The organism is Isoptericola sp. NPDC056618 (assembly GCF_042792715.1).
GTDB classification, from domain to species: domain Bacteria; phylum Actinomycetota; class Actinomycetes; order Actinomycetales; family Cellulomonadaceae; genus Isoptericola; species Isoptericola nanjingensis.
Genome location: NZ_JBHTVZ010000002.1, coordinates 56,527 through 262,455, shown reverse-complemented (window position 1 = coordinate 262,455; position 205,929 = coordinate 56,527). Strand labels below are relative to the sequence as shown.

The following is a 205,929-nucleotide window of genomic DNA, read 5'->3' as shown; positions in this document are numbered from 1 at the left end:
CTTCCGCTTTGTTGTACCCCCCAGGGGGGCCCCCTCAACACCCCCGGCCGCCCCCCCCCCCGCGGGCCCCGGGGGGGGGGGGGGGCCGCGCCCCCGAGGCCGTAGCGCTCGGACACCGCGTCGGCGTCGGCGCGCCGGCCCAGCGTGACCAGCGTGGCGGGCGGCTCCGGGAGGAGCTTGAACGCCACCGGCAGCAGGACCACGGCAGGCAGCGCGCTGATGAAGAAGACGCTCTGCCAGCCCAGCGGGTCCACGACGGCGAGCACCAGCAGCGGTGCGACCACGCCGCCCACCTGGTGGGCGCTCATGATGACGCCCGTGGCGAGGGCCTTGCGGGGCCCGGTGGTGAACTCCATGCCGTAGGAGATGGCGATCGGCAGCAGGGCGCCGAGCCCGAAGCCGCAGATCAGGCGGAAGATGCCGAAGGTGGTCGCCGTCGGCGCGAACCCGCACCCGAGCGTCGCCAGGGCGAACACCGTGACCGAGGCCAGGACCGTGCGGCGCCGGCCGATCCAGTTCGACGACGTACCGGACAGGATCGTGCCGACCAGCATGCCGAACGTCGTGTACGAGCCGATGGCGCCGGCGGTGGCGTCCGTGAGCCCGAGGTGGCCTCCCCCGATCATGTGCGGCAGCACGGCCCCGTACACGAACGTGTCGATGCCGTCGAGGAAGACGAGGAACCAGCACACCGCGACGACGGCGAGACGGCGGCGCGCGCTTCGTCGCGCGGCCTCGCCGTCGAGGCTGGTTCCGGGGTCGAGCTGGGTGGTCATGTCGGCTCCTTCGCCGTGATGGTGCGCTCTCGCAGCGTTGCGGATGGTGCGGGTCGTGCGGGTAGGGGGTGTGGTGCGGGAGGCGGGGTCAGTCGACCCGCGGTGTGCCGTGGGTGTGGAACGACTCGATGGTCTGCAGGCCCCAGGCCTGGCCCTTGGCGCGCTCTGCCTCGGTCCAGGTGACCAGGGGCCAGTCCGGCGCCAGGACCAGCCGGGTCAGCGGGTTGCACAGCTCGATCCGGTTGCCCCCCGGCTCGTAGACGTACAGGAAGAACGTCTGCTGGATGGCGTGCTTGTGCGGGCCGGTCTCGATGAAGACGCCGGTGTCGAGGGCCAGGTCGGCGGCCCGCAGGATGTCCTCGCGGGTGTCGGTGGCGAACGCGAGGTGGTGCAGGCGGCCCTGCGAGCCGGTCCAGTCCTCGGTGTAGACCAGGTCGTAGGACTTCTGCGTGAAGGTCTGCCAGCGGGCGCCGATGTGCCCGTCGTCGAGCCGGATCTGCTCGGTGGGTCGGGCGCCGAGCGCGTCGATGACGAAGTCCGTGGTGGTCTCCACGTCCTTCGCGAGGTAGTTGACGTGGTCGAGTCGGCGGACGCCGACGCCTTGCCCCGGCTTGGCCTGCGGCTGGTTCTTCAGGCCGGGAGCGAGCTCGGCCGGCGCCTGCCAGTACTCGGTCTCGTGGTACAGGGCGAGCTCGTGCCCGTCCGGGTCCTGGGTGACCCACAGGTCGCCGATGCTCGGCTCGTCTCGCACCCACTGCCCCGTTGCGCCCGTGGCCTGGACGGCGGCGACCCGGCGGTCGAGCGCCTCCCTGCTGGAGCAGCGCAGCGCGGTGCGGCCGATACCCGGCTGGTCGCGGCGGGTGACGACCAGGCTGTGGTGCTCGTAGTCGTCCCAAGTCCGAAGGTAGGTGCTGTCGCCGTTCCGGGAGGCGACGGTCAGGCCCATGTAGTCGATGAAGAACGCCACCGTCTCCTCGGGCACGGGCGTGAAGAGCTGCGCGTGCCCGAGGTGGGCGACGTCGCCCAGCGGCGGGCGGGTGGGCGTGTCGGCGACCATGCGCCGCAGCGACGTGAGGTTCTCCGGGACCGGGATCGCGGCCATGGGATGTCTCCTTCTCTCTGAAAGTTCAGCTGCCGGACGGGTGGGCGGCGACGGTCTCGGGCGCCTGGGAGGCTGCTGCTGCGGCCTCCGCCGCGAGACGCGCCTTGCGCGTCGCGGGTCCAAAGATCGCGAGTGCCAGCGCACCGACGACCCACGTGCCGGCGATGAAGCCGAATACCGCCTGGTAGCCGACACCTGTGTAGATGCCCGCGATGATGAGCGGGCCCGCAGCGTTCGACAGGCGTCCCAACCCGTACGAGACGCTGGTGCCGACCGAGCGGCCGCGGGTGTCGTACAACTCGGGCGAGTAGGCGTACGCCAGCGACGTGTATCCGCGCTCGAAGAGGTTGACGAGGAAGCCGAACGCGACGATCAGCATGGGGTTGAACGTGAGGCCGTACAGCAACCCGCTCACGGCGATGATCAGCCCGAAGACGACCAGGCACCACTTGCGCTCGAACCGGTCGGTGACGAGCGCCGCGAGGTACGAGCCGAGCGGGGCGCCTACCGTCGTCAGCGCCACGTAGAAGATCGAGTCCTCCACGCTGACTCCCTGGTCGGCCAGCAGGGTAGGCGCCCAGCTCGAGTAGCCAAAGAATCCGATGGTCTGGGTGATCCACAGGACCGAGAGCAGGACGGTGGGCAGAAGGTACTTCTTCTGCAGCAGCACCCGGTAGCTCGCCCGGCCATGCTCCTCGACCACGACCGGCGGTGCCGCGGGGGCGAGTTCCCCGTGCTCGGCCGCGGCCGCGGTCTCGAGCCGCGTCAGGACGGCGTCGGCCTCGGCGTAGCGTCCGTGGGCCTCGTACCACTTGGGTGACTCCTCGAGCTTGCGGACGAAGAGCAGGAAGAGGAGTCCGAGGGCGCCCCACAGGTACACGAGCCGCCACGACCAGTCGGAGATCGGCACGACGAACGAGGCGACGAGGTTCGTCACCGGGGTGCCGCAGATCCCGATGACCATCGCGTAGGCCTGGAACTTGCCCCGCTTGGACGCCGGGTAGATCTCACTGACGTAGACGACCGCGACCACCGTCATGGCGGACAGGCCCGCGGAGGTCAGCACCCGGAAGACGCCGAGAGACGCGATGTCCCACGAGAAGACGGACGCGAACGACCACGCCGCGAACCAGATCGTGGTGAGTGTGAGGGTGCGCTTGCGCCCGAGTCGGTCGGCCAGACTGCCTGCCACGATCGAACCGATGAACATCCCGACGAAGGAAAAGGACGTCACGTAGGCGACGTGGGTGACGTCGATTCCCCAGTGCGTGCGGATCACCGGTGCGGTGATCGCGAACGTGTTGATGTCGGCGAACTCGAAGAAGTAGGCGAAGGCGACGGCGACGATGGTCGTCTTGTGGAACCGGCTGATCGGCAACCGGTCGATCCGGTTCGCCGCGTTGGAGTGCTGCACTGCGATCTCCTCGGGTGGGTGGCTCAGGCGTCGTCGCGCGGCCAGTACATGCGGGTGGGGTTGTCCACGAGAAGGGCGCGCTGCGCCGCCTCGGTCGTGGCGATCAGGGGGATGTGGTCGACGAGCAGCCCGTCGTCGGGCATGTGGTCGGTGAGGTTGGGGTGAGGCCAGTCGGTGCCCCACAGGACGCGGTCGCCGAGCTCGTCCACGACGGCGCGGGAGAACGGGACGACGTCGGCGTACGCGTGCCGCTCGCCGTCGAGCGCGCGCGGTCCGGTCACGGTGAGCCGCTCCGGGCACGACACCTTGACCCACACGTCGTTCGTCGCCGCGAAGCGCAGGAACTGGGCGAACTCGGGGCCGCGCAAGTCCTTGGTGACGTCGGGGCGGCCCATGTGATCGATGACCAGGGGCACCGGGAGCGAGGCGAAGAACGGGGCGAGCTCACCCAGGTCCGCCGCCTCGAAGTAGAGGACGACGTGCCAGCCCAGCGGGGCGATCTTGCGGGCGATGGTCTCCAGCGCGTCGTGCGGGGCGGCGTCCACGAGACGTTTGACGAAGTTGAAGCGCACGCCGCGCACTCCGACATCGTGCAGGCGCCGTAGCTCGGCATCGGTGACATCGGGGCGGACGGTGGCGACGCCGCGGGCACGATCAGGACCCGCGGCGGCGAGCGCGTCGACGAGCGCGCTGTTGTCGGCGCCGTGGCACGTGGCCTGCACGATGACGTTCCGGCTGACCCCGAGGTGGTCGCGCAGCGCGAACAGTTGCTCCTTGGAGGCGTCCACGGGCGTGTACTTGCGCTCGGGCGCGAACGGGAACCGTGTGGCCGGCCCGAACACGTGGCAGTGGGCGTCCACGGCGCCGTCCGGCAACGCGAACGACGGCTTCGTGGGCCCTTGGTACCAGTGCAGCCAGCCGGGGGTGACGTCGAGGGCGGTCATGACGGGTCCTCCTCGTCTACGTAGGTCAGGCCGAGCTCGGCCAGCCGGGGTCGCATGTCGTACATGTCGAGCCCGAGCTCGCCGGCCGCGAACCGTGCCCGCTTGGCGGTCTCGTTGTCCTCGCGCCGGCGGGCGGCCTCGGCCACCTCGGCGGCACGAGCCGCGGGCACGACGACCACGCCGTCGGCGTCCGCGACGATCACGTCGCCGGGGGTGACGAGCGCGTTGGCGCACACGACGGGCACGTTCACCGACCCGAGGGTGGCTTTGATCGTGCCCTTCGCGTGAACCGCCCGGGAGAAGACGGGGAAGCCCATCTCGCGCAGGGTGTCGACGTCGCGGCACCCGCCGTCGATGACGAGACCGCGGGCGCCGCGGGCCTTGAGCGAGGTGGCGAGGAGGTCTCCGAAGAAGCCGTCCTCGTTCTCGGTGGTGCACGCCGCCACGACGACGTCACCGGGGCGCACCTGCTCGGCCGCGACGTGCAGCATCCAGTTGTCGCCGGGCTGCAGCAGCACGGTGACCGCCGTGCCGCACATCTGCGCTCCCTCGTACACGGGGCGCAGGTACGGGCGCATGAGGCCCAGGCGGCCCATCGCCTCGTGCACGGTGGCGACGCCGAACTGCGACATGGCCTCGACGGCCGCCGGGTCGGCGCGGCGGATCTTCGTGTGGACGACTCCGAGCTCTTGCACGGCGGGATCCTTCGGGTGGTGGGGCGTGGTGGACGTGGATGACGGGAGGCGCGTGTCAGCGGCCCTGGTCGGCGAGCCTCTTGTCGAGGCGTGGGTAGACGCGGCGGGCGTTGCCGTCGAACAGGGCGCGCACCTGCGCGCCGCCGAGGGACCGCGCCTCGGCGTGCGTCTGGACGTATCGGCGGGTGTCGTCGAAGTGGTGTCCGGTGCGCGGGTCGATGCCGCGCACGGCGCCGACCATCTCGGACGCGAAGAGCACGCCCTCGTGCGGGATCACGTCGAGCAGGAGGTCGACGCCGGGCTGGTGGTAGACGCAGGTGTCGAAGAAGACGTTGGTGCCGAGCATCTCCTCCGGCTCGGGCCGGCCGAGCGCCTGCGCCAAGCCGCGGAACCGGCCCCAGTGGTAGGGCACCGCGCCGCCGCCGTGCGGGATCACGAGCCGCAGCTCCGGTAGGTCGGTGAACAGGTCGCCCTGCAGCAGCTGCATGAAGGCCGTCGTGTCGGCGTTGAGGTAGTGCGCCCCGGTGGTGTGGAAGGCGGGGTTGCAGCTCGTGGAGACGTGCACCATGGCGGGCACGTCCAATTCGACGAGCTTCTCGTACACCGGGTACCAGGAGCGGTCCGTCAGCGGCGGTGCCGTCCAGTGCCCGCCCGACGGGTCCGGGTTGAGGTTCACCGCGACGGCGCCGAGCTCGGTCACCGCGCGCTCGAGCTCGCCAACCACGGTAGCCGGGTCGACGCCGGGCGACTGCGGCAGCATCGCGGCCGGCATGAACCGCTGCGGGTAGAGGTCAGCCACCCGGGCGCACAGGTCGTTGCAGATCCGCGCCCACACCGCCGATGTCGCCAGGTCCCCTACGTGATGGGCCATGAACGACGCGCGCGGCGAGAACACCGTGACGTCGATGCCGCGTGCGTCCATCTGCGCGAGCTGGTTCGCCTCGAGCGTCTCGCGGATCTGGTCGTCGCTGATGCGCGGACCGGCGGGGTCGGGGGCGGGGCCGCCGTCGAGCGCGGCGACCTGCGCCTCGCGCCACGCGGCGAGCGGCTCCGGGGCCGTGGTGTAGTGGCCGTGGACGTCGATGATCACGCGGTCGTCTCCTTCTCGTTCGTGGGGTCCCACACGGTTCGCGGCACGAGCACCTCGCCCGACATGAGCAGGCGTGCGGTGCGCAGCAGCGCGGAGCGCACGACCGTCGGCGGGTCGTCGCCGTCGAGGCCGAGCGACACCGTGAACTCCCCGGAGGGGTGCTCGACCGAGACGTGCACGTCACCGTCCGCGTCGCGGGGGGCGAGCTCCGCGACGTCGTGCGCCACGGAGCCGGGCAGGACGCACGCGGTGGCGACGGTGACGGCGGCGAGCACTCCGATGGACTGGTGCGCCACGTGGGGGATCAGGGAGCGTGTGGCGATGGTGCCGCCGTGGGTGGGCGGTGCGACGAGCGTCATCTTGGGGTAGTTCCGCGCAGTGACGTCGCCGAGGCCCATCGCCTCGCCGCACACCAGGCGCAGCCGTTCCACCCGATCCTTGAGGGAGTCGTCCGCATCGATCTCGGCCGGCGACTCGTCGCCGCGTGCATCGAGCTGGGTAGCCGCGACGACCACGAGCGGCTGCCCGTTGTCGATCAGGGTCACCTCGACGTCGCCCAGCCCCGGAACGGTGACGGTGTCGCGCACGTTCGCCGTGGGCAGCAGGCTGCCGGCCACCGATCCGGCGGTGTCGAGGAAGGCGATCTCCACCGCGGACGCTGTGCCAGGCACCCCGTCGATGCGTGCGTCCCCGGCGTACTCGACGTCGCGGCGTCCGTCGGGCCCGAGCGGGGTGCGCACGGTGATGTCCGCGACCGCGCCGGTGTTCGCGGTGCGCACCCGTGCTGTCGTCGTCTCCCCCTGTGGGGCGAGCATTCCCGTCTCGAGCGCGAACGGCAGCACCGCGGCCAGCATGTTGCCGCAGTTCGGGGTCGTATCCACGACCTCGGAGTCGGGCTGCAGCTGGGCAAACGTCCACTCCAGGTCGACGCCGTCGACCCCCGGGGCAACCACGCCGACCTTGCTCGTGAGCGGGTGCGCACCGCCGAGCCCGTCGATCTGCCGCGGGTCGGGCGAGCCCATCGCCGACAGCAGCACCGCGTCGCGCGCGGCGTCGTTCCCGGGCAGCACTCGGGCATCGAAGAACAGTCCCCGCGAGGTGCCGCCTCGCATCAGCAGGCACGGCACCGCGGTCTGGGAGCCCGCGGCACGGGCCCCGCGGAAGCCCGCAGGTAGAACGCCGTCCATGGCGATCATGAATCCTCCTCGGTGAGGTGTACGCCAGCGAGCGTAGATCATCAACAATCTTGTTGACAATCTTGTCGCCAATGCGACGATGGACGTGGCCGTTCCGTGGCAGGCCTTGCGGTTGGCCGTACGGGGACCCAGCGCGCGGTCTGTCGAGTGCGATTGCACGATGGGACCGCGCCGACGGACGCACGAGCACACGAACCAACGGATGGAGCACGACATGGTGGGCCTGACGAACGATTCGAACCGGGTAGTCGTGGGAGTCACCGGTGCCACGGGCGTGGTGTACGCGGTGCGAGCGCTGGACGTGTTGCGCGAGCTCGGCGTCGAGACACATCTGGTGGTGACCAGGTCCGCGGCTCTGACCCGGGACTACGAGACGGACCTGTCCAAGGAGGAGCTCGAGTCGCACGCGGACGTCTCGTACCCGTTCTCCGACGTGGGAGCTCCTTTGTCGTCGGGTTCGTTTCGCACCCGAGGGATGCTGATCGCGCCGACGTCGATGCGGACGCTGGCCGAGATCGCCACGGGCGTGACCTCCTCCCTCGTCTCCCGGGCCGCGGACGTCACTCTCAAGGAGCGCCGTCCACTGGTGCTCATGGTGCGCGAGGCGCCGTTGAACCTGGTCCACCTGCGGAACATGGCGGCGGTCACCGAGGCCGGCGCGACGGTGTTTCCCCCGGTGCCGGCGTTCTACCACCGGCCGACCACGATCGAGGAGATCGTCGACCACTCCGTGGGGCGCGCGCTGGACCAGCTCGGCATCCACACCGACCTGTTCCCCCGCTGGTCAGAAGACTTGCGACGCCGCGTGCGGCACGGCGGCTCCGACGCGGCACACGCCGAGACCGCGGACTGAGGAGAGGGCATCATGACCGACACCACGAACACCCAGACCGACGGCGCGACACCGCCGAAGGCCCCGATCAAGAACCTTCGCGAGGGCATCGAGCTGCTCAAGCAGCATTCCGGCCAGTTCGTCTCGACCAGCACCGAGGTCGATCCGCAGGCCGAGCTCGCCGGCGTGTACCGCAAGGTGGGCGCGGGCGGCACGGTGACCCGGCCCACGCAGGTCGGGCCGGCGATGCTGTTCGAGAACGTCAAGGGCTACGACATCCCTGTCATCGTGGGCGTCCTGGCGTCGCGCAAGCGGATCGCCATGCTCATGGGCGCCGACGAGAAGCACCTGGGCCGCCACATGCTGGGTGCGATGCAGCACGCCAAGGACCCCGTCTTCGTCGACGAGGCGCCGTGTCAGGAGCAGGTCCACCTCGCCTCCGACCCGGACTTCGACATCCGCAGCCTGCTGCCGGCCCCGACGAACACGCCTGAGGACGCCGGCCCGTACTTCTGCATGGCCGTGCTGCGCGGCACTGACCCGGAGACCGGCAAGCACGACGTGACCATCCACCGCCTGTGCGTGCAGGACCGCGACGAGATCTCGGTGTTCATGCAGACCGGACGCCACATCGGGATGATGTACGAGAAGTACGACGCGATGGACAAGCCCATGCCCATCACCATCTCCATGGGCATCTCGCCGGTGGAGTACATGGCCATCTCGTTCGAGCCCCCATCGACGCCCTATGGGTTCGACGAACTCGAGTTCGCCGGCGGCCTGCAAGGATCCCCGGTCGAGCTGGTCAAGGCCAAGACCGTCGAGGAGTACGCCATCGCGTCGGCCGAGATCGTCATCGAGGGCGAGATCCTGCCGAAGCGCCGCGTCGCCGAGGACCAGAACACGGGCACCGGGTTCGCCATGCCAGAGTTCCCGGGCTACGACGGCACCGCGAACCCCTCGCTGCCGATCATCAAGGTCAAGGCCGTCACCACGCGCACCAACCCGATACTGCAGACCCTCGTCGGCCCGGGCGAGGAGCACGTCAGCCTGGCCGGCATACCCACCGAGGGATCGCTCGTGCAAGCGCTCGACGACGCGCTGCCCGGCCTCGTGACGAACGTCTACTCCCACTCCGCCGGCGGCGGGAAGTACCTCGGCATCCTGCAGATCCACAAGCGCGACCACAACGACCAAGGACGCGAACGCCAGGCCGCCATCGTCGCCTTCGGGGCGTTCCCCGAGATGAAGCACATCATCCTCGTGGACGACGACGTCGACATCTTCGACACCGACGACGTGCTTTGGGCCATGACCACTCGGTTCCAAGCCGAACGCTCCGTCGTCCCGATCCCCGGCGTGCGGTGCCACCCGCTCGACCCGTCCGCCGACCCCGACTTCCTGTGGACCAACTTCGACCACGGCATCTCCACCAAGGTCATCTTCGACTGCACCGTCCCCTGGGAGCTGCGCGACCGCTTCATCCGCGCGCCGTTCCAGGACGTCGACGTCACCCGCTTCCTGCCCGACTGGACGGGTGACTGACCGGCCGAGCTCACATCGCTGCGGGTCTCCAGAGCTTGTGGGCCCCTCCGGGCGCGCAGGGCGCTGGAGGCACGGCATCTGAGCCTAGGGCGCCAGGAGTCCCGAAAAGAGCGTCGAGATCTCCAACCTGGCACACCCCTGCTGAGCGGTCGGCGAAGCCCACGACTTCTGGAAAACGTGGATGCTGATCCACGGTTCGCCCGACGGCGCTTTGCGGTCGTCCTAGAAATCGACAGCTGCCCAGGCGCCTCGGAGGTGCACGGAGACCGGCCAGCCGTCGACCCAGTTCACGCGGCCGTGAACGTCTCCGCACGACCGGGGAGAAGGTGCCGACCGACCTTCACACGCGGACCCCGTGCCGGGCCATGAAGGCCGGCCAGTCCGATTCGTCGACAAGATCGCCGTGCCCGGTGTTCTGGACGGGGCGGGTGGTCCCAAGCGCGGTCAGAAGCGCGGGCGTCTTCCACACACCTATCCATCGAAGCGGTCGACCGATTCGAGGGGCCGCCCGATGTGTGGAGGGCGTCATGACCATTGCCGCGCAGCAGTCCCTGGCGGGGTTCATCGCCTCGGACCCGGACGTGTCGTTCACCGACACCGGCGTCACGCGGGTCCACTACCGGGTCGGGGTGGAGCACTGGCGCCGCGAGCAGGACGGGACGTTCACCAGGCTGGACAACTCGTTCCACGACATGCTGATCTTCGGCAAGACCGCCGAGCGGGCCGCGGACCAGTTCCGCAAGGGCGACCAGTTCGTCGCCCACGGCTACGTCGATGTCCGGTACGCGGAACCGCCGGCCCAGCCCGCCGAGCGCGAGCAGTTCGTCGCCCGCAGGATCGGGCACGACCTGGCCCGCACTACCTACGACGTACAGCGTCGCTCCACCAGCCCGCAACACGACGCTCAGCCCACGGGGCCGGTCCCGGTCGGCAGTGCCGAGCCGGCACCTGCCGAGACCGGACGGGACGACCCGTCACCTCCTCCCCCGCCCACGGCCGCAGCCGCTGATCGGCCCGCTGCATCGCATACGGCGACGACGTCGAACCACGGGCTCGGGCTGTGACCGTGGACGGCGAGGTTCCCTGGGAGTTCCGCCCCGAGGACGACGGCCCGCCGGAGGCCCTGGACACCGACGAACAGGTCGCCGCCTACGAGGCCGAGCTCACGGCAGACCTGAATGACGCTGCCGAGGAAATGGGCGAGCTCGAGCCCGTCGACTGGCGGACCCTGACCCCGGCCGAGGCCAAGGCACAGTGGCGCGCACTAGACAGGTTTGTGGCCTGGCTGCGCACGACCTACGGCCTGCCGCCGACCGTGCTCCCGCCGCTGTGGCACCGCCACCCCGAGCTCGTGTGGGAGCTGTCTGCCCTGCACACGCACTGGCTCGCCTGCTTCGAGCCCGGCAGCTCAGGGTCCGGGCCGATCGCCTGGCACGCCGACTTCGCCGACGCCCGCGAGCGCCTGCGCGAGTGGGTGTCCACCAGCGGCACAAGGCTGGACCGGGATCGGCCCACCCGCACCACCTCATGGCCTGGCGAACCCGCTGCGGAGGCCGTCGAGGAGCAGCCCATCACCGACCGGCGCGCTGACTTCGCGGCGTTCGTGGAAGCCGACCTGGCCGCCCGTCGCGCCGCCCACGCACGCGGGGCGCGCAGGGGACGAGACGCGAAGGCGAACCGCTCGAACGGAGGATCGTGATGTCCACGGAGCCGCACGACGACGGCCGCGACCTGCGTCGTCAGGCGGACGAGATCGCCCTCGACGACCACGTCGCCACCTCCGCACGTCCCGCGCATCGAATCATCGCCACCCATCTGTGGGCCATGCTCCGCGGCCTGGGGTTCGACCACGGGCGGGTGCTGGCGGTCGGAGAGGACGCCGCGACCTTGCTCGGCCTGCCGCACACCGACGGGCATTCGTTCATCTCCCTAGCCGCGGACATCACCCCCGACCACGCTCCGGGGGCCGAGCTCCCGGCCCGCGAGACGGTCCCCCGGGCCGGGGACCGGTACGACGTCGTCATCGCGTCCCTGCCCTACAACGACGTGCGCCTGCAGGACCCCGCCCACGTCGTGCTGCGCCGGGCCGGCCAGGCCAGGCTCGCCCTCGCCCTGCAGCGCCTGACCCGACCCGGCGGGTACACGGTCCTGCTCGCCTCGCACGACCTGATGGACAACCCGTACCCCGAAGCACGACGACAGCTGCACCTGGGCGGGGACCTGCTCGGCGCCGTGCGCCTGCCAGCGGGCGCTCATCGCCAACTCCCCGGGCTTGACCTGACTACCGACCTGCTCGTCCTGCAGCGCCGCCGCGAGAACGTCGCGTCGAGGTCGCAGGGGTTCGAGCGCACCCAGTCCATCCGCGCCGACGGGCGCGACGTGGAGATCAACGCCTACTTCGACAACCACGTCGACCAGGTCCTCGGCACCGTCGGCGCCGACCCCCTCGCCTGGGGGCCCGCCGCGATCACCGTCACTTCCACCCCCGACCGTCTCGACCGCGACCTGGCCGACGCTCTCGGCAGCATCACCTCACACGGCCAGCGTGCGGGCCTGACATTCGGCTCCGCCGATGTGCTGGATCCTGTGCGGCCGACTGAATCGTCGACCGCCGACGTCGTTCACGAACGAGACGACCGGCCGGGCGCCCGAAAGCCGCGGCCACACCACAGCCACACCCACGGTCACACAGGGCTCGAGCGGTAGAGGCACAACGTCAGGGAGGACGTCATGGCACCTCAGCACGCTGGAACCCGCGCTCATCGGCTGCGGGCGCCCGGCCAGGGGCACAGCGGCAGGCTCGTCACGCTGGCAGTCGCGGCGGAGCATTTCAGCGTTCACCCGCGGACACTTCGGCGTCGCATCGCGGACGGCACGCTCACGGCATACCGCATGGGGCGAATGCTTCGGATCGACCTGGACGAGGCCGACGCGTGCCTTTTCACGCCTGTGCCGACCCGAGCCACGAGCAGGTGAGCCCGCACAGGACGACACTGGCGGGTGACGCTGGTGCCGTGGGCCAACCGCTTCCACGCTGTGGGCCACGACGGTGACGGCGGCACCCGTATGCCCAGCTCAGCCTCGACGTGGCCCGCGATCCGTGTGGGCCAATCCGGCAGCGTGCGTGGGCCACCGCCGGCACCCTTGTGGGCCACCGAGGAACTATCGGCCTCCACTCGCGCCCGTGTCATGCCGCCGGGCCGGGCCGTCGCGGATCAGCGTTCGCGGCACCCGCGCCCCGGTGGCCCAACGTCTCCTCGGGGAGCACGACGTAGTCGTCGAGCGCGGCCGCGATACGTGCGTCCTGGGCCTGTGCGGCGGTCTGGTATCGCATCGCCACTCCCGGTGTCGCGTGCCCGAGCCGCGCCTGGAGTTCGGCGATCGTCGCACCGGTGCGTGCCGCCATGGTGGCGGCCGTCGCCCGAAGGTCATGGATCCTCAGGTCGGGCCGGCCGATCTTCTGCCGCGCCTTGTTCCAGACGCTCCACAGCACCGACTGCGAGATGGGCGTGCCGACACGCGAGGGGAAGACCAGCCCGTCGGGTCCGGGCTGGGAGAACGTCGCGATGTGCCGCGCCAGGACCTCTGTCACAGCGGATGGCAGGTTCACGGTCCGCCGCCCGGCCTCGGTCTTGACGTCGCGGACGACCTTCCCCTGCCCGCGGATGTTCTGCACCTGTTGCTCGACGCTCACCGTGCCGACATCGAGGTCGACATGTCGGCGTCGCAGGTTCCGGATCTCCCCGGAACGCAGGCCCGACCAGGCTGCGACCAGCACCAGAGCCCTGTACCTCTCCCCGAGGTGCTCCAGCACGGCAGCGACCTCCTCGGGTGCCGCACTCGTCTTGGCCGACACGCGCGGCGCGTTCGACGCTCCTCGCACCGTGCAGGGGCTGCGGTCGACGAGCCGGTCCCGCACGGCGGCGTTGAAGATCGACGCGACGAGGCTGTACACCCGGGCCGACATCGTCGGTCCCGTCTGGGACCGTACGTCTGCGAGCCACGCTCCGATGTCCATCGGCGCGACCGCCCGTATCGGCATCGCACCCAGCTTGTGCGCCTCGACGAAGCGGGTGACGTAGTTCTCGTACTCCTCGCGCGTGCGCGGCGCGAGGTTCCGGCTGTCGAGGTTCACTCGGGCGTACTCGAACACGGGCATCGAGACGGACGCCGCATAACGCTGGTTGGGCGGCACCCAGTCACCCCGGGCGATGAGCCCTTCCTCGGCGTACAGCCACGCCTCGGCGTCGACCCGCGCCGTGAAGGTGCGGTGGTAGCGCACCCCGTCGGGCGCCAGGTACCTCGCGCGCCATCCGGTGGTCTTGCCGGTCGCGCGGTTGGTACGCCGCTCGGTGCTTCCGAAGCCTCGCTTGGTTCGTGCCATCAGGCTCTCGCCTCCCACAGATCAGGTGTTCTTCGAGCACCAGCTGTGGGGCGCTGGTGGGCCAATCCGTGGCCCACCGGGTCCCTTTCAGTCCTCTCGGGTCCACCTGGGGCGGACACGAGAAAGGGCCTCTGACCTGCGAATTCGCAGGTCAGAGGCCCCAACACTCAGGGTGGGCGATACTGGGTTCGAACCAGTGACCTCTTCGGTGTGAACGAAGCGCGCTACCACTGCGCCAATCGCCCGGTGCGTGGACGATATTAGCCACAGATCGGGCGGCGGACCAAACCGGCGCCGCGGGCACTCAGGGGTCGAGGCGCTCGCGGCAGTTCCGCTCGAAGAGCTCGCGCGCCGCGCGGGTCACGTCCCCCACCTCGACGTCGGCGCCGTCCAGCCAGACGACGGGCTGCACGTTGCGCCCCGACGACGTGAGCGCGAGCTGCGCGCGACCCTGCGACACCTCGTCGAGCACCGTGAACGGCAGCTCGCCCTCCTTCGCCTCGCGCACGGGCAGGCCCTCCTCGGCCGCCCACTCGAGCGTGAGGGCGCGGGTGATGCCGGCGAGGCACCCGGAGTCGAGGACCGGGGTGACCAGCTCGCCGTCGCGCTCCACGAACACGTTGGAGCCCGTCCCCTCGCACAGGTCGCCGACGGTGTTGGGCAGGATCGACTCGTCGCCGCCCTTGCCCACGGCGTCCGCGAGGGCCACCACGTTCTCGGCGTACGACGTCGTCTTGAGCCCCGCGACGGCGGACCGCTCGTTGCGCGGCCACGGCGAGCGCGCGGACCGCGACGTGGGCGCCATGGCCGACTGCTGCGCGGCCACGACGACGGTCTGCGGCGCGTCGACGCGGCCGGAGCCGAGCGGCCCGACGCCGGCCGTCACGGTGATGCGGAGCCGGCCGTCGAACGCGCCGTCGAGCCGCACGGCCTCGGCGAGCGCGGCCGCGACGCCGTCGCGCACCTTCTGCTCGTCGGGGGCCGCGAGACCCAGCCCGGTGGCCGAGCGCGCCAGGCGCCGGAGGTGCCGCGTCAGCGCGAACGCCCGGCCGTCGAAGATCGTGCAGGTCTCGAAGACGCCGTCGCCGACGGTGATGCCGTGGTCGACGGCGCTCAGCGCAGCCTCTCCCGGCCCGACGAGGCGGCCCTCCGCCCAGATCACCAGACTCATGGGGCCAGTGTGCCCGACATCACGCCCGGACGGCGTCGCCCGGGGCGTTCGAGTTCACCCCTGGTTCACCCCGGAAGCTCGTAGCGGGTGGCCCGCGCCCGTCTCACCATCAGAGAACGGGTCGCGACAGCGCGACCCCTGCACGATCGAGGAGATCGGCATGAGACAGGTGTTTCGTGTGCTCGCGTACGTCGTCGCCGCCGGCGTCGTCGTCCAGGCCGCCGTGATGGTCTATGCGGTCGCCGGTCTGGGGCTCTTCATCGACGAGGGCGGTGTGCTCGACCAGGCCGCGATGGACCAGTCCGCGGCCGGGGAGTCGCTGTTCCCCGAGGAGATCGGCCTGCTGCTCCACGGGATGAACGGCACGATGGTCCTGCCGGCCGTCGCCCTGCTGGCCTTCGTCGCGTCGTTCTTCGCCGGCGTCCGCGGCGCCTGGCGGTGGGGGCTGGCGATCCTCCTGCTGGTGGCGCTCCAGGTCACGCTCGGCCTCGCGGGTCACAGCATCCCGTTCCTCGGCGCCCTGCACGGGGTCAACGCCCTGCTGCTCTTCGGCGTCGCGATGTACACCGGCTGGCGCGTGACGGCGCGCGACCGGGCCGAGCACGCGGCGCCCGCCGTCGCGTCCCCGGGCCTGGCCGCCGGCGGCGTCGCGCCCTGACCTCGGCGCACCATGACGGCCGACCGCTCACCGGTCCTGCGGCGCGTCGTCGCCGGCCTGGTGGCGGCGGCCGTCCTGGTGCCGCTCCTGCTGCTCTGGCAGACCAGCAGGACGCCCGGCCGGTTCTCCGTCTCGGAGGCGGGCGCGTTCGAGCGGGGCAGCGGGCCCCGCGTCACGACGCCCGAGGGTCACTCGGGCCACGGCGGCGTGCCTGCGCCCGCCGCCGCGAGCGTCGACACCCTGGTGGCCCCGACCGGCCCTGCCGACGTGGCGCTCACCCTCACCGCGCGCGCCGAGCGCGTCGAGCTCGCGCCCGGCGCCACGACCGACGCGTACACGGTGAACGGGACCACCCCCGGCCCGACGCTGCGCGCCACGCAGGGCGACCTGGTCGAGGTGAGGTTCGTCAACGAGAGCGCGCCGGGCGGCGCCACGCTGCACTGGCACGGGATCGACGTGCCGAACGCCGCGGACGGCGTGGCAGGCGTGACGCAGGACGCCGTGCCGGTCGGCGGGTCGCACACGTACCGGTTCGTCGCCTCCGACGCGGGCACCTACTGGTACCACTCGCACCAGGTCTCGCACGAGCAGGTGCGCAAGGGGCTGCTCGGGGCGGTGGTGGTGTCCCCGCGGCGGGACGCCCGACCGGCCGGCGGGCCGGAGGTCGCGAGGCTGCTGGACGACGCCGTCGACGTCCCGGCGCTGGTGCACCGCTACGGGGCGCGGCGCACGGTGCAGGGGGCGACCGGGGACCTGCCGGTCGACGTCCCGCCGGGGACGGCGGCGCGCGTCCGGGTGATCAACACCGACAACGGCGTCCTCCCCGTGTGGGTGGGCGGGGCTCCCTTCCGCCTCCTCGCCGTCGACGGCACCGACGTGCACGGCCCGCCCGAGGTGCGCGACCGCGCCGTCGTGGTCCCCGCCGGCGGGCGCGCGGACCTGCTCGTCGTGGCGCCGGGGGACGGCTCGGCGGCACGCGTCGAGCTGGGCGGCGCCTCCGCCGTCGTCGTCGGGCCCGACGGCGCGGCGTCCTCGGCGACGCGCCGCCCGACGGCGACCCTCGACCTGCTCACCTACGGGACGCCCGCGCCGCTCGGCCTGGACCCGGGCGCGGCCGACCGCTCGTTCGACTACGTCATCGGCCGGGCGCCCGGGTTCCTCGACGGCAAGCCGGGCATGCACTGGACGGTGAACGGGCACACCTACCCGGACGTCCCGATGTTCGAGGTGGCGGGGGGTGACGTCGTGCGCATGCGGATCGACAACCGCAGCGGCGCCCCGCACCCGATGCACCTGCACGGCCACCACGTCGTCGTGCTGTCCCGCGACGGCGTGGCCGCGAGCGGCAGCCCCTGGTGGACGGACTCGCTCGAGGTGGCCGACGGCGAGGTCTACGACGTCGCGTTCCTCGCGGACAACCCGGGGATCTGGATGGACCACTGCCACAACCTGCCGCACGCCACCGAGGGCCTCGTGGCGCACCTCATGTACACGGGGGTCACGACGCCGTACCTGCTGGGGCACGACAGCGGCAACGTCCCGGAGTGACAGGCGCCGGGGGGGTGCTCAGCGGCGCAGCACCAGGTGCGTCACCTCCGGCGTGACGCGCGCGGACACCGTGCGCAGGTCGTGCGTTCCCACGCCCTGGAACAGGCGCACCCCCTCCACGTCGAGCACCACGGGCGCGACGTGCAGCCGCAGCTCGTCGATGAGGTCCGCGGCGAGGAACTGATTGACGGTCGTCGCCCCGCCGGCCACGGACACGTTCCGGTCGCCGGCCGCCTCGCGCGCCCGGGCGAGGGCCTCCTGCGGCCCGCCGGTCACGAAGTGGAACGTGGTGCCGCCCTGCATCTCGATCGGGTCGCGCTCGTGGTGCGTGAGGACGAAGACCGGCGCGTGGTACGGCGGGTCCTCGCCCCACCAGCCGCGCCACGAGAGGTCCCACTCCCCGCGGCCCGGGCTGAACATGTTGCGGCCCATGACGAACGCGCCCGCCGCGGTGATCGCGTCGAGCTCCGCCCGGTGGTCGTCCGGGTTGTCGAACATCCACGCGTGCATGATCCGTTCGCCGTCGCCGACGCCGTCGCCGAACGGCTGGTCGAGGGACTGGTTCACCCCCGCGGAGATGCCGTCGAGGGAGATGCCGAGGTCGCAGGTCACCTGTGTCATGCACGTGAGACGTCCCGACTCCCCCGGACTCATCGCTCCGACGACGCGAGCCCCACCAGCCGGTCCGCCTTGAGCTCCGTCTCGTCCCACTCCCGCTCGGGGTCGCTCCCCCACGTGATCCCGGCGCCGGTGCCGAACCGCAGGACGCCGCCGTCGCCCGCGTCCTCCCACCAGAAGGTGCGGATCCCGACGGCGAGCTCGGCGCGCCCGGCGTCGCCGTCGACCCAGCCCACGGCTCCGCAGTAGGGCCCGCGGGCGGTCGGCTCGAGCTCGGCGATCAGCCGCAGCGCGGACGACTTGGGCGCCCCGGAGACCGACCCCGGCGGGAACGTGGCCTCGAGCGCCCGCGCCCAGAGCCCGGGGCCGGCGGCGAGCAGCTCCCCGCGCACGCGGGACACGAGGTGGACGAGCCCGGGGTGCTCCTCGACGGAGAGCAGGTCGGTCACGTCGACGGTGCCGGGGCGGCAGACGCGCTGCAGGTCGTTGCGCACGAGGTCGGTGATCATCACGTTCTCGGCGCGGTCCTTGGCGGTGAGGCCGGACGGCGTGCGCGCCGTGCCCTTGATCGGGCCCGAGGCGAGCGACGTCCCGCCGGGGGCGGCCTCGAGCGAGAGGTAGAGCTCCGGGGAGGCGCTCACGACCCACACGGGCTCGAGCCCGCTCGCGGCGGGCACGTGCACCGCGGCCGCGTAGGGGGCGGGGTTGCCGGCCGTCAGCCGCGCGGCGAGCCCGGCGGCGTCGGGCTCGGCACCGGCGTCCGCGCCCGTCGCGGCCAACGGCGCGGACAGGACCCGGCACACGTTGACCTGGTAGACGTCGCCGCGCCGCACCCGCTCCCGGACCGTCGCCACCGCGCGGACGTAGGAGTCCCGGTCGAGCGAGCTGGCCCAGGACGACGGCGCGGGGCCGTGCCAGGACCTCCCGTCGTTCCCCGGCGCCGGAGCGGGCCCCACGTCGGCGAACCGCCACGCGCGGGCCCGGCCGCCCGGCCGCGTGGCGCCGTCGCGTCCCAGGTCGGCCTCGAAGTCGGCGACGACGAACCACAGCCCCGAGTCGAGCCGTTCCGGCTGCTCGGAGAGGTCGACGCACTCGACGGCGCGCGACGCACGGCGGCCGGCGAACGCGGCCCAGGAGGTCGGCTCGTGCACACGAGCACGCTAGCGGGTCCCGCGCGGAGCCCCGGGCGGGGGCGATTGGACGGACCGCCAGGGGTCCACTAATGTTTGGGGCGCGCCAGAACGGCGGGCACCGCAGGGTGTCCTGGTCCTGGTCGTGCGGATGTGGCTCAGTTGGTAGAGCATCACCTTGCCAAGGTGAGGGTCGCGGGTTCGAGTCCCGTCATCCGCTCGGAGGCCCACTCTCTGATCGACTCACGTCGAGCGTCGGGAGAGCACGTCTCAAGGTGGGTTGGCCGAGAGGCGAGGCAGCGGCCTGCAAAGCCGTATACACGGGTTCGAATCCCGTACCCACCTCGCAGCACGGGCGATTGGCGCAGCGGTAGCGCGCTTCCCTGACACGGAAGAGGTCACTGGTTCGATCCCAGTATCGCCCACCAGCATCACGAAGCCCCGACCGGGATCCGGTCGGGGCTTCGTCGTTCCCGGAGCACGACCCTGCTCTCCGACACGCCCACCGCCGCGCCCACCGACGCACCGCCGACGGCCGAAGGCGCCGCAGCGTCGCAGGTCACACGGCCGCGATTGGACCAGCGCGCGGAAGGTCGAGTAATGTTCCTCAGGCGCCGGGAGGCCAGGACAGCAGTCCTGAACGACCCGGTCGCGCGGATGTGGCTCAGTTGGTAGAGCATCACCTTGCCAAGGTGAGGGTCGCGGGTTCGAGTCCCGTCATCCGCTCCGAGCTCTGCATTTCCCTCGCGGGGAGCGCAGCAGCCGCACGGGCGATTGGCGCAGCGGTAGCGCGCTTCCCTGACACGGAAGAGGTCACTGGTTCGATCCCAGTATCGCCCACCACAACGAGGCCGTCCCGGTTCGCCCGGGGCGGCCTTTCGCGTCCCTTCCCTCCCCCCGCGCCGCCGGGTGTCGCCGTCGTCACACCCGCGGCGTAGCGTCGGGAGCATGTGCCGCAACATCACGACCCTGCGGGGGCTCGAGCCGCCCGCCACCGACGAGGAGATCCGGGCCGCGGCGGAGCAGTTCGTCCGCAAGGTGACGGGCGTCCAGCGCTCGGCGAGCGCCGCCACCCGCGAGCCGTGCGAGGAGGCGACCGCGGAGATCGCGGAGATCGTCACCCGCCTGCTCGGCGAGCTCCCCGAGCGACGCCAGCCTCCGAAGACCGTGCCTCCGCTGCGCCGCGAGGACGTGCAGGCGCGCATCGCCGCGCGCCAGGCCGCGCGCGAGGAGCACGAGCGGATGCACGAGCTCGGGATCGCGCACAGCCACTAGGCGGACACCCACTAGGTAGGCTCGCCCGCGTGGATCAGCCCCTCCCCGCCCCCGTCGACGTGCCGCCGACCGCACCCGACCCCGTCTCCGCGACGATGCACCGCGCCAAGGCGCACGCCCGGGCGTCGCACGTCACGGTGGGGCAGGTCCGGCACGGCCACGGAGGCGCCGTGGAGATCGACTGCTCGTGCGGGATGGTCCTCACCAACGGGCCGGACTGGTCCCTCGACGAGCACATCAGGCTGCACCGCGCCGAGGCGCGCTACGTCGCGCTCAGCCGCGTCGCCCCCGCCGGGATGCCGCGGCTCGTCCCCGTCGGCGCGGACCGCCTGCCCCGCTGACGCCACGCGCGTCGACGCTCGGGGTCAGAGCTCGTCCGGGTCGTCCCAGGAGACTCCGCTCGAGGCGCCTTCGATGGGGCCGAGCTCCGCCGCGGAGAGGGACGCCGGCGCCTTCGCCGCGTCTCCCCCGGACCTGGCGTCCCGGTCGCGATCGTCCAGCGGGCGCCGCCGGGGTGCCAGCCTGGCCTGCGAGGCGATCGACTCGTCCAACCTGTCCACCGGCACCGTGGGTCGGGTGCCTGTGCCATCCGTGCTCATGGCCAAGGTCTAGCAGCCGGTGGTGTGCTCCGCTCGCGCTTGGCACACTATTTGTGCCAGATGGTGTGGTGAGGTCGCCTCCTGCACGCTCCCCGGACGACGGCCGGACGGTCGCTTGGCGTCACCGTCGCCCGCGGCATCCGGCACCTGGACGCGGGGCCGCGAAGGTCGCCTCCGGTGGCTAGAGTGTCCGCCGTGACCGCTGCCGATGCAGGCCTCGCCGACAGGGCGGCACCCGGGACCCCGCCCCCGCTCCCCGGCACGCGGGATCGCTGGCCGGGGCCCCGCCCTCTGCTGTGGGCGCCGCGGGCCCACACCGTCGAGGTCGTGCTTCCGGCGTCCGGCTCCCGGCTCCCCCTCCGCCTCGTGGGCGCCCACGAGCCCGGATACTGGCGCGCGGACGCCGAGCTCTCGCCGGGCACGGACTACCTCTTCTCCGTCGACGGCGGAACGCCCGTCCCGGATCCCTGCAGCACCTGGCTGCCGTGCGGCCTGCACGGCCCGTCGCGCGTGCTGTACCAGGAGTTCTGCTGGACCGACGGCGCCTGGCGGGGCGTGGACCTCGACGCCGGCGCGCTGCTGCGCGTCGACCTGCCGACGTTCACCGCCGCCGGCACCCTCGACGCGGCCGCCGACCTCCTGGAGGACGTCGCGGCGACCGGCGTCGTGGGGGTCGAGCTCTCCCCCCTCGCCGCGCACGACCCCGACCGCGGCCCCGCCGCCGGTGTCCGCCTGTTCGCCGTGCACGAGCCGCTCGGCGGCCCCCGCGCGCTCCACCGGTTCGTGGACCGCGCGCACCGCAACGGGCTCGCCGTCGTCCTGGACGCACCCCACCGGTGGGCCGTCGCCGACGACCTCGGCCTGCATACCTTCGGCCCCTACGCCACCGGCTCACGGATCGGCCCCCGCACCGGCGCGCGGCCGGGACCGCCGGGCTCCGACAGCCCGCGGATCAACCTCGACGGCAGCGGGAGCCGCGGCCCGCGCGACTTCCTCGTGGCCGACGCCGAGCGCTGGCTGCGCGACTTCCACGTGGACGGCCTGCTGCTCGACGTCGAGGCGCTCGTGGACCGCTCGGCGGTGCCGTTCCTCGGGGAGCTCGCCGACGACGTGCACCACCTCGGCGAGCAGCTCGGCCGCCGGCTCCACCTCCTCGTCGACGGGCCGGGGCGCAGCGACCGGCTCACCACCGTCGTGCACGACATCCTCGCCGCGCCGGGCGACGCCGACGCCGTCCAGGACCTGCGCCGGCTCGCGCACGAGGTGTTTCCCCCGACGACGGCCCCGTGGCGGCCGCCCAGCCTCCGACGGGCGCACCGCGCCACGCAGCGGGCCTCCGCGGTGCTCGTGCGCGACCTCACGCGGCTGCCCGCCGCGAACCGCTCCGTCCCGTGGACGCCCGACGCGGGCGAGTCCCTCCTGGAGGCCCCGGGCTCGACCGACGACGACCGGGCGTGCCTGCTGACGTTCGCGATCCTCGCCGGGACGCCTCCGGTGCTCGACACCGAGCACGTGCCCGTCCCCGCGCGGGACGAGCGGGCGCGGCGCCTCGTCGACTGGACCAGGACGCTGTTGTCCCTGCGGCCCGCCGCGTCGGCGGACCGGGACCTGCCCGTGGACGTGCGGACCGAGGGGACGACGCTCCTCGGCCGCCGCGGGCGCACCGCCGTCGCGCTGGTCACCGGCACGGAGCCGGCGGACGTCGACGTCTCCTCGCTCCCGGCCGGCACGGAGGTCCTGGCCGCCTGGGACCCCGAGGGGACGACGCTCGCGGACGGCGTCCTGCGGATCCCGCCGCGTGCCCCCGCCGTGCTGCACGCCGGCCCGGTCGAGCCGTAGCGGCCACGGCTCGCCGCGAGACGGCACTCACCGAGCCGTCAGGTCGTCGTCAGGGCTCTGTGAAGGGCCGTCACGCCGTCAGGCGCCGGCCCTCCTCCGCCAGGGCGCCGAGGCGCGAGAGCGCCCGGAAGTACTTCTTGCGGTAGCCCCCGCGCAGCATCTCGTCGGTGAACAGGTGCTGCGCGCCGTCGCCGGCGAGGAGCACGGGGACGTCGCGGTCGTAGAGGCGGTCGACGAGGACCACGAGCCGCAGGGCCACCTCCTGCCGCTGCACGGGGCGCACGCCGGTGAGCGCCACGAGCTCCACGCCGTCGAGCAGGGCGCCGTACCGGCTCGGGTGCACGGTCGCGAGGTGCGCGAGCAGCCCGTCGAACTCGTCGAGCACCGCGCCGGGGCGGCCGGCCGCCGCGCGCGCGACGACCTCGGCCGCGAGCGGCGCCGCCTCGGTCACGACGGCGCGGTGCCGGTAGTCCTCGCCGTCGACGCGCAGCACCTCGAACCGGGAGGAGAGCGCCTGGATCTCGCGCAGGAAGTCCTCGGCCGCGAAGCGGCCCTCGCCCAGCGCCTCGGGCAGGGTGTTCGACGTCGCGGCGAGGGAGACGTCGCGGTCGGCGAGCTCGCGGAGCAGCCGGGACATCAGCACGGTGTCGCCCGGGTCGTCCAGCTCGAACTCGTCGATGCAGACCAGGCGGCGCGTGGCGAGCGCCTCGACCGTGGGGAGGAAGCCCAGGGCGCCCACGAGGTTCGTGTACTCGACGAACGTGCCGTACGCGACCGACCCCTCGCCGAGGGTCGCGGTGACCTCGTGCGCGAGCGACGTGAGCAGGTGGGTCTTGCCGACGCCGAAGCCGCCGTCCATGTAGACCGCGGGCACCGCGCGACGCCGGCCGAACAGCGCCTTCAGCCCGGACGACCGGGGCGCCACGATCTCGCGCGCGACCTCCTGCAGCCGGGCGGGCACCGTCGTCTGGCTCGGGTGGGCGGGGTCGGCCCGGTAGGTGGAGAAGCGCGCCTCGGCGAAGTGGCGCGGAGGCACGAGGTCGGCGAGCAGCCGGTCCGGGGACACGGTCGGGCGCACCGCCGACAGGGACGGCACCGCGCCGTCCCGCGCGGGGGGCGTCGCGCCTGCGTCCGCGCCCGTGTCCTGGTCCCGGTCCTCGTCCTGCGTGAGCGTCACGACCGTCAAGGCTACGCCGCGTCAGTACGCTGACCGCTGTGAGATCTGCCACGACGCCCCTCGACCTGCTCGTCCCGGCACCCGAGCATGTCCCGGCCGACCCCGCCGAGACCCGGCTCGCCGCGCTGTACGACGAGGGCACCGGGTCGGGCGCCTGGCTGCGGGCCAACTTCGTCAGCACGGTCGACGGCGGCGCGTGGGGGCCGGACCACCTGTCCGGCTCGATCAACGACGACGCCGACTGGCGCGTGTTCCGCGTCCTGCGCGCCGCGGCCGACGTCGTGCTGGTGGGGGCGGGCACGGCCCGGCACGAGGGCTACACCGCGCTCGACCGGCCCCCGGGCCTGCCCGCCGTCGACGACCGTCCCCTCGAGCTCGCGCTCGTCAGCCGCTCCGGCCGAGTGCCGCAGCAGCTCGCCGACGGCGACCGTCCGCCGCTGGTCCTCACCGGCGAGGCCGGGGCGGGGACGGCGCGCCGGATGGTCCCCGCCGACCGGGTGCTCACGGTGGCGTCGGCGCACGACCCCGACGAGGTGGACCTGCGCGCCGGCCTCGCCGCGCTCGCCGACCGGGGGCTGCGTCGCGTGCTGTGCGAGGGTGGCCCGACGCTGCTGGCCGCCCTGCTCGCGGACGACCTGGTCGACGAGCTGTGCGTGACCACGAGCCCGTGCCTGGTCGGGCCGGGACCCTCCCGCATCGTCGCCGCCTCCCCCGCCGGGGCCCCCGGCGAGACCCCGCCGCCGGCCGGTATCCCGGCGACGCCGCCCACGCCCGCCCGGCTCGCGCACCTGCTGCACGCGCCGAGCACGGGCACGCTCGTCGCGCGCTGGCTGCTGCGCTGAGCGATCCCGGGAGCGACGGCGGCGAGGCGCGCGTCACGTCCCGTCCCCTGGCAGGCGCCTGGCCTCGCATCCGCGGCCCCGGGTGGCTACGGTGCTGGCATGCCGACGACCGTCGTCCTCACCGAGGACGCCCTCACCGACGCCGACGTGGCGCACATCCTGTCCCTGCACGACGAGCAGGCCGAGCGCTATCGCGTGCTCGTCCCCTCGGACACCGACCGCAACGTGGTGGCCGCGATCATCGACCACCTGTGGGTGGGCGAGCTGCGCGAGGCCGGGCAGGACCTGGTGGGCAAGGAACCCACGCCCGAGCAGGCGAAGGTGACCGCCGCCGAGCGCCTCGAGCGGTCCCTCGCGGCGCTGCGGGCCGCCGGTGCCACCGCCGAGGGCACGGTCACCGAGGAGGACCCGCTGCCCGCGCTGAGCGCCGCCGTCGCCGCCCAGGGCGGCCCGGACTCCGTGCAGGACGTCGTCGTGGTGACCTACCCGCACGTGGTCGCCGACACCTTCCGCTCCGACTGGGCGTCGCGGGCCCGCGAGCACCTGCAGGTCCCCGTGCTGCACCTGTACGCCGGGACCAGCGAGATCGGCGACTGAGCCCGGCCTCCTCCGACCCTGACACGCGCGAGGGCCCCGTCCGCCGGACGGGGCCCTCGCGCGTGTCGTGCGGCGTGCGGAGCGTCAGCGCACGCGGTGCCCGGCGCCCGTGATCGTCGCGCGCACCAGCTCGTCCATGGAGTCGAGGAAGGGCTCCTCGTCGAGCAGGTCGTGGTCGACCGCGGCGACGGACAGCTCCGTGCACCCGAGCACGACGACGGACGCGCCGCGCTCCACGAGCCGGGCCGCCACGCCGCGCAACGCGTCGGGGTCCGCCGGTCGGCCGGCCTTGACCTGGTCGTAGATCACCGCGTTGACGACGTCCTGGTCCGCCGCGTCCGGGACGACGACGTCGATCCCGTGGGCGGCGAACGCGTCGTCGTACACCTTCGACGCGACCGTGCCCGCCGTGGCCAGCAGGCCGACGCGGCGCAGGCCGGGCACCCGCTCGCGCGCCGCCGCGACCGTCACGTCGATGATCGAGACGAACGGCACCGTGACCGCGTCGAGCACCTGCTGGGTGAAGTAGTGCGCGGTGTTGCACGGCATGACGAGGAACTGCACGCCGAAGTCCTGCAGGCGCCGGGCGTCCCGCGCGAGCACGGGCCCCGGGTCGGCGGGCGACCGCCCGAGCACGAAGTCCGTGCGGTCCGGGATCGTCGCGTGGTTGAGCACGACGAGGTCCACGTGGTCCTGGTCCCGCTCGGCGTCGGTGCGCTGCACCACCCGCTGCAGGAAGTAGGCGGTGGCCAGCGGGCCGACCCCGCCGATCACGCCGACGGGGCGGTCGTCGACCGTCCCGTCGGCGCCGTGCCCGGCCTCCGGGGTCACGCGCCCTCCCGGGTGCCCTGCCGTGCGGCCGGGCCGGTCCAGGCCAGGGCCCGCGACTGCGCCACCGGGTAGTGCCGGGCGTACTTGCGGAACTGGTTGACCTGCGACACCAGCAGGTACGCGACCCGACGGGGGTCCCACTCCTTGCGGTACCAGAGCGGGTTGGACGCACGCCGCGTCAGCTGCAGGCGACGCGTCCGGGACCGGATGGCCGGGTCGGCGACGTAGCGTCGCAGCAGGGCGCCCGGCAGCACCGTGTACAGGTGCTCGGTCGTGACCTCGCCGTCGCCGGAGAGCGGGACGTCCGGCCCGAGCACGGCGCGCGGGTCGGGGTCGAGCCCGCGCAGGTGCTCGTGCACGTAGAACTTCACCGGGTTCGCACCCGTCGACGTGACGTAGTAGTTCGAGCGGCCCAGACGCGGGTTGAGCTCGAAGAACACGTACCGCCCGTCGCGCGGGTCGTACTTGAGGTCGAAGTTCGCGACGCCCGTCCAGCCGACGTGCTCGAGCAGGCGGCGCGCCTGCTCCACGACCTCGGACTGGGTGCCCGTGACGATCGCGGCCGGGTTCCCGAGCGCGCCGGGGGCGTGCTCCTCGAGCAGCACGTGCCCGAAGGAGGAGAACCGCACCTTGCCCTGCGCGTCGCTGTAGCAGGTGAGGATCCGCATGCCGGAGTCGTCGCCCGGGATGTAGTCCTGCACGACGAACGAGCCGACGTACCCGGCGTCCTTCACGCGCCCGAGCAGGTCGAGCAGCTCGGCGCGGGTGTCCACGAGGAAGACCTTCTTCTTCCCCGCGAACTCGACGTCGTGGTAGGCCGCCGTGCTGGCCGCCTTGGCGATCACGGGGAAGGTCAGGCCGCTCGTGTCCGGCTCGGTGCCCGACGCGACGTCGTGCACGACCGTCGTCGGGTGCGCGAGGCCGAGCTCGGCGCACAGGGCCCCGAACTCCTCCTTGTCCGTGAGCCGCAGCAGCAGCTCCTCGCCCACGTAGGGCACCAGGTAGCGGTCCTCGAGGCGGTCGCGGTGCTGCACGAGCATCCGCACCAGCCAGTCGGCCGAGCCCACGACCACCAGATCGGCGTCGGCGTGCTCGTCCGCGATGCGGCGCAGGCGCGCCACGATCGCCTCGGGGTCGTCGATCCGGGGTTCCGCCACGTGCGTGAGGATGCGCGAGTGCCGCACCAGGCCGGTGGAGGCGCCGGACACGACGACCGAACGCACCCCGTACGCCTCGTGGAAGGCCCGGGCCAGGCTGTACGCGCCGATGTCGCCGCCGAGGACGACGGGCTGCAGCCTCCGCTGCGGGGTCTGCGTCACGATGCCTCCTTCGTCGCGGCGCCGCCGGCCGACGTGCCGGCCGGCGCTCCCGCCGCGGTGTTCGCCGCGTAGTTCCGGCGCAGCGCCTCCAGCGGGTAGAACTGCCGGTACTTGCGCACGTGGTTGAGCATCGCCGTGAGCACGTACAGGCGGCGACGGGGCGACGCGTCCGCCTTGTAGCGCAGCGGGTGCACCGTGCGCCTGGAGCGCTGCAGCCGCACGACGCGGGCGTGCAGCTCCGGGTCCAGCACGTACGAGCGCAGCAGTCGCTTCGGCACGACGGCGTACAGGACCTCCCGGTCCGCCGTCACCGGCTCGCGCCGCACGCCGTGCACGACGTCGTCCACCAGGGCCTCGGTCGGGTTCTGCCCGCCCGCGGTGAGGTAGTAGTTGTTCCGACCGATGCGCGGGTTCTGCTCGAAGAACTTGAACACGCCGTCGCGCGGGTCGAGCTTGACGTCGAAGTTCGCGAACCCGCGCCAGCCGGTGTGCTCGAGGATCCGCTGGGCGGCGTCGAGGATCTCGTCGATCGGCTCGACGATCATCGCCGACGGGTTGCCGCGCGCGGCCGGCGTGCGCTCCTCGAGGAGCACCTGCGCCGAGGAGCGCAGCGTGACCCGCCCGCTCGAGTCGGCGTAGGCCGTGACCGACCGCATCCGCGTGTCGTCGCCCGGGATGTTCTCCTGCACCAGGAAGCGCCCGCGGAAGCCGGCCTCGCGCAGCGAGATCATCAGCCGGTCCAGCTCGGCCGGCGTCGCGATCTCGTAGATCTTCTTCTTCCCGGCGAACTGCACGTCGTGGTAGTCGGCGCTGCTCGCGGGCTTGGCGATGACCGGGAAGTCGAAGCCGACGGGCAGCGGCTCCCAGCCGGGCTCTTCCGCCCGGGCGAAGTCCTGGATCACCGTGGCCGGCGTCGGGATCCCGAGCCCCGCGCACACCTCCTGGAACTCCGCCTTGTCGGAGATCCGGTCGATGAGCGCGGCGTCCGCGAACGGGACGACGTAGCCGGCGGCCTCGAGCTCCCCGCGGTGGTGCACGAGCACGCGCACCACCCAGTCCATGTTGGTGAGGAGCACGAGGGTGCGGCCGGGAGCCGACAGCCGGCCCGCGACGTCCTGGAGCGCCCCGACGATCTGCTCGGGCGCGGTGCCGGACAGCTCGGTGTCGATGATCTGCGAGTGCGCGATCGGGCCCGGCTCGGCGAAGGCGACGACGGTGGTGCGCACGCCGTAGCGCTCGTGGAACGAGCGGGCGAGGGCGTACACACCGATGTCCGAGCCGACGATGACGGGCTGGAACCCGGGGCCGGCGTCGGTGCTGGTGGTGCTCACGGGTGCGCTCATGCCTCCTGCTCGGAGCGGTCGGCCGACCACTCGGTGTGGAAGGTGCCCTCGCGGTCGGTGCGGCGGTAGGTGTGCGCACCGAAGAAGTCGCGCTGCGCCTGGATGAGCGCGGCGGGCAGCCGCTCGGCGCGCACGCCGTCGTAGTAGGCGAGGGACGAGGAGAACGCGGGGGTCGGGACGCCGTTGAGGGCGGCCTGCGACACGACCCGACGCCAGGCGGCGAGGCCGTTCCCCACGGCGTTCGTGAAGTACTCGTCCGCGAGGAGCAGCGGCAGCGCGGCGTCGCGCTCGTACGCCTCGGTGATGCGGTTGAGGAAGCGGGCGCGGATGATGCAGCCGCCGCGCCAGATGCGGGCCATGGCACCGCGGTCGATGTCCCAGCCGTACTCGGCGGAGGCTGCGGCGATCTGGTCGAAGCCCTGGCTGTACGCGACGACCTTCGACGCGTACAGCGCGAGGCGCACGTCCTCGACGAAGGTGTCGCGGTCCGCGATCTCCCAGGTCCCGGCGTCGGCGGGCAGCGCGGCGCGGCCGGCCTCGCGCTGCGGCACGGAGCCGGACAGCGCGCGGGCGAACGTCGCCTCGGCGATGCCGGTGATCGGCACGCCGAGGTCGAGGCCGTTCTGCACCGTCCAGCGGCCGGTGCCCTTCTGCTCGGCCTGGTCGAGCACGATGTCGACGAACGCGCTGCCGGTGGCCGCGTCGACGTGCTGCAGCACGTCGGCGGTGATCTCGATGAGGAACGACTCGAGGTCGCCGGTGTTCCACTCGGCGAAGATCTGCCCGATCTCGGCCGCGGACGCGCCCAGCCCCTGCTTGAGCAGGTCGTAGGCCTCGGCGATGAGCTGCATGTCGGCGTACTCGATGCCGTTGTGCACCATCTTGACGAAGTGCCCGGCGCCGTCGGGGCCGACGTAGGTGCAGCACGGCGTGCCGTCGACCTTCGCCGAGATGTCCTCGAGGATCGGGCCCAGGCTCGCGTAGGACTCGCGGGTGCCGCCGGGCATGATCGACGGGCCGTTGAGCGCGCCCTCCTCGCCGCCCGAGACGCCGGTGCCCACGAAGTGCAGGCCCTTCGCGCTGAGGTCCTTCTCGCGGCGGATCGTGTCCGGGAAGTGGGCGTTGCCGGCGTCGACGACGATGTCGCCCTCCTCCAGCAGCGGCACGAGCTCGTCGATGACGGCGTCGGTCGCCGCGCCCGCCTTGACCATGATCACGACCTTGCGGGGGCGCTCCAAGGAGGCGACGAAGTCGGCCATCGACTCGGACGGGACGAAGTCGCCCTCCTGCCCGGCGTCGGCGATCAGCGACTGCGTCTTGGCGTACGACCGGTTGTGCACCGCCACCGTGTAGCCGTGCCGCGCGAAGTTGCGGGCGAGGTTGCGGCCCATCACCGCAAGGCCGGTCACGCCGATCTGGGCACGAGCTGTCATCGTTTCCCTGCTTCCGTCGGTTCTCGGTTCGGGTCGGGCGGCCGGGTGGCGGCGACTGGCGCACGCGCGCCCCCGCCCGGGAGCCGGGACCAGCGTAGTCGGCGCGGCGGCCGAGGTGTACGGACCATCACGATCCGGACACGACCGGCCCCCCGGTGCGTCGTTTCGCCCGACCGGCCGCGCCGGGCCGTACGGTGGCTGGCGTGACCGGCGATCGCACGGGTGACTCGAAGCGGGACCCTCGGCAGGAGACCCGGCAGGTGCCCGCCCCGTTCGCGGCCGCGCTGGCGTCCCTGCGCGAGCGGCGGCTGCGCGGCGAGGTGCACCTGGCGGAGATCCCCGGCCCCACGCGCGTGGCCCCGTACTCGGTGGCCCTCGAGGGCGAGGTCGCCGAGCCCGCGGGCGAGGAGGTCGCCACGGGCCGGTTCGTCGTCCTGCACGACCCCGAGGGGCAGGAGACCTGGCAGGGCATCTTCCGGGTCGTCACGCTGGTGCGCGCCACCCTCGAGCCCGAGCTCGCCGCCGACCCCCTGCTGGCCGACGTCGCGTGGACCTGGGTGACGGAGTCGCTCGAGGCCGCGGGCGTGGACGCCCTGGCGATCGGCGGCACCGTGACGCGCGTCCTCTCCCAGAGCTTCGGCGCGCTGGGCGCCACGCCCGACGCGGTGGACCTCGAGATCCGCGCGTCCTGGACGCCCACCGACACCGACCTCGGGATGCACCTCGCCGTGTGGGGCGACCTCATGGCGACGGCCGGCGGCCTGCCCCCGCTGCCCGACGGCGTCGCCTCGCTCGCCGCGCGGTCGGGCGGTCGCGGGCACCCGCGCCCCGGGTCCCGACCGCATACCGTGGGGCCATGAGCTCAGCAGTCCCCCCGACCGCCACCGACGTCGTCCCGCTCACCGAGCCGGCCGACGGCGTCGGGCGCGTCGTCGACACCCCGGCCGCCCTCGACCGCGTGGTCGAGCGGTTCGCGACCGGCACCGGTCCCGTCGCCGCCGACGCGGAGCGCGCCTCGGGCTACCGCTACGGTCAGGCCACCTACCTGGTCCAGCTGCGCCGCGAGGGCGCCGGCACGGCGCTCCTCGACCCGGTCGCGCTGCCCGACCTGTCGGCGATCGGCGACGCCGTGGGCGACGCCGAGTGGGTGCTGCACGCCGCCTCCCAGGACCTGCCGGGGCTCGCCGAGCACGGGCTGCGGCCGGCGCGCGTCTTCGACACCGAGCTCGCCGCGCGCCTGCTGGGCCTGGAGCGCGTCGGCCTCGCGGCGGTCGTCGCGGAGCTGCTCGGCCTGGGCCTCGCCAAGGAGCACTCCGCCGTCGACTGGTCCACGCGGCCCCTGCCCGAGGACTGGCTGCGCTACGCCGCGCTCGACGTCGAGGTGCTGGTGGACCTGCGCGACCGCCTGGCGGAACGGCTCGACGCGGACGGCAAGGCGGAGTGGGCGGCCCAGGAGTTCGAGGCCGAGCGCACCGCGCCTCCCCCGGCACCGCGCGTCGACCCGTGGCGGCGCACGTCGGGCACGCACACGCTGCGCGACCGGCGTCAGCTGGCCGTGGTCCGCAGCCTCTGGCTGGCGCGCGACGCGAGCGCTCGCGCCCGCGACGTCTCCCCCGGCCGGGTGCTGCCGGACCGCGCCATCGTGGCCGCCGCCCGCGCGCTGCCGCGCACCGTGCCGCAGCTCACCGCCCTGCCGGAGTTCGCGGGCAAGGCCACGCGCCGCCGCGCGCCCGCCTGGCAGCGCGCGATCGACGAGGCCCTCGCCCTGCCCGACGACCGGCTGCCGAGCCAGCGCGGCCCGCGTACCGACGGACCGCCCCAGCCGCGCACCTGGGCCGACCGAGACCCCGTCGCAGCCCGGCGGCTCACGACGGCCCGCGACCTCCTCGCCACGATGTCCGGCGACCTGCACGTGCCGGTCGAGAACCTGCTGCAGCCGGACGCCCTGCGCCGCCTGTGCTGGACGCCGCCGGACCCGGCCCGCTCGGCAGAGATCGCGGAGTTCCTCCGGGGTCGCGGCGCGCGTCCGTGGCAGGTCGAGCTGGTCGCGACCCCGCTCGAGGACGCCTTCTCCACCGTCTCCTGACCTTCGACCCGTCAGGTGAGACGGGGTCTCAGAGTGGTCTATCCTGGTTCCCGGTACTCGCGGTAGCGTGTACCTCGGCGCCGGCCCCACCGGGTCGTCGCCCGAGAGCGGCGTCGCTCGTCGGACGCCGAAGTCCCGACCCCCGCCTGCGGATGGAGTTTCCATGACCACACGGAACCCGGCCCGCCGCGCGCTGCGCGACGTCGTCTTCGTCGAGGGCGTGCGCACGCCGTTCGGCAAGGCCCGGCCCGACGGCCTGTACGCCGAGACCCGAGCCGACGACCTCGTCGTCAAGGCCGTCCGCGAGCTGCTGCGCCGCCACCCCGAGCTGCCGGGCGAGCGCGTGGACGAGGTGGCCATCGCCGCCACCACCCAGCAGGGCGACCAGGGCCTGACCCTCGGCCGCACCGTGGGGATGCTCGCCGGCCTCCCCCAGACCGTCCCCGGCTTCGCCATCGACCGCATGTGCGCGGGCGCCATGACCGCCGTCACGACGACCGCCGCCGGCATCGCGACCGGCAGCGCCGACGTCGTCATCGCGGGCGGCGTGGAGCACATGGGCCGCCACCCGATGGGCTTCGACGCCGACCCGAACCCGCGCTTCCTGTCCGAGAAGCTCGTGGACCCCGAGTCGCTCAACATGGGTGTCACGGCCGAGAACCTGCACGACAAGTTCCCGCACCTCACCAAGGAGCGCGCGGACGCCTACGCCGTCAACAGCCAGGCCAAGTACGCCAAGGCGCTCGCCAACGGCGACGTCGGCCCGGAGCTCGTCCCCGTCGCCGTGCGCTCCGCCGAGCAGGGCTGGGGCCTGGCCACCGCCGACGAGCTCCCCCGCCCCGGCACCACCGTCGAGGGCATCGCGAACCTCAAGACGCCGTTCCGCCCGGGCGGACGCGTCACCGCGGGCAACGCGTCCCCGCTGACCGACGGAGCCACCGCCGCGCTGCTCGCCTCGGGCGACACCGCCGCCGAGCTGGGCCTGCCCGTCGCGATGCGCCTGGTCTCGTCCGCGTTCGCCGGCGTCGACCCGTCGATCATGGGCTACGGCCCGGTCCCCGCCACCGACCGGGCGCTCGCCCAGGCCGGGCTGACCATCGACGACATCGGCCTGTTCGAGATCAACGAGGCCTTCGCCGTGCAGGTGCTGAGCTTCCTCGACCACTACGGCATCGCCGACGACGACGAGCGCGTCAACCCGTACGGCGGCGCCATCGCCATGGGCCACCCGCTGGCCAGCTCGGGCGTGCGCCTCATGACGCAGCTCGCGCACCAGTTCGCGCAGCACCCCGAGGTCCGGTACGGCATCACCACCATGTGCGTGGGCCTCGGCCAGGGCGGCACCGTCATCTGGGAGAACCCGCACCACGCCGACTACTCCGGCCACACCACCGCGACGACCGCGACGGACGAGGAGAACTGACCGCGATGCCCTCGAACACGACCGAGAACACCTCCGGCGTCCGCGCCGAGCGCGTCACGCACTCCCTCGTCCGGGACGTCGAGCTCCCGGGCGGCGCGGGCACCCTCGCGCTCGTCACGCTGGACAACGGCCTCGACCACACCAAGCCCAACACCCTGGGCCCCGAGGGCATGGCCGAGCTCACCGCGGCGCTGACCGCGCTGCAGGAGCGCGCGGGCCGCGGGGAGATCGCCGCCGTCGCCGTCACCGGCAAGCCGTACTTCCTCGCCGCGGGCGCCGACCTGCTGCAGGTCTCCACCGTCACCTCGCACGAGCAGGCGCTCGAGCTGGGCCGGTCCGGCCACGCCGCCTACGAGCTGCTGCACACCATGGGCGTGCCCACGTTCGCGTTCGTCAACGGGCTGGCGCTCGGCGGCGGCCTCGAGGTCGCGCTCAACTGCGACTACCGCACGGTGTCGTCCGACGCCCCCGCGCTCGGCCTGCCCGAGACCGGCCTCGGCCTCATCCCGGGCTGGGGCGGCGCCTACCTCGTGCCGCGTCTCGTGGGCATCGAGAAGGCCGTCGACGTGATTCTCACGCGCCCCGCGACGCAGAAGCCGTTCAAGGCGGCCGAGGCCGCGCAGATCGGCCTCGTGGACCAGCTCCTCGAGCCGGCCGACTTCCTCGAGCAGTCGATCCTGTGGGCGTCGCGGGTGCTGCGCGGCGACGTCGAGGTCCCCCGCCGCGAGCTCGACCCCCAGCCGGTGTGGGACGCCGTCGTCGCGGCCACGCGCCAGCGGCTCGACGCCGTCGTCGCGGGCTCGCGCCCGGCGCCGTACCGCGCCCTGGACCTGCTCGCGGCGGCCCGGACGGCCACCCGCGAGGAGGCCTTCGCGGCCGAGGACCAGGCGCTGGCGGACCTCATCATGTCCGACGAGATGCGCGCCAGCGTCTACGCCTTCCAGCTCGTCTCGGGCGGCAAGAAGCCCGTCGGCGCCCCGGACAAGAGCCTCGCCCGACCGGTCACCCGGGTCGGCATCGTCGGCGCCGGCCTCATGGCCGCGCAGATCGCGCTGCTCGTCGCGCAGCGCCTCGGCGTCCCCGTCGTCATGCGCGACCTGGACCAGGAGCGGGTCGACAAGGGCCTCGGCTTCGTCCGGTCCACGGTCGAGAAGCTCGTCGGCCGCGGGCGGATGACGCCCGAGGCCGCCGCGCGCATCGTCGCGAGCGTCACCGGCACCACCGACATCGGCGAGTTCGCCTCCTGCGACGTGGTGATCGAGGCGGTCACCGAGGTCATGGGTCTCAAGAAGAAGGTCTTCGCCGAGCTCGAGGGCATCGTCCGCGAGGACACGATCCTCGCGACGAACACCTCCGCGCTGTCCGTCACCGAGATGGCGGCCGACCTCCGGCACCCCGAGCGCGTCGTGGGCATCCACTTCTTCAACCCCGTGGCCCAGATGCCGCTGGTCGAGGTCGTCAAGGCCGAGCGGACCTCGGACGAGGCGCTGGCCACGGCGTTCGCCATCACGAAGAAGCTGCGCAAGACGGCGGTGCTCGTCGCCGACCGGCCCGGCTTCGTCGTCAACCGGCTGCTCGTGCTGGTCATGGGCAAGGTCGTCGAGGCCATCGAGAACGGCACGTCCGTCGAGGTGGCCGACACGGCGCTGGCGCCGCTGGGCTTCCCGATGCCGACCTTCGAGCTCTTCGACCTCGTCGGCCCGGCCGTCGGCCTGCACGTGCTCACCTCGCTGCGCGAGGACCTGGGCGACCGGTTCCCGACCTCCCCCGGCCTGGAGAAGCTGGTCGCGGACGGCACGCGCGTCGTGCTCGACCGTCCCGCCCCCGGGCTGCCCAAGCCGGTCGACCCGGCGATCCAGGCGGTCTTCGGCGAGGCGCTCCCGGCCGGCGAGCAGGGCCGGCACGGCACCCCCGTGCTCGACGCCGCGGGCGTGCTGGACTCCGTGCTCACGGCGCTGACGGTCGAGATCGGTCACATGCTCGACGAGGGCGTGGTCGCCGGGCCGCAGCAGATCGACCTGTGCATGATCCTCGGCGCCGGGTGGGGCTTCCACACCGGCGGCATCACGCCGTACCTCGACCGCGCCGGGTACTCGGCGAAGGTCCTGGGCCGGCGGATCCTGCCCGACGGCGTCGCCAACGTCCCCGAGGCCGTCGCCTGACACGCCCTCCTCGGAGACCCGAGCCGCACGGCTCACGACGCACCGGTGGCCCGGTCCCTCGCCGGGACCGGGCCACCGGTGCGCTCCTCCGCCCGCAGCCGCCGCCGCGGACTACTCCGGGCCCCGGACAGCACGCCGTACCGCCTCGACCGTCCTCGCGACGTCGTCCTCGTCCGTGGACCAGTTGCTCACCGAGACCCGCAGGACGTCCCGGCCCCGCCATCGGGAGCCGGAGATCCACGTCTCGCCGTCGGCGAGGAGCCGCGCGCCGACCGCGCGCGTCTGGGCGTCGTCGTCGAGCGCGAGGCACACCTGGGTGTAGACGACGTCGTTGACGACGCGCACGCCGTCGATGCGCGCGACGCCCTCGGCGATCGCCCGGGCGCGCTCCGCCAGGCCTCCGACGAGCCCGGCCAACCCCTCCCGCCCCAGCGAACGCAGCGCGGCCCAGGTGGGCACGCCGCGCGCACGCCGCGAGAGCTCGGGCGCCTTGTCGTAGGGGTTGCCGGGGCCGGGCGCGTCCACGAGGTACGCCGTGTGCACGCCGAACGCCGCGCGGACGGCGGCAGGGTCAGCCACGACGGCGACGCCGCAGTCGTACGGCACGTTCAGCGTCTTGTGCGCGTCGGTCGCCCAGGAGTCGGCGCCCTCGATCCCCTGCACCAGGTGGGCGAGACCCGGCACCGCCCCCGCCCAGAGGCCGAACGCGCCGTCGACGTGGACCCAGGCGCCGTGGTCGTGCGCGAGCGGGATCGCCTCCGCGAAGGGGTCGAAGGACCCGGAGTGCACGTTGCCGGCCTGCAGAGCCACGATCGTCGGCGCCCCCGGCGGCCCCTCGGCGAGCGCGGCGGCCAGGGACTCCGTGCGCAGTCGGCCCTGGTCGTCGGCCGCCACCTCCGTCGGGGCGCCGAGCCCGAGGTAGCGCAGCGCGAGATCGACGGAGTCGTGGCGCTCGGCACCGACCAGCACGCGCACCGGAGGCCCGCCCGTCAGGCCCCGCTCGTGGACCTCCCACCCCGCACGGCCGAGAACGGCCCCGCGCGCCGCGGCCAGCCCGGTGAGGTTCGCCGTCGTCGCGCCGGTCACGAAGCCCACGTCGGAGCCCGCGGGCAGGCCGAGCGCGTCGAGCACCCACCGTCCCGCCTCCTCCTCGACCGCGACGACGCCCGGCGTGGAGAACCGCATCCCGGCGTTCTGGTCCCAGGCGCTCACGAGCCAGTCGGCGCCCAGCGCCGCGGGCAGGGTGCCGCCCATGACCCAGCCGAAGAACCGGCCCGACCCGATCGCCATCAGGCCGGGCTCGACCCGGGCGGCGAGCTCGTCGACCACGTCCGCCGGCGCGAGCCCGCGACCGGGCAACGGCCCGGCGAGCGTCCGGCCGACGGCGTCCGCGTCGGCGCGCGGCGGGACCGGCCGCTCCCCCACGTCGTCGAGCCACGCCCGCGCGTGGTGCACGGCGCGGTCGAGCGCGCCGTCGAAGTCCTTGCCTCTGACCGTCATCCGGGTGCTCCTTCGCGACCGGCCTCGGTGCCGCCGCCAGGATATCGAGAGGGAGATCACGGGGCGGGACGACGGCCTCGGTAGGAGGGAGGGCAGCGCCCGACGCCCGGGACATCCTCGCTGCGAAGACCCGCGGGCCGGCGGAAGTGCGCGACGATCACGCACGCGTGTGAGACTTCCCCGCATGAAGCGGACCATGGGTATCGAGGAGGAGTTCCTGCTGGTCGGGGACGACGGACGGCCGGTCGCACGGGCCAGCGAGGCGCTCGACGCCTCGGGCGTCGACCTGACGAGGTCTCCCGAGACCGGCGGGGGCGCGCTCGAGACCGAGTTCATGGAGGAACAGCTCGAGACGGCGACCCACCCGCGCCACGAGCTCACCGACCTCGCCGCGGAGGTCCGCGCGGGCCGGCAGCGCGCGCAGGCGGCGGCCGACCGGGTCGGGGTGCGCGTCGCGGCGCTGGCCACGTCCCCGTGGCCGTTCGAGGGCACGACGGTGGCGCGGCTGCGCTACCTGGAGGCGCGGGCCGCGTTCGGCCTCACGGCCCGCGAACAGCTCACCAGCGGCTGCCACGTGCACGTCGCCGTGGCCGACGACGCCGAGGGCGTGGCCGTCCTCGACCGCATCGGGCCGTGGCTGTCCGTGCTGCTCGCGCTGAGCGCGAACTCGCCCTTCTGGCAGGGCGAGGACTCCAGCTTCGCCAGCTACCGCTCCCAGGTGTGGGCGCGCTGGCCCACGTCCGGACCGGCCCGCTCCTTCGGGTCCCCGGAGGCCTACCGGCAGGCGGTCGACGACCTCGTCGCCACCGGGACGATCCTCGACCAGAACATGGTGTACTTCGACGCCCGGCTCTCCGCCCGCTACCCCACCGTCGAGATCCGCGTCGCCGACGTCTGCCTCGACGCCGACACGGCCACCCTGCTGGGTGCCCTCGCCCGCGGGCTCGTCGAGACGGCGGCACGCGAGGCCTCGGAAGGGCTCGCCGCGCCGGTGCTGCGGCCCGAGCTGCTGCGCACCGCCTCCTGGCGCGCAGGTCGCTCGGGGCTGTCGACGGAGCTGCTGTCGCCGCACACGTGGCAGCCTGCACCCGCGCACGACGTCGTCGGGCAGCTCGTGGCGCACGTGCGCGAGGCGCTCATCGACACCGACGACCTGGACGCGGTCACCGAGCTCCTCGGCCGGCTGTGGGCCGGGGGCGGCGGTGCCGCACGGCAGCGCGCGTGGCACGCGGAGTCGGGCGACCTGCGCGCCGTCGTGGACCGCGCCGTCGAGGTCACCCACGCCTGAGCGTGCGGTCTCGCGTCAGTCGTCCCAGCCCATGCGGAGCACCTCGAACGACGTCGCGTGCTCCACGCCCAGCCGCGGCCCGGTGGCCGACGTCATCCGGGCGAGGAACTCGGCCGGGTCGAAGTGCTCCCACCCGAGACCGTCCAGGTAGGCGGCGTGGGCCCGCAGCGACGCGACGCCCGCGTCGAACGTGTCGGTGACGTCGACCGCGTGCCCCGCGTCGGGCGACCCGGCGACCCACACCTGACGCACGCCGCCCCACGGCTCGAGCCCCTCGGCCTCGAGCTGGTCGGTGAAGACCCACCGGTTGCCGGCGTCGCGCACCGCGTCGACGACGGCGCGCCCGGTCGCGACGTGGTCGGCCTGGTTGAGCATCCCGCCGGGGAAGGTCTCGCGGTAGTTGCCGGTGATGACGACCTCCGGCCGGTGCCGGCGCACGGCGCCGGCGACCGCCCGGCGCAGCGGCAGGCCGTACTCGATCACCCCGTCGGCGAACCCGAGGAACTCGACCTCCTCGACGCCGACGGCCCTCGCGGAGGCGGTCTGCTCGGCCTCGCGCACCCGGCGCGCCTCGTCGGGGTGCATGCCGTCGATCCCGGCCTCGCCGCTGGTCACCATGCTGTAGACGACCCGCTTCCCCTGGCCGGTCCAGCGGGCGACGGCCGCAGCCGCGCCGAACTCCATGTCGTCGGGGTGCGCCACCACCGCGAGCGCCGTCGTCCAGGTCTCGTCGAGGGGGCGCAGCGGCGCGCCCTCGTCGGCACGGTCGGGTGTCGTCGTCATGCCGACCACGCTAGCGACTCAGTACGTCGTCAGCCCGTGGGCGCGGAAGACGTCGCGCACGTCCTCGGTCGCCTCCGGCGTCGGCGGCTCGGTGCCGTCGAGCTCGTAGGTGCGCCCGAGCTCGGCCCACTTGTCGCGGGCCATCTGGTGGAACGGCAGCACCTCGACGCGCTCGACCGTGCCAGGGCGCACGGTCTCGATCTCCGCCGCGTGCCGGGCGACGGCGGCGACGTTCTCCGGGTCGTCGGTGAGGCCGGGCACGAGGACGAACCGCACCCAGACCTTGACGCCGCGCTCGGCGAGGCGGCGCCCGAAGCGGAGCGTGGGCGCCAGGGAGCGCCCCGTCACGCGCCGGTATGTCTCCTCGTCGCCCGCCTTGATGTCGAGCAGCACCAGGTCCGTGTCGTCGAGAATCGCGTCGGTCGCGTTGGCGCCGAGGAAGCCCGAGGTGTCGAGGGTCGTGTGCACCCCGAGCTCCTTCGCGCCGCGCAGGACCCGCGCGGCGAACGCGGGCTGCATGAGCACCTCGCCGCCCGAGAGCGTGAGGCCGCCGCCTGTCGCGGAGAAGATGCCGCGGTAGCGCGCCACGCGGGCCAGCAGGTCCTCGGCGAGGACGGGCTCGCCGTCCTTCATCGCCAGGGTGTCGGGGTTGTGGCAGTACAGGCAGCGCAGCGGGCAGCCGCTGAGGAACACCGTCAGCCGCGTCCCCGGGCCGTCCACGGCGGTCACGAGCTCCCAGGAGTGCACCGAGCCGAGCTCCCCCGAGCGCATCAGCGCCAGGCGGTCGGAGCGGCCCACCTCCTCGGTGTCCACGGTCTCGATCCCCCGCAGGCCGGCGCCGGCCCGGCGCCGGGAGGGGGCGTCCAGCAACGCCGGGCCGGCAGTCATGGTCAGAGCCCCCCGTGGAAGGTGCGCGACAGCACGTCCAGCTGCTGCTCGCGGGTCAGCCGCACGAAGTTCACCGCGTAGCCGGAGACGCGGATCGTGAGCTGCGGGTACTTCTCCGGGTGCTCCATCGCGTCCTGGAGCGTCTCGCGCACGAGGACGTTGACGTTCATGTGGTAGCCGTCGGCGCCCACCGAGGCGTCGAGCAGGCCGGCGAGGTTCGCGACCTGCTCCTCGCGGGTGCGGCCGAGGCCGGAGGGCACGACGGTGTTGGTCAGCGAGATCCCGTCCTGCGCCTGGTCGTAGGGCAGCTTCGCGACGGACAGCGCCGAGGCGAGCATGCCGTGCGTGTCGCGGCCGTTCATCGGGTTCGCGCCGGGCGAGAAGGGCTCGCCCGCGCGGCGGCCGTCCGGGGTGTTCCCGGTCGCCTTGCCGTAGACCACGTTGGACGTGATCGTCAGCACCGACTGCGTGGGCACCGCGTCGCGGTACATCCGGTGGCTGCGGATCTTCGCCATGAACGACTCGACCAGCTCGACGGCGATGGCGTCGACGCGGTCGTCGTCGTTGCCGTAGGCGGGCCAGTCGCCCTCAGTCTCGTAGTCGACGACGATGCCGCGCTCGTCGGTCACCGGGGTGACGGTGGCGTACCGGATGGCCGACAGGGAGTCCGCCGCGACCGACAGGCCGGCGATGCCGCAGGCCATGGTGCGCAGCACGTCCTTGTCGTGCAGGGCCATCTCGAGCCGCTCGTACGCGTACTTGTCGTGCGACCAGTGGATGCAGTTCAGCGCCTCGACGTACGTCTCGGCGAGCCAGTCCATGGTGCGGTCGAAGCGGGCACGCACGTCGTCGTAGTCCAGCGGCAGCCCCGGCGCGACGGCGGGGAACGCCGGCGAGACCTGCTTCCCGGTGACCTCGTCCCTGCCGCCGTTGATCGCGTACAGCAGCGCCTTGGCGAGGTTCACGCGGGCGCCGAAGAACTGCATCTGCTTGCCGACCGCCATCGGCGAGACGCAGCACGCGATGGCGGCGTCGTCGCCCCACGCGGGGCGGATCTGCTCGTCCGACTCGTACTGCACCGCGGAGGTGTCGATCGACACCTTGGCGCAGAACTCCTTGAACCCCTCGGGCAGCCGAGGGCTCCAGAACACCGTCATGTTCGGCTCGGGCGCGGGGCCCAGGTTGTACAGGGTCTGCAGGAAGCGGAACGAGTTCTTCGTGACGAGGGGCCGACCGTCCTCGCCCATCCCGCCGATGGTCTCGGTGACCCAGGTCGGGTCGCCGGAGAACAGCGCGTCGTACTCGGGGGTGCGCAGGAAGCGCACGATCCGCAGCTTGATGACGAAGTCGTCGACGATCTCCTGCGCCTCGGGCTCGGTGAGCCGCCCCGCGTCCAGGTCGCGCTCGATGTAGACGTCGAGGAAGGTAGACGTGCGGCCGAGCGACATCGCGGCGCCGTTCTGCTCCTTCACCGCGGCGAGGTAGCCGAAGTAGAGCCACTGCACGGCCTCGCGCGCCGTCGTCGCCGGGCCCGAGATGTCGTACCCGTACGACGCGGCCATCTCCTTGAGCTCCCCGAGCGCGCGGATCTGCTCCGCGTGCTCCTCGCGCTCGCGCACGACGGACTCGCTGAACGGCCGGACGTCGAGGCCGAGCTTGTCGACCTTCTTCGCCGCGACCAGCTGGTCGACGCCGTACAGGGCCACGCGGCGGTAGTCGCCGATGATGCGGCCGCGTCCGTAGGCGTCCGGCAGGCCGGTGATGACGTGCGAGCTGCGGGCGGCGCGGACGTTCGGCGGGTAGACGTCGAAGACGCCCTGGTTGTGCGTCTTGCGGTACTCGGAGAAGACCTTCTTGAGGTTCTCGTCCACCGGGTAGCCGTAGGTCTTCAGCGCGCCCTCGACCATGCGCCAGCCGCCGTTCGGCATGATCGCGCGCTTGAGGGGGGCGTCGGTCTGCAGGCCGACGATCAGCTCCGCGTCCCGGTCGATGTAGCCCGGCCCGTGCGCGGTGATGCCCGCCGGCGTGTGCGGGTCGACGTCGTAGACACCCTTCTCGCGCTCGGCCGGGAACATCGCCGAGAGCTGCTCCCACACCGCGGTGGTGCGCGCCGTCGGCCCCTCGAGGAACCCGTCGTCGCCCGTGTACGGGGTGTAGTTGCGCTGGATGAAGTCGCGGACGTCGATGCCGTCGCACCAGGGTCCCGGGGTGAAGCCCGTCCAGGCGGTGGTCGTGGTGGGTGCCGCGTCGGTGGTCATAGGGAGCCCCCTCCTTCTGAGGTATGACCACAGCCTATTCGTGAATGCCTTCACAAGCGATGCCGAGGCGCTGTGACGTCGCAGACACCTTCCAGCAAGCGATCTGCCGCGGGATCCCGATCGTTCCCGCGACGGATCGCTTGCTGGAAGGTCAGTCCAGGACGACGCCGGAGGGGGACGCCGCGAGCGCAAGGGCCTCGCGGGTCGTCGGCGCGACGACGTCGGGCCGGTCCGGCCCGTCCCACGACCGGCCGTGGGAGACCCAGGCGGTCCGTGTGCCCGCCGCGCGCCCGGCCGCGACGTCGGCGTGGCCGGCGTCGCCGACCATCCACACCTGCTGCCGGTCGACGTCGGCCGCGCCCAGCCGGTCCAGGGCGATCTCGAGCAGGCGCGGGTCGGGCTTCGCGACGCCCTCCTCCTCGGACACCACGACCGCGTCGACGTGGTCGCCGAGGCCGCAGCGCGCGATCTTGCCGCGCTGCTGGGCCGACGTCCCGTTGGTCACGACGGCCACCCGGCCCCCGGCCCCGCGCAGCGCGTCGAGCGAGGAGACGACGCCGTCGTACGGGCGCACGCCCTCGAGGATCCCCGCGCGGAAGCGCTCGATCGCGGCGGGCACGTCGTCGTCCCAGCCGAGGCGGTCGATCAGCACGCGGGCGAGGGCCGCCTTGGAGCCGTGCCCGCCCTCGTCGGCCGTGAGGATCGCGGCGAGGTCGCCCGTGGACCCGCCCACGACCTCGACCTCCCCGGTCGCCCACGACGCGAACGCCTCCGCCCGGCGCACCAGCGTGTTGTCGAGGTCGAGCAGCCAGATCATGACCGTGAGGCTAGCGGGCGCCGGGCGCCGGGCGGCGCCCGTCTCGCGTCAGTCGCGCGCGAGCGCCGCGAGCGCGTCGCGTACGGCGTCCTCGGCCCGCATCCGCTGCTGGCCGATGATCTGGTCGCGGCTGGCGTGGTCGAGGAACGCGACCGGCAGGCCGACGTGCACGAACGGCGTGCGCACGCCCTGCTCCCCCGCCCGCTGGGCGGTCATGGCTCCGACGCCGCCGTCGACGACGCCGTCCTCGATCGTCAGCACGAGATCGTGCTCGCCGGCGAGCTTGACCAGCGCCTCGGGCACCGGCAGCACCCACGTCGGCGCGACGACGTCGACCGCCAGGCCGTGCGCGGCCAGGGACTCGCCCGCCGCGAGCGCCGTGCCGACCATCGACCCGACACCCACGACGAGCACCTTGCGCCCGTCGCCCGCGCTGCCGCCACCCGGCACGTGGCGGGCGACGACGTCGACGCCGTCGAGCTCCTCGAGCGCCGGGATCGCGTCGGCGAGCGCGCCCTTGGGGTAGCGCACCACGGTCGGCGCGTCGTCGACGTCCACCGCCGCGCGCAGGGCCGCGCGGAGGGTGGGCTCGTCGCGGGGGGCGGCGAGCCGCAGCCCGGGGACGATGCGCAGCATCGCCATGTCCCACATCCCGTTGTGGCTGGCCCCGTCGTCGCCGGTGACGCCGGCCCGGTCGAGCACGAACGTCACGCCCGCCCGGTGGAGCGCGGCGTCCATGAGCACCTGGTCGAAGGCGCGGTTGAGGAACGTGGCGTAGACGGCGACCACCGGGTGCAGCCCGGCGAAGGCCATGCCGGCCGCCGAGGTCGCGGCGTGCTGCTCGGCGATGCCGACGTCGAAGGTGCGGTCCGGGAACTCCTGCGCGAACGGCGCCAGGCCCACCGGGTGCAGCATCGCCGCGGTGATGGCGACGACGTCCGGCCGGTCGCGGCCGATCTTCACGATCTCGTCGGCGAAGACCTTGGTCCAGCCGAACCGCGACGGCGCGACGGGCAGGCCGGTCTCGGGGTGGATCTGACCGACGGCGTGGAAGCGGTCGGCGACGTCCTGCTCGGCCGGGGTGTAGCCGCGCCCCTTCTCGGTGATGGCGTGCACGATCACGGGCCCGCCGTAGGCCTTGGCCCGGCGCAGCGCCTGCTCCATCGCCGCGACGTCGTGCCCGTCGACCGGGCCGACGTACTTCAGGCCGAGGTCCTCGAACATGCCCTGCGGCGCGACGACGTCCTTGATGCCCTTCTTCAGCCCGTGCAGCCAGTCGTACGCGAAGCGGCCGGGCGCGCCCGTGCGGTGCAGGGTGCGCTTGCCCCACGACAGGAACGCCTCGTAGCCGCGGGTGGTCCGCAGGGTGTCGAGGTGGTTGGCCACGCCGCCGATCGTCGGCGAGTAGGAGCGCCCGTTGTCGTTGACGACGATGACGAGCCGGCGGTCCTGCGACGCCGCGATGTTGTTCAGCGCCTCCCAGGCCATGCCGCCCGTGAGCGCGCCGTCGCCGATGACGGCGGCGACGTGCCGCTCCGGGTGCCCCTGCACGGCGTTGGCCTTGGCCACGCCGTCGGCCCACGACAGCGCGGTGGAGGCGTGCGAGTTCTCGACGACGTCGTGCTCGGACTCGGCGCGCGAGGGGTAGCCGGACATGCCGCCCGCCTTGCGCAGCGCGGAGAAGTCCTGCCGGCCCGTGAGGAGCTTGTGCACGTACGCCTGGTGGCCCGTGTCGAACACCAGGGTGTCCCGCGGGGACGCGAAGACGCGGTGCAGCGCGATCGTCAGCTCGACGACGCCCAGGTTCGGCCCGAGGTGACCGCCGGTGCGCGACACCTGGTCGACCAGGAAGGCCCGGATCTCCGCCGCGAGCTGCGTCGTCTGCTCCGGCGAGAGCCGGCGGACGTCCTCGGGCGAGCCGATGCTGCTCAGCAGGCTCATGCGTTCCTCCCCGTTCATAACCACACCACTCTAGGCGGTCCCGCCCCGTGGTCCGGGACGTCCCGCGGACGGCGCTCCGCCACGTGCGGGCGAGCGAGAGGGTAGTTTCGACCCTGCCGACGGGAACACGTGACCGCCGGCGAGCGTTCGGCAGAGGGACGACCCAGGAAGCTCGTCCTCTCCCGACACATCTCTCAGGGGACACCTGTGCGCTTTCTCGATGGGCAGCAGCCCACCACCGACCTCACCTACGGCGACGTCTTCATGGTCCCGTCCCGCTCGGACGTGACCAGCCGCTTCGACGTCGACCTCTCCACCGACGACGGCACGGGGACGACGATCCCGGTCGTCGTGGCGAACATGACGGCCGTCGCGGGCCGCCGGATGTCCGAGACGGTCGCCCGCCGCGGCGGCATCGCGATCATCCCGCAGGACATCCCGGTCGACGTCGTCGCCGACGTCGTGGCCGACGTGAAGTCGAAGGACCCGGTCATCGAGACGCCCGTCGTCGTGGCGCCCACGGACACCGTCTCCACGGTGCTGACGCTGCTGGGCAAGCGCGCGCACGGCGCGGCGGTCGTGGTGGCCGACGGGAAGCCCGTGGGCGTCGTCACGGAGGGTGACTGCGCCGCCGTCGACCGGTTCGCCCAGGTGCACCAGGTGATGTCGGACGACGTCGTCGCGCTCGATGCCGCGGCGATCGACGCCGAGGGGCTCGAGGCCACGTTCGAGCGCATGCACGCCGCCAAGATCCACCTCGCGCCCGTCGTGCGCGACGGCGTCCTCGCGGGCGTCCTCACCCGCAAGGGCGCCGTGCGCTCGTCCGTGTACCGGCCCGCGCTCGACGCCGCCGGCCGGCTGCGGATCGGCGCGGCCGTCGGCATCAACGGCGACGTGGCCGCCAAGACCCGCGAGCTGCTCGACGCGGGCGTGGACGTGCTGGTCGTCGACACCGCGCACGGTCACCAGTCGAAGATGCTGCAGGCCCTCGAGGCCGTGCGCTCCGTCGACCCGCAGGTGCCGGTCGTGGCCGGCAACGTCGTGACCGCCGCCGGCGTGCGCGACCTCGTCGCCGCGGGCGCCGACATCCTCAAGGTCGGCGTCGGGCCGGGCGCGATGTGCACCACGCGCATGCAGACCGCCGTGGGCCGCCCGCAGTTCTCCGCCGTGCTCGAGTGCGCGGCCGCCGCGCGCGAGCTCGGCAAGCACGTGTGGGCCGACGGCGGCGTGCGCCACCCCCGCGACGTCGCGCTGGCGCTGGCCGCCGGCGCGTCGCAGGTGATGGTCGGCTCGTGGTTCGCCGGCACGTACGAGTCGCCCGGCGACCTGCACGACGACGGCACGGGCCGCCTGTACAAGGACTCGTTCGGCATGGCGTCCGCGCGGGCCGTGGCGGCGCGCACCGCCGGGGCGGGCACCGCCTTCGGCCGCGCGCGCAAGGCCCTCTACGAGGAGGGCATCTCCACCGGGAAGATGTACGTCGACCCCCTGCGCCCGGGCGTCGAGGACCTGCTCGACGAGATCACCTCGGGCCTGCGCTCCAGCTGCACCTACGCCGGGGCACGCACGCTCGGGGAGTTCCACGAGCGCGCGCTGGTCGGCGTGCAGTCCGCCGCCGGTTACGCCGAGGGCATGCCGGTCGCGACGAGCTGGTGACCCGGCGGTGAGCTCGGGACCGAGCGCGGGGACCTCCCCGGGGACTCCGGGAGCCGGCGGGCACGCGGCCCGCGCGCAGCTCGCCGCCCTGGCGGCGGACGGGTCCTTCCTGGCCGACTGGGGGCTGGCGCGGGGTGACCTGGACGCCGCGTCCGCGCGCCCCGCGGCCGTCCTCGTGCTCTTCGGGGTGCTGGACGACCTCGCCGCCGACCACGACGCCCAGGCGCTCGCCGTCGCGCAGGACCTCGACGTGCTGCTCCTGGAGCGCGCGGCGACGCTGCGCTCGCACGCCGGGCAGGTCGCGTTCCCCGGCGGCCGGGCCGAGGACGGCGAGACGCCCGTCGACGCGGCCCTGCGCGAGGCCGTCGAGGAGACGGGCCTCGACACGACCGGCGTCGAGGTGCTCGGCACGCTCGCCCAGCTCCCGATTCCGGTGAGCAACCACCTCGTGACGCCGGTGCTCGGCTGGTGGGCGCGCCCCACCCCCGTACGCGTGGTGGACGTCGCGGAGTCGGCGCACGTCTTCCGCGCGCCGGTGGCCGACCTGCTCGACCCCGACCACCGCGTCACGACCGTCCTGCGGCGCGCCGGGCGCACCTGGCGCGGGCCAGGGTTCGAGGTGCTCGACGGCGCGGGAGTGCCGCACCTGGTGTGGGGGTTCACCGCGGGCATCCTCGACGCGGCGTTCGACCGCCTCGGGTGGACCGAGCCGTGGGACCACGCCCGCGAGCGCGAGCTCTGAGCCACCCGCGCCCGCGCCGTCGTCGACCCCCTCGCCTGGGATGATGCCCGGGTGCCTGCCGCCGAGATCGACGTCGACGTCCGCCTGACCCGCGCGCTGCTGGCCGAGCAGCACCCCGACCTGGCCGACCGCCCGCTGGAGGTCGTCGCCCACGGCTGGGACAACGTCATGGTGCGGCTCGGCGACGACCTGGCGGTGCGGCTGCCACGGCGCGCCCTGGCCGCGCCCCTCGTCGAGCACGAGCAGCAGGCGCTCCCCGCGCTGGCCGCCCGGCTCCGCGCGGCGGCGCCCGACGTCGTCGTGCCCGTGCCCGTCCGGGTGGGGCGACCGAGCACGGCCCTCGGCTACCCGTGGGCCTGGAACGTCGTGCCGTGGGCGGACGGGGTGAGCGCGGAAGCGACGCCCGTGGCCGCCCGCACCGCCTGGGCGCGCACGCTCGGCCGCCTCCTCGCCGCGGTGCACACCCCCGCCCCGGAGGATTCGCCGCCGAACCCGGTGCGCGGGGTGCCCCTGCGTGAGCGTGCCGAGGCGCGCGAACCCGCCGCCCTCGACGAGCGTCTAGCGGTGGTCCCGGCGGCGGCCCGGGGGGCCGCGCGCCGCCTCTGGGAGCGCGCGCTGGACGCGCCCGCCCACGACGGCCCGCCCGTGTGGCTGCACGGCGACCCGCACCCCGCGAACCTCGTGGTGGTCCCCGGCGAGGCCGGGCGGCCGGACCGGCTGGCCGCCGTCGTCGACTGGGGCGACGTGACGTCCGGCGACCCCGCCTCCGACCTGGGGTCGCTGTGGCTGTGCTTCGACGCCCAGGGCCGGGCCGCCTGCCGGGCCGAGATCCAGGCCCTGGCCGACGGGGGCAGCGGCTGGGACGACGCGACGTGGGCGCGCGCCGCGGGCTGGTCGCTGCTGTACGCGACGAACATGCTCGCGCACCCCGAGCAGCACCCCCGCATGGTGCCGATCGGCAGGCACGCCCTCGCGTCGCTGCTCGACGGCGCCGCCTGAGCGGCGGACGGCGCGGCGGAAGGCATCGCTGCGGCAGACTCGAGGCATGGCCCGCGACGCGCAGAAGACCACCTGGACCGACGCCGACCCGCGCGCGGTCGTCGCCGCCGTCGCGCGCCCCGCGCGCCGGAGGGACGCGGAGGCGCTGCTCGCGCTGATGGGGCGCGCCACCGGGCAGCCCCCGCGGATGTTCGGCACGTCGATCGTGGGGTTCGGCGAGTACCGGTACGCCTACGCGAGCGGACGCACGGGCCACGCGGCCGCCGCCGGGTTCTCCCCGCGGGCGGCGGCGTCGGTCGTCTACCTCTCCGACGGCGTCGAGGCGCACGCCGACGCGCTCGCCCGCCTGGGCCCGCACACCACCGGCGTGGGCTGCCTCTACCTCAAGGACCTCACGCAGGTGGACCTCGGCGTCCTGGAGGAGATCGTCGCCGCGTCCTACGCCACGCTCACGGCGGGGACGTACGGGCTGCGGGCGCGCGAGGGCGGCGACCCGGCGTCGGCGCCGCGCTGACCCGCACCGGCACGATCAGACCGCGGCGAGGGCCGCCGGGTCCGCGCTGCGCGCCACGAGCGCCCCCCGCACGGCCGCGAGCGCGCGGTCGTAGACGGCGTCGTCGCCGAGCAGCAGCGAGCCGTCGTTGGCGGCGTTCAGCATCGCGGTGATCTCGAAGGCGAGCTGGTCGACGTCGGCGCCGGCCGCGAGCTCCCCGGCCTCCACCGCCAGCTGCGCGTGCCGGCGCAGGTAGGACGTCCAGTCGCGGTGGGCCGTGACGACCGCGTCGCGCACCACCCCGTCCTGCGTGTCGAACTCGACTTCCACCGTGCGGAAGAAGCAGCCGCCCGCGAACACCCGGCGGCGGGAGTAGTCCGCCCAGCACCGCACCAGCGACCACAACCGGGCCAGCCCCGGCCCTGCCTCCCGCGCGGGCTCGACGACGGCCTCGACGAACATGCCCCGGGCGTGCTCGACGGCCGCGAGCTGCAGGCCCTCCTTGCCGCCGAACAGGCCCGCGATGCCGCTCTTGTTGACCGGCAGCCGCGCGGCCAGCGAGCCGAGCGTGAGGGCCTCGAGCCCGCGGACCGACGCGTCCTGGACGGCGAGGTCGAGGACGGCGCGGCGCGACCGGTCCCCGCGCACGCGGCGGCCGTCGGTCGGCGCGTCGCCCGGGTCGCCCGTCGGGGCGGGGGTCGAGCGGACTGTCGGGGTGGTCGGCGCCTCGGTGCTCACGGGATGAGTGTACGACCGTTCGTTCAGTGTTACTGTGCGAACGTTCGTACAGATATCTCGTGGCCCTTACCTGGAGGTCGTCGTGCCCTACGTCCCCGCCCCCGTCAGCACCGGCCTGCGCGCGCTGTCCGCCGTCGCTCCCCCGCTCGCGGTCCGGGTCGCCGCCCGGGCGTTCTGGCACGTCGGCGCGCCCGCCGACGTCCGCCCCTCCGACCGCGCCGTGCACGAGCGCGCCCGCCGGGGCGCGGTCCTCGTCGACGGCGAGCGCGTCGTGACCTACCGGTGGGGGAACCCCCCGGCGCCCACCGTGCTCCTCGTGCACGGCTGGAAGAGCCGGGCCTCGCGGTTCGCGGGGCTCGTCACGTCCCTCGAGGCCGCCGGCCTGGGCGTCGTGTCGTTCGACGGCGTCGCCCACGGCGCGTCGAGCGGCCGCCGCATGTCAGCCCTCGAGCACATGGCGGCGATCCGCGCCGTGCACGACGCCGAGGGGCCGTTCACCGCCGTCGTCGGGCACTCCCTGGGCGCCCTCGCGGCCGGGCTCTCCCTCGCCGACGGCCTGCCCGTCGACCGCTTCGTCTCGGTGGCCGCGATGACGGGCTTCGACGCGATCGCGGAGTCGTTCCTGCGCCTGGTCGGGATGCCCGCCGGGCTGCACGGACGGTTCTGCGACCACGTCGAGCGCACGTTCCCGGGCGACGTGCGCGACGTCCGCTCCCGGATCGACCTCGTCGCGCACCCCGTCCCGGAGCGCGTCGCGACGCTGTTCGTCCAGGACGACGACGACCGCATGTCGCTGCCCACGGGCGCGCCCCTCCTGCACGCGGCGGCGCCGGGCAGCACGCTCCTCACCACCCGCGGCCTCGGCCACAACCGGGTGCTCGACGACCCGGCGGTCGTGGCGGCCGTCGTCGCGCACGTCACGGCGCCCCTGCCCGCCGTCACGCCGTGACGGACGACGGCGCCCCGCCCCTCCGCGCTGGAGGGACGGGGCGCCGTCGGTGCGGGGCCCGTCAGGCGACGAGCGAGCGCAGCACGTACTGCAGGATGCCGCCGTTGCGGTAGTAGTCCGCCTCACCGGGCGTGTCGATGCGCACCACGGCGTCGAACTCGACGGTCGAGCCGTCCGCCTTGGCGGCGGTGACCTTCACGGTCTCCGGGGTGGCGCCGTCGTTCAGCGCGGTGATGCCCGCGATGTCGAACGTCTCGGTGCCGTCGAGGCCCAGCGACTCGGCGTTCTCGCCGGCCGGGAACTGCAGCGGCAGCACGCCCATGCCGATGAGGTTGGAGCGGTGGATGCGCTCGAACGACTCGGTGATGACAGCCTTGACGCCCAGCAGCGCGGTGCCCTTGGCGGCCCAGTCGCGCGACGAGCCGGAGCCGTACTCCTTGCCGCCGAGCACGACCAGCGGGGTGCCCTGCGCCGCGTAGTCCTGCGCCGCGTCGTAGATGGTGTCCTGGGCGTTCTTCACGAAGTTGAACGTGAAGCCGCCCTCGACGCCGTCGAGCAGCTGGTTCTTGAGGCGGATGTTCGCGAACGTGCCGCGGATCATGACCTCGTGGTTGCCGCGGCGCGAGCCGTAGCTGTTGAAGTCACGACGGCCCACGCCGTGCTCGGCCAGGTACTTGCCGGCCGGGCTGTCCGCCTTGATGGAGCCGGCGGGCGAGATGTGGTCGGTCGTGACCGAGTCGCCCAGCTTCGCCAGCACGCGGGCGCCGGAGATGTCGGCGACCGGCGCCGGCTCGGCGCCCATGCCCTCGAAGTACGGGGGCTTGCGCACGTAGGTGGACTCGCCGTCCCAGGAGAACGTGTCGCCCTCCGGGGTCTCCAGCGCGCGCCACCGCTCGTCACCGGTGAAGACGTCCGCGTAGTCCTTGGTGAACATGTCGCGGTCGATCGATGCGTCGATCGTGGCCTGGACCTCCTCCGGGGCGGGCCAGATGTCCTGGAGGAACACCGGCTTGCCCTCGGTGTCCGTACCCAGCGGCTCGGCCTCGAAGTCGAAGTCCATCGTGCCGGCCAGGGCGTAGGCGATGACCAGCGGCGGGGACGCCAGGTAGTTCATCTTGACGTCCGGGTTGATGCGGCCCTCGAAGTTGCGGTTGCCGGAGAGCACCGAGACGACCGACAGGTCGTGCTCGTTGACCGACGCGGAGATCTCGTCGGCCAGCGGCCCGGAGTTGCCGATGCACGTGGCGCAGCCGTAGCCGACCAGGTGGAAGCCGAGCTTCTCGAGGTACGGCCACAGGCCGGCCTTCTCGTAGTAGTTCGTCACGACCTGCGAGCCGGGCGCCATCGACGTCTTGACCCACGGCTTGGCGGCCAGGCCCTTGGCGACGGCGTTCTTGGCCAGCAGGGCGGCGGCGAGCATGACCGACGGGTTCGAGGTGTTGGTGCACGAGGTGATCGACGCGATGACCACGTGGCCGTGGTCGAGCTGCGTCGTCGTGCCGTCGGCGAGCGTGAGGTCCACGACCTTGTGCGGACGCTTTGCCGAGTCCGCGTGGCCCGGGGCCACAGGCTGGTCGGACGGGTTGTCGTGCGCGCTCGCGGCGATCGGGTCGGACGCGGGGAAGGTCTCGTCGACCGACTCGTCCAGGCCGCTGAACGCGGCGGCCTCGTGCGGGTCGACGTAGTCGAGGATCGCCGAGGCGAACGACTCCTTGGCCTCGGACAGCTCGATGCGGTCCTGCGGGCGCTTGGGGCCGGCGATCGAGGGCACGACGGTGCCGAGGTCGAGCTCCAGGTACTCCGAGAACTTCGGCTCCACGTAGGAGTCAGAGCTCGGGTCGAGCCAGAGGCCCTGCTCCTGGGCGTACGCCTCGACGAGCGCGAGCTGCTCTTCGCTGCGGCCGGTGAGGCGCAGGTAGTCGAGCGTGACGCCGTCGATCGGGAAGATCGCGGCGGTGGAGCCGAACTCCGGCGACATGTTGCCGATCGTGGCGCGGTTGGCGAGCGGCACCTGGGCGACGCCCTCGCCGTAGAACTCGACGAACTTCCCGACCACGCCGTGCTGGCGCAGCATCTGGGTGATCGTGAGCACGACGTCGGTCGCGGTCACGCCGGCGGGGATGGAGCCCGACAGCTTGAAGCCGACGACGCGCGGGATGAGCATCGACACCGGCTGCCCGAGCATGGCCGCCTCGGCCTCGATGCCGCCGACGCCCCAGCCCAGCACGCCGAGGCCGTTGACCATCGTGGTGTGCGAGTCGGTGCCGACGCAGGTGTCGGGGTAGGCGCGCAGCACCTTCTGCCCGTCGACCTCCACCTCGCGGGTCATGATCGTGCGCGCCAGGTACTCGATGTTGACCTGGTGCACGATGCCGGTGCCCGGGGGGACGACCTTGAAGTCGTCGAACGCCGTCTGGCCCCAGCGCAGGAACTGGTAACGCTCGTGGTTGCGCTCGTACTCGAACTCGACGTTGCGGGCGAAGGCGTCCGCGCGGCCGGCGACGTCGATCTGCACGGAGTGGTCGATGACCATCTCGGCGGGGGCGAGCGGGTTGATCCGCTTCGGGTCGCCGCCGAGCTCCGCGACGGCCTCGCGCATCGTGGCGAGGTCGACGACGCAGGGCACGCCGGTGAAGTCCTGCATGATCACGCGGGCGGGCGTGAACTGGATCTCCGTGTCGGGCTGGGCGTCAGGGTCCCAGGACGCGAGGGCGCGCACGTGGTCGGCCGTGATGTTGGCGCCGTCCTCGGTGCGCAGGAGGTTCTCGGCGAGGATCTTCAGGGAGTACGGGAGGCGCTCGGCGCCCTCGACGGCGGAGAGGCGGAAGATCTCGTAGGCCTTCCCGCCGACCTCCAGCGTTCCCTTCGATCCGAACGTGTCCACGCTGCTCACTGCGGCTCCTTCTGCGGGGCTGGCCGGCGAGGGCACCGTGCGCGCTGCGGCGCGACGGTTCCGACGCCGTGGTTCTGGGGGGCTCCGCCCAGCGTACGCCGGGCACCTGGTCAGCATAGCCCATATATCTTGACGTCAAGATATCTCGGCGTCAGGTCCCGGCCCGGGGCGCGCGGAGATTTTCCGTACGGCGCACGGGAACAACCCTCGTGGCCAGCGCGTTGTGCAGCTGCCCTCGACCGGAAGGACGCCCATGCCGCGCACGCCCGCGAGCCCCGCCGACACCGCCACGACCCCCGCCGTCCAGGCCGGCCCGGCCCCGGCTGCCGAGCGATCGGGCCCGCCGCCGCTGCCGCCGCTCACCGCCCAGGCCGAGCTGCTCCTCGTCCGGGGCGTCGTGCCGCCGGAGGCGCTCTCCCCCGCGGCCCTGCGCGACGTCGCCGCCGCGCTGGAGCGCACCGCCGCGGCGGGGTCGCTCCTGGTGGTCCACCCACGCGTCCTGCCGCCGTCCGCCCTCGCCGGGCACCTGCGCCGCACGACGACCGTCCGCGGCCGAGCCGTCGACCGCGCCGGGTTCGTCGTCGTGGACATGACGGACGTGGACGACTTCGTGCCCGTGCCCGGCGTCGACGTGCCGGACGCCGACGTCTACGCGGTCGCCGCCCCCGACCGGGGCGACGCGATGGCGAGCTGGTCGCCCGAGGAGGCGGAGCCGGCGATCGCTGCGGCGGGTCGCAGCCCGCTCACCCTCGCCGAGGGGATCCACTGGGTGCTGCAGTCCCCCGACGTCCTCGCCCGGAACCTCTGCTTCATGACGATCGGCTCCCGGCTGCGCCGGCCGAACGGGACCTACGACGCGCGCACCCCCGCCGTGTGGATCTCGAACGGGACCGGCCGCGACGGCAGCGAGCGGCGCGGCGCCCCCAAGGTCGGCTGGTGCTGGTGGCGCAACCGGCACACGTGGCTCGGTTTCGCCTCCACCACGGCCCGCGCCGCCTGACCCGACGACGAGATCGAACGTGCTGACCCGTCAGCGGTCGAGGACGGCGACCGCCTCGACGTGGTGCGTCATGGGGAACAGGTCGAACGCGCGCAGGTCGGTGAGCCCGTACCCGTGCTCGGCGAGGTAGGCGACGTCGCGGGCGAGCGCCGCGGGGTCGCAGGCGACGTAGACGACGCGCCGCGGGCCGCGGCCGGCGATCGCGTCGACGACGGAGCGGCCGGCTCCGGCGCGCGGCGGGTCCAGCACGACGACGTCCGCGGCACCCACGTCCGCGCCGGTCGCGGCGCCGTCGGCCAGGACGCGGTCGACGGCGCCGAGGTGCAGCTCGACCTGCGGCAGGTCGTGGGCGTTGCGGCGGGCGTCCTTCACGGCGCGGGCGTCGCTCTCGACGGCGACGACGCGGCCCGAGCCGCCGACGGCCGCGGCGAGCGGCACGGTGAACAGGCCCGCACCGGAGTAGAGGTCGAGCACGGTCGCCCCGTCGAGGCCGCCCGGCGTCGCGTGCACGGCGTCGAGCACGGCGCCCGCGAGCACGTCGGGCGCCGCCCGGTGCACCTGCCAGAACCCGTCGCCCGCCACGCGGTAGCGGTGCTCGGCGCCACCCGCCCGCACCGTCTCGGTGACCGAGCGGCGGGCGTTCGGGCGGGTGTCCGCGCGGCCGCGGCGCGACGGCACGTCGTCGACCAGGAGCAGGGCGTCCGCGCCGTCGGCCGGTGCCACCAGCTCGAGGCGGGCGCCCGGGCGCCAGCGGCGGGTCCACACGTCCTCGGCGTCCGCGAGCGCCGCGACCGCCTCGGTCGCGAGCGGCATGCCGTCGAGCGGCACCACGTCGTGCGAGCGGAAGCGTCGCATCCCGGCCCGGCCGTCGGCGTCGGCCACGAGGTCGACGCGGGTGCGGTAGCCGAGCCCGCCGCGCTCGTCGTCCCCGGGCGCCCCCTCCACCACGACGTCGCGCTCGAGCCTCGCGAGCCGCTGCAGCTGCTCGGCGAGGACGGCGGCCTTCCAGCGGCGCTGCGCGGGCAGCGCCACGTGGGCGAGCTCGCCACCGCCGACGCCGCCCGGGCCGGCCTCGGGCCAGGCGGACGGGACGCGGTCCGGCGACGCCTCGAGGACGTCGACCGCGTCGGCGCGCCAGAACCGGCTGCCGGTCTCCGTGACGCGTGCGCGGACGCGCTCGCCGGGCAGGGTGTGGCGCACGAAGACGACGCGGCCGTCGAGCCGGGCGACGCAGTGCCCGCCGTGCGCGACGGGGCCGATCTCGAGCTCGACCTCCCGGCCCACCTCCGGGTCCGGGGTGGTGGGACGAGGGCGCGGCGCGGAACGGCGAGGTCGGGGCATGGGCACCATTCTCCCCCGCGCGCGGCAAGGTCGGCACACGGTCAGGACACCGGTCGGGACACCCGTCAGGACACGGTCAGAACCGCGGACCGCGGGGCGAGGTCCCCTCCAGCCCGGTCTGGCCGGCCGACGACGAGAGCTGCCACGGCACCGACGCCACCACCACGCCGGGCGTGAACAGCAGCCGCCCCTTGAGGCGCAGGGCCGACTGGTTGTGCAGCAGCTGCTCCCACCAGTGCCCGACGACGTACTCGGGGATGTAGACGACCACCAGGTCGCGGGGCGAGTCGCGGCGCACGGAGCGCACGTACTTCAGCACCGGCCGGGTGATCTCCCGGAAGGGCGAGTCGAGGACGCGCAGCGGCACCGGGAGGTCCAGCGCCTCCCACCGCGCGCGCAGCTCCGCGATCTCCTCGGCGTCCACGCCGACGGTCACCGCCTCGAGCACCGACGGGCGCGACGCCCGCGCGTACGCCACGGCGCGCATCGTCGGCTTGTGGATCTTGGAGACCAGCACGATCGCGTGGACGCGGCTGGGCAGGGCACGCGCGCCGGCCACGTCGTCGAGCTCGAGCTCGGTGCGCACCCGGGCGTAGTGGGCGCGGATCGCCTTCATCAGCGCGAAGAGCACGCCCATCGCCAGCAGGGTGATCCACGCGCCGTGCGTGAACTTCGTCGCCAGCACGATGACGAGCACCGTCGCCGTCATCACGAAGCCGACGCCGTTGACGATCCGGGAACGCTGCATGCGGGCGCGCTCGGCGGGGTCGGGCTCCTTGCGCAGCGCCCGCGTCCAGTGCCGCAGCATGCCGAGCTGCGAGAGCGTGAAGGACACGAACACGCCCACGATGTACAGCTGGATCAGGCGCGTGACCTGCGCGTCGAACGCCACGATGAGGACGATCGCCGCGACGGCGAGCGTGATGATCCCGTTGGAGAACGCGAGCCGGTCGCCGCGCGTGTGCAGCTGGCGCGGCAGGAAGCCGTCCTTGGCGAGGATCGAGCCCAGCACCGGGAACCCGTTGAACGCCGTGTTCGCCGCGAGCACGAGGATCAGGCCGGTGACGATCGAGATCGCCACGAACGCGGGGGTGAAGCCCTGGAAGACGGCCTCCGCGAGCTGGCTGAGCACGGGGTGCTGGTTGTAGTCGGACGGCAGCGGCTGCCCGCCGGCGGTGAGCTGCTCGTGCGCGTCCTCCACGTACTTCACGCCGGTGGCCTGAGCGAGCAGCAGGATCGAGATCATCATCGTGGCGGAGATGCCGCCCAGCAGGGCCAGGGTGGTGGCCGCGTTGCGCGACTTGGGCTTCCGGAACGCCGGGACGCCGTTGCTGATCGCCTCCACGCCGGTGAGGGCCGCGCAGCCCGAGGCGAAGGCCCGGGCCAGGAGGAACGCGCCCGCCAGGCCGGTGAGCCCCTGGTCGAAGCCCGCCTCGGGGGTCATCTCGAAGCCCGCGCTCTCCGCCAGCGGCAGGTCGCCCGCGAAGAACCGGATCGCCCCGACGACGGCGAGGAGGCCGACGAGGGCCATGAAGCAGTAGGTCGGGATCGCGAAGACCGTGCCCGACTCGCGCACGCCCCGCAGGTTCATCACGGTGAGGATCACGACGACCGCCACGGCGAACAGCACCTCGTGGCCGCGGAGGAACGGCAGGGCGGAGGCCGCGTACTGGGCCCCCGACGAGATCGACACCGCCACGGTGAGGACGTAGTCGACGAGCAGGGCCGACGCGACGCCGATGCCGGCCGACGGCCCGAGGTTCGTCGTCGCCACCTCGTAGTCGCCGCCGCCGGAGGGGTAGGCGCGCACGTTCTGGCGGTAGGACGACACCACCACGAGCAGCACGACGACGACGCCGAGGCCCACCCACGGGGAGATCGTCGTCGCGGCGATGCCGGCGACCGCCAGGGTCAGGAGGATCTCGTCCGGTGCGTACGCGACCGACGACAGCGCGTCGGAGGCGAAGACCGGCAGGGCGATCCGCTTGGGCAGGAGGGTGTGCCCCAGGTTCTCGCTGCGCATGGGGCGCCCGATGAGGAGCCGTTTGGCAGCGTCCGCGATGTCCGACACGTCGAGCAATGCTATGCCCGCCGCGCCCCGCGGGCGCGCGCGTCCCGTCGCGATGCCGGCGCGATGCCGGCAGCGGTGCCGGCGGCGATGTCGAGGGGCCCCGCGAGGTATAGCGTTTCGCCCGTGCACTTCGTGATCATGGGCTGCGGCCGCGTCGGCTCGACGCTCGCGCAGACGATCGAGTCCCACGGCCACTCCGTGGCCGTCGTCGACCAGAACCCCGACGCGTTCCGCCGTCTGCCGGCCGGGTTCTCCGGGCAGAAGGTGACGGGCGTCGGCTTCGACCGCGACACGCTGGTCCAGGCGGGCATCGAGGACACGTACGCCTTCGCCGCCGTGTCCGACGGCGACAACTCCAACGTGCTCGCCGCGCGCGTCGCGCGCGAGACGTACGGCGTCGAGAACGTCGTGGCCCGCATCTACGACCCCCAGCGCGCGGAGATCTACCAGCGCCTCGGCATCCCGACGGTCGCGACCGTGCGCTGGACGGCCGACCAGGTGCTGCGCCGCATGCTCCCCCTGGGCGCCACCGACGAGTACCGCGACCCCTCCGGGCAGGTACGCCTCGCGCAGATCGACTACCACCCCGGCTGGGCCGGCCTGACGGTGCACCGCATCGAGGAGGCCACCGGCGCGCGCGTCGCCTTCCTGTCGCGCTACACCGACGGCGTCCTGCCGACGGCCGGCTCCGTGCTGCAGGAGAACGACGTGCTGCACGTCCTCATGCGCGCCGACGACGCGGCCGCCGTCGAGCGGGTCCTCACCCACGAGCCGCGGCAGGAGGAGAGCTGATGCGCGTCGTCGTCGCCGGGGCAGGGTCGGTCGGCCGGTCGATCGCCCGCGAGCTCCTCTCGCACGACCACGACGTCGTGCTCATCGACAAGAACCCCGCGGCGATGCGGGTCGCGCAGGTGCCCGAGGCCGACTGGCTGCTCGCCGACGCCTGCGAGCTGTCCTCGCTCGAGGCCGCGGACGTCACGAGCGCCGACGTCGTCGTCGGCGCCACCGGCGACGACAAGGCGAACCTCGTCTTCTCGCTCCTGTGCAAGACGGAGTTCGGCGTGCCCCGCACGGTGGCGCGCGTCAACAACCCGAAGAACGAGTGGATGTTCGACGGCTCCTGGGGCGTCGACGTCGCCGTGTCGACCCCGCGGATCATGACCGCGATGGTCGAGGAGGCCGTGGCGGTCGGGGACCTGGTGCGGATCTTCACCTTCCACCAGTCCGGCGCGGACATCGTGGAGGTGACGCTGCCGGACGACTCGCCGCTCGTGGGCGCCCGCGTCGGTTCCGTCGTCTGGCCCACGGACACGGTGCTCGCGTGCATCGTGCGCGGCGCGCAGCCGCTGGCGCCGACCGTGGACGACACGCTCGAGACCGGCGACGAGCTGGTGCTCGTGATGGGCAGCCAGGCGGACGAGGAGTCGCTCCAGCACCTGCTCAGCCACGGCGCCCCGGCCGTCCCCGCCATCGCGGCGGGCGACCCCCTCGTGGCGCCCGAGCTCGCCGCGGTGGACGGCCTCGACGACGAGCCCGGCCCCGGCGACGACGAGGGACCTGGCGACGACCGCTAGGCGCCGGGTCGGGCCGGCTCGTCCGCGTCGGCCGCGGGCCGGCCGGAGTGCGCGCCGCGCACGACGACCCAGGTGAGCCAGAGCACCAGGCCCCAGAGCGGGACGCCCAGCACCAGGTGGGCGGTGCCCAGCCAGCCGACGCTGTCGGCGAAGTACAGCGGCACCTTGACCGCCAGGCGCACCGCGAACAGCCCCGCCCAGAACCACGTGGCGAGGGTGTAGCGCCGGACGAGCTCCGGGTCCTTGCGCCACGCGACCAGCGCGGCGAGGGGGCTCGGGCCGGCGTCCGGCGCGGTCGCCCCGGGCGCGGCGGTCTCGGGCGAACCGGTGCCGGCGGGCCCGTCCTGCGGCTGCTCGTCGTCGGCGTGCCGGGCACGCTCGGCGGCGACGTCGGCGAACCCGCCGCGCACCGCCTCCACCACGAGCCCGACGACGGGCCAGCGCACCGCCAGCGACACGAGGATGGCCGCGAGGTAGGCGGCGTTGGTCCACAGCCCCCACACGTAGAAGTTCTGGGCCTCGCCGGACCTCCACGCCCAGAACACGCCCACGCCGATGCCGAGCAGCCCGCCCAGGGCCTGCGTGATCGGCGTGCGCTGCGCGAGCCGCGCCACGACGGCGACGAGGGCCGCGCCCACCGACGCGATCAGCGCCCAGGTCAGCGCACCGCGCTCGTCGCCGCCCATCGACGCGACGACGTAGATGACCACGAAGAGCAGGCCGGGCAGCACCGCCTCGACCACGCCGCGCACACCGCCGACGGCCTGCCCGAACGAGAACGAGTCGCCCGTGACCGCCCGCACGCCACGCCCGTCCGCCGCGGGCACCGCCGACGTCACGGGCTCCGTCGGGCCGGCCGGCTTCCCCGCCGCGGGGTACCCGTCGCTCACTCGCCGGCCCGCGCGCGCAGCTCGTACCGCGGGTTGAACATGGTGCGCCGCCCGTCGATGTCGCACACCAGGCCCTCGACGCGGATGCGGCGCCCCGGGTCGATCCCCGCGATGGCCCGGCGCCCGAGCCACACGAGGTCGAGGGAGCCGGAACCGTCGTACAGCTCGGCCTCCACGGTCGGGACGCCCTCGCGGGGGCGCAGCACGACCGAGCGCAGCACGCCGGCCGCGCTCGCCCGACGGCGGTCACCCAGGTCGGCGACCGGCGTGCAGCCGCGGTGGGCCGCGGCCTCGTGGCGCTCCTCGTCGGCGGCGACCTCGTCGGCCGAGGCCAGCGCGTGCCGGACGGCGGTTCGCAGGGACATCAACAGCTCCAGGCTGGTGGACGAGCTGGCCTCGCGGCCGGGTCGCTCACCGGATCTCGGTGATCTCCGGCCCGCGGGTCAGCGGGTCGAACGACGGTGTCTGCGGCGCGGCGCCCTCCGGGCCCGCGGTGGCGTCCCCGCCCGGCGCATCGCCCTGGCGCGCGCTCTTGGGCAGGGTCAGCGTGAGCAGGTCGCGCGGCGGGCGGGGGTTGCCGTCCCGCACGACGACGACGTTCGCGAACACGGACTCGAGCTGCTTCGCAGCCTCCGGGTCGACCGCGGCGCGCCCGGACAGCACGCCGCGCAGGAACCAGCGCGGCCCGTCCACGCCCACGAAGCGGGCGGGACGCACCGCCGGCTTGCCGTCGGGCCCGGTGGCGGGGATGCGCGCGATGAGCTCTCGCCCGAACGTGCCGGGAACGTCGTCGACCGTGCCGCCCTGGCGCGTGATGGACGACCCGATCTCGGCGCGCACCTCGTCCCAGATGCCCTCCGTACGGGGCGCGGCGAACGCCTGGACCTGCAGGCCGGACCCGTTGAGCGTCGCGGACACCCCGGTGACCTTCTGGGTCTTCTTGTCGACCTCCATGCGCAGCTCGAGGCCGGGCAGGACGGGCAGCCAGACGGCGCCGAGGTCCACGCGCGGGCCCATGCCCGTCACCTGGGTCGAGTCGAACGGGCCGCGCTGGGGACGCTCCCCCGCGGCCCCGTCGGTTCCCCGGTCGGTGGCGGCGTCGGCGCCGGTGGCGGGCGCCGCGGCCTCCGCGGCCGCGGGCTCGCGGGCCTCGTCGGTCGCCTTCTGCGACGCGTTGCGCCGGAACAGCCCCACGGAGGTCTCCTTCTCGTCGTCCTGCTCGCCCGGCGGCCGGACGAGCCCTACCCATCTCCCACAGTAGACCGGTTCGCGCACGCCTCCGGTCCGCGCCCGGGGGCGTCAGCCGCCGGCGAAACCGCCGCTCGAACCGAACCCACCCGCGCCGCGGTGCGACCCGGGCAGCGTCGTCGCCACGAGGAAACGGGCGTGCTCCACCCGCTGCACGACGAGCTGCGCCACGCGGTCGCCCCGGCGCAGCCGCACCGGCTCGGCGACGTCCGTGTTGAGGAGGATCACCTTGATCTCCCCCCGGTAGCCCGCGTCGATCGTGCCGGGGGCGTTCACCACGGTCACCCCGTGCTTCGCCGCGAGACCGGAGCGCGGGTGCACGAACGCGGCGTACCCCTCCGGCAGCGCGATCGCGACGCCGGTGGGGACCACGACGCGGCCCTGCGGAGGGATCTCGACGTCGACCGTGGTCACAAGGTCCGCGCCCGCGTCGCCCGGGTGCGCGTACGCGGGGGTCGGGACGTCGTCGAGCAGGGTGACGAGGACGTCGACGGTGCTCGGGTCCGTGCTCACGTGGCTGGCGTCGCGGCTCGCGGGCGGCGTCACGGGCTGGCTGGCGGTGTCAGGCACCCGGGAAGCGTAGCCGACCCGCGGACGGCTCACAGGCGTCGCCCCGACCGGGCGGATCCGTGCCGCGGTGCTGGGATGATGGGCCCATGAGCGAGCACGCGGCCCACCCGCCCACCGTCACCGGCCCGGTCTTCCGGGAGCGGCTGTCCCCCGGGCCGGCGGCCTGGTGCGGCGCCGTCGGGCTGGGCGTCATCGTCGGGGTGACCCTGTGGCCGCTGGCGCACGCGGTCGGTGCCGTGGTCGGCCTGCTCGTCGCGGCCGCCACCCTCGCGACCCTCGTCGCGACCGCGCCCGTGATCGAGGTGGCCGACGGGCGGCTGCGCGCCGGCAAGGCGCAGATCGCCGTCGACCTCCTGGGCGAGGTCACCACGATGGACGACGCCGAGGCGATGCGGACCGCCCTCGGCCCCGCCCTCGACGCGCGCGCGTTCGTGTGCCTGCGCGCGTGGGCGCGCACCGGCGTGCGCGTGGACCTCGAGGACCCGCTCGACCCGACGCCGTACTGGCTGCTGTCGACCCGGCGTCCGCAGGAGCTGGCCGCAGCGCTCGCGCGCTGAGCGCGGGCGCCCGGCCACGTCGGCACCGTCGTCGCCGCCCCCCCGGAACGACGAAGGCCGTCACGTCCTCGACGTGACGGCCCGTGTCGTCCGTGGTGCTGGCGCCCCGACCTGGGGTCAGGCGGCGCACTCCGTGCAGATCATCTGGCCGTTCTTCTCGTAGGCCAGCTGGCTGCGGTGGTGGACGAGGAAGCAGCTCGTGCAGGTGAACTCGTCGGCCTGGCGGGGCAGGACGCGGACCGCGAGCTCCTCGCCGGACAGGTCGGCGCCGGGAAGCTCGAAGCCTTCCGCGGCCTCCGTCTCGTCCTCGTCGACGACACCCGACGACTTGTCGGAACGACGCGCCTGGAGCTCCTGGATCGAGTCCTGCTCCACGTCCTCGTCGTTCTTGCGGGGGGCGTCGTAGTCGGTTGCCATCTGTGTGGTCACGCTCCGTGGTGTCGGTATCGGTACGCGCTGATAATGCTCGGTGACCAGGTTTTGTTCCCGGTCGGCCCACGGATTGTGCACCATTTCGGGCGGGCGCGCGACACCACGCGCTGTTCCTCGTGTCACAGCGCGACGATCGGCCGCTGACCTGCGACGACGCACCGCCGCGATGCGCTGTCCGCCCTCGGCGTGACGGTCGGCCTGACGCAGTTTTTCACCCTGGCGCCCGGGCGTGGAACGACCGAACCTCGTCAGCCGCTCAGCCGCGCGCGGCGTCGTCCGGACGGTCGGCGTCGGCGTCCTCGAGCAACCGGACGAGCTCCGCCACGACCGGGGTCGCGCCCGCGACCGTCATGGCGGTGCCCGGGCCACGACCGTGCAGCCCGCCGACCCACGCCCCGGCCTCCGCGGCCACGAGCGCACCGGCCGCCAGGTCCCACGGGTTGAGCCCGCGCTCGTAGTAGAGGTCGAGCGCTCCCTCGGCGAGCAGGCACAGGTCGATCGCCGCGGACCCGATCCGCCGGATGTCGCGCACCCGGGGCAGGACGTCGACGAGGACCTCGGCCTGCCGGGCGCGCCGCTCGGGCGCGTACCCGAACCCCGTGCCGACCAGCGACCGCGACAGCGCGTCCGGCCGGCGCACGCTCAGCGGCCGCCCGTCGCGCTCCGCCCCGCCGCCCCGGGCCGCGGTCCAGGTGCGCCCGTCGACCACCGAGTGCACGCAGCCCGCGAGCGCCGTCCACCGCCCCGGGTCGGCGGGACCCGCCACGACGGCCACCGAGACGGCATAGGACGCGACGCCGTACACGTAGTTGACCGTGCCGTCGATCGGGTCGAGCACCCAGGTGAGCCCGGACGTCCCCGGGACGTCGTCGCCCTCCTCGCCGAGGATCGCGTCGTCGGGCCGCTCCGCGGCCAGCCGCCGGCGCAGCAAGGCCTCGGCCGCGCGGTCCATGTCCGTCACCGGGTCGACGTCGGACGACTTGGTCGCGGCGACCTCGACCCGCTCCGGGCGGCCGTCGCGCACCAGCGCCCCCGCCTCGCAGGCGAGGCTGCGGGCCAGCGCCCGCAGCGCCTCGACGTCGACGCCGACCTCGAAGTCGGTGCCGGTGTCGCTTCCGTCGGTCCGGTCCCCGGTCGCCGCTCGTTCGTCCACGGCCTACATCTTGCCCGACCGCCGCCCCCACCGGGCGGTCCAGCCGGGGCCGGGGTGCGGCACGGTCCACCCGCGCGCGAGCGACGCGATGCGGAACCCGAAGACCAGGACCACCACCCCGAGGGCGGTCCACACCTGCAGCAGGTCCTCGTGCCACAGCACCGCGGTGAGGCCGGCGCCGACGAGCGCGGGCACGGCGTAGAGCTGGCGGTCCGCGAACACGAGCGGCACCTCGCCCACCAGCACGTCCCGCAGGATCCCGCCCCCCACGGCGGTGAGGACCCCGACCACGACGGAGGCGAGGACGCCCGCGCCGAGGTCGAGCGACTTCGTGGTCCCCTGCAGCACGAAGAGCGACAGCGCGGCGGCGTCGAGCACGAGGATGGAGCGCCGCATCCGCTCCAGGCCCGGGTGGAAGAAGAAGATGATCACGCCCGCGGCGAGCGCGGCCAGCACGAGCCGCCAGCTCGAGATGCCGACCGGGGGCGTGTCGCCGATCAGGACGTCGCGCAGGATCCCGCCGCCGAGCCCGGTCACCCACGCGAGGACGAGGACGCCGAACGCGTCGAAACGCTTGCGCACCGCGGCGAGCCCTCCCGAGACCGCCGCGACGAAGACGGCGACGAGCTCCAGGTAGGAGACGGGGCCGGAGGTGAACGCGTCCACGGGACGCCATCCTCCCAGGCCCGCCCGCCCGGGGCGCGCCAATCGACGGCACACCGACGCGCCTGCGCGGCGCCGCCCCGCGCCGATGGCACCCTCGAACAGGCGGACCCGCCCCGACGGAGTTCCCGAGGGCGACCTGTGAGGGAGGAAGCATGGCCGAGCTCGAGCTCGTGAGGCTGCACGAGGACGGTGAGCGCCTGGTCCTGCGCGGCCCCGACGGCACCGAGAGCACCCTGCCCATCACGGAGGCGCTGCGCGCCGCGGTGCGACGCGACCGACCGCGCACGGAGGCGCTGCGCGCCCAGGCGGCGACGACCCTGCGCCCGCGGGACCTCCAGGCGCGCCTGCGCGCGGGGGCGTCGGTCGAGGAGCTGGCCGAGGAGTCCGGGCTCCCGGTCGAGCACGTGCAGCGCTACGAGTGGCCCGTGGCCGCGGAGCGCGACCACGTCATCGGTCAGGTGCGCGCCCACCGGCTGCCGGGCGACGACGAGGCGACGACGCTCGGCGAGGTCGCCGACACGCGGCTGGCTGCGAGGGGCGTCACGGCCGACGAGGCCCGCTGGTCCGCCCGCCGCGACGGCACCGCGCCGTGGGTGGTCGAGGTGCGGTTCTCCGCCGGCGACCGCGACCGGTCGGCCCGTTGGACCTTCGACCCCAAGGGCCGCGTCGTGACACCGCTCGACGACGAGGCGCGCTGGCTCGGCCAGCCGGACGACCCGGTCTCCCCCGACGTGCTGGGCGTGCCCTCGCTGAGCGGCCGGACCGCCGCCCCCCGCCGGCACCCCGACGACGACACCACGGCGCTGCTCCTGGACGACCTCGCCGGCCGGCGCGGACAGCGGCCCGGCGACCGCCGGAGGGCGCCCGCCCGCGCGGCGGACGACGTCCCACCCCCGCCGGAGCCGGTCCCCGTCGGCCACGTCAGCGCTCCCCCGGCCGACGTGTCGACCGGCGCACCGGAGCCGGAGCCGGAGCACGCCGACCTGGCGGGCGCGAGCGTCGTCGACCTCGGGTCGCGCCGGGCGGGCCTGCGCCCGACCCCCGACCGCTCGACCCACCCGTCGTCCGCGCGCCGGCCGGTGCCGGGGGTGCTGCCGCCCGACCAGGACGACGACGGGTCCGAGGAGGCCGGCGGCGCCGCGGACGCCCACCGGGACGGTCACCAGGACACCCGTCCCGACGTCGTCGACGACGCGCCCGCACCCAGCGGTCCGCCCGCGCAGGGCGCCGCCGGGCCGCAGCCCGCCGCACCGGCGCCCCGGAGCGACAAGCCCGCGGGCGGGCGACGCCCGGGACGCAAGGGCCGTGCGCAGGTGCCGAGCTGGGACGAGATCGTGTTCGGCGGCGGCCGCCCCTCGTCCTGACCGCGGCGCGACCTCGGGCCCGGTTCCGTCCGACGGCTACGCGCCGTCGCCCAGGTCCAGCTGGTCCGTGACGGGCGCGCGGCGGCGGGCGTCGGCCTGCGTCATGCGTCGCATGTGGTGCCGCCGGCACAGCACCTCGTACGACACCGGTCCGCCGTCGGGCGCGCCCGCGACGTCGCCGACCACCACCTGGTCGCCCTCGACGACCATCACGCCACCGACGGTGCGCGCGTTGTGGGTGGCCCGCGCGCCGCACCAGCACAGGGAGCGCACCTGCAGCTCCTCGACGCGGTCCGCGAGCTCGATGAGGCGGGCCGCGCCGGGGAACAGCCGGGTGCGGAAGTCGGTGGTGATGCCGAAGGCGAAGACGTCCAGCTCCACCTCGTCGACGAGCCGGGCGAGCTGCTCGACCTGGGCCGGGGAGTAGAACTGCGCCTCGTCGCACACGAGGTAGTCCACGACGCGACCGGCCTGCCGCTCGGCGGCCACGACGTCCCAGAAGTCGGTGTCGTCGGTGACCTCGCGGGCGTCCACCTCGAGCCCGAGCCGCGACGACAGCCGGGACGTGCCGGCGCGGTCGTCGCGGGTGAAGATCAGCCCGGTCCGCCCGCGCGCCGCGTGGTTGTGGTCGGTCTGCAGCGCCAGCGTCGACTTGCCGCTGTCCATGGTCCCGGAGAAGAAGACGAGCTCGGCCATGGGCCAGATCCTGTCAGAACTCGCGCCTCCCCGGCGTCGTGCGCCGCGCTACTGGCCCACGCGCCCGTCCACGCACTCCCGCAGCAGGTCCGCGTGCCCGCAGTGCCGCGCGTACTCCTCGACATGGCTGAGCAGCAGCTCCCGCAGCGAGATCGCGCCACCCGGCTCCGCGCCGAGGTCGGAGAAGCCGGCGTTCGTCGCGCCGAGGTCGTCGATGCCGTCGACCATGCGGTCCGTGGCGGCCATCTCCTCGCGCCAGTGCCGGAACGCCTCGTCGACGACGGCGGGGTCGGCGACGGCGCCGTCCCAGTCGCCGTCACGGTGCGTCTCGCTGCGGTACAGCCACGGCGCGTCCTCGCCGGTCATGATGCGGCGCACGTGCCGCTCGTCCTCCGTGAGGTGCCGCACCAGGCCCAGCAGCGACATCGTGGACGGCGGCACCGAGCGGCGGGCGAGCTGCTCCGCGTCCAGGTCGGCGCACTTCATCTCGACGGTCAGCCGGTACGAGCGCAGCGCGTCGAGCAGGATCGCCCGCTCGTCGACCAGCTCGACGTCGCTCTCCCGCGGGTCGTCGTCGGGGTCCACCCACATGTCCGGGTACACGGTGGCGCGGGTCCACCGGGGCGCGGGGTCCTGGCCGCCCTGAATGAGCTGCTCCATCTGGGCATCGTGGCACCCGGCACGCGAGCGCGCCACGACATTCGGCGCGGCGCGCGCCCGACCCGGACGGCGGACGACGTGCGCTACGCCTGCGCGACGAGCAGCGGCACGACCATCTCCGCGGGCGTGAGCGACCCGTGCACGCCCGGCATCTCGCGGGCGCCGGACGGGTGCAGGCGCGAGTCGACCACCGTCGCCGCTCCGCGCGCCGCGACCAGGACGTCGCCCACGGCGGGGAGCACGTGGTCGGCCATCGGGCCCAGCCAGCCGGCCGCGACGGCGTCGTCGCGCAGGACGACGAGCGCGTCGTCGCCGAGCACCGCGGCCCAGCGCGCCGCGACGTCCCGCGGGTCGGCGCCGGGCGCGACGTACACGTGGCCGGCGCGCGGCTCGCCGCCGAGGAGCGCGACGTCGCGCGCGAGCTCGGGGTGCGCGGCGACGTCGTGCTGGCGGGAGAGGTCCGCCGTCACCTGACCGTGGTCGGCCGTGACGACGACGAGCGTGCCCTTCGGTACGGAGCGCACGAGGCGGCGCAGCTCGGAGTCCGTCTCCTCGAGGGCGTCGCCCCACTGCCACGACTGCGGGCCGTGCTGGTGGCCCGCCTTGTCCACGGCGCCGTGGTAGAGGTACACGAGGCCTGGCGCGCGCAGCTCACGCACCGTGACGCCCACCTGGGCGTCCAGCCCCTCAGCGGCCAGGTAGCGCGGCCCGCGCAGCGCCGCGCGGGTCATCCCGGAGCCCGCGAACCGGGCGGGACCGGGCGAGGTGACGCGCACGCCGTCCCGCACGAGCGTCTCGAGCACCGTGGGCTCGCGCTGCACGTCCTCGGGCTCGGCACGCATCGGCCCGGAGAGCTTGGTGGGCCGGTACGGGTCGGACTGCTCGGTCCAGGACACCGTGGTGGCCAGGCCGCCCGTGGCGGGGTTGCGCTGCGTGTAGCCCAGGAGCCCGGTACGCCCCGGGGCCGTGCCGGTCCCGAACGTCGCGAGCGCCGCCGCCGTCGTCGAGGGGAAGCTGGACAGCACCGACCGGCCGTCCGCGGCCAGCGAGCGCAGGAACGGGGCGTGCCCGCCGCGCTCGGCGAGGTTGGCCAGGCCCAGGCCGTCGACGAGGACCACGACCGCGCGCTGCACCCCGGACGGCAGCCCGAGCGCGTCGCGGCAGTCCGCCGACCGCAGCCCGGTCGCCGTCGTGAGGTCCGCCCCGAGGGCCCCCGCGACGGCGGGCAGGACGGCGGCGAGCGAGCCCGTCCCGTAGGAGGGGGCGAGGAGGCCGTCGGGCAGCGCGAGGGTCGCCGTCATCGGGCGGCGCGCCCGCCCGTCCCGGTCGCCGCCGACAGGGAGCGCGAGAACGCGATCGCGCGGCGCAGGGCGTCCCGACCCTCCGCGGCCCCGCTGACGCGCACCACGACGTCGTCGGGCGTGAGCGTGCCGGTGAGGCCGTGGTCGGCCTCGCAGTTCGGGTCCGGGCACTGCGCCGGCTCGAGGTCGACGCGGGAGACGGCGCCCCACCCGATCGCGAGCGTGAGCTCGGACGCGCTGTCGCCGGGCCGGTGCTCGGCCGGCTCGTCCACGACGTGCGTGAGCGCGACGGACCGGATCTCGCTCAGCGGTACGGCCTCCGTGGTCGCGGCCGCCGACGACGGGTGGGCGGCGTCGCCCTCGTGGTCGTCGACGTGCGCGGTGACGAGGCGCGTCGGCGTGAGGGCCAGCACGGTGAGGTGCCGGCGCACGGCGTCGTCGAACGTGGTCTCCGCCTGGACGAGGTGCGCGAGCACGTCCTCGTCGGCGAGGGCGACGTCGAGGACGTCCTCCACGAGGTCCGGGTAGTACCCGGCCCGGCGCACGTGGGCGGAGAGGTCGGCACGGAGGTTCTCACGGGCGGTCGCATGCGGCACCCGCGCATTCTCCCACCACCCCCGGCGGGAGACCACCATCGCCCGGGCGGGCCGTCCCGTGCGGGTGGTCGTGACCCGACTCCCCCGCCGGGCCGGCGTCCGGGCGCGCCCACTGGGCGGTGGGCCGGCCCGCACCCCAGCCGCTGCCGGACCCGTCCGCGTGCGCCCGCCAGAACCAGCCGGGCTCCCTGCCGTCCGGCCACCCCTCGGGGTACTCCTGCCAGGACTCGACCCTGCCGCGGGGCGTCAGGTCGAGCAGCGCGAGCGCCGGCATCGTGGCCTCGCAGCCTCGCCCCGTGAGCGTGCCGGTGAGGAACACGCGGTCGCCCTGGCGCAGGAAGCACACCCAGGTGCCGGAGTTGTCGCCGCGCACGATCTCGTCCTCCCCGCGGGACGCGGGGTCCGCGAGCGCGTACCAGTGCTGCGGGTAGCCCATGAACTCCACGAACGGCGCGAGCTCGGCGTAGGTCGCCTGCGCCAGCACCGCGAACGACACGCCACGGGCGGTGAGGTAGGCCGGGTCCTGCACGGCGAGGTACGTGAGGGTGCAGCCCGCGCACTGGTCCTCGACCGGCGCGCCCGGGTGCCACATGTGCTGGTAGACGACGAGCTCCTCGCGCCCGGCGAACAGGTCCAGCAGCGTGGTGGGGCCGTGGGGCCCGACGACGACGGAGCCTGCGTCGACCTCCGTCATCGGCAGGTGGCGGCGGGCGGCGGCGATCGCGTCGCCCTCCCGCGTGTGCGCCTTCTCCCGGACGAGCAGGTCCTCGCGGGCGGCCCGCCAGGCCTCCCGGTCGACGATGGGCGGGACGGCGGGTGCCGAGGCGACGCCCTCGGTCCGAGTCGTGGTCATGGTGCGCTCCTCGCTGGTCGGCTGTCATCAGCACGACGAACGGGCGGCGCCCGGACCGACACCCAGCCGGGCGTCAGGCGTGGATCAGCCGGGCAGCGCGCGCCGGGGAGCGTCCGCCCGCTGGGCCGCCGACCGCAGCCGGACGACGGCGTGCAGCACGCTCACGCCGACCGAGCCGACGACGACCGGGTACAGCTCCAGCGACGCGAGCTCGGGGAGGTCGTCGGCCAGCACGGACACGCGCGCCAGCACGCCCTCGAGCGCGTCGATGTCGGCCTCCGGCGCGCCGCCGTACCCGAACAGCCGCGGCGCCGCGCGCACGGTGCGCACCATGGCGGCCACGTCGACGTCGGTCAGGGGCGGGATGCCGTAGGCCACGTCGTCGAGGAGGTCGGTCGCGTCGCCCGCGAGGCCGAACGACACCTTCGGACCGAACAGCGGGTCCTCGCCGGAGCGGATGACGCACGGCACCCCGACGGGAGCCATCGCCTGCACCTCCATGGCGGGCTCGTCCTCCCCCAGGACCTCCAGCGCGACCTGCCGCATGCGCTCGACGTCGGCGCGCAGCTCGGCAGCATCCGCGATGTCCAGGCGCACCCCACCCAGGTCGGTGCGATGGCGCAGCGCCGTCGAGGCGGTCTTGAGAGCGACCGGCCAGCCGAGCGTGTCAGCCGCCGCGACGGCCTCGTCCGCCGTGCGCACGGTCCGCGAGCGCCACAGCCGGACGCCGTAGCAGTCGAGCAGCTCCGCCGTCTCGTCCTGGGTGAGCACCCGCCCGTCGCCGCCCTCGGCGTCGGCGAGCCAGCCCTCGACGAGCCGGCGCGCCCGCCGCGCGTCCATCCCCTCCGGCCGCACGTGGGTGCCGCGGTCCTCCGTGCGCCAGCGCGCGTACGTCACGACCTTGCCGAGCGCCGTCACCGCGTCCTCCGGCGTGGAGAACGCGGGGATCCGCACGGGGGTGCCGTCCGGGCCCGTCGTCGCGAGCTCGTCGGGCAGGCCGCTGAGGCCGAGCATCGACGCGACGGTGGTGCGCCCGGTCCGCGCGGCCGCCTCGGCCACGGCCCGCGCCACGGCCCCGGTGCGCGGCACGACGACGGGCACGTCGACGGCGACGACGACGTCGCACGCCCCCGGCGCGTACAGGGCGTCGGTCACGTGGGCGATCTGCTCGTCGGTGGCGTCCGGCGGCAGGAAGTCGGACGACGCAGCGACGACGAGGCCCGCCGCGGCCGCGGCCTCGGCGACGAGGGCGGCCAGCGCGGCGGACGACGCGAGGATGCCCACCCGGCTGCCGCTCGGCAGCGGCTGGTGCGCGAGCACCTGCGCGACGTCCATGAGCTGGTGGGTGTTCTCGGCGCGGATGACGCCGGACTGCCGCAGCATCTCGTCGAGCAGGCGGCGCGGCGCCCGCGTGGCACGCACCGCGTGCCCCGGGGGCACGACCTGGCCCGACCGGCCCGCCACCACCACGACGACGGGCTTGACCCCGGCCAGGCGGCGCGCGATCCGGGAGAACTTGCGGGGGTTGCCGATGGACTCGAGGTAGAGGCAGACGACGGCGGTGCGCGCGTCGTCCTGCCAGTACTGCATGAGGTCGTTGCCCGACACGTCGGCGCGGTGGCCCGCGGACAGCAGGGCCGACACGCCGAGGCCACGTCGCTCGAGCGTCCGCGTGAGCGTGACGGCGGCGGGCGCCGACTGGCAGAACATCCCCACCACACCGGCGCGCGGCGACCGCTCGGCGAGGCTCGCGTGCAGCCGCGCGCCCGGCGTCGTGGTGAGCAGGCCGAACGACGCGGGACCGACCACCCGCATCCCGCCCGCGTGCGCGGCGCGCACCAGCTCGCGCTGCCGGGCCAGGCCGTCCGGCCCCGTCTCCGCGTACCCGGCGGCCAGCACGACGACGCCGCGCACGCCGCGCCCGGCCAGGCGCCGCACCGCGTCGACGGCGTCGTCCGGCGGCACCGACAGCAGGGCGAGGTCGACGCCGTGGTCATCGGCGTCGCCGTGCGCAGCCCCGTCGTCCGCAGCGTCGTCCGCGCCGCCCTCGACCCCCAGCACGTCGTCCCACGACGCCGCGACCGCGAGCCCCGGGGCGTCCGGGACCGGCCCGGGGGCGCCGAGCACGGTGAGCCGGGTGTCCCCCGGGTCGGCCGCGGCGGCGTCGACGACGCGCTGCGCGAGGTGGTGCTCCGGCGTCGCCCCCGCCGGCCCCACGGGGCCGGGTCCGACGAGCAGGACACGGCGGGCCGACAGCAGCGCCTGCATCGAGCGTGCCTCGGCGCGGTGCTCGCGGTCGGCCATCACCTCGCGGGAGCGCTCCGTGGGGTCGAGGTCGAACGCGACCGTGACCACGCCGTCGTCGAGGTGCTGGCTCACCGCGTACCCGGCGTCGCGGAAGACGGCGAGCATCGACGAGTTCTGCGGCAGCACGTCCGCGGTGAAGCGCCGCACCCCGCGCTCGCGCGCCGCCGCGGCGACGTGCTCGAGGAGGACCGAGCCGAGGCCCTTGCCCTGCATCGCGTCGGCGATGTTGAAGGCCACCTCCGCCTCCGCGGCCGAGACCTTGTCGTACCGGGCGACGCCGAGCACGTCCTCGCGCGGGCGGCCGTCGTCGTCGACGCCGGGGCGCACGGCGACCAGGGCCACCCGGTCGCGCTGGTCGAGGTGCGTGAGGCGGTTCAGCTCCCGGTCCGTGAGCCGGCGCACCGGCGCGAAGAAGCGGAAGTACGCCGAGCGCTCGGACTGCGCCACCTGGAAGCGCTGGATCGCGTCGGCGTCGTCGGGACGCAGCGGGCGCACGTGCATGGTGGTGCCGTCGCGCAGCACGACGTCGGCCTCCCACGCGACCGGGTACTCGGGGTGCTGCCGAGCGTCCTGCCGCTCGTCCGGAGTGTCGGGTACGTCCACCCGTGCAGGCTATCCGGGCCCTACGACGGCGGCTCGTCGCCGCGCCTGCGCGGCCCTGTGGGCGCCGCCGGATAGAGTCTGGTGCCGTCCGCGGAGGACGCCCGCGCCCCAGCGAGCACGACCCCGACCACGACACCGACCGTCCCGCCGAGCCACCCATCGAACTCAGGAGCCGCACCGCATGGCGCGCAAGAGCAGCAGCGCACCCGTCACCGACGAGCCGTTCGACGAGAAGATCGTCGACATCGACGTCGCGGCGGAGATGGAGACGTCGTTCCTCGAGTACGCGTACTCCGTCATCTACTCGCGCGCGCTGCCCGACGCCCGCGACGGCCTGAAGCCGGTGCACCGCCGGATCCTGTACATGATGTCGGACATGGGCCTGCGGCCCGACCGTGCGCACGTGAAGTCGTCGCGCGTGGTCGGCGAGGTCATGGGCAAGCTCCACCCGCACGGCGACACCGCGATCTACGACGCGCTGGTGCGCCTCGCGCAGGACTTCTCGATGCGCCTGCCGCTGGTCGACGGGCACGGGAACTTCGGCTCGCTCGACGACGGGCCGGCCGCCCCCCGGTACACCGAGGCCCGGCTCGCCCCGCCGTCGATGGCGATGACCGCCGGGCTCGACGAGGACGTCGTCGACTTCGTCCCGAACTACGACAACAAGCTCACACAGCCGTCCGTGCTGCCGTCCGCCGTGCCGAACCTGCTGGTCAACGGCTCGTCCGGGATCGCCGTCGGCATGGCGACGAACATGGCGCCCCACAACCTCGTCGAGGTCGTGGCCGCCGCCCAGCACCTCATCACGCGCCCGGACGCGACGCTCGACGACGTCATGCGCTTCGTCCCCGGCCCCGACCTGCCCTCGGGCGGCAAGATCGTCGGGCTCGACGGCGTGCGCGACGCCTACCGCACGGGGCGCGGCACGTTCCGCACGCGCGCCACCGCCCGCGTCGAGAACGTCACGCCGCGCCGCAAGGGCATCGTCGTGACGGAGCTGCCCTACGGCGTCGGCCCGGAGAAGGTGATCGAGAAGATCGCCGACGGCGTGAAGGCCAAGAAGATCCAGGGCGTCACCAACGTGCAGGACCTCACGGACCGCACCCACGGCCTGCGCCTGGTCGTCGAGGTGAAGACCGGCTTCGACCCGGACGCCGTGCTGGAGCAGCTGTACCGCACCACGCCGCTCGAGGACTCGTTCGGCATCAACAACGTGGCCCTCGTCGACGGCCAGCCGCGCACGCTCGGTCTGCTGGAGCTGCTGCGCGTGTGGGTGGAGCACCGCATCGACGTGGTGCGCCGCCGGTCGACGTTCCGGCTCGCCAAGCGGCAGGAGCGCCTGCACCTGGTGGAGGGCCTGCTGCTGGCCATCGTCGACATCGACGAGGTCATCCAGGTCATCCGCTCCTCCGACGACGCCGCGGCGGCCCGCGAGCGCCTCATGGGCGTCTTCGACCTGTCGGAGCCCCAGGCCACGTACATCCTCGACCTGCAGCTGCGCCGCCTGACCAAGTTCTCCCGGATCGAGCTGGAGAAGGAGCAGTCGGAGCTGGAGCGCGAGATCGCCGAGCTGCAGGAGATCCTCGCCGACGACGCGCGCCTGCGCGCCGTCGTCAGCGCCGAGATGGGCGAGGTCGCCTCCACCTACGGCACGCCGCGCCGCACGGTGCTGCTCGACTCCGCCGGCGGCGCCACCGCCCCCGCGGCGACGAACGGCCGCAGCAGGGCACCGGCCATCAGCCTGGAGATCGCGGACTCCCCCACCCGGGCGCTGCTGTCCGCCACCGGGCTCCTGGCCCGGACGTCGGGCGAGGCCGCGGACGCGCCGCTCGAGCGCGCCGGCCGCCGGCACGCCCACGACGCGATGCGCGGCGACGTCGCGACGACCACCCGCGGCGACGTCGGCCTCGTCACGTCCGCCGGCCGCCTGCTGCGGGTGTCGGTGCTCGACCTGCCCGCGCTGCCCCCGGTCGACGGCCCGCCGTCGCTGTCGGGCGGGATCCCGGTGAGCGAGCTCGTCGCGCTCGCACCCGGCGAGACGGCGCTGGCCGTGGCCTCCCTGGACGAGGACGCGCCCACCCTGGCCCTCGGCACCGCGAACGGCGTCGTCAAGCGCGTCGCGGCGGGCGACGTGCCCGCGAACCGCGACGAGTGGGACGTCATCGCGCTCAAGGACGGCGACCGGGTGGTGGGCGCCGCACCGGTGGGAGAGGACGACGAGCTCGTCTTCGTCGCCTCCGACGCGAGCCTGCTGCACTTCGACGCCTCCGCCGTGCGCCCGCAGGGGCGGGCTGCGGCCGGCATGGCGGGCATCCGCCTCGGCGCGGGCCAGCACGTCGTCTTCTTCGGCGTCGCGCGGGCGGCGACCCGCGACCTGCACACCGTCGTCACGGTGGCGGGGGCGTCGGGCGCGCTGCCCGGCACGGGCGGCGGCTCCGCGAAGGTCACCCCGTACGAGCTGTACCCCGGCAAGGGGCGCGGCACGGGCGGGGTGCGCGCGCACCGCTTCCTCAAGGGCGAGGACGGCCTCGTCCTGGCCTGGGTCGGAGAGGGCCCCGCCCGCGCCGTCGGCGGCGCCGGCCAGCCCGCCGAGCTGCCGGAGAGCACCGACCGCCGCGACGGCTCGGGCCAGCCGCTCGGCGCGCCGGTCGCGGCGATCGGCTGACCTGGTCGGCTGACCTGGTCGGCTGACGCCGCGGCTCAGCGCGCGACGGCGTCGACGATCGCCGCGCCCAGGTCGGCCGGGCGCGTGAACATCGGCCAGTGCCCCGTGGGCAGGTCGACGATCTCGTAGTCGCGCAGCCGCGCGAGCTCGGCGACGAACGGGTGCCCCTGCGCCACCAGGCTGCGCAGGGTCTCGGCCGACATCTCGGACGCGATGACCGTCGACGGGATGTCGAGCCGGCGGTCGTCGTCGGACAGCCGGTGCCCCTCGCGCACGGTCCCGCCCGGCTGCGGGATCGAGCCCGCCAGCACCTCGGCACGGATCGTGTCCGTCATCCCGCGCAGCGAGTCCTCGCCGAACTCGCCCCAGTCGAGCGGGTACTCGACGGCGTCGGCCGGGAAGTCCGCGTTGGTGGCCTGCCCGTCGGCTGCCGGCCCCGAGTCCACGTAGACGACGTGCGCCACCCGGTCGGGACGGGCATCGGAGGCCGCGTACACGAGCCCGCCGCCCGCGGAGTGCCCGACGAGGGCGACGGGCGCGTCGCCCGGGACGGCGTCGATCGCGGCGACCACGGCGTCCACGTGGTCCGCGAGATGGATGCCGGAGCGGTCGGCGTCGACCGCCTCCATGCCCGGCAGGGTGACGGCGTGGGGCGTGTGCCCCGCCGCCGTGAGCGCCGGGACGACGTCGTCCCAGGCCGATCCGTCGAGCCAGAACCCCGGTACCAGGATGATGTCCATGTCCCGAGATTAGGCGTGACCTCCGACACGTCGGCTGCTTCACTGCCGCCATGCCGGACCTCGACCTGACCGACCTCCACCTGCCCGACGGCTACGCCTTCACCACCGCCCCCGAGCGGATCGACACCGACCGGGCGCACGAGCTGCTCGCCGCGCACGCGTACTGGGCCGTCGGCCGCTCCCGCGAGCAGCACCGGGCCGCCGTGGCAGGGTCGCGCAGCTACGGCGTCCTCGCCGCGACGGGCGACCTCGCCGCCTACGCCCGCCTGGTCACCGACGGCGCGACGTTCGGCTGGCTCGCGGACGTGATCGTCGACCCCGCGCACCGCGGGCACGGGCTGGGCCGCGCCGTCGTCGCGGGGGCGCTGGCCGACATCGAGTCCCTCGGGCTGAAGCGGGTCCTGCTCCGCGCGTCCGACCAGGGCCGGCGCATCTACGAGCGCGCTGGCTTCACGCCCGTCCCCGAGCCCGACACCTGGATGGAGCTGCGCGCGAGCACCCCCGCGACCAGCAGCGCCTGACCCGCGACGTAGGTGAGCATCACCCAGAAGCCGGAGGCGGGCGGGTCGAACCAGCCGGTGAAGGCGCCCAGCGCGATCATGGCGTCCGACGCCAGGAACACGACGCCGCCCGCTCCGGCCAGCGGGTGCACGCCCGTGGCGAGCACCGCCATCGCCACCAGGCAGACCCCGTACACGACCACGGCGGCCAGGAGCGGGCCGGGCGCGCCGGGGGCGCACGCCACGACGAGTGCGGCGGCCGCGAGCGCGTAGGGGGCGAGGAGCGCCGGTCGGCGCGCGACGCTCGCTCGTCGGGACGGCCAGAAGGCGACGACGTACGTCACCTGGGCGAGCAGGAAGAAGCCCACCATGACGAGGAACGCGGCGTCGCCCTCGAACGCCGCGGGCGCCGTGTCCCCCAGCCACGACAGGCCGAGGGCGACCGCGACGACGCGGACCAGCCGCGAGCGAGGGGCGGGCGCGGCGCACCAGAGCGTCCCGGCGAGCAGCGGCATCAGGCAGACCTGCGTGACCCGCGCCCAGGTGCTGGCCTCGGCCACCTGGGCCACGAGGTGCAGCACGGTGAGCATCGCGAGCGCGACGGCGGCCGCGCGGGAGGTGACGGTGGGCAGGAGCCGCGGGGGCGGCGCCGGGAGCAGCCCGTGATGAACGACGTCGGTCACGCCCGGCAGCCTAGGCCCCCGGGCCCTCCCGCCGAAACCCGGCCTCCCGGTCCCGGCCGGGGCGCGGCGCGCGGGCGCTGCGCGGTCAGAGCTCGATCGTCAGCAGCCGCGACCCGTGGCGCTTCGTGTACCCGAGGCTGGCGTACAGCCCGTGCGCCCCGCTCGGGTTCTGCGTGTCGACGTCGAGCGCCGCGACCGCCATGCCGTCGGCCGCGTACGCCCGCATCCCCGCGGCGAGCAGCGCGACCGCGACCTTGCGCCCGCGGTACGCGCGGCGCACGCCGAGGGTGTCCGTGTAGCCGAACGGGTGGCCGCGCACCGCGAAGTCCTCGGTGTACCGCGACCCGACGTGGTAGCCGACCACGAGCGGCGCGCCGGCCCGCAGGGCTGCCGCGGTCTCGGCGTCGGTGGCGGGGTCGGCGAGCAGGGCCGCGACGTCCGGTGCAGGGTCCACGACGACGAACGACCACTCGGGCGCGTACGTCGCCCGGCCGTTGCGCCACTGCTCCGGCGTCTGCGGCTCGCTGCCCCAGTGGTCGCGGAACGCGTCGTTGTGGGCCAGGCGGGCGGGCTCGTCGTGCTCGTCGTCGAGCGGTACCAGCCGGAGGCCGCCGTCGAGGTCGACGACCGGCAGCGGGTGGGTGTCGAGGTCGCGCAGGTCCCGCTCGAGGTCGGAGTAGTAGCGCCGCGGCGTGAAGCCCGCCCGCTCGTACAGGCGCACCTTCGCGGCGGGAGCGTCGTCCTCGAGGAACCCCGCGAGGCGTCCCGGCACGTCCTTGCCGGAGGCCGCGAGCACCTGGCGCGCCCGGGCCTCCTGCCAGGCGAACACCTCCCGGCCGATGCCCTCGCCGCGGCGGTCCGGGTGCACCCCGCCCCACAGGAACGCGCGGACGCGCCGCGTGTCGCCGGGCATCGTCTCGACGTCGCCGTAGGCGCGCAGCGCGCCCGCGGCGTCCAGGCCGAGCACCGTGTCGGCCGCGAGGTCGCGCCAGGGCGCCCCCAGGAGCTCGGCGACCTCCGCGAGGGACTCGCGGTAGGGCTCCTGGTCCGCGGCGGCGACCGTGTTCCGCAGGTCCAGGAGCGCGGGCGCGTCGTCGGTCGTCGCGGGCCGCCAGGTCAGGCCGCCCGCGGTCAGCGCCGGCAGCACGGCGGGGGCGGCGGCGCGCTCGGCGAGGGACGCGCGCAGATCGGTGCTGGCCATGGGCCCACGGTAGGTGGGCCGCGGCGTCGCGCGCACGGCTTTTCGCGGCCGGCGCCGGTTGTCGCGGTGCGACGGCGTGTGGCACGGTGCAGCCACCGCACAGCCTCCTGACCTGCACGGACCACGCACCACGACCCGCCGGAGCCCGCGATGACCGAGACCGTCCCCGCCGTCTACGAACGCCTCGACGAGCGCTTCGCCGCCGTGCGCGGCGACGGCCGCCTCGAGCGGCTGTGGACGGGTGGCCGCTGGACGGAGGGCCCGCTGTACGTGCCCGCCGGCCGGTACCTGCTGTTCAGCGACATCCCCAACGACCGCGTGCTGCGGTGGGACGAGGCGGACGGGTCGGTGAGCGTCCTCGAGTCGCCGGCCCGCTACCCGAACGGCCGCACGATCGACCGCCAGGGGCGGGTGGTCACCTGCCGGCAGGGCGCGCGCCGGGTGGAGCGCACCGAGCACGACGGCTCGACGACGGTCCTCGCGGACCGCTGGCGCGGACGGCGGCTCAACAGCCCGAACGACGTGGTGGTGTCCGCCGACGGAGCGGTGTGGTTCACCGACCCGCCGTACGGCATCACGACCGACTACGAGGGCGAGCGAGCGGACCCGGAGATCGACGGCTGCCACGTCTACCGGGTCGACCCCGCCACGGGTGACGTGACCGCCGTCGCCACGGACCTCGAGCGGCCCAACGGCCTCGCGCTGTCCGTGGACGGGACGCACCTGTACGTCGCGGACACGCGCCGCCGGCACCTGCGGGTCTTCGCCGTCGACGGCGGCCGGCTCGCGGGCGGGGAGGTGTTCGCCGAGCTCGACGGCGGCCCGGACGGCGTACGCGTCGACACGGCGGGCCGCGTCTGGGTGGCCGCCGGCGAGGCCCTGCACGTGCTCGACCCCGACGGCACGCTCCTCGGGCGGCTCCGTCTGCCCGAGGAGGTCTCGAACCTCGCGTTCGGCGGCCGCAAGCGCAACCGCCTCTTCGTCACGGCGTCGACCTCGGTGTACTCGATCCTGCTCACCGTGAACGGTGCGCCGCTGCTCTGAGCGGCCCGCGGTGTCGGCTCGCGGGCCCGCTCGCGGCTGTGGACGCACCGTCCGAGGGCCGCCGCGCGCCGTTACTCTGCACGGGTGACGACCACGCTCGACCCTGCCGCCGCCGACGCCCGATCCGCCGCCCTGCGCGAGGCCCTGCGCACGCGCGTCGTGGTGGCCGACGGCGCCATGGGCACGATGATCCAGGCCGCGGACCCGACCCTCGAGGACTACGAGGGGCACGAGGGCTGCAACGAGATCCTCAACGTGTCGCGCCCGGACATCATCCGCGCCGTGCACGACGAGTACCTCGAGGTGGGCGTCGACGCGATCGAGACGAACACCTTCGGCGCCAACTGGTCCAACCTGTCCGACTACGGGATCGACGACCGGATCCGCGAGCTCGCGCGGGCCGGGGCGGCGCTGGCCCGCGAGCGCGCCGACGCCTTCGCGACCGCCGACCACCCGCGCTGGGTGCTCGGGTCGATGGGCCCCGGCACCAAGCTCCCGAGCCTGGGGCACACCACGTACGCGCACCTGCGCGCGACGTTCGCCGAGCAGGCGGCCGGCCTGCTCGAGGGCGGCGCGGACGCGCTGCTCGTCGAGACGAGCCAGGACCTGCTGCAGGCGAAGGCCGCGGTCACGGGCTGCCACGACGCGATCGCGGAGGTCGGCCGGTCGGTGCCGGTCATCGTCTCCGTGACCGTCGAGACCACCGGCACCATGCTCATGGGGTCGGAGATCGGCGCCGCGCTCACCGCCCTGCAGGCGATCGGCGTCGACGCGATCGGGCTGAACTGCGCCACCGGCCCGGACCAGATGAGCGAGCACCTGCGCCACCTCGCGCGTCACAGCGAGGTCCCGGTCACCTGCATGCCCAACGCGGGTCTGCCCGAGCTGGGGCCGCACGGCGCCGTGTACCCGCTCACGCCCGAGGAGCTGGCCGCGGCGCACACGCAGTTCGTGCAGGAGTTCGGCCTCGGCCTCGTGGGCGGCTGCTGCGGCACGACGCCGGAGCACCTGCGCCAGGTCGTCGAGGCCGTGCGCGGCCGCGCGCTGCCCGACCGGAACCCGCAGCGCGAGAACGGCGTCGCGTCCCTGTACTCGCACACGGACCTGCGGCAGGACACGTCGTACCTGGCCATCGGCGAGCGCACCAATGCCAACGGCTCCAAGGCGTTCCGCGAGGCGATGCTCGAGGGCCGCTGGGACGACGTCGTCGACATCGCCCGCGCCCAGACGCGCGACGGCGCCCACCTGCTCGACGTCTGCGTCGACTACGTGGGGCGCGACGGCGTCGCGGACGTGCGCGAGGTGGTCTCGCGCCTGGCGTCGGCGTCCACGCTGCCGCTGGTCATCGACTCCACCGAGCCGGCCGTGCTGCAGGCGGGGCTCGAGCTGCTCGGCGGCCGCGGCGTCGTGAACTCGGTGAACTTCGAGGACGGCGACGGCCCCGGCTCGCGCTACGCCAGGATCATGCCGCTCGTGCAGGAGCACGGCGCGGCCGTCGTCGCGCTGACCATCGACGAGGAGGGGCAGGCGCGCACCAAGGACGGCAAGGTCGCCATCGCCACCCGCCTCATCGAGCAGCTCACGGGCGACTGGGACATGCGGGTGGACGACATCATCGTCGACGCCCTGACCTTCCCCATCGCGACGGGTCAGGAGGAGACGCGGCGCGACGCCATCGAGACGATCGAGGCGATCCGCGAGATCACGACCCGATACCCCGGCGTGCACACCACGCTCGGCGTCTCCAACGTGTCGTTCGGCCTCAACCCGGCCGCCCGCACCGTGCTGAACTCGGTGTTCCTGCACGAGGCGACCCAGGCGGGCCTGGACTCCGCCATCGTGCACGCGGCGAAGATCCTGCCCCGCAACGCGATCCCCGACGAGCAGTGGGAGGCCGCGGAGGACCTGGTGTGGGACCGGCGGCGGTACGACGACGAGGGCAACCTCGTCCACGACCCGCTCGCGCACCTCCTCGAGCTGTTCTCCGGCGTCGACGCCACCGCGCTCCGCGACCAGCGTGCCGCCGAGCTCGCCGCGCTGCCCGTCGGCGAGCGCCTGGAGCGCCGCATCGTCGACGGCGCGCGCAAGGGCCTCGAGGGGGACGTCGACGAGGCGCTGGCCGACGGCATGAAGGCCCTCGACATCGTCAACACCCACCTCCTGGGCGGCATGAAGGTCGTGGGCGAGCTGTTCGGCTCCGGGCAGATGCAGCTGCCCTTCGTGCTGCAGTCCGCCGAGGTGATGAAGACCGCGGTGGCGCTGCTCGAGCCGCACATGGAGAAGGTCGAGGGCGGCGAGGGCCGGTCCAAGGGCACCGTGGTGCTCGCCACCGTGCGCGGCGACGTGCACGACATCGGCAAGAACCTCGTCGACATCATCCTGACCAACAACGGCTACACGGTGGTGAACATCGGCATCAAGCAGCCGGTGAGCGCCATGATCGAGGCCGCCGAGGAGCACGACGCCGACGTCATCGGCATGTCCGGGCTGCTCGTGAAGTCGACGGTCGTGATGAAGGAGAACCTCCAGGAGCTGGTCTCCCGCGGCATGGAGAAGCGCTGGCCGGTGCTGCTCGGCGGCGCCGCGCTGACGCGGACGTACGTCGAGGACGACCTCGCCTCCGCGTTCCCCGGCACCGTGCGGTACGCGAAGGACGCCTTCGAGGGGCTGCGGCTCATGGAGCCCCTCGTCGCCATCGCGCGTGGCGCCGACCCCGAGTCCGTGGGGCTGCCCGCGCTGCGCAAGCGCCGGCACGGCGTCGTCACGGTCACCGAGACTGCGCCGGAGGACCTGCCCGCGCGCTCCGACGTCGCCGCCGACAACCCGGTGCCGGAGCCGCCGTTCTGGGGCACCCGCATCGTCAAGGGCATCCAGCTTGCCGCCTACGCCGCGTTCCTCGACGAGCGCGCCACGTTCATGGGCCAGTGGGGGCTCAAGCCCGGCCGCGGGGACGACGGGGCGTCGTACGAGGAGCTCGTCGAGACCGAGGGCCGGCCACGGCTGGCCGCCTGGCTCGACCGTGTCCGCACGGACCAGATCATGGACCCGACGGTCGTGTACGGGTACTTCCCCGTGTGGTCCGAGGGAGACGACGTCGTGGTGGCGCACCACGACGGGCCGGACGGCGGTTCCGGCGGCGAGCCGGGCACCGAGCGCCTGCGGTTCCGGTTCCCGCGGCAGCGCCGCGACCGGCACCTGTGCCTGGCCGACTTCGTCCGCCCGCGCTCGTTCGCCGAGGAGTCCGGGCGGTTCGACGTCCTGCCCGTACAGCTCGTGACCGTCGGCGACGCCGTCTCGGGGCACACCGCGAAGCTCTTCGAGGCGAACGCCTACCGCGAGTACATGGAGCTGCACGGCCTGTCCGTACAGCTCACCGAGGCGCTGGCCGAGTTCTGGCACTCCCGCGTGCGCGACGAGCTCGGCTTCGCCGGCGAGGAGCCCACCGACGTCGAGGGCCTGTTCAAGCTGCAGTACCGCGGCGCGCGGTTCTCCCTCGGCTACCCCGCGTGCCCCGAGATGGAGGACCGCCGCAAGGTCGTCGAGCTGCTGCGCCCGGAGCGCGTGGGCGTGACGCTGTCCGACGAGCTGCAGCTGCACCCCGAGCAGTCCACCGACGCGTTCGTCTTCCACCACCCCGAGGCGAAGTACTTCAGCGTGTGAGGCCGCCGGGCCGGTGCGCGTCGAGCTGCCGGTCGAGGGCGCGCCTCCTCGACGCGGGCGGCGCGCCCCCGTGGTCGACGTCGGGCGCGCGACCAGGGACGATGTGACCATGAGCACGCCGCAGACCGGTCAGGACGCCAGCCCCGCGGGCAGCCCGCCGACGATCGAGGTGGACCGCTACCGGCCCTCCGACCGCGCCACCCTCTACGACGTCTGCCTGCGGACGGGCGACGCCGGCGAGGACGCGACCGGGCTGTACGCCGACGGCGACCTCCTCGGCCACGTGTACCTCGGCGCGTACCTCGAGCTGGAGCCCGACCTCGCGCGCGTCCTGCGGCGGGAGGACGGCACCGCCGTCGGCTACTGCGTGGCCACCGCGAGCACCACGGACTTCGAGCACCGCTGCGAGGAGAGCTGGTGGCCCGCGCTGCGCGCCCGCCACGCCGCTCGCGCCGAGGAGGACGAGTCGCCGGACGCGCGACTGCTGCGCATGATCCACGCGCCGTCGCGGACCGAGACCCCGTGGCTCGCAGAGTTCCCCGCGCACCTCCACGTCGACCTGCTGCCCGAGGCGCAGGGCGGCGGCCGCGGCCGCCGCGTGCTCGAGGCGACGCTCGACGCGGTCGCCGCCACCGGCTCACCGGGCATCCACCTCGGCGTCGGCGCGAGCAACGTGCGCGCCATCGGCTTCTACGAGCACCTGGGCTTCCGCACCCTGGAGCACCACCCCTGGGGGCTCACGATGGGACTGCGCCTGCCACGCCGCTGACGGCGAGCCGGCCGTCGCTAGGCGGCCGCGCTCCCCCGCAGGATCGACGTCATCTTCTTGCCCTTGGCGACCTCGTCGACGAGCTTGTCCATCCAGCGGATCTGCTGCATCAGCTGGTCGTCGATCTCCTCGACGCGGACGCCGCAGATCACCCCGGTGATGAGCGACGCGTTCGGGTTCATCGCGGGCGCCCGGGCGAAGAACGTCTCCAGGTCCACCTCGTCGGCGATCGCCTTCTCGAGGCCGGCGTCGTCGTAGCCCGTGAGCCAGGTCAGGACGCGATCGAGGTCGTCCGTGCTGCGGTCCTTGCGCTCCACCTTCTGCACGTACAGCGGGTAGACGCTGGCGAAGGTCATCCGGCGGATCCGGTCGGCAGGCATCGGTCGCCTCCTGTCGTGACGGTCGTTCCTGGACTCGAGGCTATCGCGCGACGACGGCCTCGGATGCCGCCACGGAGGCCCGCTCCAGCCTGGCCACCAGCGCGACGAGCCCGGCCGCGAGCGGGACCAGCACCAGGTTGCCCAGCAGCATCGGACGCAGGAACGGCAGCCCGGCGACGTAGCTGGCGAGCAGGCCGTCCAGGCCCGCGGGGTAGAACGTGCCCCGGCCGAGCCACCACACGCCCGCGTTGGTCCAGAGGTAGAAGAACAGCGAGCTGCCGACGCCGAAGCCCAGCGCGGCGACGAGGCGCCCCGTGGTGCCCCGGGTGCGGCCGGCCCACCAGGCGCCGACGCCGATCGCGGCCCACGCGGTCCACGTGAACACCAGCACCGACGAGTTGCCCAGCAGCACGTCGCTCAGCGCGACCACGACCAGCGGGGCGAGCATCGCGAGCCGGTGGCGCAGCAGCCCGGCGGCGGCGAAGGCCGCGGCGGTCGAGAGCTCCAGGTTCGGCGGCGCGCCGAGGTCCGTCTTCACGAGCCGCCAGACGACGGCGCCCGCGACGAGCAGCACGGCCAGCGCGGGCCGCCACCACCGGTGCACGAGGTCGCGGGCGGAGAGCGGGGCCTCCAGGCGGGAGGTCGCGGCGCTCACTGCTCGATCTCCTCGAGCTTCCAGGTGATGGTCTGCCCGTCCTTCGTCTCGAGCGAGCCCGCGCCGACCTGGGCCATCTCGTCGTCGACGTACAGGCCCCAGAACTCCGTCTCCGGGTCGGCCTCGCGCCCGCGGATCGCGGTGACGAACGCGTTCTCGCCCTTGCCCTGCACCTGGGCGTCCGGGTCCTTCTCCTCCAGCAGCTCGAGAGCGGTCTTGCCGTCCTCGCCCTCGTAGGAGAACTCGCTGAGGTTCTCCGCGACCTGCTGCGTCGGGTCGGCCGACGCGCTGGCGGACGCCGACGAACCGGCGTCCGGCGTGCCCTCGTCGGAGCAGCCGGCGAGCAGGCCTGCGGCCAGGACGGTCGCGGGGAGGAGGACGAGCAGTCGCGACGCTGCCGGACGGGAGGCCGGACGAGAGGTCGTGCAGGGGATCTTCACGGCCAGAGGGTACCCATCACCGGAGGGCACCCGCCGCTCGGGCCGCCATCCGGACGGGTCAGGCGTCGATCCGGGACTGGTCGAGGGTGTTCGCCCCGGCGACGATGAACTCCTTGCGGGGCGCGACGTCGCTGCCCATGAGCAGCTCGAACACGCGCTCCGCAGCCTCGGCGCCCTCCACCGTGACCCGGCGCAGCGTGCGGTGCCGCGGGTCCATGGTGGTCTCGGCGAGCTGGTCGGCGTCCATCTCCCCCAGGCCCTTGTAGCGCTGGATGTCCTCCTTGTACCGGCGCCCGGCCCGGTCGAGCTTCTTGAGGGTCGCGGTGAGCTCCGCCTCCGAGTACGTGTACAGGTACTCGTTCTTGCGCCGGCCGCTGCCCAGCACCTCCACCCGGTGCAGCGGCGGGACGGCGGCGAACACGCGGCCCGCCTCGAGCATCGGCCGCATGTACCGGTAGAAGAGCGTGAGCAGCAGGGTCCGGATGTGCGCGCCGTCGACGTCGGCGTCCGTCATCAGCACGATCTTGCCGTAGCGGGCGGCGTCGAGGTCGAAGGACCGGCCGGAGCCCGCGCCGAGCACCTGGATGATGGCCGCGCACTCCGCGTTGCGGAGCATGTCGCTGATCGACGCCTTCTGGACGTTGAGGATCTTGCCGCGGATCGGCAGCAGCGCCTGGAAGTCGCTCGAGCGGGCCAGCTTGGCCGTACCGAGGGCGCTGTCGCCCTCGACGATGAAGAGCTCGCTGCGGTTCACGTCGTCGCTGCGGCAGTCCGCGAGCTTCGCCGGCAGGGACGACGCCTCGAGGGCGTTCTTGCGCCGGGAGATCTCCTTCTGCTTGCGGGCCGTGACGCGGGCACGCATCTCGGCGACGACCTTCTCGAGGAGCAGGGCCGACTGCGCCTTCTCGTCGCGCTTGGACGACGTCAGGAGGGCGCCCAGCTCCTTCTCGACGACGCGGGAGACGATCGCCCGCACGGGAGCGGTACCGAGCACCTCCTTGGTCTGGCCCTCGAACTGCGGCTCCGCGAGCCGGACCGTGACGACCGCGGTGAGGCCGGCGAGGACGTCGTCCTTCTCGATGCGCTCGGCCGCGTCCTTCGTCGAGACCTTCAGACGGCGCGCGTTCGCCTCGATCTGCTTGCGGACGGTCTTGAGCAGGCCCTGCTCGAACCCGGACAGGTGGGAGCCGCCCTTGGGCGTCGCGATGATGTTGACGAAGGTGCGCACCTCGGTGTCGTACCCGCCGCCCCAGCGAAGGGCCACGTCCACCTCGCAGTCGCGCTGCACCTCCTGCGGCGACATGTGACCGCGGGAGTCCAGCACCGGCACCGTCTCGGTGAAGTGACCGCTGCCCTTGAGCTGCCACGTCGACGTCACCGGGGCGTCGGGCGCGAGGAACTCGACGAAGTCGATCGCGCCGCCGTCGTGCTGGAAGACCTCCTCGTGCGGGCCCGCCTCTCCCGGCGTGCCCGGCAGACCGCGCTCGTCGCGCAGCGTGAGCTTCAGCCCGGGGACGAGGAACGTCGTCTGGCGGGCGCGCGTGACCAGCTCGTCGTAGCTGAACACCGCCGTCTTCGGGAACACCTGGCGGTCCGCCCAGTAGCGCACCCGGGTACCGGTGACGCCGCGCTTCGTCTTCCCGACGATCGCCAGCTCGGACCCCGACACGAACGGCTCGAACGGCGACTCCGGGGACGGGCCGGAGACCGGGTCGGAGAAGACGCCCGGCTCGCCGCGGTGGAACGTCATCCGGTGGGTCTTCCCACCGAGGTCGACCTCGACGTCGAGGCGCGCCGAGAGCGCGTTGACCACGGAGGCACCCACGCCGTGCAGGCCGCCCGACGCCGTGTACGAACCGCCGCCGAACTTGCCGCCCGCGTGCAGCTTCGTGAAGACGACCTCGACGCCGGTCAGGCCGGTCTTCGGCTCGACGTCGACCGGGATGCCGCGACCGTCGTCCTCGACCGTGACCGACGAGTCGGCGTGCAGCACCACGCGGATGTTCGTCGCGTGCCCGCCGAGGGCCTCGTCGACGGAGTTGTCGATGATCTCCCACAGGCAGTGCATGAGGCCGCGCGAGTCCGTCGACCCGATGTACATGCCGGGGCGCTTGCGCACGGCCTCGAGGCCCTCGAGGACGGTGAGGTGGCGCGCGGTGTACCCGGACTCGGAGGTGGCAGTCACGGGAACGAGGGTAGACGACCGAACAGGTGTTCTTGTGCGCTCCACGCCGTCGGGCTGTGCTCCACGCCGCTATGCCCGGAGCGAACCCGACCCGGGTCCGGGATGCTCCGGGCCACCTGTCTGGTTGGATGGTCATGTGAGCACCACGACGACCGAACCGACCCAGCCGCTGACCGCCGCCGACCGCTGCGACCGCTGCGGCGCCCAGGCGTACGTGCGAGTGGTCCTGCCTGTCGGAGAGCTCCTCTTCTGCGGGCACCACGCACGCGCGCACGCGGACGCCTACCAGGGTGTCGCCGTCCACGTCCAGGACGAGACGGACCGTCTCCACGAGGAGCACGGGGCGCGCTGACCCCGGCGCAGCACACCGACCCCACGAGAGCCCCGCACCGTCCGGTGCGGGGCTCTCGTCCGTGGTACGCGCGACGACGGCCGAGGCCCGCGAGGATCAGCTGCTGCGGCCCGAGAACGAGCCGACCCACGCCCCCCGGACGCCGAGGGTGGTGCGCCACCCGTCCGCCGTCTTGGTCCGCGACACCTTCGTCCCCATGGCCGAGGTGGCCGTCAGCGTCTTGACCTGGCCGCTCGACCACCGCGACGTCACCGCGATCGAGCGCACCGACGCGAGGCCGAAGACCGACCGGGCCTTCGCCTGCGTGATCGAGTCGCTCCACGTCAGGTACGGGTTGCCGGGCGCCTTGGCCGAGTAGGTGTCGGCCACGTGCGCGAGGTAGGGCAGGGCCGTCGTCCCGAACACCTCCGTGTTGGTCGCCGTGCCGCGGCGCCCTCCTGCGCTGCCGGTCGACGCGAAGTACGGCGTCTCCGCGAACCCGCCCTCGGCGTCGCGCAGCACGGTCACCGTGCCGTCCTGCACCGTGTCGTCCACCGCCGCGACCCAGGCGCTCCCCCAGCTCCCGCCCTGCTTCTTCCAGCCGGTGTAGTGCTGCGAGCGGGTGTCGTCGTAGACATGACAGCCGCACGTGGACTTCAGGCCCTTCACCTTCTCGACGATCGCGTAGTTGCGCGCCGTGACCGCCTGCGCCTCCAGCGCCGCGGCACCGCGGTTGCTGCTCGCGCCCCAGCCCGACGGCATCTCGTCCAGCCCGTAGAGGTACTCGGTGTTGATGACCACCTGGTTGACGACGTTCGGGCGGTTCGACCGCTTCGTCACCACCAGCCGTCCGTTGCGGTAGGTCCCCTGGGCGCCGGCCACGGTCGCGACCGCCTTCGTCCCGGTGGGCTGGTAGTTCCGCGTGCCGGACCACTCGTAGGTCAGGCTGGAGCTCGCGGAGACGCTCTTCGTCGTCGTTCCGCCCTTCGTCACCTTGGCCGTGACCCCCGCGGACGCGACGCCGACGGTGACCTTCTCCGAGGCTCCGCCGCTCGCCACGACCACGCCCGCCGGGTCCTTGAGCCGCCAGGCGCCGGAACCGACCGCCAGCACCGTCGTGGTGCGGCTGTCCGACGGCGGTCCGAGCACCTGCACGTCCAGGGTGGTCCGGGGGTCGTTCGCCGTCGAGACGATGGTGCCCGGGTAGTAGTAGCCGAGGATCTGGGCCGCGGTACGGCCCGAGCGCGACTGCTCGTAGGCGCCCCACTGGGCCATCCCCGCGCCGTGCCCCGAGCCCGAGCCGGAGATCGCGAACCGCACCGGCACCACGAGCACCGTGACACCGCCGCTCGTCGCGTGGCTGGTCCTGAAGCGGTACGTCGTCGAGGCGGTGGGCTGCACCGTGGTCGACACGCGGCCCGTCGACCCGGTCCGCACGGTGCGGACCTTCACCCACGACGTCCCCTTCTTGCGCTGCAGCGTGACCGTCGCGCCCCGCACCGGCTTGCCGGACTTGAGGTAGCGGACCGTGAGGGACTTTCCGGTCGCCGCCGTCGTCGTCCCTCCGCCGGAGCCCGTCAGCGACCAGGTCGCCGCCTGCGCCGGAGGCGCCACGAGCACCGAAGCGAGCGACAGCGTCAGGGCGACGACGAGCGCGAGCAGGGCGACGACCCGGGGCCGCCCGGGGAGGGTCGTGGTCTGGAGCACGCGGACACCTTGCCACATCGGCCCAGGCCAGGGGAACGCCCCCCACAGTTCACCCGGGGGCCCGGGGCACCGACCGTCATCGCCGGCGCACGGGCGTCTCCCTCTTCTCGGCACCGTCCACCGAAGGAGAGTCCCCGATGTTCAGCTCAGCTCCCGCCGCCCCCGACCGCGACCTCGACGGGGCCGCCGCCCTCGCGGCACAGCTCGACCGCGCGCTCGACGGCACCACGGCACTGCCCGCCGACCCGGCCTACGAGGCCGCGCTCCCCGGCTTCAACCTCGCGCTCGCCCACCGGCCGGCGCTCGTCGTGCGGGCGGCCTCGCCCGAGGACGTCGTCGCGACCGTCCGCGCCGCCGCGGGCCACGGCTTCGGCGTCGGAGTCCGCTCCACGGGCCACAGCGCCGCCGCGACCGGCGCCGGCGACGTCCTGCTCGACGTGTCCGCCCTCGACGCCCTCGTCGTCGACCCCGTCGCCCGCACCGCGACCGTCGGGCCCGGCGTCCCCTGGCAGGCGGTGCTCACCGCCGGCGCGGCCCACGGGCTGGGCGGGCTCTGCGGCTCGTCGCCCCACGTCGGGGTGGTCGGCTACACGCTCGGCGGCGGGCTCGGCCCCCTGGCCCGCACCTTCGGCTTCGCCGCCGACCACGTCCGCGCGATCGACGTGGTCACCCCGGCCGGCGACCTCGTCACGGCGACGCCGACGCAGCACGACGAGCTCTTCTGGGCGCTGCGCGGTGGCGGCGGGGCGTTCGGCGTCGTCGTGGCGATGACGTTCGACCTCTTCCCCCTGGACACGGTCCGCGCGGGCACCCTCTGGTTCGACGTCGACGACGCGCCCGCCGTGCTGCACCGGTGGCGCGAGCACACGACGACGCTGGCCGACGACGTCTCGACGTCCGTCGCCCGCCTGAACCTGCCGCCCCTGCCCGACGTGCCCGAGCCGCTGCGCGGGCGCGCGGTGCTCGTGGTGCGCTACGTGCGGCACGGGCACCTCGCGGCGCCCGACCCCCTGGTCGACGACCTGAGGCAGGTCGCCGCGCCGATCCTCGACGCGGTCGGCGACCTGCCGTACGCGCAGATCGGGGCCGTGCACGCCGACCCGGACGACCCGATGCCGTTCGTCGAGCGTGGCGGGCTGCTGCGCGAGCTCACCGAGGACGCGGTCGACGCGTTCCTCGGGGCCGTGCCGCCCGACTCCCCCGTCCTCGCGGCCGAGATCCGGCTCCTCGGCGGCGCCGTGGCCGCGCCGCCCGCCGTGGCCAACGCCGTCGGCGGGCGCGACGCCGCCTGCACCCTGTTCACCGGGGCGCTCGGCAGCCCGGTCGGGCCGCCCGACGTCGCCGACCGTCTCCAGGCGGTCCACGACGCGCTGGCGCCGTGGACCACCGGCGGCTCGCTGCTCAACTTCGCCGGCCCGCGGGACGACGTCTCCGCCGCCCTGGTGCGCGAGGCGTACGGCCCGGCGACTTACGACCGGCTCCTGGCGCTGCGACGACGGCTCGACCCCACCGGCGTCCTCGCCCCGTCGTCGCGATGGTCCGTCGCCGCCGACATCGCCGCCGACGTCGCGCCCTGACCGGCCGGCCCACCGGGCGACGAGCCACGCGGACGCACGAGAGCCCCGGTACCGACGGGTACCGGGGCTCTCGAGACGACGTGCTCCTGAGGCGGATCAGTCCAGGTAGTCGCGCAGCACCTGGGACCGCGACGGGTGCCGCAGCTTCGACATCGTCTTGGACTCGATCTGGCGGATCCGCTCACGGGTGACCCCGTAGACCTTGCCGATCTCGTCCAGCGTCTTGGGCTGCCCGTCCTGCAGGCCGAAGCGCATGGAGACGACGCCCGCCTCGCGCTCCGACAGGGTGTCGAGCACCTGGTGCAGCTGCTCCTGGAGCAGCGTGAAGCTCACGGCGTCCGCCGGGACGACGGCCTCGGAGTCCTCGATGAGGTCACCGAACTCGCTGTCGCCGTCCTCGCCCAGCGGGGTGTGCAGCGAGATGGGCTCGCGGCCGTACTTCTGGACCTCGACCACCTTCTCGGGGGTCATGTCCAGCTCCTTGGCGAGCTCCTCCGGGGTGGGCTCGCGGCCCAGGTCCTGGAGCATCTGCCGCTGCACGCGGGCCAGCTTGTTGATGACCTCGACCATGTGCACCGGGATGCGGATGGTGCGGGCCTGGTCGGCCATGGCGCGGGTGATGGCCTGCCGGATCCACCAGGTGGCGTACGTCGAGAACTTGTAGCCCTTGGTGTAGTCGAACTTCTCGACGGCGCGGATCAGACCGAGGTTGCCCTCCTGGATCAGGTCCAGGAACAGCATGCCGCGGCCGGTGTAGCGCTTGGCGAGGGAGACGACGAGGCGCAGGTTCGCCTCGAGCAGGTGGTTCTTGGCGCGCTTGCCGTCGTGCGCGATCCACCGCAGGTCGCGGTACATCCGGCGCTCGTCGGCGCTCGCCTTCGTCTTGTCGTAGGCGGCGTAGTCCTTGGACAGGCGCTCCTCGGCGAACAGGCCGGCCTCGATGCGCTTCGCGAGCTCGACCTCCTGCTCGGCGTTCAGCAGCGCGACCTTGCCGATCTGCTTGAGGTAGTCCTTGACGGGGTCGGCGGTCGCGCCGGCCGTGACGACCTGCTGCGCGGGCTGGTCGTCGTCGTCGGTGTCCGAGACGACGAAGCCGGTCTCCTCGTCCTCGCCCTTGCCCTTGCCCTTGCCGGCCGCGGGCTTGGCACCCTTCGCGGCGGCCTCGTTCTCCTGCTCGTCGTCGACGTCGGTCACGTCCTCGAGCTCGACGTCCTCGACGTCCTCGGGGGCCGGCTCGTCCTTCGACGCCGCCTTGCGGCCACGCGTCGGCTTCGCACCCTTGGCCGCGGTCTTGGTCCCGGCGGCCTTGGTCGCGGGCTTCTTGGCGGACGTCGCCTCGGCCGGCTCGTCGTCCGTCGACGCGGCGGACTTCACGGCGGAGGTCGTCACGGTCGAGGTCTTCACCGCGCTCGCGGAGCGCGCCGCCGGCGCCTTCGCGCGCGTAGTGGTGCCCCGGCTCGAGCTGGCGGCGGCGACCTTGGTGGCCGTGGGCACACCGATCTCCACCCCGGCGGTCGCGAAGGCGCGCAGGACCGCCTTCAGACGCTTGGGGTCCGCCACCGCGGCGTTCTCGCAGGCAGCGCGGAAGCTCTCGGCGTCGACCCGGCCGTCGGCGGTGCCTCGGGCGAGCAGCCCCTGCAGGGCAGGGTGCTCGAACTCGCGGGGAAGTGCAGGGTTCTGCGCAGTGGACGCCACAAACCGACCTTTCGGCATTCGAGGGGACGGTGCACCGCCGTCAAGGCCTCCGACTCGGACTGTCGTGGCTCAGGCGGACACCTCTATTGTACCGGCGACATCCGCGACGGAAGGGCACCACGGGCTCCTGCGCCCAGTCCCGTACCCACGTCGTCCGTTCCCCGGTGCTGGCTCAACGTCCGGGGAGTCGCGAAGATTCCCGACGGCACGGGCGGAACGGCGGGCGAAACCCGGGGCGACACGGTGGGCCCGGGCCTCGCACGCCTGCACGCCGGACCGCCCGAGGACGGTCGCGAGCGTCACATCGCACGACACCTGGTCCGCGCGAGTCGTCGCGCGTGTCGTCACGGCTTCACCGCCAGGACCGGACAGGGCGCCTCGAGGAGGATGCGCTGCGCGCCGGACCCGAGGATCAGCTTCCCCACCGGGCTGCGTCGTCGGAGACCCACGACGATGAGCTCGGCGGCCGCCTCCTGCGCCGTGCGCACGAGATCCTCGGCGAGGTCACCCGTGCCGCCCACCACCGAGTAGGCGAGCCCCGAGGAGGCGAGGTCGTCCTCGACCGCCTGTCTCTCGGGCCCGCCGTCGTCCCGGGTGACGACGACCGTGAGCGGGACGGACCGCTCCTGCGCCTCGCGCTTCGCTGCGGCGAGTGCCGCCTGTCCCTCGGCCGTGCTCAGGAGTCCGACGACGATCGCCATGGGGGCACGCTACCCGACCGTCGGCCCGGCCACATCGGTCGCCCCGGCGCGAGCACCGGCAGCCGGCGCTCGCGCCGCGCTCACCCAACCGGGCGGGACCGCCGCCTCCAGCACTCCGGCCACGAGCGCGGCCAGTCGGTAGGTCGGGTCCTGCCTCGCGGACTCGCGCACGCGCCGGACCGCGAGCCACCCGTCGCCCCGCCACCAGGCCAGGAAGCCGAGCAGCGCGAGGGGCGGCGCGTGCCACCGCCGCGGCGCACCACCCACCAGCTGCTCCAGCACGAGCCGGGCCGCGTCGGCGGTCGCGCCGTCGGGCGGCACCCCGACCCGCGGGTCCACCACCCGGGCGATCGCGCGGGCCGTGCCCGACTCCACGTCACGCGGGACGTCGACGTCCCCGCCCGCCCGGACCGTCCGGTCCGCCGCCTCTCGCGCGCCCGGCACCAGGGACAGCAGCACGGCGTCGCGGACCCGCACGTCCGCGAGCGCCACCGCCAGGCGGCCGAGGCGTGCCGGGGGCAGCTCGACGTCGCCGGCCGGGCAGGTGCGCAGCTCAGCGGCCGCCTGTCGCACCAGGTCGCACCAGACGCCGTAGGCCTCGGTGCGCCAGCGACCCAGCCCGTCAGGTGCCGCCTCACGGGGCGTCGCACGGGGCGTCGCGCGGGACGTCTCACGAGGCGCCGCACTGATGGCATCACCCGCCGCCGCGCGCGCCCGCTCCGCACGTCCCGCCGCCTTGGCGACCCGGTCACGCACGCCCGCCGGCAGCGCCCGCACCCGGTACGCCTCCTGCTCCGAGCGGGCGATCGCCCGCCCGGCGACCACGAACGCCGCCCCCACCTCGCCGTGCTCGAGCTCGCTCGTGGGACGCCCTCCCGCCGGGCAGCAGGCGGGGTCCGTGCAGTCGAGGCCGCGATAGCCGTCCGGGCCGACGAGCCAGGTCTCCACGTCGACCGTCGGGCCCAGGGACTGCTCCAGCGCCCCGACCGCGGCCGTCTCCCACGCCCGGACCCGGTCCGGCGGTGACGCGGTGTAGAGCACGACGAGCGCCAGGCGGGCCCCGACCCGCGCGGCCGCCCGGGCGACGACGGCCGCGCTTCCCGTCGTCCCGGCGCCCACCTCGTCACCGGGGTCGCCGGCGGGTCCGTCGAGGTCGGCCAGGCCGGTCCGTGCGACGAGGCCGACCCGGCCCTCGTCGGTGACCGCGACGACGACCACGCACTCCCGCGGGCGGAACCCCAGCAGGTACGGCACGGCCGCGAGCAGGTCGCGGGACGAGCGGAGCACGAGCGGGGTGTCGAAGGCGATGCCGGGCTCCCCGTTGCGGTCGGTGGCGTATGCGGCGTCCATGGGTCCGATCCCAGGGCACGGCCCCGGGTCCCGGCGCCGCGGGCCGCCCCTCTGTGGACGACGCCGCGCTGGGGGCAGGCTCCGCGGCCTGCGCCGCCGCGCGACGTCCGCGGCGTCCGCTCGTCCCGGACGTGCGAGCGGGGTGCCGCGGGCCGCTACGGTAGGCGCCGTGCCCTCGCTCCCCCGCCCCCCGCGCCGCCGCGCCCGGTCGCGTCGCGCGTCCGCGGCCGGGGCGCGCGGCGTCGGTGCCGTGGCGCTCACCGCGCTCCTCGCGCTGTCCGGCTGCGGTCTGCTCGGCGACGGCGGGTCCCCGGACGACGACGTCTCCGCGACCGGCGAGAACGGGTCCGGCGTCGGCGTGCGTGGCACCACCGAGGCCCCCACCGCGGAGCCGGGGACGGGCGACGCGTCCGCCCTGCCGACGTTCGACCCCGACACGACGGTCGGCGGGTACGCCGACGGCTTCCCCGAGAAGCTGCTCGGGGCGCCCGAGGACGCGACGGTGCTCGCCAGCTCTGCCACCCCGGGCGAGGGCGGCCTCACCGACGTCACCCTCAACCTCGCCACGCAGCGCGGCACGCAGGACGTCATCGACCAGCTCGCCAAGCGGCTCCGCAAGGCCGGCTTCGAGGAGTCCGGCACGTCGAGCCTCTCCGGCCTCACCGCGCAGACGGTGTTCGGCCGAGAGAGCACGCCCCGGGGCAAGAAGAAGGACGCCGGCCCGGTCGTGGAGTCCGTCACCCTCGGCGTGCTCGACGACGGCGAGCGCCGCCTCGTGACGGTCAGCGGCTCCGTCGTCGTCGGCTGACGGATCTGCTGGCTGATCTGCTGAACGGCCCCGCCCCCGTCGGGACCTCCCGGCCGGGCGCATAGGCTGTCGGCATGCCCACCGCCGCGTCGCTGGTCGACCTCGAGAACCTCCGCACCGACGTCGACACCAGGGTCGAGGAGCACCTCGACGCCCTCGCCCGGGAGGTCGCCTCCATCGGCGACGCGGCGACCGCGCTGACCGACCAGGCGGCCGTGCTGCTCCGCGGGGGCAAGCGCCTGCGGGCAGCGTTCTGCTACTGGTCCTACCGGGCCCACGGCGGCGCCCCGGTCGGTCCCGAGCGGGACGCGGTGGTGCGGGCCGGGGCGGCGCTCGAGCTGTTCCAGGCCGCCGCCCTGCTGCACGACGACGTCATGGACGCCTCGGACACGCGGCGTGGCGAGCCCACCGCCCACCGCGCCTTCGAGGCGCGGCACGCCGCGGCCGGCTGGGCGGGATCGGCAGAGCGGTTCGGCACGTCCGCCGCGATCCTGCTCGGCGACCTGTGCCTCGTCGCGTGCCAGCGCGAGATCGCGGCCGCGGTCGCCGACCTGCCCACGGAGCGCGCGGCCGCGGCCCGCGCGCTGTTCGACGCCATGCAGACCGAGGTCGTCGTGGGCCAGTACCTCGACGTCCTCGTCCAGGCCGAGCCGTGGGGCCTGGACCCCGCGGCCGACGAGGAGCGCGCCCGGGACGTCCTGCGCGCCAAGTCGGCGCGCTACTCGGTCGAGCGCCCGCTCGTGCTCGGCGCGGTCCTCGCGGGGGCGTCGCCCGCGCACGTGGCCGCCGTCTCGGACGCCGGGCTGCCGCTCGGGGAGGCGTTCCAGCTCCGCGACGACGTGCTGGGCGTGTTCGGCGACCCGTCGGTGACGGGCAAGCCCGCCGGCGACGACCTGCGCGAGGGCAAGCGCACCGTGCTGGTGGCCCGCACGCTGGCGACCGCGGGCGCGGGCGACCGCGACCTCGTCGTCGCGCGCCTCGGCGACCCCGACCTGGACGGCGCCACCGTCGAGCGGCTGCGCGGGGTCATCGCCGGCTCGGGGGCGCTCGACGGCGTCGAGGCCCTCATCGACACGCTCGCGGACGGCGCCCTGGACGCGCTGTCCGCGGCCGGGCTCGCCGAGCCCGGCCGCGAGGTCCTCCTGGACCTGGCGCGGGCCGCCGTCGACCGGGCGGCCTGACCCTCCGACCGTCCCTCCGACGGTCCCTCCGACCGCAGGGACCGGGCGTCAGAGCAGCGCCTGGGCCACCCGACGCACCTCGGCACGACGGCCGGCGCGCAGCTCCCCGATCGGGGTGGCGCCGATCGACGGCTCGGTCTCGAACAGCCAGCGCAGGATGGCGGCGTCGTCCAGCCCGACGTCCGAGAGCACCAGCACGGTGCCGCGCAGCGTGTGCAGCACGTGGGGCGCCCCGTCGTCGGTCACGAGGAATGCGGCGGGCACCTGGAACGTGTTGCGGTCGCCCCGCTTGACCCCGACGAGGGTCCGCTCCGAGACCAGCCCGCGCACCTTGGACACCTGGGTCCCGAGGACCTCCGCCACGTCGGGCAGGGTGAGCCACTCGTCCACGAGGGACTCCAGGGCGGCGCGGTCGTCGGTGCGGTCGTCGGTGCTGTCGGGGACGGGGGCGCCGGGCTCCGGCGCGGTGGTGTCGCTCACCGGGCCAGCCTACGGGCCTGCCGAACCGGGCGCCCCTACACTCGTCGCGTGGCCATCACGACGACCGACCCGATGCTCGGCCGCCTGGTCGACGGGCGGTACGAGATCGTCGCGCGCGTCGCCCGAGGGGGCATGGCCACCGTGTACCGGGCCACCGACCGGCGGCTCGACCGTGAGGTCGCCGTCAAGGTGATGCACCCGCACCTCGCGGACGGGGTGGACGGCGCCGCCTTCGTGTCCCGCTTCCGCCGCGAGGCTCGCGCCGCCGCCCGGCTCACCCATCCCGGCGTCGTGGCGGTCTACGACCAGGGCGTCGACGGCGACACCAGCTATCTCGCGATGGAGTACGTGCCGGGCACCAACCTGCGTCGCGAGCTGCACACGTCCGGCGCCCTCACCCTGGGCCGAGCGCTCGACGTCGTGGCGCAGGTCCTCGCGGCCCTCGCCGCGGCGCACCGCAAGGGCCTCGTCCACCGGGACGTCAAGCCGGAGAACGTGCTCGTCGTCGGCGACGACGCCGTCCCTGGCGGCACCGCCCAGGACGACGCGCCCGGCGGCACCCCGCCGGGGACGCGGGTCAAGGTCGCCGACTTCGGCCTCGCCCGCGCGGTCACCGAGGTGACCACCACCGCCACCGGCACCGTCCTGGGCACGGTCGCGTACCTGGCCCCCGAGGTGATCACCAGCGGCACCTGCGACGCCCGCACCGACGTCTACGCGGTCGGGGTGCTCGCGTACGAGCTCGTCACCGGCACCCTGCCGTATGCGGGCGAGACGCCGATCCAGGTCGCCTTCCACCACGTGCACGAGGACCTCCCTGCACCGTCCGCGCTCGTGGACTGGCTGCCAGCCGAGGTCGACGCGCTCGTCGCGTCCTTCGCGGCCCGGGACGCCGGCCAGCGCCCGCCGGACGCGGGTGCCGCCCTCGCGGCCGTCGAGGCGCTGCGCTCGTCGCTCGACGCCGACGTGCTCGCGCGCCGCGCGGAGCGGCCCGCCGACGGCCCCTCCGACGCCGACGGCCCGAGCGCCTCGAGCGGGACCGGCGGCGCGCCGCCCGACCACGAGGACGACGGGCGCACGGGGACGGACGCGGTCGACGAGATCCCGACGGCGTTCTTCCAGGAGGTGTCGGCGAGCGCGCCGGCACAGCCCACGGACCGGCTCGTCGAGCAGCCCACCGAGGCGTACCGGCGCCCCTCCCGCCGTCGCCGCGCGGTCGCGTGGACCCTCACCCTGGTGCTCGTGCTGGCCGGCGGCGGGCTGGGCACCTGGTGGTGGTTCGCGGACGGCCCCGGGGCGTGGACCTCGGTGCCGACCGGCGTCGCCGGAGTCGCTGCCGACGACGCCCGCGCCGTCCTCGAGGACGCCGGGCTCGGCACGACGACGAGCCGCGCCTTCGACGACGACGTCCCGGAGGGCTCGGTCGTGACGAGCGTGCCCGCGCCCGGCGACCGGGTGCGCACCGACGGCTCCGTGGAGCTGGTCGTGTCCCGCGGCGTGCAGATGCTCACGGTGCCCGACGACCTGGTCGGCGCCGGCGACAAGGACGCCACCGCGGCGCTGGAGGACGCCGGCTTCACGGTCGGCGACCCCGCCCGGTCGTACGACGACGAGGCCCCCCGGGGCCAGGTGCTCGACATGTCGGTGGACGAGGGGTCGCGCCAGCGCCACGACACCGTCGTGACGCTCACCGTCTCCGACGGCCCCGCCCCCGTGCAGGTGCCGCAGGAGGTGGGCAAGGAGAAGGACGCTGCCGTTTCCGACCTCGAGGGCCTGGGGCTCGTCGTCGAGCTGGCCGACCCGGAGTACTCCGAGGACGTCCCGAAGGGGCACGTGCTGGCGCAGGACCCGAAGGAGGGGGCCACCGCGCACCGCACCGACACGGTGACCCTGACGATCTCGCAGGGGCCGCCCCTGGTCGAGGTGCCGAACGTGGTGGGCAAGCACACCGAGCCTGCCCGCAAGGCGCTGGAGAAGGCCGGCTTCGTGGTCAAGGAGAACACCTACCTCGGCGGCATCCTGGACACCGTCCGGTTCCAGGACCCCACCGGCAAGGCGCCGAAGGGCAGCACGGTGACCGTCACCGTCTGGTGAGCGTCACCAGCTCGTCAGCATCTCCGCGACGCGGAACGCCATCTCGAGCGACTGCTGGTGGTTGAGGCGCGGGTCGACCAGCGTCTCGTACCGCAGCGCCAGCCCGGCGTCGTCGATCTCCTCGCTGCCGCCCAGCACCTCGGTGACGTCGTCGCCCGTGAGCTCCATGTGCAGCCCGCCGGGCACGGTGCCGAGGGCGCGGTGCACCTCGAAGAAGCCCGTGACCTCGTCCAGCACGTCGGTGAACCGGCGCGTCTTGTAGCCGCTGTCGGAGGTGATCGTGTTGCCGTGCATCGGGTCGGTCACCCAGGTGACGGCCACGCCCGCGGCGGTGACCTTCTCGACGACCTCGGGCAGCACGTCGCGCACCTTTGCCGCGCCCATCCGGGTGACGAACGTGAGCCGGCCGGGGGTGTTGCCCGGGTTGAGCCGCGCCGCCAGCGCCAGGGCGTCGTCGGCCGACGTCGTCGGGCCGAGCTTGACCCCGACGGGGTTGGCGACACGGGACAGGAACTCCACGTGCGCGCCGTCGAGCTGGCGGGTGCGCTCGCCGATCCACAGGAAGTGGGCCGAGGTCGCGTAGGCCTCGCCGGTCCGGGCGTCGACCCGGGTCAGCGCCCGCTCGTAGTCGAGGATGAGCGCCTCGTGGCTGAGGTAGAACTCCACCGAGCGCAGGGCGTCGAAGTCCGCCCCGCAGGCCTCCATGAAGCGGATGGCGCGGTCGATCTCCGCCGCGGTGCGCTCGTACCGCGCGTAGGCGGGGTTGCGCATGAACCCGCGGTTCCACTCGTGCACCCGGCGCAGGTCGGCGTGGCCGCCCTGGGTGAAGGCCCGCACGACGTTCGCCGTCGCCGACGAGATCCGGTACGCCTGCTCGAGGCGCACCGGGTCGGGCGTGCGCGACTCCGGGGTGAACTCGTGCCCGTTGACCATGTCGCCGCGGTAGGCGGGCAGCGTCACGCCGTCGCGGGTCTCGAGGTCGGACGACCGCGGCTTGGCGTACTGCCCCGCGAGCCGCCCCATCTTCACCACGGGCGTGCTCGCGCCGTGGGTGAGCACCACCGCCATCTGCAGGATGGTGCGCATCTTGTTGCGGATGCGGGTCGCGTTCGCGTCCGCGAACGTCTCCGCGCAGTCCCCGCCCTGCAGCAGGAACGCCTCGCCGCGGCCTGCCGCGGCGAGACGTTCCGTGAGCAGCCGGGCCTCGGCCGGCACCACGAGGGGCGCCGCCTGGGAGAGCCGCCCCGCCACCGCCGCGAGCGCCTCGGCGTCCGGCCACACGGGCTGCTGGCGCGCCTCGAGGGTCCGGAACCGGTCCAGGCCCTCGGGATCGCTCCCGGGCACCACGGTGTCGACGGCGGTGGTCATGCGGGCTGCTCCTGCCTCTGGCTCGGTGGTCGGCGGGTCGCCGTCGTCAGTGCGCGGCGGGCTTCGCGGGCACCAGCGGCTGGCCGATGCCCTCGAGGATCTCGCCGAACCACGGCTGGCTGACGTCGAACGCCTTGCCGCCGGCGATGCGCGGGAACGCGATCGCCTTGAGGCGGTCGCCGTCCTCCTCGTCGTGGCCGATGACGCCGGCCTCGCCGCGCAGCGCGCACTCGACGGCGAGGTCCGTCATCGACTTGATGAGGCGCAGGTCCTCGGCGTTCGCGGCCGCGGCGCGCGAGTAGTAGCCCGACTTCTGGACCATGACCTTCTCGGCGCCCAGCTTCTCCGCGAACTGCTTCGCGAACCACTGGCCGGGGTTGATGGTGTCGAGCTTGACGTGCCCGAACGGGTCGCGCGGCACCTCCTCGCCGGCGGCCTCGAGCTGCTGCACGATCTCGTTCATCCCCGCGCCCTCGGACAGGAAGATGTTGACGTTGCCGATCTCGTCCATGACGGCACGCAGGCGCGCCGCCTCGGCGTCGATGTCGATCTCCAGCTCGGGCAGGAAGACGGCGTGCACGTCCCAGCGCTCGCGCGTCAGGCCGAGGGCCGGGGCCCACTCCTGGGCGTCGAGCCACGAGCGGTACTCCTTCGCGGCGGCCGCCGTGAGCCAGCCGCAGTGCCGGCCCATGACCTCGTGCACGATGAGCATGCGCGGGCCCGAGCGGTGCTCGCCGATGACGTTCGCGGCGAAGCCCGCGGCCTCCTCGGCGGCGGTCCAGGCGCCGAGGGACTGCTTGATCGGCACCACGTCGTTGTCGATCGTCTTGGGCAGGCCCACGACGGTGAGCTCGTAGCCGTTGTCGTGCAGGTACGCGGCGAGGTCGGCGGCCGTGGTGTTCGTGTCGTCGCCACCGATGGTGTGCAGCACGTCCACGCCGTCGGCCTTGAGCTGCTCGGCCGCGACCTCCAGCGGGTTCTGGCCCTCCTGCACGAGGCCCCGCTTGACGCAGTCCGCGGCGTTGGTCAGCTTGACGCGCGAGTTGCCGATGGGCGAGCCGCCGAAGCGGTGCAGGATGCCGGCCTGCTTGCGGCCCTCCTCGTCGACCACGATCTTCGTGCCCGTGAGGAGCCCGTGGTAGCCGTACTGGTAGGCGATGATCTCGATCGACGGGTCGAGCTCCGTGTAGCGCTCGATGAGGCCGCCGACGGCGGAGGACAGGCAGGGCGCGAAGCCGCCGGCGGTCAGGAGAGCCACGCGACGAACCGACATGACAGGGGCTACCTCTCGGTGGGGGACGAACAGCGACTCCATCCTAGGAGCACCTCCCCGTGCCGGTCCCGGCCGTCCGCCGGGCGAACGCGCCGTGCGCGGCGACGCCCGGCCGTGCGATGATGTCGGGCGAGCCTCCCCGCCGTCCGGCGCCGGGAGGCTCTTGCGTATGACGACTCCTGCGCCCCTCCCCGGCCCGTCCGCCCACCGCCCGCCCGCCCACCTCGAGGGCGCGCCGGTCCGGGTCCGCCGCGCCACGACGGAGGACCGCGCGGTCCTCGAACGGCTGTGGCTCCTCTTCCGCCACGACATGTCCGCCGTCTCGGGCGAGCTGCCGGGCCCCGACGGCCGGTTCCGCGACGACCGCCTCCGCGCTGCTCTCGACGAGATCGACCGTGACGTGCGGGCGGACGGGGGCGGGACGGGCCGTCGTGCCGCGACCTGGCGGGGCTACCTGGCCGTGCTCCCCGACGGGGCACCGGGCCGCTCGGGCGAGCGGCCGGTGGCGTTCGCCCTGGTCCGGGGCCTCGACGCGCCGACCCGCGTGCTGTCGGCGTTCTTCGTCGCGCGCGCCGCGCGGCAGCGCGGCGTCGGGCGGGACGTCGCGGCGGCGGTGCTGCGCGACGTGCCGGGCCCGTGGGAGATCGCGTACCAGGACGCCAACGCCGGCGCCGCGGCGTTCTGGCCGCGCGTCGCGACCGAGGTCGCGGGCGACGGCTGGTCGGTCACGCACCGTCCGGTGCCCGGCCGGCCCGAGGTGCCGCCGGACGCCTGGCTGAGCCTCGTCGTGGGCCAGGTGCCCGGGTAGCCGGTCAGGATCCGGCGGCGGGCTCCTCCGGCGGCTGCTGCTGGGCCGCCGCGAGGCGCGCCTTCATCGTGGCCGCGTAGACGTCGACGTACTCCTGCTCGGACAGCCGCAGGATGGCGTACATGATCTCGTCGGTCACGGAGCGCAGCACGAACCGGTCGCCCTCCATCCCGCGGTAGCGGCTGAAGTCGAGGGGCTCGCCGAAGACCATGCCGATCGGCATCGGCTTCGGGACCGAGCGACCGAGCGGCTGCGCGACGTCGGTGCCCACCATCGCGACGGGGATCACGGGGGCGCCGGACTCCAGCGCCAGGCGGGCGACGCCGGTCTTGCCGCGGTACAGCCGCCCGTCGGGGCTGCGCGTGCCCTCGGGGTAGATGCCGAACAGGTCGCCGTCGTCCAGCACCCGCAGCCCCGTGTTGAGCGCGGCCTCGCTGGCCTTCCCGCCCGAGCGGTCCACCGGGATCGTCCCGACCCCGCGCATGAAGCCGGCCACGAGGCGCCCGCGGACGCCGCCGCCGGTGAAGTAGTCCGACTTGCCCAGGAACTGGACCTGACGGTCGAGGACGAGCGGCAGCACGAACGAGTCGATGACGGCGAGGTGGTTGCTCGCGAGGATCGCCGGACCGGAGGTCGGGACGTTCTCGACGCCCTTCGTCCAGGGGCGGAACGCCAGCCGGAGCCACGGCCCCACCAGCACGTTCTTCATCACCCAGTAGAACAACTGTCCTCCTCGCCCAGTCTCGGCAGCCCCCGGTCAGCGGACCGCCGTCGACGGGCCGTGGCGCCGGCGGGCGGACCGTCGACGCGTTGCTTCGCCCACGACAATAGAGTGAACCCATGCCCGCACCGAACCCGGACGCCGAACCGGACCTGCCGGACGACGACCTGCCCGACGACGCCGTCGAGGCGCGCTGGGCCGACATCGTCGCCCAGCTCGGGCCGCTCGACGAGCCCACCGACGCCGACCGGGCGGACGAGCCTGCGGGCGGCACCTCGGACGACACGACGAGCGACCCCGCGGCTGACGTGCGCGGCGAGGACACCGCGCCGCCGCCCGGTCGGGTGGTGAGCCCCGGTCCCCGCGACTGGCCCGTCACGCCCGAGATCGAGGATCTCGAAGAGACGGAGTCTCACTTCACGCCGCCGGAGCCGGAGCCGGTGCTCTCCCGCGACCCGCTCCTCACCCTCGCGTGGGCCGTCGTCGTCGGGGTGCCGGTGCTCGTCGTGCTCGGCGTCGTCCTGCGCGCTGCCGTCCCGGCCCTGCGCATCCCGGGATGGTCCGGCCCTGTCGCCGGCGTCCTGTTCCTCGTCGCGCTGGGCATCCTCCTCTGGCGGATGCCGCACCGCCGCGACCCGGACGACCACAGCACGGGCGCCGTCGTCTGACCGGCCCGTGCGGGGCCAGGCCGGGCGACGGGGCCGGGCGACGGGGCCGGCCGACGTGCGGATCAGCGCCGGGCGAGGTCGGCGGCGCCGATGATGCCCGCCTCGTTGCCGTGCTCGGCGAGCTCGATCTGCGCCACCGGGCGGTGCCCGAGGGCCGACAGCTGCGCCTCGTACGCCTTGCGCACGGGCAGGAGCAGCAGGTCGCCGGCCGCGCCGACGCCGCCGCCGATGACGATGAGCTCGGGGTCGAGCAGCGCGGCGACGGACGCCGAGCCCTCGCCGATCCAACGGCCGAGCGTCGCCAGCAGCTCGACCGCGAGCTCGTCGCCCTCCTGCGCCGCCTGCGTGACGTGCGGGCCCTCGAGCGCCGACACGTCGCCGCCGGCGAGCTCGACCAGCCGCGTCGCCCGCTCCGGCTGGGCGATCACCGCCTGCTTCGCGTCGCGCACCAGGGCCGTGCCGGACGCGTACTGCTCCCAGCAGCCCTCGTGCCCGCAGCCGCAGTAGTGGCCGCCCGGGACGACCCGCATGTGCCCCACCTCGGCCGCGACGCCCCACTTGCCGCGCACGAGCTCGCGGTCCACCACGATCGCGCCGCCGAGCCCGGTGCCGACCGTCAGCATGAGCATGTCGGTGGCCTCGCGGGCGGCACCGAAGCGGAACTCCGCCCAGCCAGCGGCGTTGGCGTCGTTCTCGACGACCACGGGGACGTCGACGTCCAGCAGCGCCTCGATCCGCTCGGCGAGCGGGTACTCGCGCCAGGCGATGTTCGGGGCGAAGAGCACCGACCGCCGGTCGGGGCTCACGAAGCCGGCGGCGGCGAGGCCGATCGCGCCGACCTCGTGCTCCTTGGCCAGCTCGGTGCACGCGTCCGCGATGGCCTGATCGATGGAGGCGACGTCGTCCGCGACCGTCTCGCGCCGTACCTTCGCGAGAATCTTGCCCGCCTCGTCCACCACACCCACGGCAATCTTCGTGCCGCCGATGTCGACTCCGATGGCGTGCATGCGGGAACCTCGCGTTCATGTGTCGGGACGCCGCGTCCGTACGGCGCATCACCCGGTCGCCGTCGCGGCGCGGGGGCGCGCGGTGCGCGCAGGGACAAGACTAGCCACCGCGACCGGGGGGTGCGACGCTCGTCCACCACCGGGACGTCACCGCGACGTCACCGGTGGTCACGGACCGTCACCGAACCGTGTCCTGGACCACTCGTGAGACCCGGTATCGTGGCGGCCGGGGAACGCACCCCTGGCCAATGCATGAGCATGGACGATGGAGTCAGCATGGACGAGATCACCATTCCGCAGGCGGTCGAGCTGCCTGCCACGTCGAACCTCAACGACCTCCTCGCCACCCGCGTGGCGAGCGACCCGCGCGCCACGCTCGCCGAGCGTCCCTCCGGCGACGGCTGGCAGCCGGTCTCGGCCGCACAGTTCGACGCCGAGGTGGTGGCCGTCGCGAAGGGGCTGGTCGCCCAGGGCGTGCAGCCCGGCGACCCCGTCGGCATCATGTCGCACACGCGCTACGAGTGGACCCTGCTCGACTTCGCCGCCTGGGCGGCGGGCGCGGTCCCGGTGCCGATCTACGAGACGTCCTCCGCCGAGCAGGTGGAGTGGATCCTCACCGACTCCGGCATCACGCTGCTCGTCGTCGAGGACTCCGGCCTCGCCGCCACCGTCGCGGAGGTCTCCGACCGCGCGCCGGCCCTGCGCGAGGTCCTCGAGATCGAGGACGGCGCGATCGCCAAGCTGACGGCCGCGGGCGCCGACGTCGCCGACGACGAGATCGCCCGCCGCCGCGGGATCGCCGACCTCGCCGACGTCGCGACGATCATCTACACCTCCGGCACGACCGGGACCCCCAAGGGCGCCGAGATCACCCACGGCAACCTCGCGCTGCTCGGCGTGAACGCCGTCGCCGCCGTGCCCGAGGTCTTCAAGGACGGCGGGCGCACCCTGCTCTTCCTGCCCCTGGCGCACGTCTTCGCGCGCTACATCGAGATCCTCGCGATCGCGAGCGGCACCGTGCTCGGCCACTGGGCCGACCTCAAGACGGTCACCGCCGGCCTGGAGGCCTTCCGGCCCACCTACATCCTCGCGGTGCCGCGGGTCTTCGAGAAGGTCTACAACGCCGCGGAGCAGAAGGCCGCCGCCGGGGGCAAGCTGAAGATCTTCCACTGGGCGGCCGCGACCGGCATCGCCTACTCGCGCGCGCTCGACACGCCGTCGGGCCCGTCGCTGTGGCTCCGCCTCCAGCACAAGGTCGCCGACACCCTCGTGTTCTCGAAGCTGCGCGCCGTGCTCGGCGGGCAGGCCCAGTACGCCGTCTCCGGGGGCGGCCCCCTCGGCGAGCGGCTCGGGCACTTCTTCCGCGGTCTCGGCGTCACCATCCTCGAGGGCTACGGGCTCACCGAGACCACCGCGCCGACCAGCGTGAACCGCCCCGACGCCATCAAGATCGGTTCGGTCGGGCCCCAGCTGCCCGGCTGCGGGGTCAGGATCGCCCCGGACGGCGAGGTCCTGCTGCGCGGCATCCAGGTGTTCCGCGGGTACCACAACAACCCGGAGGCGACCGCCGAGGCGTTCGACGACGGCTGGTTCCGCAGCGGTGACCTCGGCACGCTCGACGACGACGGCTTCCTCACGATCACGGGCCGCAAGAAGGAGATCATCGTGACGGCCGGCGGCAAGAACGTCGCCCCGGCGATGCTCGAGGACCGGATCCGCGCGCACGCACTGGTGAGCCAGTGCGTCGTCGTCGGCGACAACCGGCCGTTCATCGGCGCGCTGATCACTCTCGACGCCGAGGGCCTGCCCGGCTGGCTCAAGATGCACGACAAGCCCGAGATGACGCCCGCGCAGGCGGCGACCGACCCGGAGGTGCTGGCCGCGCTCGATGCCGCCGTGACCCGCGCCAACCAGGCGGTCTCGAAGGCCGAGTCGATCCGCAAGTTCGCCGTGCTGCCGGGCGACCTCACGGTCGAGAACGGCTACCTCACGCCCAAGCAGAGCGTGCGCCGCCACGTCTTCGTCAAGGACTTCGCCGCCGAGATCGACGAGCTGTACGTCGACACCCGGCAGAAGTCCGCGAGCTGACCCGGCCCCGCCCGCACGGACCCGAGCCCGCCGAGACCACCGTCTCGGCGGGCTCGCCCGTCCCCACCCCCTGGCTGTCGGAGGCCGCCGCTACGGTCCCGGCATGCCGAGCACCACCCCGCACCCGACGCGCACGACCGCGCTCCAGCCCTCGTTCGAGGACCTCGGGACCTCCCTGCGGGACGTCACCTTCGTCGTGGTCGACCTCGAGACGACCGGCGGGCGGGCCGCCGACGGCGGCATCACGGAGATCGGTGCGGTCAAGGTGCGCGGCGGAGAGGTGCTGGGCGAGCTGCAGTCGCTCGTCAACCCGGGCCACCCGGTGCCGGCCTTCGTCGCCCGGCTCACGGGCATCACGACGTCCATGGTCGCCACGGCTCCCCCGGTCGAGCTCGTCCTGCCGAGCTTCCTGGAGTTCGCGCGCGACGCCGTGCTCGTCGCGCACAACGCGCCGTACGACGTCGGCTACCTGCGGGCCGCCTGCGACCGGCTCGGCTACGACTGGCCGGGGTTCCGGGTGGTGGACACCGTCCCCCTCGCGCGTCGCGTCGTCACCCGCGACGAGGCGCCGAACCACAAGCTGTCCACCCTGGCCGCGCTCTTCCGGGCACGGGTGACGCCCGAGCACCGCGCCCTGGCGGACGCGCGGGCGACCGTCGACGTGCTGCACGCGCTCCTGGAGCGGCTGGCGCCCCTCGGCATCACGCACCTGGAGGACCTCGCCGGCGCCGCCGACCCCGTCCCGCCCGACGTGCGCCGCAAGCGCACGCTCGCCGACGGCCTGCCCGAGGCCCCGGGCGTGTACCTCTTCCGCGGCCCCGGCGACGAGGTCCTGTACGTCGGGACGTCCACGAACCTCCGCAAGCGGGTGCGGTCCTACTTCACGGCCGCCGAGAAGCGCGGGCGCATCACCGAGATGGTGCGGATCGCGCACGCCGTCACGCCCGTGGTCTGCGCGACGCCGCTCGAGGCGTCGGTGCGCGAGCTGCGCCTCATCGCCGAGCACGCGCCGCGGTACAACCGGCGCTCGAAGCACCCGGAGCGCCAGTCCTGGGTGCGTCTCACGGACGAGGCCTACCCCCGGTTGTCGGTGGTGCGCGAGGTGCGGGCCGGGACCCCGCACATCGGCCCGTTCACGTCCCGGCAGGCCGCGCTGGCCGCCGTCGAGGCGGTCCACGACGCCCTGCCCCTGCGCCAGTGCACGGCGCGGCTCCCCCGGGTCGCGCGGACGGCCGGCAGCCCGTGCGCCCTCGCGGGGATGGGACGCTGCTCCGCGCCGTGCACGGCGACGGGCACGCCCGACGAGGGGTACGACGCCGTCGCGGACGCGGCACGCACGGCGCTCACGTCCGACGCCTCGGCCGTCGTCGACGTCCTCGCCGCGCGGGTGGGCCGGCTCGCTGCCCAGGAACGCTTCGAGGAGGCCGGGACCGTGACCCACCGGCTCCGGGCGTTCGTCCAGGGCGCGGCGCGCGCCCAGCGCCTGGACCCCGTCGCCCGGTGCGCCGAGCTCGTCGCCGCGCGGCCCACCCCCGCGGGCGGCTGGGAGCTCGTCGTGGTGAAGCACGCGCGGCTCGCCGCGACCGCCGTCACCGGCCCCGACGAGGACCCGGTGCCCGTCGTCGACGCCCTGCGCGCGACGGCGGAGGCCGTCGCCCCGTCCGTGGCTCCCGCCCCCGCGTGCCATCCCGAGGAGGCCGCCCTCGTGCTGGCGTGGCTGGACGAGCCGGGAGTCCGGCTGGTGCACGTGAGCGACCCCTGGACGTGCCCCGTGCGCTCCGCCGCCGCGCACGCCGACCTCGGCGCGGTCTCGACGACCGTCGCGGGTCTGTGGGCCGCGCCGAGCGAGGACGACGAGACCGCCGGGCGCCTCGCGGCCCCGCCGCCGGTGGCTACGATGACGGCATGCTGACCGCGATCGTGCTCATCGACACCGAGGCCGACCAGATCCCCGAGGTCGCCACCAAGGTCACCGACCTCAAGGGAGTCAGCGAGGTCTACTCCGTCACCGGCAAGGCCGACCTGGTCGCCATGGTGCGCGTGCGGGAGCACGAGGAGCTCGCCGACGTCATCGCCGACGGGATCAGCAAGGTGCCCGGCGTCGTGCGCACAGAGACGCTCATCGCGTTCCGCACCTACTCGAACGTCGACCTCGAGCAGGCGTTCGCCCTCGGCCTGGACGACTGACCGCTCGTCAGTCCCGGGTCGCCGCGACCCAGCCGTCGAGCACGCGGGCGGCTCCGCCCTCGTCGACGCTGCGGGCGGCGAGCTCCATCCCAGCGGCCAGGCGCTCGACCAGCGAGCCCCGGGTGGTGCCGGGCAGGCCCCCGTCGGCGACGAGGCCGGCGGCGGCGTTGAGCAGCACGGTCTCGCGCACCGCCCCGCGGTCGGTCCCGTCGAGCACGCGGCGCGCCACGCCGGCGTTGTGGGCGGCGTCGCCGCCCCGGAGGTCGGCGACCTCGATGCGCTGCAGGCCGAGGTCCGTCGCGGCGTCGAGCCGCTGCTCGACGACCTCGCCGCCCCGCACCTCCCACACCGTCGTGCCCCCGGTGGCCGCGAGCTCGTCGAGCCCGTCGTCGCCCCGGAACACCAGCGCGTCGGTCCCGCGGCTCGCGAACACACCGGCCATCAGCGGCGCCATGCGGGCGTCGGCGCAGCCGACCGCCGTCGCACCGGGCTGCGCGGGGTTGGTCAGCGGGCCGAGGAAGTTGAACGCCGTGGCGATGCCCAGGTCGCGCCGGGCCACGCCGGCGTGCCGCATCGACGGATGGAACAGGCCGGCGAAGCAGAAGGTGATGCCGACCTCCTCGGCGAGGGCCGCGACCCGCTCCGGTGCCTGGTCGAGACGGATCCCGAGCGCCTCCAGCACGTCCGCCGAGCCGGAGGACGAGGACGCCGCGCGGTTGCCGTGCTTGACCACCCGCAGCCCGGCCCCGGCGATCACGACGGCCGCCATCGTGGACACGTTCACCGTGTGGTGCCGGTCGCCGCCCGTGCCGACGATGTCCACCGTCCGGCCCTGGACCTCGATCCGGGTGGCGTGCGCGAGCATCGCGTCGGCGAGCCCCGTGAGCTCCGCGGCCGTCTCGCCCTTCGCCCGGAGGCCGACGAGGAAGCCGGCGAGGCGCGTCGGGGGCACTTCGCCCGACATGACCTCGTCCATGGCCCAGGCCGTCTCGGCGGCAGTCAGGTCGCGCCCGGCGACCAGCTCGGTGAGGATGCCGGGCCAGGTGAGGTCGGAGGCCGGGTCGGTGGAGGCCACGGTGGTCCCTTCGGTTCGGAGCCGCCCGACCTCCGACGGGGCGTGGGCGGCCCCGCGGCGGGTCAGGCGGCCGCGTTCAGGAAGCCGGCCACGGTGCGCTGCAGCTCGATCGCGTCGAGCGGCCTCGGCACCACGGCGTCGGCGAGCGACCACGATGCTAGCCATCCGTCGTCGGGCCTGCCGGTGAGGACCACGACGGGCGGGCAGCGGTACACCTCGTTCTTCAGCTGGCGGCACAGTCCCATGCCACCGGACTTGTCCGCCTCACCGTCCAGCACGAGCAGGTCCCACCCGCCGCGGTCGGCCGCCGCGATGAGTGCCGCGGGCGTCGCGACCTCCGCCCACGCGATCTCGGGTGCGTGCGCGCGCAGGCGCGGCCCGACGGCGGTCCGCACGTGGGCGCGGACGGTCCGGTCGTCGCTGTAGAGCAGGATGCGCGGCCCGCGGGCCGCCGGGCCCGTGCGGGCCGTCGGGGCGATCGCTCCGGTCGGGCTGGTCGGGCTGGTCGTCGTCGGGTCCATCTGATCCGTCTGATCCGTCACCTGCTGGCTCCCCTTCGCGGACGTGCACGGCACCGGGCACGGGCACGACGTCCGGCAGCGGTACCGCGGCCGTCGGACGTCGACGTTTGCTGGCATCGTGGCACACTCGCGTCACCTCGGGCAGGTGCCGAACGTGGTCTTTTACTGGCACTCTCCATGGATCCGTCACCTCGTAGTGGCAGAGTGGCGAGTTTCCGCAGATTCTGTGCACATCGACATTCCGCCAGGCCCGCCCGAGTGGCTCGAACCGGCCGTATGTCGGCCATAATGGCTGACGTGTCGACCGCAACGGCTGCTGCCCCCCATGCCCACCAGCACGTGAGCGTCAACCGTCCGAACCCCGTGTCGGTCGGGACGATCGTCTGGCTCGCGAGCGAGCTCATGTTCTTCGCCGGCCTCTTCGCGATGTACTTCACCGTCCGGTCGGTGATGCCCGAGGCGGAGTGGGCCGCTCAGGCGGACAAGCTCAACATCACCTTCTCGACGATCAACACCACCGTGCTGGTGCTGTCGTCGGTCACCTGCCAGATGGGCGTGTGGGCCGCCGAGCGGTTCAAGCCGGTGCGCTCCGGCTCCCTGCTGCAGGTGACCAAGTGGGGCATGCACGAGTGGATGACCCTCACCTACCTCATGGGCGCGTTCTTCATCGGCGGCCAGATCTTCGAGTACACCGAGCTGGTGCACGAGGGCCTGACCATCTCCTCCAGCCCGTACGGCTCGGTCTTCTACCTGACCACCGGCTTCCACGGCCTCCACGTGCTGGGCGGCCTCATCGCCTTCCTGTTCCTGCTGGGGCGCTCCTTCGCCGCCAAGAACTTCGGCCACCACGAGGCCACCACCGCGATCGTCACGTCCTACTACTGGCACTTCGTCGACGTGGTGTGGATCGCACTCTTCGCCGTCATCTACCTCCTGCGATGACCCCCCCGGCCGGCGTCGCCGTCGGCACTGACCCTGCACCTTCGATCTGCGAGACGAGGATCATTTCGTGAAGGCACTCGCCGCCCGCAGGCACCACCGGTTCGCGCCGGTCGTGCTGTTGCTGCTGGCGCTGCTGGTCACGGGCGGCGTCTACGCCGCCCTGGCCCCGAGCCCGGCCCAGGCCGACACCGCCAGCACCGCGGACATCGAGACCGGGAAGAAGCTCTTCCAGGCCAACTGCGCCACCTGCCACGGCCCGAACGCGGAGGGCACCACCGAGGCACCCTCGCTCGTGGGCGTCGGCGCGGCCGCGGTCGACTTCCAGGTCTCCACCGGCCGGATGCCGATGCAGATGAACGGCCCCCAGGCCGAGGCCAAGCCCCGGCAGATGGACGAGGCCCAGACCGCCGCGCTCGCCGCGTACGTCGCGTCCCTCGGCGCCGGCCCGGCCATCCCCACCGACGAGCAGGTGGACGGGAGCAAGGGCGACCCCGCCAACGGCATGGCCCTCTTCCGCACCAACTGCGCGATGTGCCACAACGCCGTCGGCGCCGGTGGCGCCCTCTCGGAGGGCAAGTTCGCGCCGCCGCTGTGGGACACCTCCGGCCGCAACGTGTACCAGGCCATGCTCACCGGCCCGCAGTCCATGCCGGTGTTCAACGACGCCAACATCACCCCCGAAGAGAAGCGCGACATCATCGCGTTCCTCGACGAGCAGGACCAGGGCTCGGCCGGCGGCCTCACCCTGGGCTCGCTCGGTCCGGTCAGCGAGGGCCTCTGGGCCTGGATCATCGGCATCGGCCTGATCATCGGCGGCGCGGTGTGGATCGGAGCGAAGTCCTCGTGAGCGAGAACCAGAACCCCCAGGGCCCGTCGCGCGACGTGGCCCGGCACGACGGCGACGGCACGGTCGCCCGGACCGACCGCTTCGCGGACCCGGGCGTCCCCACGCACCACCCGCGGCTCGCCGACACGGACCCGAAGGCGGCCAAGCGCAACGAGCGGATCATCGCGATCCTCTTCGCCATCTCGTGCCTCGGCACGATCGCCTCGATCGTCGCCTACTTCGCCGTGCGTCCCGACGGCACCACGCCCGGCGTGCGCCTCTCGACGGTGCTGCTCGGTGTCGCGATCGCCATCTCCCTGTTCGGTATCGGCTTCGCGGCCGTCCACTGGGCCAAGACCCTGATGTCCGGCAAGGAGTACGTCGAGGAGCGCCACTCGAGCAGCAGCTCGGAGGACGTCCGCGAGGTCGTCCAGCAGCAGTTCAAGGACGGGCTCGAGGACTCCGGCATCGCGCGACGGCCCGTCCTCAAGGGCGCGGTCGTCTCCGCGCTCGCCCTCTTCCCGCTGACCATCGCGGTGCCGCTCGTCTCGAGCGTCGGCGGCACGTGGAACGTCAACTCCTTCCGGCACACCATCTGGAAGAAGGGCACGCGCCTCGCCTACGACCCGTCCGGCCGCCCGATCAAGGCGTCGGACCTCACGGTCGGCTCCGTCGCGCACGTCATCCCCGACGTGCCCGCCGAGGAGCGCGAGTCGCACGAGTGGATCACCGAGAAGTCGAAGGCCGTCGTCCTCCTCGTCCGCATGGACCCGCGCGACCACAAGCGCGACCACCGCGAGGGCGCCTCCTACGACGGCATCGTCGCGTACTCGAAGATCTGCACCCACGTCGGGTGCCCGGTCGCCCTGTACGAGCAGCAGACGCACCACCTGCTGTGCCCCTGCCACCAGTCGACGTTCGACATCTCCGACGGCTCCAAGGTGGTCTTCGGACCCGCCAAGCGCCCGCTGCCCCAGCTGCCCATCACCGTCGACGACGAGGGGTATCTTGTGGCTGAGGACGACTTCAACGAGCCCGTCGGCCCGAGCTACTGGGAGCGCCTGAAGTGAGCACCACGACCACTCCCCCCACCGCGGCGGAGCCGACCACCGTGATCGGCAAGTCCGCCGACTACCTCGACCAGCGGACCAAGGTCGGCGTGCTCGCAAAGCAGCTCGTCCGCAAGGTCTTCCCGGACCACTGGTCCTTCATGCTCGGCGAGATCGCGCTGTTCTCGTTCGTCGTGCTGCTCATCTCCGGCGTGTTCCTGGCGATGTTCTTCGACCCGTCGATGGCGCTCGTCACGCACCACGGCGCGCCGGCGACCATGGACGGCCAGCTCATGTCCACCGCCTTCTCCTCGACGCTCAACATGTCGTTCGAGGTGCGCGGCGGTCTGCTCATGCGGCAGATCCACCACTGGTCGGCGCTGATCTTCGTCGCCGGCATCGTGGTGCACATGATGCGCGTCTTCTTCACCGGCGCCTTCCGCAAGCCCCGCGAGCTCAACTGGCTGGTCGGCACGCTGCTGCTGATCTGCAGCCTCCTCGCCGGGTTCTCGGGCTACTCGCTCCCGGACGACGTGCTCTCCGGCAACGGCCTGCGCATCACCGACGGCGTCATCAAGTCGATCCCGATCATCGGGTCGTACCTCTCGTGGTTCGTCTTCGGCGGCGAGTTCCCGGGCGAGCACATCATCCCGCGCCTGTTCACGGTGCACATCCTGCTCGTGCCCGCGCTCATCCTGGCGCTGGTCGGCGTGCACCTGTTCCTCATGGTGCTCAACAAGCACACCCAGTACCCGGGCGGCGGCCGCACCGACAAGAACGTGGTCGGCTACCCCGCGGTCCCGGCGTTCGCCACGAAGATGGGCGGCAACTTCTTCATCATCTTCGGCGTGCTGGCCCTCATGGGCGGCACGATGGCGATCAACAACGTCTGGAACTACGGCCCGTACGACCCGTCACCGGTGTCCGCGGGTGCCCAGCCGGACTGGTACATGCTGTTCCTCGAGGGATCGCTGCGTCTGATGCCCGGCCAGGCCGAGATCGTCACGTGGGGTGACTTCACGCTGTCGCTGAACATCCTGGTGCCGGCGGTCATCATCCCGGGCCTGCTGTTCACGTTCCTGTTCGTGTACCCGTTCCTCGAGGCGAAGGTGACCGGCGACCACCGCGAGCACCACGTGCTCGACCGCCCGCGCAACGTCCCGACCCGCACGGGCCTCGGCGTCGCGTTCCTCACGGCGTTCGTCATCCTCGCGCTGGCGGGGTCGAACGACCTCATCGCGACGCACTTCGCCCTGTCGATCAACACGATCACCTGGGTCTTCCGGGTCCTGTTCTTCGTCGGACCGGTCTTCGCCTTCTGGGTCACGAAGCGGATCTGCCTGGGCCTGCAGCGCAAGGACCGCGAGCTGGTGCTGCACGGGCACGAGACGGGCCGCATCGTGCGGTTCGCCAACGGCGAGTACATCGAGGTCCACCGCCCGCTCGACGAGCAGGAGCGCTGGCTGCGCGTCAACTACGAGGCGCGCCGGCCCCTGGAGATCGAGCCCGCGACCGACGCCCGTGGCGTCAAGCGCAAGGGCTACAAGAAGGACAAGCGTTGGCAGAAGCTGTCGCAGTTCTTCTACGAGGACCGGGTCGAGCCCGTGACCCCGGCCGAGCTGGCCGCGGCGCACGCTCACGGCGAGCACGACGAGCTCGAGCCCGCCCACGACACCCCCGAGCTGGTCTCGGGGTCTGGCAACGTCGAGCGGGAGCACTGAGTCTCCTGCAGGCTGGACCCATGGCCCGCGCTCCCCTCCCCCGATCCGTCGGGCGGGGTGCGCGGGCCGTCGTCGTCCCCGGCACGTGAGAACGGCCGGGGACCAGCCGTCGACGACGTCCCCACGCACGCCGGTACGACGTGCGGCACGCAACCGGAGGTATCTCAGCATGGCTGTCTACACGCTCCCTGACCTGCCCTACGACTACAGCGCCCTCGAGCCGCACATCAGCGGCAAGATCATGGAGCTGCACCACGACAAGCACCACGCGGCCTACGTCACCGGCGCCAACACCGCCCTGGAGAAGCTCGCCGAGGCCCGCGAGTCCGGCGACAACGCCGCGGTGAACCTGCACGAGAAGAACCTCGCGTTCAACCTCGGCGGCCACACCAACCACACCGTCTTCTGGAACAACCTCTCCCCCGAGGGCGGCGGCCAGCCCGAGGGCGAGCTCGCCGAGGCCGTCAAGGACGCCTTCGGCTCCTTCGACAAGTTCCAGGCCCAGTTCGCCGCCGTCGCCACCGGCATCCAGGGCTCCGGCTGGGCCGTGCTCGGCTGGGACTCCATCGGCCAGCGCCTCGCCATCTTCCAGCTCTTCGACCAGCAGGCCAACGTCCCCGTCGGCATCACCCCGCTGTTCATGCTGGACATGTGGGAGCACGCCTTCTACCTCGACTACCTCAACGTCAAGGCCGACTACGTCAAGGCCGTCTGGAACATCGCGAACTGGCAGGACGTCGCCGCCCGCCTCCAGCGCGCCCGCACCCAGACCGCCGGGCTCATCGTCCCCGCCTGACCGGTGCGGCCCGCTCCGGGCCTCCCAGCACGCACAGAGGCCCCGCACGCGCTGCATGCGGGGCCTCTGTGCTCTCTCAGGCTGCCGGCGGCCGTGTCAGCCCTGACCGAACTCCGAGTACGGGATCACGTCGTCCTCGGCGGGCGCCGTGACGTCGACCGGCTCGCCCCACTTGCTGAACGTGGACTCGACGACCATCTCCTGGCCCTCGACCTCCATCGTGATGTCGGCCTCCACGGGCAGGCCCCGCGGGTCCACCTTGTAGACCGCGGAGATCTCGCCGAGCTGGTCCGCGGTCGACGCGTCGATGCCCGCCGTGCCGTCCTTCACCTTGGACGGGTCGACCGTGGCCGTGTAGACCTGGGTCTCGACCCCGTCGACAGTCTCGGTGCCGGTGTGCTCGAACGAGGTGACGGCGTCCGCCATCGCCTCTGCCTGCGAGGCGGTGTCCATGGACTCCATCGAGTCGATCGTGCCTGCGAGGGCCGGGTCCTCCGCCATGTCCTCAGCGGTCATCGACAGGTACTTGCCCTGGGTCATCTCCCCCATGGACAGGTAGATCGTGCCGTCGAGCAGCACGATGTCCATGTCCATGCCCATGACCGCCATGGACATCTGCATGGTCGTCTCGTCGAACGTCGGGCCGTAGGCCACGTCGGCCGACGTGGTGCTCTCGGTCATCCCGGCCGACTCGGCGAGCTCACCCGAGTACGTCAGCTCCATGTGCGCGCTCGACGCCTCTTCCTGCGCGGCCTGCATCTGCCCGGCCAGGTCCGTCATCGTCGAGACCGTCGCGATCTTCGCCGCCGGCTCCTCGGCGGCCTGCTCGCCGGCGGCGGGTGCCGCGGGCTCCTCGCTCCCGCAGGCGCTCAGGGCGAGGGCGACCAGGCCCGCCGATGCCAGGGCCACGGTCTTCTGGGGGACGCGCATGATGCTCCTTCTCAGGGAATCGTGAGGTTTTATTGCATCACGGGACCGTCGCGCGGTGAGCGGGTCGGACCGCATCGTCTCGGATCGTTGTCGATCCGTGTCCCGCGTCCTCGGCCCTCAGGCGCCCTCCCGAGGAACGGCGAAGGGCCCCGCACGCGAGTCGCGTGAGGGGCCCTCCGATGAGCAGAAGCCTCAGTGGGCGTGCTGCCCACGGCTGAACTCGAACACCCAGCCGACGAGGCCGATGACGCCGAGGATGAAGCCGATGTAGAGCACCCACCAGCCCACGGCAAGCCCGAGGAACGCGATCGCGGCGGCGGCGGCGATCACCAGCGGCCACCAGCTCCACGGCGAGTACACGCCCTGGTCGCCGGCGCCCTGCTCGATCTCGCCCTCCTCGTCGTCCTCCGGACGGGGGTCGATGCGACGGGCGGTGAGCGCGAGGTAGGCGCCCACCATCGCGACGAGCGCACCCACCAGCGGGATGCCGAGGTAGCCGACCGGCTCCTGGAAGTGCGTGACGAAGCCGTAGATCACTCCGACGAGCACGAAGAACGGCGCGAGGAACAGGAAGAGCTTGATCTCGATCTTCACTTGCGGTTCTCCTCCTCGTCGTCGATCACCGTGGTGGTCGACTGGGCGGCGGACGACTGCGCGTTGTCGCGACGCTCCTCGACCAGCTGCTGGTGTCCGCGCCGGTCCGGGTCACCGTAGACCTGGACCAGCGGCCCGTGACCCGGCGCCTGCTCCATGGCCGCGACCTCGGGGTGGTGCAGGTCGAAGGCCGGCGACTCCGAGCGGATGCGCGGCAGCGAGGTGAAGTTGTGCCGCGGCGGCGGGCAGCTGGTGGCCCACTCGAGCGAGCGGCCGTAGCCCCACGGGTCGTCGACGGTGACCTTCGGCGCGTTGCGCCAGGTCGTGTAGACGTTCCAGAGGAACGGCAGCGTGGAGGCCGCCAGGATGAACGCGCCGATGGTCGACACCTGGTTCTCCCAGGTGAAGCCCTCCTCGGGCATGTAGTCGGCGTACCGACGGGCCATGCCCTCCACGCCCAGCCAGTGCTGGATGAGGAACGTCATGTGGAAGCCGACGAACAGCAGCCAGAAGTGGACCTTGCCGAGCCGCTCGTTGAGCATCCGGCCCGTGAACTTCGGCCACCAGAAGTAGAAGCCGGCGAACATCGCGAACACCACGGTGCCGAAGACCACGTAGTGGAAGTGCGCCACCACGAAGTACGAGTCGGACAGGTGGAAGTCCAGGGCGGGGCTGGACAGGATGATGCCCGTCAGCCCGCCGAAGAGGAAGGTCACGAGGAAGCCGATCGACCACAGCATCGGTGTCTCGAACGTGAGCTTCCCGCGCCACATCGTGCCGATCCAGTTGAAGAACTTCACGCCGGTCGGGATGGCGATCAGCATCGTCATGAAGGCGAAGAACGGCAGGAGCACCGCGCCGGTCACGTACATGTGGTGGGCCCACACCGTCACGGACAGCGCCGCGATCGCGATCGTCGCGTAGATCAGGCCCTTGTAGCCGAAGATCGGCTTGCGGCTGAAGACCGGGAAGATCTCCGACACGATGCCGAAGAACGGCAGCGCGATGATGTACACCTCGGGGTGGCCGAAGAACCAGAACAGGTGCTGCCAGAGGATCGCCCCGCCGTTCTCGGGGTTGAAGACCTGCGCCCCGAGGCGGCGGTCGGCGCCCAGCGCGAAGAGCGCGGAGGCCAGCGGCGGGAAGGCCATCAGCACGAGGAGGCTCGTGACGAGCGTGTTCCACGTGAAGATGGGCATCCGGAACATGGTCATGCCCGGCGCACGCATCGTGATGATCGTGGTGATGAAGTTGACGGCACCGAGGATGGTGCCGAAGCCCGCCAGCGCGAGGCCGAACACCCAGAGGTCTCCGCCTAGTCCTGGACTGAACGTCGTGTTCGACAACGGTGCGTAGGCGAACCAGCCGAACGACGCGGCACCCTGCGGGGTGAAGAAGCCCGCCGCCGCGATGAGGCCGCCGAAGAGGAACAGCCAGTACGCGAACATGTTGAGCCGCGGGAACGCGACGTCGGGCGCGCCGATCTGCAGGGGCATGATCACGTTGGCGAAGCCCGCGAACAGGGGCGTCGCGAACAGCAGCAGCATGATCGTGCCGTGCATCGTGAAGAGCTGGTTGTACTGCTCCTTGCTCTGCACCACCTGCAGGCCGGGCATGAACAGCTCGGCGCGGATCAGCAGGGCGAGGATGCCTCCCACCGCGAACCAGATGAACGACGTGATGAGGTACAGGTAGCCGATCGTCTTGTGGTCGGTGGAGGTGATCCACTTGACCACGGTGCGACCGAGGTTCTGGCGCTTCGGCGCGAGACCGGGGATGACCTCGACGTCGTGCGCGGGGGCAGTCGTGGCCGCCATCAGTTCTCGACCTCCGGGAGGGTGTCTTCCTGCGGGAAGTTCGCGTCGTGCTGCTGGCGGTTCAGGTCGAGCCCGAGCTCGCCCGTCTGCCCCGCGGCCTCGAGGTCGGCCATGTGGGCGTCGTACTCCGCCTGCGAGACGACCTTGACGTTGAAGAGCATCCCGGAGTGGAACTCGCCGCAGAGCTCGGCGCACTTGCCGGCGTACGTGCCCTCACGGGTCGGGGTGACCTGGAAGGTGTTGGTACGGCCCGGGATCATGTCCTGCTTGTACAGGAAGGCGGGGATCCAGAACGAGTGGATGACGTCGCGGGAGTCCAGCGTGAACTCGACCGTCTGGTCGACCGGGAGGTACAGCGTCGGGACGTCCTTCGACGTGCCCGGGGCACCGTCGACCTCGTCGTCGATCGTCTGGCCGCCGACGTCGAGCAGGTGCTGCCCGGATTCGTAGACGTCGGAGTCCAGGTAGTTGAAGTCCCAGCTCCACTGCTTGCCGATGACCTGGATGTTCACGTCCGGCTCGGCGCTGGTGTCCTGCACGGCCGACATGTCGCGGTCCGTGTAGAAGAACAGGACCAGGATCATGATCGTCGGCACGGCCGTGTACATGATCTCGAGCGGCATGTGGTAGCGCGTCTGGATCGGGAGCTGGTGGTCGTCCCGGCGCTTGCGGTACGCCGCGACGCACCACAGCATCAGGCCCCACGTGATCACACCGACGATCAGCGCCGCGATCCAGGAGCCGACCCAGAGGTTGGTGATTCGCTCGGTCTGGTTGGTCACCTCCCCGTCGCTGTAGCCGGGCAGGTATCCGCGCTTGACGGAGTCGCTGGCACAACCGGAGGCCAACACGGCGACGGCGCCGGCGATAGCCGTCGCGCGCAGGATGACCCGCCGGGTGCGGGTGGGGCTCTTCGAGTGCAAGGGAGGCCTTTCACGTCACGTCCTGCCCGACCGCCACGGCCCCTCTGGGCAACAGGCACGCGGACAGGACCTTCGTCCTCGATGAAGTGCAGCCTAGCGCGCCCGGAGCAGGTTCGACGCCGCGAAAGCCCCCTCGGGGCGTGACTCTTTCCGCACGGGACGTCCACAACTCCTTCTTGCACACAGACCCCCGGAGAGTGTCAGATCGATCCTCGGGAATGTCAGATCCTCCGGACCGTGCCGGACCCCGACCGACCGGACCCCGACGCCCCGAAGATGGCACGATCGTGCCCCGGGCGTGCATCCCGCGCCCGCCCGACGCGCCCGGACACGGCGTCGGGACGCACGTCAGCCCCCACGGAGCACGCCTGTGACCGACACCACCGAGCCGACCGGGAACCACTCCCCCGCGGCGCCGCCCACGGCGTCCGCCCCGCGGGTGCACCTGGACAACGGCGGCGGCGCCCCGCTGCACCCGCTCGCGCGGCAGGCCCTCCTGCAGGCGCTCGACGACGGCTGGGCCGACCCGCACCGCCTGCACACGGAGGGACGCCGGGCGGCGCGCCTCCTCGACGGCGCGCGGGAGGCGGTCGCCGCCGTCCTGGGGGCGCGCACGGAGGAGGTGCGCTTCACGGCCGGCCACGCGTCCGCGCTCCGCGACGCCCTGGTGGGCACCGCGCAGGCCCGCCGCCGCGCGGGCGGTGACGTCGTCGTGGGCGGTACCGAGCGCGCGGCGGTGCTGCACGGGGCGGCCGTCGCCGCACAGGCCCAGGAGGGCGAGCGCGTGGTGGTCGGCGTCGACCCCCACGGTCGCGTCGACCCGGACGCCTTCGCGGACCGCGTCGCGCGCCCCGGCGTCGCGATCGCGGCGCTCCAGCACGCCAACGGCGAGGTGGGCACGCGGCAGCCGCTGAGCACCGTGCACGAGGCCACCCGGGCCGCAGGGGTGCCGCTCCTCGTGGACGCGGGCGCCTCGCTGGGCCACGACGTCGTGCCCGAGGCCTGGGACCTCCTCGCCGCCCACCCGGCCGACTGGGGCGGGCCCGCCGGGGTGGGTGTGCTCGCCGTGCGTCAGCGCGTGCGGGCCGTCCCGCCCGCGCCGGAGGACGCCGACCCCTGGGCGCCCGGCGGGGTGAGCGTGCCCGCCGCGTTCGCCGCCGCCGTGGCCCTGCAGGCGACGGTGGCCGACCGCGCCGCGCAGGACGAGCGGCGCCGGCTCCTCACGCAGCGAGTGCGGGCGGCGGCGTCCGCCGTCCCCGACGTCGAGGTGGTGGGCGACCCGGACGACCGGCTCCCCCACATCGTCACCTTCTCGTGCCTGTACGTCGACGGCGAGGCGCTCGTGACGGAGCTGGACCGGGCGGGCTTCGCCGTCGGCTCCGGCTCCGCCTGCACCGCGAGCACCCTGGAGCCGTCGCACGTGCTCGCGGCGATGGGGGTGCTCACGCACGGCAACGTGCGGATCGCCCTCGACCGGTCGACCACCGAGGACGACGTCGACCGCTTCCTGGCCGTCCTCCCGGGCGCCGTGCGGCGGGTGCGCGACGTGCTCGGGGTGGACGGGCTGTGAGCGCGGAGGGCTCCGGGGCCGGCCCCGGGGTGGACGGCGTGGTCGTCGACGCACGCGGCCTGCGCTGCCCGCTGCCGGTGATCCGGCTGGCCGCGGCGTCCCGCGACCTGCCCGCCGGGACGCTCGTGACCGTGCTGTCGACCGACCCGGCGGCCCGCCACGACGTGCCCGCCTGGGCCCGGATGCGGGGCCATGCGGCGGTCGGCGAGACCGAGACCCCCGCGACGGACGAGGCGGAGGAGCCCGGCGACGACGGACCCGCTCCGAGGACGTGGTCGCTCACCGTGCGGCTGGGCGCCACCTCCTGAGCCGCGACGACGGCGGGCCCGCGACGACGACGGCCCGGCCACCCCGTGGGGGCGGCCGGGCCGTCGAGCTCGCTCAGCGGTTCAGCTGAAGGAGCCGCCGCAGGCGCAGGAGCTGCCGGCGTTCGGGTTGTCGATCGTGAAGCCCTGCTTCTCGATGGTGTCCGCGAAGTCGATCTTCGCGCCCTCGAGGTAGGGCACGCTCATGCGGTCCACGACGACCTCGACGCCGTCGAAGTCGCGCAGCGCGTCGCCGTCGAGGAGGCGCTCGTCGAAGTAGAGCTGGTAGATGAGGCCGGAACAGCCGCCGGGCTGGACGGCCACCCGCAGACGGAGGTCGTCGCGGCCCTCCTGCTCGAGCAGGCTGCGAACCTTGTCGGCGGCGACGTCGGACAGGTCCACGGCGTGCGTGGCGATCTCGGTGGTGTCGGTCATGCTTCCTCCAACAGGCGGACCGGTACGGCTGTTCCCGATCCTACGCGCGAATTCCGCGGGCGCGATGACGCGGGTCACAGGCGCGGCGCGGCAGCCGTCGAGGTCGTGGCGGTCAGGCCCAGGACGGCGCCCAGGTCCGCGCCACGCGCGCGGTCGCCGTCGCGGCGTCGGGCCCCGTCTCGTGCACGCCGCTCACCCCGGCCCCGGACCACTCGCGCCGCGACACCTCGCTGCGGCCGGCCAGCACCACGACCGGGACGGCGTGCGGGGCGGCGGCCGCCACGGCGGCCGGGACGCGCCCCTCGCGCAGGGTCGTGCCGTCCAGCACGGGGACGTGCACGACGACGAGGTCGGCCTCGGCGGCCGGGCCGGCGAGCGGCCCCTCCTCCGGCCCCGCGACGCTCGACAGCCCGAGGGCGCCCAGGGGGACGAACACGCCCGCGAGCGCCGGTCGGGCCTCCCCGGGCGGCACGGTGTCGGACGGGGTGCCGGGCAGGACGACGGCGGTCACGTCGCACGACGGCGCGGCCTCCCGCCACGCCGTCGCGAGCGCGGGGGCCAGAGGGCCGGCGTCCTCGCCGACGCAGAGCAGCACCTGCATGCCGCGATCGTGGCACACCCGGCGGCGTCACGGACGCTCGGCGTCCCGAACGCGGCACCTGTGGAGACGCGGACGCACGGCACGCCGCGCACGGGCGCTGTGCAACCGGACGCACGGCACGCCGCGCACGGGCGCTGTGCAACCGGACGCACGGCGCGCCGCGCACGGGCGCTGTGGAAATATGAGCGCGTGACCACCCTGCTGAACGACACCGCGGGCACCACGACCGGCACCACGACCGGTTTCGCCGAGCCCGCACCCTCCGCGCTGCTGCTGCTCGGCCAGGGCCGCGACCTCGCCTCCGAGCGGGGCGTCGAGTGCACCGGGGCGCTGCCGTCGCCGTCGGACCCGGACCTGGTGGAGCGGGCCCGCGCCGCGCGGGCCGCCCTGGGCGAGCGCGCGTTCGTGCTCGGGCACCACTACCAGCGCGACGAGGTCATCGACTTCGCCGATGTCACCGGGGACTCCTTCAAGCTCGCGCGCGAGGCCGCCGCCCGCCCCGAGGCGGAGTTCGTCCTGTTCTGCGGCGTCCACTTCATGGCCGAGAGCGCCGACATCCTCACGTCGGACGCCCAGCAGGTCGTGCTGCCCGACCTCGCCGCGGGCTGCTCCATGGCGGACATGGCCGAGATCGGCCAGGTCGAGGAGGCGTGGGCGGTGCTGCAGGACGTCGGGATCGCCGACGACACCGTGCCCGTCACCTACATGAACTCGTCCGCCGCGATCAAGGCCTTCACCGGCCGCCACGGCGGCACCGTGTGCACGTCGTCCAACGCGCAGGTCGCGCTGCGCTGGGCGTTCGACCGGGTGGGCGGCGTGGAGGGCACCGGCAAGGTGCTGTTCCTGCCGGACCAGCACCTGGGCCGCAACACCGCCGTCCTCCAGCTCGGCCTGAGCCTGGACGACTGCGTGGTCTACGACCCGCGCAAGCCGCTGGGCGGCCTCACCGAGCAGCAGCTGCGCGACGCGCGCATGATCCTGTGGCGGGGGCACTGCTCGGTGCACGGGCGGTTCTCCGCGCGCAACGTCGAGGACGTCCGGGCGAAGGTGCCGGGGGTGACGGTGATGGCCCACCCGGAGTGCAAGCACGAGGTGATCACCGCGGCGGACCAGGTGGGGTCCACCGAGTTCATCATCAAGGCCCTCGACGCCGCCGAGCCCGGCAGCTCCTGGGCGATCGGCACCGAGCTCAACCTGGTGCGCCGGCTCGCCAAGGCGCACCCTGACAAGCAGGTGCACTACCTGGACTCGACCGTGTGCTTCTGCTCGACCATGAACCGCATCGACCTGCCGCACCTGGTGTGGGCGATGGAGTCGCTGGTCGAGGGACGCGTGGTCAACCGGATCGTGGTCGACGCCGACGACGCCCACTGGGCCCGCGTGGCGCTCGACCAGATGCTGGCGCTGCCCGGGATCTGACATGACCGTGGGGCCGTGACGGCCCTGACGACGCAGGAGAAGGCATGAGCACCGACGGCGGGCTCCACATCGGCATCCTCGTGTTCGACGACGCGGAGGAGCTCGACGTCGTCGGGCCGTTCGAGGTCCTCGCGGCCTGGGAGCAGCACTCGAGCAGCGAGTCGGGGCCGAAGCCGCACGTGAGCACCTTCTCGCGCGACGGCGACGGCGTCCGCCTGGCCAAGGGCCTGCGACTCGTGCCCGCGCACTCCGCGGACGACGTCGGCCCGCTGCACGTGCTGGTCTACCCGGGGGGCTGGGGCACCCGCGCCATGATCGCCGACCCGACCCACCTGGAGTGGCTGCGCCAGGTGCGCGTGCAGACGCCGGTCCTCGCGAGCGTCTGCACGGGCGCCCTGGTGCTCGCGGCGGCGGGGCTGCTGGCCGGCCGGCCGGCGACGACGCACCGCGACCACTACGACGAGTTGGCCGAGATCGACCCGAGCGTCGTCGTGGACACCGAGGCGCGGTTCGTCGACGACGGGGACGTCGTGACGGCGGCCGGCGTCTCGGCCGGGATCGACATGGCCCTGCACCTGGTGGCGCGGCTCGAGTCGCCCGAGGTGGCGCGCGCGGTGCGCCGGGGGATCCAGTACGACCCCGCTCCCCCGGTCTGACCTGCAGCACGTCCGCCCGCCCGGCCGGGCGCAAGTATCTGGTACCGCCGGTCGCCGATATACCCTGCGCGGGTGACTCGAATGATCCAGCTCACCTGGGCGTCCCTGCGTCCCCGCAAGCCGGTGCCCGGCCAGGGCCTGCTCGACCCGTCCGTGACGCGGATGCGCGTGCGCCCCGGCGACCTCGACCTGTACCTGCACGTCAACAACGGCTCGTACCTGCAGATGATGGACGTGGCACGGTCGAACTTCATCGCCGACCTCGACGGCTTCGCCAAGATCGGCGACCGCAAGTGGTACCCGGTGGTCGCGGCGTCGACCATGACCTACAAGCGCTCGCTCAAGCTCGGAGACCGCTTCGAGATCGCCACGCGCGTGCTCGGCTGGGACGAGCGGGTGATCTACATCGAGCAGGTCTTCACCTGCCGCGGGCAGCTCTACGGCCGCGGCTACGTGGCCGGACGGTTTCTCGGCCCGGGGAACGCCCGGATCCCCGCGCCGGACGTCGTCGCGCTCATGGGCCCGGAGGCGCCGGCGCAGAGCCCCGACCTGCCCGACGACGTCGCCGCCTGGGCGCGGGCGCTCGACGTCGCGCACCGGGACCCCGAGCGGGCCTGACGCGCGTGGGCGGCAGCGTGCGCCGTCAGTGGAACGTCGTCGCGTAGTAGGTCTGCCGGTCCACCGTCTCCACCGTGACGTCCTGCGTGCGCTCCAGGCGGCGGCGCAGGTTCTCGGCGAACCGCAGCGAGTCGTCGTTGAACCGGGAGACGTCGTACGCGCAGACCACCCGGTGCTCGGCGAGGCGCGCGACGAGGGCGTCGATCATGTCCATGAACGTCCGCGTCGACCGTCGGCCCGGATGGGCGAGGGTGAAGCCGATGTACCAGATCGCGCCACGCGCGGCGTGCTCGGGGTAGCGCTCGGCGAAGAACTCCGGGCTCACCCAGGGCACAGCGGCGAGGTCGGTCGCCAGCGTCGTGAGCCCGACCTCCTTCCCCTGCGCATCGTGGGCGAGGAGCTTGAGCACGCGCGAGTCGCTCATCTCCTCGTCGAACTCCTCACGGTGCAGCACGTGGCGGGCCGCGGCGCGCGTCCGCAGCGGCTCGAACGCCTCGAGGTAGAGCGCCCAGAACCGCTCGGCCGCCTCCCCGGTCACCGTCGCCTCGAACGTCACGTCAGCGCGCACGGCCCAGCTCCTCCCATCCGGCGCGACGGAACGTCGCCACCACCACGGCGCACACGGGAAGGGTCTCGCAGGCCATCCCGATGATGCGGCGTCCCTCCTGGTGGTACATGCCCCCGCGCGTCGCGGACAGGTCGTCCAGACTGTGCACGAGATCGGTCTCCACCTGCTCGTGCGACGGGCCGTCGTGCTCCACGAAGAGCCCTGCGCCGCTGCCGTCGTCGCGCCGTGACCACGCGACACCGGCCCAGGCCTCGTGGCCGGGCAGGGAGGCGTGCCCCGCCGCGTACACGCAGTACAACGCGTCGCCGTGCTCGCCCCGGAGCTGGTCTCGCCCTTCCACCTCGAGGACCGTGCTGCCCGGTGGCACCACCGAGCTCAGCCGGACCAGGTTGAAGTCGCCCACGCCGGCGGCCACGAGGGCCGCGTCGAAGGCTGCGAGCGTCGTGCGGCCCCTCCCGGTGCCGGCGCTCACGCGAATGGTCAAGTCGCTCATGGGGTCCTCGGGGTAGGTCCGGTCTGGTGGTGGGCGGAGGAGTCGGCGGTCCGGCCCGCGGCGGCGTCCAGCAGGTCCAGGACAGGGCGCAGCACCGCGTCCGGCGCCTCCCGGCCCTTGGTGAGGAAGACGGTACTGCCCAGACGGAGGTCCTCCCGCTCGACAGGGCCGACGTCGGCACCCGAGTAGACGACGAGGGGGGTCCGGTGCAGGCGGCCGCGGCGCCGCAGGTCCGCCACCAGGTCGTGGCCCGTGCCGTCGGGCAGGCGCAGGTCCAGCAGCACCAGGTGAGGCTCCGGCCCGTCCGCGAGGGCGGCGCGCGCCTCGGCGAGGCCCCGCGCCGCCGTCACCACCAGTCCCGCGCCCTCCAGGACGGTCGTCAGGACGGCGCGGAGGTCGTCGTCGTCCTCGACGACGAGGACGTTCTCGTGGTGCGGGCGCAGCCGGATGACGTCGCGGACCGTCGCCGCGAGCCGGGCGGGGTCCACGGGCTTGACGAGCCAGCCGTCCGCGAGCGCCGCGGTCTCCCGGGCGTCCGACGCCGCCGTGCCCGACACGACGACGACCGGGAGCTCGGCGGTCGCCGCCGAGTGCCGCAGCCGTCGGAGCACCTCGGCGCCTCCGGTCCCGGGCATCGCCAGGTCCAGCACGATCGCAGCGGGATGCTCCGCTTCGACGGCCTCGAGCGCCGCGCGGCCGTCGGTCACACCCACGACGGCGTACCCGCGTGCCTCGAGGACGGCGCGCAGCACGTCGACCACGTACGGGTCGTCGTCGACGACGACGACACGGACGTCCGTGGCGACGCGGGCGGCCTCCGACGCGGGTACGGGGTCGGAGCCCGGGTCGGAGTCCTTCACCGAGCGGACGGGGGCGGTCGCCGGCGGGGCGGGCGTCGCGCCCGCCGGTGCGTCGTGGTCCGCCGGGCCGGGAACGACCGCGCGCGGCAGGGTCATCCGGAAGCTGGACCCGCGGCCGTCCCCCTCGCTGAGCGCCCACATCCGCCCACCGTGCCGCTCGACGATGCTCCGGGCGATGGCGAGACCCAGTCCCGTGCCGCCCCGCTCGCGAGCGTCCGAGGCGTCCACCTGCTCGAAGCGCCGGAAGACGGTCTCGAGCTTGTCCGGCGGGATCCCGCGGCCCTCGTCGTCGACCCGCACCTCGACCAGGTCCCCCACGGTCCGGACGGACACCCGGACGGTGCTCCCCCGCGGCGAGAACTTCACGGCGTTGCTCAGCAGGTTCGTCAACGTCTGCACGATGCGTTCGCCGTCCACCAGCACAAGCTCCGTCGTGCCGTCTGACGACAGCACCACGCCGGCGTCGTCGGCCTGGATCGACACCTGCTCCGTCGCGGCCGCGACGAGCCCGTCGAGCCGCTGCTCGGCGAGCACCAGCTGCGCGGTCCCCGCGTCCATCCGCTCGACGTCGAGGATGTCGTCCACGAGGCGGCCCAGGCGCTCGCTGCTCGTGAGGGCGATGTGCACCATGCGGGCGGCCTGGTCGGAAGCCCGGTCGAGCACCCCGCTGTCGAGCAGCCCCAGCGCGCCGCGGATCGAGGTGAGCGGCGTGCGCAGCTCGTGGCTCACGACGGAGACGAACTCGTCCTTGATGCGCTCCACCTCGCGCCGCTCGGAGATGTCGCGGAACACCACGACTGCACCGGTCACCACGCCGTCGGTGCGCAGCGGGCTCGCAGCGACCTCGACGGGGACGTCCTTGCCGTCCGGGCGCCGGTAGACGTCCTGCTCGGCCGTGGCGGTCAGGCCTTCTCGCAGAGCCTCGGCGATGTAGCAGCCTTCGGCCGGGTACGGGGTGCCGTCCTCGGCAGGCGCGTGGAACGACTCGTGCGCGTCGCGTCCCACGAGGTCGGCCGCCGCCGTGCCCAGCGTCCTGGCGCCGGCGGCGTTGACGAAGGTGACACGTCCGGCGGAGTCGACGCCGTAGATGCCGTCGGCGACGGACTCGAGCGTGCGCTCTCGCTCGCTCGCCAGCGCCCGCAGCTGTGCCGTGCGTTCCTCCACCCGCCGTTCCAGCCCGCCGCGCAGCGACTCGTTGTCGACGACGACGAGGATCTGCCGTACCGCGACGGCGACGAGGACGGCCACCCACAGCGTGTTCGCGACCCCCGAGACGCCGTCGTTCGCCCCCGACTGCCACACCCGCGCGAGCGCTGCAGCGAGGAACAGCCCGAACGTGACGACGGTGCCCAGCACGGGCGACCCGTCCGTCCGATGCCCCGTGATGGGGCTACCGGATGCTGCGGGGTGGCGCGCCGCGACGGCGATGGCGAGGTAGCCGCCCACCCACCCGACGTCGACCGGGCTGCCGAAGCTGAAGCCACCCTCGACTGTGAGGAGCGCGAACGCCACGTCGGCGACCGCGTACAGCACGAACCCGATGCCGACGAGGCCGAGCGGCACGCGCTCGGCGGCCGGGGAACGGGTGAGCACGAGGACGGCGAGGGTCGCCAGGAGCGCGTCCACGACCGGCAGCGCGTACGCGGTGAGCACCGGCTCGGCCTCGAAGCCGCCGGTACCCCCCAGGGCGACGCTGAAGACCGCGATGTACAGGACCGAGCCTCCGACGACCACGCTGTCGAGCAGCATGCGCACCAGCTCGTGACCGCGCGGTCGCACGGTCGGGAACAGCGCCATCCCCACCACGCCGAGCAGAAGCGCTGCGATGTAGGCGGTGTCGCCGGTCTCCGGGTCGCCCACCAGACCCGCGTACACGTTGCCGAGGAGGCCGACCGCGCCGCCCAGGGACAGCAGTCCCCACGCGCGGCGTCGACGCCCCGTCGAGCGCGCCGCGCGCCAGCCGCAGCTCAGCGCCGCGACCACGCCGGCCGCTGCGATGGCGCCGCGAGAGATCGCAGCCTGCGCGGCCTGGTCCAGGGGGCCCGCCAGGAGCACCACCAGGGCCAGCACCAGCACCGCCGCGACCCAGCACCAGCGCACGAACCTCGCGTGCGCCCGCGCCGTCGCCTGTCGCGCGTCCCCCATGGGCCCGAGGGTAGGAGAGGTTCGCGCGCTCCGCCCCCGATGCCGACGCCCGGAGCGACGAAAGGCGTCCTCGCGTGTCGGGGGGTACCGTCGTGCGGACTCGGAGAAGGGCACTGACAGGAGGCGCAGCACGTGGCGACGGGGGGCCGACGCGTGGTGGTCATCGACGACGATCCGTCGATCAGGGAGGTGGCAGCCGTCGCGCTGTCCGCCGTCGGGGGGCACGAGGTGCACACGGCCGGCGACGGCACGGAAGGCCTGGACGTGGCGCGGCGCGTGCGCCCGGACGTGATCCTCCTGGACGTCATGATGCCCGTGCACGACGGGCCGACCGTCCTCGGCCGGCTGCGTGCCGTCCCCGAGCTGCGCGAGGTACCGGTGGTGTTCCTCACCGCGAAGGTCGGTAGCCAGGACATCTCGCGGCTCGACGGCCTGGGTGCGACCGGCGTGCTGACGAAGCCCTTCGACCCGCTGAAGCTGCCCTCCGACCTCGCTGACGTGCTGGGTTGGGACGCGTGACCGCCTCGCCCGGCACGCCGCAGGGCCGACCGAGGACCGGGTCGGACGGCGAGAACGGACCGGGCCCCGACGGCGGGGGGCTCGACGACGCGGGTCTCGACGACGCGATCGCCGCCCTCGGGCGGCGCGCGCGCGAACGCAACCGGGGACGGGCACGGCGGCTCACCGAGCTCCTCGCGACAGCCGAGACCCGGGACGACCCCGTGGCCCGCGAGGAGGCCGTACGGCTCTGCCACACGATGGCGGGCTCGGCCGCGACGTTCGGCGACGTGGGGCTCTCCGAGGCTGCCGGGCGGCTCGAGGCGGCCCTGAGCACGGGCGTCGATGCCGACGTCCCGGTCGCTCTCGACGTCCTCCGCGCGGCGGCCGGGGTGAGCTGAGGCTGCGGCGCGTCAGCCGGCCGCGTCGGTCACGAGGGCGTGCGCCTCGTCCGCCGCGGACCTGACGGCCGCGTCCCCCGCCCCATGGGCGCCGGCGAGCGCGTCGAGCTCGGCGACGAGCTCGCCCGCCGCGGCGGGGTCTCCGGCGCGTACCGCGAGCTCCGCGAGGTAGGCGAGCGCCGGCGCGAGCTCTGCCGCGGGCGTGCCGCCCTCGGCACGGGAGCGGCGGACGGCGCCGCCCAGGAGCTTGCGGGCCTGGGCGACGTCGCCGTGCGAGTCGCCGACGACGACGGCGTTCTCGAGGGCCCGCGCCAGGGGCCCGCCACCACCCGTCGTCCAGGAGGTCGTGCCGCCCTCGCCCGCGACGACCGGCGCGTCGGGCAGCCGGGTGACCCGCACCCAGTTGCCGGCCGGGTCGATCAGGCTGAACCCGCTGAGGCCCCCGTTGTTCGCCCTCTTCCTCGGCCGGGTCACCCGGGGCGCCCCCGACAAGGGCACCCGGCCGAACAACGTGCGCAGACCGGCGGCGAAAGCCTCGTAGACCGGCTCGGTGTCGGGGACAGCCACGACGCACGTCGAGTGGCTCTGCTCCGGGTCCCAGCCCGGCATCCCGTAGTACTGCAGCTGGAGGCCGCCCCGGCCGAGAGCCACGATCGGGTTGGGCCGGCGCTGCCGGTAGGTGACCTCGAGGCCGAGCGTCGTCCAGAACGCGACCAGCTCGTCGAGGTCCGCCTCGTCACCCCCGCAGGGCAGCAGCGGCACCATGATCGCCGAGGCGACCGCGTCCTCGAAGCCGTCCCGGGAGCCCTGGGTCATCGCGCCGCCCCCGTTCTCAGCCGTCGAGCTCGGCGACGTGGCGCAGGAGGAGCGCCTCGGCCAGCACGACCTTGCGCAGCTCGCCCAGGTGCACCGACTCGTCGGCGCCGTGCGCGCGGGAGTCCGGGTCCTCGACACCGGTGACGAGCACGGCCGCGGCGGGGAAGAACTCGAGCAGGTCGGCGATGAACGGGATCGATCCGCCGACGCCGACGTCCACCGGGTCCGTGCCCCAGGCCGTCGCGAACGCCGAGCGCGCCGCGCGCATCGCCGCGGAGTCGTCGGCGGCGTGGAAGGCGCGGCCCTGCTCGCCCGGCCGCCAGGTGACGCGCGCCCCGAGGGGCACGTGCGCCTCGAGGTGGGTCCGCAGCGCGTCCTCCGCCGCCTGCGGCTCCTGTCCCGGCGGGATGCGGAGGGACAGCTTCGCGGCCGCGCGGGGCGCGATCGTGTTCGACGCGTGCGCGACGCTCGTGGCGTCGATGCCGATGACGGACAGCGCCGGCTTGGCCCACAGCCGCCCGGCGATCGTGCCCTCGCCCGCGAGCGAGACGCCGTCGAGCAGCGAGGAGTCGGCGCGGAACGCCGCCTCGTCGTAGTCGACCTCCGGCTCGGGGGCGCTGACCAGGCCCGCCACCGCGACGTTGCCGGCGTCGTCGTGCAGCGTGGCGATCAGCCGGGCCAGCAGGGTGTTCGCGTCGAGCACGGGACCGCCGAACATGCCCGAGTGCACCGCGTGGCCCAGCACCTCGACCTCGACGACGCCGTCGACCAGGCCGCGCAGCGAGGTGGTGAGCGCGGGCACGCCCACCTTCCAGTTCGTGGAGTCGGCGACCACGATGACGTCCGCCGCGAGCAGCTCGCGATGGTCGGCGAGGAACTGGCGGAAGCTCGGGGACCCCGACTCCTCCTCGCCCTCGACGAACACGGTGATCCCGACGGGCAGGTCGCCGCCGCCCTCCTCCGCGAGGGCGGCCAGGGCGCGCAGCGCGCCGACGTGCGCGACCAGCCCCGCCTTGTCGTCCGCGGCGCCGCGGCCGTACAGCCGTTCGCCCACCTGGACCGGCTCGAACGGGTCGGTCGCCCACCCGGCGGCGTCGCCGGGCGGCTGGACGTCGTGGTGCGCGTACAGCAGCACGGTCGGGGCGCCCTCGGGTGCGGGACGGCGCGCGACGACGGCGGGCGCCCCGGGCGTCCCGTCGGGGCGGGCCGAGCGCAGGATCCGCACGTCGGGCAGCCCCGCGTCGCGCAGCAGCGCGGCGACGGCGTCGGCGCTCGCCGCGACGTGCGCCTGGTCGAAGGCCGCGGCCGAGACGCTCGGGATGCGCACGAGGCGCTCGAGGTCGGCCTGGAGGGCGGGGAACTGCCGCTCGACGTGCGCGCGCAGGGTGGTGGCGGCGTCGAGGTGCTGGGCGTTGCCGGGGGTGTCTGTCACGCGGCTCACGCTACCTGCGCGCTCGACTACTCTGGGAGCGTGTTCTCCCGCAACAAGCCCGACGCGACGCCGTCGTCCCCCGGCTCCACCGACCCCGTCGACGCGGCCGCCGAGATCGAGAAGGCCGGCACGCCCGGCGGCAAGGGCCGCCCGACGCCCAAGCGCAGCGTGTCCCAGGCCGCGAACAAGCGCCCCCTGGTGCCCGACGACCGCAAGGCGGCGACGAAGGCGGCGCGGGAGAAGGCACGCGAGCAGCGCAACCTCGAGTACCGCGCGATGCAGACCGGCGACGAGCGCCACCTGCCGCCTCGCGACAAGGGCCCGCTCAAGCGCTACGTGCGCGACTACGTGGACGCCCGCTGGAACCTCGGGGAGTTCTTCCTTCCCGTCGCGTTCGCGTTCATCGTCCTGAACTTCATCTTCATGCAGAACGCGACGATGGCGGCGCTCGTGCTGATGCTCCTGTACGCGATCGTGCTGCTCACCATCGCCGACGCGTTCCTGCTGTGGCGAGGACTGCGGAAGCGGCTGCGGGCGAAGTTCGGCGAGGTGCCGAAGGGCACGATGATGTACGCCGTCATGCGCGCGTTCCAGATCCGCCGCTCGCGCCTGCCCAAGCCGTCGTCGAAGAAGCACGGCGTCTGGCCGGAGTGACCCCGCGCCGCGCCTAGGGTGGGCGCATGGTCAACTACCGGTACCTCGGCAACAGCGGTCTGAAGATCTCCGAGATCACGTACGGCAACTGGCTCACCCACGGCTCCCAGGTGGAGAACGACGTCGCCACGCAGTGCGTGCGCGCCGCGCTCGACGCGGGCATCACGACGTTCGACACCGCGGACGTCTACGCGAACACGAAGGCCGAGCAGGTGCTCGGTGACGCGCTCGCGGGCGAGCGGCGCGAGTCGCTCGAGATCTTCACCAAGGTGTACTGGCCGACGGGCCCCGGCGGCCCCAACGACACGGGCCTGTCGCGCAAGCACGTCATGGAGTCGATCAACGGCTCGCTGAAGCGCCTCGGCACCGACTACGTCGACCTCTACCAGGCGCACCGCTACGACACCGAGACGCCGCTCGAGGAGACGATGCAGGCGTTCGCCGACATCGTGCGCCAGGGCAAGGCCCTGTACATCGGCGTCTCCGAGTGGACGGCGGACCAGATCCGCGCCGGCGCGGCCCTGGCGAAGGAGCTGGGGTTCCAGCTCATCTCCTCCCAGCCGCAGTACTCCATGCTGTGGCGGGTCATCGAGGACGAGGTCGTGCCCGCCTCGCAGGAGTGCGGGCTGTCGCAGATCGTCTGGTCGCCGATGGCGCAGGGCGTGCTGTCCGGCAAGTACGTGCCCGGCCAGCCCCTGCCCGCCGGGTCGCGCGCGACCGACGAGAAGGGCGGCGCGTCGAGCATCCGCCGGTTCCTCGACGACGACGTCCTCACCCGCGTGCAGGGCCTGCGCCCGGTCGCCGACGAGCTGGGCCTCTCGATGGCGCAGCTCGCCGTCGCGTGGGTGCTGCAGAACGACAACGTCGCGGCGGCCCTCGTCGGCGCGTCCCGGCCCGAGCAGGTCGCGGAGAACGTCAAGGCCTCCGGGGTGACGATCCCGGCCGAGCTCCTGGCGACGATCGACGACGTCCTGGGCGACGTCGTCGTCCGCGACCCGGCCAAGACCGCCGAGAACGCACCGCAGACCCGCGTGGCCTGACCGGCCCGCGGTCCCGGAGGGGACCGACGTAGCGGTGGGTCCTCGTCCCGAGACGCGACGACGACCCACCGCTACGTCGACGCTACGGTGCCGTCGTGCCCTCCCCGACCGTCCGACCCGCCCGCGCCGCCGACGCCGAGGCCCTGTGGCCGCTCGCCCGCGACTTCGCGACGAGCTTCCGGCCCCGGCGGGACGCCTTCGACGACACGCTCCCGGCGCTCCTCGCTCGGGACGACACCCTGCTCGCCGTCGTCACCGGGCCGGCGAGCGACGCGCCGCTCGGCTACCTCCTGGCGAGCGTCCACCCGACGTTCCTCGCGAACGGACCGGTCTGCTGGGTCGAGGAGGTCATGGTCGACCCGACGCACCGTGGCCGCGGGCTCGGCGCCGCGCTCATGGCCCACGCCGAGCGGTGGGCGACGGCCCGCGGCGCCGCCTACGTCTCCCTGGCGAGCCGGCGGGCGGGCGGCTTCTACGAGACCCTCGGCTACGACGCCTCCGCCACCTTCTACCGCCGCACCCTGCCGTCCGGCGGAGGATCCGTCGCGCCCTGACGGCCGACGGCACGGACGATCGCGTCCCGGACGGTGTGCTGGTCAGCGGTCGCGGTGCCCCCGGGCGACGGTGTCGAGCGCGCGCGAGATCTCGCGCCCGCGCCGCGCGACGTCGGCGTCGGTGGGCCGCTGTCTCGTCGCGGCGGCGGCGCGGGCGGCGGGCGCGCCGCTGGTGAGGCCCGCGGGCACGAGCCACCGCCAGCGCACGGTCGCCTGCACCACGGGGCCGACGCCCAGCGCGAAGGCCACCGTGGCCCAGCCGAACGTCCCCCCGAGCAGGATGCCCGCCAGCACGACGACGACCTCGATGCCGGTCCGCACGAGCCGCACCGACCCGCCTGTGCGCTGCACGAGGCCGGTCATGAGCCCGTCGCGCGGGCCCGGGCCGAGCCGCACCCCGATGTAGGCGGCGGTCGTCACGCCGTTGAGCACGATGCCGCCGACGGCGAGCGCCACGCGGGCGACCGGGCCCGGGTCGGGCACGAGCCACGCGTTGGCCGCGAGGCAGGGCCCGATCGCCAGGCTGATGACGGCCACGTTCGCCACCGTGCCGATGCCGGGACGCTGCCGCAGCGGGACCCAGGCGAGCAGCACGAGCACGGACGTCAGCGCGACGACCGTGCCGAACCCGAGGCCCGTGCTGCGCACCAGGCCCTGGTGCAGCACGTCCCACGGCATGCCGCCCTGGCCCGCGTGCAGCATCATCGCCATCGACCACGTGAAGCCCAGCAGCCCGAGGACGAGCTGGGTCCCGCGGCGGACGGGCCCCCAGGGCATCGCCGGGGCCACGGCGGGCACGGCGGCGTCGGGTGCGGTGGTCCCCGTGGTCACGGGCGGCGCGGCGGAGGTGGCCCCGGGCGTCCCGGTTCGCGGGCTGCGCGCCGCCCGCCGACGAAGAGGGCCGCTCGGCAGGCGGCGCGGGAGTCGGCGGGGCGGACGACGGACAGGGCGGACAGTCGTGCTCATGCTCCCACCCTCCGTGACAATGGCCTTGCAATCCATATCCATTGGGGCGACAGTGGCCCCGTGACCGTCGTCTCCCCACCTTCCGCCCCGTCCGCGCCGCCCGCCGTCCGGCAGCTCTCCCCCGCCGCCACCGCGCGCCTGCTGGGCGACTGGCGCGCGGGAGGGCCGGCCTACCTCGCACTGTCGGACGCCCTGCGCGCCGCGGTGCTCTCCGGCAGCCTGCCGCCGCTCACCCGGGTACCCAGCGAGCGTGAGCTGGCGACGGCGCTGCGGGTCTCGCGCACCACGACGTCCGGTGCCTACGCCCGCCTGCGCGAGCTCGGCTTCCTCGCGAGCCGGGTCGGCTCCGGCACCGTCACGACGCTCCCCCGCGGCGCCGGCGCGCCGCGCGGGAGCGTGCCGGTCGCGGCGGGCGACGCCCCCACGGACCCGCGCGGCGACGCACCGCCCGAGGCCCCCGTCGACCTGGCCCAGGCGACCCCGTCGGCCACCTCCGCCCTGCACGACGCCTACACCGCGGCCCTCGAGGTGCTGCCCGGCTACCTGGCCACCGGCGGCTACGCCCACCTCGGCGTCGAGGCGCTGCGGTCGGCGATCGCCGACCGCTACACGGCACGCGGCGTGCCGACCACGCCGGACCAGATCCTCGTCACCACGGGCGCCCAGCAGGCGATCTCCGTGCTCACCGCCGCGTTCGTCGGGCGCGGCGAGACCACCGTCGTCGAGTCGCCCACGTACTTCCACGCCCTGGAGCCGACGCGACGGCTCGGCGGACGGGTGGTCGGGGTCCCCGTGGGCGACGTCGAGACGCTCGCGTCGGCGGTGCGGCGCACCCGGCCCCGGCTCGTCTACCTCGTGCCGGACTTCCACAACCCCACCGGCACGACGATGTCGACCGAGGCGCGGGCGGCGGTGCGCGACCTCGCCCACCGCACCGGCACGACCGTCGTCGGCGACGAGACCCTGACCGACCTGGCCCTCGACCCCGGCGCGCAGGTGCCGGAGCCGTTCGCGGGCGACGGCAGCTCCCCGCACGTCGTGACGATCGGCTCCGCGTCGAAGTCGTTCTGGGGCGGGGTGCGCGTCGGCTGGGTGCGGGCCGACCCCCAGGTGGTGCGCCGGCTGGCGCGCGTGCGCGAGTCGGCCGACATCGCCACGCCGGTGCTCGAGCAGCTCGCCGTCGTGGAGCTGCTGCGCCGTGCCGACGCGATCCTGCCCGGCCGCGTCGCCGAGCTGCGGGCGCGCCGCGACCTGCTCGTCGACCTGGTCCGCGACGCCCTGCCGGACTGGCGCGTGAGCGTGCCGGCGGGCGGGCTCTGCCTCTGGGCCGACCTGGGCCGACCGCTCGCGCAGGCGCTCGCGGCCTCCGCCGTCCGCCACGGCGTCCTGGTCACGCCCGGGCCCGCGTTCACCCCGGACGGCTCGTCGCGCGACCGCGTGCGCCTGACGTTCACCCGCGAGCCGGACCAGCTCGCGACGGCCGTCCCACGGCTCGCCCGAGCCTGGGCGCAGGTGGCACCGGGCGCCTGAGGCCGCGACCCCGCGGCGGTGCCGTCAGACCGACGGCAGCACCACGCCGGGGGTCGCCTGCGCCCCGTCGTGCAGCAGGCGGGCGAGGGTCGCGCCCCCGGCGGCCAGCTCCCGCCAGTGCTCGCCGAGCCACTGCTCGGCGTCGTACTGCGTGGTGAAGACCGGGCTCGGGACGCTCAGCACGCGCCCCTCGGCGTCGTCCAGCGCCCACTCCCAGTGCGCCCGGATCACGCGGCGCTCCCGGTGGAGCCGTTGCCGCGGTCGATGCTGCCGGCCGCGACGGACCCGCGGGTGCGCGTCAGGGCGCGGTTGACCCGCGACGGCCAGAACGGGCCGGAGTAGATGAACGACGTGTACCCCTGGGTCAGGTCGGCGCCGGCGCGCAGGTACGCGCGGACGTCGTCGGCGCTCGAGATCCCGCCGACGCCGATGATCGCCGGGTCGGGCCCGAGGCGCTCACGCAGCCGGGCGACGACCTGCAGCCCGCGCTCCAGGAGCGGCGGGCCGGACAGGCCGCCGGGGCCGCGGTCGTGCCCGATGGTCGTGTTCACGGCGACGACGCCGTCCAGGCCGAGCTCCGTGACGAGGCCCGCCACCGCGTCGACGTCCGCGTCCGCGAGGTCGGGGGCGATCTTCACCAGGAGCGGGACCCGGCGGGTGCCTGCGGCGGCGGTGGCCTCGTCGGCCGCGGCCCGGGCCGCGGTGAGGATGGGGCGCAGCTCGGCGGTGGTCTGCAGGTCGCGCAGGCCCGGGGTGTTCGGGGACGACACGTTCACCACGAGGTAGTCGGCCCACGGGGCGAGCTCGCGGGCGCAGGCGGCGTAGTCGTCGGCCGCGGCCTCCGCGGACGTCGTCTTGTTCTTGCCGATGTTCGCGCCGACCACGACGGCCCGGCCCGCGGGCGTGGCGCGCAGCTCGCGGAGCTGCGCGGCGGCGGCCGGGGCGCCGTCGTTGTTGAAGCCCATGCGGTTGCGGATGCCCCGCACGTCGAGCTCGCGCCACATGCGCGGCGCCTCGTTGCCGGGCTGCGGGCGCGGGGTGACCGTGCCGATCTCCACGAAACCGAACCCGAGCATCGTCAGGCCGCGGATCGCGCGGGCGTTCTTGTCGAACCCGCCTGCCAGCCCGAAGGGAGCGGGCACGGTGCGGCCGAGCACCTCGATGCTGCCCGGGCCGCCGCTGCCCCGGCCCAGGTACGGCGCAAGGGCGCCCTGGACGACGTCCCGCAGGACGGGGACGCGCCCGGCGAGCGAGATGGCGCCGAACGCGAGCTCGTGCGCCCGTTCGGGGTCCATCCGGCGGAAGACGCCGTTGAAGAGCAGGGTGTACGGGCTCATCGGACCTCCGGGTCGGGGGCTGCGGGCTCGGTGGGCTCGGGCGCGGTCGGTGCCGCCGCTGCGCCGTCGTCACCGCTCGCACCGCGCGGGCGGGTGCGCCACAGCCACCACAACCCCACGAACGGCAGCACGAGCGGCACATAACCGTAGCCCTGGCCGAAGCCGGACCACACGGTCGTCTCGCCGAAGACGTCGGGCGAGACGGCCGAGGCCGCCCCGACCGCGAGGACGCCCACGGCCTCGAAGCCGACGGTCACCCAGGCGACGACGCGCCAACGGGGCCCGCCCTTGGCGAGGGCGACGGTGGCCAGCACGTACACGACGGCGGACAGCGTGGACAGGGAGTAGGCGACGGGCGCCTCGGAGAACTTGGTGGCCAGCTCGTACGACGACCGGCCGATCGCGGCGAAGGCGAGGATGCCGTAGACGGTGACGAGCAGCCGGCCGAAACCGGAGCCGGTCCGGCGCGCGCCCGCGGCGGGTGCGGGGGCGGTGCCGCTCATGCCGCCCCCCAGATCTGCCACAGGCGCCAGTCGAGGAAGCCCACGGTGAGAGCGGCCACCGCCAGGACGACCGACGACCACTTGGTGCGCTCCGCGAACGCCCAGACGGCGGCCACCGGCAGCACGACGAGGGCCGTGGCGACGTACCCCCAGAACAGCGGACCGTCGACCGGGTGGTCACGGGTGACCATGAGCACGCCGGCCACCACCGCCTGCACGACGACGAGCGCCTCGACCACGGCGGCGCCGATCAGCTGCTTGAGGATCACGGCGCGGTCCTGGACGACGAACCACAACGCCCACCCGGCGAGCGCGGCGCACGCCAGGAGGACGACGATGAGCAGGGGAAGGACCACGCCCCGCAGACTACCGGCCGTCGGGCGCCCGACGGCGGCCGCGGGACGGCGATAGCATCGGCGCGTGGCAGACCTCACCCTCACCGGCAAGAATCCCAGCTCTCTCAAGGTCGACGCCCTCGTCGTCGGCACCTGCTCCACCTCGGACGGCGTCGCCGTCGTCGCGGACCAGCTCCCCGAGGCGTTCGTGCGCCAGATCGAGACCCTCGCGCCCCGTCTCGGCGTCACCGGCGCCCGCGACGAGGTGCGGCGCGTGCCCGCCGGCGACGGCGTGTCCGCCGGCGTCGTCGTCCTCGCCGGGCTCGGCGAGCGCGCGGCCGACGGCACGTTCCCGCACGAGGTGCTGCGGTCCGCCGCCGGCGCCGCCACCCGCGAGCTCGCCGGGACCGACACGGCCGCCCTCGCGCTGCCCGCGGTGGACGAGGACGAGCTCGGGGCCGTCGTCGAGGGGGCGCTGCTCGGCGCGTACTCCTACACGCGCTACCGCACGGGCAAGGACACCAAGGGCGCCGTCGGCAGCATCCAGGTCGTGACGACGTTCGCGCGCTCGGGCCGGGCCAAGGCCGCGGTCGCGCGCGCCGAGGTGCTCGCCGCGGCGGTGCACGGCACCCGCGACCTGGTCAACGACGCCCCCAACGAGCTGTTCCCGGCCGCCTTCGCCGACGCCGCCAAGGCCGCGGCCAAGGGCGTCAAGGGCCTCAGGATCACGGTGCTCGACGACAAGCAGCTCGCCGCGGGCGGGTACGGCGGGCTCGTGGGCGTCGGCCAGGGCTCGTCGCGCGGGCCGCGCCTCGTCAAGCTCTCGTACACGCCGGCCAAGGCCACCGAGAAGGTCGCCATCGTCGGCAAGGGCATCACGTTCGACACCGGCGGCATCTCGCTCAAGCCGCCGGCCAGCATGCCGACGATGAAGTCCGACATGGCCGGTGCCGCCGCCGTGCTGCACACGGTCCTGGCGGCCGCGCGCCTCGGCCTGCCGGTCGCTGTCACCGGCTACCTCTGCCTCGCGGAGAACATGCCCGGCGGCAACGCCCAGCGTCCCGCCGACGTCATCACGATCCGCGGCGGCAAGACCGTCGAGGTCACGAACACCGACGCCGAGGGCCGCCTCGTCATGGCGGACGGCCTGGTCGCCGCCGTCGAGGACGGGCACGACGTCGTCCTGGACATCGCGACCCTCACCGGCGCGCAGATGGTCGCGCTCGGCAACCGCACCTCCGGCGTCATGGGTACCGACGCGGTGCGCGACGAGGTCAAGGCCGCCGCCGACGTCGCGGGCGAGGCCTTCTGGCCGATGCCGATGCCGGCGGAGCTCAAGGCGGGCCTGAAGTCGACCGTCGCGGACATGGTCAACTCCGCCCCCAGCCGCTGGGGCGGCATGCTCTTCGCCGCGCACTTCCTCGCCGAGTTCGTCGGCGACACCCCGTGGGCGCACCTCGACATCGCCGGCCCGTCGTACAACGAGGGCTCGTCGTTCGGGTACACCCCCGCCGGCGGCACGGGCGTCGGCGTGCGCACGATGCTCGCCTTCCTCGAGGGTCGCGCCGGCGCCTGACGCGCCCCCCGGCCCGACGCACGACGGCGCCCGGCCGCCCCCACGGGGTGGGCCGGGCGCCGTCGTCGTCCGCGCATCAGGGGGCGACGGCCACCGCCCAGCGGAACGCGTTCGCGAGGCGGTACCCGCCGCCGGGGACCCGGAACGGGGACGCCGCGGCCACGACGACCGGCGCGAGCTCGGCCGTCGTGCCCTCGTCCTCGCCGAGCAGGACGCCGCGCACCAGGCGGTCGTCGTCGGGCGCGCTCCACGGCACGTCGGCGATCCCCGACCCCACGACGTCGAACCCCGCGCCGACGAGGGCGGACTCCAGCCCGCCCGCGGCGCGCAGCGGGCCGTCGGGCGGCACGTCCTCCTCGTAGGCCTCCGCGACGGCACGCTCCACGACGTCGAGATCGTTGCGCGCGCCCTCGGCCCAGCTCGCGATCCCCACCCGGCCGCCCGGGACCAGCACGCGGGCGACCTCGGCCAGGGCGTCGTCGACGTCGTCGGCGAACTGGAGCGCGTTGACCGCGAGGACCGCGTCGAAGGTGCCGTCCTCGAACGGCAGGTGCTCGACGTCGCCGTCCCGGACCGTCGCACCGGGGTTCCGCTCGCCGGCCGTCCGCGCCATCGCCGGGGCGGGGTCGACACCTGCGGCGACGACGCCGGCGCGCACCAGGTGCCCGATCAGCTCGCCCGTGCCGCACCCGACGTCGAGGACCCGCGTCCCCCTCCCGACCTGCGCGGCGGTCAGCAGCGACGGCCAGACCGGTGCCGCGAACGAGCCCCACAGCTCGGCCCACCCGGCCGCCACCGCCGACCAGCGCTCACCGCCCCCGCCGTCCATGTCTCCCGGGTCCCCTCCGTCACCCACGCGCCGCGGCTCAGGCCTTGCGCCGCTGCGCCGACGTCCAGTCCCGCATGCGCTGCGGGTACCCGGTGAAGCGCACGTTGTAGACCGGGACGCCCAGCGACCGCGCCACCTCGAACCCCGTGCGCTCGTCCGGGACGCGACGTCGCGTCCACTCGCCCGTGGTGGCCACGAGGAGGACGGTGGTGGGCGTCTGCACGTTCGGCGGCTCCACGTACGCCTCCACCCCCACCCGGGTGCGCACGAACTCCTGCAGGTACGCGATCGTCTCGCCCCGCGATCCCGACGACGACGGTGCGCCGGGGGCCGGCGACGACGACCTGCCCAGCAGGCGTCCCAGCGAGGTCCTGAGCGACATGGCGCGAGACTACCGCCGTCGTGGGCCTCGTGGTCGGGAGGCCGCCCGGAGGTGTCCTGGAGGTCATGCGGCGGTCAGGTGTACCCAGCGTCACACCAACCCGGACCCCCGAACGATTGGGGCGACCCCCGCGGAGGTGACAAGATGGCAGGCAGTGACCAGAACGCGGCAACCCCAGATGTCGCGGGCCGGCAAACCGGCTCGCCTCGGCTCGTCGCCTGACCCACTGATCGAAGGAGACTCCACAGGTCATGTCTGAGAACGTGCAGCTCCCTGCACTCGGCGAGTCCGTCACCGAGGGCACCGTCACCCGATGGCTCAAGGCCGTCGGCGACACCGTCGCCGTCGACGAGCCCCTGCTGGAGGTCTCGACCGACAAGGTCGACACGGAGATCCCCTCGCCGGTCGCCGGCGTGCTCGAGCAGATCCTCGTCGAGGAGGACGAGACCGTCGAGGTCGGCGCCACCCTCGCCGTCGTCGGCGACGGCTCCGGTGCCGGTGGTGGCGACGCGGCCCCGGCCGCCGAGGCCCCCGCCGCCGAGCCCGAGGCGCCCGCGGAGCCCGAGCAGCCCGCCGCCCATGCCGAGCCCGCCCCGGCCCCCGAGGCCGCCGCGCCCGCCGCCGAGGCCCCTGCTGCCGAGGCGCCCGCCGCCGGTGGCGGCGAGGGCACCGAGGTGACGCTGCCCGCCCTGGGCGAGTCCGTCACCGAGGGCACCGTGACCCGCTGGCTCAAGGCCGTCGGCGACTCGGTCGAGGTCGACGAGCCCCTGCTCGAGGTCTCGACCGACAAGGTCGACACCGAGATCCCGTCCCCCGTGGCCGGGACGGTGCAGAAGCTCCTGGTGGACGAGGACGAGACGGTCGAGGTCGGCGCCGTGCTGGCGGTCGTCGGCTCCGGCGCGGCCCCCGCTGCCGAGAAGCCCGCCGAGCCCACCCCGGCCAAGGCCCCCGAGCCCGTCGGTGCGCCCTCGAAGCCCGAGGAGCCCGCCCCCGCGCCCGAGAAGCCGGCCGAGGAGAAGCCTGCCGCCGAGGAGAAGCCTGCTCCGGCCCCGCAGGAGCCGGCCCAGCCGGAGCCCGCCGCCGAGAAGCCGGCGCCGTCCGCCCCGGGCAAGGGTTCCTACCTCACGCCGCTGGTGCGCAAGCTCGCCGCGGAGAAGGGCGTGGACGTCTCGAGCCTCCAGGGCACGGGCGTCGGCGGCCGCATCCGCAAGGAGGACGTGCTCGCCGCCGCCGAGAAGGCCGCCGCCCCGGCTCCGGCCGCCGCCGCGCCTGCCGCGGCCCCGGCCGCCAAGGCTCCTGCCACGCTGCCGGTCTCCCCGCTGCGCGGTACGACCGAGAAGATGTCCCGCCTGCGCAAGATCGTCGCCGAGCGCATGGTCGAGGCCCTGCACACGCAGGCCCAGCTCACGACCGTGGTCGAGGTGGACGTCACCAAGGTCGCCAAGCTGCGCGCGAAGGCCAAGGAGTCGTTCAAGGCCCGCGAGGGTGCGAACCTCACCTACCTGCCGTTCTACACGCTGGCCGCGGTCGAGGCCCTCAAGGCGTTCCCCAAGATCAACGCCTCGATCGACCAGGACAAGGGCGAGATCACCTACCACCCCGCGGAGAACGTCGGCATCGCCGTCGACACCGAGCGTGGCCTGGTGGTCCCGGTCATCAAGAACGCCGGCGACCTGAACCTGGCCGGCATCGCCCGCCAGATCGGTGACCTGGGCGCCCGCACGCGCGCCAACAAGGTCGGCCCGGACGAGCTCTCCGGCGCCACGTTCACGATCACGAACACCGGCTCGGGCGGCGCGCTCATCGACACGCCGATCGTCCCGGGTGGCCAGGTCGCGATCCTCGGCACCGGCACGATCACCAAGAAGCCGGCCGTCGTGACGGGTCCGGACGGCGAGGAGACCATCGCCATCCGCCAGTTCGCGTACCTGTTCCTCTCCTACGACCACCGCCTGGTCGACGGTGCGGACGCCGCGCGCTTCCTCACCGCCATCAAGGCACGCATCGAGGAGGGCGCGTTCGAGGCCGAGGTCGGTCTCTGACCTCGCCCCGTCCCTGATCGACGAAGGGCGTCCCGGCCGCGGCCGGGACGCCCTTCGTCGTCCCACGGGAGTCGTCGCTCAGGAGACCTCGGCGACCCGCCAGCCGTCCGGCGTCCAGGCGAGACGCAACGTCGCGGTGCGCACGTCCGTCGCGGGGACGGCGGTGACCGTGCCGTCGGCGGCCACCTGCTCGTGCGCGGTCACCGCGTAGCGCACCACCACGTCCGCGGCGCCCCCGTCCCGAGGCACGCCCGATCCGTCCTCGTCGGTCATCTCCGGACGGGCGTCCTCCACCCGCGCCTCTGCGCCGCGCACGCGGGTGCGCGCCTGCGCGTCCTCGAGCAGGGCGACGTCCGCCTCGTGCGCCGGCGACCCGGGCACGTCCACCGTCCCCCACCGCGCCGGGTCCGCGTCCGGGTCCGCGATCAGCGCGACCCGCCGGCGGGTGAGCTCCGCGGCCGCGGCGCCGGGGTCGGCCCGGTCCCGCGTGGGATCGGCTTGCACCGCGTCACCCTGTGTCGCGCTGCGGTCGGTCTCCGGGATGTCGTCGCCGACCGGCAGCGGCGAGGCCGCCGGCGACACGCCGACCGACGCGACGCCGGTCGCGGCCGTCCTGTCCGCTCCGTCGTCGGGCGCCCCGACCTGGACCGCGACCGCCGTCAGCACCGCCACCGCGGCCGCCGCGCCGGCCAGGCCGAGCACGCGTCGCGCGGTCCCGGCACGGCGCGGGGCGGTCGCGCGCCGTGCGGACCTGCTCGCCGGGCGGCCGGCCCTGCTCCCGTCGGCGCGCCGGACCGCCCGCCTCCGGGACGCGCGGGCGGGCGCCTCCTCCGCCGCCGGCACCGCGGACCGCCGGCCCAGCGCTGCCGCCGCCAGCGCCGCGGGCTCCGGGAGCCGCACCGGCTCGGCGGCAACGGCCGCGTCCGCCTGGGCCGCGAGGGTGCCCGCCTCCGGACGCACCCGCGCGTCGGGTGCCGCCGCCGGGGCCAGCACGGCGCGCAGCCCGGCCGCGTCGTCGTCGCTGCGGTCGCCGAGCAGGTCCGCGACGAGCGTCGCGAGGGCGTGCACGTCCGCCGCCTCCGCCTCGGCGGCGTCGCTCGCGACCGCACCGGCACCGCAGACGTCGCCCGCGTCGGCCCGCGGGCGCAGGAGCGCTCCGCCTCCGGGGTCGAGCACCACGTCGTGCGCGCCCACGCTCCCCTGCCGCAGCCCGGCGCTGTGCAGCGCGGCGAGCCCGCGCGCCACGGCGACGAGGACGCCCGCCGCCTCCCGCGACGTCAGGCGGCCGCGGACGGCGAGCACGGTGGGCAGGTCGGTCGCGGCGCCGCCGCGCCGCACGGCCAGGGTCCCGTCGTCGCGCACGTCGACGGCCACCACGGGCTCCACGCAGGGGTGCCGGAGCGCCGCGAGCGCACGCACCCGCTCCACGAGGGCGTCGCGGGCGCCGGCGTCGGTCGGGATCGGCAGCGTCTGGGTGGCCACGGAGCCATCGAACACTTTCGCGGCCGCCCGGCGTCGCCGTCATCCACAGGCCACGTCAGAGGGTGAGACGACGCCCCTCGCGCGCGGACACCCGGGCGGCGTCCAGCACCTCGGCGGTGCGCACGGCGTCGGCCGGGTCGACGGGCGGGGCCTCGTCCCCGTGCAGCCACGGCCCCAGCGCCCGGTAGAAGTCGGCGTGGCCGCCCGGTGCCGCGGGCACCGCGCGCCGGTCGCGGCCGCGCGTGAGCCAGCCCACCGCGCCCTCGGGCGCGTCGTCGTCCAGCACCTCGAGCGGAGAGGCGTCCTGCTCGAAGGTCGTCACCAGGTAGGCGCCCGCCGACCCGAGCACGCGGGTCCGGGGGCCGGGGGCCCCCACGACGGACCCCGCCCAGAGCCGGGACACGACGGCGTGCGGGCTCGCCGCGCGGCCGCCGCCGGCCTCGTGCTCCAGGACGAGGAAGACGTCGTCCTCGGTGGGCGTGGTGAGCCGGCGGGTCTGCGCCCAGACGGACCGGACGGGGCCGAACAGCTGCGTCGCCGAGTCCACCAGGTGCGGGCCGAGGTCGAGCAGCAGCCCGCCGCCGACCGGGTCGTTCTCCTTCCACCGCTGCCGCGGGACCGGCCGCCAGCGTTCCCAGCGACGCTCGAACGTGTGCACGTCGCCGAGCTCCCCGGCGTCGATCAGGCTCGCCAGGGTGAGCTGCTCGGGGTCCCAGCGCCGGTTCTGGAAGACCGTGAACGGCGTGCCGGTGGCGGCCGCCTCCTCGACGACGGCGCGCGCCTGGTGCGCGTCCAGGCCGATCGGCTTGTCGAGCACGAACGGGATCTCCGCGCGGGCGAGGGCGGCGGCCTGCTCGGCGTGCAGGGTCGTGGGGCTCGCGACCACGACGAGGTCGTAGGCGCGGCGGGCGGCGATCAGCTCGTCGAGGTCCGACAGCAGCCGGGCCCCCGGCCAGTCCCCCGCGGCCTGGTTGCGCCGGCCGGGGTCGCGCGTCACGACCGCCGTCACCGGCAGCCCGGCCTCCGCCGCGAGGCGGGCGTGGATCTCCCGGCCCGCTCCCCCGTACCCGACGATCGCCAGGCGTGGCGGCGGTGCCGCCGTCCCGCCGTCGGTCGCGCCCGCCTCTGCCGCCTCGTCCGTGACCATGGCGTCCATCGTGCCCGACGGCGCGCCCGGCGCCCCGGCACCGCCCCGGCGAGCCATGCCGCCGGCGGGTGGTGACCATCCGGATCCTCCCGTAGACCGGAGGTGGGTCGGCGCGCGACCCACGGACGAGCCGGAGGGAGCCACGACGATGGCGACACGACTGAACCAGCCGGGCCTGGACCAGGCCCGGGCCCTGGTGCGCGAGGGTCGGGTGGTGCGCGACGAGCGCGACGACTGGAGCGAGCACGCCCCGAGCACGGACGCCGAGAACCGCTTCGTCGACCGTGAGGGCTGGACCGAGTTCCGGCACTGGCACCTGGGCGTGGACGACGACGAGAACCCGGAGACGAAGCAGGCGGTGTCGTTCCCCTACGGCGACCTGTCGAAGGTCCACCGGTGCGCCGTGGTCTCGCTGGAGAGCAGGGCCGGGCAGTACGACCACGACGACATCCGCGACGCCGCCCGCGCCCTGCTGGAGCTCATCGACTCGACAGCGTGACGGCGCGCTCGGGCGCGCGCGTGCCGCGGCCCAGGCGCGACGGCCACCAGACCCGGTCGCCGACGTCGTGCACGAGCGCCGGGACGAGCAGGCTGCGCACGACGAGCGTGTCCACGAGCACGCCGAACGCGACGATGACGGCGAGCTGGGCGAGGAACAGCAGCGGGATGACGCCCAGGGCCGCGAACGTCGCGGCGAGCACCACGCCGGCCGACGTGATGACCGAGCCGGTGACGGCCAGCCCGCGCAGCACCCCCCGTCGCGTGCCCACCCGCAGGCTCTCCTCGCGCACGCGCGTCATGAGGAAGATCGAGTAGTCGACCCCCAGCGCCACGAGGAAGCAGAACGCGTACAGCGGCACCGCCGGGTCCGCGCCCGGGAAGTCGAGCACATGGTTGAACACCACGGCCGAGACGCCGAGGGCGAACCCGAACGACAGCACGTTCGCGGCCATGAGCAGCACCGCGGCGAGGACCGACCGGAGCAGCAGCACGAGGATCAGGAGGATCACGGCGAGCACCACGGGCACGATCACGCGCAGGTCGTGCTGGCCGGCGAGCTGCGTGTCCAGCCGCTCCGCGGCCGCGCCGCCCACCAGCGCGTCCGGGCTGACCTCGTGCACCGCCGTGCGCAGGTCGGCCACCGCCTCGACGGCCGCCTGGCTGTCGGACGGCGCCTCCGTGGTGACGTCGACGCGCACCTGCCCGTCGACGACCAGCGGGTCGCCCTGGGCCGGCATCCCCGGCGCGGTGGCCGGCTGGTCGGTGACGACGGTCGCCGCCGTGATCCCGGCGGAGCCCTCGGCCGCCTCCACGACGGCGTCGGCGTCCGCCTCGGGGGCGATGACGATCGCGGGCTGCGCGGACACGCCCTCGAAGTGGCGGGTGAGCGCCTCCTCGCCGTCCACGGAGTCGACCTGCGTGAGGAACACCTCCGAGTCGCCCGTGCCGTTGGCGTCGAGCGTCGGGACGAAGGCCGCCCCGGCCGCGAGGACCACGGCGGTGACGACCCACACGACGCGGTCGTGCCGCCCCACGAAGCCGGCGACGCGCGACCACACGCCGTGCCCGGCGACCTCCACGTGCGTGTCGTCGGCAGCGTCACCCACCGTGTCGGCGGTCGTGTCAGCGGCCGTGTCACCGTTCGACCTGGCGACCGCCACGGCGCCCGTCGCCGGGTCGAGCGACTCCGGGTCGAGCGACTCCGGGGCGGCCGGTTCCGGGGCGTCGGGCGCGTCGGAGTGGCGGCCGAGCGCGTGCGGCACGCGGGGCCAGAACACCCACCGGGCGCGCCGCCCGCCCACGAGCAGCATCGCGGGCAGGAGGGTCGTCGCGGACAGGAACGCGGCGACGATCCCGATGGCGGCGACCGGCCCGAGGCTGCGGTTCGACGACAGGTCTGACAGCAGAAGGCACAGCAGCCCGACGATCACCGTGCCCGCGCTGGCCGCGATCGGCTCGATCGAGGCGCGGACGGCGCGGCGCATCGCGGTGTAGGGGGAGCTGGTGGCCCGCAGCTCCTCGCGGTACCGGGCCACCAGGAGCAGGGCGTAGTCGACCGAGGCGCCCACGACCAGGATCGACAGGATGCCCTGCGACTGGCCGTTCAGCGTCAGCACGTCGTTCGCGGCGAGGTGGTAGACCGCCAGCCCCGCGAGGCACAGGGCCAGGACCGCCGTGAGGATCACGACGAACGGCAGGAACGGCGAGCGGTAGACGAGCGCGAGGATCACCAGGACGGCGCCGAGCGCCACGAGCAGCAGCACGGTGTCGATCGCGCCGAAGGCGCTCACGAGGTCCGCGACGAAGCCCGCGGGTCCGGTCACCCAGGCGTCGAGACCGGTCCCGGCGAGGCCGCCGTCGGAGGCGTCCGCGGCGACGAGCGTCCGGAGGGCCCCGACGGCGAGCTCCGAGCCGCTCGTCTCGTCGGCGCCGAGGTCCTCGGAGGCCTGGGCGGCGTCGAGCGAGACGACGACGAGCGCGGCCTGCCCGTCCTCGGACGGCACCACGACGGGGTCGGCGATGCTCAGCTCCCCCACCGTGCGCGGCTCGTCGCCCGACGTCCCGCCGAGCGGGGCGTCGGCGATCGAGTCCGCGAACGCCCGGACGTCGGCGAGCTGCTCCTTCGTCAGGTCGGACCCGTCCGACGTCTCGGCCACGACCAGGGCGGGCAGCGTCTCGGAGTCGGTGAACTCCTCGGCCAGCGCTGCGGCCTGCGTGGACTCGGCGCTCGCGGGCAGGAAGGCCGCGTCGTCGTTGGTCTGGACGCTGCTCAGGCTGCCCTGGGCCTGCCCCCCGAACGCGCCGATCGCGAGCCACACCCCGATCGCTGCCAGAATGACGAGGCCCCGCAGCAGACCTCGACCCCGATTGCCCCGCGCCCGATTACTCAGCATGCTGAGTATTCTGAGGGCGGACCAGGGAGGAAGCAAGTGCAGCACCACGAAGCGCGTGACACCGCGGCAGCGCCCGGCACCGCTCCCCACGCGTGGCCCGACCCGGTCGACCCCACCAGCGACGACCCCGGACAGTGGCCCACCGGCCGGCTGCTGTTCACCGTCGTGCGCCGCATCGAGCACGACTGGAACGCCCACCTCGCGGGCTGGAACCTCAACCACGCGGGCTTCCCCGTGCTGCTGCACCTGTTCGCCGGGCCCCGGACGCAGCGCGAGCTCGCGACGCTCAACGGCGTCACCGAGCAGACGATGAGCCGCATCGTCGCGCGGTTGGAGCGCGCCGGCTACGTCACCCGCGGCGAGGACCCCCGCGACCGCCGCCGCCGCGCCGTCGCGGTCACCGACCCCGGCCGCCGCGCCGCCGCGGAGGCCGGCCGGCTGCAGCCGGCCGAGGACCTCACCGCCCGCGGCCTCGCCGACGACGACGTGGCCCGGCTGCGTGAGATCCTCGTCACCCTCGTGCGGGCGCAGCGCGACGCCGAGGACTGACCGCACGGCGAGGGGCTAGCCTCGGCCGGGTGGACGTGATGACGCTGCCCGGACTGACCGACTACCACGAGGCGTGGGAGCTCCAGCGCCGCGTGCACGCCGACGTCGTCGCCGGCGACCGCCCCGACACGCTGATCGTCGTGGAGCACCCCGACGTCTACACGGCCGGGCGGCGCACCCACCGCGACGAGCGCCCCACCGACGGCACCCCCGTCGTCGACGTCGACCGCGGCGGCAAGATCACCTGGCACGGCCCCGGGCAGCAGGTGGTCTACCCGATCCTGCGGCTCGCCGAGCCCATCGACGTCGTCGCGTACGTCCGGGCGCTCGAGGAGGCCGTCATGGAGGTGTGCGCCGGGTTCGGTCTCGCGACGATCCGGGTCGAGGACCGCACCGGCGTCTGGTTCGCCGCCGACGGCGACCGCCTCGAGCGCAAGGTCTGCGCCATCGGCGTCCGCACCGCCAAGGGCGTGACGATGCACGGCATCGCGCTCAACTGCGACCCCGACCTGACCCGCTTCGACAGCATCGTGCCGTGCGGCATCACCGACGCCGACGTCACCTCGCTGACCATCGAGACCGGTCGGCACGTCACGCTCGACGACGTCCGCGCGCCGCTCGTCGACGCCCTCACCCGCCACCTCGACCCGCTGCGCGCGACCCCCACGGCAGCGGTCGCCGCGCCGGGTGTTGCTGAGGTCACGTCCACACGGTGAGCAGGTCGCGGCGCCCGGGCGCGCCGCTCACGTACTCTGACGAGGTCCGGCGGTCAGGGTCCGCACAGGTCAGTCACGCCGGACGTCCACCTGCTCGACGACGACCGGGAGACACCCGTGACGATCGCACCCGAGGGCCGCCGCATGCTGCGCATCGAGGCCCGCAACGCCGCCACCCCCATCGAGAAGAAGCCCGAGTGGATCAAGACGAAGGCCACGATGGGCCCCGAGTACCGGGAGCTCAAGGGCCTGGTCAAGGGCGAGGGCCTGCACACGGTGTGCGAGGAGGCGGGCTGTCCCAACATCTTCGAGTGCTGGGAGGACCGCGAGGCCACGTTCCTCATCGGCGGTGACCAGTGCACCCGCCGCTGCGACTTCTGCCAGATCGACACGGGCAAGCCGGCCGACTTCGACGCCGACGAGCCGCGCCGCGTCGCCGAGTCCGTGCGGACGATGGGCCTGAAGTACTCGACGATCACCGGCGTCGCCCGCGACGACCTGGCCGACGGCGGGGCGTGGCTCTACGCCGAGACCGTGCGCCAGATCCACGCGCTCAACCCCGGCACGGGCGTCGAGCTCCTCATCCCCGACTTCAACGCGATCCCCGAGCTGCTCGACGTCGTCAACGAGTCGCGGCCCGAGGTCATGGCGCACAACGTCGAGACCGTGCCGCGCATCTTCAAGCAGATCCGCCCCGCGTTCCGCTACGAGCGCTCGCTGTCCGTGCTCACCCGGGCGCGCGAGGCCGGCCTGGTCACCAAGTCGAACCTCATCCTCGGCATGGGCGAGACGATCGACGAGGCCCGCGACGCGCTGCAGGACCTGCACGACGCCGGCTGCGACCTCGTGACGATCACGCAGTACCTGCGCCCGTCGCTGCGCCACCACCCGGTGGACCGCTGGGTGCGCCCGGAGGAGTTCGTCGAGCTCTCCGAGGCGGCCGAGGAGATGGGCTTCCTGGGCGTCATGGCCGGGCCGCTGGTGCGCTCGTCATACCGCGCGGGCCGCCTGTGGGGCCAGGCGATGACGCGCCGCGGCCTGCCCATCCCGGAGTCGCTCGCGCACCTCGCGGAGCCGACGACGTCGCGCCAGGAGGCGGCGAGCCTCCTTGCCCCGCGAGCCCACTAGACTTGACGACCATGGCCCGCACCAAGTCCGACGCCGGCGCGCCCGCTGACGCCACCGGCAAGCAGAAGAAGCCCAAGAAGCAGCGCTGGTACCACCAGGTGTGGGCCGCGTACCAGATGACGCGCAAGCAGGACCCCACGGTGACGTGGCTGCTCCTCGGCGTGTTCGTCGGGGTCCTCGCGGTCGTCGCCGCGATCGTGCTGCTGCTCGACCTGCCGACCGGCTTCCAGATCCTGTACATCGTCGTGCTCGGCGTCCCGTTCGCGGCGCTGGGCGCGATGTTCGTCCTGACACGCAAGGCCGAGAAGGCCGCGTACACCCAGATCGAGGGCCAGCCCGGCGCCGCCCGTGCGGCGCTCGGCACCGTCCGCGGCGGGTGGGAGTTCGCGGACGAGCCGGTCGCGATCAACCCGCGCACCCAGGACTTCGTGTTCCGCGGCGTCGGGCGGCCGGGCGTCGTCCTCGTCTCCGAGGGCCCGTCGCACCGGGTGCAGCGCCTCCTCGAGGACGAGCGCCGCAAGACGGCGCGCGTGCTGCCGAACGTGCCGATCACCCTCATCCAGGTCGGCAACGAAGAGGGGCAGGTCCCGCTGCCCAAGGTCGCCAAGAAGGTGCAGAAGCTCAAGCGCAGCCTGACCAAGCCCGAGGCGGAGCAGGTCAAGAAGCGCCTCAAGGCGCTCGGCGGCGCGCGCCTGCCGATCCCCAAGGGCGTCGACCCGATGCGGGCGCGCCCGGACCGCAAGGGGCTCAAGGGCCGCTGACCGGCGCAGGTCCCACGAGATCGACCCACCCGCTGCGAGATCGACCCACCGAGGGTCGACGTCGCGACGGGTGGGTCGATCTCGTTGCGACGGGTGCGGTCGTGGCGGCGTCAGCGGCGGACGAGGACCGTCCCGGCAGCCCGGTCGTGCAGGCCGCGCCCGTCGCGGTCCCACACGACGGCGGGGATCACGAGGCACAGCAGCAGGGTGCGCACCGCGCCGCGCGCGAAGCCCGGCGCGACACCGTCGGGGGCGCCCAGGGCGCGGACCTGCATGCCCAGGAGGCGGTGGCCGAGAGTGAAGCCGACGGTGCTGACCAGCAGCAGGTTCTCGAGCGCGAAGACGCCGAGGGTGACCCACGAGTTCAGCTCGGCGAACGACACCGGGCTCGTCACCAGGTAGGCGATCAGCGTCGCCACCGCCCAGTCGACGACGAGGGCCACGGCCCGGCGTCCGAGCCGTGCGAGCGACCCCGGGCCGGTGTCAGGGAGCCCCAGGCGTCCGCCGCTCCCGGCGTCGTCGCGACGCCCGCCCTCGAGCCACGACCCGACGTCTTCTCTCGAGATGTCCTCCGGCGATGCCATACGTCAAGGCTACGCGGCGCCGGGAGGACGACCGCCGTAACGTGTTGGAAACAATCGCGCCATGCCGGAGAAACGCCGTCACCCTACGGTCGTGGTCGTCGAGCGGCGAGCACCGGCCCGTCGCGCCCGTCCTTCGGAACCGTCCGGCGGCACCGACCGAACGGCACCATCCACGCAAGGAGTGCATGCATGTTCACGAACGCCGAGGAGGCCATCGCCTTCACCCGTCGCGAGGGGGTGGAGTTCATCGACGTCCGCTTCATCGACCTGCCGGGCGTGATGCAGCACTTCAACATCCCCGTGGAGCAGTTCTCGGAGGACTCCTTCACCGAGGGCCTCATGTTCGACGGTTCGTCGATCCGCGGCTTCCAGGCGATCCACGAGTCGGACATGAAGCTCGTGCCGGACGTCACCACGGCGTACCTGGACCCGTTCCGCAAGCGCAAGACGCTCATCGTCAACTTCTCCATCGTGGACCCGTTCACGGACGAGCCCTACTCGCGCGACCCGCGCACGATCGCCGCCAAGGCCGAGGCGTACCTGAAGTCGACCGGCATCGCGGACACCGCGTTCTTCGCCCCCGAGGCCGAGTTCTACATCTTCGACGACGTCCGCTTCTCGACGAACCAGCACGAGAGCTTCTACAGCCTCGACTCGGTCGAGGCCGCGTGGAACACCGGGCGTGAGGAGGAGGGCGGCAACCTCGGGTACAAGACCCGCTACAAGGGCGGCTACTTCCCCGTCTCCCCCAACGACCAGTTCGCCGACCTGCGCGACGAGATGTGCGCGGTCCTGGCGGAGGTCGGGCTCGACGTCGAGCGCGCGCACCACGAGGTGGGCACCGCCGGCCAGCAGGAGATCAACTACCGGTTCAACACGCTGCTGCACTCGGCCGACGACCTGATGAAGTTCAAGTACGTCATCAAGAACGTCGCCTGGCAGCACGGCAAGACCGTCACCTTCATGCCGAAGCCGATCTTCGGCGACAACGGCTCGGGCATGCACTCGCACCAGTCGCTGTGGCTGAACGGCGAGCCGCTGTTCTACGACGAGAAGGGCTACGGCGGCCTGTCCGACACGGCCCGCTGGTACATCGGCGGCCTGCTCAAGCACGCGCCGTCGCTGCTCGCCTTCACCAACCCGTCGGTGAACTCCTACCGCCGCCTGGTGCCCGGCTACGAGGCCCCGGTCAACCTGGTCTACTCGGCCCGCAACCGCTCCGCGTGCATCCGCATCCCGGTGACCGGCTCCTCGCCGAAGGCCAAGCGCGTCGAGTTCCGCGTGCCGGACCCGACGGCCAACCCGTACCTCGCGTTCGCCGCGCAGCTCCTCGCCGGCATCGACGGCATCAAGAACCGCATCGAGCCGCCGGCGCCGATCGACAAGGACCTGTACGAGCTGCCCCCCGAGGAGCACGCGCAGATCGCCCAGGTGCCCGCGTCCCTCGAGGAGGCCCTCGACAACCTCGAGCGCGACCACGAGTTCCTCACGCAGGGTGACGTCTTCTCCGAGGACCTCATCGCCACGTGGATCGACTACAAGCGCAGCAACGAGATCGACCCGATCCGCCTGCGCCCGCACCCCCACGAGTTCGAGCTCTACTACGACATCTGATCGGCGGCCCTGCGCGGGCCCGCTGACGCCGCCCGGACGGCGGCCCACCCTTGGGGGCGGGCCGCCGTTCGGTGTCTCCGCCAGCACGGCAGGATCCGGCTGAGCGTCGGCCGGCGCAGGCGGCCGACGGGGGCGGACGGTGGGTGCAGTCAGACCATCCGCCCGATCGGCGGCACCCGCCCGTCCGTCGGTCGGTCCCGCCCGCAGCGCGCACAGAGCAGGTATTGCGAGTCCTCGTTCTGGCGCCGGAGCCACTTGTGCATGCCCAGCACGCAGCGCACGTCCCTCATGACGCGATCCTCTCGACGACGCGGGCGTGGCGACGGGCGCCACGGGTCGCCTTCTCAGGCTAGGTCGCGCTCCGCCGACTCGACAGCCGTGCGCGACCAGGTGCACGGCGCCCGCCTACCGCCGGGTGATCGCCCCCGCCCACAGCCAGACGAAGCCCTCGCGACCGTGGGAGTCGACGTACCGGACGTGCACCTGCGCGTCGGTCCAGGCGGTCGCCTCGCCGTCGACGAGCTGCTCGCCGGACTGGCGCGACGTGATCCAGGCCCGCACGGGGATCCCGCGCTCGGGGCGCGTGACGTGCGCGCCGTCGCGCGACCGTCCCGGCGCGCCCTCCGCCGCGTCGCGCAGCGGCACCCGGTCGACCGCGCCGGACGATCCGCCGGCCTCGTCTCGCCTGCTTTCCACGCGAGCAGGATAACCCCGGTTCGAACAGGTGTTCTATCACCGAGCGCGTGCCGCTACCCCGCCTGCTCCACCTCCCGGGTCGCGGCCGCGAGCGCGGCGTCGTCGGGCACGTAGCCGTCGACGTGCCGCTCGGGCACGCCGTCATAGGCGCTGAGCGGCCGGATCAGCGCGTTCGAGGCGAGCTGCTCCTGGACGTGGGCCGTCCAGCCCGCGATGCGCGAGGCGACGAAGATCGGGGTGAACAGCTCCGTGTCGAAGCCGATGAGGTGGTAGGCCGGGCCGGAGGGGTAGTCGAGGTTCGGGTAGATGCCCTTGCGGCCGACGAACTCCGCCTCGAGCGCGTCGTACAGGGCCGCCAGGTCGGGGCGGTCGTAGTGCTCGACCAGGGTGTCGAGGGCGGCCTTCATGGTGGGGACCCGCGAGTCGCCGCGCTTGTAGACCCGGTGGCCGAAGCCCATGACCTTCCGCTTGGCCGCGAGCGCGTCGTCGAGCCACCCGGCCGCGGCGTCCGCCGTCCCGATCTCGGCGAACGTGTGCATGACGGCCTCGTTCGCCCCGCCGTGCAGCGGGCCCTTGAGCGCGCCGATGGCCGCGACGATCGCGCTGTAGTAGTCGGACAGCGTCGAGGTGACGACGCGCGCGGCGAACGTCGACGCGTTGAACGAGTGCTCCGCGTACAGCGTCATCGAGACGTCGAACGCCCGGCACGCGACCTGGTCCGGCTCCTCGCCGAACGACATCCACAGGAAGTTCGCGGCGTAGCCCAGGTCGTCGCGCGGCGGCACGGGCTCCAGGCCGCGGCGGCGGCGCTGCACGTGGGCGACGACGGTGGGCAGCGTCGCATACAGGACGAGAGCCTTGTCGAGGACGGCGTCCGGCTCGTGGTCCCACGCGTCCGGGTCGTCCGTGCCGAGAATGCTGACGGCGGTACGCACCACGTCCATCGGGTGGGCGGCGGACGACAGCCCGTCGAGCACCCGCACCAGGTCGGGGTCGAGCGCGCGGTGGCGCCGTTCGGCCGCCATGAAGCGCTCGAGCCCGGCGGAGTCGGGGAGCTCGCCGTGCCACAGCAGGTGGACCACCTCCTCGAACGAGGCGGTCGCGGCGAGCTCCTGGACCGGGTACCCCCGGTACAGCAGCGAGTTGGTCGCGGCGTTGACGGACGAGACCGCGGTGCGGTCGACCGTCACCCCTGCGAGGCCCTTCTTGATCTCGACGGTGTCGCTCATGGTCGCTCCTTCACGCTCGGGAGGTGGACGTTCGAGGCAGGTCTGTCAGCGCCCGCTGACGGTGCCGAAGCGCCGGGCCACGGGCGCGACGACGACGGGACGCAGCGCGGCGGCGGCGCCGGCGATCACGACGACGGAGACGAGGAACAGCACCAGGCCGACCCAGCTCCCGTCGTCGCGCGCGGCGAACATGTGGTCGAGGTTGCGCCGTGCCCCGGTCGCCAGCACCAGCGTCACGTGCAGGACGACGAACGCGACGAAGTAGAGCATCACCGGGAAGTGGACCCGCCGGGCGAGCCCGATCGGGACGAGCCGGTCCGCCGCGGGCCGGGACCGCCAGTACACGCTCATGCGCACCCCGCTGAGGATCGCCAGGGGCGCGGCGACGAAGACGGTCACGAAGTAGGCGAGCTGCTGCAACCCGTTGTAGTGCACCCATCCGTCCTCGGTGGGCCACTGCAGCGACAGGTACTGGATCCCGGCGGACAAGGCCTCCGGGACGACGGTCCAGCTGGTCGGGACGATCCGCATCCACTGCCCGGTCGTGAACAGCAGCACCACGTAGAGCAGTCCGTTGAGCACCCAGAGCGCGTCGAGCGCCTGGTGCGCCCAGGCCATCAGCCAGATCCGCGCCGCCGGATCCGAGCGCGGCGCCCACGACGCCGCCGGTCGGCGCTGCAGCCGCACCTGCAGCCCGGTCCGCACCGCCAGCACCAGCAGGAACACGTTGAAGAAGTGCTGCCACGCCAGCCACGCCGGGATGCCCACCGGGGCGCCGTCGGGCATCGGGGCGGTGCCCGGATAGATCGCGAGGAACCGCTGCCCCGCGTCGGTGCCGACCCACCAGCGGGCGGCCAGGACGAGCGCGCCCAGGACGACGACCGCCACCGCGGCGGCGATCCCCGCCCGGCCCGCCCATGCCGGGGGCCGACGACGGCGCGGGGCCGCGGCGACCGGGTGCGGCGTCGGCCCGTCCTCCCCCGGTCGCGTCCTACCGCCCTCACCCGCGCCGCCCCCGGCCGCGCCGACGCGCGGGCCGGCGTCGGCGACCCGCTCGTCGTCGGCACCCGGTGCCACTCGTGCCGCGTCGACGGCCGCCGCGCCGGCCACCCCCCGCCCCGGCGGCGCGGTGCCGGCCGGAGGCCAGGGCTCCCCGCCCGCGAACCTCGGCAGGCCGCGCCGCACGGCCGGCGCCGCGGCGCCCCGCGCGGCCACCAGCTGGCCGGCGCCTTCCTCGGCACCATCCCGGCCGCCCGCCGACAACGCGGCCGAGGCATCGCCCGTCTGCCCAGCGACGCGGGAGAGGCCGCGGCGCGGGCCACCGCGCGCGGCATCCGCTCCGGCGGCCGTGGCGCTCGTCGTCCCGTCCGCTCCGGGCGCCGCGGTGCTCGTCGTCCCGTCCGCCCCGGCGGGTCGGGACGCCGCGGGTGACGCGCCGTCGCGCACGTCGTCCACGGGCGGCCATGGCGGGCCTCCCGCCCGGCGGGGCAGCCCCTGCCGGGTCATGCGTCCCGCCTCGCCTCGAGCGCGGCGACGAGCTGGGGCACCACCTCGAAGACGTCGCCCACCACGCCGAAGTCCGCGATCTCGAACAGCGGCGCGTGCTCGTCGGAGTTGACGACGACGATCGTCTGGGCGGTCTGCATGCCCGCGAGGTGCTGGATCGCGCCCGAGATGCCGAGCGCCACGTAGAGCCTCGGCGACACCGTCACCCCGGTCTGCCCGACCTGGCACGACGCCGGCACGAACCCGGCGTCGACGGCCGCCCGGGAGGCGCCGACCGCCCCGCCGAGGGCGTCCGCCAGCTGCTCGACCAGCGCGAAGCCCTCGGCGGAGCCCAGACCGCGACCGCCGGAGACCACGGTCGCCGCCCCGCGGAGCTCCGGCCGCTCGGCGCCCGACCCGACGGGCTCGACCGCGAGCACCGCCGCCGCGGGCAGTCCTGACCCGGGCACCGCGAGCTCCTCCCCCAGCGGGTCATGGACGGCCGGGGCGCGGTCGTCGACGGCGCCCACGCGCAGCGTGACGACCGGGGCGCCGAAGGTCGCGGCCGAGTCGACGAGGTACGTGCCCCCGTAGGCCGCGTGGTGCGCGAGGACGCCCTCGTCGTCCCGCGACACTCCCACCGCGTCGAGGGCGAGCGCCGAGCGCGACCGGACGGCGTACCGCGCGGCCACCTCGCGCCCCTCCACCGAGTGCGACACGAGCACCGCCGCGGGCCGGACGAGACCGGCGGCGGCGTCGAGCGCGTCCACGACCGGCACGCCGAGCCGCTCGGCGTCGCCGGGCGTGTGCAGCACCCGCCGGGCGCCGAGCGCTCCGGCGGCGACCACCTGGTCCTCGGCACCGGCCCCGACCACGAGGGCCACGGGGCTGCCGATCGACGCGGCGGCCGCCAGCAGGCCGGCGGCCGAGCGGGCGAGCCCGCCCTGCGGGTCCCGGTCGAGCAGCACCAGGACGGGTTCCTCGCGGACGTCGGTCATGTCGTCCCCTCCCTCAGGCCAGCCGGGCGTCGACGAGGAAGCGCGCCACCTGGTCGCCGGCGTCGCCCGTGTCGACGATCCTGGTGCCGGCCGTGCGCGGCGGCCGACGGGTGATCGCGGTCATGATCGAGCGCGCGGCGTCCGGAGGCTCGGGGTCCACCCCCAGGTCGGTCGCCGTCACCGTCTCGACGACCTTCTTCTTGGCGGCCATGATCCCCTTGAAGCCCGTGAGCCGGGGGCCTGGCGCGGCCTCGGTCACGGAGACGACCGCGGGCAGGGGCGCCGAGACGCGCAGCGTGGCGCCGTCCGACACGCGCACGCCCGTGACCTCGGCGTCCGTGATGCCGACCTCGCGCAGTGCCGTCGCGCACGGCACGCCGAGCACCTCCGCCACGGCGGCGGGCACCGCTCCCCCGGACCCGTCGGTGGACGCGTCGCCGGCCAGCACGAGGTCGGCGCCGGCGTGGCGGACGGCCGCCGCGAGCACCTCGGCGGTCAGCACGACGTCCGCCCCGACGAGGCGCTCGTCGACCACCTGGAGCGCCGACGCCGCCCCCATGGCGAGCGCCTTGCGGAGGCTGGTCTGCGCGAGCTCCGGCGCCATGGCGATCACGACCACCTCGGTGTCGGGGTGCTCGTCCACGTGGGCCAGGGCCGCCTCGAGCGCCCGCTCGTCGATCTCGTCGAGGACGGCGTCGTCGGGGCTCCGGTCGGCGAGCCCCGTCTCGAGGGACAGCGTCCGGTCGCCGTACGTGTCCGGGACCACCTTCATCAGGACCGCGATCTTCATCGGCTTCCTCTCTCGTGACGGTGCAGGGCGTGCGCGGCGGCCTCGGCGAGCGCGGGGACGCCGTCGGCGAGCGCCGGGGCGAAGTCGTCGTCGGGGCGCTGCCCGTCGAGCCAGCGGGAGTACATCGCCTCGCAGAAGATCGCCGACTTCCACAGCGCGAGCGCCTCGTACCAGGGCAGCGCCGTGACGTCGGCCCCGGTGCGCGCCGCGTACCGGTCGACGAGGTCCGCGCGCGACGGGAACCCCGGCCCCGTGGTGACCGGCGTGAGGTCCATCGGCGTGGGCGCGGAGCCGGGTGCGGAGTAGGTCGCGACGAGGTACCCGAGGTCGGCGAGCGGGTCGCCGAGCGTCGCCATCTCCCAGTCCAGGATCGCCGCCACGCGCTCGGGCGCCGCGAACATGAGGTTCCCCAGCCGGTAGTCGCCGTGCACGACGGCGGCACGCTCGCCCTCCGGACGGGTGGCCGCCAGCCGCTCCGCCAGGGACTCCACGAGCGGCACCGACCGCCGGGTGTTGAGCGGCCACAGCTGGGCGAACCGGCGCACCTGGCGGTCCAGGTAGCCGTCCGGGCGGCCGAGGGCGGCGACGTCGCCCTCGAGCGGGACGGCGTGCAGGTCCGCGAGCGCGTCGACCGCCGCGTGCACCAGCGCGGCGCGGTCGCCGGAGCCGTCGAACCCGTCGGGGAGGCGACCGGTCACCACCTCTCCCTCGACCAGCTCCATGAGGTAGAACGGCGCCCCGACGACGGCGTCGTCGGGGCAGACCGCGCGCACGGCCGGCACCGGCACGCCCGCCGTCCCGACCGCCGCGACGACGCGCGCCTCCCGCACCATGTCGTGAGCCGACGGCGGGAACGGGGGCCGCGGGCCGCGGCGCAGCACCACGCGCTGCCCGCCGCGTCGCAGCTCGTACGTGACGTTCGCCTGGCCGTCGCCGATCCGCCGCCAGGCCAGCTCCCCGGCGGGGATCCCGACGTCGTCGAGGAAGCGCTCCAGCGGGTCGAGCACCAGCAGCGGCGGGCGCGCGGCCTCCACGGCGCCGCCACCAGGGCGCGGGGTCCGCACGACGTCGACGCCGTCCGGCGTGCTCGTGAGCGCCGTCATCGCCGCCCCTCCGCCCGGTCCAGGACCCGTTCGCCGCCCTCGACCTCGCGGCGCCGACGCGCGACGGCGCGGCGGGCGATCGCCCAGCGGTGCGTCTCGCTCGACCCGTCGTAGACGCGGAACGGGCGCACCTCGTCGAGGAACGCGGCCAGGGGCAGCTCGAGCGTGACGCCGTCTCCCCCGCACAGCTGCACGGCTCGGTCGACGACGCGACCCACGGCCTCGGAGCAGTGCACCTTGGCGATCGACGACGCCTGGGCGCCCCCGCGGACGTCCCCGCCCTCCAGCGCCGCGGCCGCCCGGTCGATCAGGGCGGCGCTGCTGGCCAGGTCGATCTCGGAGTCAGCGATCATGCCCTGCGCGATCCCGAGGTCCGACAGCCGGGCGCCGAACAGCTCGCGGTGCCGCACGCGGTCGAGCGCGGTGTCGTGGGCGCGCCGGGCGAGGCCGAGCCACCGCATGCAGTGGGTCAGCCGGGCCGGGCCGAGGCGCACCTGCGCGTGGCGGAAGCCGTCCCCGGGCGTGCCCAGCACGTCGTCGTCGCGCACGAAGCAGCCGCTGAGCGAGACGTGCGGGTGCCCGCCGGTGATCGCCCGTTCGAGCGTGCGCACGCGGTGGCCGAGCTCGAACCCCCCGGCGTCCGTGCGGACGAGGAAGAGCGTCGCCGCGTCGTCCCCGAGGTCGGGCGTGCGGGCCATGACGATGGCGAAGCCCGCCTCCTCGGCCCCCGAGACGAACCGCTTCTCGCCGTCGAGCACCCAGCCGCCGTCGACGCGGCGCGCCGTGGTCGCCAGCGCGGCCGGGTCGGACCCGGCGCCAGGGTGCGGCTCGGTCATCGCGAAGCACGACCGCACCTCGCCGGCGGCGAGCGGGGCGAGGAACCGCTCCTGCTGCTCGGCGGTGGCGATCCTCTCGAGCAGCAGCATGTTCCCCTCGTCCGGGGCCATGCAGTTGAGGGCTGCCGGGCCCACCGGGGAGTAGCCGGCCTCCTGGAAGACGGGGGACCACGCGCCCAGCGGCAGCCCGAGCCCGCCGAGGCGGACCGGCGCGTGCGGCGCGAAGACCCCCGCCTCACGGGCCTGCTGCTGCAGCGCGCGGCGCCCGGCGGCGTCCAGGGCGATGCCCGCGGGCGGCTCCGCGGGGAGGACCACGTCCCGGACGAAGCGGCGGGTGCGCTCGACGACGTCGGCGGCGTCGGCGGCGTCGGCGGCGGCGGCGGCGTCGCCGGCGCCCACCGGCTCCCGGGCGCTCACGCCGTCCCTCCCGCCGCCAGCAGCCCGCCGTCGAGGGTCAGCACCTGGCCGGTGACCCAGGCCGCCTCGTCGGAGCAGAGGTAGGCCGCGGCGGCGGCCACGTCGTCGGGCGTCCCCAGCCGCCGCATCGGGTAGGTCGCGGCCACCGCCTCCTCGCGCCCCTCGTACAGCGCGCGGGCGAACTGCGTCCGCACGACCGCCGGGGCGAGCGCGTTGACCCGCACCCGCGGACCGAGCTCCGCCGCCAGGGTCACCGTGAGGTGGGAGACGGCGGCCTTGCTCACGCCGTACCAGCCGATCCCGGGCGACGGGACGGAGCCGACCACCGACGACAGGTTGAGCACGGCCGCGCCGTCGCGCGTCCCGAGGCCCGCGGCGCACGCCTCCTGGACCCAGCCGAGCGTGCCCAGCACGTTGACCTCGAGGATCTTGCGCGCCGCCTCGTGGTCCAGGTCGACGAGGGGACCGTAGACGGGGTTGATGCCCGCGTTGTTCACCAGCACGTCCAGGCCGCCGAGCTCGTCCACGGCCGTACGGATCGCCTCGCGCCGGTGGTCCGGGTCCTGGGCGCGGCCGGCCACGACCCGCACCGGGACGTCCCCGAGCGCCTCCGCCGCCTCGCGCAGGGCGTCCGGCTTCCGTGCCGTCAGCACGAGCGCGGCGCCCTCGGCCGCGAAGCGCCGCGCGATCGCGTACCCGATGCCGCGGCTCGCCCCGGTGACGACCGCGACGCGGCCCCGCAGCCGGGGACCGTCCGTCGTCGGGGAGGGGTGGTCTCCCATGTCACGCTCCCTTGCGCGATTGCTTAATCCAGATTCAAACCTCGCCAGCATCGCATCATGACTAGAGGCTCGGATCAACCCCTGGCTGCCACAGTTTCTAACATGGTATAAAAAGTAGGACGTCGAGATCAAGGATGATCGGAGGCAGCATGACCGGCATCATCGGGCCGCGTGACCTGTACGAGGACGAGCACGAGCAGTTCCGCGACATGGTGCGCGCCTTCGTCGAGCAGCACGCACGCCCCCACGCCGACCGCTGGGACGCGGAGGGGCGGGTCGACCGCAAGCTCTTCGTCCAGGCGGCCGAGGCGGGGATCCTCGGGTTCGGCATCCCCGAGCGGTTCGGCGGCGGCGGGTCGGACGACTTCCGCTTCAACGCGGTGATGGGCGAGGAGCTCGCGCGCCACCCCGTGTCGTCCGGGATGGCGGGCATCGCGCTGTCGAACGACATCGTCATCCCGTACTTCACCGACCTGACGACCGAGGAGCAGAAGCAGCGCTGGCTCCCGGGCATCGCCGCCGGCGAGTCGGTCGTCGCGGTGGCGATGTCCGAGCCCGGCACCGGCAGCGACCTCGCGGGAATCCGCACGTCGGCGGTCCGCGACGGCGACGACTACGTGGTCGACGGGTCCAAGATCTTCATCTCCAACGGGCAGAACGCCGACCTCGTGGTCACGGCCGTGCGCACCGGCGAGCACCCGCACCGCGGCCTGAGCCTGTTGGTGATCCCGGCCGGCTCCCCCGGCTTCTCGCGGGGACGCCGGCTCGACAAGATCGGCCTGCACGCCCAGGACACGAGCGAGCTCTCCTTCCAGGGCGTGCGCGTCCCGGCCGCGAACCTGCTCGGCGACGAGGGCACCGGGTTCGCGGGCCTCATGCGCAACCTCCCGCAGGAGCGCATCTCCATCGCCGCGGCCGCCGTCGCCTCCAGCGAGGGCGTGCTGGAGCGCACGTTGGAGTACGTGAAGCAGCGGCAGGCCTTCGGGCAGCCGATCGGGTCGTTCCAGAACACCCGGTTCGAGCTCGCCGAGATGGTCACCGCCGTGCGCGCCAGCCGCGCGCTCGTGGACGACTGCCTCACGCGGCACGACGCCGGCACCCTGGACCCCGAGGACGCCGCCGCGGCCAAGTTCTGGACCACCGAGCAGTACGTCGACGTCGTGGGCCGCTGCCTGCAGCTCCACGGCGGCTACGGCTACATGCGCGAGTACCGCATCGCGCGGGACTACGAGGACGCCCGCATCACCACCATCTACGGAGGCACGACCGAGATCATGAAGGAGATCGTCGGTCGAGGCCTCGGGCTGTGAGGACATCCGTGACAGAGGCATACATCTACGACGCGGTCCGTACGCCGCGCGGCAAGAACCGCGGCGGGGCGCTCCACGGCGTCAAGCCCGTCGACCTCGTGGTCGGGCTGATCCACGCGCTCGAGGAACGCCATCCCACGATGGACCCGGCGGCGGTCGACGACGTCGTGCTCGGCGTCGTGTCGCCCGTCGGCGAGCAGGGCGGCGACATCGCCCGCACCGCGGCGCTGGTCGCCGGCCTGCCCGAGACCGTCGCGGGCGTCCAGCTCAACCGGTTCTGCGCCTCCGGCCTGGAGGCGGTCAACGTCGCCGCGCAGAAGGTGGCCAGCGGCTTCGAGGACCTCGTCCTCGCGGGCGGCGTCGAGTCGATGTCGCGCGTGCCGATCGGGTCGGACGGCGGGGCCTACGTGCAGGACCCGACCACGAACTACGACCTCTACTTCGTCCCCCAGGGCGTCGGCGCCGACCTCATCGCCACCCTCGACGGGTTCTCGCGCGAGGACGTGGACGGGTACGCGGTCGAGTCGCAGCGGCGGGCCGACGAGGCGTGGCGCGAGGGCCGGTTCGCCCGCTCGGTCGTGCCCGTGCGCGACCTCAACGGCGTCACGCTGCTCGACCACGACGAGCACCGCCGGCCGGGCTCCACGGTCGAGAGCCTGGGCCACCTCAAGCCCGCGTTCGAGATCCCCGGGTCGCAGGCGGGCTTCGACGCCGTGGCGCTGCAGAAGTACCACTGGCTCGAGTCGATCGACCACGTGCACACCGCCGCGAACTCGTCCGGCATCGTCGACGGCGCGGCCCTCGTCGTGGTCGGCAGCCGGGAGGCGGGCGAGCGGCTCGGCCTGCGGCCGCGCGCGCGGGTCGTGGCGACCGCCGTCACGGGGTCGGAGCCCACCATCATGCTCACCGGGCCGGCGCCCGCCACGCGCAAGGCGCTCGACCGCGCGGGCCTCACGGTGGACGACATCGACCTGTTCGAGCTCAACGAGGCGTTCGCCTCGGTCGTCATGCACTGGGAGCGCGAGCTCGGCATCCCGCACGACAAGGTCAACGTCAACGGCGGGGCGATCGCCATGGGGCACCCGCTGGGCGCCACGGGCGCGATGATCCTCGGCACGCTGCTCGACGAGCTGGAGCGCCGCGACCTGCGTCGCGGCCTCGCCACGCTGTGCGTCGGGGCCGGCATGGGCATCGCCACCATCATCGAGCGGGTCGAGGAAGAGGAGACGGCATGAGCGTCATCGAGGACCGGGCGGGCGTGCGGGGCGGGTACGCCTGGGACGAGGACGGCGACGGCGTCGTCACCCTCACCATGGACGACCCCGACCGCGGCGCCAACACCATGAACGCCCACTTCCGGGCCGCGCTCGAGGCGAGCGTGGAGCGCCTGGAGGCCGAGCGCGACCGGATCTCCGGCGTCGTCCTCGCGTCCGCGAAGAAGAGCTGGTTCGCCGGCGGGGACCTCGAGCTGCTCCGCTCCGCCGACCCGGCACGGTCGGCCGAGGAGACCGCGGACATCGAGCACGTGAAGTCCCTGCTGCGCCGCATCGAGCGGCTGGGCCGGCCGGTGGTCGCCGCGATCGACGGGACGGCGCTGGGCGGTGGGCTCGAGGTCGCGCTCGCCACCCACCACCGCATCGCCGCGGGCGACGTCGGCCTGCGGCTCGGCCTGCCCGAGGTCTCCCTCGGCCTGCTGCCCGGCGGCGGCGGCGTGAGCCGCACGGTGCGGATGCTCGGGCTGCAGAAGGCCCTGGCGGACGTCATCCTGCCGGCCACGAAGTTCACCGCGGAGGGCGCGCTCGAGGTCGGACTCGTCGACGAGGTGGTCCCCGCAGCGGAGCTCCGGGACCGCGCGAAGGCGTGGATCCTCGCGAACCCCGAGCCGGTCAAGCCGTGGGACGTCAAGGGCTTCCGGCTGCCCGGAGGGGCACCCACCTCGCCGTCCCTCGCGCAGGCGCTCGCCGCCATGCCCGCGATGCTGCGCCGGCAGGTCAAGGGCGCCCCGATGCCCGCGCCGCGCGCCGCGATGGCGGCCGCCGTCGAGGGCGCGTACGTCGACTTCGACACCGCCTCGACGATCGAGACCCGCTACCTGGTGCAGCTCACGCACTCGCCGGTGGCGAAGAACATGATCAAGGCGTTCTTCTTCGACCTGGAGAGCATCAACGCCGGCGCCAGCCGGCCCTCCGGGTACCCGACGTCCCGCGCCAGGAAGGTCGGCGTCGTGGGCGCCGGGATGATGGGCGCCGCCATCGCCTACGTGGCCGCCCGCAGCGGCATCGACGTCGTGCTCAAGGACACGTCCCTCGACGCCGCGGAACGGGGCAAGGACTACGCCCGCCGCCTCGAGGAGAAGGCGCTCGGCCGCGGGCGGACGACGCCGGAGGCGAGCGCCGCGCTGCTGGAGCGGATCGTCACCACGGACGACCCCGCCGACTTCGCGGGCGTGGACTTCGTGGTCGAGGCCGTCTTCGAGTCCGTCGACCTCAAGCAGTCCGTGTTCCGCGAGATCCAGGACGTCGTCGCGCCGGACGCCGTGCTCGGCTCGAACACGTCCACCCTGCCGATCTCGCTGCTGGCCGAGGGGGTCGACCGGGCCGAGGACTTCATCGGCATCCACTTCTTCTCCCCCGTCGACAAGATGCCGCTGGTCGAGATCGTCCGCGGCGCGCGCACCAGCGACGCGGTGCTCGCGAAGGTCTTCGACTTCGTGCTGCAGATCCGCAAGACGCCGATCGTCGTCAACGACGCCCGAGGCTTCTTCACCTCACGGGTCATCGGTCGGTTCATCGACGAGGCCGTCGCCGCCGTGGGCGAGGGCGTCGAGCCCGCGTCCGTGGAGCAGGCCGCGCTGCAGGCCGGCTACCCCGCGGGCGCGCTGCAGCTCCTCGACGAGCTCACGCTCTCGCTCACCCAGAAGATCCGCACCGAGACGCGGGCCGCGCACGAGGCGGAGGGCAGTACCTGGGCGCCGCACCCCGCCGAGGCCGTCGTCGACTGGATGGTCGACGACCAGGACCGTCCCGGCCGCCGGGCCCGCCGCGGCTTCTACGACTACGACGAGGCCGGCCGGCGCACACGCCTGTGGCCCGGGCTGCGGGAGCGGTACGGGTCGGGGAGCACCCGCGTCCCCCTGGTGGACCTGCAGGAGCGGATGCTCTTCGCCGAGGCCCTCGACGCCATCGCCTGCCTCGACGACGGCGTGCTCACGTCGGTCGCCGACGCGAACATCGGGTCGATCTACGGCATCGGCTTCCCCGCCTGGACCGGCGGCGTGCTCCAGTACGTCAACCAGTACGACGGCGGCCTGAACGGCTTCGTCGCGCGGGCGCACGAGCTGGCGGACACCTACGGCGAGCGGTTCCGCCCCCCGGCCTCCCTCGTCGCGCGGGCCGCCGCCGGCGAGACCTACGAGTGAGGGGCGCCCCGTGATCAGCACACGCTTCACCGAGGCGTTCGGGATCGAGCACCCGGTCGTCCAGGGCGGCATGATGTGGGTCGGCCGGGCGGAGCTCGCCGCCGCGGTCTCCGAGGCCGGCGGGCTGGGCATCATCACCGCCCTCACGCAGCCCACCCCGGCCGATCTCGTCACGGAGATCGAGCGGGCCCGCCGCCTTACCGACAAGCCCCTCGGGGTCAACCTCACGATCCTGCCGGCGATCGACCCGCCGCCGTACGACGAGTACCGGCGGGCGATCGTCGACGCCGGCATCACGATCGTCGAGACCGCCGGCTCCAACCCCGAGCCGCACATGGAGATGTTCGGCGCCCACGGGGTCCGCGTGATCCACAAGTGCACCAGCGTGCGGCACGCGCTCAAGGCCCAGGCGGTCGGGGTGACGGCGGTGACGATCGACGGGTTCGAGTGCGCCGGCCATCCCGGCGAGGACGACGTGCCCGGCATGGTGCTGCTCCCGGCCGCCGCGGACCGGCTGACGATCCCGTTCCTCGCCTGCGGCGGGATCGCGGACGGCCGCGGCCTCGCGGCGGCGCTGGCGCTCGGGGCCGACGGCGTCACGATGGGCTCGCGGTTCCTGTGCACGGTCGAGTCGCCCGTCGCGGCGGCCGTGAAGGAGCGGATCGTGGCCGGCTCGGAGCTCGACACCAACCTCATCTTCCGGTCCCTGCGCAACACCGCGCGGGTCGCGAAGAACGCCGTCAGCGACGAGGTCGTCGCGATCCTGGCGCAGGGCGGGACTTTCGAGGACGTGCGCGACCTGGTCGCGGGCGCCCGGGGCCGGAAGGTCTTCGAGGACGGCGACCTCGACGCGGGGATCTGGACGGTCGGGCTCGTGCAGGGCCTCATCCACGACGTCCCGACCGCCGGGGAGGTGGTGCGCCGCACCGTGGCCCAGGCCGAGGAGGTGCTGCGGGCCCGGGTGGAGCTGGTCAGCCGGCCCCGGCTCCGTGCCTGACCATCCCCTGCGCGGTCGCCACCAGCTCGTCGAGGGATCGCGTGCGCGGGTTCCACCACTCGACGACCCAGTTCATCGCCCCCAGCAGCAGCAGGCGGAACGTGTTGACGTCGAGGTCGGCGCGCACCTCCCCCGCCTGCTGGGCGGCGACGAACAGGTCGCGCCACAGCCGGCTGTAGAGCGCCTCCTCCGCGGCCGGGCGCACCCGGAGCTGCTCCGGGACGTGCCCGGCGTTGCGGATCGAGGCCGTGGCGTAGTCGGACACCTGCAGCTCGTAGCGCAGGTGGGCGTCGACGGCCACGAGGAGCCGCTCCATGGCGGTGGTGTCGTCCGGCAGGGCCTCGAGCGTCTCCTCGACGTGGAGCCGGACACGGTGCGCGCCCTCCCACATGACCTCCTCGACGAGCCCGTCGCGCGAGGAGAAGTAGTAGTAGATCGCGGGGGCCTGGACACCGGCGACCGCGGCGACGTCGGCGAGACGGGTGCCCGCGTACCCCTTGCGCGACAGCACCTCCGCAGCCGCGTCGAGGATGCGCTGGCGCGTCTGCGCCGACTTCGACGCGGGTCGCGTCGCCTCCGTCCCGGTGACCTCCATGCTCCGATCCTAACCCGATTTCTAACCAAGATTAGAGAAATCGTTGCGCGCCGCCCCGGGCCGCCCTAGAGTGTGATTCGCGATTTACTTGTCTTGCTCGACGTGGAGTAGGAGACCGGCGATGACGCTTGCGGACCAGACCTCCCAGGCCGGGCAGGACGCCCGGCAGATCACCACGCACCGTCCCGTCGACGGCGAGCCCGTCGGTCGTTACCCGGTGGCCGACGCCGCGGAGGTCGCCACCGCCGTCGCCGGCGCCCGCGACGGCGCCCGCTGGTGGCGCGAGCAGGGTCCCGCCGGGCGGCGCGCGTACCTCCTGCGCTGGAAGTCGCGGATCGCGCTGCGCGCCCGGGAGCTGGCCGACCTCATCGCCGCGGAGACCGGGAAGCCGGCCGACGACGCCCTGCTCGAGGTCATGCTCACCCTGGGGCACCTGGACTGGGCCGCGAAGAACGCCGCCCGCGTCCTGCGCCGCCGCCGGGTGCGCGCGGGCCTGATCAACTACAACCAGCACGCCACGGTCGGCTACGAGCCGTACGGTGTCGTGGGCGTGATCGGCCCGTGGAACTACCCGCTCTACACCCCGATGGGCTCCATCTCGTACGCGCTGGCGGCCGGTAACGCCGTGGTCTTCAAGCCCAGCGAGCTGACCCCCGGCCCGGCCGTGTGGCTCGCCGAGCGCTGGCAGGAGGCCGTGGGCCACGACGTCCTCGTCGCCGTCACGGGCGACGGGGCCACGGGGGCCGCGCTCGTCGCCGCCGACGTCGACAAGGTCGCTTTCACGGGCTCCACCGCGACCGCGAAGAAGGTGATGGCGGCCGCCGCCGAGCGGCTGGTGCCGATCGTCGCGGAGTGCGGCGGCAAGGACGCCCTGCTCGTCGCCGCCGACGCCGACCTCGACGCCGCCGCGGACTTCGTCGTCTTCGGGGCGATGGGCAACGCCGGGCAGACGTGCGTGGGCGTCGAGCGCGTATACGTCGTCGAGGCGGTGCGCGACGACCTCGTCGCCCGCGTCGTCGAGCGGGCGCAGCGCCTTCGCACCTCCGGCCCCGACGCGCAGTACGGGCCCATGACGCTGCCCGCCCAGGCGGACGTCGTGCGCCGGCACGTCGAGGACGCCGTGCGATCGGGGACGGCAGTGCTCGGCGGACCCGAGAGCATCCACGGCCGCGTGGTCGGCCCGGTCGTCGTCACCGACGTCGACGAGCGCTCCCTCGCGGTGCGGCACGAGACGTTCGGCCCCCTCGTCGTCATCAACAGCGTCGCCTCCCTGGACGAGGCGGTCGAGCGCGCGAACGCGACCCCCTACGGGCTCGGCGCGGCGGTCTTCACGAAGGACGCCCGCGCCGCGTCCGCCGCCGCGGACGCCCTGCGCGCCGGCGTCGTGACCGTCAACTCGGTGCTCGGGTTCGCCGCGGTCGCCGCCCTCCCCTTCGGCGGGGTCAAGGAGTCCGGGTTCGGCCGCATCCACGGCGCCGACGGCCTGCGCGAGTTCAGCACGGTGAAGTCCGTGGCGCGCCAGACCCGGAAGGCGGCCCTCAACCTCCTGACCATGGACCGCACCGAGAAGGACATGCACCTGGTCGCCCGGATGATCCCGCTGCTGCACGGACGGTCCAAGGGCACTCGGGGCTAGCCGCGCACTAGACGCCCAGCACGGTCTCCAGCACGACCCCGATCCATCGCTTGGCCTCGGGCGCCGGGCTGCGGCGCAGGGCGACGCTCAGGTCGGCGACGACGTTGAAACCGGCGTGCACGAGGAACCGCAGGTCGCGCGGCTCGAGGTCCGCGCGCAGCCGCCCGAGCAGCTCGACCCAGTCGTCCACGTGCGCGCGCTGGAGCCGGCGCAGCCGGCGCTGGTCCTCGGCGTCGAGGGCCCCGACGTCCGCCGTGTAGACGTCCATGAGGTCGCGCTCGTCGACGGCGAAACGGACGTACGCCGCCTCGAGACTGCGCAGCGCCTCGCGGGGGTCGGGGCGCCCCAGCGCGTCCTCCGCCGCGGCGTCGAGGGTCGCGGCCGCCCGCTCGCACGCGGTCCGCAGGATCTCGGACTTCCCGCTGAAGTGACGGTAGACGCCCGACGGCGTGATCCCCACCGCGGCGGCGATCTCCTCGATCGAGGCCTCGTGATAGCCGCTCCGGGCGAACGCCGCGATCCCCGCCTGCGCGAGCTGGTCGCGCCGGCGGCTCGGCCGCGCGGGCTCCTCGGCCGGCCGGTCGCCCGGCGACGACGCCGTCGGCGCCGGACCCGGCGTGTCGGTGAGCACGCGCATCGCCGCCTCGCGCAGGAGCCCCTGCAGGGAGGCGACGGCCATCGGGGTGCGGTGGGCCGTGACGCTCGCGATCACGCTCAGCGCGGCCAGGGCGACGAGGTCGAGCGTGTGCGCGTCGAGGTCGGGCCGCAGCATCGCGGCGGGTCCGGCGAGACGGCGCCGCAGCGCGGTGAACTCCGCGGCCAGGGCCCGGCGGTCCTCGGGGCGCAGGTAGCGGCTCTCCCAGCGATAGATGTTCCCGGAGGACCGCATCGCGATCGTCTCGCCCGAGACGGCGTCGAGGACGGCCTCCGCCTCAGCGCGTGCCGTCGCCGGGGTCCGGTCGGCGACCTCGTCGACCGCCGCGGTCGCGTCGGTCAGCCGGGCGACGAGGTCCATCGCGATCTCGCGGAACAGCTCGTACTTGTTGTCGAAGTGCCGGTAGAGCGCCGCCGCGGTGATCCCCACGGCGTCGGCGACGTCCTGCATCGCCACCCGGTGGTACCCGCGCTCCGCGAAGGCGACCGCGGCGGCCGCCTCGATGGTCTGCCGCCGGTCACGAGGGCGCCTCCTGACCTGGTCCGCCGCCCTCGCCTCGCTCACGCTGCACACACTAACGCCGGCTCCCCGCGGGGTCTGGCACTCCGATGTGAATGGTGAGTAACATGATCCCGTCGACCCCCGCGGGCGGCAGGAACGGACGGGACGAGGCGACGGCGCCTCGCCCCGGACTCGGCTCACGTACGAAGAGGTGCATGCCATGAGCGACGTCACGGACGCCATCCCCCCGACTGTCCGCCGCAACCACTGGATGAACCAGGTCCTGACCCATGCCGCCACCAAGCCGGACGCCACCGCGTTCTCGTTCCTGGGCGAGGTGACCACGTGGGCCGACGCCGCCCGGCACATGGACACCCTCGCCGCGGCGCTGCAGCGTCGCGGGGTCGGGTTCGGCGACCGCGTGCTGCTCCTGACCCTCAACCACACCCTCGTGGTCGAGACCGTCTTCGCGATCAACCGGCTCGGCGCCGTCGCGGTCCCCATGAACGTGCGGCTCTCCCCCGCCGAGATCGCCTACGTCGTCGACGACGCCGACGCGGACCTCGTGGTCGTCGACCAGCCGCTCGCCCCGCTGCTCTCGGCCGCACGGCAGCTCACCGACCGGCTCCGCAGAGTCGTCGTGGTGGGCGACGCCGCCGACGGGCAGGAGAGCATCGCCGACCTCCTGGCCGAGCCGCTCGACGGGTTCGTCGCGCCCGACGTCCCCGAGGACTCGACCTGCCTCATCATGTACACGTCGGGCACCACCGGGCGCCCCAAGGGGGCCATGCTCGACCACCTCAACATGACGGCGCAGTCCCTCACCGTCCTGCGGGTGAACGAGATCTTCGACGAGTCCGACGTCGCCTTCCTCACCGCGCCCCTGTTCCACATCGCCGGGCTGGGGTCGATCGCCGCCAACTTCGTGGTGGGCATCCCGACCGTCATCCACCCGCTCGGCGCCTTCGACGCGGCGGCACTGGTCGACGCCTGGGAGCGCGAGGGGGCCACCATCGTCTTCAACGTGCCGCAGCAGTGGCAGGCGATCTGCGCCGTCCCCGGCATCCGGGAGCGCGACCTGCGGCTCCGCGTCATCAGCTGGGGCGCCGCGCCGGCGTCCGACACGCTGCTGCGCACGATGGCCGAGACGTTCCCCGACGCGCTCAACGTCGCCGTCTTCGGCCAGACCGAGCTCTCCCCCATCACCTGCGCCCTGCGCGGTGAGGACGCCCTGCGCAAGCTCGGGTCGGTCGGCCGGCCGGTCCCCACCGTCCAGTGGCGCGTCGTCGACACCGAGCTCCGCGACGTCCCGCCCGGAACCGTCGGGGAGATCGTCTACCGGGGGCCGAACCTCATGAAGGGGTACTGGCGCAAGCCCGCCGAGACGGCGGCCGCCTTCGACGGCGGCTGGTTCCACTCGGGCGACCTGGTGCGCCAGGACGAGGACGGCTTCGTCTGGGTCGTCGACCGGCTCAAGGACATGATCATCTCGGGCGGCGAGAACGTGTACTGCGCCGAGGTGGAGAACGCCCTCTTCGCGCACCCGCGGATCGCCGCCGCGGCCGTGTACGGCCGACCCGACGAGCGCTGGGGCGAGGTACCCGTCGCCGCCGTCGTCCTCACCCCCGGCGAGCCGCTCGGCCTCGCGGAGCTGCAGGGCTGGCTGGGCGACACCCTCGCCCGGTTCAAGCAGCCCAAGGACCTCGTCGTCCTCGACGCGATCCCGACGAACGCGTCCGGCAAGGTGAACAAGGTGGCGCTGCGCGAGAGCGACCGCGGCGCGGTGACCGTCGCGTCGTGACCGCCCGCGCGTGAGCCCGTCGTCCACCCGGGAAACCCCGGGCGGACGGCGGCTCAGGCCTGCGGCTCGTCGGCGGCCGCCGCCTCGCCCTCGGCCCCGTGCTCGGACCCGTGCTTCTTCCCGAAGGGCAGCACGTGCACGACGGCGACGACGACGGCGCCCACGATCACGCCGACCAGGGCGGAGAAGAACGTGTTGACCAGCCAGCCGAGGAACCCGCCGATGCCGGGCACGGCGTGCGCGACGGTCTCCTCGAGGTGGTGCACGAACTCGTAGGGCGCGTGCCACCCGAGCTCGTCGGTGCCGGTCAGCAGGATGTGGCCGCCGACCCACAGCATCGCGACGGTCCCCACGACGGAGATCACCGCGAGCACCTTGGGCATCCCTGTCACGAGCGCGCGGCCGACGCGCTGGCTGCCCCGCGAGTCGCGGCCGGCGAGCGCCAGACCCATGTCGTCCATCCGCACGATGAGGCCGACGACGCCGTAGACGATCACGGTGATGGCGAGCGCGACGACGAGAAGGATGAGCAGCCGCGAGAAGAACGGCTCGTGCGCCACCTCGTTGAGGGCGATGACCATGATCTCGGCGGACAGGATGAGGTCGGTGCGCACGGCGCCGGCGACGAGGCTCTTCTCCGCATCCGGTCCCACCGTCGCGGCGGGCTTGTCGTGCCCCTCGTGCCCGCGCAGGCGACCCCAGATCTTCTCGGCGCCCTCGAAGGCCAGGTACGTGCCGCCCAGCATGAGGATCGGCGTGAGCAGCCACGGCGCCCACTGGCTGAGGATCAGCGCCACCGGGAGGATGTAGAACACCTTGTTCCGGATCGATCCCCAGGCGATCTTCTTGACGATGGGGATCTCACGGTTCGCGGCGACGCCGTGCACGTACTGCGGCGTCACGGCCGTGTCGTCGACGACGACGCCCGCGGCCTTCGCCGTCGCCTTCGCGGCGGCCGCCCCGACGTCGTCGAGCGAGGCGGCGGCGAGCTTGGCGATCGCCGCGACGTCGTCGAGCAGGCCGAGCAGGCCGGCGCTCACGCGACCGCTCCCGAGGGTCGGCGGCGAGCGGTCGGCGCGCCCGTGGGCGACGGCGATGACATCAGCATGGACATATCGTGCCGCATGCCGCGGCGCAGGGGGACCCGCGCTCGGCAGCGCATCACTCCTCGCCGTAGAAGACGCGCTCCACGACCGTGCGGGCGCGGCGGGCGGTGCGGAGGTAGAGCTCCTCGAGCTCTCCCCCGGTGCCCACGTCGCCGAGCAGGGCGGCGACGCCGGCCAGGTCGCGCGAGTCGTGCGGCAGCCGGTCGGTCTGCGCTCCCGTGGTGCGCCCGGACCAGAGCACGACGGCCGACCGCAGGCGCGAGGCGAGCACCCACGCGTCACGCAGCTGGGCGGCGTCCTCGGGGTCCAGGAGGCCCGCCGCGGTCGCGGAGTCGAGCGCCGCGACCGTGCCGGTCGTGCGCAGGGCCGGCACCTCGCCCGCGTACTGCAGCTGGAGCAGCTGTGCCGTCCACTCGACGTCCGCGACGCCGCCGCGACCGAGCTTGAGGTGGCGCGACGGGTCCGCCCCCCGGGGCAGCCGCTCCGCCTCGACCCGCGCCTTGATCCGCCGCACCTCCCGCAGGCGCGCGACGTCGAGCCCGCCGGCCGGGTAGCGCAGCGGGTCGACGAGCGCCTCGAACCGGGACCCCAGCGAGCCCTCTCCGCCGGCGTCGCCCGCCACCGGCCGGGCGCGCAGCAGCGCCTGGGCCTCCCACACGCTCGACCACCGCCCGTAGTACTCGGCGTACGAGTCGAGGGTGCGCACGAGGGGCCCTTGCCGGCCCTCAGGGCGCAGGTCCGCGTCCACCGGCAGGGTCGGCTCCGGGCCGACCTCCGACAGCAGCGCCCGCAGGCGCGTCGCGGCGCGCGTGGCGAAGTCCTGCGCGAGCTGGGGCGCGGCGCCCGGCACCGGCTCGTGCACGAACATCACGTCGGCGTCCGAGCCGTACCCCATCTCGCGTCCGCCGAGCCGCCCCATCGCGACGACGAGCAACCGGGTGGGGTTCGCCTCCGGCGACTCCCCCAGCTCGAGCTCGGTGCGCGCCGCGTGCTCGGCGGCGCGCAGGCCGCCGGCCAGGACCATGTCCGCGGCGTCCGAGACCGCGGCCGCGGCGTCCACGGGGGCCAGCAGGCCGAGGACCTCGGCGGCCCCGGTCCGGGCCAGCTCGCGACGGCGCAGGGCCCTCAACCGCTGGGCCGCGGACCTCGGCTCGTCGGCCCGCGTGAGGATGGCGTCCGCTTCCGCGGCCAGCCGCTGCGGGCCACGGGGCTCGAGGCCCGACGTGTCCGCGAGCCAGCGCACCGACTCGGGCGAGCGCGCCAGGGCCTCGGCGAGGTACGTCGACGAGGCCAGCAGCCGGCTCAGGTGATAGGCGGCGTTCTCGGAGTCGCGCAGCAGGCGCAGGTACCAGGGCGTGGCGCCCAGCTCGTCGGACAGCTTGCGGAACGCCAGCAGCCCGCCGTCCGGGTCGGCGCCCTCGGCGAACCAGCCGAGCAGCACCGGCAGCAGCTGCCGCTGCAGCGCCGCCCGGCGCGACGTGCCCGCCGTCAGCGCCACGACGTGCCGCATCGCGCCGTCGGGGTCGCGGTAGCCGACGGCGGCGAACCGCTCGCGCGCGACGTCCGGGGACAGCGACAGCTCGGCGTCCGAGAGCTGCGCCGAGGCCGGCAGCAGCGGCCGGTAGAAGACCTCCTCGTGCAGGGCGCGCACCTCGCGCCGCGTCGCCCGCCAGCGCTCCAGCAGGCCCTTCGCGCCCTCGGTGCGCATGCCGAGCGACCGCGCGAGGCGGCGCAGGTCCTCCTCCGCGGTGGGCAGCAGGTGCGTCCGTCGCAGCCGGAACAGCTGCACCCGGTGCTCCAGCGCGCGCAGGAACCGATAGCAGACCGCCATCCGCGCGGCGTGCTCGCGCCCGACGTACCCGCCGGCGGCCAGGGCGGCGAGCGCGGACAGCGTGTGGGGCGAGCGGATCTGCGGGTCCGCGCGTCCGTGCACGAGCTGCAGCAGCTGCACGGTGAACTCGACGTCGCGCAGGCCGCCCTTGCCCAGCTTGATCTGCCGGTCCGCCTCGGCGGCCGGGACGTGCTGCTCGACGCGGCGGCGCATCGCCCGGGCGTCCTCGACGAAGTGCTCGCGGTGCACGGCCGACCAGATGAACGGGTCCACGGCCGCCCGGTAGTCGCGGCCCAGCGCCGCGTCGCCGGCCACGGGGCGCGCCTTGAGCAGGGCCTGGAACTCCCACGTCTCCGCCCAGCGCTCGTAGTACGCGAGATGGCTCGCCAGCGTGCGCACCAGGGGCCCTTGCGCGCCCTCGGGCCGCAGTGCGGCGTCGACCGGCCACAGGGCGGGCTCGGCGGAGGTGGCCGAGCACACGCGCTGCAGCCCGGTCGCGAGACGGGTTCCGACGGCGAGCGCCGCCTCCTCGTCGAGGACGCCCCCGTCCGGGAGCTCTCCCGGCTCGCACACGTACACGACGTCGACGTCGGAGACGTAGTTCAGCTCGCGCCCGCCGGTCTTGCCCATGCCCAGGACGGCGAGCCGCACGCCCGCGCCGTGGTCGTCGAGCTCGGCCCGCGCGACGGCGAGCGCCGCCTCCAGTGCGGCCGAGGCCAGGTCGGCGAGCGCCGCCCCGACGACGGGCATGCGCGTCAGCGGCTCGCTCGCGGTGAGGTCGTCGGCCGCCAGCGCCAGCAGCCGGGCGCGGTAGGCCCGGCGCAGCGCGTCCGTGGTGGTCGCCGCGCCCGCGTCCGGCCAGCCGACGCCCGGGCCGGCGTCCGGGTCGGCGGCGACCGGCACCGCGGCGCCCGGGTCGGCGCCCACGGCACGCAGCAGCGCGGCACGCACCTCGGCCGGGCCGGTCACCGTACGCGGGCCGGGGTCGGCGCCGTCCTCCCCCTCGCCGTCGATGTCGATGTCTTCGATATCGACGTGCTCGATGTCGTCCGTGTCGAGCGCCGCGCCGTCGGGCACAGCGAGGACGTCGAGGAGCTCGGGACGGCGCACGACCTCGTCGCCCAGAGCCGACGAGGCGCCCAGCACGGCCAGCAGGCGCGTGCGCGCCCGCGGCGGGGCGCCCTCGTCGAGCAGGGCCCCGAGCCGCTCGCGGGCGTCGGGGTGCTCCGCGAGGCGCACGAGCTGCAGGAGCGCCAGGTCCGGGTCGGCGCAGGTCCCGACCGCCGCCAGGAGCGCGTCCGCACGACCGGGCTCCGCGAGCGCCTCCTGCAGCGCCGGGTCGGACCAGAGCGACGCCGACCTCGTGAGGTCCGCGAAGCCGGCGTGGAGCAGCCGGCTCGTGAGGGTCGGCGGGCGGGCGGTCACAGGTTCTGCAGGAACCGGCGCAGCTCGTAGGGCGTGACCTGCGCGCGGTAGGCGTCCCACTCCTGCCGCTTGTTGCGCAGGACGAAGTCGTAGACGTGCTCGCCGAGCGTCTCGGCCACCAGCTCGGAGCGCTCCATGAGCTCGATCGCCTCGTCGAGCGACTGCGGCAGCGGGGCGATGCCGAGGGCACGCCGCTCGCGGTCCGTCAGCTCCCAGACGTCGTCGCCCGTGGCCTCCGGCAGCTCGTAGCCGTGCTCGATGCCCTTGAGACCGGCGGCGAGCAGCACCGCGAACGCGAGGTACGGGTTCGCCGCCGAGTCGAGCGCCCGGTACTCCACGCGGGCGGAGTTGCCCTTGCCCGGCTTGTACATGGGCACGCGCACGAGGGCGGACCGGTTGTTGTGGCCCCAGCAGATGTAGCTGGGCGCCTCGGCGCCGCCCCACAACCGCTTGTACGAGTTGACGTACTGGTTGGTCACGGCCGTGATCTCGGCGGCGTGCACCAGCAGGCCGGCGATGAACTGCCGGGCCGTCTTCGAGAGCTCGAACTGGGCGCCCGGCTCGTGGAAGGCGTTCTGGTCGTCCTCGAACAGCGACAGGTGCGTGTGCATCCCCGAGCCCGGCTGGTCGGCCATCGGCTTGGGCATGAACGACGCGAACACGCCCTGCTCGAGCGCGACCTCCTTGACCACCGTACGGAAGGTCATGAGGTTGTCCGCCGTGGTCAGCGCGTCGGCGTACCGCAGGTCGATCTCGTTCTGTCCCGGGCCGGCCTCGTGGTGGGAGAACTCCACCGAGATGCCCATCGACTCGAGCATCGTGATCGCGGCGCGGCGGAAGTCGTGCGTGCTGCCGCGGGCCAGGTGGTCGAAGTAGCCCCCGTTGTCGACCGGGACCAACGGGTCCTCCGGCGCCGCGAGCTGGTTGAACAGGTAGAACTCGACCTCGGGGTGCGTGTAGAAGGTGAAGCCCCGGTCGCTGGCCTTGGCGAGCGTGCGCTTGAGCACGTTGCGCGAGTCGGCGAGGGAGGGCTCGCCGTCCGGCGTGAGGATGTCGCAGAACATGCGGCCCGTGCCGTGCCGCTCACCACGCCAGGGCAGCACCTGGAACGTCGTGGGGTCGGGCTTGGCGATCATGTCCGCCTCGTAGACCCGCGTCAGCCCCTCGATGGAGCTGCCGTCGAAGCCGATGCCCTCCGTGAACGCCTGCTCGAGCTCGGCCGGGGCGACCGCCACCGACTTCAGCACCCCGAGCACGTCGGTGAACCAGAGCCGGATGAAGCGGATGTCGCGCTCCTCGACCGTGCGGAGCACGAACTCCTGCTGCCTGTCCATGAGCCCATCCTGCCCGAGAAGTGTTAACGGGGTATGTCCTGGCGTCTCCCCCGCGCGTGCCGGGCTCCGACCTGGACGGATACCCGGTACCGCACGTCGGAGGCATAGGCTGGCCGCCATGTCGAACCCCGGTCACGACGCCGCCGCCGACGTCGCCGCAGCCCCCTCGCCCGCCGCCGACCTCACGCGCCGCCGCCGCGTCCGGGTCCACCACCTTGCCGAGGCCAAGGAGCGCGGGGAGAAGCTCACGATGCTCACGGCCTACGACGCCGTGACGGCCCGGATCTTCGACGCCGCGGGTCTCGACCTGCTGCTCGTGGGCGACTCGATCGGCAACACCATGCACGGGCACGCGACCACGCTGCCGGTGACCCTCGACGACATGATCCCGCCGGCCCGCGCCGTCGCCCGCGCCGCCGAGCACGCGCTCGTCGTCGTCGACCTGCCGTTCGGCACCTACGAGGCCGGCCCGGAGCAGGCCCTCGCCTCCGCGGTGCGGGTCATGAAGGAGACCGGCGCCGCCGCGATCAAGCTCGAGGGCGGCCGCCGGTCGGCGGCCCAGATCCGCGCGCTCACCGACGCCGGCATCCCCGTCGTCGGCCACCTCGGCTTCACGCCGCAGTCGGAGAACATCCTCGGCGGCCCGCGGGTCCAGGGCCGGGGCGACGACGCCGCGGAGGCGCTGTGCGAGGACGCGCTCGCCGTGCAGGAGGCCGGGGCGGTCGCCGTCGTGCTGGAGATGGTGCCGGTGGAGGTCGCCGCACGCGCCACCGAGATCCTGCGCATCCCGACCATCGGCATCGGCGCGGGCCCGCGCGTCGACGGGCAGGTGCTGGTCTGGACCGACATGGCCGGGATGACCGACTGGTCGCCGCGGTTCGCGCGGCGGTTCGCCGAGGTCGGCAACCTGCTGCGCCAGGCGGCGCAGGACTACGCCGCCGAGGTCCGCGGGGGCACCTTCCCCGACGCCGCGCACTCGTTCGAGCGCTAGCCCGGCATCAGGCGGCGCCGGGGTCGCCCGTCAGGGCGAGCATCGCCGCCGCGACCCGGGCCGCAGCGGCGTCGGGGACCGCCGTCGAGGCCTCCTCGAGGACCAGCAGCCTCGCTCCCGGGATCTCGCGGGCGAGCGCCTCTCCGTTCCCGACCGGGAAGAACGGGTCGCGGCGGCCGTGCACCACGAGCGTCGGGACCGCGATCTCGCCGAGCCGCTCGCGCCACCGGGGCGTGCAGTCGAGGGCGGCGAAGACCATGCCCTGCTGGTTGGCCGCGTGCACCGCCGGAGCCGTCCCCGGCGTGCGGTCCCAGACCCGACCGGCGACCACGCGCGCCGCGGCAGGGTCGTCGCCGAGGATCTCGGCGCTGCGGGCGGCGTGCTCGGCCACGGCGTCGCGGTCGGACCAGTCCGGCTCCGCCAGCGCGAACAGCCGCCCCATCGCCTCGGCGTCGTGGTCGGGCAGGTCGTCGTCGACCGGGCCCGGCGCGACGGGACGCGTGCCGACCAGGGTCAGCTCCGCGAACGCCCCCGGATGGTCGAGCGCGGCGACCTGGGCGACCATCCCGCCGACGCCGATGCCCGCCAGGTGCGCCGGCCGGTCGTCGAGCTCCCGGGCGATCGCCGCGGCGTCGGTCGCGAGGTCGCGCAGCGTGTAGGCCGGCGCCCCGGGGTCCACGGTCGTGGACGCCCCGGCGTCGCGCAGGTCGTACCGCACCACGTGGCGCCCGCCACGGGCGAGCGTCTCGCAGAGCGCGTCGGGCCAGGACAGCATCGTCGTCCCGCCCGCGCAGAGCACCAGGGGGGCGGCGGCGTCCCCGAAGTGCGCCACGCCGTGCGTGACGCCGTTCGCCTCGATCCTCGTCGTCATGCGGGGCCGACCTCGGTCGCGGCGAGGACTCATCGGTCCGCCGCGCGAGGCCCCGCCGTCAGTCCTTGCCGCGCCAGTCGGCGTCGTCGCCCTCCCACTCGTCGTTGCGTCGCTGGGCCGAGTCCAGGGCGTTGCGGGCCGCCTCCCGCGAGGGGTAGGGGCCCATACGGTGGCTCCAGCTGGAGCGGTCGCGGCTCTCCTCGACCTCACCGGTCTTGGTGTTGTACCAGTACTGCACCGGGCTTGTGTCGCTCATAGGACGATCCTGCATCAAGATGGGGCCCATGGTGGAGGCAGCGCAGCCGGTCGCGTTCGGCATCGACATCGGCGGGTCGGGAATCAAGGGGGCGCCGGTCGACCTGGCGACGGGTGAGTTCGCGGACGAGCGCCGCCGCATCCCGACCCCGGAGAGGTCCACCCCGGACGCCGTGGCCGGCGTGCTCGCCGAGCTCGTCGACTCGTTCGAGCTGCCGGCCCACGTGCCGGTCGGCGTCGCCTTCCCCGCCCCGATGGACCATGGCGTCGTCCGGTTCATCGCCAACCTGCACCAGTCGTGGAGGGGCGTCGACCTGCCCGCGCTGGCCAGCGAGGCCACGGGCCGGCAGGTGACCGCTGTCAACGACGCCGACGCCGCCGGTGTCGGCGAGCAGCGGTACGGCGCCGCCCAGGGGCGCGACGGAGTCGTCCTCATGGTCACGCTCGGCACCGGCATCGGTTCGGCGTTGCTCGTGGACGGCGTGCTCGTGCCGAACACGGAGCTGGGCCACCTCGAGATCGACGGGCACGACGCCGAGTCGCGGGCCGCCGAGTCCGCCCGCGAGCGCCACGACCTGTCGTGGCACCAGTGGGCCGAGCGGCTGCAGCGCTACTTCGAGACGGTCGAGATGCTCCTCGCGCCCGAGCTCATCGTCGTCGGCGGCGGGGTGAGCAAGCACCACGAGAAGTTCCTGCCCCTGCTGAACCTGCGGGCGCCGATCATCCCCGCCACCCTGCGCAACCGCGCCGGGATCGTCGGGGCCGCCGCCCTCGCCGCCAGCGGTCGCGACCACTGACGCTCCCGCGTCCGCCCGTCAGCCGGCCAGGCTGTGCGGCGCGGCGGGCGTCGGCGCCGTCGGGGTCGTGGTCCGGGAGAGGATGTTCGCGTCCGGGGGCACGTCGAGGTCGAGCATCCGCAGCACGTCGAGCACCGCGGCCGGCGGACGGTGCAGCGACACCCGCAGGCCCTCGTCCCGGCCGATCCGGCAGAGCTGGACGAGGAACGCGACCCCGGCGGAGTCGATGAACGTCACCCGCGACGTGTCGACGACGACGGGGAGGTCACGCTCGAACGCCCTCGCGAGCGCCGCGCTCGCCTCGTTGCGCAGGGCGATGTCGATCTCGCCCCACATGTCCACCACGCTCACGTCGGTCCGCTCCACCAGGGCGATTCCCCCGGCCTGCGCCTCGTCGGTGAAAGTCATGCCGCACCTTCGTCCCACGTCCTGCGTCCCTGCGCGCCGCTGTCTCGAGCGCTGCGATCCGGACTCGCGACCTCGTCGTCGCGACGCCCGCAACGCTACACCTCTGCGAACCTCCGGCGGAACCTCACCAGAGACTTTCTTTACCGAGCGTTCACAGAGCCGTTCACGGGGCACCGGGGCCCGACGCCGGTCACGACGCACCGTCCCCGGCCGCGGGGTCCGCGGTGAACGGGAGCCGGAAGGCGAGCCGGCCTCCTCCGTCGGGACCGGCGCCGAGGGCGAGGGTCCCGCCGCGGTACTCGATGCGCTCGAGGTGGCGCCGCAGGCCGTGCAGCTCCGGCGCAGGGTCCGTCGGCCCCGTGCCGTCGTCGTCGACCACGGTGACGAACACCCAGCGGTCGGCGTCGGCGGTGGGCTCGGCGTCCGCACGGACGGTGACCGTCCGCGCCCGGCCGTGCCGGAGGGCGTTGGTCACCGCCTCCTCGACCGTGTAGATCACCACGAGACGCTCCGCCATCGGCATCCGCAGACCCTCCCGGGCCACGAGGTCCCGGTAGCGGTCGCCGAGCTCGATCGACGCGTCGACCTGGGGCGGCAGCCGCCGCAGCAGGACCTCGATCGCCTCCTGGGGGCCGAGGTCGGCGCCCGACGGGAAGACGCTGTGGCTCAGCGAGCGCACGTCCTCCTCGCGGATCTCCTCGATCGTCTCGGTCCAGTGGCGCACCTCGGCGGCACGGTCGTCGTCACCGGCCGACGCCAGCTGCTCGGCGACACGGTCGAGTCCCGCCGTCACCGTCACGAGGTGGAACTGCAGCGTGCCGTGCAGCTGGTCGAACACCAGCCGGCGCACCCGGATCTCCTCGTCCTGCAGCTCCTCCACGGCGCGGGCTGCGCGGAGCGCCTCCTCCTCGCGGCGCTGCTGCTCCGTCCGGGCCTGGTCGACCAGCGACGCGGACAGGAGCCCGGCGGACATCCCGACGACGCCCGCGGCGAGCCCGAGCGTGCCGACGGCCGCGACGTAGGCGCCGCCGGTCGGCGTGCTGCTGATCGCGGTGAGCGCGAGCATCCGTGGCACCGAGGCCACGGCCGAGACGCCCGTGACGACGACGAGCCGGGCAGGCCACCGGCGCGACAGCGGGCGGAAGGCGAGCGTGCCGGCGATGACGACCGCCCCGAACGCCAGGTTCACCACGAGCACGACGACGCCGTCGAGGGTCACCCCGAGAGCGCTGCGCTCGTGCGTGATCGCGGTCTGCAGCCCGCCCCAGCCGGCCCACCCGGCCACGGTCATCAGGGCGTACAGCACGAAGTTGGCCCCGGCGACGGCGACCGCGATCCGCGTCCTGTCCCGCAGCAGGACGGTCTCCGCGGCGCGCCCCCGTGCCGGGGCGACCCGCGCGCTCAGGCCCGCCACGAGCGGCCGGTCTGCTCGAGGAACGCGAGCACCGCGGCGACGCGCCGGTTGTGCTCGGTGCCGTCGACGCCGAGGCGCTGGTAGATCGACTTCAGATGGCTCTCGACCGACCGCTCGTTGATCCCGAGCCGGTCTGCCGTGGCGTGGTTCGACAGTCCCTCGGCCACGAGCCGCAGCACCCCGAACTGGGCGGGCGTCAGCGCGGAGACGGCCGACCCGGGGCGCGGCGTGGAGCGCTGCACGAGGTACGGGTCGAGCACCACCTGCCCCTGCGCCGCCGCCGCGACCGCGCGCACCAGGACGTCGCGCGCGAAGCTCGACCGCTTGGACAGGTAGCTCCACGGGCGGGTCGCCTCGCCCTGCACGGTCGTGAACAGGCCCATCACGTCCTCGCTCGACAGCAGCATGACCGCCAGGCGCGGGTCGGCCCGCTGCAGCGCCACCCCGAGCGCCACCCCGTTGCCGTCGGGCAGGTTCACGTCCAGCAGTGCGACGTCGCACGACCCGGGGGTGAAGACCAGTCTCGCCTCGGTCACGCCGGGCACCGAGTGCACCACGCGCAACGACTCCTCGGCCGACAGGGTCTGCTCGAGCATCCCCCGCATGAGGGCCTCGTCCTCGACGATGCCCACACGCGTGCGGGGAGTCACCATGCCGCCGATCGTAGGCAGGGCGCGGTCCTCCCCGCCTGGTCAGTCGCCGTCCGCGCGTCCGCTACCGGCCCGCTCGGACGCGCGCGCCGGGATCAGCACGGGGCAGTGGGACCGTCGCAGCACCGCCTGACTCGTCGAGCCCAGCAGGAGTCCGCGGATCCCGCCTCGTCCGCGAGAGCCGACGACGAGCAGGTCCGCGGCCGCCGAGCTGTCGGCCAGGACGTCGGACGCGTGCCCCTCGACGACGTCGGCGCTCACGCTCAGGTCCGGGTGCTCCGCCCGGAGGCGCGCGACGTCCCGGTCGAGCTCCGCGCGGGCGCCGCCGAGGACCGACTCCCGGAATCCCGGGTCGAGCCAGGGTGAACCGCTCCAGCCGACGAGGGAGACCGCCCGCACGAGCTCGACGGCGGCTCCCCAGGCACGCGCCTGCGCGACGGCGGCCTGCAGCGCGGCATCCGAGGACGGTGAGCCGTCCACCCCGACGACGACCTTGCCGAAGCGGTCGAGGGAGTCAGCCGCGAGGGAGCCGTCGTCGACCCGCGCCCGCCCCGGCACGACGACCGTGGGGCAGGCCGACCGCACGGGGAGGTTCGCCGAGACCGTGCCGAGCAGCCGCTCCATGAAGCCGCCGGCACCGCGCGCCCCGACGACGACCAGCCCGGACCGCGCCGACCGCTCCGCGAGCGCGGTCGTCGCGTCGGCGATGGTCACCTCGGTCGTCGCGGGCACGCCGGTCGCGACCACCCGCTCGTGCGCGCGAGCCAGCAGGTCCTCGACGTACCGCTTCGCGTACAGGTCGTCGACCATCGGGACGTCGTGGGCGAAGCTGTAGCTCCCGGTAAACCCTGGCAGCGTGTAGGCGCTGAGGACGTGCAGCTCCACGCCGGCGCGGCGGGCGAAGGCGGCGGCCCAGTCGAGCGCGTGCAGACTCTCGTCCGAGCCGTCGACCCCGACCAGGACGTGCTGCGGTGCGTTCATTTCCACCCCTCGGTGTCGTGGCCGCGGGGGGCGGTGCACCCGCGGGTCGGTCGTGGTGGCCCCGCCACCGTGGTCCTCCTGCCCGGCGTCAGGCACTGGCACGGCCTGCGGAGCGCACCACCGGGAACCAGCGGTCCAGCTCGAGGAGCCCCAGCACCTCCGTGACGACGACGGCCGGGTCGAGCAGCGCCACCGGGACGCCGGCCGCGCGGCACAGGCGCACCACCCGCTCCAGCAGGGCGACGCCCGACGAGTCCATGAACGTCACGTCGTGCGTGTCGACGAGCACCGGCCGGCAACCCGCCAGCGTGTCGAGCATCGCGATCGTGGGCACGGCCTCGGCGACACATGCCGCATCCACCTCGCCGGCCATCCGCACCATCACCACCCGGCCGCGCACGGCGGCCTCGATCGCTGCGCGCGGCGCGCCGCGCGATCCTCCGGGCGGACTGCCGACCACGTCGGCTACCGAGGTGGGCGAAGCGGAACGGTTCACGGGAGGCCTCCGGTCGGGGTGTCGGACCTGTCCATCCCACTCCGGCCCGTCCACGCCGGCGCCGCCCCCTGCGTGGTACCACGCAGGCCGCCTCCGGGAACCCGGGGCACGCGGCAACCCCTGGGTCGCCACGGCGACGCCGCCGACACGGACTACGCGCCGCGCGTGGTCCGCGACACCTCCTTGCCCCGGAGGCTGGGATCCCCTGAACTCGTCGAAGGAGATGCCATGTCTGAGCAGTCCTCGCTGGCGATCCGGTCACGCCGCGTCGTCGCGGCCCTGATCACGGTGCTCGTCGCCGTTCTCGGTCTGGCTCCGCTCACGGCGTCGGCCGGCCCCTCGGCCGCGCCCGCGGCAGTCGCGGAAGGCCGCCCGACCGCCCCCAGACCCACCGTCGTCCTGGTCCACGGGGCGTTCGCCGACTCGAGCGGCTGGACCGTCGTCGCCGAACGGCTGCTGGACGACGGCTACCCGGTCCTGTCGTTCTCGAACCCGTTGCGCGGCGTCGAGCACGACGCGGAGTACCTGCGGCAGTTCCTCTCGACCGTGGACGGCCCGATCGTCCTGGTGGGCCACTCGTACGGCGGTGCGGTCATCACGAACGCCGCGACCGGGAACGACCAGGTGAAGTCGCTCGTGTACGTGGCCGGCTACGCGCTCGACGAGGGCGAGTCCGTCGCCGCGGCGAACGCGCTCGGCGGGGGCCACACCGACGTGATCGACCACCTCGTGCTGCGGCCCTTCCCGGGTGCCGGGGAGGGGAACGCCGACGCGTACATCGACCCCGAGTGGTACCCGCGGCTGTTCGCCCAGGACCTTCCGCGACGGCTCGCCGAGACGATGGCCGGCGCCCAGCGACCGGGGGCCCTCGCGTCGTTGGTCGAGCCGTCCGGCGAGCCCGCGTGGAGGTCCGTCCCGAGCTGGTACATCGTGGCGAAGGACGACCGCATCATCCCCCCGGAGGCGGAGCGTGCCATGGCGCAGCGCGCCGGCGCGACGACGGTCGAGATCCGCGCCTCGCACTCGGTGATGATCAGCCATCCCCTCCAGGTCCTGCGGGTCATCAAGGCGGCCGCGAGGTAGCCACCCCGGCGTCGTCCCCGCCCCTGTCCGGGCCCTGCCTGCGCCGTCCCCGCGGCGCGGCAGGGCCCGGTGCGGGTGATCTTCGCGCTCGGCCGCGCAGGCGTGGGAGCGCTTCCCTATCGTGTGGCTCGTGCACGGCACCGGCGGCCTGCTCGGCCGCGAGAGCGAACAGCGAAGGGTCGCCGAGGTGGTCGGCGCGGCCCGCAACGGGCACGGCAGCGCGCTCCTGGTCCTCGGTGAGCCCGGCGTCGGGAAGACGACCCTGCTCCGTGACGCCGCGCCGGGCGCCGGGACACGGGTCCTGCGCCTCGACGGCTACGAGTCCGAGTCGTCCATGCCGTACGCGGCGGTCGAGCGCCTCACCGGCGTGCTGCGGGAGCACCTGGCCGAGATCCCCGAGCGGCAACGCCTGAGCCTCCAGGTGGCCTCCGGCGCCGCCGACGGGCCCCCGCCGGACCGGTTCCTGGTCGGCCTCGGCGTGCTCAGCCTGCTCGCCGCCGCAAGCACCCGGGCCGGGCTGCTCTGCACCGTCGACGACGCGCACCTCCTCGACCGCGAGAGCCTCGAGGCGTTCGCGTTCGTCGCGCGCCGCCTCGGCGCCGAGCGCCTGGCGCTCGTGCTCGCCGGGCGCGAGGAGCGCGAGCTGGACGCGGTGCTGCGCGGGGTGCCGGTCCTCGCGCTCGCGGGGTTGTCGCCCGAGCCGGCCGCGGCGCTGCTGAACCGGTCCGCGGCGGGGCCGTTCACCCCGACGGCCACCGCCGCGATCGTCCGCGCGACGGAGGGCAACCCGCTGGCCCTGGTCGACCTGGCGGCCGATCCTCTGCTCCGGGAGATGACCGACCTCGGTCTCGGCCCCGAACCCGTGCCCGTGGGGCAGCACCTGGAGGCCCACTACCTGCGCCGCGTGATGCACCTGCCACCGGCCTCGCAGCGCTGGCTCCTGCTCGCCGCGACCGACTCCACCGGCGACCTGGAACTGCTCGAGACCGCCGGCGCCGCCCTCGCCATCGATGCCGCACGCCGGGAGGACGCGGAGACGGCCGGCCTCGTGCACCTCGAACCGACGGTGGGGTTCCGGCACCCTCTCGTCCGCTCCGCGGTGTACGGGTCGGCGTCCCGCGCCGAGCGCCGGAGGGTCCACGGCGCGCTGGCCGAGGCCGCCGCGAAGCTCGGCCTCGTCGAGACCGAGGCGTGGCACGCCTCGCGCGCGGCGAGCGGGACCGACGAGACCGTCGCGGAACGCCTCGTGCGTGCGGCGGACCTCGCGGCACAGCGTGGCGGTTCGTCGTCGCGCGCCAGCATCCTCGCCCGCGCGGCCGAGCTCACGCCGTCCGGTCCGGTGCGCGGCGAGCGGCTGGTCGGCGCCGCCGAGGCGGCCCTGGAGGCGGGGGCCGCCGACGTCGCCGTGCGCCTGCTCTCGGACGTCCGGGAGGCGGGCCTCGACCGGGTGACGCGAGGCCGGGCCATCCTCGTCCGCAGCGCTGCCGCCTTGTTCGTCTCCGATCCCGACGGCGTGCGGTCGTCGACCTCCGATCAGCTCCGGGCAGCCGACGAGTTCCACGGCCACGACGTCACGCGGGAGCAGCGCGCGCTCGTGCAGGCCTTCGAACGGTGCAGCAGCGCGGACCGGCTCCTGGTGGGGGTCGACGTCCCGACGCTGGGGCGCCGGATCGCCGCAGGGGCGGCGACGCCCGGTCCTGCCTCCGTGATCCTGCGGGGGGTCGCCGCGCTGATCCTCGAGCCGTACGATCGCGCCGTCCGTCCGGCGCGCGGGGCCTTCGACGCGATCCTCGCCCTGCCGGACCGGGACCTGGTCCACCGGGGCACCCTGATCGCGGCGCTCGGCGCCTTCCTGTGGGACGACGCCGGCCGCCGGGCGGGGCTGGAACGGGCGATGCGCGCCGCGCGGGACGGGGGCGCCCTGCAGGCGCTCGACACCCTGCTCTGGGTCGGCGCGCTGTCGGAGCTCATGGGGGGCACCGTGAGCCGCGCCCTCTCCTTCGACGCGACGGTCCGCGAGGTCCGCCGTGCGATGGGCTACGACGGCGAGAACGTCGTCAACGCCGCCGTCATGGCCTGGAGCGGCAGCCCGGAAGAGGCCGTGGAGGCCGTCGGGCAGGGCGCCGCCGCGGCCGGGTGGGGCGGCGTCGAGGCGTCGGCCACCGCGGCCCTCGCGGTCCGCAACCTCGCCGAGCGCCGCTACGAGCGGGCCTTCGCGCGGCTCCACCCTCTCGTCGAGGACCCGTTCCTGCAGGCCACCCCGCTCCACTTCGCCGACTACGCCGAGGCGGCCGTGCGGAGCGGTCGGCACGAGGACGCGGCACGCGCTGCCGAGGCGCTCGACGCCCGCGCGAGGGCGAACGGCTCCGCATGGTGCCGCGGACTCGCGGAGCGCGCCCTCGCCCTCGCCGGCTCCGACGACGACGAGTCCCACTACGCGGCGTCGGTCGACGCGCTGTCGAGCACCTGCGCGACCGTCGAGCTCGCACGCTCCCACCTCGTCTACGGCGAGTGGCTCCGACGGGCCCGACGACGGCGGGACGCCGCAGCGCACCTCCACCTCGCCCTGGACCACGCCGACCGCAGCGGTGCAGCCGTCTTCCAGGGCCGGATCCGCGCCGAGCTCGACGCGGCCGGCGGCACCGCGGGCGCACCGGCACCCAGGTCCGGCCAGGACCTGACGACGCAGGAACGGGCCGTCGCCACGATGGCCGCGGCCGGACGGACCAATGCCGAGATCGCGGCCCGCCTCTTCCTCAGCCCCCACACCGTCGACTACCACCTGAGAAAGGTCTTCCAGAAGCTCGGCGTCACGTCCCGGCGACAGCTCTCCGAGCGTTTCGACCCCATCGCCCCCTAAGGCCCGTGCCACGGACTACGCGAACCACGTGGTCCGGGCAGGTCGGATGGCGGGCACCCTCGGAGCAACTCGTCCCGATCAGCGCCAGGGAGGCCCACCGTGCCCTACATCACCGCCGACGACGGTGCCGAGATCTACTACACCGACTGGGGCACCGAGGGGACGCCCGTCCTCCTCAGCCACGGCTGGCCCCTCAACTCGGACGCCTGGGCGTCCGCAGCCCTGTTCCTCGCCGAGCACGGCCACCGCGCCATCGCGCACGACCGGCGGGGGCACGGACGGTCGAGCCGCACCTGGGACGGCAACGAGATGGACACCTATGCCGACGACCTGGCGTGCCTGGTCGACGCGCTCGACCTGCGCGACCTCACCCTGGTCGGTCACTCCACCGGCGGCGGCGAGGTCGTGCGGTACGTCTCGCGGCACGGCACCGACCGGGTGGCCCGCGTCGTCCTGGTGTCCGCCGTCCCGCCCCTCATGGTGCGGACCGACGACAACCCGGACGGGCTGCCGATGGAGGTGTTCGACCAGATCCGCGCCGGCGAGCGCGCTGACCGGTCGCAGCTCTACCGGGACCTGGCCGACGGGCCGTTCTTCGGACACAACCGCCGCGGCGACGTCGACCAGGGCTTCCGCGACGCCTTCTGGCTCCAGAGCATGGCCTGTGGGCACCGCGCGGCGTACGAGTGCATCGCGGCGTTCTCCGCGACGGACTTCCGGCCCGACCTGGCCAAGATCGACGTCCCAGCCCTCGTGATCCACGGCGACGACGACCAGATCGTGCCCTACGACGTCGGAGGCAGGCGGTCGGTCGAGCTCATCGCCGACGCCCGCCTCCTGACCTATCCGGGCAGCGGCCACGCCCTGCCCGACACCGACCGCGACCGGCTGCACGCGGACCTGCTGGCGTTCATCGACTCCTGAGAGGGCACCACCCATGACTGACATCAGCGACACGAGCGACGCGACCGCGAGCAGCACGCCCGACACCGTCGTCCTCGTCCACGGACTGTGGATGACACCCCGGAGCTGGGAGGGCTGGGTCCAGCACTACCAGCAGAAGGGCCTGACCGTCGTGACGCCCGCCTACCCCGGGTTCGAGATCGAGGTCGAGGCCCTCCGCGAGAGCCCGGAGGTCATCGCCGACCTGACCGTCCCCGAGACCGTCGAGCACCTCGCCGCCGTCATCGAGGGCCTGGACCGCCCGCCGATCATCATGGGCCACTCCTTCGGGGGCGCCCTCACCCAGATCCTCCTCGCCCGCGGGCTCGGCGCTGCCGGCGTCGTGATCGACTCCGCCCCGACCGAGGGCGTCCGGGTCAACCCGGCCTCGCAGGCGCGGTCGCTCTTCCCCGCGCTGAAGAACCCCGCGAACCGGCACCGCGCCGTCGGGTTCACCCCCGAGGAGTTCCACTACGCGTTCACCAACACCCTCACCGAGGAGGAGTCCCGCGCGGTGTGGGAGCGCTACGCGATCCCCGCCCCCGGGCGGTGGGTCTGGGACTACGGCCTCATCGCCAACTTCAAGCCCGGACACCAGGAGACCTGGGTGGACTTCAGCACCGACCGCGCACCGCTGCTGTTCATCGCCGGCGAGCTCGACCACATCATGCCGCCATCCGTGAACCGGTCGAACGCCAAGCACTGGGAGAAGTCGCCGGCCGTCACCGAGTACTACGAGTTCGAGGGCCGGGACCACTGGACCTGCGCCGCGCCGGGCTGGGAGCAGGTCGCCGACCACGCCCTCGCCTGGGCGCTCGAGCACGCGCAAGGGACCGAACGGGCCACGGCCTGACGCGGGACCGCGGGCGGACGCGCCGGGGGGCGGTCCCCCCGGCGTGTCAGGGCCGCTTGGTAGAACCGTGAGGTCGGCTCCCGACGGCGGAGCCGACTTCGCGACCACCGGGAGCCCCCATGCCACACCCGTCCGGCGACGTCCAGGCGTTCGAGTCCCGCGCGACCGACGCCGACCTCGACGACCTGCGCGCGCGGCTCGCCGCGGCACGGCTGCCGGAGCCCGAGACGGTCCGCCGCCCCGGCCCCGACAGGCGCCGGTGGGACCAGGGGGTCCCCCTGGCCGACCTCGTGGACGTCGTCGACCACTGGCGCACCGGGTACGACTGGCGGGCGTTCGAGCGGCGCCTCGAGGAGATCGGTCAGTTCCGCACGACCGTCGACGGCCTGGGCATCCACTTCCTGCACCGCCGGTCCCCGCGCGCGGACGCCACGCCGCTGATCCTGACGCACGGCTGGCCGGGCAGCGTCGCCGAGTTCGTCGACGTGGTGGACGAGGTGGCCGATCCGACGGACCCCGGCGTACCGGCGTTCCACGTCGTCGTCCCGTCGCTGCCCGGTTTCGGCTACAGCGACCGCCCGGCCGTCACCGGATGGGGCGTCGAGAAGACCGCGGCCGCGTGGGTGGAGCTGATGGGACGGCTCGGCTACGACGAGTTCCTCGCCCACGGCGGCGACTGGGGCGGCAACGTCACCGCGGTGCTCGGCGGAAGGTTCCCCGCGCACGTGCTCGGCATCCACACCACGCTCGCCCTCCCACCGCCCGGGATGACGACGGACGGTCTGACGGCGGAGGAGCGCCGGCGCGCCGAGGAGACCCGTGACTTCTGGCTCCACCACCGGGCGTACGCGACGCAGCAGGCGACCCGGCCGCAGACCATCGGCTACTCGCTCGTCGACTCGCCGGTCGGCCTGCTCGCCTGGCTCCTCGACAAGTTCGCCGAGTGGTCCGACACCGAGGACAGCCCGTTCGAGACGATCTCGCGGGACCGGATCCTCGACGACGTCACCCTGTACTGGCTGACCCGCACCGGCGCGTCGGCGGCCCGCATCTACGCCGAGAGCCCCGGCTCGCTGGACCCCGAGCTGCGGGTGGACGTCCCGTCCGCTCTCACCATGTATCCCGGCGACATCGAGTCGCGCACCCCGCGCGCCTGGGCGGAGCAGCGCTACCGGCGCATCGTCCGGTGGAACGAGCCCGAGCGCGGGGGGCACTTCCCGTCGCTGGAGGTCCCCGACGACTTCGTCGCGGACCTGCGGGACGGCCTCGCGGCCGTGCTGGCCGCGAGCAGATGAGTGCGGACGAGCCGGTCTGTACGCCGGGTTCTGTTCCCGCGCCCGGTTACCCGGGCGCGGGCGACGGTCATCCATCTAGGCCCTGCGTTGCCGCAGGGCTCGAGCGGTCTACCCGGGAGCATCGGGCGGGCAACCCTCGAACGCTCCCTGTCTGACCTTGCTCCAGGTGGGGTTTACCGAGCCACGACCGTCACCGGCCGCGCTGGTGGTCTCTTACACCACCGTTTCACCCTGACCGCCGCCGGTCGCCCGGCGACGGCGGTCTGTTTTCTGTGGCACTGTCCCGCGGGTCACCCCGGGTGGCCGTTAGCCACCACCTCGCCCTTCGGAGCCCGGACGTTCCTCGGCGACGGCACCCGAGGGCACCGCCGACGCGACCGTCCGACCGACTCGTCCGCGTGGCACAGTCTATGCGCGCTCGAGCCGGTCGGACGCCCACGTCGGTACGGTCACACGTCGACCTTGTAGCTCAGGGACAGCTCGTCGCCCGACCGGCCGCGGATGCCCCAGCTCTCGGCGGGCGACTCGATCACGACGAGCTCGACGTCGTCCGCCGCGACACCCAGGGCGGGCGCGACGTCGTCGTAGACGCGGCGGATCAGCTCCCGCTTTGCCTCGCGCGTACGGCCGGTGAAGGCGACGATCTCGATCATCAGGTAGTCGTCGGAGCGCGGGGCGACGAGGTCGCCGTCGTCGAGCAGCAGGAACCGGTGGAACCGCTTGTCCTCGGGGATCCGCCAGGCCCCGACCAGCGCCGCGTGCAGCGCGTCGGAGACCTCCGCGCGCCGCTGACCCCACACCCGTCGGTTGCCGTAGATCTTCACCTGGACCATGCCCGACGACGCTAGCGGTGACCGACGGCACTGTCACCGGGGGTCCGCGCGTCGAGACCCGACCGTAGGGTGTCCGGGTGCTGATCTGCCTCCCGCCCTCCGAGGGCAAGACGCCCGCGCCCGACGGCGCCTCCCCCGTCGACCTCGCCGGGCTCACGGGGGCCGAGCCGCTCACCGGGCAGCGGCTGGCCGTGCTCGACGCGCTCGCCGCGGCGAGCGCGAGGCCGGACGCGACCGAGGTGCTCGGCGTCGGCGCGTCGCTCGGCGCCGAGGTCGCCCGCAACACCGAGCTCAAGGCCGCGCCGACGGCGCCCGCCGCCCGCGTCTACACCGGCGTCCTCTACGCCGCGGCCGGCCTCGCAGACCTGCCCGACGCCGCGGCCCGCCGCGCCGCCGACGACGTCCGCGTCTTCTCGGGCCTGTGGGGCGCCGTCTCCCCCGCCGACCGCATCCCCGCGTACCGCCTGTCCATGGGCGTCGACCTGCCCGGCGTCGGCAAGCTCGCCACCGCGTGGCGGCCGCACCTGTCCGCGGCCCTCGACGCCCGCGCCGCGGGCGACGTCGTCGTCGACTGCCGCTCCGCCGCGTACCTCGCCGCATGGAAGCCCGCCACCACGGGCGACGCGGCCGCGGACTGGGTGACCGTCCGCGTCGTGCGGGAGACGGACGGGAAGCGGGCCGTCGTCTCGCACAACGCCAAGCACACGCGCGGCGTGCTCACGGGCCACCTGCTGCGCCGCTCCGGCGCCGCACCGACCACCGCCGCCGAGCTGCTCGACGCCGCCCGCGAGCTCGACGGCGAGGTCATCGGCACGGAGGTCGGGACGGGCCTGTCGTACCGGATGATCGAGGCGACGTTGCACGACGCCGCCACCCGCCGCGGACCGCGCACCCTCGAGGTCGTCATCGCCTGACGGGCGGGACGCCGCACACCCGGCGCACACTGGCCGCATGGCCTACGACGAGGTGCTCGCCGCCCGCGTCCGCGATGTCGTCGCCGAGCGCGCCGACGTCGTCGAGCGGCGGATGTTCGGCGGCGTCGCCTTCATGGTGAACACCCACATGGCCGTCGGCGTGGGCGGCGACGAGCTCATGGTGCACGTCGGCACGGACGGCTACGACGCCGCGCTGGCGGACGGCGGGCACGAGCTGCGCATGGGCGAGCGCGTCATGCGCGGCATGGTCGGGGCACCGGCGTCGGTCACCTCCGACGACGACGCGCTGCACGCGTGGGTGGCCCGCGGCGTCGACCTCGCGCTCGCGCTGCCGCCCAAGCCGCCGAAGCGCTAGCCGTCAGACGTCGGTCGGGAAGCCCGCGGCGGTGACCTCCGCGAGCGCGGGCTCGCCGTCGTCCCCGAGTCCGAAGCGCAGCACGGTCAGCGAGCAGGGCGGCACGCGCAGCAGCCGCCACGACGACGCCGGCGCCTCGAGCGACCGCCCGGCCAGGGCGCGGATCGTCACGGTGTGCGCGACGACGACGCTCGCCGCGCCCGGCTCCGTCGCGGCGACGACGTCCCGCAGCCCGGCCCATGCCCGCTCGCCCACGTCGGCGTACGACTCGCCGCCGGGCGCCCGGTCGGTGCCCGTCGTCGACCAGGCGGCGAACTCGTCGGGCCAGCCGTCGGCGATCGCGTCGGGCGTGAGGCCCTCCCAGTCGCCGAACACGCACTCGGCGAACCTGTCGTCCGGGCGCACGTGCTGGCCGGTGCGGCGCCCGACCGCCGCCGCGGTCTCGAGCGTGCGCACCAGGGGCGAGGCGACGAGGGTGCCGGCGCGCGGCAGGTCCGGCCACAGGTCCTTGCCGAGCCGGAAGACCGCGTCCGCGGCGCGGGCCGCCTGGACGCGACCCCGCGAGGTCAGCGGCGGCCCCGGGACGCCGCCGCCCGAGTAGGCGCGCGCCTCGGTCAGCTCGGTCACGCCGTGCCGCACGAGCACGACGGTGCGCAGGCCCGCCCCGGCCGCCGGGCTCGCTCCGGACGGTCGGGCCATCAGGCCGCGGCGCCGTCGTCCGCCAGGCGCACGAGGATGCGGCCGCACTCCTCGCAGCGCACGACCTGCTCAGGCGCCGCCGCCTTCGCGGCGGCGAGGTCACGCGGGTTGAGGTCGAGGCGGCAGCCCTCGCACCGGCCCCCGCGCAGCGCCGCGGCGCCGACGCCGCCGAGCTGAGCGCGCAGCTTGTCGTACAGGGCGAGCAGGCCGGCGTCGAGCCCGGCCGCGGTCGCCTCGCGCTCCGCCTTGACCTTCGACCCGGTCGCGTTGATCTCGGCCCAGGCCTCGTCGCGCTCGGCGGTGGCCTTCGCCTTCGCCGCCTCGAGCTCGGCGTGCGCCGACTCCACCTCGGCCAGCGAGCCCTGGTGCGCCTCCAGGCGCTCCATGACCTCGATCTCCGCGTCCTCGAGCACCGACTGGCGGCGGGCGAGCGACTCGAGCTCGCTCACCACGGCCTGGGAGTCCTTCGCCGACAGTGCACCGGAGTCGAGCTTCTGCTGGTCCCGCTCGGCGCGCGTGCGCACCTGGGCGACGTCGGACTCCGCCTTGGCGAGCTCGCGCTCCAGGTCGGCCACGGCCGTGCGCGAGTCGACGAGCGAGGTGTGCAGGTCGCCGATGCGGCCGTCGAGCTCCGCGATGGTCGCCAGCGCCGGGTGGTTGCGGCGCTGGTGGACGAGCTGCTGCAGCCGGGTGTCGAGGGCCTGGACCTCGAGCAGTCGGCGCTGGTCCTCGGGGGGTGCAGTGGCCACGGGCGGGTCCTCTCGCAGTGATTCAGCTGGTGGGGCGGTCGGTCTCGCGCACGGTGCTCGCCACCCGCGCGGTCCACGGGTCGGTGCCGATCGTGCTCACCCTCGTGGTCACCGTACCTTCTCCGGAACCGTCCCCGGTCCCCCCTCCGGCCCGCTCTCCGAGCCGCGCGACGACGTCCTCGGCGGCGTACGCGAGCCACGGCCACTCGCTCGCGAAGTGGGCCACGTCCACGAGGAACGGCGTCGCCGCGGCGTCGGCCCCCGCCTCGAAGTCCGCCCGCTCCCGCAGCTCCGAGGCGGGGTGGTGGCGCAGGTCGGCGGTCACGTACACGTCGACGGCGGCCGCGCGGACGGCGTCGAACAGCGAGTCCCCCGAGCCGCCCACGACGGCGGCGGTCGCGACCCGCGCGTCGAGGTCGCCGGCGACGCGCACGCCCTGCGCCGTCGCCGGCAGCACGGCCGCGACGCGCTCGGCGAACACGCCCAGCGTCGTCGGCGCGGCGAGCCGGCCGACCCGCCCGATCCCGCGGACCGCACCGGAATCCACGCCGTCGCCGTCGTCCCCCACGACGAGCGGGCTCCGGTCCGTGATGCCGACGAGGTCGGCGAGCGCGTCCGCGACGCCGCGCGGGGCGGCGTCGGCGTTCGTGTGCGCGACGTACAGGCCGCAGCCCGCGCGCAGGAGCCGGTGCACGACGTCGCCCTTGAACGTCGTCGCCGCGACCGAGTGCACGGGCCGCAGGAACAGCGGGTGGTGCGTGACGAGCAGGTCCGCGCCCCAGGCGATCGCCTCGTCGACCACCGCGGCGACCGGGTCGACGGCGAACAGTATCTTGCGCACCGGCGCCGCGGGGTCGCCCACCACCAGGCCGACGGCGTCCCAGCCCTCCGCCGTCGACGGCGGGTAGAGGTCCTCGAGGGCGGCGACGACGTCGTGCAGCCTCGGGGGGTTCGCGAGGATGCGCGGTGCTGTGGGGTCTCCGGTGCCGGTGGTCATGGCCCGACCCTAAAGCCGGGGCAGGTCACTTGGCGTCGGCGTAGGAGTCGACCGCCGCGACGGTGAGCGGGAAGTCGACCGGGAAGTCCCCGAACAGCAGGCGGCCCGCCTCGTCGCCGGCCGCGCGCACCTCGGCGGCCACCACGTCGGCGAGCTCGCGCGGTGCGTGCACCACCACCTCGTCGTGCAGGAAGAACGCGAGGTGCGGGCGGTCGGCGAACGGGGCGGGCGCCAGGCCCGCACGCACGCCGTCCGCGACCCCGAGCGCCCAGAGCCGGCGACGTATCGACGCGAGCCAGCACAGCGCCCACTCCGCCGCGGTGCCCTGCACCACGAAGTTGCGGGTGAACCGGCCCCACGACCGGGTGGCGGACCGGGCGCGCGCCGCGGCATCAGCCCCCGCGTCGTCGGCGAACGCGCCCGCCTGCGCCTCGTCCCACGCGGAGCCCGGGGCCGGGGACGACCGGCCGAGCCACGTCGTCACCACGCCACCGCGCTCCCCCGTGCGCGCGGCCTCCTCCACCAGCGCGATCGCCCGCGGGTACTCCCGTCCCAGCCGCGGCAGCACCTGCGCGCTCGCCCCGGTGGTGCCGCCGTACATCGCGCCGAGCATGCCCACCTTGGCCAGCTCCCGGGTGGGCACGGCCCCGGACGCGACGATCCCGGCGTAGAGGTCGCCGGCGCGGCCCGCCGTCGCCATGGCCTCGTCGCCGGCCATGCCCGCCAGGACGCGCGGCTCGAGCTGCGCGACGTCCGCCACGACGAGGCTCCAGCCCGGGTCGGCGACCACCGCCCGGCGCACGCCCTTCGGCAGCTGCAGCGCCCCGCCGCCGGTGGACGCCCAGCGGCCGGTCACCACGCCGCCCACCACGTACTCGGTGCGGAACCGGCCGTCGGTCACCCACTCGTCGAGCCAGTGCCAGCCGTTGGCCGTGAGCAGGCGGTAGAGGTTCTTGTACTCCAGCAGCGGCGCGACGACGGGGTGGTCGAGCTTCTCCAGCTCCCACTTGCGCAGGCTGCGCGTCCCGACGCCGGCGTACTGCATCGCCTTGAGCAGGTCGGGGTGCGAGTCGGGGTTGAGCGACGGCGGAGCGTCGAGGGCCGTGCGGATCTGTCGCGCGAGCTCCTCGAGCCGCGCGGGACGCTGCCCCTCGGGCGGCCGGGGGCCGAGCGCCTCGGTGAGGATCGCGTCGTGCACGTCCGCGCGCCACGGCAGCCCGGCGTGGTGCATCTCGGCAGCGACCAGCGCGCCCGCCGACTCGCCCGCCGCGAGCAGCCGCAGGCGCCGCGGCGCCGACGAGCCGCGCACCGCGTCCTCCTGCCGCCGCAGCTCCGCCACCGGGTCGACCGCCCCGGCGCCCTGCGGGGCCGGGGCCGACGGCGCGGGCGCGGCGAGGTCGAAGAGCGCCTCGCCCTGCGGCACACGGCGGGCGCCCACCGGCGGCGCCGCGCCCGCCGGCGTCGGGGGCATCGCGTCCCACGCGCCGACGGTCGCCGTCGCGAGCTCCGAGCCCTCGGCGGCCGTGGAGTGCCGCAGGATGCGGTGCACGAGCCGCAGGTCGTGCGACCGCTCCACGCGGACGCCCGCCCGGAGCAGGCCGAGGTACCAGCGGTTCGTGTCGTCCCAGGTCCAGCGCGGCACGACCGCACCGCCGCGCGCCTCGCCCTCCGCATCCGCCACGAGCGCGGGGAGGTCCGCGGCGGGCACGGCGCGCTGCGTACCGTCGTGCACGCGGACCGTGCCGCCGGGCTCTCGGGTCAGGACGACGTGCACGCCGCCATCCTGCCGTGCGCCACCGACGCACGATCGACGCGCCGTCGACGCGCCGCAGCCGCGCCGCTCGCCGCGCGACGAGACCGCCGATGTGGTGCGCTGGCCGGGGTCGGCGCACCCGGCCACCCATCCGCGCGCGAGGAGGACCGCATGACGACCGAGCAGCCTGTCGAACCCGTCGAGACCGTCGACGTCGTGGTGATCGGCACCGGCCCGGGCGGGGAGGACGCGACCGGCCGGCTGGCCCGCGCGGGGCTCGACGTCGTGGCCGTCGAGGCGCGCCTCGTCGGCGGCGAGTGCCCGTACTTCGGCTGCATCCCGACCAAGATGATGGTGCGCGCGTCGGACGCGCTCGCCGAGGCCCGCCGCGCGGGCACGCTGGCCGGGCGGGTCGACGTCGCGCCGGACTGGGCGCCCGTCGCGGCGCGCGTGCGCGACGAGGCGACCGCCGACTGGGACGACACCGCGGCCGTCGAGCGCCTGGAGAAGGCGGGCGCCCGCGTGGTGCGCGGCCGCGGCCGCCTGGTGGGCCCGGGCGAGGTCGCCGTGGCGACCGCCGACGGCGAGCGCCGCTTCCGCGCGACGCGCGGCGTCCTGCTCAACCCCGGCACGGAGCCGGCGGTGCCGCCGGTCGACGGCCTGGCCGACACCCCCTACTGGACCAACCGCGACGCCGTGCGCGCCACCGAGGCGCCGGCGTCGCTCACCGTGCTGGGCGGCGGCGCCATCGGCTGCGAGCTGGCGCAGGTCTTCGCGCGGTTCGGCACGGCCGTCGAGGTGGTGGAGGCGGGCCCGCGCCTGCTGGCCCCCGACGAGCCGGAGGCGAGCGCGCTCCTCGCCGGCCGCTTCGCCGCGGAGGGCATCGGCGTGCGCACGGACGCGAAGGTCGTGTCCGTCTCGCACGACGGCGGCGGGTTCACCCTGACCCTCGGCGACGGCACGCAGCTGGTCTCCGAGCGGCTGCTGGTCGCCGCGGGCCGGCGCACCGACCTGAAGGCGCTCGGCGTCGCGACCGTCGGCATCGACGACACGGGCCGCACGATCCCCGTCGACGACCGGCTGCGCGCGGCGGACGGCGTCTGGGTGATCGGGGACGTCACGGGCAAGGGGGCGTTCACCCACGTGTCGATGTACCAGGCGCGCATCGCTGTCGCGGACATCCTCGCGAGCGGGGGCGGCGGAGACCGCGACGACGACGAGCGGGCCGACTACCGCGCCGTCCCGCACGTCACGTTCACCGACCCGGAGATCGGCGGGGTCGGGCTCACCGAGGCCGCCGCCCGCGACTCCGGGCTGACGGTGCGCACCGGCCTCACCGACCTCGCGGCGTCGTCGCGCGGGTTCGTGCACGGGCCCGGCAACGAGGGCCTGATCAAGCTGGTCGAGGACGCGGACGCCGGCGTGCTCGTCGGCGCGACGGCGGCCGGGCCGGCCGGCGGCGAGATCCTCGCCGTCCTCACGCTCGCCGTGCAGGCGCGGGTGCCGGTCAGCGAGCTGCGGCACCTGATCTACGCCTACCCCACGTTCCACCGCGCGATCGAGAGTGCGCTGGCGGACCTCCAGGAGGCGTGACCGGGCACACTGCAGCACGCGTGACCACCACTTATCCTGTGATCGCCCATGACTGAAATGACCGAGTTCGCCGCCCCGACGCCCTCCCGCCCAGGCTCCCGCCTCGACGCCCCGCACTCGCCGAGGTGCCCGGCATGACGCCGAAGGACCCGGCCGAGGAGGCGGCGGGCGGGCACGTCGTGCTCGGCGGGAAGTACGTGCTCGGGGACATCCTCGGCACAGGCGGCACGTACACCGTCTACGAGGCCTCGCGCCTGCCCGGTGAGTCCGACGAGGCAGCCGACGAGACCGGGGACGAGACCCCGCTCCTCGTCAAGGTGCTCCACCCGCACCTGGTCGACGACGAGGCGGCGCGCGCCAGCCTCGCCCGCGAGGTCGCGGCGTCGGACCTGATGGACCATCCGGGCGTCTCGAAGGTCCTCGACACCGGGGAGGACGAGGTCGCGGGCGCGACCGTGCCCTGGCTCCTCATGCGACGCCTGCCCGGGACTCCCCTGTCGGAGCTGGCGGCCCGCGACGGCCTGCCGTGGCCGGAGGCGCTCACCGTGGTCGCCGGGCTCCTGGAGGGCCTCGCCGCCGTGCACGAGGCCGGGCTGGTGCACCGCGACGTCGGCCCGCGCAACGTGGTGGTCGACCGGCACGACGACGGCAGCATGACCGTCGGCCTGCTGGACCTGGGCCTCACCGCGCCCGGCGGAGGTGACGGCGACGGCGAGCACGTCGCCGGCTCGGCGTCGTACATGTCCCCCGAGCAGGCGCAGGGCAGGCCGCTCGACGGCCGCAGCGACCTGTACTCGGTCGGGGCGCTCGCCTACTTCGCGCTCACGGGCCACCCCCCGTACGAGCGCGCCCGGCCGGGCGACGTCCTGCTCGCCCACGTCGGGGCGCCCGTGCCCGCGCCGTCCGCCCGCCGCGCCGCCGTGCCGTCCGCCGTGGACCGGTTCGTGGCCCGCGCGATGGCGAAGAGCCCGGCCCGGCGGTTCCCGACCGCGGGCGCGATGGGCCAGACCGTCGCCACGCTGCTCGGCGGCGCGCCGCCGGCGTGGGCCGCCCCCGCCACTGCGGGGCCGGAGACCCCGGACGGCGACCAGACCATGACGATGGGCCAGATCGCCGCCCAGGACCCGCACCGGACCGCGGCGATCGGAGCCGCCGGCCTCGCCGCCGCCGCGGCGGCGGGCGCCGAGGCCGAGCTCCAGCGCACCCGGATGCTCGGTGCCGTCGAGGCGACCGAGGCCGAGGCCGCGACACCGGACGACGGGGCTCCGACGGAGCCCCTCGCGCCCTCGGGCGACGAGCCGACCGAGGTGCTGGGCGGCCCGCCGCCCGAGCCGCCCGCAGACACCCCCGTCGGCGGGGTGCCCGCAGCCGAGGAGCCCGAGCCGTCCCGCCGTCGGCGGATCCTCCTGATCGTCCTGGCCGCGGTGCTGGTGGCCGCCCTCGGCGCGGGCGCCTTCTGGTTCTTCCGCGACACCGACGGCAGCGGCCCGGTCGCCCCGGTCACCCACAGCCCGTCACCGTCGTCCACCCCGTCGCCGACGCGCAGCACGACCGCTCCCACGACGCAGGCCCCGGCCCAGCCGACGTCGCGCCCCGAACGGACCTCGACACCCACCCCGACCAGCACGTCCACGCCCACCGAGACGCCGTCGGAGACTCCGACGCCGACCGAGACGCCCACGTCGACGCCCACGCCGACCGACGAGCCCACCTCGACG

General features: G+C 74.2%; 187 protein-coding genes, 6 tRNA genes and 1 other RNA gene (1 of these 194 only partly in view). 88 read left to right on the top strand and 106 right to left on the bottom strand.

Translation table 11 applies throughout. The features are described 5' to 3' along the window. The 7 genes from ACFQ8T_RS04275 to ACFQ8T_RS04245 form a co-directional block, all read right to left on the bottom strand. Positions 1 to 776 (bottom strand): MFS transporter (locus tag ACFQ8T_RS04275; protein WP_430545312.1); only part of this gene is annotated, 776 nt, incomplete at its 3' end. 88 nt (positions 777 to 864) lie between these two features. After that, positions 865 to 1,878, bottom strand: coding sequence for a VOC family protein (locus ACFQ8T_RS04270; RefSeq protein WP_430545311.1), 1,014 nt, complete (start codon positions 1,876 to 1,878; stop codon positions 865 to 867). 25 nt (positions 1,879 to 1,903) lie between these two features. Beyond that, positions 1,904 to 3,292 carry an MFS transporter gene (locus tag ACFQ8T_RS04265; protein WP_430545310.1) on the bottom strand — a complete coding sequence of 463 codons (1,389 nt, stop codon included), beginning with the start codon at positions 3,290 to 3,292 and terminating at the stop codon, positions 1,904 to 1,906. 23 nt (positions 3,293 to 3,315) lie between these two features. Continuing rightward, a complete protein-coding gene (locus ACFQ8T_RS04260; RefSeq protein ID WP_430545309.1) occupies positions 3,316 to 4,236 on the bottom strand; it encodes an amidohydrolase family protein in 921 nt (306 codons plus the stop codon). Further along, positions 4,233 to 4,931 (bottom strand): 4-carboxy-4-hydroxy-2-oxoadipate aldolase/oxaloacetate decarboxylase, encoded by a 699-nt coding sequence (gene ligK, locus ACFQ8T_RS04255; RefSeq protein ID WP_430545308.1) that lies wholly within the window; start codon positions 4,929 to 4,931, stop codon positions 4,233 to 4,235. The genes ACFQ8T_RS04260 and ligK overlap by 4 nt, the downstream gene beginning before the upstream one ends. Positions 4,932 to 4,986: 55 nt before the next feature. Beyond that, positions 4,987 to 6,021: an amidohydrolase family protein gene (locus ACFQ8T_RS04250; RefSeq protein ID WP_430545307.1), complete on the bottom strand. Its 1,035-nt coding sequence runs from the start codon at positions 6,019 to 6,021 to the stop codon at positions 4,987 to 4,989. Further along, complete coding sequence (locus ACFQ8T_RS04245; RefSeq protein WP_430545306.1) at positions 6,018 to 7,217, bottom strand: 4-oxalomesaconate tautomerase; 1,200 nt, start codon at positions 7,215 to 7,217, stop codon at positions 6,018 to 6,020. The genes ACFQ8T_RS04250 and ACFQ8T_RS04245 overlap by 4 nt, the downstream gene beginning before the upstream one ends. A 79-nt stretch (positions 7,218 to 7,296) precedes the next feature. Between ACFQ8T_RS04245 and ACFQ8T_RS04240 the strand changes: the two genes are divergently transcribed. The 5 genes from ACFQ8T_RS04240 (at position 7,297) to ACFQ8T_RS04220 (ending at position 12,300) form a co-directional block, all read left to right on the top strand. Further along, positions 7,297 to 8,070: a UbiX family flavin prenyltransferase gene (locus ACFQ8T_RS04240; protein WP_430545305.1), complete on the top strand. Its 774-nt coding sequence runs from the start codon at positions 7,297 to 7,299 to the stop codon at positions 8,068 to 8,070. 12 nt (positions 8,071 to 8,082) lie between these two features. Continuing rightward, a complete protein-coding gene (locus ACFQ8T_RS04235) occupies positions 8,083 to 9,594 on the top strand; it encodes a UbiD family decarboxylase (RefSeq protein ID WP_430545304.1) in 1,512 nt (503 codons plus the stop codon). Between the two features lie 527 nt (positions 9,595 to 10,121). After that, positions 10,122 to 10,658, top strand: a complete 537-nt coding sequence (locus ACFQ8T_RS04230) for a single-stranded DNA-binding protein (RefSeq protein WP_430545303.1) — start codon at positions 10,122 to 10,124, stop codon at positions 10,656 to 10,658. After that, entirely contained in the window at positions 10,655 to 11,293 is a 639-nt protein-coding gene (locus tag ACFQ8T_RS04225; protein ID WP_430545302.1) for a hypothetical protein, read from the top strand. Before ACFQ8T_RS04230 ends, ACFQ8T_RS04225 begins: the two co-directional genes overlap by 4 nt. After that, entirely contained in the window at positions 11,293 to 12,300 is a 1,008-nt protein-coding gene (locus ACFQ8T_RS04220) for a hypothetical protein (RefSeq protein ID WP_430545301.1), read from the top strand. Before ACFQ8T_RS04225 ends, ACFQ8T_RS04220 begins: the two co-directional genes overlap by 1 nt. Before the next feature lie 481 nt (positions 12,301 to 12,781). Here the strand turns inward: ACFQ8T_RS04220 and ACFQ8T_RS04215 are convergent, their stop codons facing one another. From ACFQ8T_RS04215 to ACFQ8T_RS04205, 3 genes are all read right to left on the bottom strand, one after another. Further along, positions 12,782 to 13,996 (bottom strand): tyrosine-type recombinase/integrase, encoded by a 1,215-nt coding sequence (locus tag ACFQ8T_RS04215; RefSeq protein ID WP_430545300.1) that lies wholly within the window; start codon positions 13,994 to 13,996, stop codon positions 12,782 to 12,784. A 155-nt stretch (positions 13,997 to 14,151) separates the two neighbouring features. Beyond that, positions 14,152 to 14,223: transfer RNA gene (locus tag ACFQ8T_RS04210), tRNA-Val, on the bottom strand. Positions 14,224 to 14,282: 59 nt separating this feature from the next. Continuing rightward, positions 14,283 to 15,149, bottom strand: coding sequence for an aminotransferase class IV (locus ACFQ8T_RS04205; protein ID WP_430545299.1), 867 nt, complete (start codon positions 15,147 to 15,149; stop codon positions 14,283 to 14,285). A gap of 160 nt (positions 15,150 to 15,309) precedes the next feature. Between ACFQ8T_RS04205 and ACFQ8T_RS04200 the strand changes: the two genes are divergently transcribed. Beyond that, a complete protein-coding gene (locus ACFQ8T_RS04200; RefSeq protein WP_430545298.1) occupies positions 15,310 to 15,807 on the top strand; it encodes a hypothetical protein in 498 nt (165 codons plus the stop codon). Positions 15,808 to 15,819: 12 nt separating this feature from the next. Next, positions 15,820 to 17,355 (top strand): multicopper oxidase family protein, encoded by a 1,536-nt coding sequence (locus ACFQ8T_RS04195; RefSeq protein ID WP_430545297.1) that lies wholly within the window; start codon positions 15,820 to 15,822, stop codon positions 17,353 to 17,355. 18 nt (positions 17,356 to 17,373) lie between these two features. Here the strand turns inward: ACFQ8T_RS04195 and ACFQ8T_RS04190 are convergent, their stop codons facing one another. Both ACFQ8T_RS04190 and ACFQ8T_RS04185 read right to left on the bottom strand, forming a co-directional pair. Further along, a complete protein-coding gene (locus ACFQ8T_RS04190; protein WP_430545296.1) occupies positions 17,374 to 17,976 on the bottom strand; it encodes a dihydrofolate reductase family protein in 603 nt (200 codons plus the stop codon). Positions 17,977 to 18,005: 29 nt separating this feature from the next. Beyond that, positions 18,006 to 19,124 carry a chorismate-binding protein gene (locus ACFQ8T_RS04185; protein ID WP_430545295.1) on the bottom strand — a complete coding sequence of 373 codons (1,119 nt, stop codon included), beginning with the start codon at positions 19,122 to 19,124 and terminating at the stop codon, positions 18,006 to 18,008. A 126-nt stretch (positions 19,125 to 19,250) separates the two neighbouring features. Here ACFQ8T_RS04185 and ACFQ8T_RS04180 point away from each other — a divergent pair. The 8 genes from ACFQ8T_RS04180 to ACFQ8T_RS04145 all read left to right on the top strand — a co-directional run bounded on the left by ACFQ8T_RS04180 (position 19,251) and on the right by ACFQ8T_RS04145 (position 22,816). Next, positions 19,251 to 19,323, top strand: a tRNA-Gly gene (locus tag ACFQ8T_RS04180). A 54-nt stretch (positions 19,324 to 19,377) separates the two neighbouring features. After that, positions 19,378 to 19,448: transfer RNA gene (locus ACFQ8T_RS04175), tRNA-Cys, on the top strand. A gap of 8 nt (positions 19,449 to 19,456) precedes the next feature. Then, a tRNA-Val gene (locus ACFQ8T_RS04170) sits at positions 19,457 to 19,531 on the top strand. A gap of 225 nt (positions 19,532 to 19,756) precedes the next feature. Continuing rightward, positions 19,757 to 19,829 (top strand) — tRNA-Gly (locus ACFQ8T_RS04165). A 42-nt stretch (positions 19,830 to 19,871) separates the two neighbouring features. Further along, a tRNA-Val gene (locus ACFQ8T_RS04160) sits at positions 19,872 to 19,946 on the top strand. Positions 19,947 to 20,051: 105 nt separating this feature from the next. Beyond that, positions 20,052 to 20,378 carry a DUF2277 domain-containing protein gene (locus ACFQ8T_RS04155; RefSeq protein WP_430545294.1) on the top strand — a complete coding sequence of 109 codons (327 nt, stop codon included), beginning with the start codon at positions 20,052 to 20,054 and terminating at the stop codon, positions 20,376 to 20,378. Between the two features lie 29 nt (positions 20,379 to 20,407). Continuing rightward, positions 20,408 to 20,719 carry a hypothetical protein gene (locus tag ACFQ8T_RS04150; RefSeq protein ID WP_429763701.1) on the top strand — a complete coding sequence of 104 codons (312 nt, stop codon included), beginning with the start codon at positions 20,408 to 20,410 and terminating at the stop codon, positions 20,717 to 20,719. Positions 20,720 to 21,304: 585 nt separating this feature from the next. Continuing rightward, positions 21,305 to 22,816: a hypothetical protein gene (locus tag ACFQ8T_RS04145; RefSeq protein ID WP_430545293.1), complete on the top strand. Its 1,512-nt coding sequence runs from the start codon at positions 21,305 to 21,307 to the stop codon at positions 22,814 to 22,816. Positions 22,817 to 22,886: 70 nt separating this feature from the next. Here ACFQ8T_RS04145 and zapE read toward each other — a convergent pair whose 3' ends face one another. Next, positions 22,887 to 23,993: a cell division protein ZapE gene (zapE, locus tag ACFQ8T_RS04140; protein WP_430545292.1), complete on the bottom strand. Its 1,107-nt coding sequence runs from the start codon at positions 23,991 to 23,993 to the stop codon at positions 22,887 to 22,889. 38 nt (positions 23,994 to 24,031) lie between these two features. Here zapE and ACFQ8T_RS04135 point away from each other — a divergent pair, with 38 nt between their 5' ends. Both ACFQ8T_RS04135 and ACFQ8T_RS04130 read left to right on the top strand, forming a co-directional pair. Then, positions 24,032 to 24,835: a dihydrofolate reductase family protein gene (locus ACFQ8T_RS04135; RefSeq protein WP_430545291.1), complete on the top strand. Its 804-nt coding sequence runs from the start codon at positions 24,032 to 24,034 to the stop codon at positions 24,833 to 24,835. A 99-nt stretch (positions 24,836 to 24,934) separates the two neighbouring features. Beyond that, a complete protein-coding gene (locus ACFQ8T_RS04130) occupies positions 24,935 to 25,432 on the top strand; it encodes a hypothetical protein (RefSeq protein ID WP_430545290.1) in 498 nt (165 codons plus the stop codon). An 84-nt stretch (positions 25,433 to 25,516) separates the two neighbouring features. Here ACFQ8T_RS04130 and ACFQ8T_RS04125 read toward each other — a convergent pair whose 3' ends face one another. Genes ACFQ8T_RS04125 through gndA form a run of 4 tightly spaced genes read right to left on the bottom strand, consistent with a single transcriptional unit; the run spans position 25,517 to position 30,358 of the window. Then, positions 25,517 to 26,263, bottom strand: a complete 747-nt coding sequence (locus ACFQ8T_RS04125; RefSeq protein ID WP_430545289.1) for an aspartate/glutamate racemase family protein — start codon at positions 26,261 to 26,263, stop codon at positions 25,517 to 25,519. Then, the gene (locus ACFQ8T_RS04120) at positions 26,260 to 27,582 is read right to left on the bottom strand and encodes a carboxylate--amine ligase (protein ID WP_430545288.1); all 1,323 of its coding nucleotides are present in this window, start codon (positions 27,580 to 27,582) and stop codon (positions 26,260 to 26,262) included. Before ACFQ8T_RS04120 ends, ACFQ8T_RS04125 begins: the two co-directional genes overlap by 4 nt. After that, complete coding sequence (locus ACFQ8T_RS04115) at positions 27,579 to 28,925, bottom strand: hypothetical protein (protein ID WP_430545287.1); 1,347 nt, start codon at positions 28,923 to 28,925, stop codon at positions 27,579 to 27,581. The genes ACFQ8T_RS04120 and ACFQ8T_RS04115 overlap by 4 nt, the downstream gene beginning before the upstream one ends. Then, positions 28,922 to 30,358, bottom strand: a complete 1,437-nt coding sequence (gndA, locus tag ACFQ8T_RS04110) for an NADP-dependent phosphogluconate dehydrogenase (protein WP_430545286.1) — start codon at positions 30,356 to 30,358, stop codon at positions 28,922 to 28,924. The genes ACFQ8T_RS04115 and gndA overlap by 4 nt, the downstream gene beginning before the upstream one ends. A 203-nt stretch (positions 30,359 to 30,561) precedes the next feature. On the opposite strand from gndA, the gene ACFQ8T_RS04105 reads away from it, so the two are divergent. The 4 genes from ACFQ8T_RS04105 to ACFQ8T_RS04090 all read left to right on the top strand — a co-directional run bounded on the left by ACFQ8T_RS04105 (position 30,562) and on the right by ACFQ8T_RS04090 (position 36,029). Continuing rightward, positions 30,562 to 31,218, top strand: coding sequence for a DUF3000 domain-containing protein (locus ACFQ8T_RS04105; RefSeq protein ID WP_430545285.1), 657 nt, complete (start codon positions 30,562 to 30,564; stop codon positions 31,216 to 31,218). Continuing rightward, the gene (locus ACFQ8T_RS04100) at positions 31,215 to 32,444 is read left to right on the top strand and encodes an HRDC domain-containing protein (protein ID WP_430545284.1); all 1,230 of its coding nucleotides are present in this window, start codon (positions 31,215 to 31,217) and stop codon (positions 32,442 to 32,444) included. Before ACFQ8T_RS04105 ends, ACFQ8T_RS04100 begins: the two co-directional genes overlap by 4 nt. Before the next feature lie 163 nt (positions 32,445 to 32,607). Then, a complete protein-coding gene (locus ACFQ8T_RS04095; protein ID WP_429763712.1) occupies positions 32,608 to 33,867 on the top strand; it encodes a thiolase family protein in 1,260 nt (419 codons plus the stop codon). A 5-nt stretch (positions 33,868 to 33,872) separates the two neighbouring features. Beyond that, positions 33,873 to 36,029 carry a 3-hydroxyacyl-CoA dehydrogenase NAD-binding domain-containing protein gene (locus tag ACFQ8T_RS04090; RefSeq protein ID WP_430545283.1) on the top strand — a complete coding sequence of 719 codons (2,157 nt, stop codon included), beginning with the start codon at positions 33,873 to 33,875 and terminating at the stop codon, positions 36,027 to 36,029. 111 nt (positions 36,030 to 36,140) lie between these two features. Here the strand turns inward: ACFQ8T_RS04090 and ACFQ8T_RS04085 are convergent, their stop codons facing one another. Then, on the bottom strand, positions 36,141 to 37,529 hold the full coding sequence (locus ACFQ8T_RS04085) for a pyridoxal phosphate-dependent decarboxylase family protein (protein ID WP_430545282.1): 1,389 nt from the start codon (positions 37,527 to 37,529) through the stop codon (positions 36,141 to 36,143). Positions 37,530 to 37,713: 184 nt separating this feature from the next. Here ACFQ8T_RS04085 and ACFQ8T_RS04080 point away from each other — a divergent pair, with 184 nt between their 5' ends. Beyond that, on the top strand, positions 37,714 to 38,817 hold the full coding sequence (locus ACFQ8T_RS04080; RefSeq protein ID WP_430545281.1) for a glutamate--cysteine ligase: 1,104 nt from the start codon (positions 37,714 to 37,716) through the stop codon (positions 38,815 to 38,817). A gap of 15 nt (positions 38,818 to 38,832) precedes the next feature. Here the strand turns inward: ACFQ8T_RS04080 and ACFQ8T_RS04075 are convergent, their stop codons facing one another. The 5 genes from ACFQ8T_RS04075 to dxs all read right to left on the bottom strand — a co-directional run bounded on the left by ACFQ8T_RS04075 (position 38,833) and on the right by dxs (position 45,504). Beyond that, the gene (locus tag ACFQ8T_RS04075) at positions 38,833 to 39,600 is read right to left on the bottom strand and encodes a PIG-L deacetylase family protein (protein ID WP_430545280.1); all 768 of its coding nucleotides are present in this window, start codon (positions 39,598 to 39,600) and stop codon (positions 38,833 to 38,835) included. Between the two features lie 18 nt (positions 39,601 to 39,618). After that, positions 39,619 to 40,488 carry a pyruvate formate-lyase-activating protein gene (gene pflA, locus ACFQ8T_RS04070; RefSeq protein ID WP_430545279.1) on the bottom strand — a complete coding sequence of 290 codons (870 nt, stop codon included), beginning with the start codon at positions 40,486 to 40,488 and terminating at the stop codon, positions 39,619 to 39,621. 2 nt (positions 40,489 to 40,490) lie between these two features. Further along, complete coding sequence (gene pflB / locus ACFQ8T_RS04065) at positions 40,491 to 42,746, bottom strand: formate C-acetyltransferase (RefSeq protein ID WP_430545278.1); 2,256 nt, start codon at positions 42,744 to 42,746, stop codon at positions 40,491 to 40,493. A 151-nt stretch (positions 42,747 to 42,897) separates the two neighbouring features. Continuing rightward, complete coding sequence (locus ACFQ8T_RS04060) at positions 42,898 to 43,563, bottom strand: HAD family hydrolase (RefSeq protein ID WP_430545277.1); 666 nt, start codon at positions 43,561 to 43,563, stop codon at positions 42,898 to 42,900. A 48-nt stretch (positions 43,564 to 43,611) separates the two neighbouring features. Continuing rightward, positions 43,612 to 45,504, bottom strand: coding sequence for a 1-deoxy-D-xylulose-5-phosphate synthase (gene dxs / locus ACFQ8T_RS04055; RefSeq protein WP_430545276.1), 1,893 nt, complete (start codon positions 45,502 to 45,504; stop codon positions 43,612 to 43,614). A 207-nt stretch (positions 45,505 to 45,711) separates the two neighbouring features. Here dxs and ACFQ8T_RS04050 point away from each other — a divergent pair, with 207 nt between their 5' ends. Genes ACFQ8T_RS04050 through ACFQ8T_RS04035 form a run of 4 tightly spaced genes read left to right on the top strand, consistent with a single transcriptional unit; the run spans position 45,712 to position 49,415 of the window. Further along, positions 45,712 to 47,160, top strand: a complete 1,449-nt coding sequence (locus ACFQ8T_RS04050) for a GuaB1 family IMP dehydrogenase-related protein (protein WP_429763721.1) — start codon at positions 45,712 to 45,714, stop codon at positions 47,158 to 47,160. A 7-nt stretch (positions 47,161 to 47,167) separates the two neighbouring features. After that, on the top strand, positions 47,168 to 47,902 hold the full coding sequence (locus ACFQ8T_RS04045; RefSeq protein ID WP_430545275.1) for an NUDIX hydrolase: 735 nt from the start codon (positions 47,168 to 47,170) through the stop codon (positions 47,900 to 47,902). 51 nt (positions 47,903 to 47,953) lie between these two features. Beyond that, positions 47,954 to 48,901, top strand: coding sequence for an aminoglycoside phosphotransferase family protein (locus tag ACFQ8T_RS04040; RefSeq protein WP_430545274.1), 948 nt, complete (start codon positions 47,954 to 47,956; stop codon positions 48,899 to 48,901). A gap of 46 nt (positions 48,902 to 48,947) precedes the next feature. Next, positions 48,948 to 49,415, top strand: coding sequence for a DUF1801 domain-containing protein (locus ACFQ8T_RS04035; RefSeq protein ID WP_430545273.1), 468 nt, complete (start codon positions 48,948 to 48,950; stop codon positions 49,413 to 49,415). A gap of 15 nt (positions 49,416 to 49,430) precedes the next feature. Here ACFQ8T_RS04035 and ACFQ8T_RS04030 read toward each other — a convergent pair whose 3' ends face one another. Next, entirely contained in the window at positions 49,431 to 50,132 is a 702-nt protein-coding gene (locus tag ACFQ8T_RS04030) for a TetR/AcrR family transcriptional regulator (protein ID WP_430545272.1), read from the bottom strand. Positions 50,133 to 50,214: 82 nt separating this feature from the next. On the opposite strand from ACFQ8T_RS04030, the gene ACFQ8T_RS04025 reads away from it, so the two are divergent. Then, positions 50,215 to 51,081 carry an alpha/beta fold hydrolase gene (locus ACFQ8T_RS04025; RefSeq protein WP_430545271.1) on the top strand — a complete coding sequence of 289 codons (867 nt, stop codon included), beginning with the start codon at positions 50,215 to 50,217 and terminating at the stop codon, positions 51,079 to 51,081. A 61-nt stretch (positions 51,082 to 51,142) separates the two neighbouring features. Here the strand turns inward: ACFQ8T_RS04025 and ACFQ8T_RS04020 are convergent, their stop codons facing one another. After that, positions 51,143 to 53,974 carry an aconitate hydratase gene (locus tag ACFQ8T_RS04020; protein ID WP_430545270.1) on the bottom strand — a complete coding sequence of 944 codons (2,832 nt, stop codon included), beginning with the start codon at positions 53,972 to 53,974 and terminating at the stop codon, positions 51,143 to 51,145. A gap of 253 nt (positions 53,975 to 54,227) precedes the next feature. On the opposite strand from ACFQ8T_RS04020, the gene ACFQ8T_RS04015 reads away from it, so the two are divergent. Next, positions 54,228 to 54,974 (top strand): DUF5701 family protein, encoded by a 747-nt coding sequence (locus ACFQ8T_RS04015; protein WP_430545269.1) that lies wholly within the window; start codon positions 54,228 to 54,230, stop codon positions 54,972 to 54,974. Positions 54,975 to 55,004: 30 nt separating this feature from the next. On the opposite strand, the gene ACFQ8T_RS04010 is transcribed toward ACFQ8T_RS04015, so the two are convergent. Both ACFQ8T_RS04010 and ACFQ8T_RS04005 read right to left on the bottom strand, forming a co-directional pair. After that, a complete protein-coding gene (locus tag ACFQ8T_RS04010) occupies positions 55,005 to 56,315 on the bottom strand; it encodes a class I SAM-dependent RNA methyltransferase (protein ID WP_430545268.1) in 1,311 nt (436 codons plus the stop codon). A gap of 76 nt (positions 56,316 to 56,391) precedes the next feature. After that, positions 56,392 to 58,386: an APC family permease gene (locus ACFQ8T_RS04005; RefSeq protein WP_430545267.1), complete on the bottom strand. Its 1,995-nt coding sequence runs from the start codon at positions 58,384 to 58,386 to the stop codon at positions 56,392 to 56,394. A 138-nt stretch (positions 58,387 to 58,524) separates the two neighbouring features. On the opposite strand from ACFQ8T_RS04005, the gene ACFQ8T_RS04000 reads away from it, so the two are divergent. Together ACFQ8T_RS04000 and ACFQ8T_RS03995 are read left to right on the top strand one after the other, a co-directional pair. Next, positions 58,525 to 59,178 carry a potassium channel family protein gene (locus ACFQ8T_RS04000; RefSeq protein ID WP_430545606.1) on the top strand — a complete coding sequence of 218 codons (654 nt, stop codon included), beginning with the start codon at positions 58,525 to 58,527 and terminating at the stop codon, positions 59,176 to 59,178. After that, positions 59,178 to 59,960, top strand: a complete 783-nt coding sequence (locus ACFQ8T_RS03995) for a potassium channel family protein (RefSeq protein ID WP_430545266.1) — start codon at positions 59,178 to 59,180, stop codon at positions 59,958 to 59,960. The genes ACFQ8T_RS04000 and ACFQ8T_RS03995 overlap by 1 nt, the downstream gene beginning before the upstream one ends. Here the strand turns inward: ACFQ8T_RS03995 and ACFQ8T_RS03990 are convergent. From ACFQ8T_RS03990 to dut, 4 genes are all read right to left on the bottom strand, one after another. Then, on the bottom strand, positions 59,957 to 60,850 hold the full coding sequence (locus ACFQ8T_RS03990; RefSeq protein WP_430545265.1) for a DUF3159 domain-containing protein: 894 nt from the start codon (positions 60,848 to 60,850) through the stop codon (positions 59,957 to 59,959). The two genes, ACFQ8T_RS03995 and ACFQ8T_RS03990, sit on opposite strands and share 4 nt — an antisense overlap. After that, a complete protein-coding gene (locus tag ACFQ8T_RS03985; protein ID WP_429729800.1) occupies positions 60,847 to 61,215 on the bottom strand; it encodes an OB-fold nucleic acid binding domain-containing protein in 369 nt (122 codons plus the stop codon). The genes ACFQ8T_RS03990 and ACFQ8T_RS03985 overlap by 4 nt, the downstream gene beginning before the upstream one ends. A 46-nt stretch (positions 61,216 to 61,261) precedes the next feature. Beyond that, the gene (locus ACFQ8T_RS03980; protein WP_430545264.1) at positions 61,262 to 62,044 is read right to left on the bottom strand and encodes a DUF3710 domain-containing protein; all 783 of its coding nucleotides are present in this window, start codon (positions 62,042 to 62,044) and stop codon (positions 61,262 to 61,264) included. 105 nt (positions 62,045 to 62,149) lie between these two features. Next, positions 62,150 to 62,611, bottom strand: coding sequence for a dUTP diphosphatase (dut, locus tag ACFQ8T_RS03975; protein WP_430545605.1), 462 nt, complete (start codon positions 62,609 to 62,611; stop codon positions 62,150 to 62,152). Positions 62,612 to 62,754: 143 nt separating this feature from the next. On the opposite strand from dut, the gene ACFQ8T_RS03970 reads away from it, so the two are divergent. Then, a complete protein-coding gene (locus ACFQ8T_RS03970; protein WP_430545263.1) occupies positions 62,755 to 63,225 on the top strand; it encodes a DUF3093 domain-containing protein in 471 nt (156 codons plus the stop codon). A 117-nt stretch (positions 63,226 to 63,342) separates the two neighbouring features. Here the strand turns inward: ACFQ8T_RS03970 and ACFQ8T_RS03965 are convergent, their stop codons facing one another. The 3 genes from ACFQ8T_RS03965 to ACFQ8T_RS03955 all read right to left on the bottom strand — a co-directional run bounded on the left by ACFQ8T_RS03965 (position 63,343) and on the right by ACFQ8T_RS03955 (position 65,476). Beyond that, on the bottom strand, positions 63,343 to 63,642 hold the full coding sequence (locus ACFQ8T_RS03965; protein WP_429729811.1) for a DUF4193 domain-containing protein: 300 nt from the start codon (positions 63,640 to 63,642) through the stop codon (positions 63,343 to 63,345). 271 nt (positions 63,643 to 63,913) lie between these two features. Next, positions 63,914 to 64,726: an inositol monophosphatase family protein gene (locus tag ACFQ8T_RS03960; RefSeq protein ID WP_430545604.1), complete on the bottom strand. Its 813-nt coding sequence runs from the start codon at positions 64,724 to 64,726 to the stop codon at positions 63,914 to 63,916. Positions 64,727 to 64,813: 87 nt separating this feature from the next. After that, positions 64,814 to 65,476, bottom strand: a complete 663-nt coding sequence (locus tag ACFQ8T_RS03955; RefSeq protein WP_430545262.1) for a trimeric intracellular cation channel family protein — start codon at positions 65,474 to 65,476, stop codon at positions 64,814 to 64,816. A gap of 152 nt (positions 65,477 to 65,628) precedes the next feature. Here ACFQ8T_RS03955 and sepH point away from each other — a divergent pair, with 152 nt between their 5' ends. Further along, entirely contained in the window at positions 65,629 to 66,840 is a 1,212-nt protein-coding gene (gene sepH / locus ACFQ8T_RS03950; protein ID WP_430545261.1) for a septation protein SepH, read from the top strand. Between the two features lie 36 nt (positions 66,841 to 66,876). Here the strand turns inward: sepH and ACFQ8T_RS03945 are convergent, their stop codons facing one another. From ACFQ8T_RS03945 to ACFQ8T_RS03920, 6 genes are all read right to left on the bottom strand, one after another. Next, entirely contained in the window at positions 66,877 to 67,536 is a 660-nt protein-coding gene (locus ACFQ8T_RS03945) for a thymidine kinase (RefSeq protein WP_430545260.1), read from the bottom strand. 48 nt (positions 67,537 to 67,584) lie between these two features. Further along, positions 67,585 to 68,196, bottom strand: coding sequence for a DinB family protein (locus ACFQ8T_RS03940; RefSeq protein ID WP_430545259.1), 612 nt, complete (start codon positions 68,194 to 68,196; stop codon positions 67,585 to 67,587). Between the two features lie 83 nt (positions 68,197 to 68,279). Further along, entirely contained in the window at positions 68,280 to 69,497 is a 1,218-nt protein-coding gene (locus ACFQ8T_RS03935) for an alkaline phosphatase family protein (protein WP_430545258.1), read from the bottom strand. Next, on the bottom strand, positions 69,494 to 70,093 hold the full coding sequence (locus ACFQ8T_RS03930) for a DUF5998 family protein (protein ID WP_430545257.1): 600 nt from the start codon (positions 70,091 to 70,093) through the stop codon (positions 69,494 to 69,496). Before ACFQ8T_RS03930 ends, ACFQ8T_RS03935 begins: the two co-directional genes overlap by 4 nt. Continuing rightward, a complete protein-coding gene (locus ACFQ8T_RS03925) occupies positions 70,071 to 70,946 on the bottom strand; it encodes a DUF899 family protein (protein WP_430545256.1) in 876 nt (291 codons plus the stop codon). The genes ACFQ8T_RS03930 and ACFQ8T_RS03925 overlap by 23 nt, the downstream gene beginning before the upstream one ends. 84 nt (positions 70,947 to 71,030) lie before the next feature. Further along, entirely contained in the window at positions 71,031 to 73,856 is a 2,826-nt protein-coding gene (locus ACFQ8T_RS03920) for a GNAT family N-acetyltransferase (RefSeq protein WP_430545255.1), read from the bottom strand. Positions 73,857 to 74,037: 181 nt separating this feature from the next. Between ACFQ8T_RS03920 and ACFQ8T_RS03915 the strand changes: the two genes are divergently transcribed. Further along, on the top strand, positions 74,038 to 76,521 hold the full coding sequence (locus ACFQ8T_RS03915; RefSeq protein ID WP_430545254.1) for a DNA topoisomerase (ATP-hydrolyzing) subunit A: 2,484 nt from the start codon (positions 74,038 to 74,040) through the stop codon (positions 76,519 to 76,521). Positions 76,522 to 76,556: 35 nt separating this feature from the next. Here the strand turns inward: ACFQ8T_RS03915 and ACFQ8T_RS03910 are convergent, their stop codons facing one another. Beyond that, entirely contained in the window at positions 76,557 to 77,261 is a 705-nt protein-coding gene (locus ACFQ8T_RS03910) for an alpha/beta fold hydrolase (RefSeq protein ID WP_430545253.1), read from the bottom strand. A gap of 50 nt (positions 77,262 to 77,311) precedes the next feature. Between ACFQ8T_RS03910 and ACFQ8T_RS03905 the strand changes: the two genes are divergently transcribed. Continuing rightward, positions 77,312 to 77,782 (top strand): GNAT family N-acetyltransferase, encoded by a 471-nt coding sequence (locus ACFQ8T_RS03905; RefSeq protein WP_430545252.1) that lies wholly within the window; start codon positions 77,312 to 77,314, stop codon positions 77,780 to 77,782. On the opposite strand, the gene ACFQ8T_RS03900 is transcribed toward ACFQ8T_RS03905, so the two are convergent. Beyond that, positions 77,695 to 78,444: a lysoplasmalogenase family protein gene (locus tag ACFQ8T_RS03900; protein WP_430545251.1), complete on the bottom strand. Its 750-nt coding sequence runs from the start codon at positions 78,442 to 78,444 to the stop codon at positions 77,695 to 77,697. The two genes, ACFQ8T_RS03905 and ACFQ8T_RS03900, sit on opposite strands and share 88 nt — an antisense overlap. A gap of 85 nt (positions 78,445 to 78,529) precedes the next feature. Further along, positions 78,530 to 79,645, bottom strand: a complete 1,116-nt coding sequence (locus tag ACFQ8T_RS03895) for a GNAT family N-acetyltransferase (RefSeq protein ID WP_430545250.1) — start codon at positions 79,643 to 79,645, stop codon at positions 78,530 to 78,532. Between the two features lie 150 nt (positions 79,646 to 79,795). Here ACFQ8T_RS03895 and ACFQ8T_RS03890 point away from each other — a divergent pair, with 150 nt between their 5' ends. The 3 genes from ACFQ8T_RS03890 to ACFQ8T_RS03880 all read left to right on the top strand — a co-directional run bounded on the left by ACFQ8T_RS03890 (position 79,796) and on the right by ACFQ8T_RS03880 (position 85,118). Beyond that, positions 79,796 to 80,689 carry an SMP-30/gluconolactonase/LRE family protein gene (locus tag ACFQ8T_RS03890; RefSeq protein WP_430545249.1) on the top strand — a complete coding sequence of 298 codons (894 nt, stop codon included), beginning with the start codon at positions 79,796 to 79,798 and terminating at the stop codon, positions 80,687 to 80,689. 84 nt (positions 80,690 to 80,773) lie between these two features. Continuing rightward, positions 80,774 to 84,349, top strand: coding sequence for a methionine synthase (gene metH, locus ACFQ8T_RS03885; protein ID WP_430545248.1), 3,576 nt, complete (start codon positions 80,774 to 80,776; stop codon positions 84,347 to 84,349). Positions 84,350 to 84,458: 109 nt separating this feature from the next. Next, on the top strand, positions 84,459 to 85,118 hold the full coding sequence (locus tag ACFQ8T_RS03880) for a GNAT family N-acetyltransferase (RefSeq protein ID WP_430545247.1): 660 nt from the start codon (positions 84,459 to 84,461) through the stop codon (positions 85,116 to 85,118). Between the two features lie 17 nt (positions 85,119 to 85,135). Here ACFQ8T_RS03880 and ACFQ8T_RS03875 read toward each other — a convergent pair whose 3' ends face one another. Genes ACFQ8T_RS03875 through ACFQ8T_RS03860 form a run of 4 tightly spaced genes read right to left on the bottom strand, consistent with a single transcriptional unit; the run spans position 85,136 to position 88,778 of the window. Next, complete coding sequence (locus ACFQ8T_RS03875) at positions 85,136 to 85,498, bottom strand: DUF2200 domain-containing protein (protein ID WP_430545246.1); 363 nt, start codon at positions 85,496 to 85,498, stop codon at positions 85,136 to 85,138. Positions 85,499 to 85,538: 40 nt separating this feature from the next. Then, positions 85,539 to 86,153, bottom strand: a complete 615-nt coding sequence (locus ACFQ8T_RS03870) for a DUF6580 family putative transport protein (RefSeq protein WP_430545245.1) — start codon at positions 86,151 to 86,153, stop codon at positions 85,539 to 85,541. Further along, the gene (locus ACFQ8T_RS03865) at positions 86,150 to 86,593 is read right to left on the bottom strand and encodes a DUF4430 domain-containing protein (protein WP_430545244.1); all 444 of its coding nucleotides are present in this window, start codon (positions 86,591 to 86,593) and stop codon (positions 86,150 to 86,152) included. Before ACFQ8T_RS03865 ends, ACFQ8T_RS03870 begins: the two co-directional genes overlap by 4 nt. A gap of 58 nt (positions 86,594 to 86,651) precedes the next feature. Then, positions 86,652 to 88,778, bottom strand: a complete 2,127-nt coding sequence (locus tag ACFQ8T_RS03860) for a type IIA DNA topoisomerase subunit B (protein WP_430545243.1) — start codon at positions 88,776 to 88,778, stop codon at positions 86,652 to 86,654. A gap of 136 nt (positions 88,779 to 88,914) precedes the next feature. Here ACFQ8T_RS03860 and ACFQ8T_RS03855 point away from each other — a divergent pair, with 136 nt between their 5' ends. Further along, entirely contained in the window at positions 88,915 to 89,130 is a 216-nt protein-coding gene (locus tag ACFQ8T_RS03855) for a DUF7455 domain-containing protein (protein ID WP_429729875.1), read from the top strand. Positions 89,131 to 89,226: 96 nt separating this feature from the next. Here ACFQ8T_RS03855 and ACFQ8T_RS03850 read toward each other — a convergent pair whose 3' ends face one another. Beyond that, complete coding sequence (locus ACFQ8T_RS03850) at positions 89,227 to 90,816, bottom strand: SpoIID/LytB domain-containing protein (protein ID WP_430545242.1); 1,590 nt, start codon at positions 90,814 to 90,816, stop codon at positions 89,227 to 89,229. Between the two features lie 137 nt (positions 90,817 to 90,953). Between ACFQ8T_RS03850 and ACFQ8T_RS03845 the strand changes: the two genes are divergently transcribed. Further along, positions 90,954 to 92,393: an FAD-binding oxidoreductase gene (locus ACFQ8T_RS03845; protein ID WP_430545241.1), complete on the top strand. Its 1,440-nt coding sequence runs from the start codon at positions 90,954 to 90,956 to the stop codon at positions 92,391 to 92,393. 96 nt (positions 92,394 to 92,489) lie between these two features. On the opposite strand, the gene ACFQ8T_RS03840 is transcribed toward ACFQ8T_RS03845, so the two are convergent. The 3 genes from ACFQ8T_RS03840 to ACFQ8T_RS03830 all read right to left on the bottom strand — a co-directional run bounded on the left by ACFQ8T_RS03840 (position 92,490) and on the right by ACFQ8T_RS03830 (position 96,139). After that, positions 92,490 to 94,088 carry an RNA polymerase sigma factor gene (locus tag ACFQ8T_RS03840; protein WP_430545240.1) on the bottom strand — a complete coding sequence of 533 codons (1,599 nt, stop codon included), beginning with the start codon at positions 94,086 to 94,088 and terminating at the stop codon, positions 92,490 to 92,492. Positions 94,089 to 94,432: 344 nt separating this feature from the next. Continuing rightward, a complete protein-coding gene (locus ACFQ8T_RS03835) occupies positions 94,433 to 94,789 on the bottom strand; it encodes a universal stress protein (RefSeq protein WP_430545239.1) in 357 nt (118 codons plus the stop codon). Between the two features lie 9 nt (positions 94,790 to 94,798). Further along, positions 94,799 to 96,139, bottom strand: a complete 1,341-nt coding sequence (locus ACFQ8T_RS03830) for a DUF4192 domain-containing protein (RefSeq protein ID WP_430545238.1) — start codon at positions 96,137 to 96,139, stop codon at positions 94,799 to 94,801. Between the two features lie 169 nt (positions 96,140 to 96,308). Here ACFQ8T_RS03830 and ACFQ8T_RS03825 point away from each other — a divergent pair, with 169 nt between their 5' ends. Both ACFQ8T_RS03825 and ACFQ8T_RS03820 read left to right on the top strand, forming a co-directional pair. Beyond that, entirely contained in the window at positions 96,309 to 96,947 is a 639-nt protein-coding gene (locus ACFQ8T_RS03825) for a hypothetical protein (protein ID WP_430545237.1), read from the top strand. A 74-nt stretch (positions 96,948 to 97,021) separates the two neighbouring features. Further along, positions 97,022 to 98,128, top strand: a complete 1,107-nt coding sequence (locus tag ACFQ8T_RS03820; RefSeq protein ID WP_430545236.1) for a polyprenyl synthetase family protein — start codon at positions 97,022 to 97,024, stop codon at positions 98,126 to 98,128. 48 nt (positions 98,129 to 98,176) lie between these two features. Here ACFQ8T_RS03820 and ACFQ8T_RS03815 read toward each other — a convergent pair whose 3' ends face one another. Then, positions 98,177 to 98,608, bottom strand: coding sequence for an Rv2175c family DNA-binding protein (locus tag ACFQ8T_RS03815; RefSeq protein ID WP_430545235.1), 432 nt, complete (start codon positions 98,606 to 98,608; stop codon positions 98,177 to 98,179). 48 nt (positions 98,609 to 98,656) lie between these two features. On the opposite strand from ACFQ8T_RS03815, the gene ACFQ8T_RS03810 reads away from it, so the two are divergent. Further along, complete coding sequence (locus ACFQ8T_RS03810; RefSeq protein ID WP_430545234.1) at positions 98,657 to 100,702, top strand: PASTA domain-containing protein; 2,046 nt, start codon at positions 98,657 to 98,659, stop codon at positions 100,700 to 100,702. Between the two features lie 3 nt (positions 100,703 to 100,705). Here the strand turns inward: ACFQ8T_RS03810 and ACFQ8T_RS03805 are convergent, their stop codons facing one another. Continuing rightward, a complete protein-coding gene (locus ACFQ8T_RS03805; RefSeq protein WP_430545233.1) occupies positions 100,706 to 102,070 on the bottom strand; it encodes a class II 3-deoxy-7-phosphoheptulonate synthase in 1,365 nt (454 codons plus the stop codon). 46 nt (positions 102,071 to 102,116) lie between these two features. After that, entirely contained in the window at positions 102,117 to 103,343 is a 1,227-nt protein-coding gene (locus ACFQ8T_RS03800) for a pyrophosphate--fructose-6-phosphate 1-phosphotransferase (protein WP_430545232.1), read from the bottom strand. Positions 103,344 to 103,512: 169 nt separating this feature from the next. Between ACFQ8T_RS03800 and ACFQ8T_RS03795 the strand changes: the two genes are divergently transcribed. After that, positions 103,513 to 104,151 (top strand): GNAT family N-acetyltransferase, encoded by a 639-nt coding sequence (locus ACFQ8T_RS03795; protein WP_430545231.1) that lies wholly within the window; start codon positions 103,513 to 103,515, stop codon positions 104,149 to 104,151. A 4-nt stretch (positions 104,152 to 104,155) separates the two neighbouring features. Here ACFQ8T_RS03795 and ACFQ8T_RS03790 read toward each other — a convergent pair whose 3' ends face one another. Next, positions 104,156 to 104,875, bottom strand: a complete 720-nt coding sequence (locus ACFQ8T_RS03790) for a lysophospholipid acyltransferase family protein (RefSeq protein WP_429763771.1) — start codon at positions 104,873 to 104,875, stop codon at positions 104,156 to 104,158. A gap of 116 nt (positions 104,876 to 104,991) precedes the next feature. Here ACFQ8T_RS03790 and ACFQ8T_RS03785 point away from each other — a divergent pair, with 116 nt between their 5' ends. Then, positions 104,992 to 105,540: a hypothetical protein gene (locus tag ACFQ8T_RS03785; protein ID WP_430545230.1), complete on the top strand. Its 549-nt coding sequence runs from the start codon at positions 104,992 to 104,994 to the stop codon at positions 105,538 to 105,540. A 62-nt stretch (positions 105,541 to 105,602) separates the two neighbouring features. On the opposite strand, the gene ACFQ8T_RS03780 is transcribed toward ACFQ8T_RS03785, so the two are convergent. Then, the gene (locus ACFQ8T_RS03780; protein WP_430545229.1) at positions 105,603 to 106,547 is read right to left on the bottom strand and encodes an ROK family glucokinase; all 945 of its coding nucleotides are present in this window, start codon (positions 106,545 to 106,547) and stop codon (positions 105,603 to 105,605) included. A 276-nt stretch (positions 106,548 to 106,823) separates the two neighbouring features. Here ACFQ8T_RS03780 and ACFQ8T_RS03775 point away from each other — a divergent pair, with 276 nt between their 5' ends. From ACFQ8T_RS03775 to ACFQ8T_RS03765, 3 genes are all read left to right on the top strand, one after another. Continuing rightward, on the top strand, positions 106,824 to 108,635 hold the full coding sequence (locus tag ACFQ8T_RS03775; protein ID WP_430545228.1) for an AMP-dependent synthetase/ligase: 1,812 nt from the start codon (positions 106,824 to 106,826) through the stop codon (positions 108,633 to 108,635). Between the two features lie 103 nt (positions 108,636 to 108,738). Beyond that, entirely contained in the window at positions 108,739 to 110,547 is a 1,809-nt protein-coding gene (locus ACFQ8T_RS03770) for a DEDD exonuclease domain-containing protein (RefSeq protein WP_430545227.1), read from the top strand. Continuing rightward, positions 110,541 to 110,822, top strand: coding sequence for an Lrp/AsnC family transcriptional regulator (locus ACFQ8T_RS03765; RefSeq protein WP_430545226.1), 282 nt, complete (start codon positions 110,541 to 110,543; stop codon positions 110,820 to 110,822). The genes ACFQ8T_RS03770 and ACFQ8T_RS03765 overlap by 7 nt, the downstream gene beginning before the upstream one ends. Positions 110,823 to 110,829: 7 nt before the next feature. On the opposite strand, the gene trpD is transcribed toward ACFQ8T_RS03765, so the two are convergent. Beyond that, positions 110,830 to 111,897: an anthranilate phosphoribosyltransferase gene (gene trpD, locus ACFQ8T_RS03760; protein WP_430545225.1), complete on the bottom strand. Its 1,068-nt coding sequence runs from the start codon at positions 111,895 to 111,897 to the stop codon at positions 110,830 to 110,832. 62 nt (positions 111,898 to 111,959) lie between these two features. Next, on the bottom strand, positions 111,960 to 112,439 hold the full coding sequence (locus ACFQ8T_RS03755; RefSeq protein WP_430545224.1) for a hypothetical protein: 480 nt from the start codon (positions 112,437 to 112,439) through the stop codon (positions 111,960 to 111,962). A gap of 267 nt (positions 112,440 to 112,706) precedes the next feature. Between ACFQ8T_RS03755 and ACFQ8T_RS03750 the strand changes: the two genes are divergently transcribed. The 5 genes from ACFQ8T_RS03750 (at position 112,707) to ACFQ8T_RS03730 (ending at position 117,752) form a co-directional block, all read left to right on the top strand. Continuing rightward, complete coding sequence (locus tag ACFQ8T_RS03750; RefSeq protein WP_430545223.1) at positions 112,707 to 113,360, top strand: heme-copper oxidase subunit III; 654 nt, start codon at positions 112,707 to 112,709, stop codon at positions 113,358 to 113,360. Between the two features lie 67 nt (positions 113,361 to 113,427). Next, positions 113,428 to 114,207, top strand: a complete 780-nt coding sequence (locus ACFQ8T_RS03745) for a c-type cytochrome (RefSeq protein WP_430545222.1) — start codon at positions 113,428 to 113,430, stop codon at positions 114,205 to 114,207. Next, positions 114,204 to 115,256, top strand: a complete 1,053-nt coding sequence (locus tag ACFQ8T_RS03740; protein WP_430545221.1) for a Rieske 2Fe-2S domain-containing protein — start codon at positions 114,204 to 114,206, stop codon at positions 115,254 to 115,256. Before ACFQ8T_RS03745 ends, ACFQ8T_RS03740 begins: the two co-directional genes overlap by 4 nt. Then, positions 115,253 to 116,956, top strand: a complete 1,704-nt coding sequence (locus tag ACFQ8T_RS03735) for a cytochrome bc complex cytochrome b subunit (protein ID WP_430545220.1) — start codon at positions 115,253 to 115,255, stop codon at positions 116,954 to 116,956. The genes ACFQ8T_RS03740 and ACFQ8T_RS03735 overlap by 4 nt, the downstream gene beginning before the upstream one ends. Positions 116,957 to 117,125: 169 nt before the next feature. Beyond that, positions 117,126 to 117,752: a superoxide dismutase gene (locus ACFQ8T_RS03730; RefSeq protein WP_430545219.1), complete on the top strand. Its 627-nt coding sequence runs from the start codon at positions 117,126 to 117,128 to the stop codon at positions 117,750 to 117,752. A 96-nt stretch (positions 117,753 to 117,848) separates the two neighbouring features. Here ACFQ8T_RS03730 and ACFQ8T_RS03725 read toward each other — a convergent pair whose 3' ends face one another. From ACFQ8T_RS03725 to coxB, 4 genes are all read right to left on the bottom strand, one after another. Continuing rightward, positions 117,849 to 118,682, bottom strand: coding sequence for an LppX_LprAFG lipoprotein (locus ACFQ8T_RS03725; RefSeq protein WP_430545218.1), 834 nt, complete (start codon positions 118,680 to 118,682; stop codon positions 117,849 to 117,851). 192 nt (positions 118,683 to 118,874) lie between these two features. Next, positions 118,875 to 119,276 carry a cytochrome c oxidase subunit 4 gene (locus tag ACFQ8T_RS03720; RefSeq protein ID WP_429764282.1) on the bottom strand — a complete coding sequence of 134 codons (402 nt, stop codon included), beginning with the start codon at positions 119,274 to 119,276 and terminating at the stop codon, positions 118,875 to 118,877. Further along, a complete protein-coding gene (gene ctaD, locus ACFQ8T_RS03715) occupies positions 119,273 to 121,093 on the bottom strand; it encodes a cytochrome c oxidase subunit I (RefSeq protein WP_430545217.1) in 1,821 nt (606 codons plus the stop codon). Before ctaD ends, ACFQ8T_RS03720 begins: the two co-directional genes overlap by 4 nt. After that, positions 121,093 to 122,016, bottom strand: coding sequence for a cytochrome c oxidase subunit II (gene coxB / locus ACFQ8T_RS03710; protein WP_430545216.1), 924 nt, complete (start codon positions 122,014 to 122,016; stop codon positions 121,093 to 121,095). The genes ctaD and coxB overlap by 1 nt, the downstream gene beginning before the upstream one ends. Before the next feature lie 370 nt (positions 122,017 to 122,386). On the opposite strand from coxB, the gene ACFQ8T_RS03705 reads away from it, so the two are divergent. Both ACFQ8T_RS03705 and ACFQ8T_RS03700 read left to right on the top strand, forming a co-directional pair. Further along, positions 122,387 to 123,586 carry a cysteine desulfurase family protein gene (locus tag ACFQ8T_RS03705; RefSeq protein ID WP_430545215.1) on the top strand — a complete coding sequence of 400 codons (1,200 nt, stop codon included), beginning with the start codon at positions 122,387 to 122,389 and terminating at the stop codon, positions 123,584 to 123,586. Continuing rightward, positions 123,583 to 123,894, top strand: coding sequence for a sulfurtransferase TusA family protein (locus ACFQ8T_RS03700; RefSeq protein WP_430545214.1), 312 nt, complete (start codon positions 123,583 to 123,585; stop codon positions 123,892 to 123,894). Before ACFQ8T_RS03705 ends, ACFQ8T_RS03700 begins: the two co-directional genes overlap by 4 nt. 81 nt (positions 123,895 to 123,975) lie before the next feature. Here the strand turns inward: ACFQ8T_RS03700 and erpA are convergent, their stop codons facing one another. Both erpA and ACFQ8T_RS03690 read right to left on the bottom strand, forming a co-directional pair. Then, positions 123,976 to 124,326: an iron-sulfur cluster insertion protein ErpA gene (gene erpA / locus ACFQ8T_RS03695; protein WP_429764277.1), complete on the bottom strand. Its 351-nt coding sequence runs from the start codon at positions 124,324 to 124,326 to the stop codon at positions 123,976 to 123,978. A gap of 112 nt (positions 124,327 to 124,438) precedes the next feature. After that, on the bottom strand, positions 124,439 to 124,927 hold the full coding sequence (locus tag ACFQ8T_RS03690) for a glycerate kinase (RefSeq protein WP_430545213.1): 489 nt from the start codon (positions 124,925 to 124,927) through the stop codon (positions 124,439 to 124,441). Between the two features lie 189 nt (positions 124,928 to 125,116). On the opposite strand from ACFQ8T_RS03690, the gene nadA reads away from it, so the two are divergent. From nadA to ACFQ8T_RS03675, 3 genes are all read left to right on the top strand, one after another. Further along, on the top strand, positions 125,117 to 126,346 hold the full coding sequence (gene nadA / locus ACFQ8T_RS03685; protein ID WP_430545212.1) for a quinolinate synthase NadA: 1,230 nt from the start codon (positions 125,117 to 125,119) through the stop codon (positions 126,344 to 126,346). 44 nt (positions 126,347 to 126,390) lie between these two features. Beyond that, positions 126,391 to 127,002 carry a DJ-1/PfpI family protein gene (locus ACFQ8T_RS03680; RefSeq protein ID WP_430545211.1) on the top strand — a complete coding sequence of 204 codons (612 nt, stop codon included), beginning with the start codon at positions 126,391 to 126,393 and terminating at the stop codon, positions 127,000 to 127,002. A gap of 81 nt (positions 127,003 to 127,083) precedes the next feature. Next, positions 127,084 to 127,620, top strand: a complete 537-nt coding sequence (locus tag ACFQ8T_RS03675) for an acyl-CoA thioesterase (RefSeq protein ID WP_430545603.1) — start codon at positions 127,084 to 127,086, stop codon at positions 127,618 to 127,620. 25 nt (positions 127,621 to 127,645) lie between these two features. On the opposite strand, the gene ACFQ8T_RS03670 is transcribed toward ACFQ8T_RS03675, so the two are convergent. Genes ACFQ8T_RS03670 through ACFQ8T_RS03660 form a run of 3 tightly spaced genes read right to left on the bottom strand, consistent with a single transcriptional unit; the run spans position 127,646 to position 131,686 of the window. Beyond that, positions 127,646 to 128,188: a hypothetical protein gene (locus tag ACFQ8T_RS03670; RefSeq protein ID WP_430545210.1), complete on the bottom strand. Its 543-nt coding sequence runs from the start codon at positions 128,186 to 128,188 to the stop codon at positions 127,646 to 127,648. Then, the gene (locus tag ACFQ8T_RS03665) at positions 128,178 to 128,660 is read right to left on the bottom strand and encodes a pyruvoyl-dependent arginine decarboxylase (RefSeq protein WP_430545209.1); all 483 of its coding nucleotides are present in this window, start codon (positions 128,658 to 128,660) and stop codon (positions 128,178 to 128,180) included. The genes ACFQ8T_RS03670 and ACFQ8T_RS03665 overlap by 11 nt, the downstream gene beginning before the upstream one ends. Positions 128,661 to 128,677: 17 nt before the next feature. After that, entirely contained in the window at positions 128,678 to 131,686 is a 3,009-nt protein-coding gene (locus tag ACFQ8T_RS03660) for a response regulator (protein ID WP_430545208.1), read from the bottom strand. A 132-nt stretch (positions 131,687 to 131,818) separates the two neighbouring features. Between ACFQ8T_RS03660 and ACFQ8T_RS03655 the strand changes: the two genes are divergently transcribed. Next, entirely contained in the window at positions 131,819 to 132,205 is a 387-nt protein-coding gene (locus tag ACFQ8T_RS03655) for a response regulator (protein ID WP_430545207.1), read from the top strand. After that, the gene (locus ACFQ8T_RS03650; protein ID WP_430545206.1) at positions 132,202 to 132,585 is read left to right on the top strand and encodes an Hpt domain-containing protein; all 384 of its coding nucleotides are present in this window, start codon (positions 132,202 to 132,204) and stop codon (positions 132,583 to 132,585) included. The genes ACFQ8T_RS03655 and ACFQ8T_RS03650 overlap by 4 nt, the downstream gene beginning before the upstream one ends. 12 nt (positions 132,586 to 132,597) lie before the next feature. On the opposite strand, the gene ACFQ8T_RS03645 is transcribed toward ACFQ8T_RS03650, so the two are convergent. Continuing rightward, positions 132,598 to 133,401, bottom strand: a complete 804-nt coding sequence (locus tag ACFQ8T_RS03645; protein ID WP_430545205.1) for a hypothetical protein — start codon at positions 133,399 to 133,401, stop codon at positions 132,598 to 132,600. 16 nt (positions 133,402 to 133,417) lie between these two features. Beyond that, positions 133,418 to 134,842 carry a dipeptidase gene (locus tag ACFQ8T_RS03640; protein ID WP_430545204.1) on the bottom strand — a complete coding sequence of 475 codons (1,425 nt, stop codon included), beginning with the start codon at positions 134,840 to 134,842 and terminating at the stop codon, positions 133,418 to 133,420. Positions 134,843 to 134,872: 30 nt separating this feature from the next. Here ACFQ8T_RS03640 and ACFQ8T_RS03635 point away from each other — a divergent pair, with 30 nt between their 5' ends. From ACFQ8T_RS03635 to ACFQ8T_RS03625, 3 genes are all read left to right on the top strand, one after another. Then, complete coding sequence (locus ACFQ8T_RS03635; RefSeq protein WP_430545203.1) at positions 134,873 to 135,487, top strand: DUF3043 domain-containing protein; 615 nt, start codon at positions 134,873 to 134,875, stop codon at positions 135,485 to 135,487. A gap of 26 nt (positions 135,488 to 135,513) precedes the next feature. Continuing rightward, positions 135,514 to 136,527 (top strand): aldo/keto reductase family protein, encoded by a 1,014-nt coding sequence (locus tag ACFQ8T_RS03630; RefSeq protein WP_430545202.1) that lies wholly within the window; start codon positions 135,514 to 135,516, stop codon positions 136,525 to 136,527. 95 nt (positions 136,528 to 136,622) lie between these two features. Next, positions 136,623 to 137,081 (top strand): GNAT family N-acetyltransferase, encoded by a 459-nt coding sequence (locus ACFQ8T_RS03625; protein WP_430545201.1) that lies wholly within the window; start codon positions 136,623 to 136,625, stop codon positions 137,079 to 137,081. 42 nt (positions 137,082 to 137,123) lie between these two features. On the opposite strand, the gene ACFQ8T_RS03620 is transcribed toward ACFQ8T_RS03625, so the two are convergent. Then, complete coding sequence (locus tag ACFQ8T_RS03620; protein ID WP_430545200.1) at positions 137,124 to 137,912, bottom strand: YitT family protein; 789 nt, start codon at positions 137,910 to 137,912, stop codon at positions 137,124 to 137,126. Between the two features lie 195 nt (positions 137,913 to 138,107). On the opposite strand from ACFQ8T_RS03620, the gene ACFQ8T_RS03615 reads away from it, so the two are divergent. Beyond that, complete coding sequence (locus ACFQ8T_RS03615; protein ID WP_430545199.1) at positions 138,108 to 139,577, top strand: PLP-dependent aminotransferase family protein; 1,470 nt, start codon at positions 138,108 to 138,110, stop codon at positions 139,575 to 139,577. 24 nt (positions 139,578 to 139,601) lie between these two features. On the opposite strand, the gene ACFQ8T_RS03610 is transcribed toward ACFQ8T_RS03615, so the two are convergent. Genes ACFQ8T_RS03610 through ACFQ8T_RS03595 form a run of 4 tightly spaced genes read right to left on the bottom strand, consistent with a single transcriptional unit; the run spans position 139,602 to position 141,773 of the window. After that, complete coding sequence (locus ACFQ8T_RS03610; protein WP_429764261.1) at positions 139,602 to 139,808, bottom strand: hypothetical protein; 207 nt, start codon at positions 139,806 to 139,808, stop codon at positions 139,602 to 139,604. Further along, positions 139,805 to 140,914 (bottom strand): quinone-dependent dihydroorotate dehydrogenase, encoded by a 1,110-nt coding sequence (locus ACFQ8T_RS03605; protein WP_430545198.1) that lies wholly within the window; start codon positions 140,912 to 140,914, stop codon positions 139,805 to 139,807. The genes ACFQ8T_RS03610 and ACFQ8T_RS03605 overlap by 4 nt, the downstream gene beginning before the upstream one ends. Then, positions 140,911 to 141,417, bottom strand: a complete 507-nt coding sequence (locus ACFQ8T_RS03600; protein ID WP_430545197.1) for a hypothetical protein — start codon at positions 141,415 to 141,417, stop codon at positions 140,911 to 140,913. The genes ACFQ8T_RS03605 and ACFQ8T_RS03600 overlap by 4 nt, the downstream gene beginning before the upstream one ends. Continuing rightward, on the bottom strand, positions 141,414 to 141,773 hold the full coding sequence (locus ACFQ8T_RS03595) for a hypothetical protein (protein ID WP_430545196.1): 360 nt from the start codon (positions 141,771 to 141,773) through the stop codon (positions 141,414 to 141,416). The genes ACFQ8T_RS03600 and ACFQ8T_RS03595 overlap by 4 nt, the downstream gene beginning before the upstream one ends. 64 nt (positions 141,774 to 141,837) lie before the next feature. On the opposite strand from ACFQ8T_RS03595, the gene ACFQ8T_RS03590 reads away from it, so the two are divergent. Further along, complete coding sequence (locus ACFQ8T_RS03590; RefSeq protein WP_430545195.1) at positions 141,838 to 143,328, top strand: leucyl aminopeptidase; 1,491 nt, start codon at positions 141,838 to 141,840, stop codon at positions 143,326 to 143,328. Between the two features lie 76 nt (positions 143,329 to 143,404). On the opposite strand, the gene ACFQ8T_RS03585 is transcribed toward ACFQ8T_RS03590, so the two are convergent. Together ACFQ8T_RS03585 and ACFQ8T_RS03580 are read right to left on the bottom strand one after the other, a co-directional pair. Beyond that, positions 143,405 to 144,184: a class I SAM-dependent methyltransferase gene (locus ACFQ8T_RS03585; protein ID WP_430545194.1), complete on the bottom strand. Its 780-nt coding sequence runs from the start codon at positions 144,182 to 144,184 to the stop codon at positions 143,405 to 143,407. Between the two features lie 10 nt (positions 144,185 to 144,194). Further along, positions 144,195 to 144,539 carry an oxidoreductase gene (locus ACFQ8T_RS03580; RefSeq protein ID WP_430545193.1) on the bottom strand — a complete coding sequence of 115 codons (345 nt, stop codon included), beginning with the start codon at positions 144,537 to 144,539 and terminating at the stop codon, positions 144,195 to 144,197. 251 nt (positions 144,540 to 144,790) lie between these two features. Here ACFQ8T_RS03580 and sucB point away from each other — a divergent pair, with 251 nt between their 5' ends. Next, positions 144,791 to 146,581 carry a 2-oxoglutarate dehydrogenase, E2 component, dihydrolipoamide succinyltransferase gene (gene sucB, locus ACFQ8T_RS03575; protein ID WP_430545192.1) on the top strand — a complete coding sequence of 597 codons (1,791 nt, stop codon included), beginning with the start codon at positions 144,791 to 144,793 and terminating at the stop codon, positions 146,579 to 146,581. Positions 146,582 to 146,659: 78 nt separating this feature from the next. Here sucB and ACFQ8T_RS03570 read toward each other — a convergent pair whose 3' ends face one another. Then, positions 146,660 to 148,063: a hypothetical protein gene (locus ACFQ8T_RS03570; RefSeq protein ID WP_430545191.1), complete on the bottom strand. Its 1,404-nt coding sequence runs from the start codon at positions 148,061 to 148,063 to the stop codon at positions 146,660 to 146,662. A 55-nt stretch (positions 148,064 to 148,118) separates the two neighbouring features. Then, positions 148,119 to 149,210: a Gfo/Idh/MocA family protein gene (locus ACFQ8T_RS03565; RefSeq protein WP_430545190.1), complete on the bottom strand. Its 1,092-nt coding sequence runs from the start codon at positions 149,208 to 149,210 to the stop codon at positions 148,119 to 148,121. Between the two features lie 148 nt (positions 149,211 to 149,358). Between ACFQ8T_RS03565 and ACFQ8T_RS03560 the strand changes: the two genes are divergently transcribed. After that, positions 149,359 to 149,709, top strand: coding sequence for a hypothetical protein (locus ACFQ8T_RS03560; RefSeq protein WP_430545189.1), 351 nt, complete (start codon positions 149,359 to 149,361; stop codon positions 149,707 to 149,709). On the opposite strand, the gene ACFQ8T_RS03555 is transcribed toward ACFQ8T_RS03560, so the two are convergent. Then, complete coding sequence (locus ACFQ8T_RS03555) at positions 149,690 to 152,104, bottom strand: MMPL family transporter (RefSeq protein ID WP_430545188.1); 2,415 nt, start codon at positions 152,102 to 152,104, stop codon at positions 149,690 to 149,692. The genes ACFQ8T_RS03560 and ACFQ8T_RS03555 overlap by 20 nt on opposite strands. A 36-nt stretch (positions 152,105 to 152,140) precedes the next feature. Between ACFQ8T_RS03555 and ACFQ8T_RS03550 the strand changes: the two genes are divergently transcribed. The 4 genes from ACFQ8T_RS03550 (at position 152,141) to ACFQ8T_RS03535 (ending at position 155,258) form a co-directional block, all read left to right on the top strand. After that, on the top strand, positions 152,141 to 152,653 hold the full coding sequence (locus tag ACFQ8T_RS03550) for a MarR family winged helix-turn-helix transcriptional regulator (RefSeq protein WP_430545187.1): 513 nt from the start codon (positions 152,141 to 152,143) through the stop codon (positions 152,651 to 152,653). A 38-nt stretch (positions 152,654 to 152,691) separates the two neighbouring features. Beyond that, a complete protein-coding gene (gene lipB / locus ACFQ8T_RS03545) occupies positions 152,692 to 153,369 on the top strand; it encodes a lipoyl(octanoyl) transferase LipB (RefSeq protein ID WP_430545602.1) in 678 nt (225 codons plus the stop codon). Between the two features lie 117 nt (positions 153,370 to 153,486). Next, positions 153,487 to 154,497, top strand: coding sequence for a lipoyl synthase (lipA, locus tag ACFQ8T_RS03540; RefSeq protein WP_430545186.1), 1,011 nt, complete (start codon positions 153,487 to 153,489; stop codon positions 154,495 to 154,497). An 11-nt stretch (positions 154,498 to 154,508) separates the two neighbouring features. Further along, positions 154,509 to 155,258: a DUF4191 domain-containing protein gene (locus ACFQ8T_RS03535; RefSeq protein ID WP_430545185.1), complete on the top strand. Its 750-nt coding sequence runs from the start codon at positions 154,509 to 154,511 to the stop codon at positions 155,256 to 155,258. 110 nt (positions 155,259 to 155,368) lie between these two features. Here the strand turns inward: ACFQ8T_RS03535 and ACFQ8T_RS03530 are convergent, their stop codons facing one another. Then, positions 155,369 to 155,842, bottom strand: a complete 474-nt coding sequence (locus ACFQ8T_RS03530; RefSeq protein ID WP_430545184.1) for an RDD family protein — start codon at positions 155,840 to 155,842, stop codon at positions 155,369 to 155,371. Positions 155,843 to 156,031: 189 nt separating this feature from the next. Between ACFQ8T_RS03530 and glnA (ACFQ8T_RS03525) the strand changes: the two genes are divergently transcribed. Then, positions 156,032 to 157,456, top strand: a complete 1,425-nt coding sequence (glnA, locus tag ACFQ8T_RS03525; protein ID WP_430545183.1) for a type I glutamate--ammonia ligase — start codon at positions 156,032 to 156,034, stop codon at positions 157,454 to 157,456. Positions 157,457 to 157,861: 405 nt separating this feature from the next. Here the strand turns inward: glnA (ACFQ8T_RS03525) and ACFQ8T_RS03520 are convergent, their stop codons facing one another. From ACFQ8T_RS03520 to ACFQ8T_RS03485, 8 genes are read right to left on the bottom strand one after another with little or no spacing between them, the layout of a single operon-like run. Further along, entirely contained in the window at positions 157,862 to 158,152 is a 291-nt protein-coding gene (locus tag ACFQ8T_RS03520) for a hypothetical protein (RefSeq protein WP_430545182.1), read from the bottom strand. A 53-nt stretch (positions 158,153 to 158,205) separates the two neighbouring features. Continuing rightward, positions 158,206 to 159,381, bottom strand: coding sequence for a bifunctional 2-methylcitrate synthase/citrate synthase (locus tag ACFQ8T_RS03515; RefSeq protein WP_430545181.1), 1,176 nt, complete (start codon positions 159,379 to 159,381; stop codon positions 158,206 to 158,208). 45 nt (positions 159,382 to 159,426) lie between these two features. Beyond that, positions 159,427 to 160,887 (bottom strand): cytochrome b/b6 domain-containing protein, encoded by a 1,461-nt coding sequence (locus ACFQ8T_RS03510; RefSeq protein WP_430545180.1) that lies wholly within the window; start codon positions 160,885 to 160,887, stop codon positions 159,427 to 159,429. Next, positions 160,884 to 161,864 carry an electron transfer flavoprotein subunit alpha/FixB family protein gene (locus ACFQ8T_RS03505; protein WP_430545179.1) on the bottom strand — a complete coding sequence of 327 codons (981 nt, stop codon included), beginning with the start codon at positions 161,862 to 161,864 and terminating at the stop codon, positions 160,884 to 160,886. Before ACFQ8T_RS03505 ends, ACFQ8T_RS03510 begins: the two co-directional genes overlap by 4 nt. Positions 161,865 to 161,877: 13 nt before the next feature. Further along, positions 161,878 to 162,654, bottom strand: a complete 777-nt coding sequence (locus ACFQ8T_RS03500; protein ID WP_430545178.1) for an electron transfer flavoprotein subunit beta/FixA family protein — start codon at positions 162,652 to 162,654, stop codon at positions 161,878 to 161,880. Further along, positions 162,651 to 163,757, bottom strand: a complete 1,107-nt coding sequence (locus ACFQ8T_RS03495) for a phosphotransferase family protein (protein WP_430545177.1) — start codon at positions 163,755 to 163,757, stop codon at positions 162,651 to 162,653. Before ACFQ8T_RS03495 ends, ACFQ8T_RS03500 begins: the two co-directional genes overlap by 4 nt. Continuing rightward, positions 163,754 to 165,010, bottom strand: coding sequence for an acyl-CoA dehydrogenase family protein (locus ACFQ8T_RS03490; protein ID WP_430545176.1), 1,257 nt, complete (start codon positions 165,008 to 165,010; stop codon positions 163,754 to 163,756). The genes ACFQ8T_RS03495 and ACFQ8T_RS03490 overlap by 4 nt, the downstream gene beginning before the upstream one ends. Next, positions 165,007 to 165,792, bottom strand: a complete 786-nt coding sequence (locus tag ACFQ8T_RS03485) for an SDR family oxidoreductase (protein WP_430545175.1) — start codon at positions 165,790 to 165,792, stop codon at positions 165,007 to 165,009. The genes ACFQ8T_RS03490 and ACFQ8T_RS03485 overlap by 4 nt, the downstream gene beginning before the upstream one ends. 149 nt (positions 165,793 to 165,941) lie before the next feature. On the opposite strand from ACFQ8T_RS03485, the gene ACFQ8T_RS03480 reads away from it, so the two are divergent. The 4 genes from ACFQ8T_RS03480 to ACFQ8T_RS03465 are packed head-to-tail and all read left to right on the top strand — an operon-like array spanning position 165,942 to position 171,517. Continuing rightward, positions 165,942 to 167,102 (top strand): acyl-CoA dehydrogenase family protein, encoded by a 1,161-nt coding sequence (locus ACFQ8T_RS03480; protein ID WP_430545174.1) that lies wholly within the window; start codon positions 165,942 to 165,944, stop codon positions 167,100 to 167,102. Between the two features lie 8 nt (positions 167,103 to 167,110). Beyond that, complete coding sequence (locus ACFQ8T_RS03475) at positions 167,111 to 168,337, top strand: acetyl-CoA C-acetyltransferase (RefSeq protein ID WP_430545173.1); 1,227 nt, start codon at positions 167,111 to 167,113, stop codon at positions 168,335 to 168,337. Then, positions 168,334 to 170,520 carry a 3-hydroxyacyl-CoA dehydrogenase NAD-binding domain-containing protein gene (locus tag ACFQ8T_RS03470; protein ID WP_430545172.1) on the top strand — a complete coding sequence of 729 codons (2,187 nt, stop codon included), beginning with the start codon at positions 168,334 to 168,336 and terminating at the stop codon, positions 170,518 to 170,520. The genes ACFQ8T_RS03475 and ACFQ8T_RS03470 overlap by 4 nt, the downstream gene beginning before the upstream one ends. Positions 170,521 to 170,530: 10 nt before the next feature. After that, complete coding sequence (locus ACFQ8T_RS03465) at positions 170,531 to 171,517, top strand: NAD(P)H-dependent flavin oxidoreductase (protein ID WP_430545171.1); 987 nt, start codon at positions 170,531 to 170,533, stop codon at positions 171,515 to 171,517. Here ACFQ8T_RS03465 and ACFQ8T_RS03460 read toward each other — a convergent pair. After that, the gene (locus ACFQ8T_RS03460; RefSeq protein ID WP_430545170.1) at positions 171,492 to 172,112 is read right to left on the bottom strand and encodes a TetR/AcrR family transcriptional regulator; all 621 of its coding nucleotides are present in this window, start codon (positions 172,110 to 172,112) and stop codon (positions 171,492 to 171,494) included. The genes ACFQ8T_RS03465 and ACFQ8T_RS03460 overlap by 26 nt on opposite strands. Positions 172,113 to 172,233: 121 nt before the next feature. Between ACFQ8T_RS03460 and ACFQ8T_RS03455 the strand changes: the two genes are divergently transcribed. Beyond that, positions 172,234 to 173,748, top strand: a complete 1,515-nt coding sequence (locus ACFQ8T_RS03455) for an aldehyde dehydrogenase family protein (RefSeq protein WP_430545169.1) — start codon at positions 172,234 to 172,236, stop codon at positions 173,746 to 173,748. A gap of 7 nt (positions 173,749 to 173,755) precedes the next feature. Here ACFQ8T_RS03455 and ACFQ8T_RS03450 read toward each other — a convergent pair whose 3' ends face one another. Next, positions 173,756 to 174,967, bottom strand: a complete 1,212-nt coding sequence (locus tag ACFQ8T_RS03450) for a TetR/AcrR family transcriptional regulator (RefSeq protein WP_430545168.1) — start codon at positions 174,965 to 174,967, stop codon at positions 173,756 to 173,758. Between the two features lie 157 nt (positions 174,968 to 175,124). Between ACFQ8T_RS03450 and ACFQ8T_RS03445 the strand changes: the two genes are divergently transcribed. Further along, entirely contained in the window at positions 175,125 to 176,705 is a 1,581-nt protein-coding gene (locus ACFQ8T_RS03445; protein ID WP_430545167.1) for a long-chain-fatty-acid--CoA ligase, read from the top strand. Positions 176,706 to 176,758: 53 nt separating this feature from the next. Here ACFQ8T_RS03445 and ACFQ8T_RS03440 read toward each other — a convergent pair whose 3' ends face one another. The 3 genes from ACFQ8T_RS03440 to glnA (ACFQ8T_RS03430) all read right to left on the bottom strand — a co-directional run bounded on the left by ACFQ8T_RS03440 (position 176,759) and on the right by glnA (ACFQ8T_RS03430) (position 182,401). Further along, positions 176,759 to 177,745: a DUF808 domain-containing protein gene (locus ACFQ8T_RS03440; RefSeq protein WP_430545166.1), complete on the bottom strand. Its 987-nt coding sequence runs from the start codon at positions 177,743 to 177,745 to the stop codon at positions 176,759 to 176,761. A gap of 121 nt (positions 177,746 to 177,866) precedes the next feature. After that, positions 177,867 to 181,067 carry a bifunctional [glutamine synthetase] adenylyltransferase/[glutamine synthetase]-adenylyl-L-tyrosine phosphorylase gene (locus tag ACFQ8T_RS03435; protein ID WP_430545165.1) on the bottom strand — a complete coding sequence of 1,067 codons (3,201 nt, stop codon included), beginning with the start codon at positions 181,065 to 181,067 and terminating at the stop codon, positions 177,867 to 177,869. Next, on the bottom strand, positions 181,064 to 182,401 hold the full coding sequence (gene glnA, locus ACFQ8T_RS03430; protein WP_430545164.1) for a type I glutamate--ammonia ligase: 1,338 nt from the start codon (positions 182,399 to 182,401) through the stop codon (positions 181,064 to 181,066). The genes ACFQ8T_RS03435 and glnA (ACFQ8T_RS03430) overlap by 4 nt, the downstream gene beginning before the upstream one ends. Positions 182,402 to 182,519: 118 nt before the next feature. Between glnA (ACFQ8T_RS03430) and panB the strand changes: the two genes are divergently transcribed. Further along, positions 182,520 to 183,392: a 3-methyl-2-oxobutanoate hydroxymethyltransferase gene (gene panB, locus ACFQ8T_RS03425; protein ID WP_430545163.1), complete on the top strand. Its 873-nt coding sequence runs from the start codon at positions 182,520 to 182,522 to the stop codon at positions 183,390 to 183,392. A gap of 7 nt (positions 183,393 to 183,399) precedes the next feature. Here panB and ACFQ8T_RS03420 read toward each other — a convergent pair whose 3' ends face one another. Beyond that, a complete protein-coding gene (locus ACFQ8T_RS03420; RefSeq protein ID WP_430545162.1) occupies positions 183,400 to 184,263 on the bottom strand; it encodes an alpha/beta fold hydrolase in 864 nt (287 codons plus the stop codon). 58 nt (positions 184,264 to 184,321) lie between these two features. Beyond that, positions 184,322 to 184,519, bottom strand: a complete 198-nt coding sequence (locus ACFQ8T_RS03415; protein ID WP_430545161.1) for an SPOR domain-containing protein — start codon at positions 184,517 to 184,519, stop codon at positions 184,322 to 184,324. Positions 184,520 to 184,547: 28 nt separating this feature from the next. Here ACFQ8T_RS03415 and ppgK point away from each other — a divergent pair, with 28 nt between their 5' ends. After that, positions 184,548 to 185,315 (top strand): polyphosphate--glucose phosphotransferase, encoded by a 768-nt coding sequence (ppgK, locus tag ACFQ8T_RS03410; protein WP_430545160.1) that lies wholly within the window; start codon positions 184,548 to 184,550, stop codon positions 185,313 to 185,315. An 18-nt stretch (positions 185,316 to 185,333) separates the two neighbouring features. Here the strand turns inward: ppgK and ACFQ8T_RS03405 are convergent, their stop codons facing one another. The 5 genes from ACFQ8T_RS03405 to ACFQ8T_RS03385 all read right to left on the bottom strand — a co-directional run bounded on the left by ACFQ8T_RS03405 (position 185,334) and on the right by ACFQ8T_RS03385 (position 189,228). After that, a complete protein-coding gene (locus ACFQ8T_RS03405) occupies positions 185,334 to 185,723 on the bottom strand; it encodes an STAS domain-containing protein (RefSeq protein WP_430545159.1) in 390 nt (129 codons plus the stop codon). Between the two features lie 190 nt (positions 185,724 to 185,913). Then, the gene (locus ACFQ8T_RS03400; protein WP_430545158.1) at positions 185,914 to 187,137 is read right to left on the bottom strand and encodes a hypothetical protein; all 1,224 of its coding nucleotides are present in this window, start codon (positions 187,135 to 187,137) and stop codon (positions 185,914 to 185,916) included. Then, positions 187,125 to 187,790, bottom strand: a complete 666-nt coding sequence (locus tag ACFQ8T_RS03395) for a response regulator (protein ID WP_430545157.1) — start codon at positions 187,788 to 187,790, stop codon at positions 187,125 to 187,127. The genes ACFQ8T_RS03400 and ACFQ8T_RS03395 overlap by 13 nt, the downstream gene beginning before the upstream one ends. Before the next feature lie 39 nt (positions 187,791 to 187,829). Then, positions 187,830 to 188,768, bottom strand: a complete 939-nt coding sequence (locus ACFQ8T_RS03390) for a universal stress protein (protein WP_430545156.1) — start codon at positions 188,766 to 188,768, stop codon at positions 187,830 to 187,832. An 88-nt stretch (positions 188,769 to 188,856) separates the two neighbouring features. Next, on the bottom strand, positions 188,857 to 189,228 hold the full coding sequence (locus ACFQ8T_RS03385) for an STAS domain-containing protein (protein WP_430545155.1): 372 nt from the start codon (positions 189,226 to 189,228) through the stop codon (positions 188,857 to 188,859). A gap of 264 nt (positions 189,229 to 189,492) precedes the next feature. Between ACFQ8T_RS03385 and ACFQ8T_RS03380 the strand changes: the two genes are divergently transcribed. The 5 genes from ACFQ8T_RS03380 to ACFQ8T_RS03360 all read left to right on the top strand — a co-directional run bounded on the left by ACFQ8T_RS03380 (position 189,493) and on the right by ACFQ8T_RS03360 (position 196,297). Next, entirely contained in the window at positions 189,493 to 190,347 is an 855-nt protein-coding gene (locus ACFQ8T_RS03380) for an alpha/beta fold hydrolase (RefSeq protein WP_430545154.1), read from the top strand. A 130-nt stretch (positions 190,348 to 190,477) separates the two neighbouring features. Beyond that, complete coding sequence (locus tag ACFQ8T_RS03375; RefSeq protein ID WP_430545153.1) at positions 190,478 to 193,207, top strand: LuxR C-terminal-related transcriptional regulator; 2,730 nt, start codon at positions 190,478 to 190,480, stop codon at positions 193,205 to 193,207. 99 nt (positions 193,208 to 193,306) lie between these two features. Then, a complete protein-coding gene (locus ACFQ8T_RS03370) occupies positions 193,307 to 194,131 on the top strand; it encodes an alpha/beta fold hydrolase (RefSeq protein ID WP_430545152.1) in 825 nt (274 codons plus the stop codon). A 13-nt stretch (positions 194,132 to 194,144) separates the two neighbouring features. After that, the gene (locus ACFQ8T_RS03365) at positions 194,145 to 195,002 is read left to right on the top strand and encodes an alpha/beta hydrolase (protein ID WP_430545151.1); all 858 of its coding nucleotides are present in this window, start codon (positions 194,145 to 194,147) and stop codon (positions 195,000 to 195,002) included. 119 nt (positions 195,003 to 195,121) lie between these two features. Next, the gene (locus ACFQ8T_RS03360) at positions 195,122 to 196,297 is read left to right on the top strand and encodes an epoxide hydrolase (RefSeq protein WP_430545150.1); all 1,176 of its coding nucleotides are present in this window, start codon (positions 195,122 to 195,124) and stop codon (positions 196,295 to 196,297) included. A gap of 3 nt (positions 196,298 to 196,300) precedes the next feature. On the opposite strand, the gene rnpB is transcribed toward ACFQ8T_RS03360, so the two are convergent. Continuing rightward, positions 196,301 to 196,690: RNase P RNA component class A (gene rnpB, locus ACFQ8T_RS03355), an RNA gene on the bottom strand. Between the two features lie 56 nt (positions 196,691 to 196,746). Beyond that, positions 196,747 to 197,130, bottom strand: a complete 384-nt coding sequence (locus tag ACFQ8T_RS03350) for a tautomerase family protein (RefSeq protein ID WP_430545149.1) — start codon at positions 197,128 to 197,130, stop codon at positions 196,747 to 196,749. 77 nt (positions 197,131 to 197,207) lie between these two features. On the opposite strand from ACFQ8T_RS03350, the gene ACFQ8T_RS03345 reads away from it, so the two are divergent. After that, entirely contained in the window at positions 197,208 to 198,044 is an 837-nt protein-coding gene (locus ACFQ8T_RS03345) for a YaaA family protein (protein WP_430545148.1), read from the top strand. A gap of 37 nt (positions 198,045 to 198,081) precedes the next feature. Beyond that, complete coding sequence (locus tag ACFQ8T_RS03340; RefSeq protein ID WP_430545147.1) at positions 198,082 to 198,420, top strand: TfoX/Sxy family protein; 339 nt, start codon at positions 198,082 to 198,084, stop codon at positions 198,418 to 198,420. A gap of 3 nt (positions 198,421 to 198,423) precedes the next feature. Here ACFQ8T_RS03340 and ACFQ8T_RS03335 read toward each other — a convergent pair whose 3' ends face one another. The 4 genes from ACFQ8T_RS03335 to ACFQ8T_RS03320 are packed head-to-tail and all read right to left on the bottom strand — an operon-like array spanning position 198,424 to position 202,639. Beyond that, a complete protein-coding gene (locus tag ACFQ8T_RS03335) occupies positions 198,424 to 199,119 on the bottom strand; it encodes a histidine phosphatase family protein (RefSeq protein WP_430545146.1) in 696 nt (231 codons plus the stop codon). Beyond that, positions 199,119 to 199,868: a zinc ribbon domain-containing protein gene (locus ACFQ8T_RS03330; RefSeq protein WP_430545145.1), complete on the bottom strand. Its 750-nt coding sequence runs from the start codon at positions 199,866 to 199,868 to the stop codon at positions 199,119 to 199,121. Before ACFQ8T_RS03330 ends, ACFQ8T_RS03335 begins: the two co-directional genes overlap by 1 nt. 22 nt (positions 199,869 to 199,890) lie before the next feature. Continuing rightward, positions 199,891 to 200,865, bottom strand: coding sequence for a Nif3-like dinuclear metal center hexameric protein (locus ACFQ8T_RS03325; protein WP_430545144.1), 975 nt, complete (start codon positions 200,863 to 200,865; stop codon positions 199,891 to 199,893). 25 nt (positions 200,866 to 200,890) lie between these two features. Further along, a complete protein-coding gene (locus tag ACFQ8T_RS03320; protein ID WP_430545143.1) occupies positions 200,891 to 202,639 on the bottom strand; it encodes a bifunctional 3'-5' exonuclease/DNA polymerase in 1,749 nt (582 codons plus the stop codon). 150 nt (positions 202,640 to 202,789) lie between these two features. Between ACFQ8T_RS03320 and ACFQ8T_RS03315 the strand changes: the two genes are divergently transcribed. Further along, entirely contained in the window at positions 202,790 to 204,211 is a 1,422-nt protein-coding gene (locus tag ACFQ8T_RS03315; protein ID WP_430545142.1) for a dihydrolipoyl dehydrogenase family protein, read from the top strand. Positions 204,212 to 204,345: 134 nt separating this feature from the next. Then, positions 204,346 to 205,929 carry the 5' portion of a serine/threonine-protein kinase gene (locus ACFQ8T_RS03310; RefSeq protein WP_430545141.1) on the top strand. The gene runs 159 nt beyond the window's last position, so only the first 1,584 of its 1,743 coding nucleotides appear in the window; it begins with the start codon at positions 204,346 to 204,348; the stop codon falls past the right edge of the window.

Coding starts and splice junctions, on each gene's coding strand:
- ACFQ8T_RS04270 (WP_430545311.1), bottom strand. CDS start 1,878: ATGGCCGCGATCCCGGTCCCGGAGAACCTCACGTCGCTGCGGCGCATG.
- ACFQ8T_RS04260 (WP_430545309.1), bottom strand. CDS start 4,236: ATGACCGCCCTCGACGTCACCCCCGGCTGGCTGCACTGGTACCAAGGG.
- ACFQ8T_RS04245 (WP_430545306.1), bottom strand. CDS start 7,217: ATGATCGCCATGGACGGCGTTCTACCTGCGGGCTTCCGCGGGGCCCGT.
- ACFQ8T_RS04240 (WP_430545305.1), top strand. CDS start 7,297: ATGGACGTGGCCGTTCCGTGGCAGGCCTTGCGGTTGGCCGTACGGGGA.
- ACFQ8T_RS04235 (WP_430545304.1), top strand. CDS start 8,083: ATGACCGACACCACGAACACCCAGACCGACGGCGCGACACCGCCGAAG.
- ACFQ8T_RS04230 (WP_430545303.1), top strand. CDS start 10,122: ATGACCATTGCCGCGCAGCAGTCCCTGGCGGGGTTCATCGCCTCGGAC.
- ACFQ8T_RS04220 (WP_430545301.1), top strand. CDS start 11,293: ATGTCCACGGAGCCGCACGACGACGGCCGCGACCTGCGTCGTCAGGCG.
- ACFQ8T_RS04205 (WP_430545299.1), bottom strand. CDS start 15,149: ATGAGTCTGGTGATCTGGGCGGAGGGCCGCCTCGTCGGGCCGGGAGAG.
- ACFQ8T_RS04200 (WP_430545298.1), top strand. CDS start 15,310: ATGAGACAGGTGTTTCGTGTGCTCGCGTACGTCGTCGCCGCCGGCGTC.
- ACFQ8T_RS04195 (WP_430545297.1), top strand. CDS start 15,820: ATGACGGCCGACCGCTCACCGGTCCTGCGGCGCGTCGTCGCCGGCCTG.
- ACFQ8T_RS04190 (WP_430545296.1), bottom strand. CDS start 17,976: ATGACACAGGTGACCTGCGACCTCGGCATCTCCCTCGACGGCATCTCC.
- ACFQ8T_RS04155 (WP_430545294.1), top strand. CDS start 20,052: ATGTGCCGCAACATCACGACCCTGCGGGGGCTCGAGCCGCCCGCCACC.
- ACFQ8T_RS04130 (WP_430545290.1), top strand. CDS start 24,935: ATGCCGACGACCGTCGTCCTCACCGAGGACGCCCTCACCGACGCCGAC.
- ACFQ8T_RS04115 (WP_430545287.1), bottom strand. CDS start 28,925: ATGAGCGCACCCGTGAGCACCACCAGCACCGACGCCGGCCCCGGGTTC.
- gndA (WP_430545286.1), bottom strand. CDS start 30,358: ATGACAGCTCGTGCCCAGATCGGCGTGACCGGCCTTGCGGTGATGGGC.
- ACFQ8T_RS04100 (WP_430545284.1), top strand. CDS start 31,215: ATGAGCTCAGCAGTCCCCCCGACCGCCACCGACGTCGTCCCGCTCACC.
- ACFQ8T_RS04095 (WP_429763712.1), top strand. CDS start 32,608: ATGACCACACGGAACCCGGCCCGCCGCGCGCTGCGCGACGTCGTCTTC.
- ACFQ8T_RS04090 (WP_430545283.1), top strand. CDS start 33,873: ATGCCCTCGAACACGACCGAGAACACCTCCGGCGTCCGCGCCGAGCGC.
- ACFQ8T_RS04085 (WP_430545282.1), bottom strand. CDS start 37,529: ATGACGGTCAGAGGCAAGGACTTCGACGGCGCGCTCGACCGCGCCGTG.
- ACFQ8T_RS04080 (WP_430545281.1), top strand. CDS start 37,714: ATGAAGCGGACCATGGGTATCGAGGAGGAGTTCCTGCTGGTCGGGGAC.
- ACFQ8T_RS04075 (WP_430545280.1), bottom strand. CDS start 39,600: ATGACGACGACACCCGACCGTGCCGACGAGGGCGCGCCGCTGCGCCCC.
- pflA (WP_430545279.1), bottom strand. CDS start 40,488: ATGACTGCCGGCCCGGCGTTGCTGGACGCCCCCTCCCGGCGCCGGGCC.
- pflB (WP_430545278.1), bottom strand. CDS start 42,746: ATGACCACCGACGCGGCACCCACCACGACCACCGCCTGGACGGGCTTC.
- ACFQ8T_RS04060 (WP_430545277.1), bottom strand. CDS start 43,563: ATGATCTGGCTGCTCGACCTCGACAACACGCTGGTGCGCCGGGCGGAG.
- dxs (WP_430545276.1), bottom strand. CDS start 45,504: ATGAGCCTGCTGAGCAGCATCGGCTCGCCCGAGGACGTCCGCCGGCTC.
- ACFQ8T_RS04035 (WP_430545273.1), top strand. CDS start 48,948: ATGGCCCGCGACGCGCAGAAGACCACCTGGACCGACGCCGACCCGCGC.
- ACFQ8T_RS04015 (WP_430545269.1), top strand. CDS start 54,228: ATGCCGCGCACGCCCGCGAGCCCCGCCGACACCGCCACGACCCCCGCC.
- ACFQ8T_RS04010 (WP_430545268.1), bottom strand. CDS start 56,315: ATGCCCCGACCTCGCCGTTCCGCGCCGCGCCCTCGTCCCACCACCCCG.
- ACFQ8T_RS04000 (WP_430545606.1), top strand. CDS start 58,525: ATGGGCTGCGGCCGCGTCGGCTCGACGCTCGCGCAGACGATCGAGTCC.
- ACFQ8T_RS03995 (WP_430545266.1), top strand. CDS start 59,178: ATGCGCGTCGTCGTCGCCGGGGCAGGGTCGGTCGGCCGGTCGATCGCC.
- ACFQ8T_RS03985 (WP_429729800.1), bottom strand. CDS start 61,215: ATGTCCCTGCGAACCGCCGTCCGGCACGCGCTGGCCTCGGCCGACGAG.
- ACFQ8T_RS03970 (WP_430545263.1), top strand. CDS start 62,755: ATGAGCGAGCACGCGGCCCACCCGCCCACCGTCACCGGCCCGGTCTTC.
- ACFQ8T_RS03965 (WP_429729811.1), bottom strand. CDS start 63,642: ATGGCAACCGACTACGACGCCCCCCGCAAGAACGACGAGGACGTGGAG.
- sepH (WP_430545261.1), top strand. CDS start 65,629: ATGGCCGAGCTCGAGCTCGTGAGGCTGCACGAGGACGGTGAGCGCCTG.
- ACFQ8T_RS03945 (WP_430545260.1), bottom strand. CDS start 67,536: ATGGCCGAGCTCGTCTTCTTCTCCGGGACCATGGACAGCGGCAAGTCG.
- ACFQ8T_RS03940 (WP_430545259.1), bottom strand. CDS start 68,196: ATGGAGCAGCTCATTCAGGGCGGCCAGGACCCCGCGCCCCGGTGGACC.
- ACFQ8T_RS03935 (WP_430545258.1), bottom strand. CDS start 69,497: ATGACGGCGACCCTCGCGCTGCCCGACGGCCTCCTCGCCCCCTCCTAC.
- ACFQ8T_RS03925 (WP_430545256.1), bottom strand. CDS start 70,946: ATGACCACGACTCGGACCGAGGGCGTCGCCTCGGCACCCGCCGTCCCG.
- ACFQ8T_RS03915 (WP_430545254.1), top strand. CDS start 74,038: ATGGCGCGCAAGAGCAGCAGCGCACCCGTCACCGACGAGCCGTTCGAC.
- ACFQ8T_RS03910 (WP_430545253.1), bottom strand. CDS start 77,261: ATGGACATCATCCTGGTACCGGGGTTCTGGCTCGACGGATCGGCCTGG.
- ACFQ8T_RS03905 (WP_430545252.1), top strand. CDS start 77,312: ATGCCGGACCTCGACCTGACCGACCTCCACCTGCCCGACGGCTACGCC.
- ACFQ8T_RS03895 (WP_430545250.1), bottom strand. CDS start 79,645: ATGGCCAGCACCGATCTGCGCGCGTCCCTCGCCGAGCGCGCCGCCGCC.
- ACFQ8T_RS03890 (WP_430545249.1), top strand. CDS start 79,796: ATGACCGAGACCGTCCCCGCCGTCTACGAACGCCTCGACGAGCGCTTC.
- ACFQ8T_RS03880 (WP_430545247.1), top strand. CDS start 84,459: ATGAGCACGCCGCAGACCGGTCAGGACGCCAGCCCCGCGGGCAGCCCG.
- ACFQ8T_RS03875 (WP_430545246.1), bottom strand. CDS start 85,498: ATGCCTGCCGACCGGATCCGCCGGATGACCTTCGCCAGCGTCTACCCG.
- ACFQ8T_RS03845 (WP_430545241.1), top strand. CDS start 90,954: ATGTTCAGCTCAGCTCCCGCCGCCCCCGACCGCGACCTCGACGGGGCC.
- ACFQ8T_RS03835 (WP_430545239.1), bottom strand. CDS start 94,789: ATGGCGATCGTCGTCGGACTCCTGAGCACGGCCGAGGGACAGGCGGCA.
- ACFQ8T_RS03830 (WP_430545238.1), bottom strand. CDS start 96,139: ATGGACGCCGCATACGCCACCGACCGCAACGGGGAGCCCGGCATCGCC.
- ACFQ8T_RS03820 (WP_430545236.1), top strand. CDS start 97,022: ATGCCCACCGCCGCGTCGCTGGTCGACCTCGAGAACCTCCGCACCGAC.
- ACFQ8T_RS03805 (WP_430545233.1), bottom strand. CDS start 102,070: ATGACCACCGCCGTCGACACCGTGGTGCCCGGGAGCGATCCCGAGGGC.
- ACFQ8T_RS03800 (WP_430545232.1), bottom strand. CDS start 103,343: ATGTCGGTTCGTCGCGTGGCTCTCCTGACCGCCGGCGGCTTCGCGCCC.
- ACFQ8T_RS03795 (WP_430545231.1), top strand. CDS start 103,513: ATGACGACTCCTGCGCCCCTCCCCGGCCCGTCCGCCCACCGCCCGCCC.
- ACFQ8T_RS03785 (WP_430545230.1), top strand. CDS start 104,992: ATGCCCGCACCGAACCCGGACGCCGAACCGGACCTGCCGGACGACGAC.
- ACFQ8T_RS03780 (WP_430545229.1), bottom strand. CDS start 106,547: ATGCACGCCATCGGAGTCGACATCGGCGGCACGAAGATTGCCGTGGGT.
- ACFQ8T_RS03775 (WP_430545228.1), top strand. CDS start 106,824: ATGGACGAGATCACCATTCCGCAGGCGGTCGAGCTGCCTGCCACGTCG.
- ACFQ8T_RS03770 (WP_430545227.1), top strand. CDS start 108,739: ATGCCGAGCACCACCCCGCACCCGACGCGCACGACCGCGCTCCAGCCC.
- ACFQ8T_RS03765 (WP_430545226.1), top strand. CDS start 110,541: ATGCTGACCGCGATCGTGCTCATCGACACCGAGGCCGACCAGATCCCC.
- ACFQ8T_RS03750 (WP_430545223.1), top strand. CDS start 112,707: ATGGCTGACGTGTCGACCGCAACGGCTGCTGCCCCCCATGCCCACCAG.
- ACFQ8T_RS03730 (WP_430545219.1), top strand. CDS start 117,126: ATGGCTGTCTACACGCTCCCTGACCTGCCCTACGACTACAGCGCCCTC.
- ACFQ8T_RS03725 (WP_430545218.1), bottom strand. CDS start 118,682: ATGCGCGTCCCCCAGAAGACCGTGGCCCTGGCATCGGCGGGCCTGGTC.
- ctaD (WP_430545217.1), bottom strand. CDS start 121,093: ATGGCGGCCACGACTGCCCCCGCGCACGACGTCGAGGTCATCCCCGGT.
- erpA (WP_429764277.1), bottom strand. CDS start 124,326: ATGACCGACACCACCGAGATCGCCACGCACGCCGTGGACCTGTCCGAC.
- ACFQ8T_RS03690 (WP_430545213.1), bottom strand. CDS start 124,927: ATGCAGGTGCTGCTCTGCGTCGGCGAGGACGCCGGCCCTCTGGCCCCC.
- ACFQ8T_RS03680 (WP_430545211.1), top strand. CDS start 126,391: ATGAGCACCGACGGCGGGCTCCACATCGGCATCCTCGTGTTCGACGAC.
- ACFQ8T_RS03675 (WP_430545603.1), top strand. CDS start 127,084: ATGATCCAGCTCACCTGGGCGTCCCTGCGTCCCCGCAAGCCGGTGCCC.
- ACFQ8T_RS03660 (WP_430545208.1), bottom strand. CDS start 131,686: ATGGGGGACGCGCGACAGGCGACGGCGCGGGCGCACGCGAGGTTCGTG.
- ACFQ8T_RS03645 (WP_430545205.1), bottom strand. CDS start 133,401: ATGACCCAGGGCTCCCGGGACGGCTTCGAGGACGCGGTCGCCTCGGCG.
- ACFQ8T_RS03630 (WP_430545202.1), top strand. CDS start 135,514: ATGGTCAACTACCGGTACCTCGGCAACAGCGGTCTGAAGATCTCCGAG.
- ACFQ8T_RS03605 (WP_430545198.1), bottom strand. CDS start 140,914: ATGAGCCCGTACACCCTGCTCTTCAACGGCGTCTTCCGCCGGATGGAC.
- ACFQ8T_RS03600 (WP_430545197.1), bottom strand. CDS start 141,417: ATGAGCGGCACCGCCCCCGCACCCGCCGCGGGCGCGCGCCGGACCGGC.
- ACFQ8T_RS03580 (WP_430545193.1), bottom strand. CDS start 144,539: ATGTCGCTCAGGACCTCGCTGGGACGCCTGCTGGGCAGGTCGTCGTCG.
- sucB (WP_430545192.1), top strand. CDS start 144,791: ATGTCTGAGAACGTGCAGCTCCCTGCACTCGGCGAGTCCGTCACCGAG.
- ACFQ8T_RS03565 (WP_430545190.1), bottom strand. CDS start 149,210: ATGGTCACGGACGAGGCGGCAGAGGCGGGCGCGACCGACGGCGGGACG.
- ACFQ8T_RS03560 (WP_430545189.1), top strand. CDS start 149,359: ATGGCGACACGACTGAACCAGCCGGGCCTGGACCAGGCCCGGGCCCTG.
- ACFQ8T_RS03555 (WP_430545188.1), bottom strand. CDS start 152,104: ATGCTGAGTAATCGGGCGCGGGGCAATCGGGGTCGAGGTCTGCTGCGG.
- lipB (WP_430545602.1), top strand. CDS start 152,692: ATGACGCTGCCCGGACTGACCGACTACCACGAGGCGTGGGAGCTCCAG.
- ACFQ8T_RS03535 (WP_430545185.1), top strand. CDS start 154,509: ATGGCCCGCACCAAGTCCGACGCCGGCGCGCCCGCTGACGCCACCGGC.
- ACFQ8T_RS03530 (WP_430545184.1), bottom strand. CDS start 155,842: ATGGCATCGCCGGAGGACATCTCGAGAGAAGACGTCGGGTCGTGGCTC.
- glnA (WP_430545183.1), top strand. CDS start 156,032: ATGTTCACGAACGCCGAGGAGGCCATCGCCTTCACCCGTCGCGAGGGG.
- ACFQ8T_RS03515 (WP_430545181.1), bottom strand. CDS start 159,381: ATGAGCGACACCGTCGAGATCAAGAAGGGCCTCGCAGGGGTGACGGTC.
- ACFQ8T_RS03510 (WP_430545180.1), bottom strand. CDS start 160,887: ATGACCCGGCAGGGGCTGCCCCGCCGGGCGGGAGGCCCGCCATGGCCG.
- ACFQ8T_RS03505 (WP_430545179.1), bottom strand. CDS start 161,864: ATGACCGACGTCCGCGAGGAACCCGTCCTGGTGCTGCTCGACCGGGAC.
- ACFQ8T_RS03500 (WP_430545178.1), bottom strand. CDS start 162,654: ATGAAGATCGCGGTCCTGATGAAGGTGGTCCCGGACACGTACGGCGAC.
- ACFQ8T_RS03495 (WP_430545177.1), bottom strand. CDS start 163,757: ATGACGGCGCTCACGAGCACGCCGGACGGCGTCGACGTCGTGCGGACC.
- ACFQ8T_RS03485 (WP_430545175.1), bottom strand. CDS start 165,792: ATGGGAGACCACCCCTCCCCGACGACGGACGGTCCCCGGCTGCGGGGC.
- ACFQ8T_RS03480 (WP_430545174.1), top strand. CDS start 165,942: ATGACCGGCATCATCGGGCCGCGTGACCTGTACGAGGACGAGCACGAG.
- ACFQ8T_RS03470 (WP_430545172.1), top strand. CDS start 168,334: ATGAGCGTCATCGAGGACCGGGCGGGCGTGCGGGGCGGGTACGCCTGG.
- ACFQ8T_RS03460 (WP_430545170.1), bottom strand. CDS start 172,112: ATGGAGGTCACCGGGACGGAGGCGACGCGACCCGCGTCGAAGTCGGCG.
- ACFQ8T_RS03455 (WP_430545169.1), top strand. CDS start 172,234: ATGACGCTTGCGGACCAGACCTCCCAGGCCGGGCAGGACGCCCGGCAG.
- ACFQ8T_RS03445 (WP_430545167.1), top strand. CDS start 175,125: ATGAGCGACGTCACGGACGCCATCCCCCCGACTGTCCGCCGCAACCAC.
- glnA (WP_430545164.1), bottom strand. CDS start 182,401: ATGGACAGGCAGCAGGAGTTCGTGCTCCGCACGGTCGAGGAGCGCGAC.
- panB (WP_430545163.1), top strand. CDS start 182,520: ATGTCGAACCCCGGTCACGACGCCGCCGCCGACGTCGCCGCAGCCCCC.
- ACFQ8T_RS03420 (WP_430545162.1), bottom strand. CDS start 184,263: ATGACGACGAGGATCGAGGCGAACGGCGTCACGCACGGCGTGGCGCAC.
- ACFQ8T_RS03415 (WP_430545161.1), bottom strand. CDS start 184,519: ATGAGCGACACAAGCCCGGTGCAGTACTGGTACAACACCAAGACCGGT.
- ppgK (WP_430545160.1), top strand. CDS start 184,548: ATGGTGGAGGCAGCGCAGCCGGTCGCGTTCGGCATCGACATCGGCGGG.
- ACFQ8T_RS03405 (WP_430545159.1), bottom strand. CDS start 185,723: ATGACTTTCACCGACGAGGCGCAGGCCGGGGGAATCGCCCTGGTGGAG.
- ACFQ8T_RS03395 (WP_430545157.1), bottom strand. CDS start 187,790: ATGGTGACTCCCCGCACGCGTGTGGGCATCGTCGAGGACGAGGCCCTC.
- ACFQ8T_RS03390 (WP_430545156.1), bottom strand. CDS start 188,768: ATGAACGCACCGCAGCACGTCCTGGTCGGGGTCGACGGCTCGGACGAG.
- ACFQ8T_RS03380 (WP_430545154.1), top strand. CDS start 189,493: ATGTCTGAGCAGTCCTCGCTGGCGATCCGGTCACGCCGCGTCGTCGCG.
- ACFQ8T_RS03365 (WP_430545151.1), top strand. CDS start 194,145: ATGACTGACATCAGCGACACGAGCGACGCGACCGCGAGCAGCACGCCC.
- ACFQ8T_RS03360 (WP_430545150.1), top strand. CDS start 195,122: ATGCCACACCCGTCCGGCGACGTCCAGGCGTTCGAGTCCCGCGCGACC.
- ACFQ8T_RS03350 (WP_430545149.1), bottom strand. CDS start 197,130: ATGGTCCAGGTGAAGATCTACGGCAACCGACGGGTGTGGGGTCAGCGG.
- ACFQ8T_RS03340 (WP_430545147.1), top strand. CDS start 198,082: ATGGCCTACGACGAGGTGCTCGCCGCCCGCGTCCGCGATGTCGTCGCC.
- ACFQ8T_RS03335 (WP_430545146.1), bottom strand. CDS start 199,119: ATGGCCCGACCGTCCGGAGCGAGCCCGGCGGCCGGGGCGGGCCTGCGC.
- ACFQ8T_RS03325 (WP_430545144.1), bottom strand. CDS start 200,865: ATGACCACCGGCACCGGAGACCCCACAGCACCGCGCATCCTCGCGAAC.
- ACFQ8T_RS03315 (WP_430545142.1), top strand. CDS start 202,790: ATGACGACCGAGCAGCCTGTCGAACCCGTCGAGACCGTCGACGTCGTG.